Genomic DNA, 230,686 nt, shown 5'->3' on the forward strand with positions numbered 1-230,686 from the left:
CTGCCGCATATCAGAACCCAGAACATTGCCATCCATGCCGATCAAGCCGCTGTACATTGCGATATCACCGACACCAACCCAACCATCGACATCATTGTCAGTATCATCGTCATCGCCCTGGGTATAGCGAAATGCGACGTAAGGATTAAAGGCTTTATTAATGGTCATTTCCAGACCGGCGAACATGGCCCAGGAGGAGATATCTTTACCGTCATCAAATTCGCCATCGGCTGCAACTACTTCGAAATAGGGCTTGAACCAGCCAGCCTGGCCGGTGATTTCAAGACCGTAGTAGTGAATCTGGGCATGTTTAGAATCGTTATCACTATAAGCATAAATGGGGCTTACAGAGAATTTCAGGGTATCACGCTCGGCATCAGCGTTGCCGAAGAAAGCGTTCTGCGGCAGAGCAGTACTTTCACCGCCCAAATCCTGGACCAGCTTAAGGGTGTAGACACGCCAGTCATCTTCAGTGGAACTGCCCCATTCAGGAGATGGCGCGGTACTAATTGGTTGGCGATTCTGCACTGTGATATAAAGAGCCTCATAGCTAGTTTGCTGAGACAACTTGCCACGGAAACCAATAAAGGGGTGATCGTCGCCGAACAGCAAGCCACCGGTTTTGATATCCAGTGCCCGAACGTCCCACCCAGTCTCCAATTCCAGTTGCGGTAAAAAGGTATAAAGCAATTCAACCCGCTCGATACCAAACTCACCTCCGCTGTTTGGCTGATCCTCCTTCTCTGCGAATTTATAGAAAGAACGATCGGCAGTATCCTTCTCGTACAAAACGTCAGCCTCAGCGATCATCTTTACCGACCACTTATCGCCTTTAGCCTTCCAACCGAGTCGGAATTCACCACGGATGTGCTCGCCGTCAGTTAAGCCGCCTTCATTGCCGATCGGCGCATCATGTTCACTACTCTGAAAATCAAAGTCCGTGTAAACGGTCGGCTTCACTTTGGCCGTACCAAAAAACTCGATTTCCGCCCATGCCGGTGCAACCAATAACATTAATGCCACAGTTGCCAATAAAATCCTGATCCCCGGTTGCTTCATCCCCATCTCCTTCAATTAAATGTTTAGCCAAGACCGAGCCAGCCTTAAAAATGGCTGCAGGCCAAAGTGAAAGCTATTCTTTGTAACAGGATTAAAACCGTAGGTCAACTGAACAAAACAGCGTTCTACAGGCGCCGAGAACCATTTCCTTAGAATAGCTGTTAACTATGAAAATTTTGTCCCAATAAAAAAGGCTCCGGAAAACCGGAGCCTTTTGAGTCATTCTTCAGATTTAAATCAGCGGGCCAAGGGAAAGACCAACAACTGACTATCGCCACCCTCGCCGAATACGGAACCGGTTTCGGTTGCCACGAACAGCACCCGGTCACCGGCCACGGCCAGCCCTTGCAGGGGCACTTCCAGTTCTTCGCCAAGGGTGCCCTTAACGAACATGCCGTCGCGCTTTTTCAAAACCGCCAGCCAGCTTTTTTTGACCCCGGCGCCAATTCCAGGTGCCGCAAGCAGAGAACTGTCGGAAGCCACAGAGAGTAGTTCCAGCTTACCATCACCGTCGAGATCGGCTGCCACCGGTGCTACCTCAAAGGCAGCAAAGTTCGTCTCGGTTTCCCTGGCATTGGGGTCTTCGTCAAACAGGAAGCGGGACAGGGTGCCCCCCATCATCTTGGGCGAACGATAGAGCTTTTTTGTTCCCGAATAGACATACATCAGTCCATCACGAACAAAGATCGTTTCCGGCTTCCCGTCATTGGTCAAGTCAGCCATCAGGCTGCCGACCACAGTAAAACGATGGGGAAGCTTAAAGTCCAAAGCACCAAGCGAGACCTTATCGCCCTTGAGGACGGCTTTTTTAATCCGGGTGCCCCAAACCAGACTACGATCAAAGTCTTGGGCTAAAAGCAATTCCTTCCGGCCGTCACCGTCCCGATCGAAGCTGCCCAAAAACTTGCCCATGGACTCTTCCACTGCGTTCAAGCTTCCATTGTCATATGCATAGATGGCGGAACTGACCTTGGGGGCTTGCCAGCCGGTCACGGCCAGGTAAAGCTTGTCGGCTGCCGGTTGCCACCAACTTAAGGAGGCCACCTGGGCCATATCGGCCAGCTGCAGTTCAGCCTGCTGTTGCAGCTTTTCGCCAACAACAAACACCTTAATGGACTTGCCATCACTGGCGGCCACCAGCAACTGCTCCCCATGCTGCACAAAATCGGACGCAACCGCAGGGAATCCGATAGACCCGGTGGTTTTAAAACCGGGGAAGGTAGCCTCGTACCGTACGGTGCCAATGGGCGCCGCAGGGGCCGCCTCAAGACGATAGGGCACAGCAGCGACAGGTGCCTGCTGCAAAGGTGCTGAAACAGCCGCTTGTTTCACAGTCGGCGAGGAGTAAGAATGCAGCAGGCGATAAGCGCTGTCGCGCACACTCAGTCCGTGGCCATCAAGGATTACCAGTAGATCGGCACTGCCCGCAGCTGCCGCTGGCTTAGCGGGTCTGGCAGCTTGCGCAGCGGCATAGTCTTGCCATTCCAAACCCGGCAGAGCTCCGGTCAGATCGGCATAAAAGGCTTCGCCGCGGCCGGTATAATCAAGAAAAGAGGCACGCAGATTGACAAAACGGCGAATGACATCGCCGCGAGCCACTTGCGCGGCACCACTGACCGCACGGGCCTGGGAATAACCGGCCTTGATCTGGGTAACCTGAAGCACGGCCTTGCGCACATCAAGAGAACCAAGCACTTCGCCGGTGACTGGATGGGTGATCTTCTCGCCCGGCTGTACCACGGCAAAAAGGTCACCAACAGCGATACCCTTGCTCGCATCGAGATCGATAAGAAACTCACCCTGGACAGGCAGGACAACATAACCGGAAACCTCTTTAAAGTCCTGGGCAAGCTCCTCCAGCGTACCGGCGAATACCGGAGCGGCCATCAACAGCAGCGAACAGGCTGCCAGCAACATGAATCGTTTAATCATCAAAACTTACCTCCACGAATAAATTCTTCTATTGAGTCGATCTGTCTCCAGAATTCAGGTGATCTAGACATCTATTATCGAGCTTGGTGATCCATGGCAGATGACGTTTTTGAAGGCACATAGACACATACCAACAAAACACCCCCCACCATCGCTAACCAAGAAAAATAGGGCCGGGCAAAAGCCCGGCCCTATAAGTATCACAACCTACAAACTTCAGGCAATCTTAGAACTTGAAGCGCAGGCGAGCATCAGTACGGAAGATGTCATCAGCGTCGTCGCCAGTGACAAGCTCGTCCAGAAGGTCGCCAGCGATCAGGTAACCAGCGTTGATGTCAGCGGTGAGGCCCTTCATGATGGTATAGCTTACACCGGCTACGAATTCGTGACCGATTTCATCTTCGCCGGCAATGTCTTCTTCGGTGTTGTGCCAGAAGTACTTGCCCCATACCTTGGTCTTGGCGTTGAGTTTGTGAGCCACGCCACCGTAGATGATCTTGTAACCTTTGTCGAAAACGTAGGTAGCCTGGCTGAAGGAGTTGTCATCAGCATAGTTGTCGAAGATGATTACAGAACCGAGAACCGAGGTGGAGATGTCGATGTGGTCGAAGTTGTCAAGGTCGCCATCGGAGTCATTGTCGTCACCGGGGGTGAACAGACCACCGAGGGTGTAGGTGGTCTTGTCAACCTTGTAATCAGCCTGAGCGTGCAGCAGGTAGGACTGGCGATCTAGGTCGTCGGTAGCAGAGTCGGTTTTAACTTCACCGGTCTGGTAGATAGCGGTGCCCATAGCGGACAGGTCGCCCCAAGAGGCGTTGCCGGAGAGGCCGAGCCAGAGGGTGCTGTCGCGGGTAACGGTCACGCCCGGATCATCAACGGTACCATCAGCAAGATAGGTACGGCCGACAAACTGATCGTCGCCCTGGTTGCGGAAATGAGCGAAAGCGTTAACGGCACCGTTGTCGAACTTGTAGGTGGCGTCGGCGCTATAGATTTCACCGTTTTCGCTGCTGTCAGAGTTGCCGGCACCTGAGTTTATATCATCCCAGTCGGTACGCCACCAGCCGAGGGAGTATTTCCAGGCACCTTCAGCGCGGGTCCACTTCACGCCAGCGGCGTTGTCGCTCCAGAGCAGCATGTTGTAGCCAACGGGCTGCAGGCCAACGCTGACGCGGGAAGCGGGGTCGAAGGGCAGTTGAATATCGGTGTAGGCCCAACGCAGTTCGATCTCACCGGTCTTATCGCCGCCATTAACAGCCGCGCCGCTGCCGAACTTTTCGCTGCCAATCTCGAGGCCAAGCACTGCTTTGACCTTCTTTTCGTCGTCGGAAACGACCAGGTGGGTACGGTACTTGACTTCGGCGAACATATCCGCGTCATCTTTGTTTTTCTTGGGGCTGGGAACGCTGTCGGCATTGGTATAACCGTCAATACCAAAGTAAGACTTGTTGTCTTTGGAGGTACGCTTGGACCAATCGCCCTGGGTGCTGTAAGACGCGCGGTGGTTAAAATCGCCGTGCCACTCGGCATTGAAGGCCAGGGCGGGAGCCGCCATAGCCAGGGCGATAAAGATCGCCAAAACCAGTTTCATCTGTTTCACAGGTCTGTCTCCTTCCATCTTGGAAAAAATAAAAATGAACATGCTGCCGAAGCAGCCGGGGCCAGACCACATTGGCCTGCATATACCCCGTATCCTCCTGTACTGCCTAACGCAGTAAATTAGTTGCGCGCCATTATCGTGCTGATCGTTTTTAGACTTTCGCACAGAGATCAACTGTGCAAAACCACACAAACGCAGGGATTCTATTCAACAACAGTGCCAAAAGTCTAAAATTACTGAGAGCGTTGTTGACAGCGGAGTTTAGCGCTATTTATTTTTTTACACAACCGAAAACTGTACGTCCTGCGACACAGGGTTGTGTTTTTTTTGCCACAAACGCCTTCGCTTTTAAATTTGGTTCGGTGGCGGTTGTGCCATGAACACATCTCAATTCGATATTAGACGAGAGATCATCTTGACCGGATTCGGCTTTCGACAATAAAGGCCCAAGCCTTTGTGGTCAAGACAAAAATGAAATTGGCTTTCATTTTCCCTTGCGGCGCAACTAGACAATAGCACCCAACGGGATGCTGGTGACTTTTGAAACAGTGGCACGATAGAACATGAATGTTAGGGTGGGGTTAAAATTTTGTGATTTCCATCATTGGGCGGGTTTGCAATGGTGGGGGCTTCATAAACCTTGCAGCCAGCTGCCGGCAAGGGTTCAAAGAAGTTGATTGCCGAGAGGCTCAAGAAAAAGCAAGACCGCCGGGTCGCGTCCCGTCAGACGCCTTCCTTTTTGTTTTGGCGCCAACGAAAAGGAAGAAAAGGGTGCCTTGCCACTGCGTGGAGCATGCTGTCACGGGGATGAGGAGAAGACTATCAATTCTGGTGCCATCCTACGGTGGCATAACTTTCTTTGAGCGGCCCTTCTTTCGAAGGTTATTGCTAAAACGCTCAGTTCGTTTCTCTTGCCAACAGTGGTCGAAGGGGCTGCTGGGTTTAAAAACCGAACGTACTGTCGTCCACTGGCAGGAAGCCGAGCTAACGAAGCAGGGAAAGATTTAGTCTTGAATATTTTCCCGGGGAGTCGGACAGGGCATGGTACCCTCGTCAGAAGTCGGCGTTTCTGCAGCCGCTGGCGGCTGCAGAGCGGCTATCTTTTCTTGCAATTCTTCGGGTTTGAGACGCAGTCCGTCATGAACGATGCGGAATTGCTGATCGATGATCACAAGACGGGGAATCAGGTAGACCTGGTAGGCACGATGGGCCTGACCGTCATCGAGCAACGGTACCATCGGCATAACAAAATCTTTGCTTTTCAAAAACTTACGGACGCTGCGACGGTTTTCTTGGAGAAACACATCGACCAAGACCACGCCCTGTTCTTTCAGCCGGGGCCCCATTTTCAACAGGTCGGCACTTTGTCCAACACAATCGGGACACCAGGTGGTGCCAAGCTTCAAAATAATGATCTGGCCTTTAAAGTCGGACAGCTTGACTTCATTGCCTTCGAGATCGGAAAGTTTAAAATCCGGAGCCTCACTACCAACCTGCAGATAGGCCAGGGATTGCCCTGCAAAACTGAGCAGTAAAAAAGCAGAAAGAATCAGCAGTCTAATTTTTTTCATTGTCATCCCCTCGGGCGAAAACCCCGCCGCACTGGTTGGATAGTAGCTCTCCTGACGCAACACAAACCGTTTTCACATCTAAAACTTATGGGCAAGGTCTATCTAATACAGTATTGAAACACCGGCCCTGGCGTCAAGTCGAATCCCTCTAAGACGGCCATCTCAAGTCCCAAAATGTTGACTTTTAAGCGGCGACAGCATAATTATAACCTTCTCAACCGTTGTTGGCTCACAATATTCCCAATAACCACTCTGTTAGACAAGTCATATCGACCCTGGAAGGAATCTCTCTTTGCCCGACAAGAACTTCAATTTTCCCTTGGGGATCTCCCCCTGGGTCAGCGAAAGAGAAAAGAGCCGCCGCTTATGCGAAGGCTTTAACTTTTCCCTGTTGGAACAATCGACGGATTCTTATCGTTTCACCGCCATGGCGGATCCCGGCCGCATTGAGAACCTTTTTCGTTCCTTTGCCAGCGTTCTTAAAGAAGAAGCTTTTTTTATTCTGGAATTTTACCGGGAGGAACAGAGTTCCACCACGGATGAACAACCGACGCCGACCTTGTATTATTCTCCCTACCTGCCAACAGAAGAGATTCTGACCACCATCGCTCCCTACCTGCCGCGCCTGATTCACGATGGGTTTGTCGGTTTCGGGCTGGCCAATAATCACAACGGCATGGAACTCTTCTATTCGGAAGAGAAGCTGTTGACCTGCTTCACAGAGAACCATATCCGGATCGCGGACCTGTTCCACGGCCAGGGCCTGTCTTTCTCTCCCGAGCTGCTGCTGACTTCGGATCTGGGGCACGACCACCTGTCGCTTCTTTGCCATCCTCGCCACCTGCTGCCTGCGCCTCTGAATCAGTTACCGGATAGCGAACTGGACTATCTCTGTTTCTGCGAAGAGCTGGCCGACCTGCTCGATATGTATCCGGTGGATGAAGGGCTGTCCTTTTTTCTTTCCCGACGGGAACAGGAATCGATCAAAAAGTGCCTGAAACAGCACCCTGAATTTGCCTGCTTTGCCGAGGAAGATTTTGGCGAACTGCTGCTGAGCTGGCATGATTTTGTTCAAGAATGTGAAACCGGCTTTGACGGCGACCTGGATGAATATCACCAGTGCCTGAAGTTGCGGGACATCATCCAGTATGTGATTGAAGGTGTCGCCTCGGCGCTGCACGACAAGCTTGCGGATATCGTTGCCGAGCCGGACAATCGTTTTCGCAACAGCCTGTCCGATTGCCGCAAGCGTCTCGACCCCCCCAACAATATCTCCTTGCGGGCCGACCGTTTCTGGTATCGGGGCATGGTCCTTAAACAAGGCACTTATTTACGCCGCGACCTGATCCGCTCCGGCTGGTATAATCCCTGACAGTTACTTCATTTGCTCCTCTTTTCGGGGAAAGGGCGCAACAATCCAGCCTGCCGTTTAACTTTATTCTGGACGCAGATAAAATCCGATGCTTCGCATTCGCAGATCACTCACCCCAAAAAAACCTTTTCTAAAAATTATTGTCCTATCTGCGTTTATCTGCGTCCATCTGCGTCCCATTCGCCTTGATTTTTCCGCCATGTGTCACGAATGGAGTCGAATACAACACCCATGATTGCCATCATTGCCGCCGTAGCGGCGGAAACAGCCCTGCTACGCCAGTCCCTGTCACCCTGCGAAGTGCGCCGCTGTGGCGCCAGAGAACTCTTTCTCGGCTCCCTGTTCGACCAGAAAGTGGCCCTACTGCACAGCGGCATCGGCAAAATAAACGCGGCATCGGCCGTCACCGCCCTGCTGGAAACATTTAAACCCGAGGCCGTCATCGTCACCGGCTGCGCTGGTGCTTATCCGGACAGCGGTCTGGAAGTGGGGGATCTTGTCCTGGCCAGCGAAGAGATTCTTGCCGACGAGGGAGTCCTTACGCCACAAGGGTTTATCGATTTTGCCGCTCTGGGATTCCCGCTGCTGGAGCATGGCGGGCCGCTCATGGAACAGCGCTTCCTTGCCGACCCGCAACTATTAGCCGAGGCCCTGCCACTCATCGAAACCGCCGCCATTAAAGCTGGCGCCAGGCTGGCAACCGGACCGTTGGTTACTGTCTCGACCTGTTCGGGAACCGACCAGGCCGCCCGGGCCATGGTTCAGCGAACCGCTGGCATCGGCGAAAATATGGAGGGGGCAGCCGTGGCACAAATCTGCCGCCTGTACGAAGTGCCTTTCCTCGAGCTGCGCGGCATCTCCAATCGAGTGGAAAATCGCAACCTCGAACGCTGGGACCTGCCGGCAGGTGCCAAAATCGCCCAAAGAGCTCTGATGGCCTACCTGAAAGGCTGCCACCCTCCGCAGGAATCCGCATGATCGGATCCCTGTCCCTCGGCTATTCACCCTGCCCTAACGATACTTTTCTCTTTTATGCCCTGGCCCACGGCATCGTTTCCTTGCCTGGCCTGGAAAGACCTCCACTGCTGACCGACGTTGAAACCCTCAACGGGTTGGTACGAAACGTTCGTCTTTCCATCAGCAAAATCTCCTGCCACGCCCTTGGCCATGTGCGTCATGATTATGCCTTGCTTCGCAGCGGTGCCGCCCTGGGTCGTGGTTGCGGGCCGTTGCTGGTAGCCCCTCGCGATTTTGATCCGGTTACCCTTTCCACCAGCCGTATCGCCATTCCCGGCAACCTGACCACAGCCAGCCTGCTTTTACGTCTGTGGCAACCGAACTGTCGCAATCTGATCGTTTTGCCCTTCGACCGCATTATACCGGCGATTTGCACCGGGCAGGTCGATGCCGGCCTGATCATCCACGAAGAACGTTTCACCTTTGCACAGCACGGGCTCAAAGAGCTTGTCGACCTCGGTTGCTGGTGGCAGAAATTGACAGGGCTGCCCCTGCCCTTGGGAGCCATTGTCGCTCAGCGGCAATTGGGCAGCGAGAAGATCACCAGCATCGAAAAGGCTATCGCGGCCAGCCTTCTCTATGCCCAAAACAACCCTGGCGAACCTGTAGCCTACATTCAGCAACATGCCCAGGAACTAACTGCCGGGGCCATCGAGCAGCATATTGCCCTTTACGTTAATGATTTTACCCAAAACATGGGTGAGGAAGGGTTGGCAGCGATTGAAGAGTTGCTCGGACGCGCAGCAAAAGCTGAACTAATCCCGCCACAAGAGGGGCCTTTGTTAATCAAGGAGAGGGACGAATAACCTTTCCATCGACAGAACTTGCTTAACTATGCACAAAAAAAGCGGCCCTCACGGGACCGCTTTTTTTGTGCATAGCTGAAAACTAAACTATTTGATGACCTTGAGGTGGCTACCCCTGTCCGGTACGGGGGCAGCTTCCGCAACTTCGCAAAGCTCAGTCGAAGGAGACTCTTCCAAAAGGGGCTCTTCTTCCAGGGATGGCAAGGTGCCATCATCGATCATCTGCTGCAGAGAATTGGCGATTGTCAGGCATTGCTTCATGCAAACCCGCTGCACCGGGCAACTGGAACAATCGGCTTCGCCGCCGGCAACCCGCAAAGAATGAATGACCAGAGCAACGCTCTCCGGTTGATTGAGGGGGAGAAAAAACATTAACTGACTCCTGTAGCAATAGTATTTCGGTTTATATGACTGCTGATACCTTATAGGAAACAGCCGACAAAATGTAAGCCCCCCCCTGTTACGTCTTCTCAAACAACTGTATTTTGCTTCTATCCTAAAAGGTTGCCTCTAGAGCTTTCGGTCGGCGGCCGCAGCGAACTGACGCAGTTTTTCCATGACAATCGCAAAATCTGACGGCCGCAGGGATTGGGGGCCATCGCAAGAGGCCGTTTCGGGACTATTATGCACCTCGACCAGCAAACCGTCACAACCGGCCGCCACCGCTGCATAGCACATGGAAGGCACCAAACTGGCGTGCCCGGTGGAGTGGGACGGATCGATCACCACCGGCAGGTGAGTCTGCTCTTTGAGTACCGGTACGGCGGAAATATCGAGAGTGTTGCGAGTGGCCGTTTCAAAAGTACGAATCCCCCGCTCGCAGAGGATGACCCGGCGGTTTCCTTCGGACAGAATATATTCGGCACTCATCAGAAACTCCTTGATGGTGGTCGCCATGCCCCGCTTGAGCAATACCGGTTTGTCCTGCTGGCCTAACAGCTTGAGCAGAGGGAAGTTCTGCACGTTACGCGCTCCAACCTGCAGAATATCGGCATAACGGGCTACCAGCTCCACATCCCGCGGATTGACCACCTCGGTAACGATGGGCAGGCCTGTTTCCTGGCGGGCCAGGTCGAGGAGCCGAAGACCCTCTTCTTCCAGCCCCTGAAAGGCATAAGGGCTGGTACGGGGCTTAAAGGCTCCGCCCCGGAGTACGGTAGCGCCTGCGGCCTTGACCGCCCGGGCGGTCTCGATCAACTGCTCTTCCCCTTCGACGGAACAGGGGCCCGCCATCACCACCAGTTGCTCGCCACCGATGGTCAATCCGGGTGCCAACTCGATAATACTCGGCTCGGGACAGACTTCGCGGCTGGCCAATTTATAAGGCTGCAGAATCGGCATCACATTTTCGACACCGTCCATCGACTCCAGGGATTGCAGCACCGCTTTGCCGCGCTCATCCCCTACGGCACCGATAACATTGCAGGTTGCACCGTGAATGACGTGGGGCTTGTAGCCAAGATCGCGAATGCGCTGCTTGACTGCCAGCAACTGCTCCCGGCTGGCCCCGTGCTTCATGACGATAATCATCTTTGTATCCTCCTGGTGAGCGCCGTCAAGTCGGAACGACTTCGAGACGCGAGCTGTGGCTTTCCGTTCAACTCGACCACGCCCTTTTCGCCTGAAAAACAAAAAGAAAACCACGGGGCCGGAGTTCGGTCTGCCCGTGGTTTGTGTTAATCGGTTGATTGACGACTGTCAGTTACGTCAACGGACCTTCACCCTGGGCAGACGGCCTAAAAAAGAAGCCGCACCAAAAGTAAAACCCGTTAAAAAAGTCGTAACGAAACTGCATGCCGATACTCCGAAAATAAACTCTTTCTGATCTTCTATCAGAATCATCACCAAATAGCAAGAGCTACCCTACCCGCCTTTCGCAGGTCCACGACAAGCCAGGCAGGTTTCCGGGCGGAAACTAACTGGAATAGAGACTCTGGGTAAAGCTATCCAGCCAGTGGTGTACGTCATGGCGCCGAATCTCGTTGCGCAGCAACTTCATCCGCCGCAGACGCTCTCCGGATTCCATGACATAGGCCTGATATATGGCATCGGCCGTACTTTCGATATCATAGGGGTTCACCAGCAAAGCTCCCTTGCGTAGCTGATCCGCCGCTCCGGCGAATTCGCTGAGAATCAGAACGCCGTTGTTCTCCACCGAACTGGCGCAATATTCCTTGGCAACCAGATTCATACCGTCTCGCAGAGGGGTGATAAGGGCTATCTCCGAGGTCCGATAACGGGCCAGCAATTGAGTGCGGCCAAGGGTGCGATAAACATAGTATATAGGATTCCATTCGGGCTGTCCGAAGCGGGCGTTAATGCGACCGGCCAGCTGATCGAGGGTTTCCTTGAGATTCTGATAATCGGGCACCAGGGTTCGGCTCGGCACCACCAACTGCATCAGGCTGATATTGGTAATTAGCTCGGGGTACTTCTCCAGCGCCCGCTCAAAAGCCAGGAATCGCTCGGGAATCCCCTTGGTATAATCGAGGCGGTCGACCCCCAGCATCAATTGCCGACCACGCAGATTTTCATGCAGGTACCAGGCGGCATCTTCGACTTCTTTGGACCGGGCACCATTATCGAATTCATCGAAATCGATACTGATGGGAAAATGCCCGACCCGCACCGTGCGTCCTTCGAACTGCAACACATCGTAGTGCCTCTTGCGACTGACCACTTCGACCTCGCTCAGCAAAGAGGTTGCGGTATTAACAAAATTGCGGCGGTCACGCTGGGTCTGAAAACCGAGCAGGTCATAAGCCAGCAGCGAGCGGATCAATTGATCCTTCCAGGGCAAGCGACGAAAGAGATCCGGAGCCGGAAAAGGGATGTGCAGGAAATATCCCAGGGGCTGAGGCATCTTCAGGGCCCGCAACTGATCTCCCACCCCGATCAATTGATAATCGTGAACCCAGATCAGGTCATCTGCTTTAGCATGTTCGGTCACGACCTGCGCGAAGCGCCGGTTGACATCGAGATAAACCTGCCAGTTGTCGTAGGAAAATCGGCAGAATCCGAGCAGATCGTGAAACAGCGGCCACAAAGCCTCGTTGGAAAACCCCCGGTAATACCTCTCCACCTCATCGGCTGAAAGAGGCACCGCCGCCAGAGAATAACCGTTGTCTTGGGCGAAGCGGTCCAACAATTGCCCCAGCGGAGCCTCTTCATCACAACCAGGCCAACCGATCCATAAACCTTTCTGCTGCCGCATAACCGGGGCCAGAGCAGTCACCAAGCCACCACTGCCGGGAATAATTTGCCATTTATCTGCCTGCCTCTCAATGACCACCGGCAAGCGATTCGATACAACCAGCAAACGTCTTTGTTGCTCTTGGAGCATATGGTTATCTCCTGTTTAGTCCAGCCCAACGATACAAACTGTGAACTACAAACCAAGTTCCATGCGGCCCTGAGTACCGTTTTGTAAACCCAGCAGCATGGTCAAATATTCCCGCAAATGGCGAGTGATAAGAAAATTTTCGCCAACGAAGCGCTGTGCCCGCTGGCCCATTTCCTTGAGCAATTCACGGCGATGAAGCAAATACCGAATACGCAATGCAGCCCCCTCGGGAGTCCGCACCAGAAAACCGGTGTAGTGATTAAAAACCTGCAGTCGAATACCGCCGGTGTCTCCGCCGATCACCGGTTTCCCCTTCCACATGGCTTCAGCCACGGTAAGCCCGAAACCTTCGCGAATCGATTTCTGCAGCACAATATCGGCGGTCCTCTGCAAGGCGTTAATCGTATGATGAGCATCGGCGGGCAATAGCAAAACCTGAATTCTCGGATCATCCGCCGCTGCCTGGCGTACTTCCTCCAGCACCGCCTCGCCTTCGGGATCATCGCTGGCACCGCCTCCGGCCAGCACCAGCTGCAAAGGGGTCAGCTTCCCGGCCAGCTGGCAGGCCTGCACCACACCCAACGGATCTTTGAAGCGATCATATCGGGAAACTTGCAACATCAGCGGCAGAGCCGGATCAAGATTGAAACGCTCGCGAACGGTTTGCAGTTCCGCCAGAGGCAGATCACGATTCTTTTCGCTCAGAGGGTCGATACTTGGCGCAACGATGTACTGGGGATGGGGCAAGGGCTGAGCAAACTGGGGGATGGAAAAAATGCTGGCATCGTAGGGGATAACCCACTGCCGCAGATATTTCCATACCGGTCGATAGGGATGACTGGCGTCTATGTGACAACGCCACAACCAGCGCCCACGGCGTGCGGGGCAGTGACTCAGCAACGGGGCCGGCTGGGGGTCGTGAATAACGACAAAGTCGGCCTCCTCCAGGGTACCGCGCAGATTCTCTGCATTAGCGGCGTTGATCTTTTCATACTCTGCCAGCAACTTCTTCGGGATGGGACTGCCCATACCCTGCAGACCGTTATGAAAGCCCTTGGTACATTCATAAAAATCCGGGCTACCATTGATCACCTCCCAACTGGCATCGATGCCAAGGGCCCGCTTGAGAGGAATCAACTTCTGCAGGATTTCCGCCACCCCGCCCCCTTCGCGGGTCGAGTTGACATGCACGACTTTAGCGCCCTTAAGGGGCGCCGCCAATTGCTGGAGATGATGAATCACCTCACGGCCAGTCACTTCGGCGTAGCGATCAAGCAACCCGCTATCGTTTTTATTAGAAGCACTCATTGAACAGCCTCCTCAAAAAACGTCTGAAAAAGATCAGTGACAATCTGACGAAGGCTTTGCAGCGAGGCAAAATAGGGATCGACACCACATAACCGCTCACGCAGAGGCTGATATTCGGCACCGAAACTGGCCAGCCAGGCACTGAAATCATCGCACCGCTCGGCAGTGCGGTTGCGGGCATCGATGAAATGGTAATACACGCTACCCGTGGACAGGTGTGCCAGATAAGGGATCAAGTCGACCGGCTGAGCGAAGCGTAAACCGCTATCGAAGACCACGATCTGCGAGCGCAAGAAATGAAACTGCTGATCGTTTTTAGCCCAAGGCACCATCTCGCATTGATCGAGTCTCTCTTCAAGAACCTCGACCAGCTCTTGGCGAAGAGCTTCCTGATCGGCAAAATCGGTGGGCAGCACCATACTCAGCCGTTCGGCCAGAGTCTTGTCGTGCAAACCGTGATAAGCCCAAGACGCGAAATCGTTGTTATATTCCGGTTCATCGAAACGGGGCTGCAGAAGGCGTCCCCAGAGGTGGTGCTCAATACTCTCCAGCGGGATACGTTGAAGGATATCGCAAAACTCCCGCAGATTCTGTGCCTTAAGGCCCGTGGCCAGAGAGATAAGGGCGCAATCCCGCACAGCAAAGGGTGTTGCCTCGGCGGGATCGGTAGCGCGTTCGCTCATGGTTATCCTCCTGATGCGGCGGTCATCCGGAAAAACCAATGGAGATTTCAGTTACTTTAGAATAACACACGGCTTCGAATAGACAAAAGACGCGGCAAACCAACTTGGCAAAAACAACGATTTTTGCTTGACAGGTACGGGGAGTTTCATTTATAACCGTGGCTCAACTTGCCCAGGTAGCTCAGTCGGTAGAGCAGAGGACTGAAAATCCTCGTGTCGGCAGTTCGATTCTGTCCCTGGGCACCAGAAAGTTCAAGGGGTTACGGCTTTTGCTGTGACCCCTTTTTCTTTCTCTGTGTAATTCCTGTGTGATCCCGACAGACCAAACCCTTATTTATTATTGATATCTTCGTTCACAGCGGCAGGCATTAGTTCTGGCGAGCCAATAGTCGGGCCACAGGTGTGGCGAAACCCGCCCCACAAGTGGGGCACATGGGGTATCCATGGCAACAGAATGACGTGGCGCCTTCCTTGGAATGGGAATTGACGAGTTTAGCAAATCATTTTTTCAGCAAAAGGCCATCACAACCTTAAGACGGATGGCAATAAACAGGACAAGCCGTCAAAAAACAGCAAATCAATATGTAATTCTGGTCCTTTAGATGCTTTTCTTAAACCTGCTACAGTTCCTTTATCCCCACCAGAAGCTCCTTCAAATCTTCCTTTTTAACACTTTCACATTTTTGCTTCCTCAATCCGTTAAGATTGTCACGGTTTGTGCATTAATCGTTATTACAAACGGCAATACCGGGTAGATATTTGGGTAAAGCCCAAGTTTTTAGCGCGACAGACTGTCAAACATTGATTCTATGTCAGGATAATGACCAGCTTACCGGCGTTATTTTGAATAGCGCAGTTCTTATCTTTTATACGGAGCGAAAGCAATGATGGAAGACAGACCCAGCCAAGAGATTTTGCTGGAAAGCGGTACCAATGAAATGGAGATCCTTGAGTTTTATCTGGGAGAACAGTCCTTTGGCATCAACGTCCAGAAACTGCGGGAGATTATTCAATACGAACCCGAAAAGACGACCACTCTGCCGGAGAGCAAGCCGTCGGTCATGGGAACTTATCTGGTGCGAGGTCAGTCCATTTCTTTAATCGACTTGAACAAACACCTCAACCCTCAACAGCCTGATGGCGAGGACCCGAAGCGACCTGTCGTACTGGTCTGCCAGTTCAACCAAAAGATAACGGGCTTTATGGTGGATGACGTCAACCAGATCCACCGTATCAGCTGGGAAGATGTCCGGCCGATGGCCCCATTTATCGATAAGTTCCGGCCCCGTTTCACCGGCAGCATTAATGTCGGCAGCAAGGAAATCCTGATCGTCGACCTGGAGCACATCCTGACCGAACTCGATCCTGAACTGAGCAAGGTCTTTGCAGGCACGGCCACTGAAAAGCAGGACACTACAGCAGAAGGCTTAAGTAAAGCCGAGCAGCGCCAGCAGGTCAAACTCATGCTGGCCGAAGATTCATCTATTATTCGCACCGGCATTCAGCGGGTATTGACCAATTCGGGCTACACCCAGCTGACGACCTTCGTTGATGGTGAAGAATGCTACCAAGCGTTGAAAAAAATCCACGGGCAGGTCGACTCGGAAGAGGAATTCCTGCAGCAACTGAATATACTTATTACCGACATCGAAATGCCGAAAATGGACGGCATGGCTCTATGTCGCAGGGTTCGCGAGGAACTGGGCCTGAAAAATCTCAAGGTCATCATGTTCTCCTCGCTGATTACCGAACAGATGGCCGCCAAGTGCGCTTCGATTGGGGCAAACGGCTCTATCAGCAAGCCGCAGATTCCAGAACTGGTGGAGATGGTTGATCAATTCTGTCTCTAGGATTATTGCGGCCGTTCTGCGCTAACCATTTAACTCTAAAGCTTTTTCAACGTTCGACCGATCAGATTAATAACAGACATCAATACAGCCCCTACACCTTTTGGGCGTGCTGCTTTCCCTCCTAAGCGGCACGCCCTTTTTTTACCTGGTCTGAACGAAGTCCACTTCCCCTTGCCTGAACTTCTCACCCCCTCTATACTCACTTCGCCTGTTGTCACTGATTACAATATCCGGTGCATCTTTCACTTTGATGCTCTCGCAAGAAAGAGAAAAGGAGTCTCGCCATGAGCGACTCGAATCCTCTGATCCAGATGGACACATCCCTGGGTGAAATCATTCTTGAGCTAAACGCTGCCAAGGCTCCCATTTCCGTGGCTAACTTTATCGCCTACGCCAAGGCAGGCCACTACGATGGAACTATTTTCCACCGGGTGATCAAGGAATTCATGATCCAGGGTGGCGGCCTGACCCCGGATCTGGCGGAAAAACCCTTGGGTGAGCCTATTAAAAACGAAGCAACCAACAAACTCAGGAACAAAACGGGCACCATCGCCATGGCCCGCACCTCGGAGGTGGACAGCGCTCAGGCCCAGTTTTTCATCAATACAGCCGACAATAAATCGCTGGATCATGCCGGATCGAAACCGGAAGTCTACGGTTATGCGGTTTTTGGCGAAGTGGTCGACGGCATGGATGTGGTCTACACCATCGAACAGGTAGCCACCAACGCCGTCGAAGAGCATCAGGACCTGCCGGTAGAAACGGTGACCATCGAAAAGGTCACGGTAATCGACTGATGTTTCTGGGGTTGCCATAACATAGCCACCTCCACAGTTTCGGTTATACTTTCAACAAGAGCATTATGCGTTGAAGACTGCGTTATTTTGTGGAGGCGCTATGAAATATCGGTTAGCTATCGCCCTGCTTCTGCTGTCGCCGTCGCTGGCCGCGGCTATCTGCCAACCCGATGAAGGCATGACCAAAGATGAGGTTTTTGCCGAATGCGGCCCCCCCGATTATGCGGAGGTGGTTCGAGGCGCAGAGTTCAACTCTGCCATCCCCTTAAGCACCAACGATGCCGTACTTCTAAACGACAACCACCCGATGGTCCTTTGGCAGTACGATCTTTTTGACAGCAAGGACAGCCGTATTATCATGTTTCGCAATGGTCTGGTGGTTCGATGCTGCCTGCCTGAAACCGACTGACGTCTTCCTCCCTGCACTATTATCTCCAACGAAAACCCACATTATTACCACCCGTTCGCCAGCTCACTAGAGAACCCAGAGAAAACCTGTTGAGCTAATGGAATTTCTCTGTGTCCTCCGTGTTCTCTGTGGTGAAGGCATTTGATTTTGTGAGGGCATTGACCTGAAACAGGGGAATATCAAGTCAACGAAATTCAATTTTATAGTAGAGGTCGACGCCGCTTTCGGTGCCGGTCTTCGACTCGACTTCCCAGTGTTCTCCAAGGCTGTAGCGCATACGAAACTCACTGGATTCGGTGAACAGGGACTGACCGTAACCGACATAGAGATCAGGACTCAGATATTTACCGATGGTCAGCATCGAGGTGGACACATCGTCATCACCCGCTTCGAAACCGAGCACGTCGACCCCCAGTTGACGCTTGAGCTGATCCTGTAGAACCACCGATTCCCCCTGAGAAAGGAGGGCTCCGGCTGCTGTCATCAGCAGATCGGCATCGCCGCTTGTTTTAGCCACGGGTCGACCGAGAACGATATAAGCCAGTCGATCATTATTGCCCATGGGCGGCTCGGAGTAGAGTTCGAGTTTGGGGGCGCGGGGAGTCCCGGCAACCCGCACCCCGGCCTTGACCTTGCCCACGGTGCGCAGGGCAAGGATATCGAAGGTCGGGTCCTGGACCGGCCCACCGCTAAACAGAAGATGTCCTCGCTCAATATTGAGCTTGGCGCCGTAGGCACTATAAGCCCCCTCTGCAACGCTGATCCGCCCTGTTCCGGTAGGTTCCTTACCCGGAGCTACCTGCAACTTCATTTTTCCTTCCAGGCGCGCGTCAAGGCCGGCGGCTTTAACCAACACATGTTCACCCAGGACCAAGTCGATATTGGCATTCACGGCTAACGGAGCTTTTTTCCTGGTCGTTTCGCTCGTCGTATTTACCAGAACCACATCTTCGCTGACTTTCACTGCCGAGGAAGCCTCCAGCTTCCGCAGCAAAAACTCATTTAAGGCGACCTGGCCATCGATTCGCAACCCAGACGGAGTGCCTTCAAGTCGCAAGTCCGGGTCGATCTGCGCCTGCAGCTCCGGCAGATCGAGGGCTTGAAATTTTTCACCCACAAGCCTGGCCTGGTATTCGGCGATACGCCAATCCTTCAGACGCAGAAAGCCGCGGCCCCGCAACTGGCCCGGCCCGGAATGCACTACAAACTCTGACAATCCTAGTCGGTCATCGTTAAATTCCAGCGTGGCACCCAGGTCTTTAAGCTCGATGCCGGCTGCAGGCAGATACCCCCCCGCTTCGGCCAGTTTCAGCCGTCCGGAAAAGACCGGTTGGTGCCATTTGCCACCGGCGGTCAAATCGACAGCCAGACTACCGCGGCTTTCCTGGATCACCCCCGGCAGCAACAGAGCCACCAGCCCCTGTTCCCGCATCTGACCGGTGAACCGAGCGGAAAGACTGCCGCCCGGGTCAGGGGCCAGCGGCAAACGAGCCGGCACCGGCAGGAGAAACTTGCCATCGAGTCGACCGTATTCCTCCAGCACCAAAGACATCTCACCGCTTAGCTGCACGTCCTGCCAGTCCCACGAAGCGGTGGCCGATCGCAACTCGAAGGAGAGCAGGCCGGCTGGGGTCTTCCCGGCGATGCGGCCGCCGGCGATTTCCGTTTGGCCAGTGATCCCGATCTGCCCCCCGGGAGCCCAGCTCCCTTGACTGCTGCCGGAGGCCCGTCCCTCAACCTCCATCCCTGCCGGCAAGTTGGCCAGCCACGGTTGCAATTCCAGAGCTTGCCAGTCCAATTGCCATTCGCCCCGTTGCGGCAAGGCCAAAGCAGGAGGCTCAACCGATCGAACCTTGGCTCTAAAGCGGCCACCCACGGCCAGCTCGGTAACCACATCTCCCTGCAGGCCGTTACGATTCCAGGTCAACTGACTGCTCAATCGGCGTAAATCCACCGTTGCCGCATCCTGATCCAAGCGTCCGGTCAGATCAAGCTGGGCCGTCACCTCCCGCTGCCCGTCAACCAGCCATTTCAACCCGGTATGTCCGGAAGACCGTCCTGTGATGCGGATGGCCTTCTGCCAGAGATTGCCCCGGGCCAGATTTAATTCACGCCACTGGGCATCCAGTCGTCCGGAGAAGGGCTGCAGTCGCAGATCGGCCGCTGCTTTCAGTTCCTCGTTTCCGACTCCCTTGAGAGTCATATCCTTTAGCTGCACAACAGAATCCGACAGGATCAAGGGCAGCGGATTGGCCAGCTTCAAAGGACCGATGGCGTCCTGCAGAGACAGTCGTTGCAGGGCACCTTGCCAACTCCCTGCGCTATACCCTCCCGCCAGGGAAAATTCGAGCCGTGTGCTGGGTTTCAGTTCCACTGTCGCCGCCAGACGGTGCTTTTCAGGCAGGCCGGCCCCCTGAATCGTCACATCGGCAATCGGTAGACCGGTACTTTGCAAACCTTTCAGAGCGAGGGACAGGGTCGCCTCATCGCGCCCTGCTTGGCGGGCAAAATCAAATTCAACACCAGTCAGACTGTGCCCACCATAGCGCAACCGTCTACCGTGACCGCGCACGACTCCGGCCAGCTGCTGATCACGCCAACGCAACCACCCGCTTCCCTGCAACGCCCCCGCCGCATCGGGTAGCAGGCTGGCCAGATCGTTGGCACGAAACCTAACATCGAGCCGATCGCTCAGCACGCCTTTGGCACTCAGTGAGACGCCCTGCCCCTGCAATTCAAGAGCGGCCAGCTCCAGAACGGAACCCTGCATCCGGCCGTCCACAGAACCCTTCAGCTGATAGCCGCGCAGGGTACTTTCCAGCAACTGGCCACGCACACCTGCCTCGAAAGGACCTTCCGCCGGTTGCCGCCAGTAGCCTTCCACCTCTAAACCGACAGATCCCGGCCAGTCCGATTGAACAACCGCTGGATCGAGTCCTTTGGCGGTTAAATTGCCACGCAGGTCCAGGAAAGGCTGCCAACCAACGGTCAGACTACCACCTATCGTGCCTTTAAGGGCCTGCACTTGCAATTGCGGAAAAGCAATCTGCTTAAGGTTGCCGGAAAACGGTCCAACCAGTTGCAACTCCTGCCAGCCCGGTCCGTTGTTGCTGAGCTCAACTTCGCCCCGATAATCATCCAATCCACCGGCCAGCTGCAACGTGCCGCTGAGGTCGCTGGCCATTCCCGCAAGTTCCGCCAGATCCCAGTGAGCGAGGTCCGCCTGTAGCTCCAGTTGAAGCGTTTCAGCTGCATAGTGCAATTTGGAACTGCCCGTCACCCTGCCCGCCCGGTCCGGCTGAGCCAGTTCAAAAGCGGTCAAAGCCAGCGTTTCCGAATTCAGCTGGAGTCCGCTGGACAGCGTCAGCTTACCGGTCGGGGCACTAACAGCCGTCAGCTGCAGCTGACCTTGTAGGGATTCTGCAGCTGCACCAGGCTTTACTTGCAGGGATAACTGCAAACGGGCCTCGTCACCTGCCAGGTCAGCCATTTTGACGGCGGCATCCAGAGTCACGCGAGGTCTTAGCCAATCAGCCTCCAGGCCCGCCTTCAAGGTGCCCTGCGGCGCGATCAGTTCCAAGGCGGTCAGCTTCAAGCGGCGCCCCGTCCAGCGCAGACGCCCCGTGAACCGCTCCAAAACAAGAGGCGGTTGTTCCGGTCGCCGCCATTGAGCCGCCGCCAGATGCAGTTGACGCAGTTCAACCCGCAGCCACTTCAACCAGTCAGGCCGTTCCGGCCAGTTCAGAGATAATACCTTCCCCGGTTCTGCCGGCGGGGCCTCTCCGGCAACCGTATGAAGAACCACTCCCTGCACTGAAGCCGCCGTAATCAGCAGCTTGCCGCGCAACAACGCCGTTGGCCGCCAGACCACCTGCAAGGATTCGATGGCCAGTGACCCGTCCGGCCATTCAACCTGCACCTCTTGCAGGCGCAGATCGTCGCATAGACGCCCCTCAATCTGCCCCACGATCAATGGCAGGGAGCTGCGTCGGACCAGTTCGGCGCTCACCCAACGGGCCCCGCTGGTCGTAGCCAGCAGCCAATAGCCGGTCGCCACGGTCAAACAGACCACCAGCAGCAAACCGGCAAGAGCATATTTCCAATAGCGTTTCACCATCCAAACCCTATACTCAAATGAACCCGGTAACCGGGATCGGCAACACCTACCTGGCGAGCCAAGTCAAGGCGGACCGGCCCGACAGGGGTATAGCGGCGAATACCGAGCCCCACTCCTTGTTGCAAATCCATAGAAGCAAAAGCATTAAAAGCGTTGCCAACATCATAAAAGAGTGCCGCCCCCCACTTCTCGCCCAGGGCCCGCTCCAGCTCGACACTGCCCACCAGCAGATGCTTGCCGCCGATCACCTCTCCCTCTTCATCCTCCGGCCCCAGGGATTGATACGCATAGCCCCGAACACTCTGATCTCCACCGGCAAAGAATCGAAGCGAAGCGGGAACATCCACCAAAGGCTCGTTCTGGGCTGTATATCCCCCTCAACCCGGGAGAAAAGGGTCATACGAGCCGGCAGAGGCAGCAACAGATTACCGGCAGCAAGAACCTGCACCAGGCCGGTATCGGAACCGAGCCACTGATGGCCGCCGCGAACCTCAAACTCGTACTGATGGCCTTTTCGAGGTCGCACCAAGTCCCGATAACGCCGCCGGGAATAGCGCACCCCCGGCAGGATCATTCGAGACGTATCGGTAACATCGCCAACAGTAGACTTTTCCTGGAACAACTGTACATACAAAGAGCCTTTACGGCCGCGGCCAAGGTCCCGCATTCGCTCAATCTCAACGGTTATTTTTTCCGTATCGAAGGTATCGTTCTCTTCATTCTCGTAGCCGGCTCGCAAAGCCGTCGCATTATGCTGATTCTCGTCATCGGGAATTATATAGGAGGCTATAACCGCCTGCCTTATCTGCGAGAGATTGAGCTGCAGATTCAAGGCGTGCCCTTGTTCAAAAATATTGAAATGGTCGAAAGACAGGGAAAGGCGGGCACCGGTGTCAGTACCGTAACCGATGCCTGGGCGCAAACGCATGGTTGCCCCCGGAGTCAGGGCAATACCGACGGGAATCATTTCATCGACCATTTTCGATCGATCGGGCAATACGCGAATCTCTTCAAAACGGTCGGCATCGAGAAGATTAAGCTGAGTGTCGCCAAGGCGAGCGTAGGAAAAGACGTCTCCAGCATCAAAGGCCAGGTAACGCCGCAAAAAGGATTCGGGATATTGATCGGCACCGGTAAAGGTTACCGCACCGAACCGGTAACGGGGGCCGGTCTGCAACAGCAACTCGACGTCTGCTGTTGCCCGGTCAACATCAAGGCGAATTTCATGCACTGTGTAGTCGGCATCGAGATAACCAAGGTCCTGCGCCCGTCGCTTGAGAGCGGCCTTGCCTTCCTCGTAAACGCCCTGATGGAGCACATCTCCCTGTTTTAAGGGAAACTCCTCCAGAAGAGCCACCAGTTTGCCATTGTGTGTTCCACTGCCGGAGAGATCGATCTGCAGACGTGCCAACCGAATGGCCGGCCCCAGTTCGATGCGGATCTTGAGTACATAACTGGTCGGATCGACTTCCCGCAACTCTGTTTCGATGCTTGGCCGGTAATAGCCAAAGGGCTGCAAAGCCTTGTTCGCCGTCGCCGGTACCTGGTCGACAAAACGCTGTAGCCAGCGCTGGTCGACGGCCCCATCCCGCAACAAATTGGGCGGCGGCACCAAGGCAGCGGCCAAATTCTCCCGCAACACTCCATCGACGCCTTCAAATTCAAAGGTCAATGGCCCTGCGGCCCGTACCGTTCCGCAAGGGGCCACAACGATAAGTGTCAGGAACAACCAGAAAAGCAGTAGGTTAGGCTTGAAAACAGAAGCAAGCATACGGTCCCCATAAAAAACAAAGAGCATGCTTTGATTTTAGACGGGGCAGGTTCGCTTGAAAAGGAAATAGATCAATGGATGTTGTGATTTCTTTTGGGGCAAACCGGTAATCGGATTGGACGCAGTGCCCGTACACATAAAAATAATCACTTGTGCCCGGACAATTCCCTGGCCTTATCAGCAGCACTCCTGATAGCGATAGACGCCATGAAAAGCGCCGCCTCTGCCGACCTCGGTAGTCCGAACCGTCACTGACCGATAGTTTGCGAGATCCTCCAGAGCAAGACGCTGGTGCTGTTTGACCAACCCCGTCACGGTAACTACCGGTTCAGCCGACACCTGACCTGAAAAGACGAGACACAGGGACAACAGGCAGAATACGCTCCGAAAATACCACCCAGGCTTCATCACAAGCTCTCTTCCTTAAAAAAAAGGGGCAGGCTCACACGATTCAATCACCACGGAGAGCCTGCCCCTTTGTACCCATTTTATCAACACGCCGGCATGTCAACGCGTCGCATTAAATCAGAGTTACTGGCATTCGCTGGAACGCTGATTGAGGCGCGGGCCCACGTAGATCAAACCGAGAAACTTTTCCGGATCGGCCTTCAGCTCGTCCACGGCCTGTTTCAAAGTGGTGCGCACCAACCGTTCACTGCCGGCCATTCCGGCACTGAAGACCAGAGCCACCGGTGTATCGGCGGCATAGGTGCGATCGAACCGGGGTTTCAGTTCCTGAAATTCCTTCAACCCCATAAAAATAGCCAGGGTATCGCCGCTCTCGGCTACCGCTTCAAGCAACTGGGGATGTTCTTTCAGTCCGCTCGGCATGGTGATCACGATAGATCCCCCGGCGCCAATGTCGCGCTGAATCATGGCATTGGCCGCGTTGAAAGAGCTCAAAGCCGGTACCGTCTCCAATTCATCGTCGCTGAAGTAGTGACGAATCCACCGGGAGCTGCCATAGATGAGCGGGTCGCCCCAATCGATAAAGGCCACGTTCTTGCCTTCATCGAGGGCTTGACGAATCTTGACCACGCCGACTTTTCGTTCGTCATCAACCTGTTTCGCCAGTTCCTTGGCGCTGAGTTCGGGGTGGGCCTTGCGGTAGATATGCTTGATGAGTTGCAACGGATCGAACAGGTTCGGCTTATTGCCCAGGTAGTGGGAAAAACGCTTGGCGATATCGGCCGGAGCCACCAGCACGTCGGCACGGGCCAGGGCGCTGAGGGCCTCCAGGGTGAGCAGATCGGTATCGCCGGGGCCGACCCCGATGATGGATATCTTGGCCTGCGGTTTCAAGTCGATGATTTCGATGCGATCGACGGCCAATACGTCCCGATCGTCAACCAGCTCTTCGGGAACGATAATCCGGTATTTGCCGCCGCGCTGCCCTTCGAGGGGCTTGCCGTCGGCACTTTCGGCCAACATGATCCGCCGCCCCTTGAAAGACTGGAACAGCTCGCCGAAGGAGAAGAGGGCCCGGTAACCGTCCGGTGCCGAGATCATCACCGCCTTGGTCAACTCATCGCCGACACCGACAGATTCCAGCACCTTGGCCAGGGAAACCCCTTTGTAGAGATGCAGACCGTGGTAGCCCATATGCAGGCCGACGACCTTCTTCCACATCTTCATTTGAGGATAGTCTTTAAGGCTCGAGAGCTTAAGTTCCTTAGCCACCAGGCCGGTGACTTGAATTTGACCTGATTCAAGCTTTACCGAACGATCGGACTTGAGCTTCGGGTAAAGGTCGAGAACCTCGATACGGGTAACCCCTTCCAAACAACGATCGGTGTAGAAATCCCCCCGAATCAGCAGCTTGGGCAGCTGGGCCGGGCGGGCGTACTGTTCTAGAGCGCTCTTGTATATTTCCGGGCCATGGCATTTCTGGCAACGGGCCTCGGTCATCATCGGCTTAACCGGCGCAGCGGCAAAAGCAATGGCATATTCAGTCCCATTGCTGTAATAGACCTCGCCCCAGGACAGAACCACCTGCTTGCCGGAAGCACCGGTCACGCGGATAGCCAGCTCAATCCCCTTGCCAGTAGGTTGATCCTGAGTGATGACTTCAGCCATATCCAGCAAGGTACGGAGTGGCACCGCCTGATGCAAGTAGACCCCGTGGAACTGCCGGTTACGGTCCACCTCGTTGAGCTGAATCTCCACCGACTGAAAACGGGACAGCTCGGCAACGGTCAGCTTGAGAGGATTAGTCACATCACCGGTAATGGTCAGCACCGGATCGGCAGAGGCTCCATGGTTTGCCATGGCCAAGGCGCTGCCGCAGAGCAGCAACCAGATCAGCGGGATGCCAAACAGCTGAGCGAATCGTCTCATTGCTATTGTCCTCCGTTGCGAATCTTGCGAATTTTCGGAAAGTACCAGAGCATCAGCAAACACAGCACTGTGTTGCCGATCAAAATCAACCACAGGCCAGGGTCCTTTTTGACGGTAATCTGGAGCGGCGGCAGTTCATCAACACCGGGTTTGCCGGCCATGCCGAGATGCAGGGTGTAGCCTTGCCAGTAGAGGGGTTCAAGAATGGCAATCGGGTGCTGTTCGACCTTGGCGCCCGTTTTCAACTCCAGGGTTGCGGTACACTGGCGCATTTTGCCTTCCAGCTCCGGTTCCTGCCAATAATCGTAGCGCCGCTCAAGCAGAGTGACTTGCAGGTCGTCGAGGCTTACCTCCTCGCCTACCACCGCCAGAAGCCGCTCTTTACTGCCGGTAAATTCCGTCAGGGCATGTCCTCCGATAATAAACAGAAAACAAAAATGCATGATCGAGGGGGCCAGCAGCAAGAGAAAGAGACTTCGGCGATGATGTTGCCGCCGTTCCCATAAAAAGCGGACCCGATCCAGGGTACAGGCCAGAGTATTGGCAAAAAGCAGGGCAAGCAAACCGAAAAGGGTGAAGATCCACCAGCTGTGGACGTCACTACGTGTCCCCAGCCAGGCGGGAAAGAGCTTGGTATTCAGTTCGCCGAAGACGGGCATGACCTTGGCGTAAAGACTGCCGACAAACAGATTCAGGGTGAGCAGGACGAGCAGCCAGAGGGTCAGGCGAATGCCAGACAGAGCCTTCCACAATCGATTAATCATGGCTTTCCTCCGTCAGTTCGGGATTACGGCAGGCTCCGGGGACCGCGCCATGGGGCAATTCACCGTGCACCTGCTCCTGGGCGGTCACGTGCGCCTTGCCTCTGCCGGAACCTTTACCGGAAACCTTAGCGGGATTAAGCACAGTGAGGTGAGCCGCTACCTGCAGAGCGTAGGCGACTAACAGCACCACAAGCCCGCTGGAAAAAGCCCAGCGGGCCTTTTTACGAAGATCGAAAGAGCTGTCGAAATGAGTATGAAGATAGCCGCAATAGAGGCACCAGATGGCCGCCGATTGCAGATGCCGTTCGCCCCAGTGGAAAAGGCTGGCCCAGCCGAGATAACTCCAGACGGCGCCGACCACCTGGGCCAGGCTGTAAAGGATAAAGCCCCAGATAGCCAACTCATTGAACAGCAGATCATCATTGGGCTTGCGCAGCTGCCGCCAGGCGAACCAGCCGCTGGCCAGAAACAAAGCAACGGCCAGCACCTCCAGGCAAAAGAACATCGGCGACGACCAGGTAGCGGTAAAGGGACCGGGCGGTGGAATATTAACCGGCAAGGCCAGGGTCGTTGCTATGGTCAAAGTCGTCAGCCAACTCATAGAAGCAGCATCCTGCAATCGCCCGCGCATCAGGCAGATCAGCCCCACCAGGGCTAGAGCCCAGGGCAGAAAGAGGGCACCGTTGAACACCCCATCGAGAGAAAATATTCCCCAACTCCAGCAGCGACTGACTTGACTTGCCGTATGGCCGGCGAAACCGAGCCCCAGCAGCCAGCAGCTAAAGCGGTGGCGTTTCAGCAAATGAAAGAAAAGGCTGCCGGCATAGGTACCGGCAGCCACATTGAATAACACAGAGGAGGCAGTTGCAATGGTCATGCTTCAATCCCCTTGCGGAGGGAAAGTATAAGGCTGTCCTGGATTACTGCTTTCTGTCCAGGACAGCCCAAATCAAAGGATTAATAGGTGAGACTCAGACCGGCCAGAAAGGTACGTCCAGGCGTGAGGAATCCTTCTTCGTGATAAAACTTATCCGTGATATTACTAACTTCGACAAATACTTTCCCGTCCACGTCCCATTTGCGGCCAAGGTTCTGCTCGAGCCGGGCGTTGAGCAGAAAGAAATCCGGTCCCTGCTTCCAGTTGTCGTCATTGTCCTCAAAATACTGCCGTTGGGTGTAGGAGGCCTGGGTGCTTGCGGTCAAACCAAAACCAAAGCGGTAACGCAGGTCAAGATTCGCACGGTGACGGGGCCGTCCTTCCAGTTCACGACCGTTCCATTCGTCATCGGTTCTCTGTTCGGTTTCCAGATAAGTATAGTTGAATCCCATCCAGAAATTGTCGGTCACGTCCGCACCTAAAGTGGCCTCGATGCCTTGCGTGTGTGCCTGGCCAATGTTGGTATAATAACTTGCCCCTTTGGGCCCGACCTTATCGATCAAATCCTTGATATCGTTGTAGAAAAAAGCCACCGAACCGCTGACCCTGTCGTTGAAGATGTGAGTCACACCGATTTCATAGCTTTGAGTTTCCTGGGGGTCGAGATTGGGATTGCCACCGCTCACATCGCTAAACAACTGCTTGAGATGGGGGAAGCTGATCTTCTTGGCCATGGAGCCGTGCAGAGTGGTATTTTCCGACAGGGTCACCACCGCCCCGATCTGGGGATTGAAGGCATGGGCGCTGCCCGGCACCGGCTGATCATTGGCTTCGCGGGGATCAAAGTAGTCATAACTGGCACCTAGGGTCAAAGCCAGCCAGTCATTAGGTTTAATTTCGTCCTCGATGCCGAACGTATAGGTATCGGCACTGTATTCACCAACGTCTTCCCAAGGACCGCCACTCTTGGGGATTTCGCTCTGTTCGCAGTCATCGCGTACAAAGCTCAGGCCAACCTTGAGGAAGCTCAAAGGACCGAAATCCATAAATGTCTGCAGATCGCCACCGACTGTATAATTGTCGTAGGTGGAAGCAAGCCAGAAGTGCTTGTGGTCTGCAGTGAAGGTCAGATCTTCCTCAACCAAACTATCTTTATGGTCGACATAATAACCCCGGGCCTTGACCCGTAGCCAGTCGGTAAATTGTTTTTCCCCAACCAGGCTGACATGCCACTGCTCCCACTCATTGAAGCGCCAACTGCGATTGGGCACACCCTTGGGGTTGTTGTGATAGTCGAAGGTCAGATAGAGGCTGGTATCTTGATCCGGCTGCCAGCCGAGCTTGGCATTGATAGTGCGCTTCATATATTCGCTACCGTCGCGCTTACCGCCGTCCTCCACAAACGGGTTTCCATCAACAGTGTGTTCCCCGATAAACATCGGATCGCTGTCAAAGTCATTGGACAGGCGATAACCGTCGGACTGGCGAAAACTCGTGGTCAGCCAATAGCTAAACTTGCCGAGAGTCGCACCTGTATTGAAGATGTAATTTTGAGTGGCGTAGTTACCCCAGGAAGCAATAACCTCGGCTGTAGGCTTGGCCCCGGCCGTCTTGGTTACAATATTGATAACCCCGCCAAAAGTATTGGCGCCGTAAAGGACCGAAGAGGCCCCCTTGGTCACCGTGATCTTGGCGACTGCATCGACCGGAAGCTGGGACAAATCCAGTTCGCGGTAATACTGCTCATACAGAGGCACACCGTCGATCAACACCTTCAAATCGCTCTGCTCGAAGCCACGTACGCTGACGTAACTCTGGCCTTTGCCGCCGACTGCTACATTGACACCGGGCAACAGCTCCAGAGCCTCGGCTACAGTCTGGGCTCCTCGCTGTTTGATATCCTCAGCGGTCACCTCGGTAACGGTGGTAGCCAGATTGACCACCTGCTGTTCGCCGGTAACAATAACCTCACCGAGCGAAAACACCTCGCTGTCCGCTGCAAAACCGGGCATTGCCGGCAGCATTGCCAACAGGCACATCCAGACCAGCGGTCTAAACAACCTTGCACTCATAATAAATCCTCCTGAAAATGTCCCATCGTTTTCAATACACCCAAATTCCATAAAAAAATGCGCTGACGGGTCTCCCCGCCAGCGCACCATATACCTTGGAATACGCGTTCGCAGGTCGACTCCTTTCCAAATACGGGAGGCGCCACCGTTTCCGGGGGCACCCATCGTTCAAGGTGGCTTAGCTATGGCCTTAGCCGGCCTTGAATCGGAGTGGACTTTATGTTAACGGGCTAAAAAACCCTCTTTCATTAAACTTCAAGCTCTCGTTGTATAGCAAAGGGAATAGCGATTGGCAAGTAAAAATGTTGGGATTTGTCAATTTTGTGACAATCGAACGGTTTGGCGCGGTTGTTATATAATTGGAATACGCAGACTGAACTGATGGGGACAGACCATTGACCACAAACGGGGAGGAACGAATGAAGAGAACCATCGCTCACCTGATAATCCTGTTGCTGGGCATGCTATTGCTAACCGTGGGTTGTCAATCGACGCGACCAACCACCAGGCAGCTGCTGCAAGAGGATTATATGCACATGACGGATGCCGAACTGCTTATCTACTACCAACAATTGGTTGAAGGGGTTGAAGAACCACGCTCAGGCGGTGGCGGTTTCGGTTTTGGACTGGGAGTCGGGATCGGCGTAGGCAGCAGTAGCTCGGTGGGCCTTGGAGCCAGCAAGGGGCCGGAGCGGGAATATACAACGGAAGCCCTGCAGCAACGCCGCGACCAGGTTCGCCTGGAACTGGCCCGTCGCGGCCTGGAGCCAACTACTTTATACTGAATTTCTGCAATATTTCGTCCGGGGCCTGGTCGTACCGGGAGAACTCCATGCTGAAAGTACCGCGTCCCTGCGTGGCACTGCGCAGTTCGGTCATATAATCGAACATCTCTGTCAGGGGCACCTGGGCCTGGATGACCTCCATCTCCCCGCGGCTCTCCATACCATCGATGCGACCACGCTTCTGCTGCAGGGAACCGAGGACCTTGCCGGCGCTTTCCCTTGGTACCATCAGTTCCAAGGCCATGATCGGCTCAAGCAGGGTCGGTTGCCCCTGGCGGGCGGCCACTGCCAGCCCCCGCTGGGCGGCTGCCAACAGGCCGGCTTCGGTGGTGGTACTTGCCTCGTAAGGTGCTTCGGCCACCTCAATCCGCAGATCGGTCAGGGGATAGCCCGCCTGAACCCCGGCGGCGCAACCCTGCTCCAGGCTGGCCTCCAAAGCCTGCCGCCACTCCAGGGGCAAGCCGTGCTCTTCTTCTTGCGGCAGAACCACTATCAGGCCTTCTCCCCTGGCAAGCGGCTCCAGACGCAATAGAACTTCGCCGCTTTGTAATTTTCCCTCGGCTTCACGATGAAAAACTTCCCGATGCTCCACAACCTTGCACAGGGTCTCCCGGTAAACAACCTGGGGACGGCCGGTAATGACCTCGACCCCAAACTCCCGGGATAGACGCTGGGTCAGGATATCCAGGTGCAACTGGCCCATGCCGGCCAGAATGAGCTGACCGGTTCCTGCATCCTCCCGAACACGAAAGGTCGGGTCTTCCCATTGAAGTTTTTCCAAAGCGGGCAACAACTTCTCCCGGTCATCGATGCGCTTGGGTTCCACCGCCAGGGAGACAACAGGCTCAGGGACGCTCAAGCCTTCCAGCACCAGCGGTTCCTGTTCAGCACTCAACGTGTCCCCGGTCAAAACATCTTTGAGCCCTACGGCAGAGGCAATATCGCCGGCCCTCGCCGCCTCGATTCGCTCCCGCTTATGCGCATGCATGCGAAACAGGCGGGCTATCTTCTCCTTCTGCCCACGAGCGCCGTTGAACAGCTCTTGTCCGGCATGCACGGTGCCGGAATAAACCCGCAGATAAGTCAGCTTACGCCCGGCATCGGAAAACACTTTAAAGGCCAGAGCGCAGAGGGGCCCGTCAGGGTCACAACTTAAAAACCGCTCTTGCAGGCCGTCCCCTTCCACCAGAGCCCGCACCGGAGGCGCTTCCAGCGGCGAGGGCAAAAAAGCTACGACGGCATCGAGCAGCGGCTGAATCCCCTTGTTGCGCAAAGCCGAACCGAGCAGCACCGGGAACAGCTGACATTCCAATACGCCACGACGCAGGGCCGCCCGTAGACGGGACGAATCGACGGTACGCCCATCGAGAAAATCGTTAAGAATCTGGTCATCGAAATCGGCCGCCGCCTCGATGAGAACTTCGCGGGCTGACCGCACTTCTTCCAGACGTTCGGCGGGTATGGCTTCGGCCGTCACTGTCAGCCCCTGGTCGGCTTCACTGAAAAGCAGGCATTGTTCACCAATCAGGTCGATGACGCCGGCAAAGTCGCCCTCTTCCCCCAGAGGCAGCTGCAGCAAGACGGGGCGGGCGTCAAAACGCTTGACGATCTGCTCCAGCACCCGTCGGTAATCGGCACCGATACGATCCATTTTATTGATCAGGCAAAGACGGGGCACACGATAGCGATCGGCCTGATGCCAGACCGATTCACTTTGCGACTGCACCCCTTCCACCGCACTGAAGACGGTCACGGCACCGTCGAGTACTCGCAGGGAACGTTCGACTTCGATAGTAAAGTCGATATGACCGGGAGTGTCGATGAGGTTGATCCAGCAGTCCCGCCAGCGGCAGCTGGTGGTGGTGGCGGTGATGGTGATACCCCGCTCCTGCTCCTGCTCCATCCAGTCCATGACCGCGGCCCCATCATGCACCTCGCCCATCTTGTGGCTCTTGCCCGTATAGTAGAGGACCCGTTCGGAGACCGTGGTCTTACCGGCATCAATGTGGGAAATAATACCGATATTGCGGATTGCCTGAAGTGGCGGATGGTCCATGGTCGGTCACCTCCAGAGAATGTTTTACGGTACACAAAACCCGTCTATCTCATCATTCTGGTAATGCACTTTCGCTAGGTGCTACTCAACATGCGTTCAGTAATGGTTGTGGCCGGCTTAGCTTGTAGGACCGAACCAGCTAGGCGCAATATGGCTTTTTAGCATCTGTGTTTTCGGGTTTTAAAACCCAGCAAAACATGGGCACCAAGGTCGAAAGAGACTGGAACCGATGACCTCTGCAGCGAACCTTCAAAGAAAAGAGCGTTGCAATGAAACGTCATCGTGAAAGAACGATCTAAGGGTGGTTGCTTCCTCCCTACTTGACTCTCTACTGCCCCACGCAGTGGCAGGCATTTTTTGCTTCCTTTTTGTTGCCGTCTGGACAAAAAGGAAGGCGTCTGGCGGGACGCGACCCGCCAGTTTAGCATTTGACTTTCAAATAATCGGACACCTTAACTCTGCTGCCGTAGCGGCAGGGAAAAGCGTTGACCATCATAGGCAAATTCCACTCCGTCGGGAAGTTTAGCCGTATCCCGGCGATGTGCAACTTCGTGACAGATATGAGTTAAAACGGTGCGCCGGGCACCGAGCCGAGCCGCTACGGAAATTGCTTCATCGATAGTAAAGTGGGTGGGGTGGGCGCGAAAGCGCAGGCCGTCGATGATCAGCAGTTCAAGCTGCTGCAGGCGGGCCATGACCGCTTCGGAAATGCCGTTGCAATCCGTCACATAGGCAAAAGGACCGATACGGTAACCGCAAGAAGTGCCAGGACCGTGCTGCAACGGCAGTGGTTCAACGGGTAGGCCACAAAGCGAAAAATCGCCTTCCAGGTTCCAGGGCACCAGCCGTGGCCGGAACTTGGATGCCACTTCACCGCCAAAAATGTAACGAAAATTACGGCGAATCAGATCCATGGTCGACGGCAAGCCATAAATGGGGATAGCGGTGCCGCCAGAGGTCATATTAAAAGCCCGCAGATCGTCGATGCCGTGCACATGGTCGGCATGGGCGTGGGTGTAGAGCACCGCATCGACATGATCAACCCCCTCGCGCAGGGCCTGTTGGCGAAAGTCGGTGGTGGTGTCGATGACGATTTGCTGACCGCGATAGCTGATCAGGGCACTGCAGCGGGTGCGGCAGTCGTGCGGATCGGTTGAACGACAGACGTCGCAAGAACAGCCGAGCATCGGCACCCCGGTACTGGTACCCGATCCGAGTATGGTAACCTCCATACAGGCTGTTTCCATGCTTCGCTCCCTGGCATTGATAAATGGTATCAACCAGTGCCAAGATAGCATTATCACACGAATTCTGGCAAATAATTATCCGCGGCTAAAACATTGAAACAGGCCTCGTAAGGGGCTACAATGGTGCCTATAAATGCGTTTCCAAATCCACTCCCCTTTTTTAGAGAGGAATGCTTCATGAACATTAACGTCATCCACGGTGCCGCACTGAAACAGGCCACCCCCTGCCTGGTCCTGGGGGTAGCGACCGACCAATTAACTGCACCGTTGTTACAAAAAATAGACAAAGCCCTCGACGGAGCTCTTAGCCGGGCAACCTCCGCCCAGGAATTCTCCGGCGAAGCCCAGCAGACCCTGCTGCTGCATGGCAACCGGCAACTGGCTGCCGAACGAATTCTACTCATCGGTCTCGGCAAGGAAAAAGACATTACCCTGGAAACCCTGCGCAAAGCGGGCGCCACGACAATCAATCAGCTGCGACAAAGACGACTGACGGATTTCAGCTGGATTCCCGCGGACAGCCCCCTGCACGGCCTTGAGGTTGAGGCTATGACCAGCGCCTGGGTCGAGGGACTGATTCTGGCAGACTATCGCTTCGAACAATATCGCAGCCCCGACCCGAAGCGCTCACCTTCCTTACAGCAACTCACGGTACTGACGGAGCGAAAAAAAGAGCAGGCGGCCACAGAAACCGCCGTCCGTCGCGCCGAAAGCCTCTGCCGCGGAGTCATCCTGTCCCGTGACCTGGTCAATGAACCGGGAAACGTTAAATCCCCCATCTTTCTAGCTGAACAAGCGCAAGCCATCGCGGCAGAGGTCGGCCTGGAATGTACGGTGCTGGACCGGCAAGCCCTCGAAAAGGAGGGTTGCGGTGCATTACTCGGTGTGGCCCAGGGAAGCGTTCGCGAACCACGACTGATCGTGCTGCACTATCGGGGCGCCGGCGATGAGCGTCCCGTTGCCCTGGTCGGCAAGGGAGTGGTCTTCGACTCCGGCGGCATCTCCCTCAAGCCGGGCGAGAAAATGGACCAGATGAAAATGGACATGGCCGGAGGCGCGACCGTACTCGGCACGATGCTGGCGGCCGCCCTGCTGAAACTACCGGTTAACCTGGTCGGTATCGTGCCGGCGGTGGAGAATATGCCTTCCGGCAGCGCCATTCGCCCAGGAGATATCCTTACCTCCATGGCCGGCCGCACCATCGAAGTACTCAATACAGATGCCGAAGGCCGGCTTATTTTAGCCGATGCACTAACTTATGCCAAACGCTTCAATCCGCGGGAAGTTATTGATTTAGCGACCTTGACCGGTGCCTGCATCATCGCCCTTGGCCACCATGCGGCGGCTGTTCTAGGTAACCATAACGGCCTGCTGCGTCAGTTGCAGAAAGCCGGCGAAACCAGTGGCGAGCGCTGCTGGCAACTGCCCCTGTGGGATGAATATGCCGAACAGCTGAAAAGCGAAGTTGCCGACCTGAAAAATATCGGCGGCCGACCGGCAGGCACTATTACAGCGGCCGCTTTTCTGCAGCACTTCGCCAAAGACTACCGATGGGCTCACCTGGACATCGCCGGAACGGCCTGGCAGGAAAAAGGCTCGGACTATCGACCGGCCGGCGGCACCGGCTTCGGCGTGCGTTTGCTCATCGAGCACCTGACCCGGAGCCTGGACTAGACCAGCCAAGCTAAGCCAGGAGCTACCGATAGACAGGCGGCGCCTAATCCTTGACATCCTCAGGGCCTGTTGCTAGTTTACACTGTTAGTGAAATTTCTATAGCCCTTGGGCTTTTACTGCAAATTACGCAACAATCCAACTGGATACGGGCCGCTTTTCCATGAAGGTTCTGGTTTCTGACATATTTTCCGCCGAAGGACTGGCGGTGTTTGAAGAAGCCGCTGGCATCGAACTCGATTACCGGCCGGGCATCTCTTCCGAAGAACTGTTGCAGGCGGTGCAAAATGCCGAAGCCCTAGTAGTACGCGGCGGCACCCAGATCACTGCCGAAGTGCTCGATGCAGCACCCTGTTTGCGGGTTGTGGGGCGGGCTGGCATCGGCATCGAAAACCTGGACCTGGAGACGGCCAATCGCAAGGGGGTCATTGTGATGAACACCCCCTTTGGCAGCACCACGACCGCCGCAGAACATTCCATTGCCATGCTGATGGCTCTGAGTCGGCAGATCCCTGAAGCGAACCGTTCGACCAAGGAAGGCCACTGGGAAAACCAGCGCTTTCTCGGTGTGGAAATCAACGGCAAAACCCTCGGAGTCGTCGGCGCCGGCAAAATCGGCAGCCTGGTTATTGAACAGGCCCTGGGTTTAAAGATGCGGGTTATCGTATACGACCCCTACCTGGCCGAAGACGTGATTACCAAAAAGGGTGCGGAAGCCGTTGATTTTGACACCCTGCTCAGGCGCTCCGACTTTATCTCGCTGCATGTTCCACTGACCGCGGAAACAGTCAATCTGTTTGACGAAGAAGCCCTGGCGCGAGTTAAACCAGGCTGCCGCATCATTAATTGCGCTGTCGGCGGCCTGATCGATGAAACCGCCCTGGCCGCCGCCATCGAAAAAAAGCAAGTGGCCGGCGCGGCCTTGGATGCCTTTGCCAATGAGCCTCCCAAGGCCGACAACCCGTTGCTGGCCATGGAACAGGTCATCTGTACCCCACACCTGCGCACAGCCACCGTTGATGCCCAGATCAACGTGACGGTTCAGGTCGCCCGGCAGATTGTCGATTTTCTACAGAAGGGCATCGTCGCCAACGCGCTTAATATGCCCTCGATCAATGCTGAACGGCTCAGCGAAATTCGTCCCTATTTAGACTTGGCTGAGCGTCTTGGTAAATTTCAGGCTCAGCGAGGGATCAAAGGGCTGCAACAAATCACTATTGAATATTCCGGAGGCGTGACTGAACATCCGTCCCGGCCTTTAACCAATGCCCTGCTCAAGGGTTTGCTGGAACCGATTGTCGGCCCTTCAGTCAACCACGTTAACGCCCCCCACTTGGCGCGGGAACGAGGCATCCAGGTCGTGGAACGAAGTTGCGACATGTCCCTGGAATTCGCCAACCTGATTCGGCTGACCGTGGTCGGTAGCGATGGCGAAAGTTCAGTGAGCGGCTCCCTGTTTGGCGACCAGGACTACCGCATCGTCCGGGTCGACGACCACCACGTAGAGGCCGTTCCCGACGGCCATATTCTGGTTATGCACAATCAAGACTGCCCGGGGGTGATCGGCTTCATCGGGCAAGTCTTTGGGGAGTCAGGCATCAACATCGCCATGATGGGCTTATCACGCCGCAAGATTCAGGGCAGGGCCATCTCTTTGATTACCGTGGACAGCAAGATTCCCGAAGAGGTATTACAAAGACTTCGCTCCAACCCACATATCATTTCGGCAGTACAGGTCAATCTCTGATTCGCCGACTCCATCCACACAACCAAATGACTGAAAACACCGCCCCGGGCGGAATCAATTATAAAGGAAGATAAACATTGACCGTTACGCAGCAAACCATTTCGGAAGCCATGCTCCCAAAAGGGGTAAAAGACTTCCTGCCGATTAAGGCGGCTAAAATAGAGCAACTCAAGCAAACCCTGCATGAGGTTTTTCACCGCTGGGCCTTTCGCCCCGTCATTCCGCCTTCACTGGAATTTCTCCACGTCCTGGAAAAAGGCCTGGGAGAAGGGCTGCGGGAAAAGACCTTCCGTTTCGACGACCGTCAAGACGGTAAGCTGGTGGCCTTTTCGCCGGACATTACACCGCAAGTGGCTCGCATTGTTGCCACCCGCATGCAACATGCACCACTGCCTCAGCGCCTCTGCTACAGCGGTCAGGTACTGCGCCACGCCGAACAGCAAGCCGGCAAGGATCGGGAAATTTTTCAGGCCGGCGTCGAACTCATCGGCCTTGACGGCCCAGAGGCCGATGCGGAAATGATCGCCATGGCCGTCGAATGTCTGCAGGCCCTCGGCGCCGAAGAATTTACCATCGATATCGGCCAAGTGGAATTTTTTCGCGGCGTGATGGCCGACCTGCCCCTCTCCCCGGAGCAGGCCCGCCAACTGCAATGCGCCATCGGCCGCAAGGACAATTCCGGCCTGATGGAATTATTGCAGGAGCTGAGCCTAAACGACCGTGAAAAACAAGCCATTCTGGCCCTGCCCCGGCTGTTCGGCGGCAGAGAAGTTCTCGATCGGGCGGAAGAAGCCGTTATCAATGACCGCTCCCGGACGGCCCTGGACAATCTGAAACAAGTATTGGAAGTGCTCGAGGTCTACGGCGTTGAAAAACACATCACCTTTGATCTCGGCGAACTGCGCGGCGTTGATTACCACACCGGCATTACTTTTCAGGGTTTTCTCAGCGGCCTGGGCCAAGCGGTCTGCTCCGGCGGTCGCTACGACAACCTGACCGCCCGCTACGGCCTGCCGGCTCCGGCAACGGGCTTTGCTTTTAACCTGCTGCACCTGCTGAACGCCTTCGACAAACAACTGGAGAAAAGCGCGGCTAAATATGCCGACGTGCTGATCTTCCAGACCGGCAGCAACAAACAACCGGCCCAACTCGCCGCCCAATCCCTGCGCCAGAAAGGCTACTCGGTCGCCCGGGACATCATCGAAAGGCAACTGGAAGACAGCATTCAGTATGCCCACAAAATGAATTACCGCTTTGTCATGGTAGTCGGCGAACCGGATGAAACAGTCCGACTCATCCAACTTGCCGACGACAATGAGCAACAAATACCCTATCGGTCCCTGCTGGCCGAGGGCTTTTGTCTGTAATCAGGAGATTTTAAAGAATATGGCTAATGTAGTGATCGTAGGCTCCCAATGGGGCGATGAAGGTAAAGGCAAGGTCGTTGACATCTACACTGAGCATGCCGACCAGGTAGTCCGCTTTCAGGGCGGCAACAATGCCGGCCACACCTTGGTGGTGGGCGATGAAAAGACCGTTTTGCACCTGATCCCTTCAGGCATCCTGCACAAAGGCAAGCGCTGCCTGATCGGTAATGGCGTAGTCCTTGACCCTCAGGTCTTCCTGCAGGAAATCAAACAATTAAAGCAGAAGGGCTACCTGCAGGACGACTCTCAGCTGGTCATCGACGGCAACGCCCATATCATCATGCCTTACCACAAGGCCATCGATGTCGCCCGGGAAAAAAAGTCGGGCGCGCGCAAAATCGGCACTACCGGGCGCGGCATCGGTCCGACCTACGAGGACAAGATCGGCCGGCGCGGTATTCGGGTCGCCGACCTGGTGAATCCCGAGATCTTTGCCCGCAAGGTTAAAGAGTTTCTGCCGGAGAAAAACTTTCTGCTTGAGCAATACCTCGGCGTCGCCCCCCTCGATGAAACCGCTATCCTCGAAGAGTACAATGCCTACGGCCAAACCCTGGCCAAGTACATGGGCAATATCTCCTTATTGGTCAACAACAGCATTACAGAGGGCCGCAAGGTACTCTTCGAAGGAGCCCAGGGCTGCCTGCTCGACATTGACCACGGCACCTACCCCTACGTGACGTCCTCTTCCACTATTTCAGGTAGCGCCTGCATCGGCGCCGGAGTGGGCCCACGTTTCCTCGACCAGGTGATCGGCATCTCCAAAGCCTATGTCACCCGGGTCGGAGAAGGCCCCTTCCCTACCGAACTACATGATGAAATGGGCCAGAAACTGCGCGAAGCAGGCAACGAATTCGGATCCACCACCGGCCGGCCCCGGCGCTGCGGCTGGTTCGATGCCGTGGCTCTGCGCTATGCAGTGCGCGCCAGCGGCATGACCGGGTTGGCTATTACCAAGATGGACGTACTCAACGAGTTGGAAACCATCAAACTCTGTACCGCCTATGCCTATCGGGGTGAACTGCTGGAAGACTTTCCCAACGACCTCGAAATCCTCAAGGAATGCACCCCGGTCTACGAGGAAGTCGAAGGTTGGCAGAGTGACCTCTGCGACGCAACCAGCTACGAAGAACTGCCGGAAAAAGCCAAGGCGTATTTGAAAAAACTGGAAGAGGTCAGCGGCTGTCCGATCATTCTGGTTTCGGTCGGCCCCCGGCGCGATCAGACCATCCAATTGAGCAACCCTTTTCAGGCCTGAACCGCAGTCAAAGAATTGCGATTTAACAGCCATTCCAGCTAGCATTTGCGGCGTCTGCTGTTAGAATATTCCAAGCCCTGAAAAAATTTAAAAAAAGGGGTTGACTCTTTCGGGCTGATTCAGTATAAATGCATTCCGTTGTGAGCAAGAGCCGCTAGCTCAGTTGGTAGAGCATCTGACTTTTAATCAGATGGTCGTAGGTTCGATCCCTACGCGGCTCACCAGATAAGTCCCTATCGTCTAGCCTGGCCCAGGACACCGCCCTTTCACGGCGGCGACGGGGGTTCGAATCCCCCTGGGGACGCCATAACAGACAGCCCCATTACCCATGGTAATGGGGCTGTTGCTTTTTCTACCCGCCAAACCCAATCACCTTCTTCGAGAGTCCGGTTATGCCAACAGACAACAATCTGGTAGAAATCTTCAGCGATGGTGCCTGTTCGGGAAATCCCGGCCCAGGAGGCTACGGCACCCTGTTACGCGCAGGATCCAAGACCAGGGAACTGTCCGGCTTCGACCCCGACACTACCAACAACCGTATGGAGCTAATTGCTGCCATCGTTGGCCTCGAAGCCCTGAAGCGGCCCTGCCGAGTACGCCTGACCACCGACTCCCAGTATGTCTACAAAGGCATCACCGAATGGATTAACGGCTGGATCAAAAAAGGCTGGAAGAACTCCAAAAAGGATCCCGTCGCCAATCGTGACCTCTGGGAACGACTCCAGGCGGCCTGCGCACCCCATGAAATCGAGTGGTGCTGGGTCCGCGGCCACAACGGCCATCTCGAAAACGAACGCTGCGACGAGCTGGCCCGCAACGCCATCACTTCAGGCCAAAGCTAGTCCAAACCAATCCCCGCCCCTTGGCTATGCCAATATTTTATGCTATTGTTTTAGCCTTACTGGTGTCTTTTCAAAGGCTTGTCCTTGCGACAACCTTTATTGGACGACCCACTGTCGCCGGCAGCGATTCCGGCATTTCATTTCTCGCACTGCAATGAGTTGCCCATGCCTATGGAGGTCCTTCCCATATCGACGGTCACTACCCCGGGTAGTGAATTGATGCCGCCCGCCGAGAGCCTGTTATCTCTCGGTCTGTACGGTGCCATGGCCATCGGGCTGATCGCTTTTTTGCTGATTGCTTGTCGTCTGATCGGCCAGAAAACCCACTCAAAATTCAAGGACCAGCCCTACGAATCGGGAGTTGACCCTACCGGGCCGGCACAACCGGGCCGACCGGTGCCCTTCTATCTCGTTGCCATCTTTTTCATCGTCTTTGATGTGGAGGTGGTCTTTATCTCTTCCTGGGCGGTGGCCTACGACCTGCTCGGCTGGAGCGGTTTTCTACAAATCCTGTTCTTTATCGTCATCCTCTTCCTTGGCCTGGTATACCTGTGGGCTGAAGGAGCCCTTGACTGGAGCCCATCCCGGCAACGACGTAGCGTCACCAAGGAGGGCCGATGAGCGGCGAGCTGCCTGACAATATTCTTCTGACCACTCTCGACGACGCCATCAACTGGGGCCGCAAAAACAGTCTCTGGCCAATGTTTTTCGGCCTGTCCTGCTGTTTCGTTGAGATGATGACCAGCATGACGCCCCGCTTCGACCTGGCCCGCTTCGGTGCCGAAGTCATGCGCGGTTCGCCCCGCGAAGCGGACCTGATGGTTATCGCTGGTACCCCCTTTAAGAAGATGGCTCCGGCCATCCTGCGTGTTTACGAGCAGATGGCCAACCCCAAATGGGTCATCGCCATGGGCAGCTGCGCCAATTCCGGCGGCATGTACGACGTCTACAGCGTTATGCAGGGCATTAACCAGATTCTGCCGGTCGATGTTTATATTCCCGGCTGTCCACCCCGTCCGGAGGCTTTTCTTCAGGGGCTGCAGCTGCTGCAGGACAAGATTGCCCGAAACGAGCGACCGGCCCGGCCGGTTCTCGGCCTGCAAGGTGGCAGCGAGGGCACCACTGCGCCGATCTTTGTTGACGGCCTGAGCAAGAGCCGTGATCCAAGGGGACCGGGCTACGGCAACAGCCCGCTGCGGGGCAGCTCCATGCAGCAACCGGCTTTCTGGGGACAGCGCAGCGACAACATGTGGCGCCCGGAGCAGCCAAAAGTCAGCTTTCCCGAGGGCAGCGACAATCTTCAAGAGCAGCTGACGAAACGCTTCGGCGAACAGGTACTGATCGATGATCAGGCCAAGGACATGCCGACCCTGCAGGTGTCCGCCGAGCATGCTCCCGAACTGCTGCGCTATTTAAAGCATGAAGCGCCGCAACCCTATCAACGCCTGGAAGACCTGACCGCCGTCGACGAGAGCGCCAGAGCCAAGCGACCTGAACATGACTATACCCTGACCTACCATCTGTTGTCTTTTGACCAACCCGGTTATCTACGGGTCAAGGTGCCGCTGACGGGAGAGGAGCCTGAAGCCCCCTCCATCACCGAATTGTGGCCGGTGGCCGACTGGTACGAGCGGGAAGCCTACGATATGTTCGGCATCCGATTTAACGGCCATCCCAACCTGCGCCGCATCCTCATGCCGGACAACTGGTCGGGTCATCCCCTGCGCAAGGATCAGCCCTTTCGCGCCACAGAGATGGCCCCCTTCACGCGCGAAGATATCGCCGCTATTGAACCGCGCCCGGCTGAGGACTACTTCAAAGGCCGACTGCTCGCCGACGGCGAGCAGACCATGCTCCTCAACCTGGGACCGCAACATCCCGGCACTCATGGCGTTTTACGGCTGATTCTTAAGTTGGCCGGTGAAGAGGTGGTCGACCTCGATGCCGATCTTGGCTACCACCACCGCGGTGCCGAAAAGATTGCTGAACGCCAGCACTGGGCCCAGTTTATCCCCTATACCGACCGCATCGACTACCTGGCCGGCTCCCTCAACAATCTGGCCTATCTGCACAGCGTCGAAACCATGCTTGGCATCGAGGTACCGCCCCGTGCCCGCTACGTGCGCATTCTGTTGAGCGAACTGTTCCGCATTTCCAGTCATCTGGTGTGGCTCGGCTCTTTTGCCCACGATGTAGGCGCCATGACTCCAGTGTTCTACGCCTTCGAAATTCGTGAGCGGATTTTCGATATCGTCGAACTGATCACCGGCGGCCGCATGCACCCGGCCTGGTTCCGCATCGGTGGCCTGCCCGCCGACCTGCCCGATGGCTGGCAAGCCACGGTGGCTACCTTCAGCACCGACTTCCACAAACATATCGATGAATTCGACCGTCTCCTCAGCGACGGGCCGATCTTCCGCGCCCGAACCGAAGGAGTCGGTGTCATCAGTCGCGAAGACGCCAAGGACTGGGGCTTCACCGGCCCCAACCTACGGGCCACGGGACTTGCCTGGGATCTGCGCCAGACCATGCCCTACGGTGGTTATGAAGATTTCGACTTCGATATCGCCACCGCCGAGGGCGGCGACTGCTACGCCCGCTACCGGGTGCGCCTTGAAGAGTTACGCCAAAGCCTGAAAATCGTTCGTCAGGCTGTTGAACGGATGCCCGGAGGGCGTTGGATGAACGATTCCTACCGCCACTCCTATCCCCAACGGGAGGACGGTCTAAAGGATATCGACAGCTTGATTCACCACTTTGTTAATGTCTCGCGGGGTCCGACCCCGCCGGTCGGGGAATGCTACCGCGCTGTCGAATCGAGTAAAGGCGAATGCGGCTACTATGCGGTCAGCGACGGTACCAGCATCCCCTACCGGATGCGTATTCGCACCCCGTCCTTTGCCCACATTCAGGCCATGCCCCTGCTCAGCCGCGGAAGCCTGATTTCCGATTTGATCACCAACCTCGGCTCGGTCGATTTTGTACTGGCCGATTTGGACCGCTGATATGTCAGAGCTACTGTCTCCTGAAGAAATTACCGAGCTGAAACGGCAGATCGCTGCCGTACACGAACCCCGCGAACTGATTGTCGAGGTTCTGCAAGCCGTGCAAAAACAGAACGGTTGGGTGTCCGACGCGGGCATTGAACTTGCCGCCGAACTGCTCGGCTTGTCGCCTTTGCAGGTCGACGAGGTTGCAACCTTCTACGATAAAATCTACCGTTCCCCGGTGGGGAGCAAGGTTATCCACGTCTGCGACTCCATCTGCTGCTGGACCCGCGGAGCAGAAATGGTTTATGGCCACCTGCAACAGGCTCTCGATATCGCTCCCGGTGAAACCACCAGCGACGGCATCTTCACCCTGCTGCCGACCTGCTGCCTTGGCGCCTGCGGAAATGCGCCCTCTATGCGTATCGGTGACCGCCTGTACAGCTCGCTGACCATAGAACGAATCGATGCCATTCTGGACGAAGAACGTCAGGAGGCCCTGAAATGAGCCAACTGCTCTTCAAAAACCGCCGTCCCGACCACACGGTACTGCTCGATGAATATCGACAGAACGGTGGCTACCAAGGCCTGGAAAAAGCTTTACGTGAAATGCAGCCGGCCCAGATCCGCGACGAAGTCAAGGCGTCAGGACTGCGCGGCCGGGGCGGGGCCGGTTTCTCCACCGGCCTGAAATGGTCATTTTTCCCCTTCGATGCCGAAGGTGACAAATATCTGGTCTGCAACGGCGACGAAATGGAGCCGGGTACCTTCAAGGACCGCCAACTCCTTGAAGCCGACCCCCATCAACTCGTTGAGGGCATGGCTCTCTCCGCCTACGCCCTCAACATCAACACTGGCTATATTTTTCTGCGCTACGCCTACAATCAGTGCTACACCAACCTGCTACAAGCCATTGCCGATGCTAAACAGGCTGGATTGCTCGGCCGTAACATCCTCGGCAGCGAGTTTTCTTTTGAACTGCACGTCCACCGTAGCGCCGGTCGTTACATTTGCGGCGAAGAGACCGCCCTCCTCAACGGCCTGGAAGGCAAGCGGCCCAATCCCCGCTCTAAACCGCCTTTTCCGGCCATTAAGGGGCTATTCGCCAAACCAACGGTTCTCAACAACATCGAAACCCTGGCTAATATCCCGCATATTATAAACGGCGGGGCCCAGTGGTTTTCCGACTTGGCTCTCACCGAAGAAGGCGCCGGCACCAAGCTCTACGGCCTGGCGGGCCATCTCAATAACCCCGGCTGCGTTGAACTGCCCATGGGGATAACCCTCGGTGAATTGGTTGAAGAGCATGGTGGAGGCGTCTGGTTGGGGCGCAAGTTCAAAGCCTGTCTCCCCGGTGGAGCTTCGACCCCTTATCTGACTGCGGACCATTTCGATGTGGCCATGGACTACAATCCCTTGGAGGCCGTTAAGACCCGTCTCGGCACCGGCGGCCTGGTCGTTTTCGATGACCAGACCTGCATGGTGGCAGCAACCCTTAATTTAATGCGCTTCTTCGCCCGGGAGAGCTGCGGCTGGTGCACCCCCTGCCGGGACGGCCTGCCCATGGTCTGCTGGGTGTTGGAAAAAATCGAAAGCGGCCAAGGTACTGTCGACGATGTAACGATGCTGAAGGAGTTGCTAGGTCACATCAACGGCCGTTCCTTCTGCGCATTGGCCCTTGGCGCCATGGGTCCGGTGGACGGCTTGCTGCGACTTTTTGAGGAAGAAGTGCTCGACCACGTTAAAAAAGGTCGCTGTCCCTTGCAGAAGAGCTGAAAAGAGCGAATAAGCAAGAGCAAATGGATTTTTGATTGAACTTCTTGCCTGCCCCCACGGCATTGAAAGGAATGCGGCTGCCATGCCGACTCTGATTATCGACAACCAGAGCGTGACCGTGCCGGAAGGGACCAACGTCCTGGAGGCTGCCCAACAGCTCGGCATCGTTGTGCCCCACTTCTGTTACCACGAGGCCCTTGGCGCCGTCGGCGCCTGCCGGCTGTGTGCCATGCTGTTTATTGACGGCCCTGTCAAGGGTATTCAAATGGCCTGCATGGTCCCGGCAAAAGACGACATGGTGGTATCTACCGAGGCCCCCGAGGCGATCGCTTATCGAGGCCAAGTCATCGAATGGTTGATGCTCAACCATCCCCATGACTGTCCCGTCTGTGACGAGGGCGGTGAATGCCAGCTACAGGACATGACCATCGCCAGCGGACACAGTGTCCGGCGTTATACCGGCAAAAAACGCACCTACCAGAACCAGGATCTGGGATCTTTTATCTCCCACGAGATGAATCGCTGCATTCAATGCTACCGTTGCGTACGCACTTATCAGGATTACTGCGGCGGCACCGACTACGGCGTTCTCGGGTCCAACCAACGCCTCTATTTCGGCCGCTTTCAGGACGGCCCGCTGGAGAGCCCCTTTGCCGGTAACCTGGTGGACGTCTGCCCGACGGGAGTGTTGACCAATAAACCCTACCGCTTTACATCCCGCTTCTGGGATTTGCAGGAAGCCCCCTCGGTTTGCCCTCACTGTTCCCTCGGCTGCGCAACGATACCCGGTGCCAGGTTTCGGGAATTGCAGCGAATCCGCTCCGGCAACAACCCTGAAGTCAACGGCTGCTTCATTTGCGACCGGGGACGCTTCGGCTACGACTACGTCAACCACCCGGATCGCCCACGGACCCCCCTGTTGCACGGTGAAGAACTACCGTGGAACGAAGCCATTGAGACCCTGCTGCAGCGCCTGAGAGAACTGATCGATCGTCACGGTCGCGACTCTGTCGCTCTGCTCGGTTCCGGCCGTTCCAGCCTGGAAGCCAATTATCTATTAGGTTGCCTGAGCAAGCAACTCGGGTGCACCGCCCCGGTTTACGGCAGTCACGCCGGCCGCGACCGGGCCGCCCGCGCCGCCGCTGACCTGCCCGTTGAGTTGAGTGCCAGTCTCGCCGATGTACGCAACAGCGACCTGTTGGTGCTGACGGGGGCTGACCCGCTGGCCGAAGGCCCCATGCTCGCAGTGGCCATTCGTCAGGCGGTTCGCAATGGTGGCCGGGTAATGATCTGCGATCCACGGCCGGTTGAACTGCCCTGCAGCGCAGAATATCTGCCCTGCCAGCCGCAAGAGCTTCCCCAGTTGCTCAGCGTCCTGTCTCAGGGCGGAGCCCTGCCGGATAAATTTCAGCCCCTGGCAGAGGCCTTGCAGCAGGCCCAGCGTCCCGTATTAATTGGCGCAAGCGATCTGCTCGGCGCCACGGGCAACACCGCCCTGTTGGCTGCAGCGCAAACAATGAACAGCACGGAACGTCCCTGCCGGGCCATGGTTCTGCTGCCGGAAGCCAACAGCTTTGGCGCCGCCCTGCTGGCCGCCGACGGCCCGGATTTTGAGCAACTGCTCGAAGGCATGGCTTCGGGCCGGATCAAGGCCCTGCTCTGTCTGGAGGCCGACCCCCTGGCCGATTGCCCCGATCGACAGCTTTTGCTGCAAGGCCTGGAAAAACTCGATTTCTTAGCAGTCCTCGACCATTTGCCCAGCCTCACCGCGGAAAAGGCCGATCTGCTGCTGCCCACTACAGCTCTGTCCGAAGGGACCGGCACCCTGATCAACAACGAAGGTCGCATGCAGACCTTCACCAAGGTCTTTAACCCCGGCGAGCCTTTGCGCATCAGCAGCCAGGGAAGTCATCCGCCTCGTAGTTTTTCATCGGTCACTCCCGGCGCCTTGCCCTGCCAGGCCTGGGCGATACTGGCCGAACTCTGCGACCTGCCGGTTGATCTCACTAAGATTCGACGGAAACTGGCAGCATCGGAATCGCGACTGGCCGAACTACCGAATCTACTGGCTGAGGGACCTGGACAACGGATTCAAACCGGAGGCAAGACGCTGCCCCAGCTGCCCTCGGTGGCTACCGACCAGGTCGATTCCCTGCAGCTGTTGGTTTGCGAAACATTATACGGCTCCGAATCCTTGAGCGCTCTTTCGGCGCCCCTTGATCCGGTCCGTTCGCAACCTTATCTGCTGCTTCACCAGCTTGACGCAACCAGGCTTGGCATCGCCAACGATGACCTGGTTCTCCTTAGCGCCGGCGACGCGCAGCTGACCCTGCCGGCCCGGCTCAGCGACCGTATGGCCGCAGGCATAATCATCGTGCCGCACCTGCGCAACACCGAACTGGATATTTTTTATCCCGGCCGACAGCCACTGCCCTGCAGGGTAGAGAAAGTGAGCGCGCCATGACCGATCTCCTGCTCACCGGGCTGTTGATACTGATCAAGCTCGGCATGGTCCTCGCCGTTCTGCTGACTATGGCCGCCTACCTGGTGCTGGCCGAGCGTAAAATTCTGGCACGCATGCAACGTCGCTACGGCCCCAACCGGGTCGGCTTCGGCGGCATGATGCAGCCCTTGGCGGACCTGATCAAACTACTCACCAAAGAAGACTTTTTGCCGGCCCAAGCCGATAAATGGCTCTTTCTGCTGGCGCCGGGCCTGGCCGCGGTGACTGCCCTGCTGGCCTTTGCCGTGGTGCCCTTTGGGCCCCCGCTGGAACTGTTCGGCCGCCAAATTCCGATGGTGGTCTGCGACCTCAATGTCGGTATCCTCTACTTTTTTGGTCTCTCTTCTCTGGCGGTCTATGGCGTCGCCCTCGGCGGCTGGGCCTCGGGTTCTAAATATTCCCTGCTCGGCGCTCTGCGTGCCATGGGTCAGATGCTCTCCTACGAATTGGCCATGGGCCTATCCATCATACCCGTGATTCTCATGGCCCGGTCCTTCTCCCTGACGGAGATCGTGGAGGCGCAAGCATCGCTGCCCTTTGCCTTAACCAACCCGCTGGCGTTCGGCATCTTCTTCATCGCTGCTCTGGCCGAATCGAAGCGTACCCCCTTCGACCTGCCTGAGGCTGAGAACGAACTGGTGGCCGGCTTTCATACCGAGTATTCGGGCATGCGCTTCGGCCTATTCTTCGTAGGGGAATACATCAATATGGTGGTACTCGGCGCCATCGTTACCAGTCTTTTTCTCGGTGGCTGGCACGGTCCGCTGTTGCCGCCCATCGTCTGGTTTTTCGGCAAAGTGCTAGCCGTAGCCTTCACCTTCATCTGGATTCGCGGCACCATGCCGCGTTTGCGCTACGACCAACTGATGGCCTTCGGCTGGAAAGCCCTGGTGCCCCTGGCCCTGGTCAATTTGCTGGCCACCGGCGGCATACTTCTCTGGCTTGGAGGTGCATCATGAACCTTTGGCGAAACATCAAAGGCACCTTCCAACCCTTCTGGGTCACCTTACGCTATCTGTTTAAGCGGCCGGTGACGATCTCCTATCCGGAGCAGAAACGCACCCCGCCGCCCCGCTACCGTGCGCGAATGATCCTCACCCGCGATCCGGAAGGTGAAGAGCGCTGTGTGGCCTGCCATCTGTGCAGCGCCGCCTGTCCCGTCGACTGCATCTCCATGCAGGCAGCCGAACGGGAAAACGGACGACGCCATGCAGCCTGGTTTCGCATCAACTTCGCCCGCTGTATCTATTGCGGTCTTTGTGCCGAAGCTTGTCCGACATTAGCAATCCAGATGAGCCCCGAGTACGAACTGAGCAATCGCGATCCCCTGAAACTGGTCTGGGAAAAAGAGGATCTGCTCGTCGATCACGGCGGCAAGGATCCCGACTACAACTTTTACCACCACAGCGGAATCGGCGTTGTCGCCCCCCGCGGCGGTAATGACGACGAACTTCCACCGGTCAACATCAAAACCAACTTGCCCTGAGCGAGGAAGCAACTATGGCAAGCTTACTTTTTTATTTACTGGCTGCGACAGCCCTGCTGGCTACCTTGCTCTGCATCACCCGCAGAAGCCCGGTACATGCTGTCATCTTCCTCATCAATGCCTTCTTTGCCCTGGCGCTGATGTTTTACCTGCTCGGCGCGCCTCTCATTGCCGCCTGGGAGGTGATCGTCTATGCCGGCGCGATCATGGTGTTGTTTCTGTTTGTTATTATGACTCTGGAGCTCAGCCCCGGATCGCAGAGACCGGCACTTAATCGCCGTCAGGTGGCACCGGCACTGTTATTGTTTTTACTGCTGCTGGTCTCCGCTGGCCTGATTCTTACTATTGACCCGGCAGGCCAGGCCGGGGTGCCGCTTTACTATGCGTCACCGCGCAGTTTCGGCGCCGCCCTGTTCAGCCGCTACGGCCTGGCGGTTAAAATCGTTTCTTTCCAGTTGCTCTTTGCGACCACCGGCGCCTACTATCTCGGCCGGCGCCGTAAAGTCCGACAAGGGGAGGAGTCGTCATGATCGTACCCTTAAACCACATTTTACTGGTCGCTGCGGCACTCTTTTTCATGGGCCTGTCCTGCACCTTGATGCGGCGCAATCTGGTTATGATTCTTATCGGCGTGGAAATTATGTTAAATGCTGCCGGCCTGGTATTGGTCGCAGGTTCAGCCTTCTGGCAACAACTGGACGGTCAATTGATGGTCATGTTGATCATGGGCGTGACCGCCGCCGAAGTGGCTGTCGCCCTGGCTATGGTGGTCTATCTGCACAGCCGCACTGGCTCTATCGACGTCAACACCTTCAAGGATCTACAGGGATGAGCGACGCGCTGATTGGTCTTATCGTACTGCTGCCCCTCTGTGGGGCCGGCCTGATCATACTCGGCGGCCGTTGCTGGCCAAGACGAGTTACCGAACTGCTGGCGGTACTGGCAGTGGCCTCTGCGACTATGGCCAGCGCCCTGGCCTGGCCTCTGGCGAGTGGCGACGGCACCACTCTGGAACTTTTCAATTGGCTGCAAAGCGGGTCGTTACAAATTTCTGTCGCTTTCCATTTTGATCGGCTCGCGGCCTGCATGTGTCTCATGGTGACCGGCGTAGCCACCCTTATCCACATCTACGCTATCGCTTATCTGCACAACGAACCGGCGGTCAGCCGTTTCTTTGCGCTGCTCAACCTGTTCGTCTTTGCCATGCTGACCCTGTTGCTGGCTGACAATCTCTTGCTGTTGCTGCTTGGCTGGGAAGGGGTCGGGTTCTGTTCCTACGCCCTGATCGGCTACTGGTATCAGAAAGACGCCAATGCCAGCGCCGGCCGCAAGGCATTTCTGGTAACCCGCAGTGCCGACCTGTTTTTGCTGGTTGCCATCCTCTGGCTGTTTCAGTTGACCGGCACTCTGAATATGGCGGCAATTAACGCTCAGGCTTCGACCCTGCCGATGGCTACCGTTACCGCTCTTGGCCTGCTGCTGCTGGCCGGAGCCTGCGGCAAGTCGGCTCAGCTGCCCTTCATGACCTGGCTGCCCGATGCCATGGCCGGACCGACTCCGGTTTCCGCCCTGATCCATGCGGCAACCATGGTTACAGCGGGCGTTTATCTGCTCTGTCGGCTCTTTCCCCTGCTTAGCCTGTCAGCAACAGCCATGACTGCGGTAGCCACCGTCGGCGCTATTACCGCCCTGTACGGTGCCGCCTGCGCTCTTGCCCAGAGGGATCTGAAACGGTTATTAGCCTACTCAACCATGAGCCAGGTCGGCTATATGTTTCTTGCGGTGGGAGCCGGTACGGTCAGCGGCGCCCTGTTTCACCTGCTGGTTCACGCTTTCTTCAAGGCTCTATTGTTTATGGCGGCCGGCTGTGTCATTCACCTGGCGGGAGGCGAGCAGAAACTCGCCTACCTGCAAGGAGTGGCAAGGCGTTACCCCCTGCTGCTATGGCCCCTGCTCGCTGGCGGACTGTGCCTTGCCGGCGTGCCTTTAACCGGCGGTTTTTTTTCCAAGGATGCCATTTTGATGGCCACCTTCATGGCCGGCGGAAAATACTATCTGTTACTCGGTGGCTTGGGATTACTGGCAGCACTGCTCACCGCCCTGTACAGTTTTCGACTGCTTTATGTGTTGTGCGGAAGCCGCCAACCTGCTGCCGTCTCCCACACGCTACCGATCAGCATGCTCTGGCCACTCCTGCCCCTGGCCCTGCTTGGTCTTGGCGGCGGCCTGCTCAATCTTCCGCCCATGTGGGGAGGAAACTTGCGCCTGCAACACCTTTTAGAAACCATCGACACCAGCGTACATCCCCACCTGAGCGCAGAACTTATTTTGGCCGCTACGGCAGCATTGCTGGTGCTTACCGCCTGGCTGTGGAGCCGTTATCGGTACTGGCAAAGCCCCGCCTTGCGCCCGGCCGGCCGAGGGGAAGCATTTTTCTTGCGAGGCGGCGATGCGGACCGTTGGCAGGAAGAGCTGCTGCAGCGACCTTTCCGCACCCTGGCTACAGGCTGGCGCCAATTCGACGAAGAATTCCTCGGCGGCCTTTACCGCGGAGCGGCCCTTCTGTGCCTGCAGAGCGGCCAGCAACTGCGTCGACTGACCAGCGGCCAATTGCCCCATTACCTGGCCGCCATGGCCCTGGGCCTTTGCGCCCTGTTCGGCTGGCTGCTGTTGCAGCTGCTGCAACCTTAAAAACGACCATTGCCATTGGATACAATGATGACCGGTAACTGCCCCTTACCTTTACTCACCCTGATGCTGACCTTGCCCCTCGGCACGGCAGCCCTGTGCCTGCTCTTCAGACAACGTCCGGCTGTCGCCCGTAGTCTGGCCCTGGCCGGCACCCTTGCGGTACTACTGATCGCCATCGGTTGCTTCGTGCTGCTTCCGGCAGAACCGGGCTGGCTGTTACTGGAAGACTACCGCTGGATCTCCGCTTTGGGAATTAGCATTCACCTCGGCATCGATGGCCTAGCCCTGCTGATGATTTTATTGACGGCTTTTCTTTCAGTACTGGCGGTGTGGCTCTCTTGGAATGAAGCGGACCGACCGGCTAGCTACTTCGCCCTGCTGCTACTGGTGGAAACCGGGGTATTGGGCGTATTCATGGCCCTTGACCTGGTACTGTTCTACATTTGCTGGGAGCTGATGCTTATTCCGCTGTTCTTTTTGATCGGCATCTGGGGACAAAAAGGCGGCATCGCTGCAGCGATGAAGTTTTTCCTCTTCTCCCTCGCCGGAAGTTTGCTGATGCTGCTGGCCATCGTTGCGCTCTATGTCTTGCACGGCCAGCAAACCGGCGATTACAGTTTCGCCCTGGCCGCTCTACAGCACACCGATCTGCCAGCGGGACTCGAGCCTTGGTTGTTTGCCGCCTTTGCCCTGGCCTTCCTGATTAAGGTCCCAATGGTGCCACTACATAGCTGGCAGGCCGATGCATACAGTGCTGCTCCGGCGGCCTGCAGCCTGTTGCTGGCCGGCATCCTGGCCAAGACCGGCATCTACGGTCTGGTACGATTTGCCCTGCCGCTTTTTCCAAACACCGCCCAGAGTGCCCTGCCATTGCTGGCGACCCTGGCCCTGGTCGGTATTCTCTACGGCGGCTGGATCGCCAGCGCCCAACGGGATCTTAAACGGTTGGTAGCCTATTCTTCCCTGGCCCACCTCGGATTTATTGTCCTCGGCCTCAGCGCCTGGACCACTACTGCTGTAGAGGGGGCCCTGCTGCAGATGGTCAACCATGGTCTGACCACCGCCGCCCTGTTTATCCTTATCGCTCTGATCGAAAAGCGTGCCGGCAGCCGGCACCTTGACGAATTGGGCGGTTTATGGAGCCGGGTGCCGCGACTCTCGGCCTTGCTACTGTTTTTTGGGCTGGCCGCCCTTGGCCTGCCCGGACTCAACAACTTTGTCGGTGAAATTCTGATTCTGCTCGGAACCTTCAGCGTACGCCCCCTCTCGGCAATCCTTGCGGCGTCCGGCCTGCTGCTGGCCGCCATCTACATGTTGCGCCTGCTACAGGGCGTGATTTGGGGTCCCACCAAAGATGAGCACGCCTGGTCCGATCTGGCTCGAGGCGAATGGTTACTGCTGGTCCCTCTGGTTTTACTTGTACTGTGGTTGGGGCTCTATCCTGAAACCTTTCTTGAACCGCTACGGGGTCCAGCTCAGGTGTTGCTGAATAGCGCTGCCCCTCTGAGTCTGAACGGAGGGTTGCCGTGACTGCACCGGAACTGATTGCCCTGCTGCCGCTATTGATTCTTGCCCTCGGTGCCACTGCCTTGCTCATGCTGGCCCGTGGCTCCATCAGCCGCAGCTGGCCCCTGGTTGTCGGGGCGCTTCTGGCCCTATGCGCAGCTGTCAGCGCCCAGCTGATCCCCTCCTGCATAACCGACATTGGCGGCATGTATACTGCCGGACCTTACGCCCGCTTTTTCATCACCTTTTGGTCTTTGGCTACCGCAGCCACCTTGATTTCTTCCGGTTCCTATCTTTCCCGGCGCCAGTTGCCCAGCGGAGAGTACAGCGCCCTGCTGTTATTTGCCGCAACCGGTATGGGGTTGCTATCCTCTGCAATCTCCCTGAGCGGTATTTTTTTAGCGTTGGAAGCCTTCACCCTGGTTTTTTACGTACTCGTTGCCTTTAACAAGAACTGTCCCCTCGGTTCCGAAGCCGGTCTCAAGTATCTGGTCCCCGGAGGGGTGGCGGCCGGCCTGTTGGCCTTTGGCATGGCTCTGCTTTATGCTGCCAGCGGCAGTTTTCAATTACCCGCTGCCACCGCAGCCTTACTGCCTGGTGCCCCCATGCAATCGGTGGCCCTTGCCGGCATGACCCTGCTCTTGGGTGCCTTTGCTTTCAAACTGTCTCTGGCCCCCTTTCATTTCTGGACCCCGGATGTTTATCAAGGCGCTCCTGCTCCAATTACGGGCCTGCTTGCCAGCGGCAGCAAGGGAGCTGTTACCGCTGCTTTGCTGACCTTGACTGCAACCTTGCCCGCAGCTCCAACTGCATTTAAACCGATGCTGATGGTCCTGGCCCTGCTCTCCATGGTTGTTGGCACCCTTTGCGCCCTGGCCCAAAACAACGTCAAGCGGATGCTGGCCTATTCTTCTGTGGTCCATATGGGGTTTGTGCTCACCGGCCTGCTCTGTTTGAACCACACCGGGCGCAGCGCGGCGCTCTTCTACCTGGTGGGTTACAGCATTGTCACCTTGGGCATCTTTGCCGTCATCACCTCCTTCTCAGGCGATAAGGAACCGCAGCAACTATCCGACTATCGCGGCTTGGCCCAACACCATCCCCTGCGCGCTGTGGCTTTGACCGTCCTCCTGCTTGCTTTGGCCGGACTGCCGCCGACGGTAGGCTTTATGGGCAAATTGACGATATTTTCCGCCGCTCTGGATGCAGGCTACCCTTTGCTGGCGGTAATCGGCATTCTGGCATCGGTGGCCTCGATCTATTTTTACCTGCAACCCGTCATCCAGATGTACATGAACCCGCCCGGTTCAACAGAAAGAATTAAGGGGCATGCAGGGGAATATATTATCATCGCCCTGTGCCTGGGCTTGACCTTGGCCTTCGGTTTGCTTCCGAATCCCCTGCTGGAAATCATTGCCCGTTTCACTCCCTGATGGAGCGTTAACATGGTGAACAACCAGACAATGGAAGAAAAAATCATCCAGTTTTTATCGGCCGACACCTTTGCCGTGGCCGGTGCTTCGACCAACCGCGATAAATACGGCAACAAAATCTTGCGCTGCTATCAACAACATGGTCGCCGAGTTATCCCCGTCAACCCCAAGGCTGACATGATCGAAGGATTACCCTGTGCAGCGAGCGTGACCGAGTTGCCATCCGAGGTCCAAAGTCTGTCTATCATCACACCACCAAAGATCACCGAACAGATTGTCGAGCAAGCCATCCTGCGCGGCATAAAAAACATCTGGATGCAACCAGGCGCCCAGAGTCCTGCGGCGATCAGTCGCTGTGAAGAAGCCGACATCAACGTCATTGCCGACGGCAGTTGTCTGCTGGTGGTTCTCGGTTACCACGAAACCTGATCCGAGGTTATTCAACCTGCCTCCTCCTCACAGCTTTTTTCCTGTACGGCCGTTTCCACCCCGGTCTCAAATCCCTCGGTGATTCAGTGCCCTACATTAGCCCTTGCATACCGTTGTATTGCATGCTATACAACGGCAAATCAGCAGTATGTTCAAACGGTGTTTTGTAGACCTTTTTGTCACTGCGGCCTATGCCTCTTGCCGCCAACAAGGAAGTTGACCGAGCTACCATGGCAAACAAGGATAGAGAGGTCAGAAGACAAGTCGTCACCGACATCAAGGCCAAGAACTCCGTCTGGAAAAAGCAGCTGTGCGATACCTTTCAGGATCTGCGCATTATTCCTGAACGCTTCACCGGCAAGCTGGTCATCTCCTTCAAGGAGGGGGGCATCAGCTTCGTCGAAAAAACCGAAACATTTAAATAGACAAGTGTTTAACCGGTCTTACCGGATGAACACAGGACAGGTTTCCGAGCAGAAAACGAGAGATTTTTCGTCGTGGCAAGAAAATCAAGGGCTTGCGCGGAGGCGTACATCGGTACGCCGCCCCATTCCGCAGGACAGCGGAATGGAACAGCCTACGGCTGCCGATAGGCAAGGGCCATGGAAGGCCCGAGTCACAAGGAAGTTCGAAGATTGACGCCGCCATGGCGAAAAAGAGCCGTTTACCGACGGAAACCAGACTAGCGCCTATTTCGTCCTCTGCCCATGGCAGACTTAACGAAACCCGCTCTGCAAAGCCGACCTGAAGGTCAGTGCGCAGATGCGGGTTTTTTTCGTTCCAGTCCATTACACTCCTGAAATGTGAATTAGCAATGAATCCTTTTGTTATCTATGGAGCCGGCTGCCAGGGAGTGGCCTTGCTCCGTCTATTAGCCCAAAGCCCGAGTTCGCCTTCCGTTCACTGCTTTATCGACAGTCACCCGGCAAAGCAAGGTCAAACCCTGGATGGTTGCCCGGTTTATGCCCCTGACTATCTGCTCGAACTAAGGGAAAAAGACCCCCGTGTTGCGGTTGCTGCTGGCGGTCACTATTCGGTTATACGGCGTCTTCTGGAGAAACTCGGCTTTGAGGAAAACACCCATTTCTACGATGCCACACCGCGACCCTTAAAGTATGGCGAAACAATTCCAGAGTTTTCCGAGCTTCACGACCAAGTCCGTCGGCATACACTTCTTAGTGAAGATCGCCTTGGTATTCTTTATCAACTTGCCTGCCAGGCCAACCATGTTCCTGGTGATGCCGTTGAAGTAGGCGTTTACAAAGGCGGTACGGCTCTGCTCATGGCAACAGCTCTTAAAAACAGCACCCAACAAATTCACCTATTTGACACCTTTTGCGGAATGCCTGCGGCCAAACCCGACGTCGACCTGCACAGGGCGGGGGATTTCTCAGATACCACGGCAGAGTCCGTTTCCAGCTTATTGCAAAACTTCAACAATATCCATCTTCACCCCGGTCTGTTTCCCGACAGCTTGCCTCGTGACTGGCATAACCACCGGTTCAGTCTAGTTCATATCGATGTAGACATTTTTTCGTCGACCCTCGCTTGCTGCCGGTATTTTTATCCTCGGCTAAACCCCGGAGGAGTAATGGTCATAGACGATTACGGCTTCCCTTCTTGCCCTGGCGTGCGTAAGGCCGTGGACGAGTATTTTAACAACTGCGATCAGCGCCCCCTCTATCTTCCAACAGGACAAGCTTTGATATACCAATGCCAACCAAATGCCTGCAACTGCCATAAACCGTAAAAAAACCGAAAATAAATATTCTTTGGTTCGTTTGGCCCGGTTAGGATTTATCCTTCTTGCCGGAGACTTCTGTCACATTTAACAAGGAGAATATCCCATGAAGATCTGTTTCCCCGTAGCCGTTGATAACGGAATCAACAGTGAACTTTTCAGCCACTTTGCCTCTGCTCCCAAATTTCTGATCATTGATACCGAAAACAGCGACATTGAATCGGTCGATAACTGCGACATCAAAGACCCCATGAAAGGCTGCGACCCTTTTGCCGCCCTGCAAAAGAAAAACCTTGACGCCATCATCGTCGACGCTATTGGTGATGCCATTCACCAAACCATGAACATGTGCGGCTTCCGAGTCTTTACCGCCACCGGCAGCAGACTGCAACAACTGACTGAGGCCTTTAAAAACGAGGAACTGGAAGAAATAGAACCTTTCTACAGCCAGGAGGCAGGCCGTTGTGGCGACGAAGAAGACGGTTGCGGCCATGACCACCACGCGGAAGAGGAAGTCGGTGAAATTAAAGAAACACCTGGCAACTGTGTACTTCAGGGCGGCAGCGGTTGCGCAGACCATGACAGCGATTCCTGCTCCGGCCATTGAATCCAACTGGAGCAACCTGTCAATGGTTATTTTTAGGTATTTTTGGTTGTTTACGGTAAATTATGTCCGTTAGTGTTATTTTTGTCTTGTGAAATCGGCCAGGGGTTTGCTATAAGAGCATTTCAAATGATGTTTTATTTTATAAGAATCTATCAAATAAGGCAGTCGCCTCCAGGCGGCTGCCTTACAGATGGCGCCCATTTCGTCCTCTGCATCGGCAGACCCAACGAAACCCGCAACGAACCCTTTCAAGGCCCAGGTGCGGGTTTTTTCAATCCATGGCCGGTCAGTATCGGCGTACTTGTTCATCGGCTATGCCCAGGAGGCAAAAAGAGTCATGTCCATTCCGGAAATTCTACGCCTGGAGTCTCAGTTGCGAGATGAACCCAGCCAGAAAGGGAAGTCTTCCTCCGGGCGGCGACGTTCCCCCGAGACAGACCTTTCGGCTGCAACGATCTCAACCCGTAAACGTATCATTGCCTCCACCATGCAAAAAATGGAATTCATTAACGGTACCTTTACCGGCAAACTGATTATCTCCTTCAAAGAGGGCGGTGTCAGCTACATCGAAAAGATCGAACAGTTCAAGTAACCTAAGAGCATAAAGAAAACCCCACAACTGATTATACGAAGCGCTCATTTCGTCCTCTGCCCCGGCAGACCTAACGAAACCCGCATTGATTACCTGACACACAGGTATTGATGCGGGTTTTTTTATTAGCACCCAGGAGGATATCGGACTTAACGGATCGAAACGAAATATCGACTGTTCGAGGTCAGACTTTCAAAAGTTTTCTGAAATATGAACCAACAGGCGATTTTGCAGCGTTTCAGGGCCAACCCGACAACCTCCTAGCATAAAGCAAGAGGGATTAAATCAATGGTGGAAATCATAGACGTTGAGCAGGCCGTCGGCCGGGTTCTATTTCACGATATCACCCGCATCGTGCCGGGGGAGTTTAAGGGGCGGGCATTCAAGAAGGGCCATCATATCACCCCTGCGGATGTACCGAAGCTTAAAGAAGTCGGCAAGGACCGTATCTACGTGCTCAATCTGGAAGAGGGTTACGTCCACGAAGACGATGCTGCCAGGCGTATCGCCAATGCTATCTGCGGACCGCACCTTTACTTTGGTGAACCAAATCAAGGAAAAATTGAGCTCATCGCCGATTGCAACGGCCTGCTTAAGGTTGACGCTAAACTACTGCAGCAACTCAACTCCTTACCCGATATAACCATCGCCACCCTGCACGGCAGCCAGCAGGTAGAGGCTGGGAAAACTGTCGCCGGGACCCGAATCATTCCTCTATTCACAGAAGAAAAGCACCTTCTTCAGCTCGAAGAACATTGCCGAAACCGTCCGCCTGTTGTTTCCGTTAAACCCTTCAAGTCTCTAAAAGTGGGCCTCATCACCACCGGCAACGAAATCTATTACGGACGCATCCCGGATAGTTTCGGGCCGCGGGTGAAAAGCAAGTTTGAAGCCTGGGGCAGTGAAGTCTTTTGCCAACACATAGTACCCGACCGGGTACCGGACATGGTCGCCGCCATCAACCGGGTGCTGGACGATGGCGCCGAGATGGTCGTTCTTACCGGCGGCATGTCCGTTGACCCGGATGATCTGACTCCTGCCGGGATTCGGGCCAGTGGAGCCAAAGTAATCAGCTACGGCGCACCGACCTATCCCGGGGCCATGTTTATGCTCGCCGAACTGGATGGAGTGCCGATGGTCGGCTTGCCGGGCTGCGCCATGTACCACAAGGCGACCATCGTCGAGCTGATCATCCCCCGCCTGCTGGCAGGGGAGACCGTTACGCGAGAAGAAATAGTTGCCCTCGGTCATGGAGGGATCTGCGCCAGCTGCAAGGAATGTCGCTACCCCGATTGCGGTTTCGGAAAATAATTATTTTCTGTAGAGGCGGCCCGAGGTACCAGCTCGAATCGCCCCTGCATATTTGCAAATGGGGGGCAGCCGAATGGTCGGCTGCATGAAACCCTACAACCCAAAGAGGAGGAACAGAGAGATGGGATTGGTCAAGAAAATACTCAAGGTTAACGGCGTCGAACGACATGTAGTCGTTAATCAGGACGCCCTGCTGTCCGACGTGATCCGCAAGCAACTTCAACTGACCGGCACCAAGGTCGGTTGCGGCACCGGCACCTGTGGTGCCTGCAACGTGATCCTGAACGGCAAGCTGGTGCGTACCTGCGTCACCCGCATGAAGCGAGTCGAAAACTGGTCCGAAATCACCACCGTCGAAGGTATCGGCACCCCGCAGAATCTGCACCCCATTCAGAAAGCCATCATCAAGCACGGTGCCCTGCAATGCGGTTTCTGTACCCCGGGTTTCGTCGTCTCCATCAAGGCGCTGCTTGATGTGAATCCCAACCCGGACCGCCAGGACGTACGCGACTGGTTCACCAAGTACAAGAACGCCTGCCGCTGCGTCGGTTACATGTCCCTCGTCGACGCGGCGATGGATGCCGCCAAGGTCCTGCGCGGTGACATGGATGAATCTGTGCTTGAGTACAAAGACATCAGCAACGGCAGCCTTTACGGCACCCGCTACCCCCGTCCAACCTCCGTGGCAAAGGTCTGCGGTCTGTGGGATTTCGGTGCGGACAAGCGCGAACAGCTGCCTGAAGGCACCCTGTTCTGCTCGCTGGTCTACGCCGACGTAGCGCATGCCAATATCAACGGCGTCGACACCAGCGAAGCCGAAAAGATGCCTGGCGTGGTCAAGATTGTTACCGCCAAAGACATCCAAGGCAAGAACCGCATCACCGGTCTGATCACCTTCCCGACCAATAAAGGCGACGGCTGGGAGCGCCCCATCCTCTGTGACAAGAAAGTTTTCCAGTACGGTGACGCCATCGCCATCGTCTGCGCCCAGACTCAGGCCCAGGCCGATGAGGCTGCAAAAGCGGTCAAACTCGACCTCGAAGTACTGCCCCACTACATGAACGCCATGGCCGCCATTGCCGAGGATGCTATTGAAATCCACCCCGGCACTCCCAATCTCTACTTCACCCAGGGTCTGAAAAAGGGTGAAGAGACCGCACCGATCATGGAAAAAGCCGCTCATGTGGTCGAGGGCGAGTACTATCTCGGTCGCCAGCCGCAGATGCCTCTCGAATCCGACATCGGCTTCGCTTATACCAACGAAGACGGCAAAGTTGTTGTCTGCTCCAAATCCATCGCAATTCAACTGCATGTAGCGATGATCGCGCCGGGCCTCGGCCTGGACCCTGAAAACCTGGTCGTTGTGCAGAATCCCTGCGGTTCCTCCTTCGGCTACAAGTTCTGCCCCAGTAACGAAGCCCTGGTCGCTGCTGCCACCATGGCCACCGGCGTACCTTGCTACCTTGAGTACAGCTGGGCTCAGCTGCAATTCTACACCGGCAAACGCTCCCCCTTCTGGTTCAAGGCCAAGCTGGCGGCCGATGAAAACGGCAAGTTCCTGGCCACCGAAACCGAATGGTATGTCGACCACGGTCCCTACTCCGAATTCGGCGATCTGCTGACCATCCGTGGCATGCAGTACGCTTTCGCCGGCTACGACATCGCCAATATGCGCGGTGAAGGCCATACGGTTGCCACCAACCACTGCTGGGGCGCGCCCTTCCGCGCTTACGGTTCACCGCAGTCCTTCTTCGCCTCCGAATCGCTGATCGACGAGCTGGCTAAAAAGATGGGGAAGGATCCCTTCGAACTGCGCGAACTGAACTGTTACCGCGAAGGCGCCACCACCCCGACCCAACAGACTCCGGAAGTCTTCGTCTTCCCGAAACAGTTCGAAGCCCTGCGTCCCAAGTATGAGCGGGCTAAGCAACTGGCCGAGATGAATTCCACCGAAACCAAAAAACGCGGCGTCGGCGTCTCCCTCGGCATCTATGGTTGCGGCCTCGACGGTCCCGACACCTCCGAAGCCTGGGCCGAACTGCTGCCCAACAACGAAGTCATGATCGGCAACAGCTGGCAGGATCATGGTCAGGGCGCAGACATCGGCACTCTCACCTTCGCCCATGAAACCCTTAAACCGCTGGGCCTGAAACCAGAACAGATCAACCTGTGCATGAACGATTCCAGCATGACCCCTAACTCCGGACCATCCGGTGGCAGCCGCCACAATCTGGTGACCGGTAACGCCATCCGCGTAGCCTGCGAAATGCTCCTTGAAGGCATGAAGAAAGCCGACGGCAGCTACCGCAGCTACGACGAAATGCAGACCGATGGTATCGACACCAAATATCTGGGTAAGTGGACCACGCCTTGTACCGATTGCGACGTCGAAACAGGCGCGGGCGACCCGTTCTGCGTTTACATGTACGGTCTGTTCCTGTCCGAGGTAGAAGTCGACATCACCACCGGTAAGACCAAGGTTATCAAGATGACCCACGTCGCCGATGTCGGCACCATCACCAACCAGTTGGCTGTTGACGGTCAGATTTACGGTGGCTTGGCCCAGGGCATCGGTCTGGCTCTGACCGAGGACTTCGAACACATCCAGAAACACTCCAACATGATCGGTGCTGGATTCCCGTTCTGCAACGACATCACCGACGATCTGGAAATCATCTATGTCTGCGAGCCTCGTGAGCACGGCGCCTTCGGTGCCGGCGGCGTTGGCGAGTTGCCGCTGACCGCTCCCCACTGCGCCATCATCAACGCTATCGATGACGCCTGCGGCGCCCGTATCCGTCACCTTCCGGCCTATCCGGAGAAGGTACTGGCGGCTCTCAACTCGAAGAAAAAGGCCTTCGATGTGGCCGATGCCATTGCCCTTGGTTACACCTCTGACGCGGTCGATTCCGTTCCGCCGAAGCCTGAGGATGTCATCAACGCTTTGGCTGAAATGGAAACTGAAAAAGTGTAAGACTGCAAATTCTCCGGCGGTGTCGGCGATCCATTCCGGGAGTCGCCGGCACCACCTCTGACCGGAGATCATGATGCTGGAGAGTCGCTATTCAGGCGGCTCTCCAGTATCTATCAATCTGATTCACTGCCGTTTTCGCCCAACATATAATCCCCTAAATCCGTAGCTAAGAAAGAGGGAATCGATGGAAAAGGAACAACGCATCGCATGGGAGGCTAAGTGTACCCAGGATGAGCAACCCGCCTGCAGCAGCGCCTGTCCGCTGCATGTCGACGTTCGCCAATTCATGCGGCATCTCGCCGACGGCGACACCAAGGGCGCTTACCAAACCCTGAAAAAGACCTTGCCCTTTCCCGGCATTCTAGGACGCATCTGCGACCACCCCTGCGAAATGGCCTGCAAGCGTGGAGAGGCTGGCGAAGCTCTGGCCATCGGCGCCCTGGAGCGTTACTGCGTGGAGCAATACGGCGGTCCAGATCCAGCCAAGCCCCTGCCGCGAAAAACCAAAAAGGTCGCGGTACTCGGTGCCGGAATGGCCGGACTCACAGCGGCTCTCGACCTGCTCAACAAAGGCTTACAGGTCACCATTTACGAACAGGAGCAACAATTAGGCAGCGCCCTGCGCAGCTATCCTGAAAATATTTTGCCGGCGACGGTGATCGATGCCGAATTGACCGTACTGACCGCTCTTCGTGCCAAATTCCAATTGGGCACGCCTTGCGACGTGGCCGCCTATAGCAGTCTCTGCGAAACCTTCGACGCTGTTTTTGTCGATGGCCAGGCCACTGCAACCTGGACGTTGCCCCTGCAAAAAGAGGCCGATGGCCGAATCGTAATCAACGCTCTTACCGGCGCCACCCGACAGGACGGAGTCTTTGCCGGGGGCAACCCAGACCCGAGCCAGGGCTATTCTCCGCTTAAGGAAGCCTATGCCGGCCGCAAGGGAGCCCTGTCCATCGAACGCTTTCTACAAAAGGCCGTCGTCGATTACAACCGGGAAAAGGAAGGCCCCTATACAACCCTTCTGCACACCAACCTGAACGGCATCGAGCCCAGCTCTCGATCCCTGACGAATCAACCCACGGACGAAACAATACATACCGAGGCCAGCCGCTGCATCCAGTGCGAATGCCTCGAATGCGTCAAACATTGCCAATATCTGCAAAAGTACAAAAAGTATCCCAAACCCTACATTCGCCAGGTTTTTAATAATGAACTGGTTATGCATGGCGCTGCACACAGTAAAAATAAATTCGTCAATTCCTGTTCCCTCTGCGGCCTTTGCCAAGAGGTCTGCCCCAACGATCTGTTCATGGGCGAAGTTTGCCATAGTTCTCGCCAGACCATGGTTCGAGAAAATTTCATGCCGCCTTCGGCTCATGAATTTGCCCTGCAGGACCTGGAATTCAGCCGCAGCGAGGTGTTCAGCCTGGTTCGGCACGCCCCCGGCTATACTGAAAGCGCCTATCTATATTTCCCTAGCTGCCAGCTCTGCTCCAGCAGCCCTGCGGAAGTGATCGAATCCTATAGCTTCCTGCGCGAAAACCTCGACGGTGGCGTCGGGTTGATGTTGGCCTGCTGCGGAGCTCCTGCCTATTGGGGTGGACGCAAGGAGCTCTTTACCGAAATCATCGACGAACTGCGCCAGCAATGGCGGGACATGGGCTTCCCCCAGATAATCAGTGCCTGCAGTTCCTGTCAGCAGATGTTCCAGGAGCATCTGCCCGAAATTCCGCTCAAGTCTCTATGGCAAATTCTGGAGATGCCGAAGGTCAAAAATGCCTTACCGACCACAAAGCTGCCAGCCAAAACGGTGGCAATCGTCGATCCCTGTGCCGCCCGCCAGGACCCAAAGACTCGGGAGAACGTACGCCGAACCGTCACGGAACGGGGGCTGACCATCGAAGAGTTGGATCACAGTGGCGCCATGACTCAATGTTGCGGTTACGGAGGCCTGGTGTTCAACGCCAACCTTGACCTGACCGATGAACAATTGCGCTGTCGGGTGGAAGAGAGCGATCACGACTATCTGGCCTACTGTGCCCTGTGTCGCGACCAGATGGCCTCCGCCGGGAAACCGACTGCCCATCTTATCGAACTGCTGTTCGGCGAAAACGACAACGGGGATCCCTGGCAACGGAGCTGGCTGTCCTGGTCCGAACGCCGGGAAAATCGAACCCGGGTGAAGGAAATTCTCGGCCGTCATTTATGGGGCGAAGAGCCTCCCGTACCGGAAGGTTATCAGGAAATGATTCTGCATCTCGACGACGAAGTGCAACGGACCGTGGATCGTCGACGCATCCTGCTTGACGACATCCGCCAGGTTATCGACCAATCGGAAACCGAAGGGCGCCGTCTCATCAACAAGGACAATGGCCGTCGCCTGGCCAACCGCTCTCTCGGCAAGGTCACCTTCTGGGTCGAATATACCCCGCGGGGAAGCGGTTTCCAGGTCTTTAATGCCTACAGCCATCGCATGAACGTTACCGGAGTTAAATAATGATATCCCTAGAAGAAGCCCAGCAATGGGCCTGTGATGCCTGCGGCAAGCCGCTGGTGATGCGAGAGGTGGTCTTTCTCTATCTGAACGGCACCTTCCATGTCGACTTACCAGCCTGTTCGGAATGTGACTTTGTGTTCATCAACGAAGAGTTGGCCACAGGAAAAATGGCCGAAGTCGAAGGTATCCTTGAAGACAAGTAGTTTATCCGGTGGTGCCGCCTGCCCATTGGCGGCACCGCGCCTTTATGAAACCGACATCCTGCGCCGAGCTGCCGGCAATACCCTGCGGCCCGGAGGGCTGACCCTGCTGCAGGAAGGCTTGCAACGGGTTAATTGGCCCGCGGGAACGCGAGTGCTGGATATCGGCTGCGGCACCGGCACCACAGCTGCCTATCTACGCCAGACCCAGAGCCTGCAGGCCATTGGCCTCGACCTGTCCGAGCAACTTCTTGCTGAAGGGGCCGCAGCAAATCCCGGTCTGCCCCTGATTCGCAGCCGGGCCGAAAAATTGCCTATCGCTGACGGCTCGCTGGACGGTATGACTTGCGAATGCGTGCTGTCGCTGGTCAATGATCCGCTCGGAACTTTGCGGGAGTTTTCCCGGGTGCTGAAGGACGGCGGACAGCTGCTCTTTAGCGATATTTACCGGCGCAGAAACATTACGAACCAGGAACTGCCGGACAATTGTTGCTTTGCGGGAGCGACCAGCCGTGAGCGTTTACTGGACTGGCTGCACAAAGCCGGGTTCACGGTGCAGCTGTGGCAGGACCGGTCCCACCTGCTGGCCGAACTAGCGGCCCGCCTGGCATGGCAGAACGGATCCTTGATCGAGTTCTGGAGCCAGTTTGCCGCCAACGGTGACGGCCGGCCCATGCAACAAGCGGTGAAGGCCATGAGGCCCGGCTACTGTCTGGTGGTTGCCGCCAAACAAGGTTGAAACTATCTTGGCCGGCAATCCAGATAACCAATTGCCATCATCACAGAGGAATGCCATGAGCAATGAACTGTTTCGCATGATGGAACTGGTGCAGAAGGGCTACTACTGCAGCCAGATCCTGCTGAATCTCGGACTCGACAACTGCGGTCGCAACAACCCTGACCTGATCCGCACTATGGCAGGCCTGGCCCACGGCGCCGGATTCGGTGAAGGGACCTGCGGCGCATTAACCGGCGGCACTTGCTTGCTGGCCTTCTACGCCGCCAAAGGCCTCGACCAGGAAGAGGAACACCTAGACTTCATGACCATGCGCCAACGCCTAGCCGAATGGTTCTACGATACCGTTGGCGAACAGTACGGAGGTATCGACTGTACCACGATTCTGGACGACGATCCCGACCCCCGACTGCGTTGTGGCCAGATCGTAGCCGGTGTGTACGGCGAAGTGAAGCGGCTGCTGGAGGAACACGGTTTCGATCTGACGGAGGGTCGCGATGCCTGAACAGCATACCTTTGCAACGGAAACTGCCAGCCTCTGCCCGATTTGCCTGCAACGTGTCCCGGCTCATCGTCAGATAGTCGATGAACAGGTCGATCTCCTCAAGTTCTGTCCGGAGCACGGTGAATTCCGTACCCTGATCTGGCACGGTCCACCCCTGCTCAGCGACTGGAACCGGCCGAAAATTCCTTCGCAGCCGCCAGTCTGCCTCACCGAAAGCGAAGGGGGCTGTCCCTACGACTGCGGTCTTTGCCCCAACCATGGCCAGCACTCCTGTTCGGTTTTGCTGGAGATCACCGCCCGTTGCAATCTGAGTTGCCCGGTATGCTTCGCTGCCAGCAGCACCCAGGCACCTCCTGACCCGACCCTGGCGGCTATCGACCGCTGGTACAAAACCGCTAAAAGGGCCAGTGGCACCGGCATTGTTATTCAACTATCCGGCGGCGAACCGACGGTACGGGAAGACCTGCCGGCGATCATCGAGATGGGTCGCCGCCACGGCTTTGCTTTCATTCAGCTAAACAGCAACGGCCTGCGCCTTGCCCAGGAACCCGGTTACGCTAAACGTTTGAAAGAGGCCGGGTTAAACAATGTGTTTCTGCAGTTCGACGGCACCGAAGACACCATCCTGCGTACCCTGCGTGGCCGGGATCTGCTCAAAGAAAAAATCCTGGCTATCGATCATTGCGTAGACAGCGGCCTCGGTGTGGTGCTGGTACCGACGGTAGTACCCGGAGTCAACGACGACAACCTCGGTGCGATCCTTGACTTCGCCCTGGACTGGGCTCCCGGGGTGCGTGGGGTACACTTTCAGCCGATCAGCTATTTTGGCCGTTTCCCCAAAGCTCCTGCCGATGACGACCGCATCACCCTGCCGCAGATAATGCGCGGCATCGAGGAGCAGACCAAGGGCCGCATGAGGCGAGAACATTTTGCCCCACCGGGCTGCGAACATTCCCACTGCTCCTTCCACGGCAACTTCCTGGTCGAGGAGAACGGCAACCTGCGGGCGCTGACCAAAGCGGGCGACTGCGGCTGCAATAAACCGAAACCCGCCTCCGAGGGCGCGGAAAAATCAAAGGAGTTTCTAGCCCAACAGTGGGCTGCTCCGGCTCAGCCTAAACCTTCCTCTGCTGCCGACAACGAATTTGATGCCTTTATCGAGCGGGTCCGCAGCCATACTTTTGCCGTTTCCGCCATGGCCTTTCAGGATGCTTGGAACATCGACTTGGAAAGGGCACGCAGTTGCTGTATCCATGTCATGAGCGTAGAGGAGACCCTGGTGCCCTTCTGCCTCTACAACCTGACCGCAGCCAGCGGAAAACCTCTCTACCGTGGAGGCCACCATGCAGGTTAGCCCGCTTCACATCTGGATAGCCGCCGAACTGGACCAGGCAGCGAATGCCGAACTTGATCTGGCATCTCTTCGCACCCTACAGCTCGAACGCCTTAACCAGACCCTGGCTCACGCCAGCACCAACAGCCCCTTTTACAAAAAGCAACTACAGAACCGGCAAGCTTGCACTCTGACTTCACTGCAGGATTTGGCTGACCTACCCTTCACCAGTGCCGACGACCTGCGGCAGGAGGGCCTGCAAATGCTCGGCGTATCGCAGGGCGCTATCGAACGGGTGGTCACTCTGGAAAGTTCCGGAACCACCGGAGCCGCCAAACGCCTTTATTTCACCGGAGAAGAGCTAGGCCGCACACAGGCATTTTTCCGCCTCGGCATGTGTCCTTATCTCGACCCCGGGGACCGGGTGCTGATCCTGTTGCCCGGAGAGCTGCCAGCCAGTGCCGGCAATCTGCTGGCCACCGCCCTGCAACCCTTGGGCGTGGAATGCCAGATCGAAGGGATCGTCACGGATCCCGGACGTTGCGCCGCCCTGCTGGCAGAAGAAAATTTCGCCTGCGTGGTAGGTATTCCTGTCCAGGTGTTATCCGTACTGCGCCACCCTAACGCATCGCGCATCGCCCGCGGGCGCATCAAGTCGGTGTTTTTGACCTCCGATTACGTCCCTTCGGCGTTGGTCGCCGATATTCAACAACAGTGGGGCTGCCCGGCCCTCAATCACTACGGTATGACCGAACTGGCTTTAACCGGCGGTGTCGAATGCCAGGCTCTGGACGGCTATCACCTGCGGGAACCTGACCTTTTCTTCGAGGTGGTCGATCCCGTCCACGGCCACCCTCTGACCGCCGGTGAAACCGGTGAGGTAGTGGTTACCACCCTGACCCGCAAAGGTCTGCCACTGATCCGCTATCGAACCGGCGACTTGGCCCGCTTTGTGGACGAACCCTGCCCCTGCGGCAGCAACCTGCCGCGACTGAGCAAACTACAGGGCCGAATCGCCCAACACCTGAGCATCGGTGCCGGCCAGCAGCTCGGCATTCCGCTCCTCGACGAGACACTGTTCATGATCCCCGGGCTGATCAACTACCAGGCGGTGCTGTCTCTTGAGCAGGGCGTCAATTGTCTGAGCGTTAGCGTCGAAACTGCAGCAGGCAGCGGACCGCCCACCCTGCGGGAGGCTGACCAGCGCCTACAGGAACTGGCGCCGATCCACACCGCCGCAGAGGCCGGCACCCTGCGGTTGCTACCGACCAGGCTCTGCTCTAAACCACTGCCCGTTTCAGCCACCGTCAAACGTTCCATCATCGATCAAAGAAAGGATCATTAGCCTTGCGAAACCTGATTGAGACCCTGTGCCAGCAGCTGGAAACCGGCGAAGATCTGGTGGTGGCCACCATTCTCAGCAGCAGCGGTTCAGCACCCCGCACTGCCGGCACCAAGATGATCATTTGCGCTAACGGCGACATCTTCGGCACCATCGGCGGCGGGCTGGTCGAGGCCCGTGCTCAAAAGATCGCACCAGAGGTCTATGCCAATCGCCAATCACAGCGCTACGTTTTTGATATGACCGGTGACCTGGCCGCTACCATGGACATGATCTGCGGTGGCGAGGTTGAAGTCCTGCTGGAACACATCCCCGCCAACCCGGAAAACCTGGGTCTGTTTCAAGCCTGGCGCAAAGCCCTGCACAGTGGACGGGAGTGTCTGCTGGTGACGCCGTTAAAACGCACCGATGGCCAGAAGTCTCTGCAGCGCTGCCTGTTGCAAACCGATACCATCAGCGATGCTCCGGGTGCTTTATCGCCAGAGGAAGCCGAAGCCCTTTGGCTGCAAAGTAAAAATTTGCGCTACCCACGGATCATTTCCCTGCCCGGGGGAAACTTCTACATTGAGCCCTGCTACGTTCCGGCCACCCTCTACCTGTTCGGCGCCGGTCATGTCTGCCGTCCTACTGCGGAACTGGCGAATATGGTTGGCTTTAACACGGTGGTCCTCGATGATCGGGCTGAATTTGCCAGCAGGGAACGTTTTCCCAAGGCCAACGAAATTCACGTGGTCCCATCCTACGACGACTGCATGCTCGACCTGCCTATCAACCGCTACAGCTATCTGGTCATTGTCAGCCGCGGACATCGCCACGATCAGGACTTGCTACGCCAGGCCCTGCGCACCGACGCCGGATACATCGGCATGATCGGAAGCCGTAGCAAACGGGACAAGATCTACCGCAACCTTATGGCAGAGGGTGTCAGTCAACAGGCCCTAGACCAGGTCTATTCCCCCATCGGTCTGGCCATCAAGGCGGAAACCCCGGAGGAAATCGCAGTCAGCATCGTCGGCGAATTGATCCAGGCTCGAGCCAACAATCAGGAGAAGCATGACTGAAGCGACTGCCGCCATCATACTGTCCGCCGGTTTTTCGCGGCGCATGGGTGGTTTCAAGCCGTTGCTGCCCCTGGGGGACAAGACCGCTCTGGAGAGGACGGTCGGGCTGTTTCAACGGGCTGGTGTCGCCCATCTGCAAGTTGTCACCGGGCACCGGGCCGAGGAACTGCAACCGCTGTTGCAACAATTACAGGTTCAGGAAACCTTCAACCAGAAGTATCAGGAAGGGATGTTCAGCTCGGTACAATGTGCCCTTCAGGCCATGCCGGACCATATCGATGCCTTTTTTCTGCAACCCGTCGATATGCCCCTGGTACGGGACCATACCTTGCCGCAGCTACTGCGAGCCCGTCAAAGGAGTGGCCGGGGCATCATCCACCCGCTGTTTTTCGGCAAGCGAGGTCACCCGCCGCTGATCAGCACCCGCTACCGGGAAACTATCCTGAACGGAGACGGAAACGGCGGGCTCAAGACCCTGTTGCTCCCCTATGCGGAAGATATATTGGAGCTCGAGGTGGCCGATGAGCATACTGTCCTCGATATGGACACCCCAGCCGATTACAACTACTTATGTCACCGCTGGCGCAACTACCAACTCCCTTCTCCACGGGAGTGTGAACATCTGATGATTCATAAATTCTCCTGTACAAAACGGATCATCGACCACTGCCAGCAAGTGGCGCAGGTAGCTGACCGGCTGGCAGAGACGGTCAACGAATCCGGCGGCAATGTGGATTGCGAGCTGCTGCACGCCGCAGCATTGCTCCACGACTGTCGACGCAGCCAGCCCCATCACGCCGCCGTTGGAGCTGTGGAACTGTGCCGGCTGGGCTTCCCCCGGATTGCCGAACTGGTCCAACAGCATATGGACCTGGAGCCACAACAAACAGTGCATCCGACCGCTGCGGAAATCCTCTACCTGGCCGACAAACTGGTCGCCGAGAACCGTTGTGTTTCTCTGGAAGAGCGATTCGCGCCGAAGCTCAAATGCTTTGCCGATCAACCCGGTCCTCTTGCGGCAACCAGGCAACGACTGGCCGCTGCCCAAAAAATACAGCATAAAATTTACCAACTCACCGGCAACCCCATTGAACAACTGATCAACCCTCTGCCATCGACCGCAGCGAAAGGATAACACGCCATGACACCCCCAACGCTTGAAGAGGACCAATGCACCCTCTACCTGATCCGTCACGGCGACTGCCGGCGAGATGAAGTCAAGCGCTATATCGGCCAGGTTGACCTGCCTCTCAACGCCAAGGGCCGTGCGCAGGCCCGAGCCCTGCGCAAACATATGGCAGAAGTCCCCTTCCGGCGAATCTACGCCAGCGACCTCAAACGTTGCCTGGAAACAGCCCGCATCATCGCCGGACCACAGGGGAAAAGCATTCGCAGACAGCCGCAGCTACGGGAAATCAAACTCGGCTACTGGGATGGGCGGCCACAGGCCAAGATCCGCCAGTACCACCCTGAGGAGTACAGGCAGCGGGGCGAGAACCTTATAGACTTCCGCCCGCCCGGCGGCGAAAGCTTCGCCGACCTGCAGGCTCGGGTCATACCGGCCTTTCGCGAACTCATCAACCACGAACAAGGCACGGTGCTGCTTATCGCTCATGCCGGGGTCAACCGCGCCATCCTCTGCGACCTTTTAAGCCGCCCCCTTGACGAACTGTTCGCTCTGCCGCAACCCTTCGGCTGCCTCAACATCATTGAACGTCGCGGTGCTGCGTTGGAAGTGAAGGCTGTCAATCTGGCTGTCGCTTCCCCACCAGAACCTATTGTAAGTTCGGAGGTTTTCTCATGAAATATTTAACCACTCGATGTTTTTGCAGCCTGTTACTCCTGCCCCTGATGTTAGCGCTCCTACCCTGCACCGCCACAGCCGGAAACCGCACCCCCCTGCCGATCTGCGCTGCCATGAGCCTGAAAGACGCCGTAACTGCCCTACAGCAAATCTATGAAGAACGACACCCGGAGATTGGGTTGGAGATTAATTTCGCCTCCTCGGGGGCCTTGCAGAAACAGATCGAACAAGGAGCCCCGTCTGAGGTCTTTCTGTCTGCCGGTCAGAAGCAGATGAACGCCTTGGAGGTCCAGGGGCTGATAGTCAAGGAGAGCCGTTGCGACCTGCTCGGCAACACCCTGGTGTTGGTGGTAGCTAAAGAGAAACAACAGCAAATCAAGGATTTTGGCGACCTGCAAGAACACGCTGACAGCTTTGCAATCGGCCATCCCGAATCGGTGCCCGCCGGGCGTTATGGCAAGCAAACCCTGGTCAGCCTCGAACTCTGGCGGCCCTTGGAGAAACGCCTGGTACTGGCTAAAAATGTTCGCGCCGTACTGGCCTACGTCGATTCGGGTAATGCCGACGCCGGCCTGGTCTACCGTACCGATACCCTGAAACTGCGTAGCGCGATGATTGCGGCAGAGGCGCCGGTGAAGAGCCATGCTCCCATCATCTACCCGGCAGCCTTGATCGCAGAAGGTAAGCATCCGGCCGAGGCCCGGCAGTTCCTCGAATTCTTGAAGAGTGTCGAGGCCGGCGAAATCTTCGCCCGCTACCGGTTCCTGCCGCTGCAGAGCCAGGTCATCTCAGGACAACCCGACTGAAGAATAGAATGTGTTATGCCTTTGGCTCCAGTAGAAAGAGCGTTACCGGAAAAAACCCAAATACTCTTTTTACCGCCCGTTCGCTTCGCTCACTAGAGAACACAGAGAGAGCCTATTGTCTTTGATTAAGTTCCTCTGTGTCCTCTGTGGTGATAGCTTTTGCTCTTGATCTGCCAACAACCTGAGCCAAAGGAATAACCAGGAAATAAAAATGAGTCCGCAACAAGGGAATACGAGATGAGTGAACCGATCCTGCTGTCGCTGAAAGTGGCGCTGATTGCCGTGGCCATCGATATGATATTGGCCACACTGCTGGCTCGCGTGCTGGCACGACGCACCTTCCCCGGCAAGAACTTGCTCGAATCCTGCATCATCCTTCCCATGGTACTGCCACCCACGGTACTCGGTTATGGCCTGCTGATTCTGCTCGGCAAACGCGGACTGCTCGGTCGTCTGTTGCTCGACAGCTTCGACTGGCAGATCGTCTTCACCTGGTGGGCAGCCATCATTGCCGCAGCGGTAGTTTCCTTTCCCCTTATGTACCAGAGCGCCAAGGCGGCTTTTGCCAGTGTCGACGCCTCCTTGGAACAAGCAGCCCGAACCCTCGGCAGCAACGAAGGGCGGGTCTTTCTAAAAGTTACCCTGCCCCTGGCATATCCCGGCCTTCTCGCCGGTCTGGTGCTGTCCTTCGCCCGCGCTCTGGGTGAATTCGGCGCCACCCTGATGGTGGCCGGCAACATCCCCGGCAAAACCCAGACCATTCCCCTGGCCATCTACTTCGCTGTGGAAACCGGCGACAACATCATGGCCCGCAACCTGGTGCTGATCATCACCGCGCTTTCCATTACAGCCCTGTTCTGGCTCAACCTCTGGTCACGCAAAAAGATCGAGGTTTGGCAACAAGGAGGCAATTCCAGTGCTCAACGCATCCATACGTAAGGAACTGCCCGCTTTCGCCATCGATATCGACCTGCGGTTCGGCAATGGCATCCTGGTGCTGTTCGGCCCTTCTGGGTCGGGCAAAAGCACTATCCTTAATTGTCTGGCCGGCCTGCGCAAACCGTCTGGCGGACGCATCGCCCTTGGCGAGCGGATCTTTTTCTGCCAGCAACAGGGAATCAACGTACCGGCCCGATTTCGGCGCATCGGCTACGTTTTTCAGGATTATGCCTTGTTCCCTCATATGACGGTCAAGGATAACGTGCTGTTCGGATTGCCCCCCGGTCGACACCGCTGCAAAAAGAAACACGGCTACCGGATGAGTGTCCGCGAGACCCTTGACACCCTGAAGATCACGCATCTGCAGAACCGCTTCCCGGCTCAGCTCTCGGGTGGAGAGCGACAACGGGTAGCACTGGCCCGGGCGCTCATGGTGGAGCCTGACTTGCTCCTCCTCGACGAACCGCTATCGGCCCTCGACAACCAGATTCGCCAGACCTTACAAAAAGAACTTAAACAATTGCAGCGTACCTGGCAGATTCCCTTTGTGCTGGTCACTCATTGCCATCACGAACTAGAGGCCTTGGCTGACCAGGTTATCTATCTCGAGGCCGGACGACCGGCTTTGCAGCCCACCTGGAAACAACCGCTGATCAAAGGAGAGACACAAGTAATCTCGGCCTGAACTGAAACAGGAGAATGACATGGACGTTTTGAAACAAGCCCTGGACAAGTTAACTTCCGTTTGTGCCGTGCACGATGTCGACCTGAGCTTGCCGGTGACAGTACGCTGCTTGACTCCCGACGAGGCCATCGGCGCCGAGGCCTCCTCTGAATTTGTCATCAAAAAGGGCAAAGAAAGGGTCATCGAAGCCCACTTCGACGGCGCGGGAGGTCAAGCCTTTACTGACCATCCTAGCGACTGGCAGGGCAGCCTCGACGAGTTGATGCAACTCGATCTAACCGATACGGGACAGCGGGCAATCGTTACTGCCGGCCTCAATGCCGTTTTACGTCGACTTGACCGGGTAACGGGCACCATTCACTGTCGCAACGATGAACCGAGTCGTTGCGGAGAGGAATTTACCAACCAGCTGTATGAGCGGTTCGGCATTGTTGATTACGGCCTCATAGGCCTGCAGCCGGCCATTCTAGAGGCCATGGGCGACGGGTTCGGTACCGCCCGCCTACGAGTTCTCGACCTCAACGAGGACAATATCGGCGAGAAACGCTTCGGCGTCACTGTCTGGGACGGGGAAAAGGATCTGAAACGATTGGTCGACTGGTGCGAAATTGGCGTCGCCACCGGCTCTTCGGTGGTCAACGGTTCGATAAACGACTTGCTAAAACAGTTTCAAGCCGCGGGCAAACCGCTGATTTTTTTCGGAAATACTATTTCCGGTGTTGCCGCCCTTCTCGATCTGCCGCGGCTCTGCCCCTATGGTCGCTGATCAATGATTGCCGACGGTGACTGCATTGCCTTGTTCAATTCTCCAACAAGGGTGATGAAGGCGGAAAAGCACCTGCGTCGCGCAGGACTGCTCTGCCGGCTGATTCCCGCACCACGGCAAGTGGCGGATGGTTGCGCTCTGGCGTTGCGCTTTAGCGCTTCTGATCAGCCGGCCATCCTTAAAGAACTGGCTGTGGCGAACCTTTCACCAAGGCGCCTGTACGTTAAACAACAGGGGCTACTATGTGCCCAGGAACTGTTAAGCGAAGACTGATAGCGGAGGTCTCTCAGATGACCATCTATCTCGACAACGCCGCCACCACCTTTCCCAAACCCGAAAGTGTTTACACCACCCTCGATCAGACCTGTCGCAGACTCGCCATCAGCCCTGGTCGTGGCAGCTACAGTCTGGCCTTGGAAGCGGGGCGGTTGGTTTACGAGGTGCGGGAAACGGTAGCCGAATTTTTCAATATACCTGATCCGGCCCGAGTGATATTCACCGCCAATGCCACCGAGGCCATCAACCTCGGCCTGTTCGGTCTGCTGCAAGCTGGCGACCGAGTGGTCAGCACGACGATGGAACACAACGCCGTCAGTCGACCACTGCATGCCCTGGCAAGCCGCGGTGTCGAGGTCGTGCGGGTGCCCGCCGATGCAACCGGGCAGGTGTCAGCATCTGCCATTCACGAAGCCGCTACCGATGGCGGAAAAACCGCCCGACTGGTGGTCCTCAGCCACTGTTCCAATGTCACCGGAAGCATTCAGCCCGTCGAGGAAATCGGCCCCTGGTGCCGACAACACGGCATACTGTTCATGGTCGACGCCGCCCAAAGCGCCGGACTGCTCCCCATCGATGTTCGACGCATGGGTATCGACCTGCTCGCCGCTGCTGGTCACAAGGGGCTGTTCGGACCGACCGGTACCGGATTTCTCTACTTGGCTGAAGGACTACATCCGATGCCTCTGGTTTACGGTGGCACCGGCGGCAATTCATCCTCTCCCTTGATGCCGGATGAACTGCCCGAACGCCTGGAATGCGGAACCCTCAACACTCCGGCCTTGGCCGGTTTGCAGGCCGGCATCGAATTTGTACGCAGCCAGGGTCTAGAGCAAATTTTCAGGCACAAGAACGCTTTGCTGACACAGCTTAAAGACGGGCTCCAATCTATGCCCGCTCTTCACCTGCATGGCCCCGACTGTTCCGACCTTCAGGGTGGCGTGTTGTCCTTCACTGTGGCAGGTCACGATCCTTCTGAAATCGGCTTTCTGCTCGATGTGGAACACGGTATCTGCATCCGCACCGGCTTGCACTGTGCTCCCGATGCCCACCGCAGCATAGGCACCCTACCCGCCGGAACCCTGCGAGTGAGTCCAGGGGCATTCAATACGGCCGCAGACATCGACGCATTGCTCAACGCCCTGGACAGGATTTTTTGCGCCAATCCAACCGTATCGGCCTGATGTCCAAAAAACCAAACAGGAGAAAACAAATGCATATGCGAGGGGAAATATGGATCCTTTCATTGCTGCTCTTCTGCATCAGCCCGATACTGGCGCCGAGCAAAGCAGGGGCTAGTGAAAAAACAACCCTGAGCATTTCCGCCGGTGTCGGTCTCAAAGACGCGCTCTATGCCATTCAACGGGCCTACGGACAACAACGACCTGAGGTTGCTATTGAGTTCAATTTTGCCGCCTCGGGCCTTTTGCGCAAACAGATCGAGCAGGGGGCGCCAGTCGATCTGTTTCTTGCTCCCGGCCGTCAGCATCTACAAGCTCTTCTCGATGGTGGTTTTACCGATGGGACCCATAGCTGCGCCCTGCTCGGCAATAAACTGGTCCTCGTCGTGTCCCAGGAAAAAAAGCGTCAAATCGGAGGGTTCGCCGATTTGATTGAGCAAGCTGAAACGATCGCTATCGGCATGCCGCAGATGGTCCCGGTCGGTCGTTACGCTCAGCAGACCCTGAGCCACCTTGGCCTGTGGGAATCCCTGTTGCCGCGCATGGTCTACGGCAAAAGCGTCCGCCAGGTCCTGGCCTATGTCGATTCGGGAAACGCCGATGCCGGCCTGATATTCTCCTCCGATACCCGATTGCTTACAAGTGCCGCAGTCGCGACCGTCGCCCCCGACAACAGTCACGCTCCCATCATCTTCTCCATGGCGGCCATGCTCAACAGCCGTCACCCAAAAGCCCTGGCGGATTTCACGGCTTATCTGCAAAGCCGACAGGCCGCCGCCATTTTTGCCAGCCAGGGATTCAACTCCCTGATTTCGCCTGAATAATCCGAGTCCTTCACTAATATTTTAAACCTGGTTCTTTATCCTCCTTATACTTTTCAGATCAAAACTGAAAGATCTTCCACGTTGACATCCTGAGCCCGGTTGATTACTGTCGGCTGGCCCGAAACTGTATCTGCTGAAAATTGAATTATCGAAGAAGGTCTTTTAAGGGAGGATTGTTGCCGGACTCGGCCAAGCCACCGAGCCGGTAATAAAAACTGCCTTCACAAGCAGGATAAACTTATGGAAAAGATGTTTGAGTTCGTCGTCCCTGGCGAAATTGTGTCTTTGTATAATCACGGCACCCATGTGGTGGAGATATCGCTGTTTCTTGACGATAGGCACACCCTTGAGCCCCATTCTGCTATCTTGAGCCACGAAGAAGCCCAAAAGAGGATAATCGAATTGCGGCGCCGGCAGGATTTGACTTCCAACTGAAGCCATCTAGACCAGACAGAAATTACAAAAGCCCAACCTGGGAATACAGGCGGGCCTTTTGGTTCTATTCATTCCAAAGATCGGCCGGCGTAATCCTCTAACTTGAGGCGAGCTCAGGAAATGTGCTCTCTTGCAATAAAACGGGGCTACCCCGGCAACATCCGCCCCGGGAAATTCTTTTAGTCGCTTGCGACAACCCGATTTCTACCACTGTTTTTGGCCTGATACAAGCGCTGGTCGGCCACCTTGATTATCTGATCGATATCGAAACCTGCGCCTTCGCTGGTGGATACACCGGAGCTCACCGTAATATCCACTTTTTGGCCATCGGGAAGGGATATATCGCTTACCTCTATCATCTGACGGAGTTTCTCGATCAGAGTCGCCGCACTTTTTAAGCTGGTCTCCGGCAACAGGATGGCGAATTCTTCGCCACCGATGCGGCCGAAAATATCATTGCTTCTTATGCTGGCTGAAATTCTCGCCGAAAAGGTCTGCAAGACCACATCGCCCGCAGGGTGCCCGTATCGGTCATTGACCGCCTTGAACCGGTCTAAATCCAGCATGGCCAGGCTCAAGTGATGCCCATAACGCTTACAACGGTCGATCTCTTCTTCCAGCCTCTGGAAAAAGGCCTTCCGGTTTCGGATACCGGTGAGGCTGTCTGTGGTGGCCAGTTTTGCCATTTCAGCCAAGAGCCGCTGCTGCTCCTGTTCTGCCTGCTTGCGGGAAGAAATGTCTCGAACGGCCGCCACCCGAACCTGCTGCCCTTGATATTCAAAGGTTCTGGCATGGATTTCTGCCGGAAACACTGTACCGTCTTTTTTTTCACAATCGATCTCATAAGGCCCGTCTGAGCCATTCCTGATATTAGCGACGACCTTTTCCCGGTTTTCGGGGGCGACAAAATCGGCTGACCTTTTCCCGACCATTTCATCGGGCAGATAGCCGAACATGCGGGACAAGGACTCGTTAACTTCAAGAATGAAACCGTCTTTTGCGATGAGGATACCTTCGAAAGCCGCCTGCGAGAGTCTTTTAAATTTTTCTTCGCTTTCCCGCAACCGGTTCTCGACCTCTTTGCGAACGCTGATTTCCCCGACCAGTTTTTTGTTCCAAAGCAACACGACCAGCAGAATCATCCCTACTGAAGTGCCGGCCATCAAGCCCCACTTCAGAAGGTCGGTTTTCTTCAAGCCGTGCTCATAACGGACGGAAAGCCAGCGGTTCCAAATGGCAGCCTTTTCTTCGGTGGTAAAGGTCGCCAGGGTTTTATTGATGATCCCCACCAGTTCCGGCCAGTCGTTACGAATCCCCATGGCATTATCATGACTGCCAAAAGGACTGGGGGAAGCCACCTTGATGTTGGCGTACCCTTTATTTTGAATCAGATAACTGCCAACCGCCAGGTTGCCGATGTAGGCATCGACCTCCCCCACGGCCAAAGCCTGAAGGCATCTGGATACCGCATTGTCTCCATCGATAACCTTCAACTTGATAGCAGGGTATTGCTCCATCAGCAGGCCCTGCATGACGTACCCCTCAGGTACCGAAACGGTTTTCCCCTTGAGGTCGTTGATTCCGCCAATAAAGGGAGAATCCGTCCGGGTAAATATCACCCAGGGCAGAAAAAGATATTCGTCGCTGAAGAGCATATACTCCTGGCGCTCCGCGGTAATCATAGCCGTGGGCACCATATCGACCAATTGTTGCTTTTTTAAAGCCTCAAGCGCTTCCTTCCAGCTGACTTCGGAACCCAAAACATAGCGATAGCGGATACCGTGCCGCTTGAAGATGCTCTCCAGGTAGTCGATGGCGATGCCCTTGACTTCCCCATCAATCATCATAAAGGGTGGCCAGCTGCCAACCCGAACCTGAACTTCATGGTCCTGTGCCAACCAGGAGATTTCTGCTTCAGATAACTGAATCGAAAGTGATTGAGTATTTTTTTGATCAGCCCAAACCTGAGCCGGCAAGTAATCGTTGGAAATTGCTAAGCCCAGCACCATCAAGACGCACAATACAATTACCGATATGGATATCTTTTTGACTGACTTTTTAATGACAACGTTAAAATTCATAAAATGACAAACCCACAATATTAAATTAAAAAGATTAATACCTATAAAACAACTATCTAAAACTAAAATTTGTATCGTGCAACATTTCCTAGTGATTTAGTATTATACCCCATAATTTATTATATTTTCGATAGTTAGGAATTTTTATTTTTGTAGTCTGCCCAATACCTGGGCAAGCTACAACACTATACTTGTTGTTCATTCAATCATGAGACAAGGCTGAGATAGTGTCTTCAGCGAGCACTCAGCAAAAAGAACAGATTTGTAAAATGAACATCTAACAACAGAACTGTACCTTTGAACTTATTGATTTTTCCCCGACCAAAAGGTAGAGTCGCAGCAGTGCCCATCCCTCTTCCAAGAAAGGCGAAACAATGTCTTTGCCCTTTTCCTTTCTATGGCCCTGCACAGGTCTGCTTGAACCGCAATATTTGACGGCAGGCGTGTCTCCAACCAATTTTCTATTAAACTGCGCTATGCACACTGGCAGCAACGACTCTCCAAGCACCGTGCAGCCTCTGCGTATCCTGGCCTTTGGAGACAGCCTGGTGGCCGGCTTTGCCCTATCGCGCAAGGCAGGCTTTACAGTACAGCTGGAAAAGGCCTTGATCGCCGCAGGCTTTACAGCCGAGGTAATCAACGCAGGGATTCCAGGCGATACCAGTGCCGGCGGCCGGTCCCGCCTGGGGCAGGCTCTTGACCTGCAACCGGACCTGGTATTGCTCGAATTCGGGGCCAACGACAACCTTCTCGGTGTACCGCCAACAGAACTGGAAACCAACCTCGAAGAAATAATTCTACGCCTCCGAGAAAGCGGCATCCCGGTGCTACTGACAGGCATCAAGCCTCTACGCAACCTGGGTACAGACTACCAGGCCGAATTCTCTGAAGTCTTTTCCCGCCTGGCCGATAAACACCAGGTGCCCTTCTACGCCGACTTTCTCGACGGCGTAGCCGGTCGCCCGGAACTCAATAAAGCGGACGGAATCCACCCCAACCCCAAGGGGGTCAAAGAGATTGTACGCCGGCTGTCACCACTGGTAATCGAGACCTTGAAGGGTCTGGCAAAAGCCCGCCCTTGACAGCAAAAAACAACGCGATATCGTTATCTTATCCGCAACAAACACGACTATTTCAGACACCTGCAAAGAGCTCTGAATGGTCTAACACGGGAGGTACGATCATGCGAAAAGCCATTGCTATCCTGACCCTGTCTTGCCTGATTCTGGCGGGCTGCGCCCCCAGCATGGGACCGAAAGAAACTGGCGGCGCTATCGTTGGAGCCGGAGCCGGAGCCTTACTCGGATCGCAGATCGGTAGCGGTTCCGGCCAGATCGTGGCTGTGGCCATCGGCACCCTGGCCGGGGCGCTGGCCGGGCAAGAAGTGGGCAAATCCCTCGACCGGGCCGACCGGCTGGCCATGGAACGCAACGCTCAGTATGCCCTGGAATATACCCGCACCAACCAAGCCACCGGTTGGCGCAACCCCGACAGCGGCAATTACGGCAATGTCATGCCCGTCGAAACCTATCAGACCAGCAGCGGTCAATACTGCCGCGAATATGTGCAAACGGTGGTCATCGGAGGTCAACAGCAACAGGCTTACGGCACCGCCTGCCGACAGCCGGATGGCAGCTGGAAAATCACCCGCTGACAGCTTCTGAATCCCCCAGTCCCGGGGGAACGCGACCAAGGGTTGGCCGAAATGGCAGGACCCCGGTTTTCAGCGATTGACGAGACGATCTCCCATGACCTGCAGTGCAAACCATGCTACAGCGACACCGGCAACGCTTACTGTCGACGACAGTCGAGCAGAGCCGCTATCATTGACCATCTCCGGCCGGCTCGATCTGGTTGGCACCACAGAGCTGTGGCAAACCGCTTGCGAACTGATCGAACACCGCCGCCCCCGGCAACTGCGACTCCGGGCGGCGAATATCGACTATTGCGACGGCACCGGTATCGGTCTGCTGGTCGAAATGGAGCGCCTTACGGTACGATACGGCGGCAGTTTCGAACTGGAAGGCCTGCGCGACGAATTTGCTAAACTGCGAGAACAATTCGTCCTGAGCGACCTTGCCGAACTGCCGAGCTCCCGTCCCAGGCCTTGCTGCCTGCCGGAAGCCACCGGCATGGCGGTCGTTAAAACCTGGCAGGCACTACGGGCCCTGATCGCCTTTACAGGTGAATTGAGCATCGCACTGCTGGCAGCGTTGCGGTGCCCCCGGTCCGTCCGCTGGCGAGATGTCTGGCTGATTGCCGAAAAAGCCGGGGCGGACGCCCTGCCCATCGTCGCCCTGCTGAGCTTTCTGGTCGGTCTTATCATGGCCTTTCAGGCCGCCATTCCCATGCGCCAATTCGGCACCGAGATTTACGTCGCCAACCTGATCGGCCTGGCGACCCTGCGCGAACTCGGGCCGTTGATGACCGCCATCATTCTGGCTGGACGCTCCGCCTCGGCCTTTGCCGCTGAAATCGGCACCATGAAGGTTAACGAGGAGATCGACGCCCTGACCACCATGGGCCTGGCACCGGTTCCCTTTCTGGTGGTCACCCGGGTACTGGCGGCGCTGTTTGTCACACCGCTGCTGACCCTGTTTGCCGATCTGCTTGGCCTGGCTGGGGGCTCGGTCGTCCTGTTGTCACTCAACTATCCACTGGTAACCTACATACATCAGGTTCAGTCCGCTGTCGGTATGGGCGACTGCCTCGGCGGACTGGCTAAATCCCTGGTATTTGGAATCATTATCGCCGCTATCGGCTGCCTGCACGGGTTGCGAACAGGCCGCGGCGCCAGCGCCGTCGGTGATGCCGCAACTCGGGCGGTGGTCAGCGGCATCGTATTAATCGTCATAGGCGACGGTATCTTTTCTGTGCTTTACTACTATCTGGGCATTTAACTGTATGGAACCGGCTGTCACGCCAATAATTGAAGTCCAGGGATTGACCGCCGCTTACGGCGAGGAATCGATTCTCGATAATCTTTCTTTCACCGTCGGCCGCGGTGAAGTATTCGTCATCCTTGGCGGTTCAGGTTGCGGCAAAAGCACCCTGCTTAAACACTTGATCGGTCTCTACCGACCGGCGAAGGGGAACATTTTCATCGACGGCGAAGATCTGGTATCCAGCTTTGGAGAGTCCCGCCAGGCCCTGCTCCGCAAAATCGGCGTAATGTACCAGAACGGCGCCCTGTTCGGCTCCATGACTCTGTTGGAAAATCTCTGCCTACCCCTGGAAGAATTTACAGAACTGCCGGAGACAGCCCGCAACCTGATCGCCACTATGAATCTGTCGCTGGTCGGGCTCGCCGACTATCATCACTACTATCCCGCTGAAATCAGCGGCGGCATGCGCAAACGCGCGGCCATCGCTCGAGCCATGGTATTGGGACCGCAGATTCTTTTTCTCGATGAACCGTCGGCGGGACTCGACCCCATCACCTCGGCGGAAATGGATGAGTTAATTTTGAGGCTGGCCGGCAGCTTGGGCATGACCATTGTCGTCGTCAGCCATGAACTGCCAAGCATTCGCGCCATCGCCGACCGGGTGATCATGCTCGACAAAGAGACCAAGGGAATTTCCGCCAGGGGAACACCGCAACAACTGGCCCACAGTACCATCCCCCAGGTGCGGCAATTTTTTGCCCGGCAGGCGGGGAACTGAAAAATGAAGCAGCATTCGCATCGGATGAATAAACGCAGGGGAAGGCTTTTGCCATGAGTGAACGTGCCAATTACTTCAAAATCGGCCTGTTCGTGTTGTGCGGCGCGGTGATTGCCGTGGTGGGTTTGCTGGCCCTCGGCGCCGGGTCGCTTCTGCAAAAAAAATTCTTCGCCGAATCATACTTCGAGGAGTCGGTACAAGGGCTCGATATCGGCTCGCCCATCAAGTTCCGTGGGGTGCAGATCGGTCGGGTCGAAACCATTACCCTTGTCGGATCCGAATACTCCACGAATAAACGCTATGTGCTGGTTCGCTTCTCCCTCTATCGGGACGCCGTCGGCGCCCTGAGCCAGGCGGCGGTAAAGCGTTTCGTCGACAGTGAAGTGGAGAAGGGCCTGCGGGTACGCCTGGCTTTTCAGGGGGTCACCGGGGCGGCTTACCTCGAAGCGGACTACCTCGAAGCCGAGCGAGCTCCCTGGTTGAGCATCGACTGGCAACCGGACTATCCCTTTTTGCCCTCAGCTCCGAGCACTATCACCCGCTATAGCGAAGCCATCGATGGAATCCTGAAAAATATCGAACAGATTGATATCCAGTCCATCGCCTCCGGTCTGGAAAAGGCCCTGACGGCAATGAACGGGTTCATGGAGAAAGCCCAAGTAGGCGAAATCGGCCAGCAGACCGTCCAGTTGATGAGCGAGCTGCGCGCCACCAACCGGCGCCTGGAACGGATGGTGAGCAAAGCCGAAACCCCCGTCGATACCCTTCTGCAGGAGTTGCCGAAGACAGTGCAGAACCTCAACCGGTTGACGATGCAGCTCAATGCCCTGGCCGGTGATCTGCCGGAAAGCATCACCCCCCTCGGCAGTACCCTGCGCCGCCTTAATGGCATGCTGGCCGCCGAGCAACAGACCATTGAAGAGACCTTGGACAATATTCAACAAGTGTCCGAAAATCTGCGCGACATCACCGACGACGCACGCCGCTACCCGGCTCAGATGTTGCTCGGTGCCCCGCCACCCCCTGTGGAGCCTTAAACAATGTTCAGCATCCGCTACCGACATCTGCCCTGGCTGATTTTACCGGCGTTATTCCTGCTGATTGGCTGCCTGCGCCTGGAAAAGCCCTATCCGCAGAAGAACTCCTATCGCCTTGAAGCCCCCCCTGAAACCATAACCCAACAGCTCCTGTCGAACCGGATCCTGCAGATGAGTAAATTTGACAGTGCCCCGGCCTATCGCAGCAAGGGATTCATCTATCGTACCGGTGAACAGACCTGGCAGTCTGACTATTACCACCAATTCTTTACCTCGCCGGCAGGCATGATCACTGAACAGTGTCGACGTTGGTTGCAGGAAACCGGTCTCTTCAATCAGATCAATCAGAGCGGCTACCCGCCGCCTACCGATCTGTTGCAGGGGCGTATCGTCGCCCTCTACGGCGATTACCGCCCCGGGCATCAACCCATGGCAGTACTGGAACTGCGGCTGACTCTTATCAACGAAACCTCAAGTCCCGCCCAAACCGTCCTCGACAGACCCTATCGCCGCAGCCTCCCCCTGGCGGACAATAATCCGACCACACTGGTAAACGCCTGGAGTGAGGCACTCACAGAGATCCTCCGTGAATTCGCCATGCAGGTACAACAGAAACCAACACCCTGAGACCCTTCGCTATTCAATAAGGAATTCGGTAAAGACACACAGCTTTCTTGACAGCCACTGTGGCTATTTTAGGATTAAGAGAGAAACCAAGAAAAGTCCGCCTTTTGCCCCTTGTGGAGGAAGCCATGAAACGGATTTTGAAAGATGCCGTCCGCATTGCCCAATCCGACCCGCACTTGGCCACCTTTGAGATCAGTGTCCAGGGAAACGAGCTACATCTATCCAAGGGAGGCGAAAGTTTTGCCCGCCTGCTGCCGGCCCAGAAGGAGCATCATTGGCGAATGGAATATTTTCACCAGGCGGACCGCTGGGAGCATATTGATTTCAGCGGGACCTTGGAAGAATGTCTGGCCTTTCTGGCTGAGAACACCCATTACCTGTTCTGGGAGGGGTAAAATTCGCAAAAAAAAGGGGGGGGCTCCATTCATGGCCAATAGCAAAAGAGCAAAGGAGCGGTCTGTACTCCCGGCCGATATCCGCCGCAGACCTTAGCCGGTCTCCGTCCCAAGTAAGACGGCCAGCCAGCGGGTCTCATCACGACTCTCTAGAGCGATTTTAGCGGTCATCGTCAAAGGCACCGACAACAGCATGCCCACCGGACCGAGCAACCAACCCCAAAACAGCAACGAGAGAAAAACCACCAGGGTCGAAAGGCCGAGTCCCCGGCCGAGAAATCGCGGTTCGAGCATGCTGCCGATCAGCAGATTGATGACCACATAGCCGACCGCCACCAACAAGGCCCGCAAAGGACCGAGCTGCACCAGGGTCAGCAGCACAGCAGGAAGACCGGCAATCACCGAACCGATATTGGGTACAAAATTAAGGGCAAAAGCCAACAGCCCCCAGAGCAGGGGCAGGTCGACGCCGAGGATAGTGACCATGACCGTGACCAGCACGCCAGTAGCGAGACTGACGAGAGTCTTGATAAACATGTAATGTTTAACGTTGCTGATGAAAAATTCAAAGCGCCCCAAAGAGGAATCGCTTCCCAAAATCGCGCGCAATTTGACTGGAAAGCTGGACGCCTCCAGAAGCATGAAGACCACCGTCATCAATACCAGAAAGCCGTTGGTTAACATATTGCCCAGCGCATTGAGAAGAGTGGCAACCAGGCCCATTGCGGCTGCGGGATCGAGCAATTCGGTCACAACCGAGGTCGAAATATTGAGACCCAGTTTCTGAAGCCAGCCGACGGCCATAGTAGTCAACTCGCGGAGCTTCGCCTCATATTCCGGCAGACTGCCGCTAAGATCCCGCACTGAAGTACCGATCAGTACCGCCATCAGCAAACCGAACAGTAAAACCACCAGGATGACCATCAACAGTGCCAACCAGGTCGGCAGCCCTTTGCGCTGCAACCAGGTCATCGGAGACGTACTGATAATGGCGATAAAGGCCGCCAGCAGAAAGGGCACCAGAATGGCCTTGGCGGCCTGCAGTCCGGCCAGCACCAGCACCAGGGCGGCCAGGGTAACAAGAATCTGCGCAGCTCCTACTTGACGATTAGTCATAAAGAATTCGCTCCCGGAAATGAACGTGGAGAGAGAAAACACCTCATCGGACGAATCCGAAGACGCCCCCCTCTCCCTGCCAACACCAACCAGCCTACAAAGACAATAAGAGATATTAATCTTTTTGCCGGTACTCTGCAACCGGCCCCCTCAACGAATCTGATTTCTGCGAGCCTGCTATAATGTTCCCATGAAAAGCCGTGATCGTCTTCGCCAGCTCATCGCTCAGGAAGCCGCCCGCCTCATGTACGAGGAACAGATTCGGGAGTATCGCACCGCCAAGCGCAAGGCAGCGCGCCGCTTCGGCCCGGAGCAAAGTCTAAGCCTCGGCAACCACCTGCCTTCCAATGCGGAGATCCGCCAGGAATTGATGAGACTGCTCGACCTGCATGAAGAGCAATTACGCCCCGAGCGACTGCTGCAGCTGCGCCTTCTGGCCCTGAAATATCTCGAACTGATGGCGGCCTTTCGCCCCTACCTGGTCGGCTCGGTCCTTTCCGGCTGCGTCACCGAACGCAGCGACATCGACATTCATCTTTTTGCCGAGAGCCCGGAAGAAGTCGCCAACTTCCTGAAGGCGGAAGGCATATCCTTCGAGGAGAAACTGGTCACCGTCCGCCAAGGAGGGGAATCCCGCGACTATATCCATTTCTACCTGGAGGACCAAGGAATAGAGATCGAATGTTCCGTCTATGCAACCCGGGATCGCCACCGCGTGCCGCGCAGCAGCATCACCGGCAAACCGATGGAACGGGCTGACACCAAAAAGCTGCGCCGCTTGATCGCCGCCGCCCTGCCTCCTCCGGTCAGCAGTTCGCCGAAAAACTAACTCCCGCCGGCTAGCATCGTCGATAGAGCACATGACGAAACGAGCCGTAATCCCGATCACTGATCACCTGCCACTGGCTGAGATCAAAAGCTGGGAAGTAAGTATCGCCCGTATAGGCCCCCTTGACCCAGGAAATACTCATAAGATCGGCCAAAGGCAAAGCATCTCGATAGATACCGACACCACCGGCGAAAAAGATCTTTTCTCCATAATTTTCCGCCAACTGCACAGCGCTTGGCAGATTCGGACAAATCTCAATCCCCGGAGTCTTCGACAGGTGACGACTAACAACGATAGTTCGGCGATCGGGCAAAGGGCGACCAATAGACGCAAAGGTGTGACGCCCCATGATCAGGGTATGAGCACTGGTCAAATCACGAAACAGACGCAGCTCTTCGGGAATCTGCCAGGGGATCTCCCCGGCGGCCCCGATCAGGAACTGCTCGGTCATGGCGACAATAATTATTTTACTGGATTTGATCATCGGAAGTAGATAATCCGCAATGCAAGCGTTTTCGACTCTAAATTGCTGAAATAACAACCGTCAGCATAGCATGTCGGTTGACCTACAGCCAGTTTTACGGCTAAATCAACAGGACACCTTTTGATTTTTATAGGCGTCCCGCCCAAAAGATTCTACCGAAAGACCGGCATGACAATTTCTTTACAAACCTTTTACTTCCTGATGACCATTGAATCGCCTTGACATGATCTACTTATCACAGAGAGTCGAACCTTTTAGGTCCCCATCCCAAAAAAGGAGCATGTCATGCGAAGAAATTTCCGGTCCCTGTTGCTTGTGCTTTTACTATTGAGCCTGGCCAGTATCAGCCAGGCCGCCTCACTGGTCAACTGCCAGGTCGAACTCGATCGCCGGGTCCTGCTGGCCGGTCCGACCCAGAAAACCGTCATTAAAATCGCTCTCGATGCCCCGCTGATGCCTCGGATCGAAGACCGATCGCCGGTAAACCTGGCCCTGGTCCTCGATCGATCCGGCTCCATGAGTGGCAATAAGATCGCCAAAGCCCGCGAAGCGGCTATCGAAGCCCTCCACCGCCTGGGAGCCAAGGACCTGTTCGCATTGGTCGCCTACGATCACGGGGTCAAGACCCTGGTTCCGGCCCAACGGATCCGACATAGCGAAGGAATTGAAGCGCAGATTCGCCGAATTCGGCCGGGGGGCAACACCGCCCTGTTCGGCGCCGTCAGTCAGGGTGCCGCGGAGGTGCGCAAACACAGCGACTCGAATTACGTTCATCGGGTAGTGCTGCTATCGGACGGTCTGGCCAATGTCGGCCCCAGCAGTCCCGCCGATTTGGCTCGACTTGGGGCGGCACTCCTTAAGGAAGGCATCTCCGTCACCACAGTGGGAGTCGGCACTGACTTCAACGAAGACCTTATGACCCAACTGGCTGAACGCAGCGACGGCAACCACTATTTTGTCGAATCGAGCCGTGATCTGCCACGCATCTTTGCCGCCGAACTGGGTGACGTGCTCAGCGTGGTGGCCCGAAAGGTGATTATTGAGATCGATTGCCCACCCGGGGTCAAGCCTTTACGTATCATCGGCCGCGAAGGACGCATCAAAGGACAAAAAGTTGAGGTTCGGATGAACCAGATTTACGGTGGCCAGCAAAAGTATGCACTGGTCGAAGTCGAAGTACCTGTTTCTCAACCCGGCCAGCATCTTGACCTGGCCCGCGTCGACTGTCGTTACCAGAATGCCCTGACCGATACTCATGAATCATCGACCACCATGGCCCGCACCCGCTTCAGCCAACGCCCCGAAGAGGTTCGCCAAGCAGCCAGTAAAGAAGTACAAAAAGCGGTAGTGGAAAACGAAATGGCCGTCACCCGCGACGAGGCCCTAAACCTCTATAATGCCGGACGCAAGGATGAGGCAGCCCGCGCTCTGCGACAAAAAAGCGATGCTCTGCGGGAGCAGAACACCGAGCTCGGTTTTTCGGACCTGGCCGAAGAAGCCGGACAACTGCAAGACGAAGCCGCCGAGTTTGAAGCGGACCGACTCGATAAAACCCGGAAAAAGGAACTCCGTTCGGAAAGCTTCAAAGTACGTAAACAACAAAAAGCCTACTGACCCCAATCGGGGAGCTGATCAGGTCGTTACCGGCCCGGTCAGCTCCCTGGCAATACCCGACACCTGATGGTACATTGAAGTAAACCACCCGACCTCCGGGTGGCCCGGGAAGTCCTGATGAAGGAAGCATTGCCCATGAAACGAAGTCATTGGATCATCGGCGCCTGGCTGTTACTGCTGATTCCAACCCTGCTGATCGGCGCTCTGGCGTTGCGACTCTTACGCAACGAACAGAACCTTCTGGCCGAGAACACCCTCAATGCCACCCGGCAGCGGACCGCCACCATCGCTGAAAACATCGACTTGACGGTGGCCGAACTCAAGGACAGCCTGCTCGACAGCTTAAGCGAACTTCCTTCCGACGATCTTGAACAACATTTGGAAAACTGGCGACTTGGCAACCCCCTGGTGCGCAACGTTTTCATCTGGAACAAAGACGGCCTGATATTACCCGACCCCAAAGCGCCTCCCAGTGCTGAAGCAGGGGATTTTACACTCCGCTATCAGGCCCTGTTTGCCGGCCGCGTTCCCTGGCAAAGACCTCAACCCGATGGACCGCAGGTCGCATCGCCTTCTTCTACTGGCGGCAAAAGCACGACCTATTCTCCCCGCCGGGAGCTGCGACAATTGGCCCAGCAGTTGAATCCAAAGCCAGAAATAGCAAAGGGAGTATCCGGTTGGCTGCCCTGGTTCTGGGAGGATGGTCTTTACCTCCTCGGCTGGCAGGAAGAGGTTGAAACTGGTCGACGTTTTGGCTTGGAAATCGAGATGATCGCCTTGCTTTCCCGCTTGATTACAAGTCTGCCCGAACCTTCATCTGGAGAAATCTACGCCTTGATCGATGGGCAGGGACGCATCGTTCATCGCACCGGTGCGGGCGAACTTTCCGCCGACACGCCCCCCTTTGTCACTTTGCCCGTCGGCTCCCATCTGCCCCATTGGCAACTGCGCATCTATGCTTTGAATGGTCTTGACCCTGCCGGCGACCGTGGACTGTTGGTCCTTTCTACCCTGCTGGTCGGTTGTTTTATGGCCGCTATGTTATTCGGCGGCTCTCTGCTGTTGTGGCAAGCCTACCGCCACATGCGTGACGCCCGGCGCAAAACCTCCTTCGTCTCCAATGTTTCTCACGAATTGAAAACCCCCCTGACGACCATTCGTATGTATGCCGAACTGCTTGATGAAGGCCGCATTGAAGAGACGGAAAAGCGAAGCCGTTATCTACAGGTCATTGTTTCCGAAAGTCAGCGCCTGACCCGTCTGGTCAACAATGTTCTCGACTTCAGTCGTCTGGAACAAAAACGCAAACATTATCATCTGACCCCCCTGCTTCTCGTCGAAGTGCTCGGGCAGGTTCTTGATGGTCAAGCCGAGCGCTTACGTCAGGCAGGTCTGGAACTTACCTACCACAAGCCGGTCCGGCCGCTGACTGTTAAGGCCGATCGCGATGCCCTGGAACAAATCTTCCTCAATTTGATCGACAACGCGATCAAATATGCCGCAAAAGGGGGCGAACTGGTTGTCGAACTTCAACAGAATGAAAAGACCGCCGAAGCTCTGTTCATGGATTCCGGTCCCGGCATCCCAACATCCCAGCAGAAACGCATTTTTCAACAATTCGAGCGCGTCAACAACAACTTGACCTGCAACCAACCGGGCTGCGGCCTCGGTCTTAGTATTGCCCGAAGATTGCTACAAGATATGCAAGGATCGCTTCACTACCGTCAGAGAGATGGTGGCGGTGCCTGCTTCATCGTACAACTGCCATTGATCAAGGAAGGCTAAAGAAATTGAAAGGAAGGGATCATGGAACGAACCCGCATTCTGGTAGCGGAAGACGATCTGCATATTCGCGAGGGACTCATTGATATACTCGAGGGGGAAGGCTATCAGGTGCTGGCCGCGGCAGACGGTGACGCCGCCCTGTCGCTCAGTGAAACCCATAACTTTGATCTGGCGCTGCTCGACATCATGATGCCGGGACGCAACGGGTACGATGTCTGCCGGGAGCTGCGCCTTCAGCATCCCCACCTGGCCATCATCATGCTTACTGCCAAAGGAGAAGAGATTGACAAGGTGCTCGGCCTGGAGCTGGGCGCCGACGACTATATCACCAAGCCCTTTGGCGTCCATGAACTACGAGCCCGCATCGCGGCCGTGCTCCGACGCAGTCAGCGCACAATTCAAGAAAACGAAGCGGTTTTGCCCTCAACTCTGGTTATGGGGTCGGCCACCATCGACCGCAAGACCTATCGTGGAAACCTTAAGGAACGTACCTTTAAACTCACTGCCCGGGAAATGAAACTCCTCGAAGCCTTCTACCGCCACCCCGACGAAGCCCTGCAACGCCACACCCTGCTCAATCTGGCCTGGGGCATCGACTATCAGGGCACCACCCGCACCCTCGACCAGCATATCGCCCAACTGCGAAAAAAAATTGAAACTGACCCGTCCACCCCGCAGGTCATCACCACCGTGCATGGTATCGGTTATCGCTATGTGCCGTAAGGTAAAGCTAGTGATGGGTGGTCAGTAAAACCTTTTCCCCCTGTGTCGCAGCAGGAGCGAAGTGGATGGTACCCGAAGGGCAAGCAGCGAACTTGAATTAGTTTGAGGGTTTTAAACCCAGCAGCCCTTTGGACCACTATTGTCAAAAGAAACAAACCGACCGTTTCAGCAATCACCTTTCGGAAGAGGGGCCGCTCAAAGAAATTGCTACACCTTTAAGATAGCCAGCCGTTTTTAGCCTTCTCCTTGCCTGCGGGAACGCATGCTCCACGCAGTGGGAAGGCACTTTTTGCTTCCTTTTTGTTGCCGCCTGGACAAAAAGGAAGGCGTCTGGCGGGACGCGACCCGCCGGTGTTAATCAAGCCATTTTTTGCAAAACCTTTAAGAAAACAAAACTTAGCCGGTCCCGCCCGGCCGGGCGTATTACTTTTCTTTCGTCGGTACAAAGAAAAGTAATCAAAAGAAAACGGCCCCATCGTTTGCCCGCCTATGGCGGGTTCCCTCAGGGGTTAAAAACCGTAAATCGTGAGGCGTAAAGCTTAATTCTTAAAACCCGATGCCGCTACCACCCCTGTGACACAGCCGGAGCGAAAGATATTGTCATCCCTTCATCTTCTTCCCCACCGCCGCCAGATAGATGACAAACGCCTCTTCCGGATCAAGACACAACAAGGTGTTTATTTCATCGTCATCGAACGCCGCCACCGCGCAGACTCCGGCATCAATGGCCTCAGCAGCCAGGTACAGGTTCTGGCAAACATGACCGGCATCGAGATGCAAATAACGATAGCCCCGTTCCTGGTAGCGCCAGGTCATCCGATAGGGCACCGCGATCCAGACAAAGGTCACCGCGCTTCTCATAATAAACCGCTGACCAAAACAGGCCGCGGCCAAACGACCGGCAATATTGCTGAGGGTTGAAATCAATTCCAACTGGTGATCCAGTGCCAGATACCGATAAAGCCCTGACTCCAAACCCTCAACCCGGTTAACCAGAAGGATAGTCTCTAAAGCGTGACGAGCACCAGCCGAAGGTACCGTACGCAAGGTCATCTGCTGGTCGTAAGCCACTTTGACCCCTTGAGTGCACCACAACAGGTGTGATAACTCTTCCAGAGCCAGTGGTTTTTCGGCGTATTCCCTCAGGCTGCTGCGCTGGGTGATAAGCAGGCGTATATCAACCGGTTCGATGGCCAGGCTCCCGGGATGGGGCAGCTCAATCTTTGGGTTAACAGGCTCGGCGGGCCAACTGAGGGGCGGCTGGGGCAAATGCATCTGCTGGTCACTGACGCCCATATTTTTGTGCTTGGTCTTTTCCATGAAGTCACGGCCGCTGTTTTTTTCCACAATTGCCTCCTGTTTTCCAGCTAGAACAATCTAACGTTTTATCCATTATAGAAACTCCTGTGGATCTCGGCAAAGGACACTTGTCGAATAGCTGACGCCTGCTAGAATTAGCAGGTAACAATCACAGGGAGTTTTGTGACTTGGGGAACAACTCATGGCATTTTAAGACAAACAGTCCAAGCTGCCTGATTCGATCAGTTCCAATAACCCACCAGCCTAAAGGAGCATATCATGGCCCAAGATTCTCACATCATTATGGGGATTCATGTCGATGACCGGATCAAAAAAGCATCGGATATCCAGGAACAGCTCACCGCCTACGGCTGTAATATCAAAACCCGCATCGGATTGCATGAGGTGACCGGCAGTTTCTGCGCCGGCTATGGGCTGATTCTGTTGGAGCTGGTAGGAGGGAAAAAAGCTGCCGACGAACTGGCTGGCAAACTCAATGCCCTTGAAGGCGTGGAGGTTAAACTGATGACTTTCGACCACGCTTAGGGTTTTTAAGCCAACGGTCGGCATTGAGCCTATGCCCAACAACCAGAAAGGCCCCCGAAATATCGGGGGCCTTTCTGGTTGTTCTGATCGACAAACTTGTTATTGTTTTTTCGGCACCTTGCCGTACACCAGAGACCAGTGCCGCAAGGAGCGCGGCATATGACTGCCAATCGCACCGACCACTAAGGCAATCCACAAAAGTTCTACGCAAAAGGCTGGCCACAAGTGCAACAGGACAATCGGCAGCATATGACTGAAAGCCATCAAGCCCCGTCCCTCATGCGGCCAACGCAAGCTGTGGTGGAGCTCTGTGCCAACAAGACCAAGCCCTGTAATTACCACTAACCAGGCATAGCAATGAACCGCGGGCAAAGGCGCCTGAAATGTTGCGCCACCAAGAAGAACCCCGATCACGCCGATATGGCCGGTACGCAACAGAATATCGAGCGCCCGCGACCAACCAGGACGTTTAGCCTGGGGTGAACCGACTTTCTCTTCAACGGTCATGTTCTTCATCTTTCTCACCCAAAAACTTGGCGGTAATATTACTCATAATCTGGCAGCTTTATTGGTAAAACAAGCCCCTGCTTCGCCTAAGAACGGAGCAGGGGCTTGTTTTACCAAAGGACCAAGAAACGAGTGGGACTTTTCACAAGGAAAAGTCCCACTTTTCAACCGTTCTTAAATCTAGAATCAACGCCCCCTCTCGGGGAGATTGATCCGATCAGCATGTTTCGATATTACTCGTCGCGCTCGTAGTCAACGATACGTGCTGCAACGGTCTTGATGCTGAGCAGGTCGGAGTAGTTGATGTTGTTGCCCAGGTAGTTGTTGCCATCGGTACCGCAACCGAGGGTCAGTGAAGGCGGCAGCTTGTTGTAGATGAGACCAACGGAGCCGTGTACCGCAGGCTGGTTGAGGAGCAGACGGTTAGCCGGGATTTCCATGGCGAACTTGTCGAGAATTTCCTCGTCCTGAGCGTGGACAACGGCGGTGTGACCGGCGCCGCCCCACAGAAGCTGCTTTTTAGCTTCGTCGATAGCGGTGTCGGTGTCCTTGAAGCAGATGTAGCCGAGAACCGGGGAGAGCTTCTCATGGCTGAACCAGTCTTCCTCACCGATGCAGGTCAGGGGCACCAGCAGCAGCTTGGCGTCTTCGGGAATCTCGATACCGGCCAGCTTGGCAATGGCCTGGGGAGACTTACCGACGATCTGCATAGCAGGAACGCCGCGTTCCTTGTCGAACATGACGGCTTCGAGCTGGGCTTTTTCTTCCGGCTTAACCAGGTAGGCGCCGCGCTCGATCAGAAGCTTAACGGCTTCGTCGCAGGTGGCCTGGTCGTCGAAGATCATCGACTGGTCGGAGGAGCAGATGGTGCCGTTGTCGAAGGTCTTGGAAGCGATAACGTTGTTAACCGCAACGCTGAGGTTAGCGGATTTGGAGACGAAAACCGGGGTGTTACCGGCGCCGACGCCGATGGCGGGGTGGCCGGAGCTGTAAGCAGACTTAACCATAGCGTTACCGCCGGTGGCAAGAATCAGGTTTACGTCGGGATGGTTGAACAGCATGCCGGTAGCTTCGATGGAAGGAGTATCGATCCACTGAATGCAGTTTGCAGGAGCGCCGGCGGCAACAGCTGCGTCGCGCATGAGCTCAGCAGCTTTAACGCTGCACTTTTGAGCGCGGGGATGACAAGCGAAAATGATGGTGTTACGAGTCTTCATGGCGATCAAAGACTTGAACATGACGGTAGAGGTCGGGTTGGTGGTCGGAGTAGCGGCCGCCAGTACACCGAAAGGCTCGGCAACATACTTGACGCCTTCTTTTTCCTCGATAACGCCAACGGACTTCTTGTCTTTGAAGTACTCGTAAACGATGTGAGCGCCGAGGTGGTTCTTGATGGCTTTGTGATCAGCCCGGCCGATGCCGGTTTCTTCAACGGCCATTTCGCCGAGCATGACTTCGTTAGCTACGCTGACCTCATCCATAGCCGCGGTAATCTTGTCGACCTGCTCCTGGGTGAAGGTCTTGAACTCGTCAGCAGCCGCCCGAGCATTGGCCACCAATTGATCGATCATTGCCTGTGCCATACCTAATTCCTCCTAGTTCTTGTGTTGTTGAAGCTTTGCGCTTAACCCGATTGCCAAAAAGTGCCTACGAGATAGAGCAACAATTAAAAAAAAGAGACAGGGGAGCATGCACGTCTTGCGTCCTTACGGCCGCAGATGCAATATCCTCCGACTCCTTTCCAAATACGGGAGGCGCCACCGTTTCCAGTGAAACCCACAGCCCACCTCCCCATAGCGTCAAGCCTTAGGGAAGACAGGTCAGAGCCGAACCCGCCTGCTTGCCTTAAATGTGCTACAAACAATCACTACATTTAATGCTCGTTAGGCGATATTCCATAATTTGTACCACACACATTTATACCAAACCGACTTCTCTCGCGCAAGAAAAATAATTGTTATTCTCAGCCTTAAGCAGGCCTCTCCCTACACCTGCCGAGGCCTGCTTTTAGGCATTAAAACAGGGTTTTCTAATGCGTTTTTACTGCACGGATCAAACTCAGCACTAGCATCAAAATCACCGACTATAAAAAAAGCGCGCCGGTCAGGAGGGAAAAACCGCGCGCGCAAAAAAATTCTTAGACTGATTTGTTAGTGATCTAGCTTTGATTTTAGTCTACCACCGCCGACATCCTTTGCAAGAGACTTTCAAGGGCGTTTTGTCCAGTTGGGCAGCATAGGTTTATGCTCGACCTGAGCAACAGTCAGACGAATGATGAAACGGGCACCCAATTCCCCGTTCTGCACTTCGATATCACCATGGTGATGCTCGATGATTCGATGGACAATAGATAATCCCAGGCCTGTGCCATCCTGACGTGTGGTAAAAAAGGGATTGAAAATGTTCCTCATCACTGAGGGCTCAATTCCGCCGCCCGTATCCTCCACCTCCAAGGCTACCGCCGGTTCGCCACGAAGGTGCGCAGAATAGGCCCTGACGGTCAATGTGCCACCTGATGCCATGGCCTGACGCGCATTGCCAACCAGGTTCAGCATCACCTGACGTAACTTCTGTTCGTCTCCTTGAATCGGTGGTAAATTATCAAGAATTTCCTTCTGCAAAGAGATTTCCGCCCTCTGCAAGGCCTCCGCCTCCAAAACCAAAACCTCTTCAAGGATCTCGACCAAATGGCAATCGACTAAACAGAGCATCTGCTTTTTGGAAAAGGCCAGAATATTGCCCAGCATCTCTTCCATGCGCCGCACTTCCCGAACAATGATCTGACTGTATTCTCCCGACTTGCTGTTCGCAGGCAACAACCCCGCCAGACGATTGGCGTAACCACCGACGGACACGAGAGGATTGCGCAGCTCATGAGTCACCGAAGCGGCTGTCTCACCCAAAGCCGCCATTTTTTCCCCCTGAATCATCTGCTCCTGGGTTTCACCCAGATGGCGATGAGACTCTTCCAGGCGCTGCATTAACAAGCTGTTTTCCATCGCTTGAGCTGCCTGATTGGCAAACAGTTCAAGAAAACGCCGCCGCTCCGGCGCAATCTCTATGCTGCTGCCCGGAGAATCGACAAGCAACACACCAAGCACTTTGCCGTGACCAATCAGGGGAGCGCAAGCACAATGCCCGACACTGAATAGTTTTTTCAAATCAGCAAAGGAAGGGGTCGTTTGTTCATAGTCTGAAACCAGCACGACCCTTTCCTGCAACACAGCCTGGACCAGAGGATGCTCACTTTGCTCCAGCGACAGACGTTGTTTGCACACCTGACGGCAAAAGGGGTCCTGTCGTTGTACCGAACGTACCGCCTTGGTGACCCGTGGTTTATCCCAGGCGCCGAGCCCCTTGGACGACGGCAAAACAGCACTGGCTTCCGCGCGGCTGACCCCCAGCATCCCTTGCAGAAAACCGCTCCGTTCATTGACCAGAAAGAGCATGGCCCGCTCAAAACCGGCTCCATTTTCAACGGTGGCGGCCGATAGCACCAAATGCATCAGCTCATCAAGGTGCAGGGTACTGTGCATGGCCCGAGAAACACGGTAAAGTAGAGAAATATCCTGCAACTCCGTGGCTTTTTCCTGAGAAAGTTCCGCCAATTTTTCGACCGCCGCCAGGCGTTCCATGGCCTGGGCAATCTGTTCTGCAATAAGCACCAGCATACCTTGCGCAGCCTGATCGGTAGCCAAAGCCAGGGGGCTGGCATGAGCCTGTTCGACAATGGTGAACACCCCCCAGGTGTGCTGCTGAAACACCAGCGGAACCGATGCAGCAGCAGCCGGCAATAGCTCGCTATGCTCAACCGCCACACAGGACTGCTGCTTGAAAACAACCTTACCGTCGGCAACAACGCGCGCTGCAAGCTCTTCTTCGATGGCCAGCAAGGGGGTTCGCAACCCCTGCCAGGCCTTAGGAATTCGAACCGTCCGCTCACCAAGCAGGGTATTGCCGTAGATCGGCCGCAAAACAACACAAAACGCTTCCGCATGGCGCTCCACGATCCGACTGGCCGCCTGCAGAATCTCCTCCACCGTGCCAGCCTTATTCAGCGAGCGACCAAGGGCGGAAATCAGAGCCAACTGCGCCATGCGTCGCCGCTCACCTGCGGCAACCTGACGTCGCTGCAACAAACCGCTCACCTGCAGTGCGATTGTTTGACATAATTTTTCAAAAGAATGGGAGGATTGGAAATCGGAAGGGAGGGAAAGGTTCAGAACACCATGCAGCCGCAGGTGATCGAATAGAGGAACGGACAACTTTTGGTCTTGACGCACCAAACAACGACTGGCCAGAGCCTCGGCCGGACCATCTTCGACTTTGCAGCAGCAGGGCCGAAAGAGATACGGACCGGAGGCCGTAAGCCGTTCAACAAACTGCCGCGGCCGGTCGTCACAGAGTAACAGCTCGGACCCCTTAAGTCCGAACGTACTCACAAGCAGATGCAGTATATCCTTGCAGGCTCTCGAGAAGTCGGGTTCAGCCCTGTTGGCAATGCGCACCACATCACAGATAACGGCACAGCAATCAAGGCTCATAGCACCCTTCTTTAGTTGCCGAATACAAAGATCGACCTGGCAATAGCAGCCAGATCAACCTATCTTTTCTTTACGTTCCTGCTCGGTTTTACAGTCGATACAGAGTTCCGTTACCGGACGGGCCTTCAGGCGAGCGGCACCGATCGGTTCCTCGCAGCACTCGCAAGTGCCGAAGGTACCGTTTTCGATGCGAGCCAGAGCATCTCGAATCTTCATGATCAACCGACGTTCACGGTCTCTGATCCGCAACTCGAAATTGCGATCCGACTCTAAGGACGCCCGATCGGTAGGATCGGGGAAATTACCACCTTCGTCGGTCATCTCGGAAACCGTTTTGCCGGCCTCCTGAAGCAATTGTTCCAATTGAGATTCCAGAATCTTTTTAAATTCTTCAACCTGTGCTTGTTCCATACCAGTACTCCCTTACCAACATTAAGAAGGGGTAAATGTAAAAGAAAACCTATTTCAAGTCAACTAAAATGGCCGCGTTCAGGCATGCCCCTCAGCTACCGGCCAAAAACTGCTGACAGAGGATAAGCAAGGAAAAAACAACAGCAAACCAGCAGACAATGATGTTGCCATTATGGCACGGCGGGGCTTCAACCAACCCCTTCACCTCGTCACTGACCAAACCACTTGGGATCCGTTGCAACAGACTCTCAAACAGTGCCGCTACACCGCCATAGGCATTTGTCACCAGCAGAAAGGACTCACCGACCCACAGAGTGACGAACAGCCGTTTGCGCAAACAAACAGCTTCAACTTCGGTCAAATCAGCAAAAAGCATCCGCCGTCGCCGACCGATACGGCAGACGGTAATCCCTTCCTCGTCGAGCTCAATACGCCGCAATAGGTTGTCCGCCAACAAACCCGCCAGCAGCACCACCACACCGCCTACAAAGAGGATCTTACCGGTTGGCTGTCCCTGCAACAGGGATACGACCAACAAGGCAAGCTGGACCAGCAACAGAAATCCGAGGGGCAACAGCAAGGCCCGGCGTATCGTAAAGCTCATTCGCTCTGTCATCGATGTCATCCATTTTTCATCAAGGCCAATAAACCGGACGCCATATCTGCAAAAGATCAGGCGTTGCGCAGATAGGTACCACTCTTGCCGCCATGTTTTTCCATCAAGCGGATGGCGTGAATCTCCATTCCCTTATCGACAGCCTTGCACATATCGTAAATGGTTAAAGCTGCGCCTGAAACGGCTGTCAATGCTTCCATTTCAACGCCGGTATTTCCGGTAACACGAACACGCGCTTCAATTTCGACTCGCCCCTCTCCCGGATGGGGAAAAAAATCGATGGCAATGGAAGTCAACAACAGGGGATGGCAAAGGGGGATCAACTCGGGGGTCTTCTTGGCCGCCATGATGCCGGCTAAACGCGCCACCGCCAGCACATCGCCCTTGGAAAAATCTCCATCGAGGATCCGGCCCAGGGTCGACTCCTGCATGCGTACTTCACCGCGGGCAATGGCCAGCCTCTGAGTCGGGGTTTTGTCTCCGACCTCCACCATAATCGCCTTGCCTTCTTCGTCAAAGTGGGTCAATTGATCGCTCATCTCTTCTCCTTATCTGAAAGAAACCTTCCCCTTCCACTCACTGCAAAGAGGGAACTCCTTTTGTTTGAAAAACATTTACCTCGCCGGCGAACCTGATAAATCATTCGCCGATCAGTCAAAAATCCCATCCAGAACCTGTTGCACATTCGCCACCCCGCTTAGCTTCAACCCTGGTGGCGCTTCAAGGTTCTTCAGGTTGCCAGCAGGCAGGCAACAGCGTTCAAACCCGAGCCGAGCGGCCTCCATAACCCGTAATTCCGGCCGGGAAACGGCTCGTACTTCGCCGGCTAAGCCAACCTCTCCAAAGAGAATCAGGCGGGACGGAACCGGACGGTTAAGGTGACTCGAGGCCAGGGCCGCTACAATGCCGAGGTCGACAGCCGGTTCATCGAGGCGAACGCCCCCGGCAACGTTGAGAAAAATATCTTGAGCCGTTAAAGGAAGACCGATTTTCTTTTCCAGAACGGCTACCAGCAACGAAACGCGATTATGGTCTATACCGATGGCGGTGCGCCGTGGAGTACCGAAGGAGGTACTGGAAACCAGAGCCTGTAATTCCACCAGAATCGGTCGGCTCCCCTCAAGGGACGGCACCACCACGCTACCCGCCGAGTCCTCGGGTCGCTCGGCGAGAAACAGTTCCGAAGGATTGGAGACCTCGACAAGTCCCCGTTCCTGCATCTCAAACACACCGATTTCATTGGTCGAGCCGAAACGGTTCTTGACAGCCCGCAAAATCCTATAGGGGTGGCCGGCGTCGCCTTCAAAGTACAAAACCGTATCGACCATGTGCTCAAGCATGCGCGGCCCGGCGATGGCCCCACCTTTGGTGACGTGGCCGGCGATAAAGGTCGAGACCCCCTGCCCCTTGGCCAACAGCATCAGTCGACCGGCGCATTCACGCACTTGGGCGACGCTGCCGGGAGCCGATTCGAGGGCGGCGGTAAAAATGGTCTGAATGGAATCGACGACCAGAAAACGAGGCTTCAGCTCCTCGACCCGTTCGAGAATAGCTTCCAGGGAGGTTTCGGCGCAGATGAACAAGTCGCTTGCTTCGACTCCGAGCCGAGCCCCGCGCAATTTTACCTGTCGAGCTGATTCCTCGGCGGTAACATATAAAACGGAATCACTGGCGGCAAGGCGATTGGCCGCCTGCAGCAGCAGAGTCGACTTGCCAATTCCCGGGTCACCGCCAATCAGCACCAGTGAACCAGGCACCACGCCGCCACCGAGCACCCGGTCGAATTCACCGATGCCACAGCAACTGCGATCCTCTTCGGCAGCAGCAACATCAGCAATACGTTGGGCTGGAGCTGCTGCCGAAACAGACCGGCCCTTGCCAGACGGAGCACCACGCAGCTCTTCGGTCAAGGTATTCCACTGACCGCAATCCGGACAACGACCAAGCCATTTGGGGCTCTGGTAGCCGCACTGCTGACAGCTATAGATGGTTTTCTGCTTCACATCCATCTCCCCGGGAGGGTATCGAGCTTAACGGGCCGAAATAAAACTGGCTGTTCGAGGGCAGGTATTCGAGAATTTGAGCGCGAATAGCAGGGCTATTTGTCGAAAATTATCGGAAACATGGACCGGTCAGGCAATTTTGCAATCGGGTCATGGTAAGTCTTGCCCCTCATGATAACGGACCATTCTAGGTCCTTTAACCGGACGCTGTCAACGACTGCAGAGGCCTGGCGCTGGACGCATCCGGTATCGGTCTGCTAAAATAGGCATTTGCAGCCCAGACCGGCACTTCGAATAAACTGTTAAAGGATCACCAACCATCATGTTAGAAAACCGCATAATTCGCATTATTGAGGGCATTGTCGGAGAGCAGCACGTCTCCACCGCCGACACCGACCGACTGTGTTACTCCTACGATGCCACCCAACGCCAGCATCGCCCCGATGCGGTGGTCTGGCCGAGCAACGCCAAAGAAATCAGCCTGCTGTTGAAAATGGCTAATGCCGAAGGGATTCCCGTCTACCCACGGGGCGCCGGCAGCGGTTTCACCGGTGGCAGCCTGCCGATCCATGGCGGTTTGGCTCTCGTACTGACCCGCCTCGATGCGATTCTGCGTATCGATGAGGAAAACCTGATAGCGGAAGTCGAGCCCGGGGTGGTAACCCGTCAGCTGCAAAAAGCGGTCGAAGCCCTTGGTTTGTTTTATCCTCCCGATCCCGCTTCGTTGAAATTCAGCACCTTGGGCGGCAACGTCGCCGAATGTGCCGGCGGCCCTCGCTGTGTCAAGTACGGTGTTACCAAAGATTACGTTCTCGGACTGGAAGTGGTCACCCCCCAGGGAGACATTATCCGTACCGGTGGCGAAACCATGAAAGGCGTGGTCGGCTACGATCTGACCAAACTGCTGGTTGGCAGCGAGGGGACCCTCGGCGTAATCACCAAAATCATCCTCAAGCTGTTGCCCTTGCCTGCAGCCAAAAAAACGATGCTTGTACTGTTCGATTCCATCGACGGTGCCGCCCAAGCCGTAGCCGCCATCATTGGCGGCAAAATTATCCCCACCACCCTGGAATTTATGGATGGCACCACCATCGACTGCGTACGGCGGAACACCGACCTGGAATTGCCGCAGGCGGCCCGGGCGGTGCTGATCATCGAGGTCGATGGCGATTCGGCCCTCATCGAAAAACAGGCTGAAACGATTCTAAAGCTGGTAAATCCTCTCGGCGTGGTCAACACCTGGGTAGCGGCCAACAGCGAAGAGAGCGAAGCGATCTGGCAAGTGCGCCGCAGCGTATCACCGAGCATGCGAAAGGTTAACCCGGACAAGTTCAACGAGGATATCTGCGTGCCTCGCAGCCGCCTGCCGGAAATGATCCGCACCATTGAAGCGATCAGCGACAAACTACAGATTCCCATTGTCAACTTCGGCCATGCCGGCGACGGCAATATCCACGTCAACATCATGGTCGACACAGCCGAACCGGGCCAGGAACAGAAAGCCAAACAGGCCATCGAAGAGATCTTCGCCGCCACTCTCAAACTGGGCGGCACCATGAGCGGCGAACACGGTGTCGGCGTGACCAAGGCACCTTATATTCCCATGGAACTGGACCCGGCCGCTGTTGCCTATATGAAGGCTATCAAGAAGGCCCTCGACCCCAACAACATCCTCAACCCCGGCAAGATCTTTCTGCAGGACTGAAAAGATCCAGGCCGTTGCGAAATACTATGAAACGATTAGACCGACATAAAACCCTCGCCGATTATCGCCAGCAGATGGATCAATGCGTCAAATGCGGGGTCTGCCGAGCCCACTGCCCGGTTTTTGGCGAAGAAGGCCGCGAGGCGGTTGTGGCCCGCGGCAAGGTCACTCTGGCCCATGCTCTGCTCAACAAAGAGATAGAGCCTGATCCGCTGCTAAGCGAAAACTTTTCCAAATGCCTGCAATGCGGCAAATGCGTCCGTCGCTGTCCCACGCAGGTACCGGTGGATGACATCGTGCTGGCCGCCCGTCGGGAAATCGTCGCTCGTCGCGGCCAATCCCTGTTTGGGCGCAGCCTGACATCCCTGTTGCGCCGGCCACGCCTGATGCATCTATTGGCAGGCAGCGCTCGCCGCGCCGCTCGCCTGCTGTTTCGACGGGTACCGCAGAAAAGCGGCTTGCGACTGCGCTTTCCGGCCCCCTTTATCGACCGCCAACGCAGCCTGCCAGCATTGGCAAAAAGGCCCTTTCGCCGCCGCCATCCCGAGTTCATTGCCGGTCAGCCGGACCAGCCAATAATCGCTTTGTTCACCGGCTGCATGGTCAACTACCTGTATCCGGAAATCGGCGAAGGAGCTTTAAAAGCCCTGGCCGCCCTCGGCTTTAACGTGATTATCCCCAAAGACCAGGGCTGCTGCGGCCTACCTGCCCTCTCCGCAGGGGACGGCACCAGCGCCAGCGAACTGGCGGCCCGAAACCTGCGGGCCTTTGGCGAACACCAGCCGGACCAGATCGTCACTCTTTGCGCCTCCTGCCATAGCGGTCTGACCCACCACTTCAAGGACCTCGGCCCCGACTACGAGGCCTTGGCGGAGCGGGTCGTCGATATCAACGACCTGCTCGTCAGCCAGGGGCTGGAAGAAGTTCTGCAGCAATTACCGCAAGCAACCCAAAAGCCGAAGGTCACAGTGCATACACCCTGCCATCTGCGCAACAGCGGTCTCGACGAACCACCCAAAAAATTATTGGCCGCTCTACCGACTATCGAACTGGTGAAGATGAACAAGGCCAACGCCTGCTGCGGCCTGGGCGGCACCTTCTCCGTCCATCACTACCAAACCAGTCGTCAACTCGGTGCGGCAAAGGCCAACGCGGTCAAAGAAAGCGGCGCCGATCTGGTAGCCACAGCCTGTCCCGGCTGCATCATGCAGTTGCAGGACAGCCTCGATCAGGCGGATTTGCCGCAGCGAGCCTGTCATGTGCTGGAGTTGGTTGGAGAGGCGCTGGAGGAGAAATCGTAATACCGGCGGCGCCCAAAGACGTGGGAGGGGCTTTAGGTTTTACGTTTTACGCCTCACGATTTACGGTTTTCAACCCCTGAGAGTGCCGCCGAACGCAGGGATTTTAATCCGGAGAAGAAAGACGTCTGAGCGTAGCGAATCTCGTCTTTCCCGGATTAAAATTTCCGAAGTGAGGGGACCCGCCAGAGGCGGGCCAACGGTGGGGCCGCTTTCTTTTGCTTACTTTTCTTTCGTCGGTACAAAGAAAAGTAAGCCGCCCGGCCGGGCGGAACCGGCCGACTTTAAAGGCTGGTGTGGATCACTTCTCCAATCACAGGAGGCAATACAATGAAACTTTTTTTGATTGGGCTATTACTGCTTGCTGCAACAGGCACCGCCCTGGCAGTTTACCGCAGCCAGAGCATTACCTATTCCGGAGGCGGCGCGGGAGCCGTCGTTTTCAGCGGCGAACACCATTCGCAACCCTGCTCGAATTGCCACAACCCGGAGGTCTTTCCCCAGATGCAGCAGGGCGCAACACCCATCACCATGAAAGCCATCGGCGATGGCAAACTTTGCGGAAGTTGCCACAATGGCAGCCAGGCTTTTACCAGTCAGGGCAATTGCCAGCGCTGCCATGACCAGCCATAAGCCAAAGAATCGGCAACCCGTACAAACGAGAACGGGGCGCCAGTTGGCGCCCCGTTTGTTTTTTAAACGATGATTAGAGATAGCATTAACCGCCGATGCCATGCATGCGGCGTTTGCCCTGCCGAAATTTGTCTTCGCCGATGTGATGCCGCTTGGGCTTGGCACAGGCGGCAGTTCGCAACAACGCCTCCAGCTCCTCATCGGAGGCCTGATGACGCAGTGCATCGCGCATATCGAGTTCTTCGGTGGAAAAGAGACAGGGACGTACGCGACCATCAGCCGTAAGACGCATGCGGTTGCACTCGCCGCAGAAGTGATCGGAGATGGCCGGAATCACACCGATCCGTCCCGGGCTGTCGGGATAATGAAACATGCGAGCCGGACCACTCGGTCCCTGGCGCAGCAAGGGGATCAGCTTAGCAACCTTGCCTAATTCTTCGAGGATCGCTGTCGCCGGAAACATATGCTCGGGGGTAAAATCGAGTCCGCCACTGACCGGCATGAACTCGATAAAACGTATTTCCCAGGGATTTTCCAGCGCCAGGCGGGCAAAATCACCGATTTCATCGTCATTGACCCCTTTAAGAGGCACCATGTTCACCTTAAGGGGAGTCAGGCCGGCCGCATCGGCCTCGTACAATCCAGCCAACACCTTGTTCAGTCCCGGACGGCGGGTAATATAGGTAAAGCGGTCCTCACGCAACGAGTCCAGGCTGACATTAACCCGGGAGAGTCCGGCTCGGCGCAGATCGGCAGCCATTTCCGCCAGCAACAGCCCGTTGGTGGTCAGGGTGATTTCCGGCCTTGTCGGCAAAGCCCCCAGCTCCCGGATAAAATCGACGATACCCCGACGCACCAGAGGTTCGCCGCCGGTCACTCGAATCTTTTTTACTCCGCAGCGGGTAGCGGCATGGGCAACCCGCAGCAACTCCTCATAGGAGAGAACATCCACGTGACCGATGGCATCGACTCCGTCGGCCGGCATACAATAGCGGCAACGCAAATTACATCGATCAGTAACAGAGAGTCGTAGATACTCTATCTTGCGCCCGAAAGTGTCTTTCACGGCGGCTCCTCGCGATTACAGGATAACGTTGTTTTACAAATCAAAACTCAGAATATCACCTTTTCTGGTCGGGGAGCAACCTTCTTGTGCAACGACAGTTTTGCTTCGGGCCTTGTAACAACAGGTACCGGCGTGATAATTTCTCTTTTCCGCACAACAAAAGATTCAAAGCAATCAGTGAAATCCGGGTGCGGAATCTCGCAACAGGCGAGCAATATCAACCATCAGTCAGCTTGGAGAACCATCGAATGAGTAAAGCCCTAGGACTTCTTTCCGGCGGCCTCGACAGCATGTTGGCCGCTATGGCCCTCAAACGGCAAGGAGTCGATGTCACCGGAATCGTCTATGTCACACCCTTTTTCGGCGCTGAACGAGCCCGGATAGCCGCGCGTCAAATCGGTATTCCACTGATCGTCAAGGACATCAGTGATATTCATCTGGAAATGTTGAAAGCCCCCCGCTATGGCTACGGTCGCAATCTTAATCCCTGCATCGACTGCCATGCCATGATGTTCCGCATCGCCGGCGAAATGATAAAACAAGGAGACTTCGACTTTCTCTTTTCCGGCGAGGTCCTTGGCCAACGTCCCATGAGTCAGAACGCCAACGCCCTCAAGGCCGTAGCCAAGCACGCCGGTTGCGGCGACCTGATTCTGCGCCCTTTGAGCGCTAAGCTTCTTCCCATCACCCCCGTCGAGGAGCAAGGCCTGGTCGATCGCGAGCAACTGCTCGATATCCAGGGGCGCAGCCGACGTCCGCAGGAAGCCCTGGCCCGTGAGTGGGGGCTCAAGGACTACCCGAGTTCCGGCGGCGGCTGTCTGCTCACGGAGAAATCCTTCACCAACCGCCTGCGGGACCTTCTCACCCATCAGCCCGACTGTACCCCGCGGGATGTCGAACTGCTCAAGGCCGGCCGCCAGTACCGTTTGTCGCCCAAGGCCAAACTGACCCTGGGCCGAAACCTCCAGACCAACGAAAAAATTCAGGAACTGGCTACCAGCGGACACACCCTGATGCGCGCCGCCAACTTCAGCGGCCCCACCGGCCTGGTTAGCGGCCAGGCTGCTGAGCAAGATATTCCAGTAGCTGCGGCTATTGTGGCGGCCTATGGCAAGGGACAAAAAGAGACGCAGGTCAAAGTGCTCTGCACCCGGGGTGATGAGCGCTGGCAGGTGGAGGTAGCGCCCATGGGGCGGGAGGAAATCGAAGAGTATCTTGTGCCCTGACCCCAGCCGTATTGTTCTTTAGAGACTATTAAACACTCAACACCGCGGGGTTGCGGCCCCGCCCGACGCCCTACTCTTTTTTCGCGCCAAAAAAGAGTAGGCAGAAAAAGGCGCCCCGGCTCCTTGCCCTGCGGGTACCCTGCGCTGCGTCACAGGGGGTGGGAGGGGCACCAGATTTTACGTATTACGCTTTACGCCTTACGCTTTACGCCTTACGGTTTTAAACCCCTGTGAGTGCCGCCGAACAGAGGGATTTTAATCCGGACCAGAAAGACGTCTGAGCGCAGCGAATCTCGTCTTTCCCGGATTAAAATCCCGAAGTAAGGGAATCCGCCGCAGGCGGACAAACGGTGGGGTCGCTTTCTTTTGATTACTTTTCTTTCGTCGATACAAAGAAAAGTAATCCGCCCGACCGGGCGGAACCGGTCGAATTGTTAATGACTCATCAGCAGAAACTTGACACGAACCGCACCAAACTATTACATAATCCGACAAAACGTAAACACTAATCTGTGGGCTTGAAAGAACCGCCCAAACCCAAAATACAGGAGACGCTTAGCATGAGCGACGAAGGCCGCAAAATCATCTACTCGATGATCCGCGTCAGCAAACACCACAACAAAAAACCTATTCTCAAGGACATTTCCCTGTCCTATTTCTATGGCGCCAAGATCGGCGTGCTCGGCCTTAACGGCTCGGGTAAGAGTTCCCTTTTGCGCATCCTGGCCGGAGTCGATCAGGATTTTCAGGGCGAAACCATCCTCTCCCCCGGCCATACCGTCGGTTTTCTCGAGCAGGAACCGCAGCTCGAAGCTGGAAAAACCGTGCGCCAGATCGTCGAGGAAGGGGTCCAGTCGGTGGTCGACCTGGTCAACGAATTCAACGACATCAACATGAAATTCGCCGAACCGATGTCCGACGACGAGATGAACGATCTCATCGCCCGCCAGGCAGAGGTCCAGGAACAACTCGACCATCTTGACGCCTGGGACCTGGACAGCCGTCTCGAGCAGGCCATGGACGCCCTGCGCTGCCCTCCCGGCGATACGGTGGTCGATGTTCTGTCCGGCGGTGAAAAGCGCCGCGTGGCCCTGTGCCGCCTGTTGCTGCAAAAGCCCGACATCCTGCTCCTTGACGAACCGACCAACCACCTCGACGCCGAAACCGTCGCCTGGCTCGAACAGCACCTGCAGCGCTACGCCGGCACCGTCATCGCCGTCACCCATGATCGTTACTTCCTCGACAATGTAGCCGGCTGGATTCTGGAGCTCGATCGCGGCCAGGGCATCCCCTGGAAAGGCAACTACTCCTCCTGGCTGGAACAAAAACAAAATCGCCTGCAACAAGAGGAAAAACAGGAGAGCGCCCGCCAAAAAACCCTGCAGCGGGAGCTGGAGTGGATTCGCATGTCCCCCAAAGGCCGTCATGCCAAGGGGCAGGCGCGCATCAACTCCTACGAGGAACTACTTAAACAACAGGGTGCGGAGAAAGAACGGGAGTTGGAGCTGTTTATCCCACCGGGCCCCCGCCTCGGCGACATCGTTATTGAAGCCGACGGCGTTGCCAAAGGCTACGGTGACCGGCTGTTGGTCGAAAACATGACCTTCCGCCTGCCCCCCGGGGGCATCGTCGGCATCATTGGCCCCAACGGCGCTGGCAAGACCACCCTGTTCCGCATGATCACCGATCAGGAGCAACCTGACGGCGGCACTATTCGCGTAGGCGATACGGTCAAGCTGGCCTACGTCGACCAGAGTCGCGAAGCCCTTGACCCGGAGAAAACGATCTTTGAAGAGATCAGCGACGGCCAGGAGATGATCGAACTCGGCAACCGCACCATGAACAGCCGCGCCTACGTGTCCCGCTTCAACTTCGGCGGCGATCAGCAGCAGAAAAAGGTTGGCGTCCTCTCCGGTGGCGAGCGTAATCGGGTGCATCTGGCCAAAATGCTGCGCAGTGAATCGAATGTGCTCCTTCTTGACGAACCGACCAACGATCTCGATGTCAACACCATGCGCGCCCTCGAAGAGGCCCTGGAAAACTACGCTGGCTGCGCAGTAATCATCAGCCATGATCGCTGGTTTCTCGACCGCATCGCCACCCATATTCTGGCCTTTGAAGGAGACAGCCAGACTGTCTGGTTCGAGGGCAATTGGTCCGAGTACGAAGAAGACCGTAAAAAGCGCCTCGGTGCCGCCGCCGACCAACCCCACCGCATCAAGTACCGGCACCTGACTCGCGACTAGGACCCGACCTCCGACTTGCTTCCTCTTGCAGAGGTCATTGCCTCTGCAAGAGGAAGCATTCACCACTGCCTCACCTACCAAAACACTATTTTTCTTTTCTCTTAATCTTCTCCCTCCCCCACTACGCCCTTCTTTGCATAAACCACCTGCCTGAAAAAGCCATCCCACAGCTCTAAGCATTTGTTTTTCCACGAACATTACTACACAAGCACATCAGAATTATATTAAATGAAGTTTTTTTGATTATTTTTCTTTTTTGCTTGACATGTTTTTTTTAATTGGAATATAACTAGGTTCTACATTTAATTAGATTGCTTTTTAGTTTTTAACTAATTAAATACTTTTCCGAAAAGAGCAAACCCGTAGTAATGCGGGGACGCAAAACCATGGATCCTTCATCAAAGGACTGCCAGGTTGCCGAAGAAATGTCAGGCTCACTAAATGGCCCATCTTCGGATTGAAGATGGGCTTTTAACTTTTAGCGTCTTTAACGTCATTAAGTGGCCGCAAGCCATCTTTACTGGCATTGATAAATGTTGTGTCTGCCAGCCGTTCGGCACCTGGCGGAACGTTTGACCATAACACTAATTGTTCCCGCCGGGCGGCGGGAACGGAATCTTTACAAGGGAGGTTTGGCATGGCAGGAAAAATTCGGCAGATGATCGATCAGATTCTGAACCAGAGGGCCAAAGATAACCCCATGCTCGAGAGAGTCATAAAAACCAAACTGATGCTCAAAGGCGTCAATCCGAAAAAATATACCCTGGAATCCCCTGACGATCCCGTGATCATCCAAAAACTCGAACGCATGATGCATTTGTTTCAATAACTTGTTCAAACAATTATCAAGGAGACCACCATGCACATCAAAACCGCTCTTTCGAACAAGGATTCCGCAGAAGCCAGTGTGAAAGAACTCGCTGACGAGTTGGCCGCCCTTGACCCGAAACTGGTTCTGTTTTTCGCCTCGACCAAATATTCCCCTGATACTATTTGCGGACTCATGCAGAACGCCTTTCCGACAAGTGAAGTTTTCGGCTGTTCCACGGCCGGAGAAATTGTCAGTGGCCAGATGTTGAACAACTCCATCGTGGCCATGGCTTTCTCAGCGGAAGCCATTAAGGATCTGGATATCCAGATCGTAGAAAACCTTCAGGACGAGCAAGCTCTGACCAGCGCCTTCGGTGCCTTTGAGAATCACTTCAAAACCCCGATGACCGAGATTGATCCTTCTGAACATGTAGGCATTATCCTCATCGATGGCCTTTCCGGAGCCGAAGAAGGTTTTATCGAAAGCGTCGGCGATCTGACCAATGTCACCTTCATCGGGGGCTCGGCAGGGGACGACCTGCAATTTGCAGCGACCCATGTCTATGCCAACGGCAAAAACTACCAGAATGCCGCGATCCTCGCATTACTCAAGCCAGGAGTCGATTTCACGTTCATCAAAACCCAAAGTTTTCGCGATCTTGGCAAACCTCTCGAGGTTACCAAAGCCGATGAACTCAACAGGGAGGTCCTTGAGTTCAACGGTCAACCCGCAGCCGCCAGTTATGCCGCCGCCATCGGCACCTCGATTGAAAAAGCTCCCGAGCACTTCATCCAAAATCCCATTGGCCTGGTCATTGATGACGAACCCTATGTTCGCAGCCCGCAACAGATCAAGGGTTCCAGCATTCTATTCTATTGCAGCGTCATGGAGGGGATGGAACTCTCCCTGCTGGAGTCCACCGACATGATTAAAGACACCCGGCTGGCTATCCAACAGGCCGCGGAAGAATTGGGCGGGGTTTCCGGCATCGTCAACTTCAACTGCATTCTGAGAACTCTGGAGCTGACCGACAAGAATTTAACCAAAGAATACGGCAATCTGTTCGGAGCGGTCCCGACCATCGGCTTCAGCACCTATGGCGAACAGTATCTTGGTCATATCAACCAGACTGCCACCATGTTGGTGTTCAAATAGGACATCACCAACCAAGGAAAGGAACCGGAAAACCGGTTCAACAGAAGCACGCCAGCGCGATGACCCCAATGCATGGGCCTTGGTTTTCAGTCATCTCCGGCTAAAAACGGCAAAAAGCGATTGTTTGTTGATTGCCGCTTGCCTTATGTGAAGGTTTTGTCATGTCCCAACAATCCATACAAAGCTTTATTCCCGAGGAAATCGACAGTGGTCTGAAGGGCAACCTGTCGTTAACCAACATTACCAACCTTTTGCAATTTCTTTCCTTGAGTTCCAAAAAAGGATTGATCGAGCTAGACCGCCATCCCGACAACAAAGAGGGCAGAATCTATTTTGTTGGTGAAGAACTGGTTTCGGCTCAGTCGGGCACGCTGACAGGTATTGAAGGGTTTGCCGATCTGCTGAGTTGGGAACAGGGCACCTTCCATTTTTTGCCCGACATCGGGTGTATCGACAAAACCATCGGCCTTAACGTGCAGCATGCAATTCTAGAGGCGGCCACACTGCTTGACCATCAGGCAAATGAAAAGGCCATGAGCCAAAATAGCGAAGTTGAAGAAAGGGGTTTTTCAATGGAACCGACAGAACGGGATTCAAGTGAAGTCATGAACAGCTTATTGGAAGTTCCCGGCGTAGATGCCGTGGTCGTTGTCGGCCGAGACGGTTTTGTTATTGAATCAGCAGGCAGCAGCTCCAGGGTAAACATCGAAGAACTTGGAGCCTCTCTCGCCCATTCTATAAACGGCATCGAAGAAATGGGGGGCGAATTGAACGTCAACAATTTCCAGGACATGTTCATCGAGTATGGACGGGCAGTCATTATGTGTCGCCCGGTTGGCGACGCCGTGGCAGCCATTATCACGCCAGATGCGTCTAAACTGGGAGTAATCCGCCATAAAACGAAAAAGCTCTTCGTCGAACTCGGCCAATCATTCTAGGAGGTCTTTGCAATGGCGTTGAAAACTGAATTTACCATGAACAATGAAACCAATCGCCGCGCCTTGAACGGCCACGAAGTGGTAATGCACTCGCACCACTACCTGGCGCTGATCACCAAGCTTGTTGAGGACCTCGAAGACCTGGGCGGGCCGCAAATTCTCTGCGAGGTGGTTGAAGAGAACATGCGAAATATTCTCAACGATTATTTCCAGGAGAATTCCCTATCCTCCGCCGAGGAGCGTTACCGCGCTGGCGAGGACTATTTTTCCACCTTCGGTCTGGGCAAAATGCACATCACCGGGGACGAAAAGGGGGGAGAAGTCCGGCTCACCAGCAGCCATATCGATGAAGGCTGGACTATGAAATGGGGTCCGCACAGCAAGCCGGTTAACCATCTCACCCGCGGCTTTATTTCCGCCATTTTTTCTGCAGCCTTCAACAAGCCGCCCAAAAGTTACGCCATCGACGAAACGGCAAGCATTGTAACCGGCGAACAAGAAAGCAAATTCATTGTAACGGCTTTGTAATAAGGGAGGACATTTTTCATGACCGTAATGCGTGATACCGTCGTAAAGGCCTTGGCTAAAGTCCACGTCCAGAGCGACGAAAACGGGTTGATCCCCGAATATGAGGTTTTGGTGAACCTGCTGCCGGTTTCGCTTCTGAATACCTTTTCAGAACGAATGATGGAAGCGGCACCTCCCGAACGAAAAGACGAAGTGGAAGCCGGGTTGGTCCGGGCCGCCTATGAGTGCGGCTACCATACCGGTTGCGGCATCATCACTTCGGAAATTTTCAGTGATGTTGTCATGCCGATGGTAACTGAGGATGAAAAAGATATCCTGCGTGGCGCTTATGCCGCCTTCACCGCCTGGGGCTGGGCAAAATCAGGAATAGTTCAACTCAAAGAAGCAGAAAAGATGACCATTCGCGCCTTTGATTACTATGAGGCGGACAGTGGCGGCAAGGGTTTGCGAGGCTTCATGCTCCGGGGCCTGAGCCAGGCCTTCTTCGATCTGGCCTATGCTGAGCCGTACCCTGACGGCATGGATACGTATCTATGCCGCCAAACCAAAGGCATTGAAGTCGGTGATTCTTATGGCGAATTCGTGGTGGTTAAAAAATAACGTCACAACCGGAAAACGATCCGTAACTCTACACCCGACCTGACTTCGGAGAGAGAACCAAAACGGTACCGATAACTAAACCCGCAGTCGATAAGCCACGAAATGGACTCACTGGATAAACAACCTGTTGCAGATGCCCTGACTTCGGCGGTTGAAATACAATGGAGCGGCATCCTGCGCGCCATGGTTGCCGAAGAACAGTGCGGCATGGTCGTCCTGTGTAACGGACGCATCGCCTGGGCGGTCAGCGATAATCAAACGGAAGACTTACCTTTTTTTCTGGAGCAAATCGCCCGGGTCCCTAAAGACAGGCTCAGAGAAATCGTGAACCAACAGAACGCGCCGGGCAAATCGAAAAAACTCGGTCCGGTTCTGGAGGCAGCGGGGCTAATCACCCCTGACATCTTCCGCGAATGCCTGTTGGCACATATACGCAGCGCTCTTGCTTCGATTCTGGAAAACCCCTTGCTGGTTGCCCAAACCAGCAAGGCAGCGATTGCCGCAGATGGCGGCTTGACCTTTTCTCTGGGGGACGCTCTCGGCAGCGACGAGAAGGAATCGGCCGCTGCCATCGCCCCAACCACCTCATCGGTTACGGAAGGGGTTTCCAGGGATTGCAACGGCGAGATCCTGGAAAACCTCGCCCTGTTGTCGGGCTACATGTATTCCTTTATCGCCAACATCTCCGGGAAACTGCTGGCTTTTCATGAGGCCGAACACGCAGAGGAGCAAGAGGATTCGGTCTTTACCACCGTCGCCGACTGGATTTCGATCTCGCTGAAAACGGCCAGTACTCTCGGCATGGGGCCGACCCAGGTGGCCTTCATGGAAGGTGCCGGTCAATCGCTGCTGGTTCAGGCAACCGACTCCGAACGAAAGCATTTCCTGGCAGTGGCTTTTAACGAAGAGGGTAGGCTGGGGGTGGTAAAAGCCAAGATCGCCGGGATGATCCCAACGGTCCAAACATTCACGGAAAAGCGGTAAACTGGGGAGAACACCATGGCAAACATCATTTCTATCGTAAGTTCCAAGGGGGGAGCCGGTAAGACAACCGTCGCTTTGAATCTGGCCGTCGCCCTGGCGGAAGGACAGGAACCGACACTCCTGATCGACTTGGACCCTCTGGGTGGCGTCGGTTTTTCCCTCGCCCGCAGCGATACAGAATGGCAAGGCCTTACAGAATACCTCATGGACCTTACCTCAATTGACGAGGTGGTCATTCCAACCAAACTGCAGCACCTGTCGATTCTGCCACGAGGATCGCTGGACCCTCTGGACGTTGGACTTTATGAACAGCTTCTCCACTCTTCCGGCACGTTGCAGAAAATTCTAGCCGCCGTGGAAGACCGATTCCGTTACATCATCATCGACACACCCTCAGGCCTGGGCCAGATCACCAGGATGGCCCTTTCTGTCACTACCTATGCCGTCCTACCGTTACAGGCTGAACCGTTGGCTTTACGAACCATCTCCCAGACCCTGCGGGTGTTACAACACGTCAAGGAAAACGAGAATCCCGATCTGGAATTGCTGGGCATCCTGGCCAACATGGTTCAACTGAAAAACGACGTCTCTTTTACCATTATGAATACCGTCTGGGCTTCTTTGGAGGGGGTACTGGAAACCTACATGCCGCGATCCGAAACCTTCACTCTGGCCAGTGAAAAAGGGTTGCCCATCGCCTTTCTAGCGGGTAAATACCCCGCTGAAGCGATCCGGTTCGAGAGTCTGGCCACCGAAATCAAGAGCATCATTCACAACCTGGGTGGTGTTTCAGGAGAAACCGATGAGAGACCAGAGCGTGCCCTTGTATGACCTTGAACAAGCGCAACAGATCCTGACCAGGTTAACCCCTGTTACGCCTGGACAAACCCAGGCACCGATTCTGCCGGAAGCCGGATCGTCTTTCGTGCGTCTATCCCTCTCCTCCCTCGCCATTGAAACGCAGCCTAAAAGTAACCCGACCCCGCAGGCTGCCGGGGCGGAACCGGAAGGCAAATTAGAGTTGCCGCCCCATTTCAACACCTGGGAGGATTGCATCTCCTGGTGCATGGAGGTAACCCGATCGGAAGCCGCTTTTGTTGTCGACTCCCAAGGTTTTATCATCGCCAGTCGAGGACGCATCCCCGGCCGTGGAATCGAATGTACCGGAGCCGAACTGGTCTGCGCTGTCGAACTACTGGAACGAATGGATCCCGATTCGGGCAACCTGACCTGGGTAGACTTTGATTTTGACCGTCGGCGACTTGTCGGGTTCATCGCTCCCAAGGAGGAGGGTGAGTTTTATATCGTCGGCCTCCTTGCTCCGGAACCGGCCTACTATAGCCATAAACAGGCGATCACAAGCCAGATTATCGAAAGCTTGCCCGGCATCGACTGAGCAATATTGGCTTTCTTCTCCCGCGGCGGGCCGCTTGCCGCGGGAGTCTTTTTCCTCAGAATTGCGACTTAAAGGAGTCACCCGTGAGACTGTGACTCTAGCATGCCCGCGCTGGGCGACTGCGTTCAGCGTCCTGCAAACAGCCGTTTTCCCCTTGCATTTTCCTCCTCATTAGATTAATGTGCCGCCCCAGTTGGTCATCCTGCCCGGCTGCGGCCGGAACGCATTAACCCTAGCGAGCTGTTCCCTCCCCCGGTAGTCAGCCGTACACATCCCCAGTCAGCTTGATGAAGAAACAAATCCGGCACCATTGCCACGTCGACAGCCCTGCGACCTGGATCAAGTACCGTAAAGGGCTATGCAACGACTGCCGCGCGGTCTGCTGCAGCCTGCCTGTGGAAGTACGCGTTGAAGATCTGGTGCGCATGGAACTCATCGATGCTTTTGAAGCCGAAGAACCGGCAAAGCAGCTTGCCAAGCGCCTGAAAAAAGAAGGCCTGATCGATCATTTCAACTTCAAGCACGAAATCTTCACCCTCGCCCGAAGGGCTAATGACGACTGCATCTTTCTGGACCAGATCAGTCGCCGCTGCACTATCTACGCACGGCGTCCAGCTACCTGCCGCAACCACCCACAGGTCGGTCCTCGACCCGGCTACTGCGCCTACCAGCAACAGGCCGTTCGATAGCAACAAGCTCTCTTCTGCAGGTAAACCTTGTTCTTCCCGCACCGTCTAAAATAATAAGATGGCGACGAGCGCCGTCCGGAACAAGGAGGCGATCATGAGACACATTGTTTTGGCATGCCTGCTGCCAGTTGCCTGCCTGCTATGGGTCGGAACCGCCAAGGCGCAGTTGGCCGAGATGGAACAGCGGGCAATGAGCGACACCTTTCAGTACGCCCTGGAAAACAATCCCACCGATCAAGCCGCCGACTGGCTGAACCCCGACACCGAACATGCCGGCGCCGTGGTACCGGTGCGAACCTTCACCAACGCCCAGGGCCAACCCTGCCGGGAATTCATCACCACTATCACCGTCGGCGGCGAACAACAGCAGGGCTACGGCACCGCCTGCCGCCAGCCGGACGGCACCTGGCAGATCGTCAACGACGAGCCAGCTCCCCAAGTAACCAAGGTGGTCAACCGCCCCGTTTACGTGGTCCAGCCCGCTGAGCGCTACTACGTCTACCCCCACGCCTATTACAACCCCTATCGCATCTACTTCAGCTTCAGCTGGTTGTTTCACGGCGGGCGGTTGCATGTCGGAAACTATTACTCCGATGTCTCTCGGTGGCATCACCCCTATTATCGGCATCCACACAAATATCGTCACTACAAACCATTGCCTCACCACCGTTGGTACCGCCGAGAGCACATTAGACGCTCCTGGAACCGACCCAAGACCATATACCGCGACCGGCACATCTATCGTGATAGAGGACGGCTTGAGCGAAACATTGATCGTCGTGACGGCCGTAGCGAAAGGCGTTTTGATCGGAATCGCAACCGCAGCGAGCAACGGATATACCGTCGATGAAGTACTTGATCCCCCCAGGGTTGCACAACATTCATTATGAGAGTACATTGAATTAAGAGGCCGTCGGCCGGCGGCCTGCAGCCCTGCCGGAGCGTTCCGGCAGATGAAATGACCTACTGCAACCAGCGAAAGGGAGGAGCATGAACCTCAAAGACTATTTCGACAATACCGAAGGCACCGGTATTCTCGCCACTGCCGACGGTCAGGGCAAGGTCGACGCGGCTATTTATGCCCGACCCCAGGTTCAGGACGACGGTTCGATCAGCTTTATCATGCTCGACCGACTCAGCCATCACAACCTACAGACCAATCCGCACGCTGCATTTTTGTTTCTCGAGGCCGGCGGACGCTACCAGGGGGTGAGATTGTTTCTGGAAAAACTCAAGGAAGACACCGACCCGGAGCTGATTGCCCAATATTCGCGCCGTTGCCCAGTTCCTGAAGGCGATCCCGTAAAAGAACAGAAGTTTCTGGTTACCTTCAGAGTCAATCGTATGCTTAAGGTTCTCGGCGGAGACTCCCCCGAGGTTTCCATGGGCTGAATCAGCAACAGAACCAGTAAAAAGCCGGTTGTCGGAAGGGACAACCGGCTTTTTATAAGAGAGGGGCAGGATTCTGTGTAAATGCACAGTCACCAGAGGAGGTCTCGCCCTGCATTTTATACGCTGTGGCACGTGGTGCTATAAAGCGCAAAAGAGTAGATTAGCACCAGATACACGGAATATAAAAAAACAGTTCGTGTTTCACAGTTCCAAACCTCCATCTTTTGGCGCGCCTATTCCCTCCTGAATGGCGCGCCCTTTTTTTATCCTGATCGCGCAGCCAGCTACCCTGCACATCACTCCTTTTCCCCGACAAATGAGCGTACCGAGTGGCGAAACAGGTCCTCGGCGATACGCCGCAACTTCGGTGAGCATTCGGCCTGGCGAAAGTCGCGTCCGGCAGCGAATCGCTGCCAGAAGGGAGGCATCTGGTCCAGACGCTGAGCCATGCCGCCGTCCGCATCGGAGTTAATCCAGTACATGCGCTGAATCCCGGAGTTGATGATCCGAGTCAGGCACATGGGACAAGGTTCGGTGGACGTGAACAGAATCAGGTCGCCGCATCGGCGCGGATCGTTATTGGATTTTCCGCCACCCTTCTTTTGCAACCGATCCTCGTAGCGGTTGAGCAGATCCATTTCGGCATGCATGTCACTGCGAAAGTAGGGGCTGTACTGCCGATTGCGCCCCCGCTCCACGACTTCGCCGGTCTTGCCGTCCACCAGGCAGGCACCAATCCCGCCCGAACCGGCCTTGAGACTGACAATGGCATCCTTGACCACCACCAAGCCAAAGACGTCGTCCCGAAAACGCTTATCGGGCACATAGGCGACGATGCGCGCCTCAAGCTCGGCGATGCTCTGCTGCAGCGGCGGCTCGTCGGCCAAACCTCCGCCGGCTAGCAGCAGAGCGCTGAAGAGAAAACTGACTAAAAGAACTTTCTGCATGGTTCGTCTCCTGACAGGTGGATGGAATTATCAAGGCGCGCAATGCAGAAAGGTATATATCGGCTTCCATTTGCCGGTCAACAATGTTGTAAATTCGGGATGGTTTCAGGCGCTATTCCGAATCAGGGCTCATCCTCTTCCCCATGGATCAGTTCAGACTCATGGCGCAGGTATTCATCGGTCTCCTTGCGGGCTTGTTCCAGGTGCCCCGGGTGGCTCTTTCTGTACATGTCTTCCGGCATGTGACCGGTGAGCCAGCTCGGATTCATGGGATAAACCTCGGGGCTGAAGATCACCGAATAGAGGTGCCAAATCAGAATGGCCAAAGTCGCCAGCCAGGCCTCCCAGAAATGAATGACCAAAGCCACGTCCAACACGCCCTTGGGGATAAAGGTCGAGAGCCAATTGTCAAACCAGAGCATCCAACCGCTCAGGACCATGACCGCCGAACCCCACACCAGAGCCCAGTATTCGGCCTTCTCCACGTAGTTGAAGCGTCCGCTGCAGAGCGGTTTCTCACCCCGGCCCAGGTAGTAGAGGATCTGCCGGCCGAATGAGAGAAAGTCTGTCCACCGCGGCCACATGTCCCGGAGGAATCGGCGGCCCCGATGAGTGAACAGATAGCCCGCATGCCATACCACGCTGACGCAGAACAGCACCGCGGCAATCCTGTGAGCCAGACGACGGACCGCAAAGCCCCCTTCCCAACCGAAAAACCAGCGAGCGATAATGCCTTGATCGTAACGTAAGGCAAAACCTGACAGGACCAGAACGATAAAGGCTATGGTCAGCAGCATATGCTGCCAGACTTCATTGGGAGTCATGCGCTGAATCTGCGGTCGCCGGTCGATGACTTCTTTGAACTGCCGGCCAAGATCGAGCAGCCAATGCACGACCATGAGACCGATGATCACGACAATGGCGATCTGGTAGATGAGGGTTACGATCTCCGCCGCCGGGGTGTGCAGCCCGGTTCCGCCGACCCCGTGAATAGGCGTTCCGGCCATGGCCTCGCTGATGCCTGGATGGCACTCGCCGCAGGTCTGGCGCAGATTTCCGGGACTGACGGTAGAGGCCGGGTCGCTGCTTGGCAGGACCCGGTGGGCCCCATGACAGGATGCGCAATTGGCGACCCGGGTATCTCCGGCCTTGCTCTTGAGGCCATGGTAGGAGTCGACGAAGGAAACAAGTCGCCCATTCGGCAGGCCGTACTTCTCGTTGAGCACCTCCGAGTCGTGGCAACGGGCGCAAGTTACCTCCGCCACCCGCCGCGGCGACACCGGGGAGCGGGGATCGTCGGGGGAGAGGATGCCGTGTTCGCCGTGACAGTCGGTACAGACCGGGGAATCGGTCTGACCGTTGGCTACCAGTCGACCGTGAATCCCTTCGCGATAATCCTGCTCGATACCCTTGTGGCACTGACCGCAGGTGTTTGGAATATTGAAGTGGTTAACCGTTGAATCGGCGAAACTCGGCGCCAGTATGCGATGGGCCGAGCCTTCGGAAGAATGACAGTCGCCGCAGGAGGCGGCGACAAAGGTTCCTCCCCGGGTCGCCTGGCCGTGAATGCTGGACTCGTACACCTGGACCGGACGGTCGAGAAGGATCTCGTATTTGCGGGTGATGTCCAGGTTTTCATGGCAACCGCTGCAGGTTCGCGGCAGATTGGCCGGATGGACCGCCGACTCCTTGTTTTCGGGTGCCAGGATTCCATGAGTGCCATGACAGGCGGCACAATCGGGAATATCCTTATTGACACCGTCTGCCCGAGCGCGGCCGTGAAACTGGTATTTTTTGGCTGCCCCACTGTGACAACTGCGGCAGCCCTGGTCGCCGGCCCGGAAACCCGGCTCTGGCCGATGAGGCAGAGTGCCCCGGTCCTGATGACAGGCCAGGCAATCGAAACCGGCATGCACCGAGGCCACTTTGCCCTCGGCCGCCTTGGGATGGCAACCCCTGCAGGTCTCACTGGAGATCGGCTCGGCCCGGACCCGGTCAAGGGCACCGGTCGACAACACCGCAAACAGCACCATCGCGACCAGTAACCCGATTGTAAAGTGGCGCCTAAGCCATCTCATGATTTTCTCCAGCTTGATCGTCAACCGGTGGCTGGAAAAAAGGGGCAGAATCTTCTGCCCCCTCTTCTCTCTGCCGACCCGGTCGGTTATTTACGATGGAACTTTTTTGCCTTCTCGGCCGCCCAAGCTTTATCGCGGCTGGCGTGACAGGAAAGACAGGCATATTCGACGGTCACGAAGCCCTTGGCAACGCTCGATTTCTTGCCTTTTTCTTCGATCTCCTTGAACATTTCGGCATCGGCGGCCGGATCGATCTTAAAGAGATGGGTCCGCACATCGCCGGTATAACTGGTCACAGAGATAGCCGACTTGCTCGCCTTGGGCATATGGCAATCGATGCAGCGCGTTCCCTGCCGGCCGTGACGCTCTTTGGCGTGGCTCTTGGCGATGCCGGGATGACACTTGGCGCAATTGTCTTTGGCCAGGATCGCCCTTTCATGGGGATTGTGGCAATCGATGCAGGCCAGGTTCTTATGAACTCCCGCCTTCAGCTCGTTGATCTGTTCGTGATGGCGCACAAAACCGCCCTTGGCCGGAGGCTCAGGTCCCATGCCGCCGCGCTGGTGGCACTTGCCGCAGGATTCGGCGCTGAGATCGACCTTGATGGTCGCCTTGGAGGGGCGCTTAAGATGATCGCCGCCGGGGCCGTGACACTCTTCGCAGCCGATACCGTCTTCCGCCCAAGTGCCGATCATCCCCTTCATACCGTACTGGTGACCTTCCGGACTGTAGTTCGTCATGTGGCAGGGCCCGCACTTGTACGGCTTCTTTTCCCCTTTGTGATAGAAGGACCAGCTGCCGTCTTCCAGGTTGTACTGGGTTTTGGCTTCGGAGCCGTCCTTGGCGCTGGTGATGATGTAGCCCTGCTTGTCGATGTACCGAACCTTCTTGGTCGCACCACCGATCACGTAACTGATGTCGTCCCAACTGTAGCCTGGAGGCAGCGGCAATTTGGAAAAACGCGCCTTTTCAGAGCTACGAATCTTCCACGGATGACCGCTGGCCTGCCATTGATTGTACTGTTCCGCATGGCAGGTGAAGCACTTGTCCGAACCGACGTAATCGGTGGCCATGGCAGGAACGGCCAATCCCAGCACCAGCAGAATCAAAAGGATCTGTTTCATGGTATCCTCCCCGGCTGAAGGCGAATTTTCCCGACATTTCAACACTAACAGCAGGGTGCGCTAATTCAAGTGCCCACCTTTGAAATCACGCTCCAGTTAACACCTTTTTCAGGGGCCGGCATAAAACCCTTTAAATTCCTATGGTAAAATTCCCTTCTGCTGTCCTGTGGTCTGATTTTTTGCCCGGCTTAAGGGAGTACAGCCGGCTATTTTTCGTTATGGACCGTTGGTCGGCGCCCCTTAAAAAATATGCAATTCTTTAAGACGCTTTTACATCAATCGGTTTCCATTGACCTTCAGCTCGCCTCGTTCAAATACCGCCTTGCCGTGAAACTTGCCCTCACTGCGTTCGATAAATTGCTGACCGATCAGGCCTTCGAGCTGTTGTTCGACCCGTTGACCGGCCCGGGCCGCGATTTCTTCATCGGTCGGCAGAGAAAATCCCTGCTGCCGATAGGCATTTTTTATCTGCTGAGAAATCATGCTGGTCAGAAGGGTTCTAACCAGCTTTTCGTCCGCCGTCACTTGCGCCTGGCCTTCCAATTGTTGCACTAGGGCGGGCATGTTTCCCGGCTCCAGATCTTCATTGCCGTGAAACTTTAAGCGCAGCTTCCCGGAGAAATCTCCCTCGGGAGTGGCAATATGTACTTTGCGCAGCTCGATCTCCGGCGAGCCTTTGATCATGCCGCTCAACAGGCGCATATAAACCTGCATCATATAAAGACCCATGGACTCCGGATCGAAGGATTCCTGCTCATAGACCCCCAGCGCATCCCGCTGATACTGGCTGAGAACCTCACCGTCGAGACCGCGCATGGCCAGTTCCAGCTCGCCGGGACCATAGCCGGCATCGTCAACCTCGACCTTGGCAACCTTAAGAGTCTGCAAGTATTCGACGGTCGAACCGTTTTGCGATGCCTGAGAGTCGATGGCAACACCTTCAACCCGCACCTTTTTCCGTCCCTTGCCCGCCGCGTCAAAATCGACCTCCAGCGGCCCGAAGCTCGATTTATAATTGCCCAGGTAGACCATGGGAAAGGCCTCGTACAGGTCGAAGTCGACCTGCGCTCCGTCCCACTGCAGGCTGCCTTCATCATCCTTCATCTTCAGGGAGGCGATCTCCAAGTTTCCGGCCAGTTCCGTTAGATCCATGGAGAACTCCGTGTCGCTCTGCAAACCGCCCCAGTGGATGGTGAGCTGTTCTTCCTCGAGGGTCTTTTCAAGCCCCGGAACCAGCAACCGGTCGCGGCCCCGGCCACTCAGGCTGATAGTGGCCACATCCGTTATTGCACCAAGCCAGGGCAGTTTGGACAGCAGATCCTCTTCCCCGGCAGTCGCCGCCACCAGCCGTGTTTCGATGTGGGCCAACTTCGGCGCCAGGCTGAAGCTTCCGCCACCAACCGGCAGCGGACCGTTGCAGATACGGTGCTCTAAAGTCAGTTGCAGTGTTTTTGTCTCGATCTCTCCCTCGTCCCCGGCGGATCCCGGCACGCTGAACTCTATGAGGGTCCGCCCTTTGGACGACAAAAAACCTCGTTGGTAGCTTTCACTGGTCATTTGAACCGGCCCCCACTTTTCGAATCGGGCGAGGTGCTCCCGATAGTGTTTCTCGACCTGACCACCGACCAGATAGGTGGCGCCGGCCCAACCGGCGATGCCGAGCAGGACAATCACAAGAATAATGACAAATTTTTTCATGGTTCCTCCTGGGATAATCTAGAAGCCGATAGCCTGACCGCAGAAAATGACAGGTTTCCAATGTTACCATTTTATAGACGACATGGGCAGATCAATTCTTTCAGCTTCCGGCGCCCCCTTGCCCGGCATCGCCCCCTTGCTTTAGACTTGAATAAGTAACTACTGTTTGCACTCTCTATGCCGGAGGCTTATGAAAAGAGACACTTACGAACAATCGACCACAGCTGCGGGCTGGAATTTCGACAACAGCTACGCCCGCTTACCGAAAGACCTCTACGTCCGCCTCAATCCGACCCCGGTAGAGGCGCCCAAGCTGGCGCTTTTCAACCGGCCCCTGGCCGAAAGCCTGGGTCTGGACGCCGAGACCCTGGCCGGACAGGAGGGCAGCGCCCTCTTTTCCGGCAACCGTCTGCCGACAGGTGCCGAACCGCTGGCCCAGGCCTACGCCGGCCACCAATTCGGCCATTTCGCCATGCTTGGCGACGGCCGAGCGCACCTGCTGGGAGAGCAGCTCACCCCTGACGGCTCGCGCTTCGACATTCAGCTCAAAGGCTCGGGGCGGACGCCCTTTTCCCGCAACGGCGACGGCCGCGCCGCCCTTGGCCCCATGCTGCGCGAATACCTCATCAGTGAAGCGATGTACGGCCTCGGCATCCCCACCACTCGCAGCCTCGCTGTAGTAACCACCGGCCAGCCGGTCTATCGCCAAACCCCGCTGCAAGGCGCCATTCTCACCCGGGTGGCGGCCAGCCACATCCGGGTCGGCACCTTTGAATATCTCGCTTCCCGACATAACTGGGAAGCCGTCCGCACCCTGGCCGAGTACACCATGGGCCGCCACTTCCCCGAGCTGCTGAAAACCGAGCAGCCGTTCCTGGCCTTCCTGTTCGCCGTCCTCGACCGGCAGGCCGCGCTGGTCGCCCGCTGGCTGCAGGTCGGTTTTATCCACGGAGTCATGAACACCGATAACGTAGCCCTGTGCGGCGAGAGCATCGATTACGGACCCTGCGCCTTCATGGACAGCTACGATCCCGCCACCGTGTTCAGCTCCATCGACCATGGCGGCCGCTACGCCTACGGCCGGCAGCCGGCCATCGCCCAGTGGAACCTGGGCCGCTTCGCCGAAACCCTGCTGCCGTTGCTGCACGACGAAGAAGATAAAGCCCTCGAGCTGGCCAACGAAGCCATCAGCGCCTACCCGCAAATCTTCCGGCGCCACTGGCTGACGGGTATGCGGGCCAAGCTGGGATTGTTCAATAAAGAAGAGGATGATTCGGAACTGCTGACCGATCTGTTGTCCTGTATGGAAAGATGTAATGCGGACTACACCAACACCCTGCGCGACCTGGCCCTGGAGACTTTTCCCGGTGAGACAATCTTTCAGGATGAGGAGTTCCAACGATGGCACCAACGCTGGCAAGCGCGGCTGGGACGGCAAGGGGAGAATATCCAAGAATCCCGCAGTCTGATGCTGGCCCACAACCCGGCGGTCATCCCCCGCAACCATCGGGTCGAAGAGGCCCTGACCGCCGCCGAAGAAGGGGACTACTCGGTGCTGAGGCGGTTATTGGAGGTGCTGGCCAGCCCCTACGAGGACCGGCCCGAACACGATGCCTATCGCCAGCCGCCGCCCGCCTCGGCCTGTGTCTACAAGACTTTTTGCGGCACCTGACGCCAAATTTGCTACTGAGCAATGAAGACGTTGTCCTGCAATTCTTCTCCCAATTTTGTGTTGCGGCGAACAATGTCCGCCAGCCGGGTTTGTTCCAATTCGTCAAGTAAATCGGGATCGGAGGTAAAAAAGGGATCGTTTCGATACCAGAAGCGGTCCCCGTCGCGCAGGCGGATAAATTGCTCCAGAATGATCGTTCTAAAGGTTTCCCCCACCATGGCTCCCGGCATGTGGTCCTCTGCCAGGCCGACAATCCAGGGGTCCATATCCCTGGTATCGCCGTAGGTGCTCTGTAACAACTCCTGCACCTGGGGGGCGATGGTGATATCGGAGAACTCTCGTGCCTGCTTCAGACGGTACGCCTTGCGCAGGTTGTTGTAGTCAGCTATTCCATGATCCCTGCCGCGCTGCATGTTGAGAGAAGCCAGGTCGAAGCCCCCCTCTCCCGGTTCGCCGAACAGAAAATTGCGGATGCCGTCGACCACCTTGGTGTCTACTTCCTGTGCCACCTGGGTGGCCAAACCGTGCAGGATAGCTGAGATCCCGCCGCCCTGATGAACAAGGGTGGGGTTGAAGAACGCGTCCTTGAGGGAGGTATCGATCAGTTCCTGATCCGCGCGGTTAACCCGCAGCAGGGTCGGTGACAGCATGCTGTGGCCGAAACGATACGCCACCGTCGAAAACTCGTTGGCGATACCTGGATTCACGTCCGGATCGTAGCCCCGGTAGGGCGGCAGCGCCCCCGGGCCGAGCAGCAGAGGCAAGAACTCCCGGTAGGTAATGATCTGCAATTGGGCGCCGACGATTTTGCGGGCCCGCTGGTAAATCTGCTCATCGGTCTGGGTGGGCCAAGCGACGGCGATTTCATCACAAAGCCGGTTATGCTCACGGACAAACAGGGTATGCACAGCGGTCAGAGCGATCTGCTCATTGGCCCTTACATCGCCGGCCAGAAAGAGTTTCGGGTCCGGACCACCGGCATTGTCGAGGCCGTCGGTATTGAAGGGAAGGAACTGCCCGCCGCCAGAGGTCGCCAGCTTCCCCCCCTCGAAGGTGCGCAAGGCGTCCGCCCGTTCCTGATCCGAGCCATAGACGTTGGAAGCGTCGATATAAGCGGTTATCAGGTTGAGTTGCTGTCGTGGAGAACGTTTCGTGGCGCCTCCGTCATGCATAGCGCGATTCATGACGATGTACTTCTCCCCTTCCGAATAGGGGTCGAAATACGGGTCTCCGACAGGCACCGGGATATAAAAGGACTCCAGGGGATAGGCCTCCGGCGTGAGATCGAGATCATGATCGATAAATTGTCCCCACAGCCAGAAAAAATCGCTGACCCCGGCACGGTTAAGAATGCTCTCTTCTCCCTGTGCCGCCAGTATATTACTGATCAGTCGGGGACTGCTGCGATCTTCCCCTGCGGGAATTTCCCCCCAATCCCCATAGTCTTCATCGGCCATTCGCAGCAGGGGTACGCCGGCACTGCCATACTCCCGATTTTGCAGATTATTATCGCTGCCGTCGATGGTCCTGACCTCATAATCGACGGTTCCGGTTGCTGCCCGATTGGAAAACATCAGGGCAGCCAGTATCAGTGGGATTCCCAGTACCAGCAGGATTCCGATTTCTCTTCTCATGATGCCTCCTCACCCTGGGCATTCGTTTTAGGAATTAAGGGTTTCGCAACCTCCTGATTCATCCATACTACTCCTATACTACTTCATCTTTATCACCCCAGGCCCTCACAGCAACCAGCTTTAATATTAAATTCAGACCAGATTCTAACGAGTTCTGTAATTCGGGGTGAAAAGGACCACGCCGCCCATCGCTGCGCGGAGCAGTCCCTCTCGGGTTAGCGCTATTCAAATGCCAGTACTTAGCCAACATCCCAGCAACCTGCCCAGGTCCCCGCAGGCACTATATTCAAACATTCATATTGTAATATGTATTCCGATGTGGTAATTTCTCTCCATCATTAACTTTCAGCTCGTTTTCGGAGGGAGCCATGAATATTCAATACCAGACCAAGAACACCTGTGCCCGCCTGATCGATATAAACATCGAAGGTGACATCGTGACCAGGGTATACTTTTCCGGCGGTTGTTCCGGCAATGCCCAGGGAGTCAGTGCCCTGGTTAAAAATCGCCCGATAGCCGAAGTCATCGAGTTACTAGGCGGCATCGATTGCGGCGGCAAGGGGACCAGTTGTCCCGACCAACTGGCCCAGGCCCTACAGCAAAAAGTTGCCTGATCGACCTGTCGTACGGCAACCCAACCGCTGTAGCAAAAAAACCGTCCCTGCAAGGACGGTTTTTTTGTGTTTTAAGATACAGAGAACTTTAAAAAGGCGCCCTGCTGGTCAAGGCCCTTCTTGGCGCCTTTGCGTGAGGTAAGGTTCTCTTGTTTTGACCTGGGGGGTGTAATTTAACGCCAGGTGACCTGTTCGGAAACCACAACTCCACTTTCGGCCATCTCCCGCATGGCGGCCTCCACCGGCGAGATGCCGCCGAACTGCTCGGCGTTCAGGTAGTTAGTGGTCCTTGCTCCACAAAGGGAAAGGTCCACCACCACTTGCAGTTTTTCGGAGGGGATTTTGTTGCGGGTGGCCACGGCAGAGACGCGCAGGCAGCTGTTGAGGGTGCAGCCGCCCATGACCAGGGTGCGGATGCCGTTCTCGGGCAGGGCTTCGAGCCATTCGCCGTAGCCGTTGCTTTCGGGCATGAAGAGATTGTTGCTCGGTTTGAGGAAATAGGGTTGGTCGTTATCGAGGATGGGCACCAGCGCCTCGTCCCAGGGGTAACTTTCCGGGCCGAAGGGACAGCGGCTGAACATGGTCTCGACCCGGCCGTAAACGGCGTCCAGGAGGCGGGCGCAATTGTCGAAAGCCAGCCGGATCGGCATCGCTTCCATATCGCCGATGGGACCGAGCCGCCACAGCCAGTCCCCAGCGGTGAAGGAACGTTGGGGATCGATGAGCAGCAGGGCCGTTTCAGAGGAGCAGACACAATACCCCCCCACGGCCGAACGTTGCAGGGCCTCGTCATAATCGCCGGCCCGCTCGCTGCTGACGATTTCCTGCAGCAAACCGGCCGTCCCTGCCAGGCCGGTACCGGCCCAAAGCACCTCTTCATCTGGCGGCAACTCAACCTCATTGCGGGACTGGCCGCCACCGTATAACTGCTTCGCCCCCAGTGGTCCCCGTCGCAGGACCTGGCCGTACACGCCTTGCGGGTCGCTATTCACCTCTTCCAGACAGGCGACGAACGATTCCTGATCCAGGGCGGAGCGGATGGTCAGGTAGTCCAGCAGGGCATAAAGGTGGGCCTGAGGCCCCTGCCAACCGAGTTCTATCGCTGCGTGGAACAGGTTCTCCCGGGTGAGTTTGCCGTTCCGATCTTTATCCAACGCCTCGAATAGTTCGATAAATTCACTCATGACCTCTCCGGCTGGATGAGACTGGTGGTCTGAAAAGCGCGGCATTCAGGATAAACTGCTTCCGAAATCCACTTCACGCCTGTCAGACATTGTCGCTATGGCGCTTGCCTGAACGGAGACAGTCTACACTCCACTCACCGCCCCCTGCCACAAAAAGATAAAAAAACAGGAAACAATACAGTATGGCCAGTTCGCCCCCGTTGAGAATGGGCCAGAATCCCTTCTGCCCGTGAGCGATAAAGTAGGCAAATGCCATCAAGCCGGAGAGCAAAAAAGCAATCGGGCGGGTTGCCAAGCCGATTAGAAGCAGGAAACCACCGAACAATTCCAATACTCCAGCCACCCCGGACAGAGAGAAGAGTTCAAATGCATACCGCTGCGGGGCAGGAAAACCAAACAGTTTCTGGCCACCGTGCTGCATAAAGAGCAAGGCAACCACGATGCGGACAACGCTCAGAATCCGCGGCCTCATGGTATCCAAAAAACGCACCATTTACATCCTCCCATTAATAAGGCTGGTATGCGAAGCTAAGTGCCCTCTGATAACAGGCGACAGGGCGGCCTTTAAATCGCCAATTGATGCGTCGTGCTCGTCCCCGAAATAGATCTGAGCCTTTTGCCGCAACACCTTCAATCTATCTTTATCCAACTTTATTTCCATGGTTACCTTTCCTGATAACGCGAAGAGGCTGCCACCGCTGGCTTGCCGCTTACCCCGCGAAGTTCACTCGGAAACATGTTCCATTGACGGTCTCCACCTCCAGAGCGCCCCCCAGCTGGTTGACCAGTGCCGAGACCAGCTGCAGTCCGAGAGTTTTCGCCTGGCGATGGTCGAATTCCGCCGGCAATCCTATGCCGTCATCGACTACCTTCAGTTCGATCTGACCGTTCTCGCTCTGCAACGAGACCGTTACCTGCCCGCTGCAGCCGTCGGCAAAGGCATGCTTGTAGGCATTGGAGAGAAGTTCCGTGACCAAAAGACCGCAGGGGACCACTTTTTCGATATCGAGTGGCACATTTTCCACCACCAGCCGGCAATCGACCTCTTGCTTCGGTGACTGAAAGCTCTTTTCCAGCTGTCCGACCAGATTCTCCATATACTTTTTGATACTGATCTCGGACAGGTTTTTCGACTGGTAGAGCTGCTCGTGGGCCAAGGCCATGGAGCAGATACGGCTCTGGCTTTCAAGGAAGCAGGCTTGCAACTCCGGATCGCTGAACCTCTGCGCCTGCAAAAACAGCAGGCTCGACACCACCTGCAGATTATTCTTCACTCGATGGTGAATTTCTTGCAGCAGAACCTCTTTTTCCGCCAGCGAAGCCCTAAGCAGTTCCTCGCTACGCTTGCGCTCGGTAATATCGAGCAGGGAAGCCACCCCGGTGGGCAGCCCCTGGTATTCCATGACCCCGGCCGAAATCAGCACGCAGCGCTGTTCGCCGCCTTTGGTCAGGTAGCTGATCTCGTACTGGCCGGAGACGGTTTTTCCGGACAGCCGTTCCAGGCCGTTGTTTCGGATCTGCTCCCGGACTTCGCCCTGGGCCCATTCCCAGAATTTCATCCGGTACAATTCCTCGGCGCTATAGCCCAACAACTGCTCCATGGCTGGATTGACATAGACGAACCGATCTTCCTGGTAGATGGTGATAGGCACCGATGAAGTCTCCGCCAGCACGCGGAACTTTTCTTCGCTCTCCCTCAAGGCGCGCATCGCTTCGAGCTGATCGGTTATATTTTCAATGAAGCTCTCGAATTCATCGGCCCGGCCGTCTCCGTTCATTATCCGCCTGGAGTGGACCCGGCAGGTGACGAGGCTACCGTCCTTACAGTAGAAGAGATTATTGAAAACATACCACGAGTCGCTGGAGAGTATGTTCTCCACCAGAGGCGCCCGCGTAGACGGCTCGGGGAACAGAGCGTCCTGAATGTTGGAAAGGTTGACGCTCTCCAGCAGCTCTTGCACGGAATCGTACCCCAGGATGGAAGCGAACGCCGGATTGGCGTTGAGCAGTTCCCCTTCTCGCGTGGAGCGAGTGATGCCGAAGGGGGCGTGCTCGACGATGGTGCGATATTTGTGCTCCGATTCCCTGAGCGCCTCTTCGGTCTGCCTGCGCTCGGTGATATCGACGAGCAGGTTGACGGCCCCTTCCGTTTCGCCTGCGGTATCCGCCAGCAGTTCGGGGTAAACGATCACGTTGGACCTGGTGCCGTCGGGGTGCTCGACAATGATTTCCTTTCCCTGGCAGGCTTGACCGGTTTTCAGAGTAAGAGCCATGGGGCATTGGTCGTGGTCCATCGGCGGGCCATCGAGATAACGCAACATATGGGAGCCGCACCAGAGATCACTGCCGAGCCTGGGCTCGCGCTGCCAGAATTCCTGCGCCCTGCGATTGAAAAAGGTGATGCGACCCTCGGCATCGGTAGTGTAAGCCGCGATAGGCAACATCTCCATCAACTGGCGATATTGTTCCTCTCTGCGCCAAAGCGCTTCCTCAGCCGCTTTACGCTCACTGATATCAATAACAAAAGCGAACCTGAATTCCCGACCGTCATAATTGACATAGTTGCTGCGAACCTCCACCGGATAAAGACGTCCGTCCTTGGCTTTGTGGCAGCGTTCAAAGCGCCGGACTTTATCCTTTTTCAAGCTGATCCAGGACTCGACCACATCTTCACCAGAAAAATCGGGATCTATGTCGGGCAACGACATGCCGACCAGTTCTTCACGGCAATAGCCCAGAGAGGCACAAGCGGCATTGTTGGCGTAAGTGATTTGTCCTTCCGGCGTTATCCAGAATGCCTGCTCCGCCGTGTTATCCACTGCAAATTGGTTCAGGCGCAAGGCCTGCTCTTCCTGTTTACGCTTACTGATATCCGTAACAAAAACACAACTGTATTCCTGGCCGTCATAATTGACGTAATTGCCGCGAACCTCCACCGGGTAGATACGTCCATCCTTGGCCCGGTGAAGACTTTCAAAACGCATCGACCCCTCTTCTTTTAATTGTCGCCAATAATCGACGGCTTTGTCAGCGGTAACATTCGGGTCGATTTCCCATATCGGCATGCCCTCGAGTTCTTCACGACTGTAATCCAGGGCGGTGCATGCTGCCTCGTTGACATAAAGAAATCGGCCTTCGGGGGACATCCAGAAAGCCTGGTCGTCGGTATTTTCCACGGTGAATTGGGTGAGATGCAGCACGCGCTCGGTTTGCTTGCCTTCACTGATATCCCGAACCACGCAGAAAAGAACCTCTTTCCCCTTCCAGGTGACCGGTTTATGGGTGACGGCCACATCCAGCATCTGACCGCCCTTGCGCCGAAAGCGCGTTTCGAATCGCTCCCCCAGCCATTTCCTTGTCGCGTACATGTGTTCAATTTCTTCCCGCGACCAGACAACGTCCCAGTCCCAGACCTTCTGCCGGCGGACTTCTTCCAGACTGTAGCCGAGCATTTCGGCAAAAGCATTATTGGCGTATAGGACCCCCGCGGTTTCGACATTCATAATGACGATACCATCGATGAAATGTGCCAAAAAGGCCAACGGCAGGTCCTCTTCGGTTGTTTCGACCAATTCTGTTGCGACCGGGACCTCACCGCGTGACAAAGAGACCGTGAAGCCATGTTCCTGCAACAATGTCCGCGCCGCCTGCTGGTCCTGATCGCTTCCTTCAATGTACAAAACCATTTGTGCCACCACCTTGTCTTTCGGCCCCTAAATACAAAAAACCACCCGCGCCTTATAAACGCCGGGTGGTTTCGTCTGTCGTTTCAACCTTCTGCCGAATCATCGCCCTACCTGAAGAGAATCATGCAAACAGAAAAATCCTTTATAAAATAGATTTTAATCTACAATCTAATGCTCTCTCCGTCAAGGATTAAAGAAAGGTAAAGGACTGAATAATCACCTTTTCTTAACCGCCCTGCCCCAGGTACGCTGCCACCTGACGGAAATAACTGTCGAGGTCGCTGTCGACGAAATAGCGGTTGGGAGTCGGCGGCAGTGCCACAGATCCTTGATTGACGATCAAGGTCGGAGCTTGGGTGCTGTAGGGCAGATGGGAGGCAGGGACAACCTGCAGGCTTGAGCCGAGCACCAGCAGCATGTCGCAATCCGCCACCAACTGTTCCGCCTCGGGGTAGCGGTCGACCGACTCGCCGAAAAAAACGATGTCGGGTTTGATCAGGCCGCCGCAGGCGGCGCAGCGGGCTACGGGAGAGGCAGGATCGACGGTCATGGCCTCTTCCCAACGGGCGTAGCTGAAATTATCGAAGACCTTGTCGCAACTCAAACAGACGGCAGAGCGGTAGGAACCGTGCAACTCGACCACCTTGCGACTGCCGGCCTGCTGGTGGAGAAAATCGATGTTTTGGGTGATGACCCCGCCCAAGCGACCGACCCGCTCCAGTTCGGCAAGGAAACGATGGGTGAGGGTTGGCTTAATGTCTTTCACCGTAGAGACAAAGTCCCGGGAAAACTCATAAAAATAGCGGGGCTCGCGCTGAAACCAACCGACATCGAAAACCTTTTCCGGATCGTAACGGCGGGTTACGTACAACCCGCGAGGTCCACGAAAATCTGGAATTCCGGCAGCAGTGGAAGCCCCGGCTCCAGTCAAAGCGACGATATTGGCGGAGCTCTGCAGAAGCGCAGCACATTCGGTGGGGGACAGGGTTTGGGGGGTCGGCATTAACAAGCTCCCTAGGGAATTGCAGTGAAATCAGCGGCCCAACCCTGGTTTCACGCTAAAACTGAATTTTTGCGAACTTCGCGGCTTCGCGTGAGACCGGTTTAGAGGATTGTCGCAGCACCCTCACCTGGGACCGAAACAAAACTCCAACATACGCTCACAGAATCGGTCCGTCAACAATCGCTGGCCAGCGCCCCCCGGTTGCTGTTAGAATCAGGCATTAAAATTATTTTCTTGCTGTGATTCCAGCTACCTGCCACAGACACAGGCCTGGGGGGCGTCATGGACCACCACAACCTGCCGAACCTTCTGGAGCGCATGGATCCGGGGATCGTGCTGTTCGACAACGATTTTCGGGTGCATCACGTCAATCAAGCGCTGATGCAGATCTTTACCGAGACCTCCCGGAAGGAAATCTTCGACCAGAGCCTGCTGCAGATGCACCAGGGACCGCCCGCCGAGCGGATGCAGGAGCTGGTGGGTCTGATGCGCGATTCGTCCCGCCAGGTGTCCTTTTCCATCAAGCGCATGAGCGGGGGCCCCCGAGACCTGTTTCTGTTGCTCAAGTTGATGCCGCTGCTCGACCGTACGCTGGACAATTCCCTGCACTGCTGCCTGGTCTACGACATCACTACGCTGATCGCCAACCCCCAGCGCCGCTTTATCAAAGTGCCGGTCACCGCCGGCGGCGAAATCCAACTTTTGGACCCGGAGGAGATCCTCTTTATCAAAGCGGAGAACGTCTATTCCCAGGTGGCCATCGAGGAAGGCGAGTTTTTCTGCGACCTGTCCTTGGGAGTGCTGGAGGCGGGACTTAACCAGGAACGTTTCTTTCGCATTCACCGCAGCTACCTGGTGAACCTCGACCGGGTAGAAAAGGTGATCCGGGAAGGCAACACCGTAACCTTGCTGATGGCCGGCAACGCCTGTCGCCTGCCGGTAAGCCGCAATCGGGCGAAGGACTTTCTTGTGCGGGTCGGCCTAAAGTAGGCTTCACCTTTTGTACCTGCCGTAAATTTGATACATCCACAACAACTTATCGAGAGGCTGGCTAAGTAGAAATTTCGTCCACCAAGGCCCGGTGTTTTTTCGGGGGTGAAGGCATACACCTAAGTATGTCGAGATCCTGAAAAAACACCGTAACGCCATAGGGCGGATTTTTACGAAGCCATCAAAATTACCGTTCACCAGCTTATCGCACCGTTTACCAACGGACCATTGCTTTCCGGCATCTTAATCCTTTAGCATGGCCGGCAAGCCTGAATGTCCGTTTCCAATTTGCTTCGTTCGCAAAAACTCATAGGATGGCTAAGGATAAATTTTGTCCACCAAGGCTGGGTACTTTTTCGGGGGCGAAGACATACATCTCGTATGTCGAGCTTCTGAAAAAATGCCATAACGCCAAAGACAGCCTTTTTTCGACGCCATCAATTTTGGAGGAGCCGCCATGCCCGTAAAACAAGATCATCGCAGCGTCGATCCCGCTGCGATTGCCATGTTGCAGATCGCTGACCAGAACGAAATTGATAACGTCTGGGAGCGCTTGGAAAAACAACAACCCCAGTGCGGCTACGGCCAGCTCGGCACCTGCTGCCGTATCTGTACCCAGGGCCCCTGTCGCATCGATCCTTTGGGTGAAGGCCCGACCCAGGGCGTGTGCGGTGCTACCGCCGACACCATGGTCGCCCGTAATCTGGCGCGGATGGCGGCGGTCGGTTCTTCAGCTCACTCGGACCACGGCCGCAAGGTGGCCCTGCTGCTTAAAGCGGTGGCAACCGGTGAAAACACCGACTATGAGATCGTCAACGAAGAAAAGTTGCAGGGCGTGGCCGCCAAGCTCGGCATTGCCGCTGACGGCCTGACGACTCTGGAACTGGCCGACAAGGTGGCCGACGCCGCTCTGGACTGTTTCGGTTCCCAGACCGAGGCGCCGATCCAGTTTGCCGCCTCTTACATGCCGGAACGACTTCAGAAACAGCTGGGGAATGCAGAAGCGACTTTGAAGAGCGCCACCGGCGCCCGCATCGGCCTGATGCCCCGGGGCATCGACCGCGAGTCGGTAGATATCCTGCACCGCACCCACTTCGGCTGCGACGCCGATCCCCTCTCCCTGGTGGCGCAGACCGTACGCTGCTCCCTGGGCGACGGCTGGGGCGGTTCCCTGATCGCTACCGAGCTGCAGGACGTACTGTTCGGTGCGCCGCAGATCCGTACCATCAAAGCCAACCTCGGCGTTCTCGACAAAGAAATGGTCAACATTATCGTCCACGGCCACGAGCCGGTTCTGTCGGAAAAAGTAGTCGAACTGGCCCGTTCGGCGAAAATGAACGAGGCAGCAAAAAAAGTTGGTGCCGCTGGCATCAACGTGGCCGGTCTGTGCTGTACCGGCAACGAGATTCTCATGCGCCAGGGGGTCGGCGTAGCCGGCAACCTTCTGCACAGCGAACTGGCCATCATGACCGGCGCCGTCGAAGCGCTGGTGGTCGACGTGCAATGTATCTTCCCCTCGCTGGCCGATCTTTCTTCCTGCTACCACACCCAGTTCATTACCACCAGCGAGCAGGTCAACATCCCCGGCGCGACCCATATCCAGTTTGAAGAACACGACGCCAACCAGATCGCCGAGCAGATCGTGCAGAAGGCCATCGACGCCTACCCCAACCGCAACGCGGCCAAGGTGTATATACCTGAGCAGACCGCCGAAGCAGTGGTCGGTTTCACCGTAGAACAGATCCTCGGCGCCCTCGGAGGCAGCCCGGCGCCCCTGGTGGAGGTCATCGCCAACGGCACCATCAAAGGCGTGGTCGGCATCGTCGGCTGCAACAACGTCAAGGTCAAGCAAGACCTGTTTCATCAGGAACTGACCCGCGAGCTGATCAAGCGAGACATTCTGGTCATCGGCACTGGCTGCTGGGCCATCGCCGCCGCCAAAGACGGACTGATGAACCTGGACGCCCAAGAGCTGGCCGGTTCGGGCCTGAAGGCCGTATGCCAGTCCCTCGGCATTCCGCCGGTGCTGCACATGGGCTCCTGCGTCGACTGTTCACGGATGCTGGTCCTGGCCGGCGCCATCGCCGATCACCTCGGCGTGGACATCTCGGCCTTGCCCCTGGCCGGTTCGGCTCCCGAATGGACCACCGAGAAAGCGGTGGCTATCGGCTCCTATTTCGTCGGTTCCGGCCTGCCGGTTCACCTGTGGCCAGCCCCGCCGATCCTCGGTAGCCCGGCAGTGACCGGTATCCTCACCGAAGGCTCCAAGGACCTTCTCGGCGGCTACTTCTTCGTCGAAGAGGACCCGGCCGCCACCGCTGAGCAAATGCTGGCGATCATCAATGAAAAGCGCGCCGGTCTCGGTATTTAATCAGGAGCTATGTCCATGAAACAACCCAACGGTTTCCGCGTCGTGGTCACAGGCAAGGGCGGGGTCGGCAAAACGACCCTTACGGCCTGCCTGTCTCGACTGCTCAGCGAAAGGGGCATCAACGTCCTGGCCGCCGACGAAGATCCGCAGATGAACCTGCCCTACGCCCTTGGTCTGCCGCTGGAAAAAGCGGCCGCCATCGTACCCCTCAATCGTAATCACGATTACATCGAGGAGAAAACCGGCGTACGTCCGGGTAAATCTTTCGGCAGCATGTTCCGCCTCAACCCCCGGGTCGACGATGTGGTGAAACGCTTCGGCGTGCAGGTCGACGAGAATCTCAACCTGCTGGTGATGGGCACCGTGGTGCAAGCCGCCGCCGGCTGCCTCTGTTCGGAGAACGTGCTTCTCGACTCGGTGATGAGCCATCTTTCCTTGCGGGAAGGCGAGGCTATCCTGCTCGACACCCAGGCCGGCGTGGAACACTTCGGCCGCGCCCTCGCCGAGGGCTTCTCCCAATGCCTGGTCGTTACCGACACCTCCTTCAACGCCCTGGCGGTAGCCCGCCACGCCGCCGAACTGGCCCGTCAGTCGGGTATCGGCCGCATTCACCTGGTGGTCAACCGGCGCAAGGAAGATGGCAGTCGCAAGCTGACCGAACTCCTTGAACTGACCGGCACCGATCTCTCCAACCTCTTCGACGGCGTACATAGCTTGCCTCTAGAGCCGCGTTTCGAGGAGTTGGAGCCGAATGTGACGCGCATTTTGCAGGAAGAGAGCGGCTACGTATCCGGTCTTATTGCCATAGCCGAGGAAATGCTGGCCTTTGAGAACGACCGCGGAAACGCTTCGTAAATAAGGAGAACCCGATGAAGAAGATCTTTGTCGATTACAAGAAATGCGTAGCCTGCAAAGGCTGCGAGATCGCTTGTGCCATTCAGCAACACCCCAGCCACAGTCTGTACGCCTTGGTTGGCGATAAGAAGACCCAGGTCAACGTGAGGGTCCTGGGAGTGGAGCACGAGGCCTTTCCCGTCTCCTGCCGTCACTGTGATCCGGCCATGTGCCTGGACGCCTGCCCCTCCGGCGCCATCACACGCGACCCGCAGACCGCAGCAGTGGTTCTCAATCCTGATCTCTGTAAAGCCTGCGCCATGTGCGCCATGGTCTGCCCCTTTGACGCCGTCTCCTTCAAACAGACCCACCGCGCTCGCTACGACCGCACCGTGGCTTACAAATGCGATCTCTGCCACGAACGGCTGCAGGAAGGGCTCAACCCGGCCTGTGTCGACGCTTGCCATTCCAACGCCCTGGTCTTCAAGGAATCGGACGAACTGAGCAACCAGCGGGCGGTGCAGAACCTCAAGGTTTACCTCCTCGGCGAGGAAGGCGAGCCACCGCTGTTCTCTCTCTACCGCGAGCTACGGCGCAAGGAATTCGCCCGCCGCCGGAGCGACAAGCCATGAAGGTCGTCACCGTTGGCACCGGCATGGCCTCGGCCGATTTCGTCCAGCAATTGCGCACCGAAGGCTTTGACGGCGAAATCGTCATGATCAGCGACGAGCCCTATGCGCCCTATTCGCCCTGCGTGATTCCCTTTTACCTGGCCGGCGATCCGCTGGAGAGCGTGTTCTGGAAAGGGCAGGATTTTTACCAACGTCAGCAAATCACCCCCCTGCTGGAGCACCGGGTGGTGGAGGTCGACCGCGAACAGCGGCTGGTGCGCACCGAACAGGGCGCCAGCGAATCCTACGACCGGCTGTTCTACGCCGCCGGCAGCCGCAGCTGGTGTCCCCAGCCCGACTGGCTGCAGACCGAAGGGGTGTTCGGATTCAAGACCCTGACCGACATGGTGGCCATCGATCGCTATATCCGCCAGCAACGCATAGAGCGGGCGGTAGTCTTCGGCGGTGGCTTCATCGGCGTCGATGCCGCCCTGGCCCTGCATCATCGCGGCATCGAAGTGACTATAGTGCATCGCAACAACCGCCTGCTGTCACAGATGACCGATGTCGAAGGAGGCCAGTTCGCCACCGAACGCCTGGCAAACAAGGCCGGGCTCGATGTACGCCTGCACGCCACTGTCGACAGCCTCACCATTGACGCCGGCCAGTTGCGTGGCATCACCCTGAACGATGGCACCACTCTGGATACGGCCATGCTCATCGTCACTACCGGCGTGACTCCCAACTCGGCACCACTGACCGGCACCGACGATGGCGTATCGGTGAGCGCTGAATTGCTTACTGAAGCTGGCATTTATGCTGCTGGCGACGTGGCCCTGACCCGCCATTTGGTGAGCGATGCCCCCGGCCTCTACGCCACCTATCCCAACGCTCAACAGCAGGCCCGGGTAGCGGCCCGACATCTGGTTCACGGCACGGGTCATTACGATGGTTCTCTCAATACGAACGTGCTGCAAAAACACATCGATTTCCCGATCATCTCCGTCGGCGTTTTCGAGGGTGAAGCTGTGACCTGGCGTCAGGGCGACCTGTTTCGGCGGGCTTATCTGCAGGAGGGCCGCATCAACGGCTATATCCTCATCGGCGACACGCGCAACGCCGGCCACATTCACCATCTCTATGTGACCCGGGAACCCGTCGCTCACAACATCGCCGAGATTCTTGCCGACCGTCGCGGCGTCAGTCACTACCGTAACCTGATGCAGTTGCAGACCCCCGTCACGGTTTAAAAAGAAATATTTTCATTTATTGACGTTCAATATTTGAAGAGTTACCCTTTAGTGCAACTCAACGAAACCAACCGCAGGAGGAAACCATGCATATACCTGATTCGATGCTGCAGGGCGCTATCTGCCCCGCCACCCTGACCCTGGGCGCTGCCGGGCTGTCTACCGCCGTGGTTGCGGCCGTCCGCTCCACTGCCAAACCGAATGCGACCCGCTTCGCCGGTGTGGCGGCGTTGATCTTTGCTGGCCAAATGATGAATTTCGCCATCCCCGGCGGCACCTCCGGCCACCTGCTCGGCGGTGTACTGGCAGCAGCCTTGCTCGGTGTCCCCTTTGGCGTACTGGCCATGACCCTGGTACTGGCGGTACAAGCGCTGCTCTTCGGAGACGGCGGCATGCTCGCCCTGGGTGCCAACGTGGTCAACATGGCCCTGTTCGGAGTCGGTATCGGCGGCCTGTTTCACCGCCCCGCTCTCGGCAAAATCAGCCAGGCGGCCCTGCTGGCCACCGGTGCTTGGCTGTCGGTGCTGGTAGCTGCCCTGGCCGCCAGTTTCGAGATGGCCGTCTCGGCCAACCTGTTTTTCTCCAACGTAGTGACCGCCATGCTCGGCAGCCACCTCTGGATCGGTCTCGGCGAAGGCATCATTACCGCCGCTGCCTGGCTGGCTCTGGCTCCGGCCCTCAAAGAAGGAAAAGGCCGCCAGGCCCTGCTGGCCCCGCTACTGATCGCCTGTGTTACGGCCCTGCTTTTCAGCCCGCTGGCCAGCAGCTTGCCCGACGGACTGGAGAAAGCCGCCGCTCAACTGCAGCTGCTGACCAACGGCAGCAGCTGGTTGGCCCCCCTGGCTGAATACCGACTTCCCGGAGTAAGCGGCGAAGCTTTGAGCACCGGCCTGGCCGGCCTGCTCGGCACCTTGGCAACCTTTGCCGGCGCCTGGTTGCTACGTCGTGGGGTGACTAGCAACGAAGCCTGATTGACTCCGCCCAAACAAGTAAAAGAGGCCCGCACCTTTCGGTGGGGGCCTCTTTTTTTATATGAGATCCGGTCCTAAAAGCCGGACGCGGCGACGACCAACGACAGCTTTTTGTCGCAGCGGTGTTGATTTTAAACCTAACAGCCCCTTCGACCAATATTGCTAAAAGAAGCGCACTAAGAACTTTAACGACCAGCTTGCGGAAGAAGGGTCTGATTAAGAAATTACCGTCACAGTGGTCTGAAAAGAGGAGAAGCCTAGTCCGACCCCTCAAGGTTAAACTCCGACCACACATCCCGTGCAGCAATTGCAAAACCAAGCCCTTCGGTACCTTCGATGATCATGCTGTTGACCCCGAGGAGCCGACCCCGGCTATCGATGAGGGGCCCGCCGCTATTGCCCGGGTTGATGGGGGCATCGGTCTGAATCAGCAGGCCGTCGCCGTAGCGGCGGTATCCGGAAACGATACCGCCAGTCACCGTGTGCCGCAGGCCTGACGGGCAACCCACCGTATAGACCTTGCTTCCCTGATCAAGGGGCTGAAAGTTCGGTCGGATCGGGGTCGCGGACTCTGGAGTCCGGTCCTGCAGAGTCAGCAGGGCCAGGTCAAATTTATCGCTGAAGGTTACGGCGGAAATATCGTATTCAGTACCGTCGGCCAAAACTACCTGAAGATCGGATAAGGGGGAATAATAGTCGATATTGCGCAACTGCCCCTGCAACCTGTCCTTGAGAGCCTGATACTTGTCGTACCGGGTCTGACGGCTCTGCAGGATCTGCGTATAACGGGGCCGTAAATCGGGATCCTGCACCTGGGCCAACTCCCTCTCCATGCGATCCAGAATTTTCTTTTCCGCTTTCAGCTCCCCTTCCAACTTGCCGATTTTGCTGCGCAACTGGTCCAGCTGTTTCTCGTCGAACTCCACCACGTGGCGGTTGGTGACGATCCGTCCCCGGGCATCGACAAAAAAGCCCGAACCGCTGCCCCAGGGGGTGCGGATGAATACCGTGGCGTTGCGGGCTTGCTGAATAGAGCTGGAAACGGGTTTCGACGTTATTCGTTCAGTAGGCGCGGGAGCCGTTTCCGTCCCGAGCTCGTCCAAATTCGCAGAAGCAAAGGGTTCACCGGCTAAAGCATTCGGCCCCTGCTCCTTCGGCAGCTTAATTTCTGACACCGCAGGTTCGGACGCTTTCCGGCCCCGCAATATCCCCCCAGCCGTCAACCCGACAATCAGGGCGAGGCTGACCAAAAACCAAACCTTATTCCCACCGCTTCGAGCTGGCTCAGAAACGGGGGCCTCGGTCTCCTGCAGCCGCTGCTGCCTTTGGGCATACTTGGCAAAGACCAGCCCGCAGGCCTGACAAGACTCCGCTTCTTCCTGATCGAATCCGCAATGGGGGCAGCGCATCTACACGACTCCTGTTCAAGAATACTATTCCAAAAGACCCACGGTGGCAGACCTGGCACTAAAGGTTAGCCAACTATCATTGATCCGTCAACGATTAACCAAACCCTTGGTTACGGGGAAGCCAAGCTTTGGATTTAGCCCTTTCCCGGCAAAATCAGCTATGCTGAAACTAGGAGACAATGATGTTTATGTAAATTATCGTCCCGCCTGACCAGTTCCCGGGGGATGCCATGGCCGAACTCAAACAGTGCCGCCGCTGCCGCAAGACCCTGCATATCGACCACTTCGTCGATAGCAGCGGCCTACGTAATCCGCGGGGGCATTATTGCCAGCTTTGCCATTTGAAGCGGCTCGATGAACGGCACCGGGCGGCCCTGAAACGGGAACTGATCACCATCAAAAAGCTGCGGATCATCTACGGCAAGCACTGGCGGCACTATGCGGCGCCGGAATTCTTTCACGCCAGCCTGCACGATGAACGGGATTTTTGTCCCTATTGCGGCACCTGGTTTGACGAGATCACCCCCGGCACCTTCAACAACTCACTGTTGCACCTCGACCATATGGACCCTCTGGACAAGGGCGGCGAAAACTCGATCCGTAACGTGGTGGTCTGTTGCGGCCCCTGTAATATTCGAAAGGGCAAGCGCTTATTCCTTGACTGGCTGGCGATGCTGGAGCCCAAATACCGCAAGCTGGCCCGCGCCATCTATCGCCACAAACACGGCCATCCGCCTGAAGGTTTTATCGAAGGACACAGCACCAAACGTGGCTGGCCCTATCTGGAGTTGACACTCTATAAACCGGTTGCGGAGTTGCAAAAGCTCTTTCCAAAGCCTGTCGTCGCTGTCCCTTCCCGCAAACGACCGCCGGCAAGCACGGCAAAACGCAATAAGACCGGCGCCGGCCGAGCAAACAAGTCGTAACAAGCTGACCAGAACCGGCCACCGACTTAGCCGCTCGCCAAACCACCTATAAAACCGATATCTGACGGATTCCGGGGAAAATATGGATGCTGAAACGTCCTCAAAAGTCAAAGGCCAGCTCTTTATAAAGAGCCGGCCCTTGCCTGTCAGTTATGAGATGCAGCCCCAGGCCCTTGAACATGCCTGACATACAAATGCTACGGCTATTGCCCCTAAGTAGCCGACAACATGGACCGAAGGCAGCACCCGAAAGGACACCTCGTTCGAATGCACGAAAACGGACGCGCCCCCAACGGCTTCGACCGCTATCTTCACGCCAGTGAGGACGAGGATCGCCAACCAGATCCGGCGATTTTTCGGCAGCTTAAACAAACTGCAGGCGCAGAAGAAGACCACCGCCGCGGTGGCCACCCCGGAAAGCCCGCCGTACCTTGCAAGCTCCGGTGCAATCAACAGATAGATCGGACCGGGCAAACCGCAGGCCAGGGCGCAGACCAACCAGAAAAAGCGATATTCGGCCGCCTCCACGGCCCAACCTGCAACGCCGAAGACCAGCAGGTTCCACCCTAGGTGACTGCCGGAAAAATGCACCAGAGGCGCGGTGAAAAGCCGCCACCAATCTCCGCCCAGGACCGCCTGCCGGTCATAAACCAGCGCATCCGTCAAAAACGGGCAGAGGGTGGCCAGCAGCGAAGCCCCGACCAGCAAGCAGGTCAGCAGGGGCAGTCGAAACTTCAATCTTTACAGCCGCGCCGCAGCGCCCAGCCCCCCAGGCCGAGAACCAACAGGGCGTATCCCGCCCCCAGGCTGCCGCCGCCGGTGTACCCGGCCCGGTGTTTAACCACGTACTCTTCGGGCCGCTGCTTGACCTTTTCCTTGAAGCGCTCCAACTGATCCTTCAGATTCACCACCAGCTGGTCGGCAGCCAGGCTGAAACCTTCCGCCGAGTCGATCCGCAATTGCTCGGAGAGGTTCACCGGGGTCGCCGAGCCCTTGACATGGCTGGTGCCGGGGGCGCGGAACAGCATCTTGCGGCTGGCGATGTCGTACACCGCTGCGTCCATCATGGTGCTGGTGTCGTTCTTCTCCCCCTTCACCAGGTAGGCGCCGACGATGGTCCAGTACGACAGCGACAGCAGCCCTTCGTCGGTATGCTGCACCTGGTCAAAGGAAAGCAGGGCGATCACGTCAACACCGTACATGGTGCGGATCTGATCGAGATTGGTGAAGCTGCCCTCCCGCACCAGGTAGGCCGAAGGGATCAGCTCGATCTCCTTGACGAAAGACAGCGCCCGGAACTCGGCGGCGATCCGCTCCATCAGCGCCATCTTGTCGGTTTCGCTCAGGTCGGCGGCCCGGCTCCCCCTGGATGTACTCGGCACAAAGGCCACTCCCACCCGCAACGGCAGGTTCAGGTAGGGCACGCTCGGCTCCACGACCACCTCTTTTTTCGGATAGAGGTAATCGACCACGCTGCTCGTGTACCTGGTCTGCCTCTGCCCTAAGGTTCCGAGGCAGCCCGCCAGGAAAAGAACCAGCAACACCAGGGTGATCCAGCCGATCTTGTAAGCCAGTAACCGCATGTTTCCCTCCATTTCGCCATTTCGTTTATTCACCGTTGAAAACCCGAAACTCCGCCGGCCTTCACAGCCGAAGCCGAATGCAACCGTAGTTTTTCTATTTATAACCGATATCACAGGATATTTTAAAAGGATATGCAGGTCTTCACAAAACTAAAAACCGGTGGCCAAATGCACCCCACTGTGGCATCATAACAGGATACTAATGGAGTTTTATTAGAAATCCGCTTTTGGGAGGGAAGAATGGCCAACACCGGTCTCAGCAAGTCGCTGATCCTCAAAGGCCTGCAGTGCCAAAAGGCGCTGTGGCTGACCAAGAATCCCCCTGATTTCGAGCTGCCGCCCAAGCCTGATCTCGAAGCCCTTTTCAGGACCGGCACCGAGGTCGGCATCCTCGCCCAACAGCTCTTTCCCGGCGGGGTCGAAGTGCCCTACGAGGGTCTGTCCTTCGGCGAGCAGCTCACCCGCACCAAGCAACTCATCGACAGCGGCGCCGAGGTCATTTACGAGGCCTCCTTTTCCTTCTCCGCTATCTTCGTCAAGGTCGACATCCTGGTGCGTGACGGCGACGCCTGGCAGATCCATGAAGTGAAGATGGGCACCAGCGTCAAGGACGTCAATCTCGACGACGTTGCCGTGCAGCACTATGTCCTCAACGGTTGCGGCCTGAGTGTTTCCAAGTCCTTTCTGGTGCACATCAACAACCAATACGTGCGCCAGGGCGACATCGAGGTCGACAAGCTCTTCACCGGCGAGGAGATCACTCCGCAGGTGCTTGCCCGCCTGCAGAGCATGCCCGAGGTGGTGCAAGAGCTGCGCTCCACCCTGCGCGAGAGCGCCGAGCCGAGTATCGATATAGGCCCCCACTGCAAAGATCCCTACGAATGCGATTTTATCCCCTACTGCTGGCGACACATCCCCGAGGATTCCATCTTCGATCTGCGCGGCCGGGGGACCGACAAGTTTAAACTCTACAACCAGGGCATCGTGCGCCTAGCAGACGTGCCTCTCGATGAGCTCAACGGCGCCCAGCGCTTCCAGGCCGAGGCAACCCTTGAACAAAAAGATGTTACCGACCGCGAAGCGGTAAGGGAATTTCTCGGCAGCCTCTGGTATCCCCTCTGCCATCTCGACTTCGAGACCTTCGACACTCCGATCCCACCCTTCGACGGGGTGCGTCCCTACCAAAAAGTCCCCTTCCAGTATTCGCTGCATATTCAAAAGGAAGTGGGCGCCGAGCCGGAGCATTGCGAATACCTGGCCCAACCCAACGTCGATCCGCGCCGTGAACTGATCGAACAACTCCTGACTACCATCCCCGAAGACGCCTGCATCCTGACCTATAACCAGGCTTTCGAAAAGGGCGTACTGCGAGAACTCGCCAAGCTGTTCCCGGATCTGGCCGAGGCCATCGAGGTGCGGCTGGCCAACGTGCGCGACCTGATGGCGCCCTTCAAGCGGCGTGACGTCTATCGCTGGCCGATGCGCGGCTCCTATTCGATCAAAGAGGTGCTTCCGGCCTTGGTGCCGGAGCTGTCCTATACAGGGATGGAGATCGCCGACGGCATGGCGGCGATGCAGGCGTATCGGGAGATGTGTGCGTTGGAGGCGGGGGAGAAATTGGATCGGTTGCGGGCGGCAATGCTGGACTATTGCCGGTTGGATACTTTGGCGATGGTGAAGATCTTGAAGGTGTTAGTTGCAACAGAGGGGTTTTCCTCATGCTAATGAGTCAGGTGTCCCCCGAATCCCCCCCCATGCTAATGAGTCAGGTGTCCCCCGAATCCCCCCCAGAAGTCGATCTCAAAACCCTCGCCTTAGGCAACTATGAAGATCTCATTAACCGGGTTGACCTCACAGAAGACTACCAGGTGGTGGTGCGTTTCGTCCGGGATGCAGATTCCGAAAAGAAGTTCGTGGTGCGGCAGGATACCTTCGTCGCTTGTCTGCGATCCGAAAAGCAGCAAGTGGCCCTCAGCGACGAGGCGGAGACACCATTTGTAGACCGAGTATTTACGGGAAAACGTTTGCCCTCTCTTGAGGATGTCTATACGGATTTTCTGACCGGGGAGAAGTAGGCGACATCCGCCGCTTGGACATGGTGGGATAGAGCCTAACGCCATTAAGCAAGAACGTCCCCGATATATTAACTAATCCCTATCGACGAAGGTCGTTAACTAATATGGAATTAAGGAGAAAAGATGACTGCCGAAATTGCTATCTTAAATAAGACAGGAATTGCCTTGGCTGCAGATAGTGCCGTCACTATAGGTGATGGGTCAAAAACATATAACACTGCCAACAAAGTTTTTATGTTGTCAAAATTCCATCCGGTTGGCGTAATGATATTTGGTGGTGCAGAATTGAGTGGTTGCCCATGGGAAACAATTATTAAGATTTTCAGGAAAGACTTAGGGGAGAAGTCTTTTAATACCATAAGAGAATATGCAGACTCATTCATAAGCTTTATTGAGAACAGTAAAATAATTAGTATTGAGCAACAAAATAAATATTTTGGAAGATATGTTGTAGATTTTTTTCGTTCAATAAGAGATCAGATTATTGGATTGATTGACTCAGAAATTGAGAATCATGGAAAAATTGATGAGAAATCAATAAAAGAAATAGTTTCGCGTGTTATTGATTACTTTTACAATGACTGGAGAGATGTGCCCGACTTAGAAAGTATAGAGACAGGTTATTGTGAAAAGCTTATGGTTGAAAAATCCGAAACAATAGAGCAGATTTACTCTGGCATATTTCAGAACATACCAATGTCGGCCAATTCAAGAAAAAGATTAAAATACATTGCTGTATCAATTGTTTGCAAAGACAGGCACTCACCTTGGCATTCCGGTGTTGTATTTGCTGGATATGGAAACAATGAAATATACCCAAACCTTTGCTCGCTAACTGTTGATGGAATATTTGATGACAGGTTGAAATATAGCATTGACAAAACCTCATCCATAGATGATGAGAATGATGCCACTATAATCCCTTTTGCCCAAGACGAGATGGTAAAAACATTTATGGAAGGTATGGACCCAAATTACAAATCTACCGCATTAGGCTTTATATCAACAGTTCTTGAAAAGCTACCAAAAAAGTTTTTAGAAAATGTGAAGCTCCATGATGAGGAAGATGGGGCAGAGATTGAAAAATCTATGAACGAGTTGTCATTACGAATATTTGAGTCATTTCGAGATGAAATGCGAGAGTATGCTCAAGACAAACATATTCAGCCTGTCATGCAGGCAGTAAGTTCCCTGCCCAAAGATGAGTTGGCAAAGGTAGCAGAATCCCTTGTAAACATTACATCCTTTAAAAGAAAAGTAACGCTTGATGTTGAATCAGTTGGCGGACCTATTGATGTTGCGGTAATATCAAAAGGTGACGGATTTGTCTGGGTCAAAAGAAAACACTATTTTTCACCAGAACTTAATCATACCTTTTTTGCCAATTACTATAAATAAACGAAAGAGGGGACCCTTTAATGAAAAAGAAAAAAAGTGTTGAGATCACATCAATTGAGCAATTTGAGGAAATATATCTGCCCGAAGAAAGGGAGCGACGCCACTCGAACATTACACCCTACCAGCATGGTGTTGCCCTGGCTACACAGGCGATAGAGAAATTTCAATCTGTTCTCAAATAACCTCAAAACCACGGAAACATTCCATATTCCCTAGGAGGAGTTCTGGCGCGAGTTCCGGTGAGTTCCGTATACACCATACACATTAGAAAAACCCGGCGAGGGCTTCGGGGACGTTGTTTATTAGTTGATTACTTTTTCCCGAGGCTTGCAAGCTCACCCCGCTAGCGGGGCGCAGGGTCGCGCAGGGGAGGGGCTCGGGGACGTTCTTGCTTTATTGCATTAGGAGGCGAGGCGGGTCAGGCCTGTAAGAATGAAAGCTTGACTGAATAGGACAGGCACCTGCGGAGCCAGGCCCGCTCAATTCTACTATCTCGCCGCCCACCCCGGTTTGCTATCCAGCACTTTTTCCTTCCTTCTTCCTTTTTTCAACGATAAACTTTCAAACTGAAGACAAAGCAAACCCTCCAAAACAAAGGCCGTTTTTGCTATGTCAAACAACCAGCCTTCTTCACGAAAACCCAAGTGCTCCAGGCGGATGCTATTCGCCCTGTTGTCGCTGTTACTGCTCGCCGGACTCGGCTGGCTGGGGCTGCGGACTATCGGCGTCGTTACTCTGGAAACTCACGAAGGCTATTTCGGCCCGGCCCTGTCGCCGGACGGTCGCAGCATCTGGTTATTTCAGCGCAACGCCAGCGGCTTGGCGGTGGGCATGGGCTGGGAGTTCTTCTCTCCGCCGGCGCGGGTCTTTCTGCGCCGGGACGAATTGACCCTGCGCCGCTACGACCGGGATAGCGGACAGGTGGAAACCCTGCTGCGCTGGCCGTCTACGCCGCTGGTGGGTAAAAAACTGCATCACTATCGAGGGCGCATCCTGGGGATTCCGACAGCCAGAATCAGCCTGCCGCAAGGCGGCCCGCCGGAATACGCGGCTAAGATGACCCATATTCGGCAGCCACGCTCGCAGGGGTGGAGCATCAGCGGCACCTGGGACGGGCCGGACAGCGCCTTACCGGACTGGAAGGAAAACGGCCACGGCACGGCCGGCTTGAGCGAGCCGGTGGTCGTCGGAGAGCTGGAGGTGATGGTGATGCGCGGCGAGGAGGGATTTAACGCCGCCATTGTGCTGCTCGACCACGACCGCCGGCAGGCCGAGGTGCTGGTTCGCAACGACGATTACAAGGACCTTTACCCGGAAGGAGCTCAATTCGACGCCTTGCTGGAGTTTTCCCGCAAGCAGGACATAGATCGGCTCAACGAGATGCGCCGCACCCGTCAAGAGCTGGTGACGGCCTTTCGGGCCCAGGGGATGAACGAAGGAGCTGCCCTGCTGGCAGCGGGCAAAGAGATGGCCCGTCTGGGCTGGTGGCCGACCCCGGCGGCGGTTACGGCCCGCGAGGTTTCCGCGTTTCCGGACCATCTGCGGGTTTTCACCATCGACCCCATGGAACTGCGGGTGGGCCTCTTTGCCGACCTCAAGGAAGCCATGGACCACCCTGGCGAGCCCGTTGAGCGCCGCGGCCGCTATGTGCGACACCGTGATTACTCCACCAGCGAAGAACTTAACGCCTTTCTGGAGACCAAGCCCGAGGAGTTCGGCGTGCAGGTCGAGGACCGAAAATGGCACATGCTCCTCATTCCCCCCCGCCCTGCCAGCCGTTAAAGGGCGATTTGCTGAGATATGGTGATAGGGCCCGTAATCTTTTTCACGGGACCACTTGCTTAAAACACCAACCTCCTATATATTGATTTCTCTATATATGGAAAGGAGGTCGCAGTGGAATTTTTCTTGATTATCGGCTTTTTCGTCGTCTGGTTCGTGCTCAACCGCTGGGTTTTGCCCAAGCTCGGCGTGCACACCTGACTTTCTGATTCTTGCAGCCTCCCCGTGCGGGAGGAGAAAAAGAACGAGTCGGATGAAGATAAAAAAGGCGCCTGAGCAGGGCGCCTTTTTTCGTTGACCGGCTTGCTAGAGGGATGGTAGGTTCTTGCAATTCGTTTATCGCTATATTTCTATAGTTCGATACCTGCATGGAGGGCCGACTTATGCGAAATATCTTCACCAGTTTGACCTTGTTGTTTTTGTTCAGTGTGCTTTCGGTTACTGCGGCGCATGCCGCCGACCGTTATTTCCCCTATGTGCTGGCAGCACAGGAAGCCGCTCAAGTCGCTGACAAAGTGGACGGTGTGAAGCAGGCCCTGACCGGCTCCGGGTTCGAGATTGTCGGCGAATATTCCCCCTATGCGGGCGCGCACATTCTGGTTGTCACCAACGCCGCTTTGCAAAAGGCCGCCGGCGCTTCCGATTTCGGCGGATACGGCGCGGGGGTACGGGTGGCTCTGACCCAGATAAACGACCAGGTGCAAACCGCCTATGCCAATCCCCTCTACATGCAGCACATTTATCGTATGAAAGGTGAGCTGTCCGGAGTGGCAGCCGCCCTGGAAAAAACCCTCGGTAAGCAGCAAGACTTCGGCATGGAAAAAGGCATGACCGCCAAAAAGCTGGGCAAATATCACTACATGATGGCCATGCCCTATTTCGACGACCAGATCGAACTGGTCGCCGGCGTCGATCATCAAAGCACTCTCGGCATGGTGGAAAGAGGTCTCGCCGCCAGCAAAGGGGTAAACAAGGTTTATCGTATCGATATCCCGGGCAAAGAAGAATCGGTGTTCGGCGTGGCGATTGTCGAAGGCAAGGGCGCCGACCAAACGGTGATGGCCGCCACCGATACCGGCGAGTTGCGCCATACCCCGCATTTGCCTTACGAACTGCTGGTCTCCGGCGACAAGGTTTATATCCTGCACGGCAAATTCCGCATCGCGCAAAGCTTCCCGGACCTGGGCATGGGGACTTTTATGAAAATTTCCGGCGCGCCCAACGCCATCGAAGAGACCATCAAAGAAGCCATCCAATAAATTTGCCTGGCTCAGACGGTTGACAAAGTCCTCGCCCCGGGCGGGGACTTTGTGTTTTTGGTGGCGGAAATTTGTGAATGGGGATCCCCATTTGTTTCGTCTGCCCTCTCCTTGTCCTCTCTTTCCAAGCTTGAGTCCACCTTGTACTGGCGGGAAAAGGATGAGATTATGTCGAAGCTATTCACCAGATTCCATTATTTCAGGAGAAACCCTTATGTGTGTATCCGATCCGGCCAGCATGACCTTGCAGGCTATCGAGCAACGTCGCAGTATCCGTTCCTTTATGGATCACCCCGTTTCCGAAGAGGATCTGCTGACTATTCTGCGTGCCGCCAACCAGGCGCCGTCGGCCCATAATCAGCAGTCGTGGAGGTTTGTTGTCATTCGCGGGCAGCGCAAAAAAGAACTAGTCGATCTGGTGAAAGCCAAGGCCGGTGAATTTCCCAAGGCGGCGTCCGTTTTGCTGCGCATGGCGGCTCGCAGCATTCACTCCGCCCCGGTGGTGGTTGTGGTAGCCAATACCGGGGAGTTGATCAGCCACGGCACGGAATTGTTTCAGATTGAAAGGGATCAGGCCCTCGATTTTTTCAAGACCATGGAGATTCAGAGTTCGGCGGCAGCCATCCAGAACCTGCTGGTGGCGGCAACTTCTCTTGGCCTGGCCACGGTTTGGCTAGGCATCCTGTTTCTTATCAAGGACGATGTGCTGCGCCTGATGGGGGAGCAAGCCGGGGAGTTTATGGCCGTTATTCCCGTCGGATATGCGGCCAAGCCCGGTAAGGCGCCTAAGAAGATCGATTTTGAAATGATGGTCGAATGGATGGATTGAATGAGTGCGGGATTCAGGAACGTTGCTAGGCCCGCTTAGGAGGACACGGAACCAATCCCCGGTCAATTTAATGATGAGGTTCCGGTCTCTTCCAGATGCATTGCCCATCCCGATAAACCTCCCGAACCCGATGGAAGGGTACACTGCGAACACCGCCGTCGAGGTCGTAAAGCTCGAACATGAAATGGTCCCCTTTAAGCAAATGGAGCGCCGAAAAGGGCACCAGGATAATCCGGTCCTCGACCCGGTCGTAATAGCCGATCTTGAACTCGGCGGCGGAGAACTCCCGGTCCCATTGGATACGATGAAGCAGGTCCTGAATCGGTTGCATCTTCGTCGCCCTTCCTTTTAGAATTTTCTGGTTAAGAACTTGACGCAAGTTGCTAACCTGTCAAGATCAGAAACCTTGACCACGGAAGACACAGAATACACTGAAAAAACATCACCCATTCTGTGCTTTCCGTGTTTTCCGTGGACAGGGTCTTTGAGTCTGGTTTGTTACGGCTTTTTCCTGAAACAAAGCGCATAACCTGGTACCAATTTTACCACCCGGGAATCGAAAACCGCAGACAAAGGTGCTGCCTTGCCGCCGCGCTATAACATCGCGCCCTCGGAAACGGCCCCGATAAAGCCAGGACAAACCCTTGTCTGACGCAAAGCCGCAAAAACGCCAAGAACTGCAAAACCTTTTTTCAGGGTTTACTTTGCGTCTTTGCGGCTTGAGCGACTGCAAGGAGCGGGCGTGAGATAGAGGTCTTTGTTTTAACAGGCTTAAAACCTGCCTCACGCTCGTTCGCTAACGCTCACTTAAGCCGCAAAGTCGCAAAGAAATTCAGGGCAGAACCGTGGCAATTTTTCTATAGGGGTTGGGACCCGGGAAGGGACAGGGTATAATCCTGCTTATGACGATGGAAAAACGCTCCAACATAGCCCTGGTGGGCATGCCCGGATCGGGCAAGAGCACCGTCGGTTTGATTCTGGCGGAAGAGTTGTCACGGGATTTTGTGGACACAGACTCGCTCATTGAATCGTCGCAAGGTCGAAAACTGCAGCATATTGTCGATATGGACGGATACGCGGAACTCCGAAGGATCGAAGAGAACATTCTTCTTGATCTGCATGTACAGAATCACATCATCGCCACGGGCGGCAGTGTCGTTTATAGCCAACGGGGGATGACTCACCTTCAGTCCATCAGCATCATCGTCTTTCTCAATGTAGAATTGAGTGACCTCAGGTCGCGGATTCATAACTATGACTCCCGCGGCATCGCAAAACGTCCAGAGCAGAGTTTTGAGGACCTCTTTCGTGAACGATTCGAGCTCTACACCCGGTATGCCGACATCACCATCGACGGTGCGGGACTGTCCAAGGAAGAGGTCTGTAACAGAGTCCTCCAGGCAATAAAAAACTAGCACCTTCTGCCTTCGGGGGCGGCTCCCGGAGCATTTAATCGAAGGAAGCGTCAATGGAATATTTTCTTTGGTCTTTGGCTGTGCTGCTGGTGTTGTCGGGCATAGTCGGACTGATAGTGCCCGCCCTGCCAGGCTCTCCCTTGCTGTTTGCCGGTTTGTTCTGTGCGGCCTGGGCGGAAGATTTTGTCTATGTGAGTTGGGGGACCCTGACCCTGCTGGGCTTCCTGACGATTCTGGCCTGGTTGGCCGATTTTGTTGCCGGAGCCTTTGGCGCCAAGCGATTCGGGGCTTCCAACCGGGCGATGGTCGGTGCCGCCATCGGCGCGCTGGTCGGTATGTTTTTCAGCCTGCCGGGCCTCTTACTGGGCCCTTTCATCGGCGCTATGGCCTTTGAACTCACCGCCCGGGCCGACCTGCAGGCGGCTAGCCGGGCCGGTGTCGGTGCGTTTCTTGGTCTGGTTTTGGGCACTGCCGCCAAAATGGCCCTGGCCTTTGCCATGATCGGGATTTTTTTGGCGGTCCGGCTGTTTTGAAGCAGGACCCTATTTAACTCGGGGCGCCCTCGCCACCTTGTTGCCCGATCTATTTTTCATCTAAAATTTCCTGCCGCTTCTCTTCTGAAAACCCATCCACATATTGGATCATTCCTCGCAGTGTATTGCCAAGAAAGTACCGCTCGCGGGCGCGGATATCCGGTGGCAGTTGCGCGACATTCCAGTAAATCTCATCATTTTCCATGAGCCAGGCCGACAGCCTTTCTTCCCTCTGTAACGGCTCGGCCGAGGCGGTTTCGGTCACTCCACGAACCCAGAGCAGAAGCTGGCGACGAGCGATTTGTAAATGCTCCAGGGCCGCATCAGTGAGGCCGTAGTGGCCGAAGACCATTCGGCGCGGCGTCAGGGCAATCATCCGGTCAAGGGAGCCGAGGGCCACCTCCAGAAGAAATCGCGGCGGGGTGGCCGGGCGCATATAGATTCCTTGCGGCACTTCGCAGCGAACCCCTGCGGCCTCACCGGCAAAGAGCAGATCGTAAATCAAATAGCAGCAATGGTGCTGGGCATGTCCAGGGGTGAGAAAGGTCCGCACGCCGGTCTTGCCGATGTGCTCTTCAAAGGTGATCCGGTCCGCCGGGACAGGAAGAATTTCCCCATACCTTTCGGCGAGCTTTCCCAACACTTTTTTTGAACCCTGCCAGAGCTTTTCCGGCGACGCCAGATGCTGGACCCCCCGGGATGGCAGACCACCCTGGCTTCGGGAAATTCACGCAGCAGGGCTCCCGTTCCGCCGGCATGATCGATATGGATGTGGGTCAGCAGAACGTAGTCAAGCCGCTCGACTTTGTGCCGGCGAAGCTCGCTGACCAGATGGGGGATAGTGGAGAGCGGCCCGGGGTCGACCAGCAGGGTGAACTGCTCCTCCCGGTAGAGCCAGGCGCTGATGAATTGGCGAAAACCTTCGAGGCCCGGCTGGTCAAGGTCGATACAGACAAGGTTTTCCATGGCGCTTCCTTGAAGAATGGTTGGGAAGGCCATGATAAGTTAAATGGGGGAAGGGGAAAAGCGCTTTGTCCGTCAAGTGTCCCCGAAGCTTATATTCTGATGCGATGTGTTAGTTGCTTACCCAGAAGAAAAAATCTTGATCTCCCGGGTAAGCAACCGTTTGCCAAGAAAGTGCTGTCAGAATGAGGCGCCTATGGACAGGTAGGCGCTATATTGCTTGCTTTCTACTTCATGATCGATCGAGTGGTCCCACACTCCCCCGAAATATGCATCCGAACGCCCCTCAGACTCTATCTTCATCGCTTCAAAATCGGTTTCCAGATACCAGTGCCGGTTGAAGTTATAGCGTGCGCTCAGGCGAAAAAACAGGGCATCACCGTCCCAGTTATGATCGGCAATATTGACCTTGTTCCGCAGAAGGTGTTGGTCTTCGTCCTGAAAATCAACAAAGGGAGCATAGGCCAGGCCGATTTCCATTTGAAACTTCTCCGCTACATCCATCTCCATGCTCAGTTCAAGATAGGGGATATGATACTCCGCCTCGTAGTCCAGCACCAAACCTGAAACCCGATCATGGGGGGTCGTCGGGGAGGATGGATACCACTGGTCAAGGTCCGAAACTTCAAACTCGAATTTCTGGTATTTGTAACCTAGCCCCGCGAAATATAAAAACCGGATATCTGAGTTGGCTACACCATTTGCACTGTTCTGACCGTAATATCCTTGCCAAAACATATATGAGATTTTGCCCTCAAGCAGCAGTGCGTCCATGTCCGTATCGGATTCAGAGTAGATATCCAGACTGCCAGGGCTGAGCCAATCCGAGTCTTCCATCTTCCCGGTGTCATCGGTGAAGTTGGTGGCGGCACTGGCCATCAATTGCCAGCGTTCGGCAAAATCGGCAGAAACCGTCCCTTTGACCATAATTGCATCGAGGGGGAATTCTAATTCACTGATCGGGAAATGAAATTCAGTAGCGCCGCCTGCATCGATCGCCGTGCCGCCGATCTGGTATTGGGTATCTCCGGTTAGATAACCGGTTCCGATGGACACGCTGACTCGTGCTTCTGCATCGGAAAACGGAATAAAGACCAAACAGCAGATTACCGCGATCAACTTGGCTGGGTTTGTGAACATAGACTTCGGGCCTCCTTGAAAAAATAGTTTCATTTGAAAAGCGGGCAGAAAATTCCCGCCATAAGCATTTGGGGGGGTTGAAAAGTGTTATAGGGTGGAAGGAATGTTTCTATTCAGAAGGTCAGACATTTTCCTCACCAAGCACTCTCTTCTCTGTGCGGGCATTTCAAACGGGAATTCTTCAGCCGTCAGCATTACCCAGCCTAAAGTTCTTGATTAACAAGAGGAGGCTGACTTTCAGCTTGGCATATTTTCAAAAGAGGAATCTAATGTCAATAGGTTTATTGATTTGGTAGTTCTTGGAAATAAGGGCTGCCATTCTTAAAATATATGTCCGAATGTCACTTGCTAAGGCTCGGCACCTGCTCTTTGTAGCGGGCAAGATACATCCCGGCGACCTCCTCGGGCCGAGGAAAGCCTAAAACCTTTGCGAACCCCAGAACGAATCCCCGTACGTAAACCGCCACTGGTAGACGATCAAACATCTCTTTCTCGATCTGCTCTAGTCTCATCTGGCTGACCTTGGTCCGGTTGGCAATATCCCGCAGGGTGAGTCCTGAACTTTCCCGTATGTCTCGTAGGAATTTTCCAATCGATTCGTTGGGCGAGAGCTGCTTGAGGCATTCTTCCAGATTAGCGGCAAGAAAAGCCGACGGCTTTGCGCCAGGCCCGGAGATTCGATTAACGATCCTTCCGTAGGCGGTTTCCAACTTTTTAAGATTTTCCTTGCATTCAGAGTCGTCCAGCAGGCCATAGGTGGCCAAGGCGCCCTCGGCGTATATCGCTTTCTTGTTTCGCCAGGCGCGCTCCACTTCTCCCAGACTCGCGTCCGTTTCGATTCCCAACAGCTGGCAATCCTCCACAGTTAGATCATTCGTCGGCATCCTCAATCTCTCCTTTCTTCAACAGGGAGCGCGTAATCTCCCTTATCCTTTTGGAAAATTGGCTTTGCGGGAACGCCTCCAGCACCGGGCATTTCATCCTGACAGCATTGCGTACCAGGTTGTCACTGGGTATGGCGCCGAGAAATTCGGCCGAGATACCAAAATAATCCCGATAGGCGGAGGCTATCCCTTGCCCCAGCTCCAGATCTTTCTTCTGTTCCACCTGATTGACAATCAACTTCGGCCCATGGGTCGAAACCTGTTCAGCTATGACGGCGCCTGATTCGGGGTCCATCGTGATGATGTGCGACAGTAATTCCTTGGGGGAACTGATACCTCGCACCACCTTCTCCTCGATCGCCTGGCTGACTACTCGGGTGGCTCCTGCTCGCTTGATGGCCTGTTTCAGGCCCCGAAAATAGGCTGCTTTGAGAAAGTGATAGGTATTTTCCATAGAAGTTGGAGCAGGAACAGCCACCACGATCCGCTGGTGAGCGGCAAGGTAAAAATCGAGAACATTGTAGCTGGAGCCTGCTCCTAGGTCGATCAGGACATGATCCAGCTCCAGCGTAGCGAGCTGCCGGATGACTTTCTCTTTCAGAGCAAATTTCGGATTGGCCATGTCGAGCTGAGCACGGCCGCTGCTGATCAGCCATAGGTTGGGAATCGGGGAGGGAAGAAGCAAGTCGCAAATGGAAGGGACCGCACGGGAAAAAAGGTCGGTCAGGGAGATGGAGGGAGAAGGCATGCCCAGAATGGTATGCTGGTTGGCAGCTCCCAGGTCGGCATCAAAAATCGCACACTTCTTTCCCTGCTGAGCCAGGGCAATGGCCAGGTTGGCCGTGACGACCGACTTTCCTACTCCCCCTTTGCCGCTGCCTATAGCCCAGATTCGAGGGCGACTGTTTGGTGAACTTTGTTCGCGCAAAGCTTCTTCCTTTCCGAGGACGCCTACTGTTCGGATTAGACGTTTCTTGCATAAGCAATGCCGGTATCGGGCAATGAGCTGCAGGAGGAAGTGGTGCCCAGGCTCCGGTCGAACTCGGGAGGAGGTCTCCAGAGGCGGTAAAAAAGGCGGTTTTAATGAAGCCATAATAGGTTCGTGCTGAACCCGACGGCTATACGGATTCTGCAAAATCTTTTATAAGACCAGGATTATAATTGCTTATTCTATAAAAATTTCAAGGTGTTGAATACTCTGTCAGGCCGTAAATTGTCATCGAATCTGGGCAGAATGACAGAAATTGGTCAGCCAACAGCCTCCTAGAAATTTAAAATCTCTTTTAAAACGCTGCAGGCATCTTTCCTGACAACAAGGGCGCTGCCGCTATTTTTTCGGACAGCTCCCCAAGATGATAAGGTTGGGATTTCGGTGTAAAGCCTGATACTCTGCACTCTTACGAAAAGGTATGCTCCTTGCAAATCTTTAATACAATAACGACTGCTGAGCCAGTCTTTTTTTTGAACGAAGACCGCAAAGACCTATACCCCTAACTCGCGTAAGGAATACCCAGATGAAAACGGTTAGAGTCTTATTTACTATCGCCCTGTTGGCTTTAATGACTACCCATTCCTTTGCCAAGGACATCGATGAAACCACGGAGAACCATCAACGGATTACAAAAAGATTTGTCCAGATCCTGAATGAACAGTGGGGAATCGACAAAGAAAAGGTCTCGGGAGAAAGTTATTTCTTGAGGGATTTTGGCGCAGACTCCCTGGATGTCATAGAGCTGGTTATGGCCCTTGAAGAAGATTTTGATATTGAGATTTATGATGCGGAGTGGGAAAAAATAACCACCGTCAACTCGGTGATAGAGTTAATCATCGACAAAGAAGACCGCCGCTATTATCGGCTGTACTAGATTGTTTTCGCGAAGGATGCGCAAAGGGGTATATTTTGTCATCTGCTCGAAGAACAGCCGGGAAGTTGTCAACCTTAACTAATCGAAGGAGAATAACATGAGGATTCTTATTGGTATCCTGTTCACCATCTGCTTCAGTCAAATTGCCCTTGCTGATACTACCTATGTCTGTACCCAAGACGGTATGGAACGCAAAATCGAAGTAGCTTACCTGGGCACAGATAAGGTCCCCTGTGAAGTCCGCTATACCAAGAACGGTGACACCCAGATACTGTGGACGGCCCAGGCCGAGGAAGGCTACTGCGAAGCCAAAGCCGCTGAATTCGTCGAGAAACAGCGAGGCTGGGGCTGGGAATGTGTTGAAAGTGCAGCAGTCATGAGTGAACCACCGGAGATGGCCGAACCGACCCCCCCGCTGGTGCCTGAAGAGCAGGGCCTCGAATAATCGTCTGGATGTTGCTGAACAACTTGAGAATCAAAAGAGGCGACGGACTCCGGCTCCTGCCGGGCGATCCGTCGCCTCTTCTTTTTAACCATGCCACATAACCTGGTCAGCGAATCCGCAACCAGGTGCCGAGGCTTTTTATTTCACGAGCCGCAAGGCATAGGGAACCTTGAAGTCCTTGCCGCTGGAACAGGCGATCGCGCCCATGATACAGAAGATCAGATGACAAATCGCCAGGGCGAAGAGTACCAGGACACCGATCAAAATCATGGTCAAGAGCAAGCCGGCGGCATAACCGATGAGCGCTGTAATCGACCAGTTCAACGCCTCTTTCGCCTGGCTTACAACATAGGGATCGTCTTTTTTAACCAGGTAAAACACCAGACCGGGGATAAAACCGAAAAATATGGTACCGATCCAGATAAGCAGGGCCATATTTTTGGATTCCTGGTCAACCGTCACATCCATTTTTTCTTCCATGAACTATCTCCTTTTCAACCGGTTTACGCACGCCCCCTGGCTAGAGGGTTCCGTGCTAACACCCAAACGACCGACATCGACAGGCAAGGCCGGCCTAATAAAAATTTCCTGCAAAACAGACCTCCTTGCTAAATATATGCTAATCGACCAAGGAACTCAACTCGCAAAACTTCCCTTGACTGCCAAAATACCGTCAAATCTTAACGTATTATTTCCATTTATTTGCGACCCACTGGCCATCTTCAGCGGCGAGCTTTCGGCACTTAACTCAAAAAAACACCTGCGGCAGCGAAAATTTCTATCGTCAGCCTCGCCCTAATATCCTAATATAATACGATTTTATGTGAATATCTCTAACTCCCCTGGCCGTTAACAGGTGCCTAAGTGCCAAACCATCATTGACTTGTATTAATTGGCACAAAACCTGTAATACAACCTGACAGTGTTTTTTGGCAACAGGCTGGAAGAGAGTGTTCCGAAATATTATATATTTTCAGATGGTTACTAAGTTCATCAAGCGAAAGAAGAGGAGGCCCCATGCAAACCAAGGTTTTTGAACGTACCGAACTTGTCGATACCGAAATCAGTACCAGCGCCTACAATGCCATCATCGGCATGACCTTGTTGATCGGCTTTGCCATTAACTTTGCAATGGTGAAATATATCCCAGCGCAGACCATCGCCAGCATTAATCCGTTGATGCTGTTTATCGGCTATATCGTCTGCTGTTTTACCGGTGTGGCGCTCTTTACCAAATCGGACAGCCCTCCCGTAAGTTTTTTGGGCTATCTGTTGGTGGTAACCCCTTTTGGGCTGATTATCAATCTGGCGGTGAGCCGGGTTAGCCCTGCCGTGGTCATCAACGCAATCCAGGCGACGGCCTGCATCACCTTTATCATGATGCTGCTCGGCACCATGTATCCGGCTTTTTTCAAAAGCATTGCGCGGGGTTTGTTTATCGCCCTGATCTGCACCATTGTGGTCGAGATGGTGATGGTCTTTATCTTTAACGTTCACCATACGATTCTGGACTGGATCGTAGTGCTGATTTTCTCTGGATATATCGGCTACGATTGGGCCCGGGCGAACAGCATTCCCAGGACCGTGGATAATGCCATCGATTCTGCGGCAGCCCTGTACATGGATATCATCATTTTGTTTCTAAGGCTGCTGCGCATCCTGGCCCGCAGATAACGGATCAGCCACGCTTCTCCGCCCTTCGTCGTCCAGAACGGCCGATGTAAAAAAGCAAAAAGGCTCTCCCCATGGGGAAGAGCCTTTTTGCTTTTCGGATGGGCGCAAAGATTATTGCAAACACTGCAGCAAGCCCATGGCCCACTGACACGCCCCGCAGGGCTCTTCCTGGGTGTAACAATCCTGCTCGAAATCATCTTCCTGCAACAGGTCGCAGGGAGCCACGGCACAGTTGCAGCAATAGGGATAGTCGAACTCATGCACATTTTCGCGGAAACCGCGAAAGGCCTGATCGTTCCAGATATCAAGCAGCGGCCGGTCGCTGACATTGCCGAATACCTTGGGCTTGACCAGCCGGTCCCAGTCGCTGATGAAACAGCGGAACTGATGCCAGAGAAAATAACAGGGGTGGACCGAACCATCCCAAGAGATAAAGGCCCCGCCGTCTTCGACAAAATCGCATTTCCGTTCGTAGCGGGGGACCGCAGCGGGCAGTTTCAACTCGACGCCCAGACTCTTGGCCAGTTCTTCCGCCTCGGCGAACAGGGCCTGCATCTGTCCGGCGTGGTCGGCGCTGCGCTTCATCAGACGCGGCATATCGAGAAAGACGTCCTTGCTCCGTGCCTCGGCCCGCAACTCATCAACTACCTCCATCATCCGAGCGATTTTGGGGTCGATCGTCGGCACAAAGCGGCCCAGTTCCCAGCGGGGATCGTAATCCTTCACATCCAGCCCCAGGCTGTTAACCTTGTCTCTCCAGCGGGTAAAGATCTCTACGGCGGCATCGGTGGAATTGTCGTAAGCGACCTCATCAACATAGGCGCCGTCGTAAACCAGTGCCTGGGTGACGAGCATAAAATCGGCTCCCCTGGCAGCAACCCAGCGCAGGGTGTCCAGAAGCTGTTGCTTGTTTTCCTGCATCAGCACGAACTCGACCCCGACTTTCAGGCGGGTGTCGGGTTGACGCTTGCGGGCGGCAGCCAGATAGGCGAAGGCCTGCTCCATATCGCTGAGGTCTTCCCCTTCGCGCACTTTGCTGAAGGTATCGGGCTTGACCCCGTCTACCGACAAACAGAGGCGATCGAGGCCGGAGGCAACCAGATCCCGGGCCCAGCGCTCATCGAGCAGCAGGCCGTTGGACTGAAAACCGATCCAGGACTGTTCAGGCATAACGCGCCGGGCGCGGTGGATAAAGCCGAGCAGGTGGGGGTGCATCAGTGCTTCGCCGATTCCGTTGAGCAACAGGGCCTCCAGACGGGGAAAGACCGGCTCGAGGGCACTGAAGGTCGCATCGGTCATATCGGCATCGATAATGTTGCTGTCCGCGGCCTGCTTGACGCACATGGGGCAACGCAAATTGCAAAAGGTGGTGGTTTCAACAAACAACTTGCTCGGATAGTCTCTTAGCGGCGCCGGCAGAGCGGCGGGTTGCAAGGAGGGTTGCGAACTCATAAGTGCTCCGAATCTGTAGAGGGATTACTTTTTATAAGGAAAACTCGGAGGCCTTTCAGGGGCCTCGTTGCGACAAACCGGGGCACCCTATCACAAAAATCCCGAACTGGACACCCTCAACAGGGGCGCTTAGCGTATACATTGATAAAGGCAAACAACCGGCATGTGAGAGCCCTTCCATCCATTGCGCTCAAGCTTCTGCCTGGTATAATTTAAGAACCTCAAAAGCAAAAGAGGTTTCCATAAAAGGAGGAGGACATTATGCCAGTCTCTGATCCGCCGGGCCCGTTAGGGAAAATCCTATCTATCTAAAAGTTCACACTACTTGGATTGCAGAAATCGGGTAATCCAAAAAAGGTTCCCACGACGGGAACACTCAAAGAGATATGCGAACGCAAAACGCCCCGAAGAACCTTCGGGGCGTTTTGATCTTTAAACTCTTATGACAAAGCCTGGAAGCAACTTTTTCAGACTCCGATAGCCGGACGAACCGCGCACGTCACTGATCCAGCCTGAACCCGTCACCGGCATACTGAATGTTGGCGGCATCGTCGTTGCGGGGCGGCGATACGGCATAGACGCCATTGCAAACGGGGCAATTGCCTACGTGGGTTTCCAACACGAAAGGCGCACCGCACCCCTGGCAAAAGGTCTCAAGGCCCCCACCGGGAATCGGCCGCTGCCGCACGGCGCCGTCATGGGCCTGGGCTACAAATTCCACCAACTCCCGCCCTTCGGCAAAAGGTCCACTTGTTCCACCCTGTGCGCAACTTCCTCCACATCCTGCCATATTGAAGTCTCCTGTAAATAAGTGGTTTTTTGTTTCGACCACTCTAACAATCTTCACCGGAGGCTTACCTGACATGGATCAAGAAAAGTATGTTTATGAGCCCATTCGGGAGTCTGCGTAATTAAGAGGCCCCGGCAAAGACCAACTCGATCCAACGATCTCAGGAGAAAAGCCCGTCACTCCAAATTTCTTCCAGGTCAGAGAGGGTTTTGACATTCACCGCCTAAACAAGAATCATTCAGAATAAAAGCGGAACAACGTAGCTATTTGACGTACGCCCTGGCCTCACATATGCTTTTATGGCTGCACTTGTCGTTGAGAACCGTTTCTGAATAGACCCGAGTTAACTTGAGAATTCAAAGGAGGAACCTGCCATGAAGCCGGTACGCATCGCCATTGTTATTCTCATATTGCTGCTGGTTTCTCTGGCCGTTGTCTTTTTTTGGCCGGGGAAATCATCGGAACCTCCTTCCATTTCGGAGTTGGGAATCCCTCCGGCGGCCCCCCTGAAAACCGAACCGGAAATTCGTTATCCCCTTCCAGAAACACAACCCGCCTTAACGGAGGCAGAAGAACCGATCATGCCGCCTTTGCCCGCTCTGGGAGACAGCGATGCCTTCACCAAGGATCTGCTGGCACAACTCTTTGGCGAATCGGCGCGAAAACAACTGCTGGCACCCCAGCAATTTATCCGGCGCCTGGTGCTGATCATCGATGCCCTGCCCCGAAACGACTTGCCCAGACAGCACTTGCCGGTGCGTCCGCCGGGCGGCCGCTTTGAAACAGCGACAAAAGAGGGCGTGGAAGTTATCGCGCCGGCAAACTTTTCCCGCTATATTCCCTATGTTGAACTGGCGGAAGCGGTGTCTGCCGACCAACTGTCCAAGGCTTACCTGCGGATCTATCCATTGATGGAAGAGGCCTTCCGTGAAATGGGCTACCCCAACGGTTATTTTCACGACCGGATGATCGCGGTATTAGATCATTTGCTGGCGACCCCGGAAATCAAGGGGCCGATTCCTCTAGTGAAACATATCACCCAGTACCGGTATGCCGATCCAAAGCTGGAATCCCTCTCGGAGGGGCAAAAAATCCTGCTTCGAATGGGTTCGGAAAATGCTGGCAGGGTCAAGTCCGTATTGCAAAAACTCCGTGAGCAACTGGTCGGACCACAGTCAGAGGACTGAAACGAAGAAAAGTCAGGAAATGGGCTGAGGAAAAAAAAGGGGGACAGGCAATTACAGCGCCTGTCCCCCTTTTTTCTATTGTGATCGGCAGAAGGTCTACCTTCCGCAACATTTCTTGTATTTCTTTTCGCTGCCACAGCTGCAGGGATCGTTACGCCCGATCTTAACGTTGCTGACTACCGGCGCTTTGACCATGGTGCCGTCGAAAAAAAGCCATTGCTTCTTTTCGCGTTTAAATTGGGCGCGTTCGTGGTGGCTGTGGACTCCGTCCTTGTCGCGAAAACGGGCGACAAACTCGACCACGCCTTCTTTATCCTCCGGGCCGCCATCGGTCGTTGCAATAATCTCCAGGCCTTTCCATTCGGATTTCTCGGCCCATTCCCTGGTCGTCTTGTGATCGTAGCCTTCGCGATTATCGGGATGGGTACTTTCATAAAGAAAGTCGATCTCGACCTTTTCGTGGGCGGAGTAACGGGCCCGCATCAGTTGTTCGGCCGTTTCGGCCAATTGCTTTCCGGTAATGACCGGTTCGCAGCAGGTAGCGTAGTCATTGCCGCTACCGCAGGGACAGCTGTTCATGGTGATTCTCCTTCAGGGATCGGATTCGAAAGTAAGCCGAAGTCTATTCAGCGCTGAACAGAGTGTCAAGGGCGTTTTGGGAAGGCGGGCGTGCAGTGTTTCACAAGTCTTGTAGGAACAATCGGAAATAGATTGCATAAACAGCGTGCTCAGAAACCCTCCAACGGGACGAAGTCTGAACAACGGGTCTCGCCACTGACAGCGTAACGCTTAAGATAAAACCCGCTAGATATCAAAAGGACCCGTCTTGGTCCGACTTGACAAGGTTAAAAAGCCACAGGCTCAGGATCCTTTTTCACCAGGAAAATCGAACAGGGCATCTTACGGACCAACTCCCTATTGGTTCGACCAAAAAGAAAATGCTCCAAGTGCCACTCTTCATGAGACAAAAGGACGAGCAAATCAATGTTTTCCTCTTCGACAACCTTGACAATTTCCTTGGTAGGCTCACCTGTTACGATCATTTCCCGGATCGGGAGACCGGCCGTTTTTTCTTGAGCAATAATCCGGTCCAGGTCCTTTTTCGCTTCCTGCAGCAGTTTTTTGTAGTCCTCCTCCAGCGAAAAAATTGGCAGGCTCCACCCTTTGGTGCCAAAGGGGTTGTGCTCAACATGAAGGATGAAAAGTTCCGCGTTGTATTGGCGGGCCAGTGAAATCCCGTAATGAACGGTTTTCTGACAGGACTTGGTCGACCTGCTTACAACAAGGATTCGATCTATCTTGGCCATAGTTTGCCTCCCCGCACGATACTAGAAATATCCTGAATTTCAGGGAACCGGTTTTGCTTTCAGCTCCGCTTGACGGCCTTGGAGCAGATGCATAGCACCCAGAGCATCGGGAACTGTCGGCAGACTGGCAACGACTTCCCGCCGGTTTCCCTGGAGAAATTCCAGGGCCTGTTGCCACGCAACCTTTTCCACCGGGGTGCCGTGATGCCCCCCCGGGATCTCCCGATAGAAATAGGAACTCTGCAAGGCCCTTAGTTGTTTGACCAGTGCCCTGCACTGCCTGGTGATTTTGCGATCCTTTGCACCGCTAACGATCCACACCGGCATGGAGAGCGTGTTCGGATAGCTTTTTTTCCCGCGTTGGATAGCCGGGCAAAGCAACAAGAGACCGGCATAAGCTGAAGGGTTCCTGCCGGCTTCCCACAGCACGATATTGCCACCGCCTGAGGCTCCCGCCAGATAGATGCCCTCGGGAGCATACTTGTCTTTTAGATGTTTCAACAAACCTGCAAATTCGGCATCCCGGGGGCAGACATAAACCCATCCCCAGCGATTCATAAGGTTTCTCAACCGTGCAAAGCTACCCCGTTCCCATAGAAGGTCCATGCCCTGCTCTTCTTTGCCTGCTGACCCATGCATATAGATGAGAATATTCGGATGGTCCCTGCGTTCTTCCGGCTCCTGCACCCTGTAGATGCGCGTCCTGTTGCCGGGGTCGCTATAAGTCTCTGTGCGGTCTGCTGGAAAACCGTGCGGATTTAATTCAATTTTTCCGAACACACCCGTGGAGCACCACAGCATCGATACGGCCATAAGCCAAAAAATCAAAAAACAATGCCTGAACATGGATTACGCTCCCGCCTCTGATTTTCTTGCTAACTGCGCTTCAGCATCCTCATTTTTATTGTGGCCTTAATTCCCTTTTATCAGCGCAGACCTTCCTGTCAACCTGGCGTCAGGATATCGATTCTTCTATTCCAGGCTTGCGCCAAGTTAGCCGCAACGTTACTATCCAAGCGTCCATTTTTCCCAATTGATGAGGTATCAAGGTGGAAGTAGCCATCATTGGCGGTGGAGCGGCCGGTTTCTTTGCAGCAATTTCCGTAAAGGAAAACTATCCGGACGCCACCGTTGTCATTTTCGAAAAATCCAAAAACATTCTGGCCAAGGTCAAAATTTCCGGTGGGGGCCGGTGCAACCTGACCAACGGTTGTGAAAGCATCAAGGAACTGGCCGTAGCCTATCCCCGGGGTGGTAACGCTTTAAAGAGGGCCTTTCGAATCTTTAACAACCACGATGCGATGCGCTGGTTCGAGGAACGCAATGTACCCCTGGTCATTCAGGAGGATAATTGCGTCTTCCCCCTATCCCAGGATTCGCAAAGCATCATCGATTGCTTTTTGCAGCAAGCCAGCCGATTTAACATCCATATCGAGCTCGAAAGAGGCATAAAAGGCATCGAAAAAGCTGGTGACAAGCTGAAATTGAGCTTTATCGGCGGGAAAGTGCTACCTCGAACCTTTAACAAGGTGATCGTCGCAACGGGAGGCTCTCCGCAACGGGCCGGTCTGGAATGGCTGGAGAAATTGGGGCACAGAATCGCCGATCCAGTACCCTCCTTATTCACCTTCAAAATGCCGGATGAAACGATTACCGAGTTGATGGGCATCGTGGTGAAACCCACCCTGGTGAGCATCCAGGGAACCAAACTTAAATCCGAAGGCCCCTTACTGATTACCCACTGGGGCATGAGCGGTCCGGTCATCTTGAAGCTATCGGCACTTGGAGCGCGATTACTGAGTGAAAAGCACTACGACTTTAAGATTCAGGTAAACTGGACGAATGTGCGCAACCAGGATCTGGTCGTTTCTGAATTGAAAAGGGTTGTGACGGAGCATCCAAAAAAGATCTTGTCCAACCTCCGCCCCTACAATCTACCTGAAAGACTCTGGGGTTACCTGCTGGCAAAGAGCAATCTGCCGCCGAGTAAAAAGTGGGGAGAGCTAGGCAAGACCGGTTTAAACAGGCTGGTCGACTTGCTCACCAATGATACCTACTCGGTAAGGGGGCAGACCCAATTCCGGGAGGAGTTCGTCACCTGTGGCGGGGTCAGTCTGGAGAGCATCGACTTCAAAACAATGCAGAGCAAGGTGTGCAAAAATCTGTATTTTGCCGGAGAGGTGATGGACATCGACGGCATCACCGGAGGCTATAACTTTCAGGCCGCCTGGACCACTGCATTCATCGCGGCTAAATTAAACTAGCCAACACCAACAACCTGCTTGAAAATGCCATTTATGCACGCAGAAAACAAAGATTGCCTGAATTTACCCCTCTGCCGGGAATGTGGTGGGCGTTGCTGTCAGGCCAGTCCCGGGATTTGGGTCGACCCGGAGCGCTTTTTCGCCATCTTTTTCGCGGGGCAACGTTTGACGCTTGAGCAACTGCGCAGCCGATTGCCGGCATTGAATTTGGTTCTATGGGAAAAGTCCGGCGTGCCGATGCCCGCACCCCGGTTCTTGTCTTCAGGATGCGCCTTTCTCGGGACCGATGGCTGTCGTTTGTCGATTTCAGAACGCCCTTGTCAGTGTCTGGCATTGATTCCTGACCGGAAGACCCTGAATCAAGAAGAAGGCTGCCTTTGCCAGCTTCCAGAAGAGTTCAGCCGGCCTGAGGCCAGGAATCGCTGGCAAAAATATTGGCTGATGGGTTAACCATGTTCTGCAGACACGATATACTTCGAAAAGAAGCGGGGCCCGCCTACAGACCCTTTTCTCTGTTCCTTAATCCATGGAGGCCTTGATGTTTCGTGATTTTGTGAACAATTTCATTCTCACCCCCTGGCGCCTTGATGTGATGCCGCACCTGGAAAACCTCAGGCACTCCGGTGTTTTTTGGAGCCTCATGGCTGTTCTTGTAGTGGGATTATTGATCTATCGGACCGTGCGCAAAAAATAGCCGGTGATCGGATAGCAAGATTGGACAAGAGCCGACAGATCGGGTAATAGTAAGCCGTCTATTACTCAAGTCATCAAAGGAGAAACAACATGGCTAAAGCAAGCGCCCGGCACATTCTGGTGTCCACCGAGGAAGAATGTCTTACCCTGAAAACCCAGATCGAAGGGGGCGAAGACTTCGCTGCCGTCGCCAAGCAGCACTCCAAGTGCCCCTCCGGAAAACAGGGTGGCGCGCTGGGCGAATTTCGTCCGGGACAGATGGTCCGCGAATTCGACGAAGTGGTTTTTTCCGGTGAAGTCGGCAAGGTTCTCGGCCCGGTCAAGACCCAGTTCGGTTACCACCTGATCGAGATTACTGACCGCACGGGCTGAGGTATTACTAGGTTCGCGATACTTTTTGTAAACGAGGATCCGCTCAGACCGAGGTCCTCATGACACAGTAATTCTCTTTGCAACAGATTGACAATAAAAAGCGGGGCCGTGACCGGCCCCGCTTTTTATTTACGAAATATACAATAAACTCTAGCCTTTGCCACGCCGTCGGCGGTAGGCGCCTAATCCCACCAAGCCTGCACCCAACAGCAGCAGGGTAGAGGGTTCGGGGGCTGGGATAGCGCCGCTCTGGGCATCGTGGGAGAAAGGCGCAGCGACATCCACCACGCCTTTGCCGTTTTTTAAAAAATCTAGGTGATAAAGATCAAAGTGGATCTCATAACCCTCAGCCAAACCACTCACATCCACATCGAAGGCCCGATAATAAAAATCGGAACCTTCAACAAGTCCCCCGGGGTTATCCGCAACATTGTATGCTGCGCATTGAAGAGCAGGGTCAAAAGCAAACTCAAACTCGTAGTAGTAGGTATCAAAAATACCATGGGGACCCAAATCCTTAAAGGCTTCAGCCAACGGCGGAGTCCCATAGTCCATGTCGGCCGTCACGTCAATTTCGTAGATTGCACTTCCGTCAAAAAAAGAGAAGGACCCAAGGCCATCGCTGCCTTCAGCTAGCTTAGGGGTGACTGCCATCGAGATATAAAATTTATCCCCCAGGCTCACAGCAGACGGCTTATCATCACCAGCGAGGTTAAGCAGAGTATACAGGGTAAAGTTATCTCCGGTGGAAACAACGTTTTCAACGTCAGGAGCATCATCATAAACGCCGCCGGAAATATCCAACTGCAAGGTCGGAATAGCCAAGGCAGAGGCTGCCCAGAACAGGCAAGCAACTGTCATTAGGCTGATCAATATTCTTTTCATGTTTCCCTCACTAGCTCATCCGGGGATAAATTCATCTATCATCTACATTATAGAAATCGATATCCCTTCATTAATTTGCAGAGATTGTACCAAGATATAAATGACTGGAATCATTAACATTATAACCCTTAACATCTTATCAACCTGGCAATGTAAGCTTTTTCGACATAAAACACATCACAAACAAAGTCCGTCGGTTGCGACTAAGCGTAAAGGGTTTCTGAAGAGCACGGTCGGTAAGGTCCGGCGTCAACTGAAAACTCATGGTGCCAACTCAGTGGCGCTTTTTCCCCTGATTTTTTGACGGCTTGGCAACCTTTTGAAACTCGGGTTCATAGCCGATGGTGAAACTGTCGGTAGCCGTATTGCGCAGACTCAGGAAATGAGCATTGTTTTTATCAAAGGGGCAGACGGGCTGGATGCAGGGTTCAAAACCGAAGCGTTTATAGAAACCGGGTTTACCCAACACGTACAGGGGCTGTTTTTTGATAGGTTCTTGCCTTAAGGCAAAACGCAGCAGTTCCGAGCCGACTCCTTGCCTCTGAAAGTCGGGAGCCACGGCCATGGGTGCCAGATGCAGGCCGCAAACCCCGCTGCCATGATAGGCATTTGTAAAAGCGATATAGGCGATGACTTTATTGGTGTGAATACAGACCCATTCTTGAACCGGCTTGCCGTTGGAATGAAGGGCTTCGATCAGGTCGGATTCGTAGTTGCTGCCTGGGAAGGCGCTGCGCAAAAGGGCGTAGACCTTGGGGCGGAATTCTTCGGTGACTTTGCGTATTTTCATGATCGGAGTTCCTGGAGAACTGTTGTTGGCATGAACTTGCGGAGTTGTCGTTTCAGGTTTCAGCAGACCTCGACAAACCTTAAAATCGGCGGGTCACGGCCCGCCAGCCGTCCTGCTTTTTGTCCAAGCCAACAAAAAGTAGGCAAAAAATGGCTGCCACTGCGTGGGGCATGCGATCACGCAGGAAAGGAGAAGGCTAACCCCCCTTGAGCTATCCTGCAGCGACAGCACTTTCTTTGTGCGGCCCCTTTTCCGACAGTTGGTTGCTAAAACGATCGGTCTGTTTCTCTAACCAACATTGATCGAAGGGGCTGCTGGGTTTAAAACCAACCCCACATCTGAGACGTAGCACATGGCCGGTGGCTAGCCGAGACCGGTGAACTTGGACTTGTTGTGAACACACGCTAGTTTGTAGCAATAAACAACTAGTGGCCATCCGGGAACTTCGGGTGGCCACCGCGCCGTTTTCATATGGAAAACGAGCAATTTTTTCCAAGGTCAAGGAAATCAAACGCTTGCACGGAGGCGTAGATGTCTACGCCGCACACGCAAGCGTGCTGATTGACGCTGAGATTGGGGAAAAGGGCCGTTTTCGGATGAAAACCAACTAGCAAAGCTTCAACTGACCATCATTTTCGGATTCAAAATCAACGTCTTCCTCGACCAGGCTCGGTTCCAAACGGAGCGCTGCCAGCGAAACAGGAGCGACCGGCTCTGCGACTTCCTCTTCCGGCACTGCTCCCTGATCCCGATCTGCTCCCGCTGCCTGCACACCCTCTTCAGCAGCCCGCTTGGCCAGCTTGTCGCAACGTTCATTAAAGGGATGTCCGGCATGGCCTCGTACCCATTCCCAGTGAATCTTATGTTGCCGAGAAAGGGCCAAAAGCTGTTGCCAGAGGTCCTGGTTGGCCAGAGCGCCCGGTGTCTCGAGGCGACCATCGCGAACCCAGCCGTCAATCCAGTCGCTCATGCCCCGCACCAGGTACTGGGAATCGCTGTACAATCGAACCGTCTGCGGTTTATTCAGGGCTTCCAGACCTCGTATCGCGGCGATCAACTCCATACGCTGCGACGTCGCCACGGGTTCAAAGCCGCTGAGCTCCTTTTCATGCTCGCCATAGCGCAGGACCACACCGTAGCCCCCCGGTCCCGAGTCCCGACCCGAGCCGTCGCTGTAGATTTCCACCACCCCCGGTGGCGGCGGAGTGAAGACAATCTCCAGAGCTTCGAATTCCAACTGCCGCAGCAGAGGGATCAAGTCCGTCAGATTCGGCGACTGTCGCTCCAATTCGACCAGAGAGCTTTCAAGGGGCACGTCATCTCTGAGGGTTGCCAGGGTTTTGGACAACCGAGCCTGATCGGCGTGAGCTTGTAAATTTTCCCGACGTTTTCTGCCGTTCACGAGATTGGTCCACTTAAGGACATCTTCCAGGCTGCCGAAGCGCTGCACCAGCTCCGCGGCGGTTTTCTCGCCGATGCCGGGAACACCCGGGATATTGTCCGAGGTGTCTCCAGCCAGGCCCAAAACATCGGCGACCAGTTCGGGGGGGACCCCGAAACGTTCCAGAACCTCCTTCGGTCCGGATCGCGTATCCTTCATGGTGTCGAGCAGGAAAATTTTATCATCAACAATCTGCATCAAATCCTTGTCGCCGGTGACCACCGTGACCTCGATGCCTTCGGCGGCGTAGCGGCGGGCCAAAGTGGCAATAACATCGTCTGCCTCGAATCCGGGCGCTTCCAGGGATGGAATCTGCAAAGCCTGCAAAACCTGCCGGATCGCAGCAATCTGCGGCGGAAGGTCTTCGGGCATGGCCTCCCGATGTGCTTTATATTCGGGATAGATTTCCCGGCGGAAAGTTTCTTCTCTGGGCCTATCAAAGACCACAGCCAGGTAATCGGGGCGGTGTTCCTGCAACAGTCCCAGCAGCATGCGCGTAAAACCGTAAACGGCATTGGTTGGCGTACCATCGGCGGTGGCAACATCGCGGATACCGTAGTAGGCACGATAGATATAACTGGAACCATCCAATAAATAGAGTTGGGGCGATTCGTTCACAAGTTCTCCGAAGATGGATCTTTTTCGAGGGATTATACGACTGATTGACCTGGAACAGCATCGCACATCCCGCACGTGGCGCAAAATCTTTTTCCCAAACAGCTCCGAGAAAATAGAACGGCTCTTTCGAAAACCGTATAGTTTGCCAAGTCTGCCATTGCTACCGCAGCGAATTTGAGGCACTATCATCAACAGTAGATTCCGCACAGGCTGACTAGCTGAATCCCCTTTCGGGCGGTCGCACATAACACTCTAATAACCGCAGGGCATATTCCCTATGACAAACAACGACATCATGCGTCGCATTCGCTATATCTTTGACTTTAACGATTCTAAAATGATGGATCTTTTTGCCGCCGCCGGACAACAGGTCACACGGGAACAGGTCAGCGCCTGGCTAAAGCGGGAAGAAGACCCAGGTTATGAAAAGTGCCGTGACCGCCAGCTAGCCATTTTTCTCAACGGTTTGATCATCGACAAGCGGGGCAAAAGGGAAGGGCCGCAGCCCGAACCCGAGAGGCGCCTTAACAACAACATTATTTTTATGAAGTTGAAAATCGCCTTAAACTTGAAAGCTGAAGAGGTGTTGGAAGTTCTGAGATTGGCTGAGTTTTGTATCAGCAAGCACGAATTGAGCGCATTTTTCCGCAGGCCGGGCCATAAGCAATATCGTGACTGCCAGGATCAGATTCTGCGTAATTTTCTCAAGGGTATGCAGCTTAAATATCGCGACAACCTTGATGTAAAGACTCCGCAGAAATGATTTGTTCTGCCAGCTAAGGAAGCTAAATCATGGACTCAATAATGATTCATAAAGCCGTGTATTCACTGATCGCCATGGTGGCCATACATCTTCTGTTTCATCTGCTCAAGCGCTATGCAAAGCAAACCCAATATAAGTACAGCATTCGCAAATCCCGCTATTTCACCATCAAGCGCCTGCTCACCATAATCTCATGGCTGTTGAGCTTGGCAGTGTTGCTACTGATCTGGAATGTTGATCTGAAGCATGTATGGGTTTCCGCCACGGGCGTTCTGGCGCTGATTGCCGTCGCTTTCGTAGCTGTCTGGAGCCTGGTGGGCAATATTCTGGCCGGGGTTATTATCTATTTTACCTCCCCTTTTAAAATCGAAGATTGTATCGAAATCATGCCGGACGAAATACGGGGCACGGTGCTAGCTATCAACACCTTCTATACCGTGCTTATGACCGAAGACCATAACTACATCAATGTTCCCAATACCCTGTTGTTTCAGAAATATATTAAAGTGATAAAAACACCTTTGAACAAGACACAGGCGATACCAGAAGAAACAACAGACATACAGAAACACTAACAGAAGCAAGAGGTTAACATGGCTGATTCCACATCAAACAAGAGCGCCGAGCAACGGGACCGCCTGGTCGCTGAGATGCGCCGGGAACAACAGGCCCGACAGGCAGGATACCGGGAACAGGCGTTAAAACTTTTTCCTCCGGTGTGCGGCCGTTGCAGCCGTGAGTTCGAGGGCAAAAACCTCCGCGAACTCACTGTGCACCACATCGACCACAACCACGATAATAATCCTCCCGACGGCAGCAACTGGGAACTGCTCTGCATCTATTGCCACGATCACGAGCATACCCGTGGGGTGCAGGAGGATCGCAGCACCGAAGGTCCCACCGCTCAAATCGACCGCCCCTCTCTGGGACACTCCCCCTTCGCGGCACTGGCAGATAAGTTCAAATAACCAGGATCGTTTAGACGGTGGTGCCCGCCTCTAAAAACCAAAGCAGAACAGGACCATGTCGCTACCATCCTTCACGAATTTCATACCATCGAATCGACGGCTGATCCTGTGGCTGGCAGCCGGCCACTTGATGTGGAGCTGCGCGGTCTTTGGTCTCTGGTGGTGCGGGCAGCTGGTCGAACTGCCTGGTTCCTTGTGGTCCGGGGGATTTATCGCCCTGCAACTTTTTGCCGCAGCTCAGTTGCTCCTGCCTGTCCTGCTGCTGCAACCGGAAAAGCGGGACCGCTTTTTTTATCTTTTTTGGGCCGTCACCCTGCTTCTAAGTATCTGGCTGATCAACCAGCTGTCTCCGGTTGGCGGCTGGCAGTCACTACTAGCAGCTGTCAAATCGAGTCACCTGTTATTGGTAGCGACCCTCATCGGAGCGGCACTGGCCCGCTATGTCCAGCGTTTATGGGAGATTGTACCGGTGTGCATCGTGATGACACTGGCCGACCTTGGCAGCTGGCTCGGCGGACCGACCGCAGGCTTCAGCCGGGAGATCCAACACTATTACCTGGCCCCCGAAGGCCCCCCGCCACTCATCGACATGTTCCTGGTTAAACTGGTCATTCCCGGTCCTGCCGGGTTAGCTCCGGTTTTCGGCATCTCGGACTGGATTATGGTGGCTTTCTTTGCTATCGTCGCCCATCGGTACGCAATCAACGACAACCTGATCGGGTCACCCGGCGAGACGCTGGCGCGGCAGATAAGGATATGCCGCTATCTGCCCGTCTCGGTGGTCGCTTTGTTCGTTGCCATCGTGCTGGCGCATGCCACCGGTCTCTTTATCCCGGCATTACCGCTGATGGCCCTGGTCATGTTCCTCTGGTACGCCGTCCGCCTTTTGCTGCGACAGCGCCCTGATAAAGCAGACGATTTTTGAAGAGACACATCGCCACAACGCTACTGGAGAATGAGAAATGGAACTTGACCTGGATCTACTGGAAAAACTGATAAGTGATCGAACAGATGACATCGAAAAAATCGTATCCGGAACCGGATACCTTCCCAGAACCGTGATCGGTGTCGGCACCTTTCTGCTCGACCATGATGGCAACCTCGACCTGCTCACCGCTAAACAGCAGGTCACCTTCGAGAAGTTTCTCAAGCCGTTGCTGGAAAAACTCTCTGGTAAGTAGTTCAAGGAAGTCCCGATGGCAAAAAAGTCGCCACGCAATGGCACTGGACTGGTGTATTCCTCCGAGTTTGGTCAAATGTGTCCCCACTGCAACCAGCCAAAAGGGAAATGTCTTTGCCAGAAAAAAACATCTCCTTCTAAAGGCGACGGTATCGTCCGCTTGATGCGAGAGACCAAAGGACGCAAAGGCAAAGGAGTCACCTTGATCACAGGCTTACCATTAGATGCTGAGGAACTTAAAAAGCTTGCAAAAAACCTTAAACAAAAGTGTGGAAGCGGGGGCAGTGTTAAAAAGGGCATCATAGAAATTCAGGGGGACCACCGGGATGGGCTGGAAAAAGAATTAACCGGGCTTGGCTATAAAGTTAAGAGAGCCGGCGGCTAACAAGTTTCTGCTCACATTCGGCCCTGTCGGCAGCGCAAGAAGCAAGCAAAGGGACAGCCCCTTTTGAATAAATCATGACTCAACAACATCGCATAGTCCGCCCCGGCCGGACCCAGGGGACAATTCTGGCCGAATCGGGCGAACGACTTACGCCTCCCGAGAATTGGGCCTTCCTGCCTGCCGGAGATGCGGCCATCACCCGAAGCGTAAAAGCCAAGGGAACGACCTGGGTGGTACAGGTGCGCAAAGGCAAGAGAACGATTTCTCAGGGAATCTGGGCCGAAGAAGCGCATATTGTGGCATCCCGGGAGGAGGTCGCGGCCAAGAGGGCCACTCCTGAATATGCCAGGACCCGACAACGGGACCGGGCTCGGCGAGAGGCCAAACAACAGGTCTATGTAGCTGAGTTTTTTACGGAAATTATCCGGTTTCTCGATTTTCATCCAAGATATGAGTTTGAAGCCCAGCAGTTGAGCAAAAAAATTACCGCTCACGCAACCCCCGTCGGCAGCGGCACGGTGGCTCGAACTGAACGAATCCCCTTGGACAAACGGGCTGAGGCCGCTGTGATCGCCTGGATGCGCCACCAGACCACGGCCTACGATTCCATGAGCATCCCACGAATCAAGGGCAAAAGAAGAGAGGTTCGTCGACAGCTTGCCGCCAAATCGGTCGAGGTTCTACAAGCCTATCGACAGGGGCTGGATACCGCTGAAAACTGCCCCCTGCAAAGGGCCTTGCTCAAACAACCATAGACGGGTGTCGGACCTGGCGGGTCGAAACGAAAGGGAGCACTACCCGGTCCTGGATAGTCCAGAAAAAACGGGTCTGCAGATTGCTGCAGACCCGTTACTTTTTAGCAAAACCAGCTTGTTCATTCGCGCTATTAATCGCGCAGATGCTTGCCGGCAGAATGGATGCCGAGGGAGTAGCGGTGGGGTCCCGGTACGCCCGAGGAGATAATGGCGATCTTGTCGCCAGGCCGGATCAGAGCATCCAGAGACGTCGCCTTGTTATTGATGAACACCCCCTCGATCTTTTCCAAAGGCAGGTCCAGTTTCTCGGCCAGATCGAAACCGGTGCAGCCCTCGGGGGAATGTACATATCTTCATACGAGGCCAGCCCCCGATTACGGCGGATGGTATGCAGCGAACCGAACATGCGGACATGGGTATTGGGTGTATTACTCATCGGCAGTGATCTCCCTTGCTCTTTTCAGCCGGGCCAGGCGCACCCGACCCGTTACGCAACAATGGTTTACCTTAAGCAAACAGGCACGCGCCCACTTGTATACAATAAAAAGCCCACACGTTCATGTCAAATGAATTAAATTGATCTCGGCTATCACTTCCGGCGATACCCCCTGCCCACCGACCGCTTTGGCGAGGACTTCCATTCAGGGTTCTGCATATCCCGCCCCCCAATCGCACATGAGATCGAGGATCGGCTTGATGCTCCGCCCCCTAGCGGTCAGGGAATATTCCACCTTGGGCGGTACCTGGGGATAAACCTCGCGATGGACAAGACCGTCCCGTTCCAGTTCCCGCAGCTGCTGGGTAAGCATCTTACGACTGGTGTCGGCAAACTGGCGTTGCAGTTCAGAAAATCGCATGGTCTGCAGCGCCAAGTGGTAAAGGATGGCGGACTTCCATTTGCCGCCGATGACCGCCAGAGTCACGTCGATGCCGCATTTGTATTGTTTGTCGCGAAACACCAGCGTTTTTTTTACTTCGAGATTCGGCTTCATAATCTCTCTGCCCCCAATAGTTCCCTAAAGGTGCCTATGTATCCAAAAGGTTCATTATTGACTGCAGTAACCCTATGGTTGAAAGTAGCAAAAATGGATAACAAAAGCAACCTGAGACAGGTAGGAAGTTTTTCGCAAAGGAGAAAAATCATGCGAACCCTTTTCGACGCGACAACCATCAACTCCATGAACCTGAAAAACCGCCTGGTCCGCAGTGCCACCTGGGAAAACATGGCTGATGCGACCGGCCATATGACTGAGCCACTGTTCAAGGTTTACGAGGAGCTCGCCCGGGGCGGGACAGGAATGATCATCACCGGCTACGCCTTTCCCCTGCAGGCGGAACGCCCCAACCCCGGCATGATGGGCATCTATGACGACAGCTTCATCGAGGACTACCGGCCCCTTACCGACATGGTGCATCAACATGACAGCCGGATTGTATTACAGATTGCCTACGGTGGCTCGCAAACCAATTACCAACCGGAGGGAAGGGAGATCTGGGGCCCTTCGGCGGTGGCCGATTTGCTGTTCAAGGTGATGCCTCAGGAAATGTCCCGAGACAACATCCGAACCCTGACCAAGGCTATCGGTGAGGCCGCCGCGCGAGCCAAGGCAGCCGGATTTGACGGGGTACAGTTTCATGGCGCCCACGGCTACCTGTTCAGCCAATTTCTGTGCCCCTACTATAATCGCCGTACAGACGAGTACGGCGGGTCGATTGAAAACCGGGCGCGAATCATCCTGGAAGCGTATGACGAAGTACGCAGTCAGGTGGGCGCTGACTTCCCGGTACTGATCAAACTCAATGCCGAGGATAACATCGAAAACGGTGCGACTTTCGAAGACTGCCGCTATGTCTGCCATCAACTGGCCACACGGGGCATTGACGCCATCGAGCTTAGCTGCGGTACCATGGCTGCCGGCAGACTCGGCCCCTGTCGCACCCGGATCGATGCACCGGAAAAGGAGGCTTACAACGCCGAACATGCGGCAAAACTCGCCGAAGAACTCGATATCCCCATCCTGCTGGTAGGCGGTTTACGTTCGCCCGAGGTGATGGAACAGCTGTTGGAAACGACAGCCATCGAGTACTTCTCCCTGGCACGACCCCTCCTGGCGGAACCGAATCTGGTACAACGCTGGCAAGCAGGCGATCGCCGCCCGGCTCGCTGCATCTCCTGCAACGGTTGCTTTCGCCCTAATCCCGCCGGCAATCTCTGCGTGCTTGATTCAGAGTCGGAGTGAAGTCCTGCATAGCCGACTCTTTGGTTGAAAAAGCTCCTCAGTTGTGAGGGGCTTTTTTACATTGGAGACACAAGCGGGAGTTCAAGTGCCTGGATATTGCGTTCCCTACGGCTTCTTCCAGTATCCATGGCAAAAGCAACCAGAGACTATCCCGCCAATGCTGCCTTGAAAGAAAGCATAGTACTTTCATTCCCAAATGATTTAAGCTAAGGGAACCATCACTAAAAATGATACCGAATCAGGGACAATCACTATGGATCTGGGTTCTTTGCGTATCTTCCTCGCAGTAGTTGAAGAGGGCAGTGTCTCCCGCGCCGCCGAGCGCCTGCACTATGTGCAGTCCAACGTGACCACTCGCCTGCGCCGCCTGGAGGAAGATCTTGGCACCAACCTCTTTGTTCGCACCGGTCGCGGCATGGTACCGACCAGCGCCGGCAAGAGACTGCAGGGCTATGCCCGGCAGATCCTGCGCACTGTCGAGGAAGCGCGCTTGGCGGTGAGCGGCTCCGCCCAGCCACAGGGACCGCTGGCTATCGGTGCCATCGACACGGTGGCTGCTGTGCACCTGCCACAAGTACTGGCTCGCTACCACAGCCAATACCCCAAGGTAGCCATCGGTTTGCAGACCGGTGCCAGCCAGGAATTGGTGCGACAGGTGCTTAACTACGATATTGAAGGCGCTTTTGTCGGCGGCCCCGTGGCGAACAGTGAAATTGTGCAGACGGAGGTATGCGTTGAGGAGATGGTTCTGGTGACAGCACCGGACCAACCGACGCCCGCGATGGGAAGTTTTGACACCATCCTGGTGTTTCGCCCAGGCTGCTCCTGTCGCAACCGCCTGGAGCAATGGCTGCGGGAGGAAGGGCTGACCCCTATCAAACTCATGGAATTCGGCACCCTCGACGCCATTCTCGGCTGCGTTGGTGCCGGCATGGGCATCAGCATGCTGCCACGCTCTTTCGTCGAACGAGGTCCCTTTGCCTCAATGGTTCGAATCCATCAGGTAGCGGAGCCATTTTCTCGCGTACCGACCATGTTCATCCGCCGCAAGGACATGGCAGCCTCCCCAGCCCTCAGCGCTCTCATCGGGCTATTTCAAACCGAACGCAGCGTAGCAGGTGACTCGGCTTGAACCGTCCTCAGCCGGTTCGGTTGCCGCGGCGATCGAACAGAGTCAATTCCCAGAGATCGTCCTGCACATCGTAGCGAATAATGTACAAACCAGCGTCGTCTCCCCGCACCTTAAAATAACGGTGCTCCGGGTCCAGCCAGCGATCGGCAATCTCCACCACGGCAACCTGCCGACGACCGAGAAACAGTCGCCTGGGCTGCTCTTGGCCCCGATAACCTTCGTAGCACTCGACGCGGATCTTCATGGCTAAATACTCTCGGTGTTTTCAGCAGCGATCGAGACGTTGCAGACCCGCGGCTTCTGCCCACCTCACCGCACGCCTGTATTCGGCCCGGCTCGTTGATCGATCGAGAGGCGGATAGCGATCAGCCCGGTAACAGGGTCGGTACTGATCCATGAGATTGAGGTAGGTGTTGCGGGACAACTGTTCGGCGATAAAGGACAAGACGCGGTCGCTGCCGGCCAGGTTCTCCGGCAGCACCAGATGGCGGAGCAGCAGGCCGCGCTGGGCGATGCCTTGATCATCAAGAACCAGGTCTCCAACCTGGCGATGCATTTCCCGCACCGCCTTTCGATTGACCTCGGCATAATCGGCCACCCCCAATAGCGGTTGGGCAACCTTTGAATCGGCAAACTTCATGTCCGGCATGTAGATGTCGACCACCCCGTCAAGCAGAGCCAGGGCCTCGGGGCTGTCGTAGCCACCCGTGTTGTAGACCAGGGGCAGCCGCAAGCCCTTGCGGATTGCCAGGAAAAGAGCCGCCAGCAACGGTGCGAGCACATGACTCGGCGACACCAGGTTGATATTGTGACAACCCAAGCCCTGCAGCTCCAGCATCATCGCCGCGAGTTCGGTGGCGGTGACCTCACGGCCCCGGTCTTCCTGGCTGATATCCCAGTTCTGGCAAAACACGCAACGCAGATTACAGCGGCTGAAGAACAGGGTGCCGCTGCCCCGGCGGCCGACCAACACCTGTTCTTCGCCGTGGTGAGGACCGTAACTGGCCACAGCGGCCCGCCGACCACTGCGGCAGCGAGCGCCGCGAGGCGACTGCAAGCGATTAACTCGACAGTAGTTAGGACACAGCTCGCATCGAACCAGATGTTCATGAGCCCGGCGAACTCGCTCGGCCAGTTCGCCGCTATGATAAAGAGACAGGTAAGCGGGAGTAAAAGGCTCGCTCATAGCAGAATCGCTCAATCGACACGCACGAAATCGAAACGATCGTTCAAGGCGCGGGTAATAAGGCCGACACCGCAACGGTCTCCAATCGTTTCGATGGCAATTACCGCATCGGGGTCGTCAAAATCGATGGTTGCCGAATGGCCAAGATCGATCAGTTCATCAAGGATATAGGCATCCAGTGCCTGTTCGATGTCCGGGGAGATGATCTGTCCTTTCAGGCCGCGCCGTTCCAGGCGAACATGAAAGCGGCACTCGGCCAGACGGGCGATCCAGGGACGCAGAGCCATGCAGAGCTTAGCCAGAAAATCGTCGACCTCAAAGGTAAAAACCCGCTCCAGGGGCACCACCCGAGACACATCCTGGAAGGCGATACACTGCTCGCTGCGCTTTTGGCAAATAGCCTCACAGAATAGCTCCACATCGTCTACCTGCCCCAGAGCCACACCATGAAACCCGGTTTTGTGAAACTCACCGTAATGGGCGAGCTCCCCTAACAGGTGTCCATAACGCCCCTTATGAGCCATGGTGACCAGCACGTTGAATTTCCACATAATGACCTCCCCAAAATGAGTTTAACGAAGAGGAAAGAAATCTCAACCGATCCCGGATTGGAATCGCTCTTGCCAAGAGGCACCTGTCTGTTATCTGGTTATTAAAGAAGTAAATTGGAGGAGGAGAGATGGCCAGCGAGTATCGGCGTAAATGTCTGGCGAAGATTCACATCGCCAAAAAGGAACTGGGACTGAGTGAGGAGGATTACCGCAGCCTGATTGAGGCCACGGTACCCGGCAAGAACTCGGCAGCCGACCTCGACGACGGCCAGTTGCAACAGCTCCTCGACCGATTTTACACTCTGGGCTGGCGACCACGGCTGCCCCGGAACCGGGAGCGACCGCTGCCGGCCACAGTCTGGAAGGCCCGTAAACTGTGGTTACAACTCTACGAACTGGGAGCAGTGCAAAATCCGCAGTGGACTGCCCTGGCCCGCTTTGCCAAACGCATGACCGGGGTGGGCGACCTGCGCCGCCTGACCGGTAAACACGCTGCGATTGTGATCGAAGCGCTTAAACAGTGGTTGGAACGAGCCGGAGGAGAGACGGAATAATCGATTGTGCTTGTTTCGAGGTAAAGATAAGGTCAGCAAAAAGCTCTCACCACGAAGGACACGAAGGGAAAAAACCGGACCTTTAAAGGTTGAAGTTTCTTCGTGATCTTCGTGTCCTTCGTGGTAAAAAACGCAGGTTTTTAACTCTTCAGCCGATTTCCTTACCAATGGAAAACGCCTGTCCCAGATACTCTCCCGCGCCATGATAGGTACGAATCACCGGGGTAAAGATCATCGGCCGCACCTTTTCGATATCGGGCACACCGCTTTCGGACAACACTGCCGGATCGGCCTTGACGTCGACGATCTCGCCGATGAACTGGGTGTGGCCGCCGACCTCCACCGTCTGCTGCAAGCGGCATTCGACGATCAGCGGGAACTCCTCCACATAGGGGGCGTCGATCAGATCGCTCTTGACTGCTGTGAGACCGGCGGCGGCGAATTTGTCGCCATCCCGACCTGAGGCCATGCCGCAAAAGTCCGCCTGCCGAGCAAAAGGCTCGGTGGCGACGTTCACGGTAAAGGCGCCCCGTTGGATAATACTGTCGTGAGTGTAGGTGGCAGGACGCAGGGAGATCGCCACGCAGGGTGGCTTGGAACAGCAGATGCCGCCCCAGGCGATGGTGGCCAGATTCGGCTGGCCCGCCTGGTCGTAGGACCCGACCAGCCATACCGGCGACGGCTGGGCGAGGGTTTTGATGCCGAGAGATACTTTTTTCATCGCTTTGCTCCTTTATTATGGTTTGTCGCCAGCTGCCTGTAACGCCATGGCCTGATCGAGAGGCAGGCCGCCGACGCCGATATTTTCCCGGGGCGTCTCATCGATAAAGACCACGAACTTGGCCGCCGGAATGCCCGTGGCTTCGGCGGCGGCAGCCGTGAGGCGAGAAATAAGCTGTTCTTTAACGTCTTTCCCCTGGGGGGAGATGGCGAGGGTAATGACCGGCATAGCGAATCTCCTTAAACGATAAAGCCAACGAAAAATGACGCATTCCCAAAACTTGATGCATGGCTAAGTAAAATTTTCGTCCTAGAAGGCTTGGTGTCTTTTCAGGGGCGAAAGCATACAACCCGTAGGTCGAGATCCTGAAAATACCGTAACGCGGCAGGGCGAACTTTGTGCGACGCCATCAAATTAGCGCCGATCGGCCAGCAATACCGCCCGCAGCGGTGCCGGATGACCTTCGGCGGTTTTACGCGGATCGTCCGGGTCGAGGAAGTCGGCTAAAGACTCACTTTTAATCCACTCGGTGCGCCGCTGCTCCTCGGAACTGGTCCAGGTCTGGTCGATACAGCGGATATTGTCGAATCCGGCCCGCTCAAGCCAGCCCTTCAAGCAGGCAATGGTGGGCAGAAAAAAAACGTTGTGCATCTTGGCGTAGCGCTTGGGCGGGCAGAAAGCCCATTCTCCCTCACCTTCGACAATCAGGGTCTCCAGCACCAGTTCGCCACCGCGAACCAGTAAACCGGCGAGTTGCTTGAGAGCATCGATGGGAGCCCGCTGATGGGACAACACGCCCATGTGAAAAATGCTGTCGAAACAGTCGGTCATGGCCGGCAGTTCTTCGAGCTTGAGAGGCCAACAGTCCACGCTCGGTTCACCGATCAGGCGCTGCAACAGCAGGTATTGGCAGTAAAAAGGGGCATAGGGCTCCAGACCGAGGGCCAGGCGTGGGCGGCTGGCGGCCATACGAAACAGGTAATAGCCGCAGCTGCTGCCAACGTCGAGAATTCGCCGGCCCGCCAAGGGAGCGATCTGATCCTTGATCCGGTTCCACTTCAGATTCGAGCGCCACTCGCTGTCGATCTCCACGCCGAAGATGTTGAAGGGGCCCTTGCGCCAGTGCCGAAACTCCATAAGAATCTCGCGTAATTCTTCTCTTTGCTGGGAACTAAGATCATCGCCAGCACCGATGCGAATCGCATCGGCATCCAGGTCAATTTCGCTTTCGGCTATCTGTGGCAGCCTTTCAAGCAGGGGCAGCAATCGCCGGGCATTGCCGTCGACCTGAGAAATAAAACGTTCCTTTTCCGCCAGCAGAGCCTCAATCTCCTGTTTCCAGGCACCCCAGCCGAGGGCATCGAGTTCGTTCAGCAAAGCCATCAGACAAGCTCCTTGCAGGCCAGAAAAGAGGCGAAATTGAACCACTTGAACCACAGATCGAGTTGCCGAAAGCCGGCCTGGCGCAGGCGCGCCTCATGGGCCTCAATGGTCTCCGGGATAAGAACGTCTTCCAGGGCCTCTCGTTTCTGGCTGATCTCCAGCTCGGAATAACCCCGTTCCCGCTTGAATCGGTAGTAAAAGTCCTGCTGCAGGGCGTCCAGTGCCGGGTCGGGATGCACCACCTTTTCCGTCAATAACAGCACGCCGCCGGGACGCAAAGCCCGGTAGATTCTGTCAATCAATGCTTGCCGCTCCCCCTGCGGCAAAAACTGCAAGGTCAGGGTGATAACCACCACCGAAGCCTCCTGTAACGGCTGGCTACAGATATCGCCACAAATCAACTCGATGGCCCCCTTGGGCGACACCCCCGCCAGGCGCTGCGCATAGATATCCAGCATCGGCTGGGAATTATCCAGAGCCAGCATATGGAAATCACTACCGGCCATTTCTTCACACAACTGCATGCCGAAATTTCCGGTGGAACAACCGAGATCGTAGATAGTGCTGCCGGGACGGTAAAAGTGGCCTGCCAATTGTGCCAAGCGGCCGCTCAGTTCCCCATAACCGGGCACTGAGCGGGTGATCATATCGTCAAACACGGACGCTACCTGTTCGTTAAACTCAAAAGGGGCCGGCCCCCGTGAGCCGGTATAGATGTCATCTTTGGCCATTCTCTTCGCCTTATTGCTGATAAATACACAGAGCTGTGGTAAACCGCTGGCGATTATAGCAGAAGTTGCCTCCTCTCACAGTTCTTTTGCTGTAAAAAACCCTTTATCCTTTCCTCCGATATGATAGAATTTTTTAAGTCTATCGGGCTTGACGGGCCTAACCGAAAAGCTTGACCGGTCAGGCGGTTTTACAGCTGGCTCATGGTAAGCTCGAAAGCCTTCTGGCCATACAATCTGTCCTTTCGACCAATCAAGCACCCAAGGAGACCATTATGCAACGATCTGTTTTGTTCATTTTATTAAGCACCTTACTGACACTGCTGCTGGCCGGTCCTGTACTCGCCCGTGGCGGCAACGGCCAGGGCGGCGGGCAAGGCAAGGACAACCTCAACAGCAACCGCCAGTCAGACGAAGACGCCACCCGCGGTCTGGAGCGTGCGGCCGAACGTCGCTCGGAGCAAGCTGCAGAACATGCCCAAAGCGAGAAGCACCAAGACATGGACCGCGACCATGATCGCGATCGCGAGCACATGAAAAAGCATGACCACGAAGGACGCATGGACGATGACCATGGCAAGGCAAAGATGAAAGACAAAAGCAAAGAAAAGGGAGAGAAGGTCGCCAAAGAGAAAAAAATGAAGGCTAAGGATAAGGGCGACAAGGAGATGAAAAAACAGGGTGACGACCTGGAAAAAAAGACGAAAAAGAAAAAACGCTGGTATTGGCCTTTTGGTGAAGATGAATAAATCAATATTGCGAAAAATTTTTATAAAAGAGGGAGTGCCCATGGGCACTCCCTCTTTTTTTCAGCTGCGTTGTTGAATGTAAACCCAGCAGCACCTTCGACCAATGATAGCAAGAGACGCAGACCGAACGTTTCAGCAATAACCTGTTAGAAATCCGAGCGTTGTTTACTGCTTTTCGCCATAGAAATGTTCGAGCAACTTTTCATATGGCGTCATATTGTCAATGCCCTTATGTGGCTTGACCGTGTTGTAGAAATTGATGAAGCGCAGCAGGCTGATTTGTCTATTTTTCCGGTTCTGAAATGTCTCCTGCTGGTGCCACATTTCCATGATGGTACGGATCACGCGCTCGGCTTTACCGTTGGTCTGAGGTCGATTGATTCGCGTGAACTTTTGACCAATACCCAGTTCGGAGCAGGTTTTCACAAAAGCGTGTTCGTTGGTGCCTTTGAACTCTTTGCCGTTGTCTGAATACGTGCATTCGATGGTGTAAGGGCACTCATCAGCAATCTGACGCAGGAAAATCTCAGAACTGTATTGTGTCTTATCCGGGAAGATCCCAGCATAGAGTTCCCGGGAAAAGTCATCTATGGCGACAAACAGATACTCTCTGGGCAGTGTCTGATCTTCGCCTTTGATCAACGGGAGACGCTTGCTGTCGAAATGAACCAGCTCTCCCGGATACGACTTGTTGTAGCGCCTAGCTTCACGTTTGCGCTTTTTTTCCAGTTCACGCTCGACCTTGGCCAGACGCTTTAGGCCATATTTAAGACTTCGAAAGCGATCGTTAACGCTGCGTCGCGGAACAAATTCCTGCTTCCTGGCCCTGGCAAGTGTTTTGTAGATCGTCGGTCGGGAAACTCGAAAAACTTCTGCCAAGCGACTCACTTTGTATTCGCCTGTCTGCCATAACTGCCAGATCTTCTGACGGTCATGGGGCGTTAACCGTATGCGTTTGTGCATGACCATGTTTACCAAATCCTCCCTGCGCTATTATCGGATTTAGTAAACAACGCGTCAATTTCTTACAAATAACCTTTGGAAGAAGGGCCGCCCAAAGAAATTGCTGCCACGGTAAGATATTCAAAAAAATTTTAGCCTTCTCCTGACCATCCGTAACGCATGCCCCACGCAGTGGTAAGGCACTTTTTGCTTCCTTTTTGTTGCCGCCTGGACAAAAAGAAGGGGGTCTGGCGGGACGCGACCCGCCGGTCTTATCTTTCAAAAGTTACCGCAATGCTCCAACCAGCAGACCACCTTACAGATAAGGCGAAAACAGCTTGGCAAAATTATCCCGCAAGCGACTCACCACCGGAAGACCATCCACTTGCTCCTGAGTGACTTCCCGAGCAACCCCACAGGCCGAATCAACATGCTCCGTCAAATCTGCCACCAGCCTGGCATCAAAAACCTCCAAATTAAACTCAAAGTTAAGCCGCAGGCTGCGAGGATCCAGATTAGCCGAGCCGACCAAAGCATACTGGTCATCGACCAGCAACAGCTTGCTGTGCACAAAAGGAGGTGGCTGGTAATAAATTCGGCAGCCGTGCTCCAGCAATTCACTGAAATAGGCCCGTGAGGCCCAGGCGACATAGGGTAGATTATTTTTAGCCGGCAGCAGGATATCCACCTCAACACCGCGCAGGGCGGCAGCATTGAGGGCTGCGACCAGAGTACGGTCGGGAATAAAGTAGGGGGTCATGATACGCAGGCGATGCCTGGCGCAGCCGATGGCACCAAGAATTATCCACCGTAGTTTTTCAAAATCCTCGTTGGGGCCGGCGCTGACACCCCGACAGAAGGCCGTACCGCCGGGCAAAGGCGGTGGAGTGCTAATCGGAGGCGGAACCTCGCCGGTGGCAAAATACCAGTCTTCCATGAAGGCTTCGAGCATCTGCCCCACCACCGGACCCTCGATACCGAAGTGCACATCGATAGCCTGTTTGCGGGTGGGCCTAGCAGCCAGGTGGCGATCGCTGATATTCATTCCGCCGGTAAAGCCTCGCCAGTTATCGATGATCAGCAGCTTGCGGTGATTGCGCAGGTTGAAATGCAGCCCGCGGCCGGAAAGGGCCGGGGGCAAAAAGCGGCCAATGGCTACGGCGCTGCCCTTGAAGAGACGACGAGCCACCGGAAAGGAGTAACGCTCGCCAAGACCATCCACCAAAACCCGGACATCAAGTCCCCGATCTGCCGCCTGCTTGAGAGCTTCGACAAAAGCCTTCCCGGTATCGTCGGTATCAAAAATATAGCTGGCCAGATAGACCGAATCGCGGGCGCTGGCGATCGCCTCAAGCATAGCCGGGAACGTCTGCTCGCCGTTATGCAAAGCCACCACCCGGTTACCGGGCAGCAGTGGCCGGCGGGTTACGGCATCGGCCAGCGACACTAAAGCCGCATACCCCTCCCCGCCGAAGGCAATAGATCGCCCCTGGCGCAGGGACCAGGAACAGAAACCGGCTTCAGCAGCCCCGCTGAAAGGCAGCTTTGCCTGCCAATCGCGAGCCCGCGTACGAATGCGGTTTATGCCAACCAACCAGTAACCCAGAGGGCCTAATCCCGGGAGGACACAACAGAAGACCACCCAGCCGAAGGCCGCGCGGGGATCCCGCTTGTGCAGCAGCACATGACCGACAGCGAGTAAAGAGAGTGCCGCCAAAGCGGCGAGGAGCAGTGCTTCCAGCAACGGACCTCCTCACAAAAGATGAAACCGGAAAGATCAGCGACGCAGGTTGGTAGCACAACGGGGACAAGTCAACATACTGGTGGAGGGGACCTTATGACCGCAGGTAGGGCAGTTGAACCAATAGCGGCAATACTTACACTGCTGTTCGGAAAGCCCCTGTTTTTTCTTGCACTTGGGGCATTTACGATACATCTTGCGATTTTCCATATAGTCGGCGAACAGCAGGCCACAGCTCGGACAGGCCTCGGCATCGCGGCGACGAATTTCCGCCCCGCAATTGGGTTGCGGGCAGACAAAGACCGTCTTGCAGGCACTACACCAGTATTTACCTTTTTTTTCTTCTTTGCAGACGGGGCATTTATCCATAATTCGACTCATTTTTCATAGGCTGCTATAAAACACCGGTCGACTTCAACCTCGTAAAGTTGAGGTCGACCGGCAGGAAAACAATTAAATTATCTTCTTGAACATCTTCGGACCGGCTTTACACACCGTACAGGGCACCTGCGGTTCGGCTTCGAGAGTGTTGCCGCAGATCAGGCAAACGTAGTAATCGACCGACGGGCTGCCGTCGAGGTTGTCCATCATTTTCTGGTAGAGATTGGCATGGACTTCCTCGACCTCATTGGCATAGCGAAAACTGCGCTCGGCGGCAGCAAAACCAGCGGAGGCCGCCGCTTCGATCATCGGCGGATACATCTCCTTGAACTCATGGGTCTCGCCGCTGACCGCTTCTTTGAGATTATCGAGGGTCTTACCGATGCCATCAAGGGCTCGAAGGTGAGCAAGGGCATGCACCGTTTCCGCTTCGGCGGCAGCCCGAAACAGCTTGGCCGCCTGAGGATACCCCTCTTTGTCAGCCTGCTCGGCAAAAGCCAGATATTTACGATTGGCTTGAGATTCACCGGCAAAAGCATCCAGCAAGTCTTTTTCCGTTTGGCTGTTGGTCAAATCGGCCATGCTCACTACCTCCCTATTGTGTAATAAATTTGACTAGTTAGAGATTCTTTCAGCTTTTATTTTAACCATTATGCTCCTAATGTCAACGGTTGCATTAAAGTCTGCCAGCGATCATTGATCCTGGCAAGCCTTCTCGACACTTTCGGTCTTGCCGATCAAGACCAGCAGATCACTGTCCTTGATCACATGGCTTGGCGACGGCAGAGTGCTGAATTCGCTGGTCAACACATCCTTGATTCCAATAATGGTAACGCCGAACTTGCGACGCAGATCGAGATCTATGAGTGTCTTGCCGATAAAATAAGCCGGCGGTGCCACCTCGGTGATAGAATAGTCCTCCGCCACTGGAATGAACTCGAGGATATTGGAACTCGACAGACCGTGAGCGATCTTGATGGCCGTGTCCTTCTCGGGAAAGATGATGTCGGTAGCGCCAACCTTCTCCAGAATGCGGCCGTGATCCTCGTCCACCGCTTTAACCAGAATGCGGCGCACATTCATCTCCTTGAGGTGCAATACCACCAAGGTCGACAGATGCGACCGTTCGCCAGTGGAAATGATCACCCCATCCATTTCGCCAATCCCCTGGCTTTTGAGAAATTCTTTGCTGGTGGCGTCACCAATCACGGCGTAGGAGGCGTAATTCTTAATGCGCTGAACCTTGTCCCGGTCCAGATCGACGGCGACAACTTCGTGGCCATCCTCGTACAGCGTTTTTGCCACGTGAAAGCCAAAGTTTCCCAAGCCGACAACACAAAACCGTTTCATAAGGATTTCTCCTTCGCTAATAACAGGTCGATGGTACCAGCCAACGACCAATAGACAGATATCGATTTACTGATGTCCCTATTCAGGGGCACCAGAGATCGGAAGTCAAACCGTCAACCGATCATGATGTTTTCTTCCGCATACTGCACGGCATCTTCGCGGGAACGATAGAGCATGGCGAAGGCCACTGTCAGCAAGCCAACCCGGCCGACGAACATCAGCAGAATAATCAGCATTTTACCCAGAGGCACCAGTTTGGCCGTGGCTCCCAGAGACAGTCCGACGGTGGCAAAAGCCGATACCGCCTCAAAGGTGTATTCGAGAAACACTCCGCGACTGGCACTGGCCGATAACCCATGCAGTTGCACCGCCAGCAGAGCAAAGACCGCCACGGCCAGAAACAGCAGCGCGGTCATCACCAGGGTAAGGACCTTGGAGGCCGCCGCTTCGGGAAGAGTCCGGCGGTGAACATTGGTATGGGGGTTACCCTTAAGGCGACTGTAGAGCACGATAACAAACAGGGCCAGGCTGGTGGTCTTGATGCCGCCGCCGCAGGAACCGGGCGAAGCGCCGACGAACATCAGAAACATTATCATAAAGAGGGTCGGCACCTCTAACAGATTGAGGTCGATGCTGTTGAAGCCGGCAGTACGGGCGGTGACGGACTGGAACAGGGCGGTCCACAAACTTTCACCGGCTCCCATGCTGGATAAAGAGGTCGGCCATTCAAGTAAACCGATGAGGATCGCGCCTCCTACGATAAGCAGACCACTGGTCAAAAAAACCAGTCGCGAGTGAAGAGACAGGCGTCGCCGGCCTTTGCGCTGCTTGGCCAGGTCGATCATCTCTTTCATGACCAGAAAACCGAGGCCGCCGAGCACAATCAGGCCGATGATGGTCAGGTTGACCAGGGGATTATTGCGATAACCCACCAGACTGTCGGAAAAAAGCGAAAAGCCGGCGTTGCAGAAGGCCGAAACAGAGTGGAACAGGGCATAATAGAGGCCCTTGATCAGCCCCATCTCAGGAACAAAGGCAAAAGCCAACAACACTGTGCCGGCGCCCTCGATAAGCAAGGTCAAAAAAAACACGCCGCGAATCAGGTCGCGCATGGAGTCGACCGGACTGTGCAACAGGGTCTCCTGAATCAGCCAACGATCTCGAATACCGACCCCCACACCAAGGTAGAAAAACAGGTAGACAGAGAAGGTGGTAATACCCAGGCCACCGATCTGAATCAGCAACAACACCACCAACTGGCCGAACAGGGTCAGCTTGGTTGCGGTGTCGACCACGATCAGGCCGGTGACGCACTGAGCCGAAGTTGCCGTAAACAGCGCGTCGAGAAAGGATAAGGGCTCGCCGTTGGCGGCAATGGGCAAAGACAAGGCCATCGCTCCGAGCACAATTGCCAGCCCATAATAGAAGATCAGCGCCTGGCCCGGCGGCAGATTTTTTATTCCCTTTGGGAGTTTGCTCATGGATAGGTCCCCTTCGATCTGAGCCAAATGCTAGCGCCGGTGCCTGGACAAAGCAAGAGAAAACGCCTCTCGCTACCGCAAGCACGGGCCAGCCGTTCCTACAAATTTATGAGCTGGAATGGTTAAGCAAAAATTGCGTCCTGCAAAGCGCAGTGGTTTTTCAGGGGGAAGACATGCTTGGGCTTGTCGAAGTCCTGAAAAAGGGCTGTAACGCCGCAGGGCGGACTTTTTACGCCACCATCAGAGATTGAGATAAGGACGCAGATAACGTCCGGTAAAAGAGGCTGTATTACGCGCAACCTCCTCCGGTGTTCCGGAGGCGACGATCTGACCGCCGCGGCTGCCCCCTTCGGGACCCAGGTCGATAAGATGATCGGCGGTCTTGATCACATCAAGGTTGTGCTCGATGATCACCACCGTATTACCGGTTTCGACCAGGCGCTGCAACACATCCAGCAGCTTTTGAATATCGGCGAAATGAAGACCGGTCGTCGGTTCATCCAGGATGTAAATAGTGCGCCCGGTGGCCCGCTTGCCGAGCTCTTTAGCTAACTTGACCCGCTGGGCCTCACCGCCGGACAGGGTCGTGGCGCTCTGGCCGAGCTTGATATAACCAAGGCCGACGTCCCGTACCATCTCCAATTTATTGCGAATCCGCGGAATGTTCTCGAAAAACTTCAGCGCCTGATTGACGGTCATATCGAGAACCTCGGCGATATTCTGCCCCTTGTAACGCACCTCCAGGGTCTCCCGGTTGTAGCGCGCCCCCTTACAGACCTCGCACTGCACATAGACATCAGGCAGAAAGTGCATCTCGATCTTGAGAATGCCTTCACCCTGGCAGGCCTCACAGCGACCTCCTTTGACGTTGAAAGAAAAACGCCCCGCCTTATACCCCCGCAGCTTGGCTTCGGGTAATTGGGTGAACTGATCACGGATATCGGTAAACAGGCCGGTATAGGTCGCCGGATTGGAGCGAGGGGTGCGACCGATGGGGGACTGGTCGATATCGACCACCTTGTCGAGAAGTTCGACGCCAAGGATTTCATCGACCTTGCCGGCCTTCTCCCGGGAACGATACAGGCGCTGGGAAAGAGTTTTGAACAGGGTATCGATAACCAGGGTCGATTTGCCCGAGCCGGAGACCCCGGTGACGCAGGTCATCACCCCGAGAGGGATGTTCGCATCGACCCCTTGCAGGTTGTTTTCCCGAGCCCCGCGAATCTGCAACATGCGCTCGCTGGTGCGCCGTTCTGCCGGCAGGGGAATAGTCAGGGAACCGGACAGGTAGCGGCCGGTGAGGGATGCCGGATCGTCCAGAATCTCCCGGGGCGTACCCTGGGACACTACGTGACCACCGTGCACCCCGGCCCCCGGACCCATGTCGATGACCTGATCCGCTTCGAGAATGGTCTCTTCATCGTGCTCCACCACCAATACCGTGTTGCCGAGATCCCGCAACCGCTTGAGGGTTTCGAGCAGCCGCCGGTTATCCCGCTGATGGAGACCGATGGACGGCTCGTCGAGGATATACAGCACTCCCACCAGAGACGACCCGACCTGGGTCGCCAGCCGGATGCGCTGGCCCTCGCCGCCGGAGAGGGTGCCGGAAGAGCGATCAAGGCTCAGGTAATCGAGACCGACATAGCTCAGAAAGGAGAGTCGCTCACGAATTTCCTTGAGAATCCGGCGGCCTATCTCCAGCTCCTTATCGGCCAATTGCAACTCGGAAAAATACTGCTCCGCTTCGAGGATGGAGAAGGCGCAGATCTCCTGAATGTTTTTGCCACCGACCCGCACGAACAACGACTCCTTGCGCAACCGGGCACCGTTGCAGGTCGGACAAGGCATGACGTTCATGAAGTGACCGAGATTCTCCCGCACCCGGTCCGAATCGGTCTCGTGGTAGCGCCGTTCAAGGTTGGGGATCACCCCCTCGAACACCTTGTCGTAAAAGTGCCGGCGCCCCCCCTGGTCAAAAAAGAAGCGCACCTCTTCCTTGCCCGAACCGTGCATCAAAATTTTGCGCAAACGCTCTGGCAATTCGCGAAAAGGGGTGTTGATATCGAATTTATAGTGGTCGGCCAGGGCCTCGAGCAGCTGATGATAATAGAACCCTGTGCGGGTCTCCCAGGGAGCGATGGCCCCCTCGCGCAAGGACAGGTCGGGATTGGGAACCACCTCTTCGGCGTCGAAGTAAAGACGGGTGCCGAGACCGGCGCAATCGGGACAGGCGCCGTAGGGATTGTTGAAGGAAAACATCCGCGGCGTGATCTCCGGATAGGAGATGCCGCACTCGGCGCAGGAATGCTGTTCCGAATAGAGAGAACTTTCGCCGCCGGGTTCTTCGACCCGCACGACGCCATCGGCCAATCGCAGAGCGGTCTCCAGGGAATCGGCCAGGCGCCCCTCGATGCCTTCCTTGACCACCAGACGGTCGACGACCACCTCCAGAGTGTGCTTCTTGTTCTTGTCGAGGACGATCTTCTCGCCCAGTTCGTACATCTCACCGTCGATGCGAATCCGCACGAAGCCTTCGGCCTGCAACTGACGTAGTTCCTTGCGGTATTCACCTTTGCGGCCGCGAACAATCGGCGCCAACAGCAACAGGCGGGTCTTTTCCGGCAACTTCATGATGCGGTCGACCATCTGCTGCACGGTCCAGGAGGCGATCTCTTCGCCGCAACTATGGCAATGAATACGACCGACCCGGGCGAAGAGAAGCCGCAGATAGTCGTAGATTTCGGTGACCGTGCCGACCGTCGAACGGGGGTTTTTGGAGGTGGTCTTCTGCTCGATGGAAATCGCCGGCGACAGCCCCTCGATGCTTTCCACATCGGGTTTGTCCATCTGCTCGAGAAACTGTCGGGCGTATGCGGAAAGGCTCTCCACATAACGGCGCTGGCCCTCGGCATAGAGGGTATCGAAGGCCAGGGTGCTCTTGCCCGAACCCGACACTCCGGTGATAACCACCAACTTGTCGCGGGGGATCTCCAGGTCGATATGCTGCAGGTTGTGCTCGTTGGCACCCTTGATAACGATCTTGTCAGCCATGCTCGATTCGGTTCCGTATTTTTTGAAGGGATAGTAACTGGTAAGGTTCAGCTAGCGCCGTCATAAAGACGGCAACGGATTACTTTAGCATGGCGTTGGAGGGCATTGCAATTCAAGCGGAGAAGGGTGGGTTGCTCTGCCAAGTCGAGGAAGTTAAAACAGAAGCAGACCTATAAACCATACAAAGGTTCTACAATACCGACGGGTCGCGTCCCGTCAGACGCCTTACTTTTGTCCAAGCCAACAAAAGTAAGCAAAAATGGCTGCCACTGCGTGGAGCATGCTGTCACGGATGTAAGGAGGAGGCTAAAACTTTTGGCCGTTCTACAGAAACAGCGCTTTCTTTGGGCGGCCCCTCTTTCGGAAGTTGATTGCTCAAACTCTCGGTCCGTTTCTCTTCCCATCATTGGTCGAAGGTGCTGCTGGGTTTTAAAACCAAAACCGCATATGAACGTTGCTACGTCACACGCTGCCATCTGCTGTCGGCCCGGCGCAGTTATGAAGCCATTTGGCAAGCCAGGGTTACCGCCGCCAGCAAGCTGGCGCTACTGGCCCTGCCGCTGCCGGCCAGGTCGTAGGCGGTACCGTGATCGACGGAGGTGCGGATGATGGGCAGGCCGAGGGTCACGTTGACCCCGTCGTCGAAATGGAGCAGCTTGAGAGGTATCAACCCCTGGTCGTGATACATGCAGATCACCGCGTCGTAAGCACCCTGCACGGCAAAGTGAAATAATGCGTCGGCGCTGTGGGGGCCGCTGGCATCGATGCCCTGCTGACGGGCTGACTCGATGGCCGGAGCAATAAGGCGCTGTTCCTCGTCACCGAACTGTCCTCCCTCACCAGCGTGGGGATTAAGGGCCAGTACCGCCAGGCGGGGAGAATCGAGACTGAAAAAACGCCGCAGGGCGACAGCGCTGATCTGCACAGTCGACAGAATCTCTTCAGGGGTCAGGGCCATAGGGACGGCGCTATAGGGCAGATGGGTGGTCACCAGACACACCCGCAACCGGCTACCGGCCAGCATCATCACTACCTTTTCCACGCCACAGCGGGCAGCGAGCAGTTCGGTATGACCGGGAGCTTCACAGCCTGCAGCCCGCAGGGCCTGTTTATTGACCGGCGCCGTCACCATCCCTGCCGCCTCGCCCGACAGGCAGTGATCGCAGGCCCATTCGATATAGCGGATCATAGCCTGACCACAGGCCAGGTCCGGTGCACCGTAAACCAAATCAGCAGCAGGCAGCTCAGACAGTTTTTTGAGCAGCAGGCTCCGTTCACCGCAGAGCAACCGATGACTGGCCAACGCCTGTGGGCCATCATCGGCCAGAGCCTCAACCGTCACTTCGGCTCCAAAGATGGCCGCCGCCCGCTGCAACACCGCACCATCACCGGCCACCAGCAGCGGCCGCTGGACGTCGGAAAAATTGTCCTCCAGCCAGGCCTTCATAATGATTTCCGGTCCGACTCCCGTCGGATCGCCCATGGTGATGATGATCGGTTGTTTCATTTATTCTCCTCGACTTACAAAATATGAGGTTCTAGTATACTTTTCTGCTGCTTCCGGCTCAATAATCAAGTCGAGCCATTTCGCCCGTCCAAGCGGGTTATTTTTTATGCTTTTGCGATCTTTCTTCCCCTGTGACACAGCCGGAGCGAAGTGGACGTTTTGCGAACAAGGCGGAAAACCTGTCTGAGCGTCAGCGAGTTTTTTCCGCGCGTAAAAAGAGTAGGGCGTCGCGCGGGGATGCAATCCCGCGGTCTGATTCTTTGTACAGCTCCCTCGAAAAACCAAACCTCCAAAAACCTTAGAGTCGGCCGGTTCCGCCCGGCCAGGCGTCTTACTTTTCTTGACGACCAAGAAAAGTAAGCAAAAGAAGGTCGCCCCACCGTTGGCCCCTGCGGGGTTCCCTCTCTACGGGAGTTTTAATCCGGGAAAGACGAGATTCGCTGCGCTCAGACGTCTTTCTTTTCCGGATTAAAATCCCTGCGTTCGGCGGCACTCACAGGGGTTTAAAACCTGAAAGGCGTAACAAGTGAGGTGTAACGAGTGAGCAGGGCCTTTCCCACTAGTTTTTAACAATAAAAAACCCGCCGGCGAACCGGCGGGTTAGTAGAAAAAGCGTAAAACGATGCTTAGAGCTTAATCTCGATATGAGCATCCTTCTTCAGATTGTCCACCCAGCCTTCAATAGCCACCTTCCGTTTCTGCTCGATAAGCAACTGGCTGATCTGTTCCTTGACCGATTCGAAATCGGGAACCTTACCGGGGTTCATCTCATCCAAACGCAGGATATGCAGCCCCTGGGGAGTGTCGACCACCTCGCTATACTGCCCGGGCATCAGGCCGGCGACAGCGGAGGCAAAGGGATCTGTCAGTTCACCTTTGCCGAACTGACCCATGGGGCCGCCTTCAGCCCCCTTGTCTCCCTCATAAGCCGCCAGCACCTGGTCGAAGTCTTCGCCGGCACGGAGGCGCAATAGAGCTTCCTGACTCAGCGCACGCAAGGCGCTGCGTTGATCGGCAGCCATATTGGCCGGTATCGCGAAACTGATACGACTCAGGCGAAAGAAGGGATCCTCGCGATAATCCTCGATATGCTCCCGGTAATAGTTTCGCGTCTCCTGGTTGGTCACCTCGATTTTATCGCGGATTTCCCGACCGACCAGTTTGAACTCGAGCAGCTGGCGACGCAATTTGGTGCGATAACTCTCCATGGTCAGACCTTGGGTCTGCAAGGCCAATTCCAGCTGGCTTCGGTCGATATTATTCTGGCGCTCAACGTCCTGAATGGCCCGCTCGACTTCTTCGTCGCCAACGCTCATCCCGAGCTGCTTGACCCGCTGCTCGACCAAGGTTTCCTGAACCATCTTGTCCAGAACCATAAGACGCTCTGCGGTAGCTATGCTCGCGGCAGCCTCGGCTCCGAGCTCTTCGGCAATCCGTTCATCCAGTTGCAAAGTGGTAATGATCTCGTCGTTGACAACGGCAGCAATACGGCTAACCACTTCGGCCTGGGCCGGCAAGGCATGCAAAAGCAAGCAGACGGCCAGCGACAGAATAAAACCTTTCATAACGTCAGTTCCTCACTTACAGGTTGATGAATCGTTCTTACAACAGGGTCCAATCGACCTCGATAGTTGCTTGGCCTCGCAAACTCTGCAGCCAATTTCGATAGGCTTCCTCTTCCTTTTCGGCTCGTAAACGGGTCGCAATCTCATCCTGAACCTGTTCCAAAGTCAAATGTTGTGCAGAGCGTCGCTCTTCGACCAAAAACAGATGGTACCCGTATTCACTTTTGACCAGCTCGCTGATGCGACCGATAGGCAATTCAAAAACCACCGCATCAAAGGCGTCGGGCATCTGACCGCGACCGAAAAAACCGAGATCGCCACCTTGCTCGGCATCGGGTGAGATAGAAAAACGACGGGCCGCTTCAGCAAAATCGAGCCCTTGGCGTATCTGACCAAGAACCTGTTGACCTTCGGCTTCCTTGGCCAGGGTAATCTGTCGAGCCCGAACCTGCTGTGGCCGGTCGAATTCTTGCCGATGTTTTCGAAAGTAGTCCCCGACAGCCTTTGGGCTGATGACAATATCGCCATAGGCCAGGCGACTGATAGTCTCTTCGATACGCCGATTTTCCAGCAACTGCCGGCGCCAGATCGCCTCGGTCAGCTTCCGCTCTTGAAGCATTCCCTCGAAATCGTCCGGCGCATAATCCTTACGGTGTTCAGCGACTACCGCTTCCTGCTGGGCGGCGGTCAGATTAATACCGGCCCGATCGGCGGCTGACAGAATCAGCTCGCGATTGATTTTCTGGGCCAGAAAGGAACGCTTGAGTTCCATTCGGGTTTCCTCGGCCACGATGTCCCGGGCGGTCAGATGACGGGAGAAGTCTGCTTCGAACCGATCAAAGGAAATAATCCTCTCGTTCACCCGTACCAGTACGGAGGATGCAGGCTCGTCCTGCTTTCGACAGGCGCTCAATAGAGCAAATATTAACCAGACCAAAAGGAAAAGACGCAGGGTAACGCCGCAACGAGTCTTCAAGGGCTTCTCTTTTCGAATACACTCCGGGGGGGCTGTCAACACAAGCTATCATGTAGCACAGCTAAAGAAAGCCTTGCAATGCTTTTTTGGCGGTGGCCAACAGCGCTTCACCGGCCTGTCGACCGCAGCGCAAGGCCAGCCGATAATCGGGACTGAAGGTAAAGGGACTGCCTTCCGGGCGCACCAGGGCGAGAATCTGCTCCGGTGCCACCGGAGTATCGGCGCGAAAGGCGAAGACCAGCTGACGACCGTCGTATTCGGCCTGCTCGATGCGCAACCGTTTCATCAACACCCGCAACTTCATCACTTCCAGCAACAATGTAGCTGGCTCCGGTAACGTGCCGTAGCGATCCCGTAATTCGTCAGCGGCCAGATAAAGAGCCTCCTCGTCATCAGCGGCGGCAAGTTTTTTATAGAACACCAGCCGCTGGTTAGGATCAGGCAAGTACTTCTCCGGCAGAAAGGCCGACAGGCCGAGGCGAATTTCCGGGTCAACCCGCTCCTCCCGCTGCTGGCCTTTCAGTTCGTTAATGGTCTCCTCCAGCAGTTCGCTATACATTTCAAAACCGATGGCGACGATTTGTCCCGACTGGCGACCACCGAGCAGATCGCCGGCCCCGCGCAGCTCCAGGTCGTGGCTGGCAATACGGAAACCGGCACCGAGTTCGGTGAGATCCTGCAACACCCGCAGCCGCTCCCGCGCCTCGCGGGTCAAAGTCCCCTCGCCGGGAATCAGCAAATAGGCATAGGCGCGCCGGTCAGACCGCCCGACCCGGCCTCGCAGTTGGTAAAGCTGGGACAGGCCGAAACAATCGGCGCGATTAATGATGATAGTATTGGCCCGGGAGATATCGATACCGTTTTCGATAATGGTGCTGCAGACCAGAACGTTGCTCTCGCCCTCGATGAAATCGAGCATAACCTTTTCCAAGGCCTTTTCCCCCATCTGGCCGTGGCCGACGGAGACCTTGGCCTCCGGCACCAGGGTTCGCAGGAAACCGGCCATGGCATCGATGGACTGGACCCGGTTGTGAACGAAGAACACCTGGCCGCCGCGGCGCAGCTCACGAAGAATGGCCTGGCGAATAAGGTCGTCCTCAAAGCGGGTCACATAGGTGCGGATCGCCTGGCGATCGACGGGGGGGTGTCGATCACCGACAGGTTGCGCAGACCGAGCAAACTCATATGCAGGGTGCGGGGTATGGGGGTGGCGGTCAAAGTCAGCATGTCGACCTCGGCGCGGAGCTTCTTCAGGCGTTCCTTGTGGGAGACGCCGAAACGCTGCTCCTCGTCGACCACCACCAGCCCCAGGTCCTTGAAGCGCACGTCCCGCTGCAGTAGCCGGTGGGTGCCAATGAGAATATCGACCTGACCTGCGGCGGTACGCTTGAGCACCTCCTTCTGCTCGGCGGCACTGCGAAAGCGGGACACCATTTCCACCGTCACCGGACAGCCCTGCAGACGCTCCTGAAAATTGAGCCAGTGCTGACGAGCCAGGACCGTGGTCGGCACCAGAACCGCAACTTGCTTGTTGTCGAGCACCGCTTTGTAAGCGGCCCGAATGGCCACCTCGGTCTTTCCATAGCCCACATCGCCGCAAATCAACCGGTCTAGGGGCTGGTCCGACTGCATGTCGGCCAGAACTTCGTCAATGGCACCTTGTTGATCGGGGGTCGCCTCGTAGGGAAAAGCCGCCTCGAACTCCCGGAACAGATGATCCGGCGGCGAGTAGCGAAAGGCCTCGCTCATGGTGCGTTTCGCATAGAGTTGCAAAAGCTCGCGGGCCAGCTCTTCTACCGCCGCCCGCGCCCTCAGCTTGGCTTTTTCCCAGGCACCGCCGCCCATGCGGTCAAGGCGCGGCGTGTGACCTTCGCCGCCGACATATTTCTGCACTTTTTCGATGCGATCGACGGGCAGATAGAGCTTGTCCTGGCCAGCGTATTCGAGATGCAGAAAATCCCCCGCCACCGATCCGGTAGCGATATGGAGAAGACCCCGATAGATCCCGATACCGTGGTCGGCATGGACCACGTAGTCCCCTTCCCGCAGCTCGGCCAGGGAAGAGAGCATAGCTTGGGCACGGGCTTCGCTCAAACCGCGGCGATGGCTGCGGCGGCCGAAGATTTCTTCCTCACCGACCACCGCCAAATGTTCGTCGGGCAGGCGGAAGCCGCTGGAGAGGTCGCCAAGGGTCAGGGCCAACTGGCCCGGTTGCAACTGGTGCAGACTCATCCCAGGGCTCAGGGGCAGTTCCAGGCCATGAGGCCGCAGTAGGTCCTGCAGACGCTCGGCCTGTCCCTGCTGATGGCAAACCAGTAATACTCGCCAACCCTCTTCCCGCCAGTCTTGCAGGCGCGCGGTTAATCGGGCCGCCAAAGAACCGGTGTCCACCCCCTCGCGCAAATCGCCGTTGCCCTGGGCGACAAACCGATAGCGGGGCAGTTCCTCGGCCAGTTGAAACAGTTCCAGAGCACACAGATCGGTGCGCGACCGTCCGGCCAGAGCAATACTGACCTGCTCGGGAGCCAGAAACAGCGCTTCGGCCGGCACGAACAGTTCCCCACCGGCAGCAATGCGCCGCTCACCATCGGTTATCTCGGCGGCGTAACGATCGCCTTCTTCCTCCACCGCCGGCGGATCAAGTACCACCCAGTGGCCATCCACAGCATAATCGAAAAAGCTGTCCAGGGTGCCGTAGTTGAAGGGCATGAGAAAGGCATGCCCCGGTGCCAGCAGCCCTTCGCGAATCTCTTCCAACAGGGCTTCCCGCTGGGTGCGGGCGATATGGAGGGCATCGCAGCGTTCCTTAAGGGCACGGCAGAAGGTCTCGAGATGTTCGCCGGCCAGCACCATTTCCCGGGCCGGCAGCAACTGCAATGTTTTCAATTGCTCGCTGGTCGATCGCTGGCTCACCGTATCGAAGGGTCGCATGCGCTCGACTTGATCACCAAAGAATTCGATGCGCACCGCCGTCTTCAGGGTCGGCGGATAAACATCAAGAATATCCCCCCGCACCGAAAAGGTGCCGTGATCTTCCACCAGGGGCACAGAGTGATAACCGAGTTCCACCAGCCGCTGCAACAGAGCGTCCCGGGGCACCTCGCTGCCCACCGTCAATTCCTCACACAGACCGGCCAGAACCTGGCGCGGCATAACCCGCTGCATAAGGCTGCGTACCGTCAATACCACCGCCCTTAGCCGGCCGGCGTGCAGGGCCGCCAGGGTTGCGACACGGGTCGCTTCGATATCGGGATGGGGGGTCAGGGCTTCGTAAGGCCCGACCTCCCAGTGGGGAAAGAGGGCTATCTGATCGGAATGGGGATAATAAAAAGCCAGGTCGGCGGCAAAGCGCTCGGCCTGTTGCTGATCAGCGGCAAGAATAAACAACGATTCGCGGCGACTGGCCAGACGCCGACTGAGCAGATAGGCAGACGCCGAACCGACCAGGCCGCATACTTCACTGTGTCCGACAGGGGCAGCATCGGCAAATGAATGAACAGTGGCGTGAGCAATTTCGCTGGAAGGCGTCGGGTTCATATATAAACTAGCGCGGGGGCGTGCTCAAGCACGCCCCCGCTGAAAAAAGATACAACAACAAGTTGACTAACAGTCTGTCTTCAACAGCCTGTGGAGCCCAGGGCTGGACTTTTCAACCATTTATCAGTCCCGGGGTACCGCCAACATACGGTCTAGAGTCAGTTTGGCCTTGCGGCTGGTCTCGGCTTCAACAGTAATCTGCGGACTCATGGTCTGCAGACATTTGAGAACGTCTTCCAGAGTCGTATATTTCATGGTCTGGCAGAAGAGCAGGGAGTTGGGCATGATGAACTCTTTATCCGGGTTCTCCTTGCGCAACCGGAACAGTACACCGACTTCGGTGCCGATGATAAATTTCTTCACCGGGCTCTTTTTAACAAAGTCGATAATACCACTGGTCGAAGCAATATGATCGGCCATTTTCAAAATTTGCGGGCGGCACTCGGGATGGGCCAGGAACAAGGCCTCGGGGTGCTGCTCTTTGGCCGCCAGCACGTCCTCCTCGGGAAGCTGGTCATGGAAGGGGCAATAGCCTTCCCAGAAGTGGCACTTCTTTTCGGTGTTGGCGGCGATGTAACGACCGAGATTGCGGTCCGGCACCAGGATCACTTCGTCGGCATCAAGCGAATTGACGACCGCCACAGCATTGGCGCTGGTACAGCAGATATCGCTCTCGGCCTTGACCGCGGCGCTGGAATTGACGTAGGTGACCACAGGCCGGCCCGGCAGACGCTCCTTCATCTCCCGCAACTTATCGGCGGTGACCATGTCGGCCATCGGGCAGCCGGCTTCGGTGCGGGGCAGCAGCACGGTCTTCTCGGGGGCCAAAATGGCGGCACTCTCAGCCATGAAATGGACTCCGCACAGAACGATCACCTTACGCTCGGTATTAGCGGCTTCGATGGCCATAGCGAGGGAGTCCCCGGCAATATCGGCAATCTCCTGAATCTCGTCACGTTGGTAAAAATGCGCCATGATCAGGGCATCGCGCTCGTCCGCCAAGCGACGGATTTCATCCTTGAGTTGTTGCTGATTCATTACCTTAATTTCCTTGAAGCTTTCGCAAAAAGTCATGGGATAGCCAAACAAAAAATCGGCCTACAGGACACCACAGGCTGAACTTTTTGCAACGCTATCGTCCTTGGCAAAGGGCTACAGGGCGGAACAACGGCTCGAATAATAGTGCAAAAGCCCTTATATGTCAAACCTTTATCAGGCTTTCCCAACGCTTGACAGAATGGGCCGTTGCCGTTATTGTCCAAATGAATCCGAACGATCCTTCGCATCTATCGGTTAAGGAAACTAGAATGTTCAATCTCGGCATGACCGAAATCCTTATCATTCTTGGCGTAGCGCTGCTGGTGCTCGGCCCTAAAAGGCTGCCTGAACTGGCTCAAGCCCTGGGCAAAGGCCTGGCCGAATTCAAGCGCGCCACCAGCGATCTGCACGTGACCCTCGATGAGCCGGGCGAACCGGGAGAGATCGACGAATCCGTCGAAGATTCGCAGACCGAAAAGACCTCGAAAGACCCCGATGACCATGGATGAGCTCCCCGTCACTGCCCACCTGGAAGAACTACGCCAGCGACTGATTATCTGTGTCGGCAGCTGGATGGCGGCCTTCGCTCTCTGTTACGCGGTCTCTGAACGCCTTTTCCAACTCATCGCCGAACCGGTACAGGCAGCCTTGCCCGAAGGCAGTTCCCTGGTCTTTATCAACGCCACGGAACCCTTCTTCACTTACCTCAAGGTGGCCGCCCTCAGCGGTCTGCTACTGGCCCTGCCGGTCCTCCTCTGGCAACTGTGGTTGTTCGTCGCCCCCGGTATGTACGGCCACGAGAAGCGCTTCGCGCTGCCCTTCGTGTTGGCCAGTTGCATCTGTTTCGCCACCGGCACCTGGTTCGGCTTTCGCTACGTCTTTCCCCTGGTGTTTCGCTTTCTGGTCACCTTCGGCACTGACAGCGGCATGGAAGCGATGCTTTCCATGGGTGCCTATCTGGCCCTATCGAGCAAGCTGCTCCTGGCCTTCGGCCTGGTTTTCGAACTGCCCATTATCATCTTCTTTTTGGCCCGCATGGGAATCGTCGACCACCACTGGTTGGGCCGTCATCGGAAATACGCTATTCTGCTCGCTTTCGTGGTCGGCGCCATACTGACGCCTCCCGATATTATTTCTCAACTCTCCCTGGCCGGTCCCTTTATGATTCTGTACGAGGTCGGCATTCTGGCGGCACGGCTCTTTGGAACCCCGGCACGGCCCAAGGATGACTGAGTCGTTGTTATCGCCCGCAAGGGGGGGGGCTCGCATGCCGATAAAACCAGCGCAAAAAGTGGCCATGCTGTGCGTTATTCTGGCCAGCCTGACCTTAAGCGCCCTGCTTGCCGGTAGCTTCTATCGGCAAGAGCGGCGGGAGACCCTGGCCGGATTCGAGGCTGAAGTCGATGCCATCGGAAACCAGTTTTATCAGGAACTGACCTTCCAATTCGAAGCCCTCTATCTGCTCAAAGCCTTGTTTGACGGTTCGACCATCGTGTCCGATAAAGAATTCCAGCGGGTCGCCACGGAAACCCTGGCTCGCCATTCGAACATCCTGGCCCTGGGCTGGGTACCGCAAATCGAGCACCCGACAGGCGAGCCGAGCTATCCCCTCGACTACCTTTCCCCTGAACAGCGCCGCAGCGGCCTGCTCGGCTTTGATCTGGCTGCGGTTCCAGCCATACGCCCGGCTCTCGAGGCTGGCCTGAGTCAGGGCAGGTTACAGGCAATCCTTCAATTTCCCCTGTTTGCCAATGAACCTGAGCTTCGGGGAGTATTTGCCCTGCTTCCGGTCCTTGACGCCGCTGATTCAAAGGATTCCGCCCGCCCTTTGCGCGGCTTTATCGCCGGCTTTTTTAACGTTGACGACCTACTGGCAAGGTTGCTGGAAAAGCATGTCACCCCAGGCATCGACCTGACCCTTTTGGACCATACTGCGGATTTGGAACATCGAATTCTTTATCACCATCGAGCGCCTGTTGGAACACCGGTCGCGGCAGCGGCTTACCTGGATGAACTACCGGTGATAGCCGGTCACCAATGGCGCATTCGCGCCCTACCGACGGATAGCTACTTGAATTATCACAGCAGCCGGGTTCCATACCTGATCATGCTATCCGGATTTATTTTCACTTTTCTGATCGCTGCCTATCTGCGGATGGCCGCCATCCGTTCAGCGGAAATCGAAGAGTTGGTCAAGGCCCGGACTCGCAAACTGCACGAAACCAACGATAAACTGGCCAGCCTGTCCATGACCGACGGCCTGACCGGCATCGCCAATCGTCGAAACTTCGACTGTCACCTGGACGTCGAATGGAAACGGGGCATTCGCGAACAACAACCGCTCACTCTGATGCTGATCGACATCGACTGTTTCAAAGCCTATAACGATCATTACGGCCACCTGCAGGGAGACCATTGCCTGCGCCGGGTAGCACGGACACTTCATGATCAGACCTCCCGGCCGCGGGATCTGGTAGCCCGCTACGGGGGCGAGGAATTTGCCCTGATTCTGCCCCATACGGACTGCGCCGCCAGATCTCTGGGCGAACAGTGTCGAGCCGCCGTAGAGTCCCTGGCTCTACCCCACATAGCGTCAGGCATCTCCAACAAAATCACCGTCAGTGTCGGCATCGCCAGCATGGTCCCACAACGGGGCAGTCAACCTGACGATCTTATTGCCAAGGCCGATCAGGCCCTCTACCATGCCAAAGAAACCGGGCGCAACCGGGTAGTGCTGGCGGATTAGATTACTGAAAAGCTGTCCCCTGTTCTTTTCCGCATCGCCTAGAATGTTGGCTCTATCTGCGTTCATCAGCGTCCCGAAAAGATTTTGAACCTCGATTTGGACGCAGATGAAACCTGATGCTGCGCATTCGCAGATCAAACAAGCCTAGGACCTTTACCACTCGTTCGCTGCGCTCACTAGAGAACACAGAGAAAATCCTCTGTTTTAATTGTGTTTCTCCGTGTCCTCCGTGAACTCTGTGGTGAAAGCCTTGGACCTTAATGGGACGTCAACTTGCCCCAAGTAAACAACTAGGTTCTTGTTTTAAAGCCAATCTCCGCAAGCTCCCTGTTTGATCTTTACCCTAATTATTGCTAGAGTTCCGACAATGAAGCCTGCCCTCGAAATAAACCATCTGCAAAAAAGCTTCGCCGGCACCAAAGCCGTCGACGACCTCTCCCTGAGCATCGAACCGGGAGAGATTTTCGGCCTGCTCGGACCCAACGGCGCCGGCAAGAGCACCACCATCAACATGATCAGCGGCGTCTGCCGCATCGACAGCGGCACCGTACGTATCTTTGGCCATGATGCGGTGAAGGACTATCGTCTAACCCGGCGATTGGTTGGGGTCATGCACCAGGAAATCGTCACCGACCACTTTTTCACCATTGACCGGGCTTTGAAAATTCATGCCGGCTATTACGGTGTACGCAGCGATAACTCCTGGCGTGAGTTGCTTATCGAACGCCTCGGCCTCGGCCCTCACCTGCATAAATCCATGATGAAACTGTCAGGTGGCCTCAAACGTCGTTTCATGGTCGCCAAGGCGCTGATTCACAAGCCGCAACTGCTGATTCTCGACGAACCGACCGCCGGAGTCGATGTGGAACTGCGCCGCGCCCTGTGGGATTTCGTGCGGGAGATGAACCAGGCCGGTACCACGGTGCTGCTCACCACCCACTACCTGGAAGAAGCGGAGCAGATGTGTGGCCGCATAGCTATCATGAGCGGCGGCAAACTGGTGGCCCTGGAACGGACCGCCGACCTGTTGGCTCGCCTCGACAGCCGCTCGATGCTGCTGCATCTTAATGCTCCCCTCGACCAGGTCCCCACCGCACTGGAGCCCTTGCAAGGCCAACTAGAAGAGAACGGTCAACTGCTGAGAATCAGTTTGGCCGGTGAAGTGGCCATGGCCGAAGTCCTGCAGACACTGGCGCAACTCGATCTGCCGATCCGCGATATTGAACTGCCGCGGCCAGGCCTGGAAGAAGTATTCCTCGATCTCACCGGTTTACAACTCACCGACCGCAAGGGGAGCTCGTCATGATCGACCGCCTCCGCCAAAAGCAACGTTTTATACCCTGGCTGCCCTTCGCAACCCTGCTGCAAAAAGAGGTACGACGTTTTCTGCGGGTCTCCTTTCAGACCCTGCTCACCCCCATCGTCACCGCCTCCCTCTATTTGTTCGTGTTCGGCGCCACCCTCGGCCAGCGTATCTCGGTGCTGGAGGATTTCTCCTACGCCCAGTTCGTTATCCCCGGACTGGTCCTGATGGGGGTCATCAATAACAGCTTCGCAAACACCTCATCGTCTCTATTCATTTCTCGCTACCTGGGTAATATCGTCGACCTGCTGGTCACGCCCCTGACGCCACCACAATTCATCCTGGCCTACACCCTGGCGGCCATGCTTCGAGGCCTGCTGGTCGGTACCGTAGTGCTGATCATTTCTTGCTTCTTTGCCGAACTACCCTTCGTCTCCCCTTGGGCGGCGGCCGCCATGGCGGCCCTGGCCAGCTTTCTGTTCGCCCAGTTCGGCCTCATCGCCGCTATCTACGCCAAAAATTTCGATGGGCTGTCGATGTACAATAACTTTCTGATCCTGCCGCTGATCTATCTCGGCGGAGTCTTCTACCCGGTCTCTATCCTGCCGCCCTTCTGGGCGCGGCTATCTCACTTCAATCCCATGCTCTACCTCATCGACGGCTTTCGCCATGCGATTCTCGGAGTCGGCGACCTGTCTCTAAGTACAGCCTTTCTCGTTTCCGGACTGATGGCTGCAGCGCTCTTCACCTGGGCAGCCGTGTTGCTCGGCAGCGGCTACAAGCTGCGTCTGTAGAAATCCTTTTTATTTCCAAAAACAATGTTGACAGGCAAGTTTTTCAGGTACAATTAAAGACCGTCTCTAATGAAGGCTTAAGAATCAACGATTGCATTGGACCCTCACGCAAAGAAAGTGCTCTCGTAAAAACTTCGTTCTGCAAGACATGGCTTTTTAAGGGATGAAACCATGCTCGAGCATGTCGCGACCCTGAAAAACGTTGTAGAACGGACTTTTGGGGACGCCAACAAGGAAAGTATCCATGGGATCTTTAGTAGTCTACAGCGAAGACAGCGCCGAGCATCGTTATACCATCTGCCAGGACGAGGAAAGCGACAGCTACTTCCTGGTCATTGACGAACAGCCCTATAAGGAAGACGGACATCTGTTCGAGGGCTCCTTCGATGACGTGCACGACAAACTTAAGGATCTGCGCGCTGCCGAAGACTTGAAAACTATTTGAAATGCTGTGGCGAGCGGCTTAGTCCCTGTACCAGGATGTCAAGTCGGCTGCGAGTACCCGCCGCAACCTCTCCCCTGCCTGTTCACCCAGGAGTTAAACATGTTCACCCCGCGACACTTCTTTGCCTGTTTGTTTCTGGCTGTATTTAGCGGTGTCCTGCCTATCGCCGCCGGGGCGGCGCAAAGATCGCCGACCAAAAACGTCATCATTATGATCAGCGACGGCATGGGCTATAACCACAGCGAGGCGGCCAGCATCTACGCCAATGGGCGCGCAAACTGTCAGGTTTATGCCGATTTTCCGGTGCGCCTGGCCATGAGCACCTATGCCCTTGATGGCAGTTACGCTGGTGAAAAGGCATGGGCCTCCTTCGAATCGATAAACCAGGGCGCCACCGACTCGGCCGCGGCCGCCACCGCCATGGCCAGCGGCCACAAAACTCATCGCGGCACCATCGGTATGGTTCCCGGCAAAGACGGCAGCCTGCGTCCGGTGGAAAACCTGGTCGAACGCGCTGAAAAGCTTGGCAAGGCCAGCGGCCTGGTGACCAGCGTTCCCTTCTCCCATGCCACGCCGGCGGCCTTCGCGGTACATGACCTGAACCGCAAAAACGGTTCCACCATAGCCAACATCATGTTACGCGACAGCGCTGTAGACGTGATCATTGGCTGCGGCCATCCCTTCTTTGACGGAGACGGTCGCCGACTCCCTGCGGCCCGCACCTTTAAGTCCGTCGGTGATAAAGACACCTGGGCTGAGCTGCAGGCAGGCTCCCTGGGCGGCGATGCCGACGGTGACGGCCGGGCCGACCCCTGGACCCTTGTTGAGGAACGCAGCGCTTTTCAGCAACTGGCCATGGGCGCCGCCCCCAAGCGACTGCTCGGTATTCCCCAGGCAGGCAAGACCCTGCAACAGGGGCGCAGTGGAGAGTTGCACGCGCGGCCCTACGCGGTGCCTTTGCTTAAAACCGTGCCGACGCTGACCGAATTGAGCCGCGCGGCCCTCAACGTTCTCGACAACGATCCTGACGGGTTTTTCCTGATGATTGAAGGAGGGGCGGTAGACTGGGCCAGCCACGACAACCAGTCGGGGCGCATGATCGAGGAACAGCTCGACTTCGACCGCACGGTGGCGGCAGTGGTTCGCTGGGTGGAAACTCAGAGCAGCTGGGAAGAGACCCTGCTGATCGTCACCGGAGATCACGAAACCGGCTGCCTCACCGGTTCCGGTTCCGATCCGGATTGGCAGCCCCTTGTCAACCGAGGCCGAAATCAGCTACCGGGAATGGAATGGCACCACGACTACCACACCAACAGCCTGATTCCGCTGTTTGCCAAGGGCCAGGGAGCCGAAAGGTTGCTTCGCATGGTTCAGGGCCACGACCCGGTGCGCTGTGCCTACATTGACAATACCGCCGTGGCCAAAGCTGCCTTTGCGGCATTTACAGCATTAGAATGATTTCTCATCCCAGCCAGAAAAGGGTCACTTAACAACCTTATATATACATTGACTGGTTTTAAACCAGCAGCCCCTTCGACCACTGTTGGCAAAAGAAACGGACCGATAATTTCAGCAATCAACTTCCGAAAGAGGGGCCGCCCAAAGAAATTGCTGTTGTTGTAAGACCTGGGTTCAATTCGTAAGTGCAACTTTGCACGGTTGGTTTAAGTGAGCAAGCTGCGGTAGCATCTATGCCACCTAGACTAGCCGGTCAAAGGAGCACAGATGAAAAACTACACGCAGCTTGCCCAAGAGCAAAGATACCAGATTTACGCTCTCAAGAAAGCAGGGCATTCGCAATCTAAAATCGCCGAGGTGCTCGGAGTAAACAAGGCAACGATCAGCCGTGAACTCAAGCGCAACTGCGGGCAACGGGGCTACCGCCCCAAGCAAGCCCATCAGCTGGCTCAAAAAAGACATCGGGAAAAGCCTCGCATTCGAATCACCGCTGAGACTTGGTCCCTGATCAAAAGTCGTCTTCGGCTCGACTGGAGCCCCGAGCAGATTTCTGGCTGGCTGCGCAGAACCGGTCGCCCCTCGGCGAGCCATGAACGAATCTACCAATACGTTCTGGCGGATAAGAGTACTGGAGGCGACCTGTACAAACATCTACGCTGTCAAAAACAACGCAAGAAGCGTTATGGCGCTAGAGACCGTCGCGGCCAGCTACCTGATCGACAATGTATCAAGACCAGACCCGCCATTGTAGAGCATCGTTCTCGCCTGGGCGATTGGGAGCTTGATACGGTTATCGGCAAAGGGCATAAGCAGGCCATTGTTTCGTTAACGGACCGCAAAGCTCGCCTAGCCCTAATTGCAAAAGTTGAGAGAAAGACCGCTGACCAAGTGGCAACAACGATCATCCGATTACTCAGTCCCCATGACGATCGAGTTCATACGCTGACCTCGGACAACGGCAAAGAGTTTGCCCGACACAAGGATATTGCCAAGGCCCTAACAGCCGATTTTTACTTTGCTCGACCCTACGCATCATGGGAGCGAGGGACCAACGAAAACATGAACGGCCTGATTCGCCAGTATTTTCCCAAAGACCGTGACTTGAGAACGGTTACTGACGAAGAAATTCAGTTTGCGATGGAGCGGCTGAATAATCGACCAAGAAAGTGCCTTGGTTATCGAACCCCGAACGAGGTATTCTTCAGCAAGGAATCCGTTGCACTTGTTAGTTGAATCCGCCAGATAATTCAAGAAGGGTTAGTCTTCTTCTTAGCTACGCGACAGCATGCTCCACGCAGTGGCAGCCCTTTTTTGCCTACTTTTTGTTGGCTTGGACAAAAAGCAGGGCGTCTGGCGGGCCGCGACCCGCCGATCTTGCGACTTTTCAAGGTCAAACACTTAAACACGTTATCAAGAGAAGGAGAGATCACATGACACCTGTAGCCATCTACACTGAAAGTTTCGGCGCTTACGCCTACAGCGTCTTCAAAGAAGACGAAGGCAAATACTACCTGGTTATCAACGAAGAACCCTATTGTGAAGACGGTGAAGTGTTTCACGGCAGCTTCAGTGAAGTCAGCGCCAAACTGGAAGAAGTAAAGCTCGCCCAGAGCGATAACCCAGAGGAGTAACCAACCTCTGGCGTCATAACCTGCGAGAGCAGCGAAACGGTTTACTTCTTCGCCTTACAGCCGTTACAATATCCCCATGCAACGACCCTGCGCCACAGCCGAATTTATCTCTTACGAAGAGACCATTCCCTCCTTGCTGAAAAACATCGGCGCGCCCGAACTGCTCCGCCGCCAGCAGCGCATCCTGATCAAACCCAACCTGGTCAATGCCTCCCCGCCGCCGGTAACTTTGCCGGTGGCCGCTTGCGCCGCCCTGGTGCGAGCCTGCCGCCAATGGAGCGACGCGGAGATCATCATCGCCGAGGGAACCGGCGAAAAACATCTGACCACCGATGAGGTATTCGCCATCCACGGCTACGACCGATTGGCAAAAGAAGAGGGAATCGAGCTGGTCGACCTCAATGAAGCGGGGTTGATTGAACTGCGCGATCCGCGCAACAAAGTCTTTCCTACCTTTATGATGCCACGCCTGGTGATGGAGAGCTTTGTCCTCTCTGCCGCAGTCCTCAAGGCCCATTCCCTATCCACCGTCACCCTGAGCATGAAAAACATGATCGGCGTGGCGCCACCGGCCTACTACCAGCGCGGCGGTCATTGGAAAAAGTCGGCCTTTCATAAACAGATGCAGAGTTCGATCTTCGAGCTGAACCGCTATCGGAAACCAGACCTGGCCTTCATCGACGCCAGCATTGGCCTTTCCGATTATCACCTCGGCGGGCCGACCTGCGATCCGCCGGTCAATAAACTGGTGGGCGGTTTCGACCCCGTAGCCGTTGATGCTGTCGGCTCCGAGCTGCTCGGCTTTCCCTGGCAACAGGTAGGGCATATCAAAATGGCGGATGGGGAGTTGGGCAGGGCTGACTCTTTTCCCCCAATCCACGAATAGGACCGTTCAGAGATTCTTTTTGCATACCTCTTGCCCGTCCTGCATAGGCAGGCCCTGCTTCTCCAACACATGCCTCCAGGTTTCAAATTCAAGTCGCCAAATAACGACGTGACGAAAATTCAATTTTTCGAAATCCTGAATCCCAAGCCCTGATTCAATCGCGATATTCAAACCATCAAGTCATAAAAACAAATGCCAAAACAGCTGGTTTCATTCGGTAGACAAATCTAAAAGAAATTGAAAACAATATATTATGCGGTCTATTTCTCCCTCTTTGGTTAATTGGGACCAAATCTTGCTCTATCAGACTGGAAATCAACATCGGCCCGAACTTCTCTTAGTGACTCGATAATGGTCGGGCCCCTTACGTTTGCAGGTCGTCGCAATGCTATTTCAATATCTTAACGTGGAGAAAGTAAACATGAAAAAATGGCTACTTACGCTTTTGTTCTGTCTCATTTCTACCGGTGCATTTGCCGCATCTAACAGCTTTCAGGCGAGCATTACCCCCGATCTCGCCATCCATCCCAGAGGCACCCGCATCGGCGGCGTATCCCTGGGTATCTGGAGTGAAAATCCCCAAGACGCTCTAACACTCGGGATTGTCAACGGCTCCACGGGGACCAGTTCCGGTCTGTCCCTCGGCTTTTTGGCGAATTATGCGCAAAACTATAAAGGGTTGCAGTTGGCCTTCCTCGCCAACTACGCCTCGGGAACAGCCACCGGCGTGCAGGGAGCGGCGTTTAACTATGCGACCAAATTGCACGGTTTGCAGCTCGGTTTTATCAACTTTGCCGACACCTGCGACAAAGGGGTCCAAATTGGTATTCTCAACATCATGAATCAAACCAAAGGCTGGTTCACCGATCTCCCCAATGAAGTTGCACCGGGTATGGTCTTTATCAACTGGCGCTACTGATTCCAAAAAACGCGAAAGCCCGCCGGATGATCCCGGCGGGCTTCACTAGATGTCAAAACTCAATCCGCCAAACAGGGGATCGCTTTCTGACCCTTTCGGCGGATCAGCTGTTCTAGCCTCCCCCCTCCCTCTCCCGCACCACCTTCGATCAGCCCACTCGATAGATATAACTCAATAATTTCTTGAATGAATTCATAGAGATGTTTAATATGCGGAGGGTAAATTCATTCAAACCGCTGCTCCACTCTGCTGCATTCCATCGCTTGAAAGGAACCCCCCCATGGAAAACCAGCTGGATCTCGTCAAAAAAACCTCTCAATACATCAAACGCTCCATCACCCTGAAAATCATCTCCGTCGGCATCCTGATCCTGTTGCTGCTCATACCGGCCTCGATGGTCAAGGGCCTGATCCGGGAACGCCAGCAGCGGCGCGATACGGTGGTCCGGGAGATCAGCCAGAAATGGGGCGACAGCCAGACCATCACCGGGCCCTTTCTGACCGTGCCCTTCAAGACTTATTACAAGGACGACCGGGGCAAAACCCGCTTCAATCTCAAGTACCTGCATTTTCTTCCCGAAACACTCGACATCAGTGGCGACATGACTCCGGAGGTGCGTTATCGCAGCCTCTTTGAAGCAGTGCTGTACAACACCAGACTGACCTTTAACGGCAACTTCAAGCTGCCCCCTGCCAGTCAGCTGAACGTCGAACCAAAAAATATCCTCTGGAATAAGGCCTGTCTTTCCCTCGGTATCACCGACATGCGCGGCATCCGGGAGAAGATCGTCCTGGCCTTCAACGGGGTCGAATACAATGCCAACCCGGGACTCAAAACCACCGACCTGGCCGGAGCCGGGGTCAGCACCCTGGTCCAGCCCCTCTCGGCGCAAGCATCCAACGCTTTTTCCTTCGACCTGAACCTGAACGGCAGCGAGCAGATCGACCTGATCCCCGTCGGCGAAACCACCACCGTCCGCATGACCTCGCCCTGGCCTTCGCCCAGTTTTAACGGCGCCTTTCTGCCGGTAACCCGTGAAGTGAGTAAAGAGGGTTTTACCGCCGACTGGAAGGTGCTGCACCTGAACCGGAACTTCCCTCAGTTTTGGCAAGGCTCCAAGTACAAGGTCACCCCGTCGGCCTTCGGCCTTGAGCTGATCATGACCGCCGATATCTATCAGAAGTCGACGCGGCTGGCCAAATACGCCGTCATGTTCCTGGTCTTCACCTTTTTTGCCTTCTTCTTCTCCGAAATCATCAACAAGCGACGCATCCACCCGATCCAGTACCTGCTGGTCGGCATGGCCATCCTGATTTTCTACACCCTGGTCCTGTCATTGTCCGAGTACATCCCCTTCAACCTGGCCTACATCCTGTCGGCGGGCTCGGTGACCCTGCTTGTCTCAGGCTATGCCTGGGCCATCATCTCCAACAGCAAGTTCGCCCTGACCATCGCGGGGATTCTGAGCATCCTCTACTGCTACCTGTTTATCGTGCTGCAGCTCGAGGATTATGCGCTGATTCTAGGGAGTGTCGGGCTGTTGGTGATTCTGGCGCTGGTGATGTATGTGACGCGGAAGATTGATTGGTATGAGGTTGAAGCTGTGGCGCGGGAAGATGGAAAATAGCACTTGAATTCTAAGACCTTACCAGACTCGAAGCTTAGCGAATGAGCATGGTGTCCCCTGAACCCCTGTGAATTCAAATGGCTACAGACGAAAGCCGCCAGCTCTGCCATGCTCATGCTGCCAACTTCTTTCACAACGGCTTCCCTTTTTGCCTTGGACGCCGCCGTGACATGGTAAGGCGATTCCTTTCGGCCTCGGGATAAAAGCTCAGCGCTTTTTCCAGAAGGCTTTTCAGCTCTGCCAAAAATGGATAGCGCGGATCGAACGCATAGAGCCGCGTATTGCCGATCATGCGGCTGTACACCACCCTGCCGGCCTCCAGCTTCTCGAACTGATTCTGGATCGCCCGCAGATCGGTGGCATAGAACTTGGCCACTTACCGCGGATAACCCTCTTCACGCGCCAGCAGATACAGCAACACCCGTTCCCTGTTGATTGTTCCGAACAATGCCTCTAACACAACCTTCACCCGACGGAATTTTTACGTTATTTGACGTAGTTTTTTAGTCACTATAGACAATAGGCAGTATCTTTGCAGGCATCCGTTTCCTCGCATTGTCGAATTCAGGGAAGGCAGAGGGGGGGGCAGTGAGCACGACTGGACCAGACTGCTTGCTCCGGATTTATCTTGCCTGAGCCAGACGGTCAAACAACTGGAATTGCCTGCCAAAAAGGATTATAGTCTGGAGCATTTGCTTGAGGTGGTACAGGGGAAAATTCTTACCTGTTAAACCTGTCCCCAGCACCCTTTTTTGAATTATGCTTTCAGGAGAATTTTATATGAAACATATGGCGCTTTTGATCTTGGGTTTTCTTATTACAGTCTTGCTTTCAGGGTGCGGTATCCCGGACCTTCCTGGCCCTATCGGAATCCCTGGGCTTTAAAAAGAATTGCGCAAGATTGCCAGCTTTCTATATTAAGAAATGAACCCAACAAACAAAAAGACCTCCCATTTACCGGGAGGTCTTTTTGTTTGTTTTTGCAGAACAATGCAAAGGCAGTGACAGCATGGTCCCTGATGTCTTAGCTGTGCCCTTTTGATGATTCGGAAAAATTCTGCGCCTGCGACTGAAAACATCCATTGGAGAATATGAAAAACCTATCGCCATTCAGTTTTCTGATTTTTCTCTTTTATATCGTAATAGATATATGTTTATATTAATGACTTTCCAATCACTTTTTCTGCCAACTTATCAAAACGAGGGGCTCCGGCTCATTTTTTCATATGAAAATCAAATCAACATTCACAAACAAATTATTAGTCATCATGGTGGGATTTGGGGTTTTTATCGGCATCATCTTCCCCTTCTTCGTAAAACTCGTCCTCAATCTCGCCTCGGAACAGGTGCTTACCTTCAAGTTTTTCAGCATGTGCATCATTGCCGGCCTGCTTGTTGGAGGATTCAACTTTTTTGTTTTCAAAAGTATTTTCTATGACTTTCTCGAATCGGTCAGTACCAAACTCACCGCTTTTAGAGAGAAACTCGACAGTGCCCGCAGAGAGGAGGCCATCGAGTGCAACGACGACGAATGCCTCATCACGGTTAAGTCTGACGACCCGATCGTCGGCAATATCACAAACTCGTTCAATGACTTTATCAAGACGATTCAGAATTCTATGAAAGCCGAGATGATCACCACCCGCTTTCTTGAGGAGCTTAAACAGCGACTCTCGGTAAAGGATATAGCGGATGTAGTGCTGGACAGCTTTATCGCGTATTTTGGGGGTGATGGGGGCTGTATTATAAGCTACGACAAAGGAACATTTTCCCTGCTTAAAACGAAACATGCACAGGTCGACTTTGAGATGGTTGACCAGGATGAGCTTTATCGGGTCATGGAGAAAAAGGAATGCATGCGTTACGAGAACCTGCAAAACAATCCCGTGAAACTCAATATCGTCCTGGGAGAGTTAGTTCCCGATTCAATCGCTTTCATTCCACTGCGATACCAGGACCAGAAAATAGGCGTTGCTATACTGCTTGCCAAAAATGAATTCGCCAGGTCCTTCAGCGGCCTGGAAAGCAAGAACTTCATCCAACAGGCAACCCCTTTCCTGTATAACAGCAACCTGATCCGTCGCCTTGAAGAGCTTGCGGCAATGGATGAGTTGACAGGCTCGCTCAATCGCCGGTTCGGCATGAAGAGATTGCAGGAAGAGTTCAGCAGGGCCCAGCGATTCAGTACCTCGTTCTCGCTCTGCCTCATTGACATCGATCATTTCAAGACCATCAACGATACTTTTGGCCATCAGGCGGGAGATGAGGTCCTTCGGAGCGTTACAACGCAGATGCAGGGTGACCTGCGTTCTTCGGATTTCATTGTACGTTATGGAGGCGAGGAATTTCTTCTGGTACTTCCGGGCGCGTCTCTTGCCGACTCTTACGAGATCATGGAACGAATGCGCAGAAGGATCGAGGCCTTTCAACTGCAGTTCGGCTCCTACTCGATTAACTTCACCATCAGCAGCGGCATCTGCAGTTTTCCATCGAAGAACATTACTGAACCAAGCGACATGATTCGTGCCGCAGATATTACCATGTACAAAGCCAAGAACAGTGGTAGAAATCGCATCATGACTACCGAGGAATAAGTCAGCAATGCACACGCTACTCTTTAAAAGGAACCTTTTACCACTCTAACCTGGAGGGGGCTTCCGAGAACGTTGTTTATTGGTTCATCACTGGGGACCATACTGTCACATTTGCAAGATGGCAAGCTTGCCCTACCAGCCTGCAACTGGTGTACTTACGACTAGAATCTACCTGGCCTGATAATTCTATCCAAAACCAAGGGTCGGCAGCATTGCTACCCCATTTTTTCACCCATCCCGTACCAGTAATTCCTGCTTTTCCAGCACCAGCATTTTGTCCCGCAGTTCGGCGGCCTTTTCAAACTCCAGATCCCCGGCGGCCTGCAGCATCTCGGCCTTGAGGCGGGCGATCTCTTCGCGCAACTCGTTGGGTGTGTGCCACTCGGCGCCTTCCTCGGCCACCTGCGGTAGCTCGGCGTAATCCTTTTCGGCAATGTCTTCGAGGATGGTACGCAGTGACTTCTTGACCGTCTGCGGGGTGATGCCGTGCTCTTCGTTATACGCTAACTGGACAACGCGCCGCCGCTCGGTCTCGTTGATGCAGGCCTGCATGGATCGGGTGATCTTGTCGCCGTACATGATGACTCGGCCATCGACATTTCGGGCGGCGCGACCGCAGGTCTGAATCAGCGAACGCTCGGAGCGCAGGAAGCCTTCCTTGTCGGCGTCGAGGATCGTCACCAGAGAGACCTCGGGGATATCGAGCCCCTCGCGCAGCAGGTTGATGCCGACCAGCACGTCGAACACCCCCTTGCGCAGATCGCGAATGATCTCCATCCGCTCCATAGTGTGAATATCGGAATGGAGGTAGCGCACCTTGATGCCGAGTTCCTTGAGATAGCCGGTGAGCTCCTCGGCCATGCGCTTGGTGAGGGTGGTGACCAGGATGCGCTCTCCGCGCTCGACGGTGGTGCGCACCTCGTCGATCAGATCGTCGACCTGGCCGCTGGCCGGGCGCACTTCGATGGGCGGATCGATAAGGCCGGTGGGACGGACGATCTGCTCGACCACCACACCCTCGGCCTTGGTCAGCTCGTAGTCGGCCGGGGTGGCCGAGACGTAGACGGTCTGGATGCCCTTGGCCTCGAACTCCTCGAACTTGAGAGGCCGGTTGTCGAGGGCGCTGGGCAGGCGGAAGCCGTAGTTGACCAGGTTTTCCTTGCGCGAACGGTCGCCTCGGTACATGGCGCCAACCTGGGAAACAGAAACGTGGCTCTCATCGATGAACAGCAACGAGTTGTCGGGAAAGTAGTCGAAGAGGGTGGCCGGCGGCTGACCGACTTTGCGGCCGTCGAGAAAACGCGAGTAGTTCTCGATACCCTGGCAATAGCCCATCTCTTCCATCATTTCGATGTCGAACAGGGTGCGCTGCTCGATGCGTTGGGCCTCGACCAACATGTTGCGCTCGCGGAAGTAGACGATACGCTCCCGCAGCTCTTCCTGAATCTCCTTGATCGCCCGATCCAGAGTCGGCCGGGTGGCGACATAGTGACTGGCAGGGAAGATGGCGGTGCGCTCCAGGCGGTCGGTGACCTTGCCGCGAATCGGGTCGATCTCGCTGATGGCCTCGATCTCGTCGCCGAAGAACTCGATGCGCAGGGCCCGGTCTTCCTCGTAGGCGGGAAAGATCTCCACCGTATCGCCCCGCACCCGAAAGGTACCGCGATGAAAATCGACGTCGTTGCGGCTGTACTGGATATCTACCAAGCGGCGCAGCAGGTCGTTGCGCTCCAGCTCCTGTCCCTCTTCGAGACGGATCAGCATGCCAAAGTAGGCCTCCGGCGAACCGAGGCCGTAGATGCAGGAGACGGAAGCGACGATCAGGACATCGTTGCGGGACAGCAGGCTGCGGGTGGCGCTGTGGCGCAGCTTGTCGATCTCCTCATTGATGGAGGAATCCTTTTCGATAAAGGTATCGGTGCTGGCAACGTAGGCTTCGGGCTGATAGTAGTCGTAGTAGGAGACAAAATACTCGACGGCGTTGTTGGGAAACAGCTCTTTAAATTCGCCGTAGAGCTGGGCGGCCAGGGTTTTGTTATGGGCCAAAACCAGAGCCGGCCGCTGCACCTGGTTAATGACATTGGCCACGGTGAAGGTCTTGCCCGAACCGGTGACACCGAGCAAAACCTGATGGCCGTCGCCCCGCTCGATACCGGCGGACAGCTCTTCGATGGCCCGCGGCTGGTCGCCACGGGGTTGATATTCGGATTGGAGATCGAATTTGGCCATGTCTGAGTGTAATCCAGAGGGGAGGGAAAAGGGAAGAGGGACGGGCCAAGTTGATTTAAAATTGCTTATTTCAGATAGTTCAAAACAAAGAGCAACACCGGCGGGTCGCGGCCCGCCAGCCGCCATACTTTTTGTCCAAGCCAACAAAAAGTAGGCAAAAAATGGCTGCCACTGGCCACTGCGTGGAGCATGCTATTACGGATGGTCTGAGAAGGCTAACACCCCTTGAGCCATCCCGCAGCGACAGCACTTTCTTCGCGCGGCCCTTCTTTCGGAAGTTGATTGCTAAAACGATCGTTCCGTTTCTCTTCCCATCATTGATCGAAGGGTTGCTGAGTTTTAAAACCAACAAACCAAATGCAAAGTCACTGCAATACCCCGCCGGTCGAAACCGGCGAGGCTCAAAGAAGTTCAGCAGACAACCTAATCAAAACAGGGACAACCTATCAAACCCCCGGGTTATCCTTCAACCATTCCATATAACGTTCCACGCCCTGCTCAACGGTGAGGAACTCACCGTCATAGCCGGCAGCCCGCAACCGGGTCAGATCGGCCTCGGTGAAGCTTTGATAGCGTCCTTTCAACTTGTCCGGGAAGGGGACATAGATCAATTCGCCGCGGTCGTGGGCTTTGAGCACCCCTTTGGCCACATCGTTGAAGCTCTGGCTTCGACCGGTACCGACATTGAAGATGCCGGAGACCTTCGAGTTGTCGAGGAACCAGAGGTTAACGTCGACCACGTTGCCGACGTAGACGAAGTCGCGGCGCTGCTCGCCGTTACCGTAACCGTCGCAACCTTCAAAGAGCTTAACCTTGCCTTCGGCGAGCAGCTGGTTGTTGAGATGGAAGGCAACGCTGGCCATGCTGCCCTTGTGCTGCTCCCGGGGACCGTAAACGTTGAAGTAGCGGAAACCGGCAATCTGGCTTTTGGCCGTGGGCAGAATCCGCCGCACGTACTGATCGAAGAGCACCTTGGAATAGCCGTAGACGTTGAGGGGCTGCTCGTACCGGGGGTCTTCGTTGAACACCGTGCCGCCGCCGTAGGTGGCGGCGCTGGAAGCGTAAATAAAGGGGACGGAGCGTTCCAAACACCAGTGCAGCAGAACCTTGGAGTAACGGTAGTTGTTTTCCATCATGTAGCGGCCGTCCCACTCGGTGGTGGTGGAACAGGCACCCTGATGCAGCACCGCCTCGATGGCGCCGCCGAAGTCGTCGCCGGCTTCGAGTTTTTCCAGGAATTCGGCCTTGTCCATATAGTCAGCCAATTGAGCGTCTGCAATGTTGGCGAACTTGGTACCGTCGGTCAGGTCGTCCACCACCAAAATGTCGGTCCGTCCCCGGGCGTTGAGAGCCTGTACGATGTTGCTGCCAATAAATCCGGCCCCGCCGGTAACAATAATCATGGATAATGTCCTTTCTATATCTTCTTGTCGTTAAGTTATAAAATCAGTCGGCCGTGGATAGTTCAGCCTGAAAACTGGCCATTTCCCCCAGTACCTGTTCCGCTGGCCCGGTCAGCACACGGGCGTCAGGCAGGGAGCGGAGGAAGATGCGTCCGTAGCCCTTCTTGACCACCCTGCTGTCGAGAATCAGCACCACCCCACGGTCGTTGCGGTGGCGAATCAGACGGCCGAAGCCCTGCTTGAACTTGATCGCCGCCTGGGGCACCGTGTAGCTCATGAAGGGGTCGCCCCCGGCCTTTTCGATAGCCTCTGCCCGCGCTTCGAGCACCGGTTCGGTAGGCACCTTGAAGGGCAGGCGGGTAATAATGACCTGCTCCAAAGCCCGCCCCGGGACATCGACCCCCTCCCAAAAGGAATCGGTGCCGAACAGCACACTGGTGGCATCGCCGGCAAAGGTCTTGAGCAGCCGATGGCGGTTTTCCTCCCCCTGGCGCAGACAGCGATAACCGCGGGCTCCGAGCACCGGGGACAGCTCGCCATGGACCCGGCGCAACAGGGAATAGGCGGTAAACAACACGAAGGAACGGCCGTCGGCACTGACGATGGCCTTCTCGCTCAGGTCCCGGACCATTTCGCCGTAGCCGCCCCGGCCCGGCTCGGGCACATCGGTAGGCACCACCACCAAAGCCTGACTGGCAAAATCAAAGGGCGACTGCAGCAGCAGTTCGGTGATCCGGGTCGGCTCTGCCCGGTCGATACCGACCCGTTCCTTAAAGTAGCTGAAGGAGTCGGCGACGGCCAGGGTGGCACTGGTCATAACCACGGTGCGGAACCGGTCGTAAAGAGCCTGCTTGAGGCGCTCCGCTACCGCCAGAGGCGCGGTGCAGAGGCGGGTGATGACGCCCTGGCCGCGGCCGATGCGTCCCTGTTTGACCTCGAACCAGCCGCAGGTTGACTCGTCGGTAGCGATAAAACAGCTCAGATCGGTGGCGATACCGCCGAGGCGTCCGACCACGCCCCTCAGATCGGTAAGGGGGGAGTTCAGCTTCTCGGCGACCAGCTCGGGTAGTGCTTCACAATCCTTGAGCAACGCCGCCAGGGCTTTGGCCAGATCTTCCGTCTGGCGGCTCAACTGACGAACCCGCTCGCTGACCGAAGTCCAAAAATCGCTGCCGGTCAGTTTCGGCACCAGGCGCTGTTTGATCTCCTCCCGTTCGCTGATATCCTGCTTCAGGTGATCCGCGAGATCACGGCCGATATCCTCAAGATCGGCAACGGCTCGGTCGAAAAGCTGCTGACGATCGACAATCAAAGACTCGATACGCTCATGCAAACGCCGATAGAGGGCATCCTCGCTGTCCGGCAGTTCTGCAGACAACTTGGCCAGAAACCGGGGCAGCAGGCCTCGCTCGGCCTTGCGCGGATGGCGCAGGCGATTGAGCACCCGGGCGAAGGCGAAGCGGGTTACCTGGGTAGAGAAATAGCGGGTGGCGACGTCCTCCAGGTGATGGGCTTCGTCGAGGATCACCCGATCGAAAGGCGGCAGCACCGCGGTGGTCGTATAGTTATCGGTCTGCAGGCGCAGGGCCAAGTCGGACAGCAGCAGGGCGTGATTGACCACCAGCAGATCGGCCTGAGACGCCAACCGGCGAGCCTTGTGAAAGAAGCAGTCGCCATAGTGAGCACACCGAACCCGGGCGCATTGATCGGGCTCGCAACAGACTTCCTCCCACACTTGGCTGCGGGGGATAAAGGACAGCTCTTCTTTGGAGCCGTCACTGGTCTGTTCGGCCCAGGCGAGGATGCTGTTGAACTCCCCGGTCAACTCGTCATCGAACAGCCCCGGCTCCAGGTGAGCCGTCTCGGTGCGGCGGCGGCAGAGGTAGTTACCGCGCCCTTTGACCAACACGGCACGAAAACGCAGGCCGGTGGCCCGCTGCAGAAAGGGCAGGTCCTTACGAACCAGCTGTTCCTGCAGGTTGATGGTGTTGGTCGAGACCACCACCCGTTCCTCGTTGGCCAGAGCCCAGAGGATGGCCGGCAGCAGGTAGGCTAAACTCTTGCCGGTTCCGGTGCCGGCTTCGATGGTGGTCAGCTGACCTCGGTTGAAAGCTTCGCCGACGGCAAATGCCATGCGCAACTGCTCGGGCCGTTCTTCGTAGCCGGGCAGACTGTCGGCCACCACCCCTTCGGGGCCGAGCAGTTCCGCAATACGCTGTGGATCCACATGCTCTTCCAGGCGCGGCGCAAAGGGCTCAACCACCTTATACACACTTTCCACAGAGTTATCCACAATATAGAATGCCACCCCAAGAGAGCCCAACCGGGAAGCAATCTCCACATCGGCGGAAGAAGGCTGCAGCTGTCCTCCGGGATGATTGTGAATAACGACGTCCCCGAAACGGCAGGCTTGCAGAACCGCCGGTACCGCCTCGGCATTGCCCCGGGCCAGCACCTCGACCTCGCTTAAGCGTAATTCGCTGTCGGTATGACCGAGAAAGAAGACCTCGTTGCCGTTTGCGGCCCGAATGGCCCGGCGCATGTCCTCGGCGGCCTGGGGATGAATTACCTGGTCCATGAAATATCCGTTTCTTCGCACGAAAGGCGCCATTATAGAGAATGTGCCCAAAAAAGAAAAGCGCCCGCCGGCAAAGGACTTATTCGACCTGCAATTGACAGCCCCGGGAGAAATGATAACTTAATTAACAGTAAAAGATATTTCCATTCAGGTCTCTCCCAAGGAGGATTCCATGATAAAAAAACTGCTGTCTACCCCGGATGATCTCTCGCTGGCGGTTCTGCGTCTGATTCTCGGTGGCGTGTTTTTCATCCACGGCGCCCAAAAGGCCCTTGGCTGGTTCGGTGGCCACGGCCTGAACAACACTCTTGATGCTTTCACCCAGGGCATGGGTCTGCCGCTGCTGGTGGCAGTGCTGGTGGTGGCCGCTGAATTTCTCGGCGCCATCGGCCTGATCGTCGGTTTTCTAACCCGCCTCGCCGCAGCCGGTATCTTTGCGGTGATGGTCGGGGCCATTGGCATCGTGCACTTGAAGCACGGCTTTTTTATGAACTGGTTCGGAAATCAGGCGGGCGAAGGCATCGAATATCATCTGCTGGCCATCGCCATCTCCCTGGCCTTGGTACTAAGTGGCGGCGGAATGGCCTCCGTGGACAGGTTTTTATCCCGCAAATAACAAATATTATCGACTCTATGATGCGGCAACCCCGTGGCCCTTTGCCGGTTCACGGGGTTCTTGCGTTTGTAGAGAACTCACCCTGCTTGACGAATCAGCGCTCAGGACCTACTATCGTGACTGTCCCTGAAAGTCACCTATTGCGAACACCGAGGTACCCATGTACAGCCCCGCCGTTATTGAACATTTCACCAATCCACACAACATCGGCTACATCGAAGATGCGACCGTAGCCGTGCAATACGGTGAACCTTCCTGTGGCGACTTCCTGCTGGTCTTTCTAAAAATAGACGACCATATTATCAGCGAGATGAAATACAAGGTGTTGGGCTGCGCCGCTGCCATCGCCACCGCCTCCATGACCAGCGTTATGGCCACCGGTCGCTCGGTGAACGAAGCTTTGGAGTTGACCGAGACTGAAATTGCCAAAGCCCTGGGAGGCCTCCCTCCCGACAAGATGCACTGCTCCAATTTGGCTGTTGGTGCTCTGAAGGCGGCGTTGAGGGTTTATCTCAGTCGGCTGGAGCAGGAAGCGGAAGAAAACTACTGATTTCGTTTTCTCCACTGAGGCAGTAAAATTCAGAGACTGGCCTTCCTTAGAAACCAGATTTAAAACCGGCGGGTTGCGTCCCGCCAGCCGCCTTCCTTTTTGTCCAAGCGGCAACAAAAAGTAAGCAAAAAACGCCTTGCCACTGCGTGGAGCATGCCGTCACGCAGACAAGGTAAAGGCTAACTCCTCTTGAGTCATCTTACCTTGGCAGCAATTCCTTTGGGCGGCCCCCCTTCTGAAAGTTGATTGCTAGAACGGTCGGTCCTTTTCTCTTGCCAAAATTGATCGTAGGAGTTGCTGGGTTTTAAAACCAACAAGGCATCTTCAAGGTTTCCGCGTTCCTTTCTGCGTTTGGACCTACGAAGTTTCTGTTCTCTTTTTAGATCAGGAGGAAAACCCGAATCACCGGATCAGCTCGGTGTTCCCTGAAATTGTCGGGTAATCGCCTCGGCAAAAGACCTCGGCTCAATTCCGAAATCCTCCATCCAGGGATGCGGATCACAAACATTTCCAGCCACCAACATGGTGAGCTGCTCGCTGGTCAGAGGGAAAGAGGGGAGGAACTGAAGACTGGCTACCAGCGGTTTGACCAGAAAGAGGGGATGGTGGGCCTTGCTTACGCGGGAGCGGCCCAGAGCGCGGCCGATCTGGTCGAGCAATTCGTTAAAAGTGAAACTGTCCCGGCCGCAGACAGGATAGACGCGGCCAATGCTGGCCGGCTCCTGCAGGGCGGCGACGAAACCGGCCGCGACATCCTCCACCGCTACCGGAGCGATGCGGTAACGGCCGTTGCCCAGAACCGGCACCACCGGCAAACGCCGGATCATCTCCGCCAGGCGGTTGCAGAAATCGTCCTCTGCACCGAAGATCACCGAGGGGCGAAAGATAGTCCAGCTCAGACCGCTGCCACGCAGAACCTGTTCGGCCTGCCATTTGCTGCGATAGTATTCGGTTGCGGCATTCTCCTTGACCCCGTTGCTGCTCATATGGACGAAGCGCCCAACCTGCTGAGATTCGGCGGCCGCCACTATATTGGCCGTGCCCTGCCGGTGAAGCCGGTCGAAGGTAATGCCGCGGTCGGCAAATTCGCGGATAATACCGACCAGGTGAATTACCGCCTGACAGTCCAGAAGAGCACCGTCGAGGGAGGCCGGCTTGGTCACATCGCCGAAACGGATGGTCAGCCCCTGCACTTCGGGCAACTTGTGTTCCGAGCCGGGCCGTACCAGGCAAGCCGGCTCATGCCCTGCGGCCAATAGCTGCCGAATCACTTCGCGACCGACGAAGCCGGTGCCACCTGTGACAAAGACCTTCATCGCTACCTTCCTTTGGCCGAAACCAAATCGTCAAATAAGCTCGCGACACTCGCCCCAAAACTTCGATAGCTAAGCAAAAACTGCATCCTTCAAGGCTTGGTGCTTTTTCAGGGGCGAAGGCACACATCAGTATGTCGAGGTCCAGAAAAGGCGCCGTAACGCAGAAGGGTGGATTTTTTGCAACGCTATCAGCCTTTGATGACTGCCATGGGTTTAAGCCGGGCCACGATACGGCCGATGCCGGCCTGCTGCACCACGCCCACCACCTCGGTCACGTCCTTGTAGGCTTCGCTGATTTCTTCCGCCACCGTGCCTCGTCCCGCGGCCCGCAGCAAGATTCCCCGATCGGCGAGTTCCGCGAAAATATTGCGGCCGCGTGCGGCTTTTTTGGCCTTATGTCGGGACAGAACCCGGCCGGCTCCGTGACAGATGGAGCCGAAGGTTTCATTCATGGCGCCGGCGGTACCGACCAGGACATAGGAATATCTTCCCATATCACCAGGAATCAGCACCGGCTGACCGATAGAGCGATAGCAGGCGGGAATCTCGGCGTGACCGGGAGGGAAGGCCCGGGTCGCCCCCTTGCGATGCACACAAAGCCGGCGCTTTTTGCCTTCGAAAACGTGCTGCTCCCACTTGGCTATATTGTGACATACGTCGTAAATAAGGGACAGCTGCAGGGCCTCGGCACCAGCACCCAACACCTCTTCAAAGGTTTGGCGTACCGAAGCCGTTATCAGTTGCCGGTTGGCAAAGGCATAATTGGCTGCACAGGCCATGGCCGCCAGATATTGGCGTCCCTCCGGACTGCTCAACGGGGCACAGCAAAGCTGGCGATCGGGCAGGGTGATTCCGTATTTAGCTGCCGCCCGCAGCATCACCCGCAAATAATCGTCGCAGACCTGATAGCCGAGACCACGGCTGCCGGTATGAATGGTCACCGTGATCTGGCCGGGAAACAAGCCCAACACATCGGCGGCGACCGGATCGTGTATTTCTTCGACCTGCTGAACCTCGATGAAATGATTTCCGGAGCCGAGGGTCCCAAGCTGATCACGACCCCTCTCCAGGGCCCTATCGGAAAGGAATTCCGGGTCGGCCCCATCGATACAACCGCCGGCCTCGATATGGTTGAGGTCCTCGGCCGTCCCCAGACCCTGCTCCACCACCCAGCGTGCTCCCCGTAGCAACACCTGGCGTTCTTCCTCCTGATTCAGGCGGAAGTCCCGCCGGCTGGAACCGACCCCGGAAGGAACACGCTGAAAGAGGCTGTCGGCCAGGGTCTTCAGATGGGGCCGCACATCGGTCACTGCCAGGCTGGAACGCATCAGCCGCACACCGCAGTTAATGTCGTAACCGACCCCGCCGGGGGAGACTATCCCTTCCTCGGCGTCGAAAGCCGCCACCCCGCCGATGGGAAAGCCGTAGCCCCAGTGAATATCCGGCATGGCCAGGGAAGGGCCGACGATGCCGGGCAGGGTAGCGACATTGCGAACCTGCTCAAGAGCCTGTTCCCGCTGCAATACCGCCATCATCTGGCGACTGGCATAGATCAGCCCTTCCGTGCGCATCGCCCCTTCCCGGGGAATCCGCCAGCGGCACTCGTCTATTTTTTCGACCTTGACAGCCATCTTTTCTCGCTTTCAATCGGTTAAAGGTCAAGATAAACTCGCGCCTGCCAACGGTTATCTCGATGAAGCACGCGCAGAAGGTGGTAAGTAACCGCTTTGACCTCACGTAGCGGGCTGGTCCCTTCCTGTTGATATCGGCCGACCACCGAGCCTTTTAGTGTCTGCCGTCCTATCTCTTCAATAACAAAAAATACGGGGCAAAAACCCCGTTGTTCAACCAGAAAGAGAATCTCCCCCAGCCAGGCGACCAATAACTCTTCTTCATCTCCGGCTTGAAGCTCCACTTTCAGCTGCTGGTGGCCCACCGGCAAACCGTTTGGCCCGAAAAGGATCTCCTGCAAGCCCCGAGCAGCGGCGATAAAGAGGGCATCGAGAGAATCAGCCCATGCCTCGATGCCCATATCAGCCGTATGTTCCAACAATCGGTAACCGCCTGCGGTAGAATCTTGTGGCACTATCAACTTAGGCATCTCGACGCCAATCCACCCGACAGACCGCATGATCATCGGCCCAAGTGACCTTCAAATCACCTTGATGAGCCTTGTGCAACGCCCGCCCCAGATGCTCAGCGAGTTTCTCTTCCGTCGTCTCGATGAGCATATCATCCGCCGAGCGTTCCATACTGATGATCCGACTCAGGGGGTTTTTAGCCATGGCCTTATGCTCTTCGTTACGCAGCATGCTGCGAATTTCCGCTTCGTGCTGCCACAGGTAGGCCCCGCGCAAAGAAACAAACCCTTCGGCGTAACGGTCTTTGATCTTGCGGCAGCCGGGACAAACCACATTCCGGGTGGCAGCATCCCGCTTCAGCAGGGCCGCCTCTTCGTTATCAAAAAACCAGCGTTTTTTACGATAGACGGCACCACATTCCGAACAGAGGGCAGGTTCCGGCAAACCAGCCTGATCCAGATAAGGATCGTTGCTTGTATTGACGCGCCCGCGCTTGTCACTGTTGCCAAACTTTCTCACGTCTTTTTGCATACTTGCCTCCCTATATCGCTGTTCGCAGGCTCTCTTTTGAGTATATCACCATCTCCAGGGGAATGGTGGATGTCTCAGAGACTGCGAAGCACGGCCCGGCAGGGAGCCCCGTCGCAACTGGCGAGTTTCAGGGGCAGGCAGATCAACTCGTAGCTACCGGCGCTTACTCCTCTCAAGTCTAGCCCTTCGAGGATTATCAGACCTGCTTCCAGTAGCAGTCGATGAACGGTTCCATCCCCACTGGGCGCCTCGATGGACAGGTAATCGATACCGATCAGCCTGACGCCCCGGGAAATCAACCAGGCGGCGCCATCAGCCGTCAAAGCCTGATAGTCAGCACAGAAGGTTTTTTCCTGCCAGAGACGGGAGTTGCC

At 55.4% G+C, this 230,686-nt stretch carries 218 protein-coding genes, 3 tRNA genes, 1 pseudogene and 3 riboswitches (2 of these 225 only partly in view); of the genes and pseudogenes, 130 read left to right on the top strand and 92 right to left on the bottom strand.

All coding sequences use genetic code 11. The features are described 5' to 3' along the window. The 4 genes from A7E78_RS09245 to A7E78_RS09260 form a co-directional block, all read right to left on the bottom strand. Positions 1–1,059, bottom strand: partial view of a hypothetical protein gene (locus A7E78_RS09245; RefSeq protein WP_072283948.1) — the 5' portion only. It extends 387 nt beyond the left edge of the window; only the first 1,059 of its 1,446 coding nucleotides appear in the window; the start codon lies at positions 1,057–1,059; its stop codon lies off the left edge, out of view. A gap of 237 nt (positions 1,060–1,296) precedes the next feature. Further along, positions 1,297–2,991 (bottom strand): FG-GAP repeat domain-containing protein, encoded by a 1,695-nt coding sequence (locus A7E78_RS09250; RefSeq protein ID WP_072283949.1) that lies wholly within the window; start codon positions 2,989–2,991, stop codon positions 1,297–1,299. A 226-nt stretch (positions 2,992–3,217) separates the two neighbouring features. Then, on the bottom strand, positions 3,218–4,582 hold the full coding sequence (locus tag A7E78_RS09255) for a histidine kinase (RefSeq protein WP_235606831.1): 1,365 nt from the start codon (positions 4,580–4,582) through the stop codon (positions 3,218–3,220). A gap of 1,013 nt (positions 4,583–5,595) precedes the next feature. After that, positions 5,596–6,162 (bottom strand): TlpA family protein disulfide reductase, encoded by a 567-nt coding sequence (locus A7E78_RS09260; protein WP_072283950.1) that lies wholly within the window; start codon positions 6,160–6,162, stop codon positions 5,596–5,598. Positions 6,163–6,454: 292 nt separating this feature from the next. Here A7E78_RS09260 and A7E78_RS09265 point away from each other — a divergent pair, with 292 nt between their 5' ends. From A7E78_RS09265 to A7E78_RS09275, 3 genes are all read left to right on the top strand, one after another. Further along, positions 6,455–7,534, top strand: a complete 1,080-nt coding sequence (locus A7E78_RS09265; RefSeq protein ID WP_072283951.1) for a hypothetical protein — start codon at positions 6,455–6,457, stop codon at positions 7,532–7,534. Between the two features lie 231 nt (positions 7,535–7,765). Continuing rightward, positions 7,766–8,512: a futalosine hydrolase gene (gene mqnB, locus A7E78_RS09270; protein WP_072283952.1), complete on the top strand. Its 747-nt coding sequence runs from the start codon at positions 7,766–7,768 to the stop codon at positions 8,510–8,512. Next, positions 8,509–9,357: a 1,4-dihydroxy-6-naphthoate synthase gene (locus tag A7E78_RS09275; RefSeq protein WP_072283953.1), complete on the top strand. Its 849-nt coding sequence runs from the start codon at positions 8,509–8,511 to the stop codon at positions 9,355–9,357. The genes mqnB and A7E78_RS09275 overlap by 4 nt, the downstream gene beginning before the upstream one ends. Positions 9,358–9,444: 87 nt before the next feature. Here the strand turns inward: A7E78_RS09275 and A7E78_RS09280 are convergent, their stop codons facing one another. The 5 genes from A7E78_RS09280 to A7E78_RS09300 form a co-directional block, all read right to left on the bottom strand. After that, positions 9,445–9,729 (bottom strand): hypothetical protein, encoded by a 285-nt coding sequence (locus tag A7E78_RS09280; RefSeq protein WP_072283954.1) that lies wholly within the window; start codon positions 9,727–9,729, stop codon positions 9,445–9,447. Between the two features lie 138 nt (positions 9,730–9,867). Further along, a complete protein-coding gene (aroF, locus tag A7E78_RS09285) occupies positions 9,868–10,887 on the bottom strand; it encodes a 3-deoxy-7-phosphoheptulonate synthase (protein WP_072283955.1) in 1,020 nt (339 codons plus the stop codon). Between the two features lie 385 nt (positions 10,888–11,272). Beyond that, the gene (locus A7E78_RS09290; RefSeq protein ID WP_072283956.1) at positions 11,273–12,700 is read right to left on the bottom strand and encodes an alpha,alpha-trehalose-phosphate synthase (UDP-forming); all 1,428 of its coding nucleotides are present in this window, start codon (positions 12,698–12,700) and stop codon (positions 11,273–11,275) included. Between the two features lie 45 nt (positions 12,701–12,745). Continuing rightward, positions 12,746–14,008, bottom strand: a complete 1,263-nt coding sequence (locus tag A7E78_RS09295) for a glycosyltransferase (RefSeq protein WP_072283957.1) — start codon at positions 14,006–14,008, stop codon at positions 12,746–12,748. Beyond that, positions 14,005–14,691 carry a DUF5752 family protein gene (locus tag A7E78_RS09300; RefSeq protein WP_072283958.1) on the bottom strand — a complete coding sequence of 229 codons (687 nt, stop codon included), beginning with the start codon at positions 14,689–14,691 and terminating at the stop codon, positions 14,005–14,007. Before A7E78_RS09300 ends, A7E78_RS09295 begins: the two co-directional genes overlap by 4 nt. Before the next feature lie 170 nt (positions 14,692–14,861). Between A7E78_RS09300 and A7E78_RS09305 the strand changes: the two genes are divergently transcribed. The 4 genes from A7E78_RS09305 (at position 14,862) to A7E78_RS09320 (ending at position 17,747) form a co-directional block, all read left to right on the top strand. Further along, positions 14,862–14,937 (top strand) — tRNA-Phe (locus A7E78_RS09305). Between the two features lie 638 nt (positions 14,938–15,575). Then, positions 15,576–16,541, top strand: a complete 966-nt coding sequence (locus tag A7E78_RS09310; RefSeq protein WP_072283959.1) for a chemotaxis protein — start codon at positions 15,576–15,578, stop codon at positions 16,539–16,541. Between the two features lie 284 nt (positions 16,542–16,825). Further along, positions 16,826–17,338 carry a peptidylprolyl isomerase gene (locus A7E78_RS09315; RefSeq protein ID WP_072283960.1) on the top strand — a complete coding sequence of 171 codons (513 nt, stop codon included), beginning with the start codon at positions 16,826–16,828 and terminating at the stop codon, positions 17,336–17,338. 100 nt (positions 17,339–17,438) lie between these two features. Further along, positions 17,439–17,747 carry a DUF2845 domain-containing protein gene (locus tag A7E78_RS09320; protein ID WP_072283961.1) on the top strand — a complete coding sequence of 103 codons (309 nt, stop codon included), beginning with the start codon at positions 17,439–17,441 and terminating at the stop codon, positions 17,745–17,747. 184 nt (positions 17,748–17,931) lie between these two features. Here A7E78_RS09320 and A7E78_RS09325 read toward each other — a convergent pair whose 3' ends face one another. The 8 genes from A7E78_RS09325 to A7E78_RS09355 all read right to left on the bottom strand — a co-directional run bounded on the left by A7E78_RS09325 (position 17,932) and on the right by A7E78_RS09355 (position 29,685). Next, positions 17,932–21,864, bottom strand: a complete 3,933-nt coding sequence (locus tag A7E78_RS09325) for a translocation/assembly module TamB domain-containing protein (protein ID WP_072283962.1) — start codon at positions 21,862–21,864, stop codon at positions 17,932–17,934. Beyond that, positions 21,858–22,211 carry an autotransporter assembly complex protein TamA gene (locus tag A7E78_RS14845; protein ID WP_158516095.1) on the bottom strand — a complete coding sequence of 118 codons (354 nt, stop codon included), beginning with the start codon at positions 22,209–22,211 and terminating at the stop codon, positions 21,858–21,860. The genes A7E78_RS09325 and A7E78_RS14845 overlap by 7 nt, the downstream gene beginning before the upstream one ends. After that, entirely contained in the window at positions 22,109–23,635 is a 1,527-nt protein-coding gene (locus A7E78_RS09330; RefSeq protein WP_158516096.1) for an autotransporter assembly complex protein TamA, read from the bottom strand. The genes A7E78_RS14845 and A7E78_RS09330 overlap by 103 nt, the downstream gene beginning before the upstream one ends. 177 nt (positions 23,636–23,812) lie before the next feature. Beyond that, on the bottom strand, positions 23,813–24,043 hold the full coding sequence (locus A7E78_RS09335) for a hypothetical protein (protein WP_072283963.1): 231 nt from the start codon (positions 24,041–24,043) through the stop codon (positions 23,813–23,815). Positions 24,044–24,166: 123 nt separating this feature from the next. Beyond that, positions 24,167–25,972, bottom strand: a complete 1,806-nt coding sequence (locus A7E78_RS09340) for an SAM-dependent methyltransferase (RefSeq protein ID WP_072283964.1) — start codon at positions 25,970–25,972, stop codon at positions 24,167–24,169. Positions 25,973–25,974: 2 nt separating this feature from the next. After that, positions 25,975–26,736: a hypothetical protein gene (locus A7E78_RS09345; RefSeq protein ID WP_072283965.1), complete on the bottom strand. Its 762-nt coding sequence runs from the start codon at positions 26,734–26,736 to the stop codon at positions 25,975–25,977. Beyond that, complete coding sequence (locus tag A7E78_RS09350) at positions 26,729–27,613, bottom strand: cytochrome C assembly family protein (RefSeq protein WP_072283966.1); 885 nt, start codon at positions 27,611–27,613, stop codon at positions 26,729–26,731. The genes A7E78_RS09345 and A7E78_RS09350 overlap by 8 nt, the downstream gene beginning before the upstream one ends. Positions 27,614–27,693: 80 nt before the next feature. Further along, entirely contained in the window at positions 27,694–29,685 is a 1,992-nt protein-coding gene (locus A7E78_RS09355) for a TonB-dependent receptor (RefSeq protein WP_072283967.1), read from the bottom strand. A gap of 103 nt (positions 29,686–29,788) precedes the next feature. Next, a riboswitch (molybdenum cofactor riboswitch) is annotated at positions 29,789–29,908 on the bottom strand. A 196-nt stretch (positions 29,909–30,104) separates the two neighbouring features. Between A7E78_RS09355 and A7E78_RS09360 the strand changes: the two genes are divergently transcribed. Next, positions 30,105–30,470, top strand: coding sequence for a hypothetical protein (locus A7E78_RS09360; RefSeq protein WP_072283968.1), 366 nt, complete (start codon positions 30,105–30,107; stop codon positions 30,468–30,470). Here the strand turns inward: A7E78_RS09360 and fusA are convergent. Together fusA and A7E78_RS09370 are read right to left on the bottom strand one after the other, a co-directional pair. Then, the gene (fusA, locus tag A7E78_RS09365) at positions 30,457–32,526 is read right to left on the bottom strand and encodes an elongation factor G (protein WP_072283969.1); all 2,070 of its coding nucleotides are present in this window, start codon (positions 32,524–32,526) and stop codon (positions 30,457–30,459) included. The two genes, A7E78_RS09360 and fusA, sit on opposite strands and share 14 nt — an antisense overlap. 452 nt (positions 32,527–32,978) lie before the next feature. Further along, a complete protein-coding gene (locus A7E78_RS09370) occupies positions 32,979–33,773 on the bottom strand; it encodes a GPMC system MBL fold metallohydrolase (RefSeq protein ID WP_335743798.1) in 795 nt (264 codons plus the stop codon). A 177-nt stretch (positions 33,774–33,950) separates the two neighbouring features. On the opposite strand from A7E78_RS09370, the gene A7E78_RS09375 reads away from it, so the two are divergent. The 43 genes from A7E78_RS09375 (at position 33,951) to A7E78_RS09595 (ending at position 78,145) form a co-directional block, all read left to right on the top strand. Continuing rightward, positions 33,951–35,447 (top strand): leucyl aminopeptidase, encoded by a 1,497-nt coding sequence (locus tag A7E78_RS09375; protein WP_072283970.1) that lies wholly within the window; start codon positions 33,951–33,953, stop codon positions 35,445–35,447. Positions 35,448–35,608: 161 nt separating this feature from the next. Then, complete coding sequence (gene serA, locus A7E78_RS09380; RefSeq protein ID WP_072283971.1) at positions 35,609–37,192, top strand: phosphoglycerate dehydrogenase; 1,584 nt, start codon at positions 35,609–35,611, stop codon at positions 37,190–37,192. A 77-nt stretch (positions 37,193–37,269) separates the two neighbouring features. Further along, positions 37,270–38,559, top strand: a complete 1,290-nt coding sequence (locus tag A7E78_RS09385) for an ATP phosphoribosyltransferase regulatory subunit (protein WP_235606722.1) — start codon at positions 37,270–37,272, stop codon at positions 38,557–38,559. 19 nt (positions 38,560–38,578) lie between these two features. Next, positions 38,579–39,874 carry an adenylosuccinate synthase gene (locus tag A7E78_RS09390; RefSeq protein WP_072283972.1) on the top strand — a complete coding sequence of 432 codons (1,296 nt, stop codon included), beginning with the start codon at positions 38,579–38,581 and terminating at the stop codon, positions 39,872–39,874. A gap of 148 nt (positions 39,875–40,022) precedes the next feature. Beyond that, positions 40,023–40,098 (top strand) — tRNA-Lys (locus A7E78_RS09395). Between the two features lie 5 nt (positions 40,099–40,103). Further along, positions 40,104–40,181 (top strand) — tRNA-Glu (locus A7E78_RS09400). A gap of 85 nt (positions 40,182–40,266) precedes the next feature. Continuing rightward, positions 40,267–40,716, top strand: a complete 450-nt coding sequence (gene rnhA, locus A7E78_RS09405) for a ribonuclease HI (protein WP_072283973.1) — start codon at positions 40,267–40,269, stop codon at positions 40,714–40,716. 186 nt (positions 40,717–40,902) lie between these two features. Beyond that, positions 40,903–41,337 (top strand): NADH-quinone oxidoreductase subunit A, encoded by a 435-nt coding sequence (locus tag A7E78_RS09410; protein WP_418361396.1) that lies wholly within the window; start codon positions 40,903–40,905, stop codon positions 41,335–41,337. Next, positions 41,334–43,721, top strand: a complete 2,388-nt coding sequence (locus A7E78_RS09415; RefSeq protein WP_072283974.1) for an NADH-quinone oxidoreductase subunit B/C/D — start codon at positions 41,334–41,336, stop codon at positions 43,719–43,721. The genes A7E78_RS09410 and A7E78_RS09415 overlap by 4 nt, the downstream gene beginning before the upstream one ends. Before the next feature lies 1 nt (position 43,722). Beyond that, complete coding sequence (nuoE, locus tag A7E78_RS09420; protein WP_072283975.1) at positions 43,723–44,211, top strand: NADH-quinone oxidoreductase subunit NuoE; 489 nt, start codon at positions 43,723–43,725, stop codon at positions 44,209–44,211. Beyond that, the gene (gene nuoF, locus A7E78_RS09425) at positions 44,208–45,479 is read left to right on the top strand and encodes an NADH-quinone oxidoreductase subunit NuoF (RefSeq protein WP_072283976.1); all 1,272 of its coding nucleotides are present in this window, start codon (positions 44,208–44,210) and stop codon (positions 45,477–45,479) included. The genes nuoE and nuoF overlap by 4 nt, the downstream gene beginning before the upstream one ends. Positions 45,480–45,510: 31 nt before the next feature. Next, positions 45,511–47,943, top strand: coding sequence for an NADH-quinone oxidoreductase subunit NuoG (nuoG, locus tag A7E78_RS09430; protein ID WP_145924877.1), 2,433 nt, complete (start codon positions 45,511–45,513; stop codon positions 47,941–47,943). Continuing rightward, on the top strand, positions 47,940–48,941 hold the full coding sequence (gene nuoH, locus A7E78_RS09435; protein WP_072283978.1) for an NADH-quinone oxidoreductase subunit NuoH: 1,002 nt from the start codon (positions 47,940–47,942) through the stop codon (positions 48,939–48,941). The genes nuoG and nuoH overlap by 4 nt, the downstream gene beginning before the upstream one ends. Continuing rightward, a complete protein-coding gene (gene nuoI / locus A7E78_RS09440) occupies positions 48,938–49,468 on the top strand; it encodes an NADH-quinone oxidoreductase subunit NuoI (RefSeq protein ID WP_072283979.1) in 531 nt (176 codons plus the stop codon). Before nuoH ends, nuoI begins: the two co-directional genes overlap by 4 nt. A 14-nt stretch (positions 49,469–49,482) precedes the next feature. Continuing rightward, a complete protein-coding gene (locus A7E78_RS09445; protein ID WP_072283980.1) occupies positions 49,483–49,998 on the top strand; it encodes an NADH-quinone oxidoreductase subunit J family protein in 516 nt (171 codons plus the stop codon). Beyond that, positions 49,995–50,300 carry an NADH-quinone oxidoreductase subunit NuoK gene (nuoK, locus tag A7E78_RS09450; RefSeq protein WP_072283981.1) on the top strand — a complete coding sequence of 102 codons (306 nt, stop codon included), beginning with the start codon at positions 49,995–49,997 and terminating at the stop codon, positions 50,298–50,300. The genes A7E78_RS09445 and nuoK overlap by 4 nt, the downstream gene beginning before the upstream one ends. Continuing rightward, positions 50,297–52,159 carry an NADH-quinone oxidoreductase subunit L gene (gene nuoL / locus A7E78_RS09455; protein WP_072283982.1) on the top strand — a complete coding sequence of 621 codons (1,863 nt, stop codon included), beginning with the start codon at positions 50,297–50,299 and terminating at the stop codon, positions 52,157–52,159. Before nuoK ends, nuoL begins: the two co-directional genes overlap by 4 nt. 27 nt (positions 52,160–52,186) lie before the next feature. Further along, positions 52,187–53,689, top strand: coding sequence for a complex I subunit 4 family protein (locus A7E78_RS09460; protein WP_072283983.1), 1,503 nt, complete (start codon positions 52,187–52,189; stop codon positions 53,687–53,689). Continuing rightward, on the top strand, positions 53,686–55,098 hold the full coding sequence (locus tag A7E78_RS09465) for an NADH-quinone oxidoreductase subunit N (protein WP_072283984.1): 1,413 nt from the start codon (positions 53,686–53,688) through the stop codon (positions 55,096–55,098). Before A7E78_RS09460 ends, A7E78_RS09465 begins: the two co-directional genes overlap by 4 nt. Positions 55,099–55,110: 12 nt before the next feature. Continuing rightward, on the top strand, positions 55,111–55,527 hold the full coding sequence (locus tag A7E78_RS09470; protein ID WP_235606723.1) for a CoA-binding protein: 417 nt from the start codon (positions 55,111–55,113) through the stop codon (positions 55,525–55,527). A 230-nt stretch (positions 55,528–55,757) separates the two neighbouring features. After that, positions 55,758–55,952, top strand: a complete 195-nt coding sequence (locus A7E78_RS09475; protein WP_145924878.1) for a hypothetical protein — start codon at positions 55,758–55,760, stop codon at positions 55,950–55,952. A gap of 389 nt (positions 55,953–56,341) precedes the next feature. Next, positions 56,342–57,277 carry a TylF/MycF/NovP-related O-methyltransferase gene (locus A7E78_RS09485; RefSeq protein WP_072283987.1) on the top strand — a complete coding sequence of 312 codons (936 nt, stop codon included), beginning with the start codon at positions 56,342–56,344 and terminating at the stop codon, positions 57,275–57,277. A gap of 97 nt (positions 57,278–57,374) precedes the next feature. Next, a complete protein-coding gene (locus A7E78_RS09490) occupies positions 57,375–57,875 on the top strand; it encodes a NifB/NifX family molybdenum-iron cluster-binding protein (protein WP_072283988.1) in 501 nt (166 codons plus the stop codon). A gap of 337 nt (positions 57,876–58,212) precedes the next feature. Then, on the top strand, positions 58,213–58,467 hold the full coding sequence (locus A7E78_RS09500; protein WP_072283990.1) for a hypothetical protein: 255 nt from the start codon (positions 58,213–58,215) through the stop codon (positions 58,465–58,467). A 288-nt stretch (positions 58,468–58,755) separates the two neighbouring features. Continuing rightward, the gene (locus tag A7E78_RS09505) at positions 58,756–59,778 is read left to right on the top strand and encodes a molybdopterin-binding protein (protein WP_072283991.1); all 1,023 of its coding nucleotides are present in this window, start codon (positions 58,756–58,758) and stop codon (positions 59,776–59,778) included. 127 nt (positions 59,779–59,905) lie between these two features. Next, positions 59,906–62,752, top strand: a complete 2,847-nt coding sequence (locus tag A7E78_RS09510; RefSeq protein ID WP_072285116.1) for a molybdopterin-dependent aldehyde oxidoreductase — start codon at positions 59,906–59,908, stop codon at positions 62,750–62,752. A 184-nt stretch (positions 62,753–62,936) separates the two neighbouring features. After that, a complete protein-coding gene (locus tag A7E78_RS09515) occupies positions 62,937–65,252 on the top strand; it encodes a pyridine nucleotide-disulfide oxidoreductase/dicluster-binding protein (RefSeq protein WP_072283992.1) in 2,316 nt (771 codons plus the stop codon). Further along, positions 65,252–65,455: a DVU_1557 family redox protein gene (locus A7E78_RS09520; RefSeq protein ID WP_201257997.1), complete on the top strand. Its 204-nt coding sequence runs from the start codon at positions 65,252–65,254 to the stop codon at positions 65,453–65,455. The genes A7E78_RS09515 and A7E78_RS09520 overlap by 1 nt, the downstream gene beginning before the upstream one ends. After that, positions 65,442–66,191 carry a DVU_1556 family methyltransferase gene (trsM, locus tag A7E78_RS09525; protein WP_158516097.1) on the top strand — a complete coding sequence of 250 codons (750 nt, stop codon included), beginning with the start codon at positions 65,442–65,444 and terminating at the stop codon, positions 66,189–66,191. The genes A7E78_RS09520 and trsM overlap by 14 nt, the downstream gene beginning before the upstream one ends. 55 nt (positions 66,192–66,246) lie before the next feature. Next, positions 66,247–66,693 carry a DVU_1555 family C-GCAxxG-C-C protein gene (locus tag A7E78_RS09530; protein ID WP_072283994.1) on the top strand — a complete coding sequence of 149 codons (447 nt, stop codon included), beginning with the start codon at positions 66,247–66,249 and terminating at the stop codon, positions 66,691–66,693. After that, the gene (gene trsS / locus A7E78_RS09535; RefSeq protein WP_072283995.1) at positions 66,686–68,047 is read left to right on the top strand and encodes a radical SAM (seleno)protein TrsS; all 1,362 of its coding nucleotides are present in this window, start codon (positions 66,686–66,688) and stop codon (positions 68,045–68,047) included. The genes A7E78_RS09530 and trsS overlap by 8 nt, the downstream gene beginning before the upstream one ends. Then, positions 68,037–69,371 carry a DVU_1553 family AMP-dependent CoA ligase gene (locus tag A7E78_RS09540; RefSeq protein WP_072283996.1) on the top strand — a complete coding sequence of 445 codons (1,335 nt, stop codon included), beginning with the start codon at positions 68,037–68,039 and terminating at the stop codon, positions 69,369–69,371. The genes trsS and A7E78_RS09540 overlap by 11 nt, the downstream gene beginning before the upstream one ends. Before the next feature lie 2 nt (positions 69,372–69,373). Then, a complete protein-coding gene (locus A7E78_RS09545) occupies positions 69,374–70,429 on the top strand; it encodes an XdhC family aldehyde oxidoreductase maturation factor (RefSeq protein ID WP_072283997.1) in 1,056 nt (351 codons plus the stop codon). Then, complete coding sequence (locus A7E78_RS09550) at positions 70,422–71,564, top strand: DVU_1551 family NTP transferase (RefSeq protein WP_072283998.1); 1,143 nt, start codon at positions 70,422–70,424, stop codon at positions 71,562–71,564. Before A7E78_RS09545 ends, A7E78_RS09550 begins: the two co-directional genes overlap by 8 nt. Before the next feature lie 6 nt (positions 71,565–71,570). After that, positions 71,571–72,233 (top strand): alpha-ribazole phosphatase, encoded by a 663-nt coding sequence (gene cobC / locus A7E78_RS09555; RefSeq protein ID WP_072283999.1) that lies wholly within the window; start codon positions 71,571–71,573, stop codon positions 72,231–72,233. Further along, a complete protein-coding gene (modA, locus tag A7E78_RS09560) occupies positions 72,230–73,039 on the top strand; it encodes a molybdate ABC transporter substrate-binding protein (RefSeq protein ID WP_072284000.1) in 810 nt (269 codons plus the stop codon). Before cobC ends, modA (A7E78_RS09560) begins: the two co-directional genes overlap by 4 nt. Before the next feature lie 237 nt (positions 73,040–73,276). Then, on the top strand, positions 73,277–73,978 hold the full coding sequence (gene modB / locus A7E78_RS09565) for a molybdate ABC transporter permease subunit (RefSeq protein WP_072284001.1): 702 nt from the start codon (positions 73,277–73,279) through the stop codon (positions 73,976–73,978). Next, entirely contained in the window at positions 73,956–74,663 is a 708-nt protein-coding gene (locus A7E78_RS09570; RefSeq protein ID WP_072284002.1) for an ATP-binding cassette domain-containing protein, read from the top strand. Before modB ends, A7E78_RS09570 begins: the two co-directional genes overlap by 23 nt. Before the next feature lie 19 nt (positions 74,664–74,682). Continuing rightward, positions 74,683–75,429: a Rossmann-like domain-containing protein gene (locus A7E78_RS09575; RefSeq protein ID WP_072284003.1), complete on the top strand. Its 747-nt coding sequence runs from the start codon at positions 74,683–74,685 to the stop codon at positions 75,427–75,429. A 3-nt stretch (positions 75,430–75,432) separates the two neighbouring features. Next, positions 75,433–75,702, top strand: a complete 270-nt coding sequence (locus A7E78_RS09580; protein WP_072284004.1) for a putative Se/S carrier protein — start codon at positions 75,433–75,435, stop codon at positions 75,700–75,702. A gap of 17 nt (positions 75,703–75,719) precedes the next feature. After that, on the top strand, positions 75,720–76,889 hold the full coding sequence (locus A7E78_RS09585; protein ID WP_072284005.1) for an aminotransferase class V-fold PLP-dependent enzyme: 1,170 nt from the start codon (positions 75,720–75,722) through the stop codon (positions 76,887–76,889). Positions 76,890–76,918: 29 nt separating this feature from the next. Further along, complete coding sequence (gene modA / locus A7E78_RS09590; RefSeq protein WP_072284006.1) at positions 76,919–77,710, top strand: molybdate ABC transporter substrate-binding protein; 792 nt, start codon at positions 76,919–76,921, stop codon at positions 77,708–77,710. A 240-nt stretch (positions 77,711–77,950) separates the two neighbouring features. Continuing rightward, positions 77,951–78,145, top strand: a complete 195-nt coding sequence (locus tag A7E78_RS09595; RefSeq protein ID WP_072284007.1) for a hypothetical protein — start codon at positions 77,951–77,953, stop codon at positions 78,143–78,145. Between the two features lie 179 nt (positions 78,146–78,324). On the opposite strand, the gene A7E78_RS09600 is transcribed toward A7E78_RS09595, so the two are convergent. Continuing rightward, the gene (locus A7E78_RS09600; protein WP_158516098.1) at positions 78,325–80,043 is read right to left on the bottom strand and encodes a diguanylate cyclase; all 1,719 of its coding nucleotides are present in this window, start codon (positions 80,041–80,043) and stop codon (positions 78,325–78,327) included. A gap of 557 nt (positions 80,044–80,600) precedes the next feature. Here A7E78_RS09600 and A7E78_RS09605 point away from each other — a divergent pair. From A7E78_RS09605 to A7E78_RS09635, 7 genes are all read left to right on the top strand, one after another. Continuing rightward, complete coding sequence (locus A7E78_RS09605) at positions 80,601–81,308, top strand: arylesterase (protein WP_201257998.1); 708 nt, start codon at positions 80,601–80,603, stop codon at positions 81,306–81,308. Between the two features lie 101 nt (positions 81,309–81,409). Then, a complete protein-coding gene (locus tag A7E78_RS09610; protein WP_072284009.1) occupies positions 81,410–81,880 on the top strand; it encodes an RT0821/Lpp0805 family surface protein in 471 nt (156 codons plus the stop codon). Positions 81,881–81,974: 94 nt separating this feature from the next. Next, positions 81,975–83,126, top strand: a complete 1,152-nt coding sequence (locus tag A7E78_RS09615; RefSeq protein ID WP_083552984.1) for an ABC transporter permease — start codon at positions 81,975–81,977, stop codon at positions 83,124–83,126. A gap of 4 nt (positions 83,127–83,130) precedes the next feature. Next, complete coding sequence (locus A7E78_RS09620; protein WP_072284011.1) at positions 83,131–83,889, top strand: ABC transporter ATP-binding protein; 759 nt, start codon at positions 83,131–83,133, stop codon at positions 83,887–83,889. A 53-nt stretch (positions 83,890–83,942) separates the two neighbouring features. After that, the gene (locus A7E78_RS09625) at positions 83,943–84,926 is read left to right on the top strand and encodes an MlaD family protein (RefSeq protein WP_072284012.1); all 984 of its coding nucleotides are present in this window, start codon (positions 83,943–83,945) and stop codon (positions 84,924–84,926) included. Positions 84,927–84,929: 3 nt separating this feature from the next. Beyond that, positions 84,930–85,553, top strand: a complete 624-nt coding sequence (locus A7E78_RS09630) for an ABC-type transport auxiliary lipoprotein family protein (protein ID WP_072284013.1) — start codon at positions 84,930–84,932, stop codon at positions 85,551–85,553. Between the two features lie 125 nt (positions 85,554–85,678). After that, positions 85,679–85,948: a DUF3024 domain-containing protein gene (locus A7E78_RS09635; RefSeq protein ID WP_072284014.1), complete on the top strand. Its 270-nt coding sequence runs from the start codon at positions 85,679–85,681 to the stop codon at positions 85,946–85,948. Positions 85,949–86,041: 93 nt separating this feature from the next. On the opposite strand, the gene A7E78_RS09640 is transcribed toward A7E78_RS09635, so the two are convergent. After that, on the bottom strand, positions 86,042–87,064 hold the full coding sequence (locus tag A7E78_RS09640; RefSeq protein ID WP_072284015.1) for an AI-2E family transporter: 1,023 nt from the start codon (positions 87,062–87,064) through the stop codon (positions 86,042–86,044). A 190-nt stretch (positions 87,065–87,254) separates the two neighbouring features. Between A7E78_RS09640 and A7E78_RS09645 the strand changes: the two genes are divergently transcribed. After that, positions 87,255–87,893 (top strand): hypothetical protein, encoded by a 639-nt coding sequence (locus tag A7E78_RS09645; protein WP_072284016.1) that lies wholly within the window; start codon positions 87,255–87,257, stop codon positions 87,891–87,893. A gap of 10 nt (positions 87,894–87,903) precedes the next feature. On the opposite strand, the gene A7E78_RS09650 is transcribed toward A7E78_RS09645, so the two are convergent. Next, the gene (locus A7E78_RS09650; protein WP_072284017.1) at positions 87,904–88,377 is read right to left on the bottom strand and encodes a dihydrofolate reductase; all 474 of its coding nucleotides are present in this window, start codon (positions 88,375–88,377) and stop codon (positions 87,904–87,906) included. Between the two features lie 285 nt (positions 88,378–88,662). Between A7E78_RS09650 and A7E78_RS09655 the strand changes: the two genes are divergently transcribed. The 3 genes from A7E78_RS09655 (at position 88,663) to A7E78_RS09665 (ending at position 92,499) form a co-directional block, all read left to right on the top strand. Continuing rightward, on the top strand, positions 88,663–89,991 hold the full coding sequence (locus A7E78_RS09655) for a vWA domain-containing protein (RefSeq protein WP_072284018.1): 1,329 nt from the start codon (positions 88,663–88,665) through the stop codon (positions 89,989–89,991). A gap of 135 nt (positions 89,992–90,126) precedes the next feature. Further along, positions 90,127–91,776, top strand: coding sequence for a sensor histidine kinase (locus A7E78_RS09660; protein WP_072284019.1), 1,650 nt, complete (start codon positions 90,127–90,129; stop codon positions 91,774–91,776). 21 nt (positions 91,777–91,797) lie between these two features. Beyond that, entirely contained in the window at positions 91,798–92,499 is a 702-nt protein-coding gene (locus tag A7E78_RS09665; RefSeq protein ID WP_072284020.1) for a response regulator transcription factor, read from the top strand. Positions 92,500–92,714: 215 nt separating this feature from the next. Here A7E78_RS09665 and A7E78_RS14950 read toward each other — a convergent pair whose 3' ends face one another. Together A7E78_RS14950 and A7E78_RS09670 are read right to left on the bottom strand one after the other, a co-directional pair. After that, positions 92,715–92,975, bottom strand: a complete 261-nt coding sequence (locus tag A7E78_RS14950; protein ID WP_145924880.1) for a hypothetical protein — start codon at positions 92,973–92,975, stop codon at positions 92,715–92,717. Between the two features lie 124 nt (positions 92,976–93,099). Next, complete coding sequence (locus A7E78_RS09670) at positions 93,100–93,846, bottom strand: SagB/ThcOx family dehydrogenase (protein WP_072284021.1); 747 nt, start codon at positions 93,844–93,846, stop codon at positions 93,100–93,102. 231 nt (positions 93,847–94,077) lie between these two features. Here A7E78_RS09670 and A7E78_RS09675 point away from each other — a divergent pair, with 231 nt between their 5' ends. Further along, positions 94,078–94,344, top strand: a complete 267-nt coding sequence (locus A7E78_RS09675; RefSeq protein WP_072284022.1) for a CPF_0552 family protein — start codon at positions 94,078–94,080, stop codon at positions 94,342–94,344. 99 nt (positions 94,345–94,443) lie between these two features. Here A7E78_RS09675 and A7E78_RS09680 read toward each other — a convergent pair whose 3' ends face one another. From A7E78_RS09680 to radA, 7 genes are all read right to left on the bottom strand, one after another. Then, the gene (locus tag A7E78_RS09680) at positions 94,444–94,860 is read right to left on the bottom strand and encodes a hypothetical protein (protein ID WP_145924881.1); all 417 of its coding nucleotides are present in this window, start codon (positions 94,858–94,860) and stop codon (positions 94,444–94,446) included. A 224-nt stretch (positions 94,861–95,084) separates the two neighbouring features. After that, positions 95,085–96,434, bottom strand: a complete 1,350-nt coding sequence (locus A7E78_RS09685; RefSeq protein WP_072284024.1) for an aldehyde dehydrogenase family protein — start codon at positions 96,432–96,434, stop codon at positions 95,085–95,087. Between the two features lie 135 nt (positions 96,435–96,569). Next, positions 96,570–96,689, bottom strand: a riboswitch (molybdenum cofactor riboswitch). A gap of 369 nt (positions 96,690–97,058) precedes the next feature. Next, entirely contained in the window at positions 97,059–99,395 is a 2,337-nt protein-coding gene (locus tag A7E78_RS09690) for an ATP-binding protein (RefSeq protein WP_072284025.1), read from the bottom strand. 54 nt (positions 99,396–99,449) lie between these two features. Further along, complete coding sequence (gene dksA / locus A7E78_RS09695; protein WP_072284026.1) at positions 99,450–99,806, bottom strand: RNA polymerase-binding protein DksA; 357 nt, start codon at positions 99,804–99,806, stop codon at positions 99,450–99,452. Positions 99,807–99,897: 91 nt separating this feature from the next. Continuing rightward, positions 99,898–100,422: a hypothetical protein gene (locus A7E78_RS09700; RefSeq protein WP_072284027.1), complete on the bottom strand. Its 525-nt coding sequence runs from the start codon at positions 100,420–100,422 to the stop codon at positions 99,898–99,900. 56 nt (positions 100,423–100,478) lie between these two features. Then, on the bottom strand, positions 100,479–100,961 hold the full coding sequence (moaC, locus tag A7E78_RS09705; RefSeq protein ID WP_072284028.1) for a cyclic pyranopterin monophosphate synthase MoaC: 483 nt from the start codon (positions 100,959–100,961) through the stop codon (positions 100,479–100,481). Between the two features lie 111 nt (positions 100,962–101,072). Further along, positions 101,073–102,425: a DNA repair protein RadA gene (gene radA, locus A7E78_RS09710; RefSeq protein WP_072284029.1), complete on the bottom strand. Its 1,353-nt coding sequence runs from the start codon at positions 102,423–102,425 to the stop codon at positions 101,073–101,075. Positions 102,426–102,747: 322 nt separating this feature from the next. Here radA and A7E78_RS09715 point away from each other — a divergent pair, with 322 nt between their 5' ends. The 3 genes from A7E78_RS09715 (at position 102,748) to A7E78_RS09725 (ending at position 106,061) form a co-directional block, all read left to right on the top strand. Further along, complete coding sequence (locus tag A7E78_RS09715) at positions 102,748–104,130, top strand: FAD-binding oxidoreductase (RefSeq protein ID WP_072284030.1); 1,383 nt, start codon at positions 102,748–102,750, stop codon at positions 104,128–104,130. A 26-nt stretch (positions 104,131–104,156) separates the two neighbouring features. Continuing rightward, a complete protein-coding gene (locus A7E78_RS09720; RefSeq protein ID WP_072284031.1) occupies positions 104,157–105,431 on the top strand; it encodes a (Fe-S)-binding protein in 1,275 nt (424 codons plus the stop codon). A gap of 327 nt (positions 105,432–105,758) precedes the next feature. Continuing rightward, complete coding sequence (locus A7E78_RS09725) at positions 105,759–106,061, top strand: c(7)-type cytochrome triheme domain-containing protein (protein ID WP_072284032.1); 303 nt, start codon at positions 105,759–105,761, stop codon at positions 106,059–106,061. Between the two features lie 85 nt (positions 106,062–106,146). Here A7E78_RS09725 and moaA read toward each other — a convergent pair whose 3' ends face one another. Next, positions 106,147–107,127: a GTP 3',8-cyclase MoaA gene (gene moaA / locus A7E78_RS09730; RefSeq protein WP_072284033.1), complete on the bottom strand. Its 981-nt coding sequence runs from the start codon at positions 107,125–107,127 to the stop codon at positions 106,147–106,149. 248 nt (positions 107,128–107,375) lie between these two features. Here moaA and A7E78_RS09735 point away from each other — a divergent pair, with 248 nt between their 5' ends. From A7E78_RS09735 to A7E78_RS09795, 13 genes are all read left to right on the top strand, one after another. Beyond that, positions 107,376–108,353 (top strand): DUF814 domain-containing protein, encoded by a 978-nt coding sequence (locus tag A7E78_RS09735; protein ID WP_072284034.1) that lies wholly within the window; start codon positions 107,376–107,378, stop codon positions 108,351–108,353. Positions 108,354–108,913: 560 nt separating this feature from the next. Beyond that, positions 108,914–110,599, top strand: coding sequence for an energy-dependent translational throttle protein EttA (gene ettA, locus A7E78_RS09740; RefSeq protein ID WP_072284035.1), 1,686 nt, complete (start codon positions 108,914–108,916; stop codon positions 110,597–110,599). Between the two features lie 343 nt (positions 110,600–110,942). Further along, positions 110,943–111,021, top strand: a riboswitch (cyclic di-GMP riboswitch). A 215-nt stretch (positions 111,022–111,236) separates the two neighbouring features. Next, complete coding sequence (locus tag A7E78_RS15400; RefSeq protein WP_072284036.1) at positions 111,237–111,428, top strand: hypothetical protein; 192 nt, start codon at positions 111,237–111,239, stop codon at positions 111,426–111,428. A 30-nt stretch (positions 111,429–111,458) separates the two neighbouring features. Then, complete coding sequence (locus A7E78_RS09750) at positions 111,459–112,565, top strand: FIST signal transduction protein (protein WP_072284037.1); 1,107 nt, start codon at positions 111,459–111,461, stop codon at positions 112,563–112,565. Between the two features lie 161 nt (positions 112,566–112,726). Continuing rightward, positions 112,727–113,503, top strand: coding sequence for a DUF4388 domain-containing protein (locus A7E78_RS09755; protein WP_072284038.1), 777 nt, complete (start codon positions 112,727–112,729; stop codon positions 113,501–113,503). Positions 113,504–113,515: 12 nt separating this feature from the next. Further along, on the top strand, positions 113,516–114,031 hold the full coding sequence (locus tag A7E78_RS09760; protein WP_072284039.1) for a 4-vinyl reductase: 516 nt from the start codon (positions 113,516–113,518) through the stop codon (positions 114,029–114,031). 18 nt (positions 114,032–114,049) lie between these two features. Beyond that, positions 114,050–114,631 (top strand): hypothetical protein, encoded by a 582-nt coding sequence (locus tag A7E78_RS09765; RefSeq protein ID WP_072284040.1) that lies wholly within the window; start codon positions 114,050–114,052, stop codon positions 114,629–114,631. 102 nt (positions 114,632–114,733) lie between these two features. Then, positions 114,734–115,615, top strand: coding sequence for a hypothetical protein (locus A7E78_RS09770; protein ID WP_072284041.1), 882 nt, complete (start codon positions 114,734–114,736; stop codon positions 115,613–115,615). Between the two features lie 15 nt (positions 115,616–115,630). Then, positions 115,631–116,446 (top strand): ParA family protein, encoded by an 816-nt coding sequence (locus tag A7E78_RS09775; RefSeq protein ID WP_072284042.1) that lies wholly within the window; start codon positions 115,631–115,633, stop codon positions 116,444–116,446. Further along, the gene (locus A7E78_RS09780) at positions 116,418–117,011 is read left to right on the top strand and encodes a hypothetical protein (RefSeq protein WP_072284043.1); all 594 of its coding nucleotides are present in this window, start codon (positions 116,418–116,420) and stop codon (positions 117,009–117,011) included. The genes A7E78_RS09775 and A7E78_RS09780 overlap by 29 nt, the downstream gene beginning before the upstream one ends. A gap of 287 nt (positions 117,012–117,298) precedes the next feature. Then, complete coding sequence (locus A7E78_RS09785; protein WP_072284044.1) at positions 117,299–117,700, top strand: YkgJ family cysteine cluster protein; 402 nt, start codon at positions 117,299–117,301, stop codon at positions 117,698–117,700. Between the two features lie 94 nt (positions 117,701–117,794). Then, a complete protein-coding gene (locus tag A7E78_RS09790) occupies positions 117,795–118,550 on the top strand; it encodes an RT0821/Lpp0805 family surface protein (RefSeq protein WP_072284045.1) in 756 nt (251 codons plus the stop codon). A gap of 140 nt (positions 118,551–118,690) precedes the next feature. Further along, positions 118,691–119,092: a pyridoxamine 5'-phosphate oxidase family protein gene (locus A7E78_RS09795; RefSeq protein WP_072284046.1), complete on the top strand. Its 402-nt coding sequence runs from the start codon at positions 118,691–118,693 to the stop codon at positions 119,090–119,092. 296 nt (positions 119,093–119,388) lie between these two features. Here A7E78_RS09795 and A7E78_RS09800 read toward each other — a convergent pair whose 3' ends face one another. The 4 genes from A7E78_RS09800 to A7E78_RS09815 all read right to left on the bottom strand — a co-directional run bounded on the left by A7E78_RS09800 (position 119,389) and on the right by A7E78_RS09815 (position 124,939). Then, positions 119,389–120,039 carry a nucleoside deaminase gene (locus tag A7E78_RS09800; protein ID WP_072284047.1) on the bottom strand — a complete coding sequence of 217 codons (651 nt, stop codon included), beginning with the start codon at positions 120,037–120,039 and terminating at the stop codon, positions 119,389–119,391. A 122-nt stretch (positions 120,040–120,161) separates the two neighbouring features. Continuing rightward, positions 120,162–122,117, bottom strand: a complete 1,956-nt coding sequence (locus A7E78_RS09805; RefSeq protein WP_072284048.1) for a cytochrome b/b6 domain-containing protein — start codon at positions 122,115–122,117, stop codon at positions 120,162–120,164. A gap of 86 nt (positions 122,118–122,203) precedes the next feature. Next, positions 122,204–123,241 carry a multiheme c-type cytochrome gene (locus tag A7E78_RS09810; protein WP_072284049.1) on the bottom strand — a complete coding sequence of 346 codons (1,038 nt, stop codon included), beginning with the start codon at positions 123,239–123,241 and terminating at the stop codon, positions 122,204–122,206. Positions 123,242–123,511: 270 nt separating this feature from the next. Then, positions 123,512–124,939 (bottom strand): YdgA family protein, encoded by a 1,428-nt coding sequence (locus tag A7E78_RS09815; RefSeq protein ID WP_072284050.1) that lies wholly within the window; start codon positions 124,937–124,939, stop codon positions 123,512–123,514. A 190-nt stretch (positions 124,940–125,129) separates the two neighbouring features. On the opposite strand from A7E78_RS09815, the gene A7E78_RS09820 reads away from it, so the two are divergent. Continuing rightward, on the top strand, positions 125,130–126,611 hold the full coding sequence (locus tag A7E78_RS09820; protein ID WP_072284051.1) for a protein adenylyltransferase SelO: 1,482 nt from the start codon (positions 125,130–125,132) through the stop codon (positions 126,609–126,611). Between the two features lie 11 nt (positions 126,612–126,622). Here A7E78_RS09820 and A7E78_RS09825 read toward each other — a convergent pair whose 3' ends face one another. Then, entirely contained in the window at positions 126,623–128,245 is a 1,623-nt protein-coding gene (locus A7E78_RS09825; protein ID WP_072284052.1) for a peroxidase family protein, read from the bottom strand. Positions 128,246–128,613: 368 nt separating this feature from the next. On the opposite strand from A7E78_RS09825, the gene A7E78_RS09830 reads away from it, so the two are divergent. Further along, positions 128,614–128,859 (top strand): TIGR03905 family TSCPD domain-containing protein, encoded by a 246-nt coding sequence (locus A7E78_RS09830; protein WP_072284053.1) that lies wholly within the window; start codon positions 128,614–128,616, stop codon positions 128,857–128,859. Positions 128,860–129,032: 173 nt separating this feature from the next. Here the strand turns inward: A7E78_RS09830 and A7E78_RS09835 are convergent, their stop codons facing one another. The 4 genes from A7E78_RS09835 to A7E78_RS09850 form a co-directional block, all read right to left on the bottom strand. Beyond that, complete coding sequence (locus tag A7E78_RS09835; RefSeq protein ID WP_072284054.1) at positions 129,033–130,043, bottom strand: isochorismatase family protein; 1,011 nt, start codon at positions 130,041–130,043, stop codon at positions 129,033–129,035. A gap of 82 nt (positions 130,044–130,125) precedes the next feature. After that, entirely contained in the window at positions 130,126–130,536 is a 411-nt protein-coding gene (locus A7E78_RS09840; RefSeq protein ID WP_072284055.1) for a DoxX family protein, read from the bottom strand. 217 nt (positions 130,537–130,753) lie between these two features. After that, positions 130,754–133,729 carry a PAS domain S-box protein gene (locus A7E78_RS09845; protein WP_072284056.1) on the bottom strand — a complete coding sequence of 992 codons (2,976 nt, stop codon included), beginning with the start codon at positions 133,727–133,729 and terminating at the stop codon, positions 130,754–130,756. Positions 133,730–133,955: 226 nt separating this feature from the next. Next, positions 133,956–134,732 (bottom strand): SIR2 family NAD-dependent protein deacylase, encoded by a 777-nt coding sequence (locus A7E78_RS09850; RefSeq protein ID WP_072284057.1) that lies wholly within the window; start codon positions 134,730–134,732, stop codon positions 133,956–133,958. Positions 134,733–135,014: 282 nt separating this feature from the next. On the opposite strand from A7E78_RS09850, the gene A7E78_RS09855 reads away from it, so the two are divergent. The 6 genes from A7E78_RS09855 (at position 135,015) to A7E78_RS09880 (ending at position 141,759) form a co-directional block, all read left to right on the top strand. Continuing rightward, a complete protein-coding gene (locus A7E78_RS09855) occupies positions 135,015–135,722 on the top strand; it encodes a PAS domain-containing transcriptional regulator (protein ID WP_072284058.1) in 708 nt (235 codons plus the stop codon). A gap of 457 nt (positions 135,723–136,179) precedes the next feature. Next, a complete protein-coding gene (cooS, locus tag A7E78_RS09860; RefSeq protein WP_072284059.1) occupies positions 136,180–138,093 on the top strand; it encodes an anaerobic carbon-monoxide dehydrogenase catalytic subunit in 1,914 nt (637 codons plus the stop codon). A gap of 15 nt (positions 138,094–138,108) precedes the next feature. After that, positions 138,109–138,948 (top strand): ATP-binding protein, encoded by an 840-nt coding sequence (locus A7E78_RS09865; RefSeq protein WP_145924883.1) that lies wholly within the window; start codon positions 138,109–138,111, stop codon positions 138,946–138,948. A gap of 14 nt (positions 138,949–138,962) precedes the next feature. Continuing rightward, a complete protein-coding gene (locus tag A7E78_RS09870; protein ID WP_072284061.1) occupies positions 138,963–139,559 on the top strand; it encodes a 4Fe-4S dicluster domain-containing protein in 597 nt (198 codons plus the stop codon). Beyond that, on the top strand, positions 139,556–140,788 hold the full coding sequence (locus tag A7E78_RS09875; RefSeq protein WP_072284062.1) for an NAD(P)/FAD-dependent oxidoreductase: 1,233 nt from the start codon (positions 139,556–139,558) through the stop codon (positions 140,786–140,788). Before A7E78_RS09870 ends, A7E78_RS09875 begins: the two co-directional genes overlap by 4 nt. 86 nt (positions 140,789–140,874) lie before the next feature. Further along, positions 140,875–141,759 carry an energy-coupling factor ABC transporter permease gene (locus A7E78_RS09880; RefSeq protein ID WP_072284063.1) on the top strand — a complete coding sequence of 295 codons (885 nt, stop codon included), beginning with the start codon at positions 140,875–140,877 and terminating at the stop codon, positions 141,757–141,759. Between the two features lie 257 nt (positions 141,760–142,016). Here A7E78_RS09880 and A7E78_RS09885 read toward each other — a convergent pair whose 3' ends face one another. Further along, positions 142,017–143,168, bottom strand: a complete 1,152-nt coding sequence (locus A7E78_RS09885; RefSeq protein ID WP_072284064.1) for a S1C family serine protease — start codon at positions 143,166–143,168, stop codon at positions 142,017–142,019. Positions 143,169–143,398: 230 nt separating this feature from the next. Between A7E78_RS09885 and A7E78_RS09890 the strand changes: the two genes are divergently transcribed. Beyond that, the gene (locus tag A7E78_RS09890; protein WP_072284065.1) at positions 143,399–144,094 is read left to right on the top strand and encodes an HNH endonuclease; all 696 of its coding nucleotides are present in this window, start codon (positions 143,399–143,401) and stop codon (positions 144,092–144,094) included. 150 nt (positions 144,095–144,244) lie between these two features. Here the strand turns inward: A7E78_RS09890 and rrtA are convergent, their stop codons facing one another. From rrtA to A7E78_RS15405, 3 genes are all read right to left on the bottom strand, one after another. Further along, entirely contained in the window at positions 144,245–144,832 is a 588-nt protein-coding gene (gene rrtA, locus A7E78_RS09895; RefSeq protein ID WP_072284066.1) for a rhombosortase, read from the bottom strand. Next, positions 144,829–145,677 carry a rhombotarget lipoprotein gene (rhlP, locus tag A7E78_RS09900; protein ID WP_072284067.1) on the bottom strand — a complete coding sequence of 283 codons (849 nt, stop codon included), beginning with the start codon at positions 145,675–145,677 and terminating at the stop codon, positions 144,829–144,831. Before rhlP ends, rrtA begins: the two co-directional genes overlap by 4 nt. A 213-nt stretch (positions 145,678–145,890) precedes the next feature. Further along, positions 145,891–146,076: a hypothetical protein gene (locus A7E78_RS15405; protein WP_235606725.1), complete on the bottom strand. Its 186-nt coding sequence runs from the start codon at positions 146,074–146,076 to the stop codon at positions 145,891–145,893. Positions 146,077–146,100: 24 nt separating this feature from the next. Between A7E78_RS15405 and A7E78_RS09905 the strand changes: the two genes are divergently transcribed. The 7 genes from A7E78_RS09905 (at position 146,101) to A7E78_RS09930 (ending at position 153,020) form a co-directional block, all read left to right on the top strand. Beyond that, positions 146,101–147,402, top strand: coding sequence for a DUF2779 domain-containing protein (locus tag A7E78_RS09905; RefSeq protein ID WP_235606726.1), 1,302 nt, complete (start codon positions 146,101–146,103; stop codon positions 147,400–147,402). Then, positions 147,396–147,752, top strand: coding sequence for a hypothetical protein (locus A7E78_RS09910; protein ID WP_145924884.1), 357 nt, complete (start codon positions 147,396–147,398; stop codon positions 147,750–147,752). Before A7E78_RS09905 ends, A7E78_RS09910 begins: the two co-directional genes overlap by 7 nt. 123 nt (positions 147,753–147,875) lie before the next feature. Beyond that, positions 147,876–149,150, top strand: coding sequence for a hypothetical protein (locus A7E78_RS09915; protein ID WP_072284070.1), 1,275 nt, complete (start codon positions 147,876–147,878; stop codon positions 149,148–149,150). 20 nt (positions 149,151–149,170) lie between these two features. Further along, positions 149,171–149,332 (top strand): hypothetical protein, encoded by a 162-nt coding sequence (locus tag A7E78_RS15065; protein ID WP_158516099.1) that lies wholly within the window; start codon positions 149,171–149,173, stop codon positions 149,330–149,332. A 475-nt stretch (positions 149,333–149,807) separates the two neighbouring features. Then, positions 149,808–150,932: a hypothetical protein gene (locus tag A7E78_RS09920; RefSeq protein ID WP_072284071.1), complete on the top strand. Its 1,125-nt coding sequence runs from the start codon at positions 149,808–149,810 to the stop codon at positions 150,930–150,932. 383 nt (positions 150,933–151,315) lie between these two features. Continuing rightward, the gene (locus A7E78_RS09925) at positions 151,316–152,191 is read left to right on the top strand and encodes a hypothetical protein (RefSeq protein ID WP_072284072.1); all 876 of its coding nucleotides are present in this window, start codon (positions 151,316–151,318) and stop codon (positions 152,189–152,191) included. Positions 152,192–152,405: 214 nt separating this feature from the next. Then, a complete protein-coding gene (locus A7E78_RS09930) occupies positions 152,406–153,020 on the top strand; it encodes a nitroreductase family protein (RefSeq protein ID WP_072284073.1) in 615 nt (204 codons plus the stop codon). A 67-nt stretch (positions 153,021–153,087) separates the two neighbouring features. Here A7E78_RS09930 and A7E78_RS09935 read toward each other — a convergent pair whose 3' ends face one another. Then, positions 153,088–153,351 carry a DUF504 domain-containing protein gene (locus tag A7E78_RS09935; protein WP_072284074.1) on the bottom strand — a complete coding sequence of 88 codons (264 nt, stop codon included), beginning with the start codon at positions 153,349–153,351 and terminating at the stop codon, positions 153,088–153,090. Between the two features lie 571 nt (positions 153,352–153,922). Between A7E78_RS09935 and A7E78_RS09940 the strand changes: the two genes are divergently transcribed. Both A7E78_RS09940 and A7E78_RS09945 read left to right on the top strand, forming a co-directional pair. Then, positions 153,923–154,435 (top strand): shikimate kinase, encoded by a 513-nt coding sequence (locus A7E78_RS09940; RefSeq protein ID WP_072284075.1) that lies wholly within the window; start codon positions 153,923–153,925, stop codon positions 154,433–154,435. A 53-nt stretch (positions 154,436–154,488) separates the two neighbouring features. Next, positions 154,489–154,968: a DUF456 domain-containing protein gene (locus A7E78_RS09945; RefSeq protein WP_072284076.1), complete on the top strand. Its 480-nt coding sequence runs from the start codon at positions 154,489–154,491 to the stop codon at positions 154,966–154,968. A 49-nt stretch (positions 154,969–155,017) separates the two neighbouring features. On the opposite strand, the gene A7E78_RS15410 is transcribed toward A7E78_RS09945, so the two are convergent. The 5 genes from A7E78_RS15410 to A7E78_RS09965 form a co-directional block, all read right to left on the bottom strand. Beyond that, the gene (locus tag A7E78_RS15410; protein WP_335743850.1) at positions 155,018–155,578 is read right to left on the bottom strand and encodes an MBL fold metallo-hydrolase; all 561 of its coding nucleotides are present in this window, start codon (positions 155,576–155,578) and stop codon (positions 155,018–155,020) included. After that, entirely contained in the window at positions 155,470–155,934 is a 465-nt protein-coding gene (locus tag A7E78_RS15415) for an MBL fold metallo-hydrolase (protein WP_235606728.1), read from the bottom strand. Before A7E78_RS15415 ends, A7E78_RS15410 begins: the two co-directional genes overlap by 109 nt. Positions 155,935–156,111: 177 nt before the next feature. Next, positions 156,112–157,071: an omptin family outer membrane protease gene (locus A7E78_RS09955; protein WP_072284077.1), complete on the bottom strand. Its 960-nt coding sequence runs from the start codon at positions 157,069–157,071 to the stop codon at positions 156,112–156,114. A gap of 341 nt (positions 157,072–157,412) precedes the next feature. Then, entirely contained in the window at positions 157,413–157,955 is a 543-nt protein-coding gene (locus tag A7E78_RS09960; protein WP_072284078.1) for a helix-turn-helix domain-containing protein, read from the bottom strand. Beyond that, on the bottom strand, positions 157,942–158,883 hold the full coding sequence (locus A7E78_RS09965) for a P-loop NTPase (protein WP_072284079.1): 942 nt from the start codon (positions 158,881–158,883) through the stop codon (positions 157,942–157,944). The genes A7E78_RS09960 and A7E78_RS09965 overlap by 14 nt, the downstream gene beginning before the upstream one ends. Before the next feature lie 631 nt (positions 158,884–159,514). On the opposite strand from A7E78_RS09965, the gene acpP reads away from it, so the two are divergent. Both acpP and A7E78_RS09975 read left to right on the top strand, forming a co-directional pair. Beyond that, a complete protein-coding gene (gene acpP / locus A7E78_RS09970; protein ID WP_072285119.1) occupies positions 159,515–159,820 on the top strand; it encodes an acyl carrier protein in 306 nt (101 codons plus the stop codon). Positions 159,821–159,917: 97 nt separating this feature from the next. Then, entirely contained in the window at positions 159,918–160,265 is a 348-nt protein-coding gene (locus A7E78_RS09975; protein WP_072284080.1) for a hypothetical protein, read from the top strand. Positions 160,266–160,403: 138 nt separating this feature from the next. Here A7E78_RS09975 and A7E78_RS09980 read toward each other — a convergent pair whose 3' ends face one another. Further along, complete coding sequence (locus A7E78_RS09980) at positions 160,404–160,745, bottom strand: DUF4870 domain-containing protein (RefSeq protein WP_072284081.1); 342 nt, start codon at positions 160,743–160,745, stop codon at positions 160,404–160,406. Between the two features lie 537 nt (positions 160,746–161,282). Here A7E78_RS09980 and A7E78_RS09985 point away from each other — a divergent pair. Next, positions 161,283–161,939, top strand: a complete 657-nt coding sequence (locus tag A7E78_RS09985) for a Bax inhibitor-1 family protein (protein WP_072284082.1) — start codon at positions 161,283–161,285, stop codon at positions 161,937–161,939. Positions 161,940–162,050: 111 nt separating this feature from the next. On the opposite strand, the gene A7E78_RS09990 is transcribed toward A7E78_RS09985, so the two are convergent. Beyond that, a complete protein-coding gene (locus A7E78_RS09990; RefSeq protein ID WP_072284083.1) occupies positions 162,051–163,391 on the bottom strand; it encodes a radical SAM/SPASM domain-containing protein in 1,341 nt (446 codons plus the stop codon). A gap of 499 nt (positions 163,392–163,890) precedes the next feature. Then, complete coding sequence (locus A7E78_RS09995; RefSeq protein ID WP_072284084.1) at positions 163,891–164,181, bottom strand: hypothetical protein; 291 nt, start codon at positions 164,179–164,181, stop codon at positions 163,891–163,893. Positions 164,182–164,555: 374 nt separating this feature from the next. Here A7E78_RS09995 and A7E78_RS10000 point away from each other — a divergent pair, with 374 nt between their 5' ends. Continuing rightward, the gene (locus A7E78_RS10000) at positions 164,556–165,368 is read left to right on the top strand and encodes a DUF3014 domain-containing protein (RefSeq protein ID WP_072284085.1); all 813 of its coding nucleotides are present in this window, start codon (positions 164,556–164,558) and stop codon (positions 165,366–165,368) included. Between the two features lie 96 nt (positions 165,369–165,464). On the opposite strand, the gene A7E78_RS10005 is transcribed toward A7E78_RS10000, so the two are convergent. The 3 genes from A7E78_RS10005 to A7E78_RS10015 form a co-directional block, all read right to left on the bottom strand. Further along, positions 165,465–165,947, bottom strand: a complete 483-nt coding sequence (locus tag A7E78_RS10005; protein WP_072284086.1) for a YchJ family protein — start codon at positions 165,945–165,947, stop codon at positions 165,465–165,467. A gap of 266 nt (positions 165,948–166,213) precedes the next feature. Continuing rightward, positions 166,214–166,675, bottom strand: a complete 462-nt coding sequence (locus A7E78_RS10010; RefSeq protein WP_072284087.1) for a universal stress protein — start codon at positions 166,673–166,675, stop codon at positions 166,214–166,216. Between the two features lie 39 nt (positions 166,676–166,714). Then, positions 166,715–167,521 carry an alpha/beta hydrolase gene (locus tag A7E78_RS10015; RefSeq protein WP_072284088.1) on the bottom strand — a complete coding sequence of 269 codons (807 nt, stop codon included), beginning with the start codon at positions 167,519–167,521 and terminating at the stop codon, positions 166,715–166,717. Between the two features lie 203 nt (positions 167,522–167,724). Between A7E78_RS10015 and A7E78_RS10020 the strand changes: the two genes are divergently transcribed. The 3 genes and pseudogenes from A7E78_RS10020 to A7E78_RS10030 all read left to right on the top strand — a co-directional run. Further along, on the top strand, positions 167,725–168,939 hold the full coding sequence (locus A7E78_RS10020; protein ID WP_072284089.1) for a BaiN/RdsA family NAD(P)/FAD-dependent oxidoreductase: 1,215 nt from the start codon (positions 167,725–167,727) through the stop codon (positions 168,937–168,939). A gap of 33 nt (positions 168,940–168,972) precedes the next feature. Then, on the top strand, positions 168,973–169,389 hold the full coding sequence (locus A7E78_RS10025; protein WP_072284090.1) for a hypothetical protein: 417 nt from the start codon (positions 168,973–168,975) through the stop codon (positions 169,387–169,389). Positions 169,390–169,704: 315 nt separating this feature from the next. Continuing rightward, positions 169,705–170,004: pseudogene (locus A7E78_RS10030) on the top strand (peptidylprolyl isomerase); the annotation flags it as partial. A 150-nt stretch (positions 170,005–170,154) separates the two neighbouring features. Here the strand turns inward: A7E78_RS10030 and A7E78_RS10035 are convergent. The 3 genes from A7E78_RS10035 to rnhA (A7E78_RS10045) all read right to left on the bottom strand — a co-directional run bounded on the left by A7E78_RS10035 (position 170,155) and on the right by rnhA (A7E78_RS10045) (position 173,738). Continuing rightward, complete coding sequence (locus A7E78_RS10035) at positions 170,155–170,889, bottom strand: choice-of-anchor N protein (RefSeq protein ID WP_083552999.1); 735 nt, start codon at positions 170,887–170,889, stop codon at positions 170,155–170,157. A 274-nt stretch (positions 170,890–171,163) separates the two neighbouring features. Then, the gene (locus A7E78_RS10040) at positions 171,164–171,679 is read right to left on the bottom strand and encodes a GNAT family N-acetyltransferase (RefSeq protein WP_072284093.1); all 516 of its coding nucleotides are present in this window, start codon (positions 171,677–171,679) and stop codon (positions 171,164–171,166) included. A gap of 607 nt (positions 171,680–172,286) precedes the next feature. Continuing rightward, the gene (gene rnhA, locus A7E78_RS10045) at positions 172,287–173,738 is read right to left on the bottom strand and encodes a ribonuclease HI (RefSeq protein WP_072284094.1); all 1,452 of its coding nucleotides are present in this window, start codon (positions 173,736–173,738) and stop codon (positions 172,287–172,289) included. 277 nt (positions 173,739–174,015) lie between these two features. Between rnhA (A7E78_RS10045) and A7E78_RS10050 the strand changes: the two genes are divergently transcribed. From A7E78_RS10050 to A7E78_RS10080, 7 genes are all read left to right on the top strand, one after another. Next, complete coding sequence (locus A7E78_RS10050) at positions 174,016–174,501, top strand: YehS family protein (RefSeq protein ID WP_072284095.1); 486 nt, start codon at positions 174,016–174,018, stop codon at positions 174,499–174,501. 29 nt (positions 174,502–174,530) lie between these two features. After that, a complete protein-coding gene (locus A7E78_RS10055; protein WP_072284096.1) occupies positions 174,531–175,076 on the top strand; it encodes a mechanosensitive ion channel family protein in 546 nt (181 codons plus the stop codon). An 18-nt stretch (positions 175,077–175,094) separates the two neighbouring features. Beyond that, on the top strand, positions 175,095–175,469 hold the full coding sequence (locus A7E78_RS10060; protein ID WP_072284097.1) for a YajD family HNH nuclease: 375 nt from the start codon (positions 175,095–175,097) through the stop codon (positions 175,467–175,469). A 55-nt stretch (positions 175,470–175,524) separates the two neighbouring features. Then, positions 175,525–176,394, top strand: coding sequence for a hypothetical protein (locus A7E78_RS10065; RefSeq protein ID WP_145924885.1), 870 nt, complete (start codon positions 175,525–175,527; stop codon positions 176,392–176,394). A gap of 37 nt (positions 176,395–176,431) precedes the next feature. Next, a complete protein-coding gene (locus A7E78_RS10070; RefSeq protein WP_072284099.1) occupies positions 176,432–176,650 on the top strand; it encodes a hypothetical protein in 219 nt (72 codons plus the stop codon). Between the two features lie 15 nt (positions 176,651–176,665). Further along, a complete protein-coding gene (locus A7E78_RS10075) occupies positions 176,666–177,034 on the top strand; it encodes a translation initiation factor Sui1 (protein ID WP_072284100.1) in 369 nt (122 codons plus the stop codon). A gap of 74 nt (positions 177,035–177,108) precedes the next feature. After that, entirely contained in the window at positions 177,109–177,789 is a 681-nt protein-coding gene (locus tag A7E78_RS10080) for a DUF2293 domain-containing protein (protein WP_072284101.1), read from the top strand. Positions 177,790–177,920: 131 nt separating this feature from the next. Here A7E78_RS10080 and A7E78_RS15420 read toward each other — a convergent pair whose 3' ends face one another. Together A7E78_RS15420 and A7E78_RS10090 are read right to left on the bottom strand one after the other, a co-directional pair. Beyond that, positions 177,921–178,061, bottom strand: a complete 141-nt coding sequence (locus A7E78_RS15420) for a hypothetical protein (protein ID WP_235606729.1) — start codon at positions 178,059–178,061, stop codon at positions 177,921–177,923. Positions 178,062–178,430: 369 nt separating this feature from the next. Then, entirely contained in the window at positions 178,431–178,781 is a 351-nt protein-coding gene (locus A7E78_RS10090) for a winged helix-turn-helix transcriptional regulator (protein ID WP_072284102.1), read from the bottom strand. Between the two features lie 150 nt (positions 178,782–178,931). Between A7E78_RS10090 and A7E78_RS10095 the strand changes: the two genes are divergently transcribed. Continuing rightward, positions 178,932–180,029, top strand: a complete 1,098-nt coding sequence (locus A7E78_RS10095) for an NADH:flavin oxidoreductase (RefSeq protein WP_072284103.1) — start codon at positions 178,932–178,934, stop codon at positions 180,027–180,029. 253 nt (positions 180,030–180,282) lie between these two features. Beyond that, a complete protein-coding gene (locus tag A7E78_RS10100; RefSeq protein WP_072284104.1) occupies positions 180,283–181,161 on the top strand; it encodes a LysR family transcriptional regulator in 879 nt (292 codons plus the stop codon). 7 nt (positions 181,162–181,168) lie between these two features. On the opposite strand, the gene A7E78_RS10105 is transcribed toward A7E78_RS10100, so the two are convergent. Genes A7E78_RS10105 through A7E78_RS10115 form a run of 3 tightly spaced genes read right to left on the bottom strand, consistent with a single transcriptional unit; the run spans position 181,169 to position 182,898 of the window. After that, complete coding sequence (locus A7E78_RS10105) at positions 181,169–181,405, bottom strand: hypothetical protein (RefSeq protein WP_072284105.1); 237 nt, start codon at positions 181,403–181,405, stop codon at positions 181,169–181,171. A gap of 21 nt (positions 181,406–181,426) precedes the next feature. Further along, the gene (locus tag A7E78_RS10110; protein ID WP_072284106.1) at positions 181,427–182,347 is read right to left on the bottom strand and encodes a radical SAM protein; all 921 of its coding nucleotides are present in this window, start codon (positions 182,345–182,347) and stop codon (positions 181,427–181,429) included. Positions 182,348–182,358: 11 nt separating this feature from the next. Continuing rightward, a complete protein-coding gene (locus A7E78_RS10115; protein ID WP_072284107.1) occupies positions 182,359–182,898 on the bottom strand; it encodes a THUMP domain-containing protein in 540 nt (179 codons plus the stop codon). Positions 182,899–183,026: 128 nt separating this feature from the next. Between A7E78_RS10115 and A7E78_RS10120 the strand changes: the two genes are divergently transcribed. Beyond that, positions 183,027–183,452 (top strand): regulatory protein GemA, encoded by a 426-nt coding sequence (locus tag A7E78_RS10120; RefSeq protein ID WP_072284108.1) that lies wholly within the window; start codon positions 183,027–183,029, stop codon positions 183,450–183,452. 148 nt (positions 183,453–183,600) lie between these two features. Here the strand turns inward: A7E78_RS10120 and A7E78_RS10125 are convergent, their stop codons facing one another. The 4 genes from A7E78_RS10125 to cmoA all read right to left on the bottom strand — a co-directional run bounded on the left by A7E78_RS10125 (position 183,601) and on the right by cmoA (position 186,287). Then, positions 183,601–184,173 (bottom strand): flavin reductase family protein, encoded by a 573-nt coding sequence (locus tag A7E78_RS10125; RefSeq protein WP_072284109.1) that lies wholly within the window; start codon positions 184,171–184,173, stop codon positions 183,601–183,603. A 15-nt stretch (positions 184,174–184,188) separates the two neighbouring features. Then, the gene (dmpI, locus tag A7E78_RS10130) at positions 184,189–184,401 is read right to left on the bottom strand and encodes a 4-oxalocrotonate tautomerase DmpI (protein ID WP_072284110.1); all 213 of its coding nucleotides are present in this window, start codon (positions 184,399–184,401) and stop codon (positions 184,189–184,191) included. Positions 184,402–184,587: 186 nt separating this feature from the next. Further along, positions 184,588–185,556, bottom strand: coding sequence for a tRNA 5-methoxyuridine(34)/uridine 5-oxyacetic acid(34) synthase CmoB (gene cmoB / locus A7E78_RS10135; RefSeq protein ID WP_072284111.1), 969 nt, complete (start codon positions 185,554–185,556; stop codon positions 184,588–184,590). Next, positions 185,556–186,287 (bottom strand): carboxy-S-adenosyl-L-methionine synthase CmoA, encoded by a 732-nt coding sequence (gene cmoA, locus A7E78_RS10140; RefSeq protein ID WP_072284112.1) that lies wholly within the window; start codon positions 186,285–186,287, stop codon positions 185,556–185,558. The genes cmoB and cmoA overlap by 1 nt, the downstream gene beginning before the upstream one ends. 170 nt (positions 186,288–186,457) lie before the next feature. Between cmoA and A7E78_RS10145 the strand changes: the two genes are divergently transcribed. Continuing rightward, positions 186,458–187,033: a hypothetical protein gene (locus tag A7E78_RS10145; protein ID WP_072284113.1), complete on the top strand. Its 576-nt coding sequence runs from the start codon at positions 186,458–186,460 to the stop codon at positions 187,031–187,033. Positions 187,034–187,198: 165 nt separating this feature from the next. On the opposite strand, the gene A7E78_RS10150 is transcribed toward A7E78_RS10145, so the two are convergent. The 13 genes from A7E78_RS10150 to nadA form a co-directional block, all read right to left on the bottom strand. After that, entirely contained in the window at positions 187,199–188,002 is an 804-nt protein-coding gene (locus A7E78_RS10150; protein WP_072284114.1) for an integrase core domain-containing protein, read from the bottom strand. 289 nt (positions 188,003–188,291) lie between these two features. Continuing rightward, positions 188,292–189,719 (bottom strand): phospholipase D-like domain-containing protein, encoded by a 1,428-nt coding sequence (locus A7E78_RS10155; protein WP_072284115.1) that lies wholly within the window; start codon positions 189,717–189,719, stop codon positions 188,292–188,294. Between the two features lie 33 nt (positions 189,720–189,752). Continuing rightward, entirely contained in the window at positions 189,753–190,097 is a 345-nt protein-coding gene (locus A7E78_RS10160) for a hypothetical protein (protein ID WP_072284116.1), read from the bottom strand. A gap of 72 nt (positions 190,098–190,169) precedes the next feature. After that, complete coding sequence (locus A7E78_RS10165) at positions 190,170–190,679, bottom strand: rubrerythrin family protein (protein WP_072284117.1); 510 nt, start codon at positions 190,677–190,679, stop codon at positions 190,170–190,172. 111 nt (positions 190,680–190,790) lie between these two features. Next, positions 190,791–191,447: a potassium channel family protein gene (locus tag A7E78_RS10170; protein WP_072284118.1), complete on the bottom strand. Its 657-nt coding sequence runs from the start codon at positions 191,445–191,447 to the stop codon at positions 190,791–190,793. A gap of 113 nt (positions 191,448–191,560) precedes the next feature. Continuing rightward, positions 191,561–192,928 carry a TrkH family potassium uptake protein gene (locus A7E78_RS10175; protein WP_072284119.1) on the bottom strand — a complete coding sequence of 456 codons (1,368 nt, stop codon included), beginning with the start codon at positions 192,926–192,928 and terminating at the stop codon, positions 191,561–191,563. Positions 192,929–193,168: 240 nt separating this feature from the next. Continuing rightward, a complete protein-coding gene (gene uvrA, locus A7E78_RS10180) occupies positions 193,169–195,982 on the bottom strand; it encodes an excinuclease ABC subunit UvrA (RefSeq protein WP_072284120.1) in 2,814 nt (937 codons plus the stop codon). Between the two features lie 496 nt (positions 195,983–196,478). Next, a complete protein-coding gene (gene pdxA, locus A7E78_RS10185; RefSeq protein WP_072284121.1) occupies positions 196,479–197,489 on the bottom strand; it encodes a 4-hydroxythreonine-4-phosphate dehydrogenase PdxA in 1,011 nt (336 codons plus the stop codon). A gap of 626 nt (positions 197,490–198,115) precedes the next feature. Further along, on the bottom strand, positions 198,116–199,054 hold the full coding sequence (locus A7E78_RS10190) for a peptidyl-prolyl cis-trans isomerase (protein ID WP_072284122.1): 939 nt from the start codon (positions 199,052–199,054) through the stop codon (positions 198,116–198,118). Between the two features lie 37 nt (positions 199,055–199,091). Continuing rightward, the gene (locus A7E78_RS10195; protein WP_072284123.1) at positions 199,092–200,030 is read right to left on the bottom strand and encodes a peptidylprolyl isomerase; all 939 of its coding nucleotides are present in this window, start codon (positions 200,028–200,030) and stop codon (positions 199,092–199,094) included. 61 nt (positions 200,031–200,091) lie between these two features. Then, the gene (locus A7E78_RS15425; RefSeq protein WP_235606730.1) at positions 200,092–201,141 is read right to left on the bottom strand and encodes a TRCF domain-containing protein; all 1,050 of its coding nucleotides are present in this window, start codon (positions 201,139–201,141) and stop codon (positions 200,092–200,094) included. Then, positions 201,138–203,567: a DEAD/DEAH box helicase gene (locus tag A7E78_RS10200; RefSeq protein WP_235606731.1), complete on the bottom strand. Its 2,430-nt coding sequence runs from the start codon at positions 203,565–203,567 to the stop codon at positions 201,138–201,140. Before A7E78_RS10200 ends, A7E78_RS15425 begins: the two co-directional genes overlap by 4 nt. Before the next feature lie 123 nt (positions 203,568–203,690). Then, a complete protein-coding gene (nadA, locus tag A7E78_RS10205; RefSeq protein ID WP_072284124.1) occupies positions 203,691–204,605 on the bottom strand; it encodes a quinolinate synthase NadA in 915 nt (304 codons plus the stop codon). A gap of 269 nt (positions 204,606–204,874) precedes the next feature. On the opposite strand from nadA, the gene A7E78_RS10210 reads away from it, so the two are divergent. The 12 genes from A7E78_RS10210 (at position 204,875) to creD (ending at position 216,414) form a co-directional block, all read left to right on the top strand. Further along, positions 204,875–205,114 (top strand): Sec-independent protein translocase subunit TatA/TatB, encoded by a 240-nt coding sequence (locus A7E78_RS10210; RefSeq protein WP_072284125.1) that lies wholly within the window; start codon positions 204,875–204,877, stop codon positions 205,112–205,114. Beyond that, positions 205,101–205,838: a twin-arginine translocase subunit TatC gene (gene tatC / locus A7E78_RS10215; protein WP_072284126.1), complete on the top strand. Its 738-nt coding sequence runs from the start codon at positions 205,101–205,103 to the stop codon at positions 205,836–205,838. Before A7E78_RS10210 ends, tatC begins: the two co-directional genes overlap by 14 nt. A gap of 34 nt (positions 205,839–205,872) precedes the next feature. After that, positions 205,873–207,351, top strand: a complete 1,479-nt coding sequence (locus tag A7E78_RS10220) for a GGDEF domain-containing protein (protein WP_072284127.1) — start codon at positions 205,873–205,875, stop codon at positions 207,349–207,351. 367 nt (positions 207,352–207,718) lie between these two features. Continuing rightward, complete coding sequence (locus tag A7E78_RS10225; protein WP_072284128.1) at positions 207,719–208,657, top strand: ABC transporter ATP-binding protein; 939 nt, start codon at positions 207,719–207,721, stop codon at positions 208,655–208,657. After that, complete coding sequence (locus tag A7E78_RS10230) at positions 208,654–209,448, top strand: ABC transporter permease (protein WP_072284129.1); 795 nt, start codon at positions 208,654–208,656, stop codon at positions 209,446–209,448. Before A7E78_RS10225 ends, A7E78_RS10230 begins: the two co-directional genes overlap by 4 nt. A gap of 244 nt (positions 209,449–209,692) precedes the next feature. Further along, the gene (locus A7E78_RS10235; protein WP_072284130.1) at positions 209,693–209,893 is read left to right on the top strand and encodes a hypothetical protein; all 201 of its coding nucleotides are present in this window, start codon (positions 209,693–209,695) and stop codon (positions 209,891–209,893) included. Positions 209,894–209,992: 99 nt separating this feature from the next. Next, positions 209,993–211,351: an alkaline phosphatase gene (locus tag A7E78_RS10240; protein ID WP_072284131.1), complete on the top strand. Its 1,359-nt coding sequence runs from the start codon at positions 209,993–209,995 to the stop codon at positions 211,349–211,351. A 267-nt stretch (positions 211,352–211,618) separates the two neighbouring features. Further along, positions 211,619–212,584, top strand: a complete 966-nt coding sequence (locus tag A7E78_RS10245) for an IS30 family transposase (RefSeq protein WP_072284132.1) — start codon at positions 211,619–211,621, stop codon at positions 212,582–212,584. A gap of 197 nt (positions 212,585–212,781) precedes the next feature. Next, positions 212,782–212,982, top strand: coding sequence for a hypothetical protein (locus tag A7E78_RS10250; RefSeq protein WP_072284133.1), 201 nt, complete (start codon positions 212,782–212,784; stop codon positions 212,980–212,982). Between the two features lie 76 nt (positions 212,983–213,058). Continuing rightward, a complete protein-coding gene (locus A7E78_RS10255; RefSeq protein ID WP_072284134.1) occupies positions 213,059–213,868 on the top strand; it encodes a DUF362 domain-containing protein in 810 nt (269 codons plus the stop codon). A 421-nt stretch (positions 213,869–214,289) separates the two neighbouring features. Next, on the top strand, positions 214,290–214,787 hold the full coding sequence (locus tag A7E78_RS10260; RefSeq protein WP_072284135.1) for a hypothetical protein: 498 nt from the start codon (positions 214,290–214,292) through the stop codon (positions 214,785–214,787). A gap of 280 nt (positions 214,788–215,067) precedes the next feature. After that, positions 215,068–216,414: a cell envelope integrity protein CreD gene (gene creD, locus A7E78_RS10265; protein WP_072284136.1), complete on the top strand. Its 1,347-nt coding sequence runs from the start codon at positions 215,068–215,070 to the stop codon at positions 216,412–216,414. A 130-nt stretch (positions 216,415–216,544) separates the two neighbouring features. On the opposite strand, the gene A7E78_RS10270 is transcribed toward creD, so the two are convergent. Both A7E78_RS10270 and A7E78_RS15070 read right to left on the bottom strand, forming a co-directional pair. Beyond that, positions 216,545–216,790 (bottom strand): ArsR family transcriptional regulator, encoded by a 246-nt coding sequence (locus tag A7E78_RS10270; protein ID WP_235606732.1) that lies wholly within the window; start codon positions 216,788–216,790, stop codon positions 216,545–216,547. A gap of 883 nt (positions 216,791–217,673) precedes the next feature. Beyond that, positions 217,674–218,204 (bottom strand): hypothetical protein, encoded by a 531-nt coding sequence (locus tag A7E78_RS15070; protein WP_158516100.1) that lies wholly within the window; start codon positions 218,202–218,204, stop codon positions 217,674–217,676. Positions 218,205–218,222: 18 nt separating this feature from the next. Here A7E78_RS15070 and A7E78_RS15075 point away from each other — a divergent pair, with 18 nt between their 5' ends. Further along, positions 218,223–219,008 carry a sensor domain-containing diguanylate cyclase gene (locus A7E78_RS15075; protein WP_158516101.1) on the top strand — a complete coding sequence of 262 codons (786 nt, stop codon included), beginning with the start codon at positions 218,223–218,225 and terminating at the stop codon, positions 219,006–219,008. A 228-nt stretch (positions 219,009–219,236) separates the two neighbouring features. Here the strand turns inward: A7E78_RS15075 and uvrB are convergent, their stop codons facing one another. From uvrB to A7E78_RS10290, 3 genes are all read right to left on the bottom strand, one after another. Next, positions 219,237–221,237, bottom strand: coding sequence for an excinuclease ABC subunit UvrB (gene uvrB / locus A7E78_RS10280; RefSeq protein ID WP_072284138.1), 2,001 nt, complete (start codon positions 221,235–221,237; stop codon positions 219,237–219,239). 446 nt (positions 221,238–221,683) lie between these two features. Beyond that, the gene (gene rfaD / locus A7E78_RS10285; RefSeq protein ID WP_072284139.1) at positions 221,684–222,640 is read right to left on the bottom strand and encodes an ADP-glyceromanno-heptose 6-epimerase; all 957 of its coding nucleotides are present in this window, start codon (positions 222,638–222,640) and stop codon (positions 221,684–221,686) included. Positions 222,641–222,683: 43 nt separating this feature from the next. Next, positions 222,684–225,218, bottom strand: coding sequence for a helicase C-terminal domain-containing protein (locus A7E78_RS10290; RefSeq protein ID WP_072284140.1), 2,535 nt, complete (start codon positions 225,216–225,218; stop codon positions 222,684–222,686). Positions 225,219–225,390: 172 nt separating this feature from the next. On the opposite strand from A7E78_RS10290, the gene A7E78_RS10295 reads away from it, so the two are divergent. Both A7E78_RS10295 and A7E78_RS10300 read left to right on the top strand, forming a co-directional pair. Further along, positions 225,391–225,834, top strand: coding sequence for a DoxX family protein (locus tag A7E78_RS10295; protein ID WP_072284141.1), 444 nt, complete (start codon positions 225,391–225,393; stop codon positions 225,832–225,834). 160 nt (positions 225,835–225,994) lie between these two features. Further along, entirely contained in the window at positions 225,995–226,384 is a 390-nt protein-coding gene (locus tag A7E78_RS10300; RefSeq protein WP_072284142.1) for an iron-sulfur cluster assembly scaffold protein, read from the top strand. A 410-nt stretch (positions 226,385–226,794) separates the two neighbouring features. Here the strand turns inward: A7E78_RS10300 and A7E78_RS10305 are convergent, their stop codons facing one another. The 5 genes from A7E78_RS10305 to A7E78_RS10325 all read right to left on the bottom strand — a co-directional run. Beyond that, positions 226,795–227,700 (bottom strand): complex I NDUFA9 subunit family protein, encoded by a 906-nt coding sequence (locus tag A7E78_RS10305; RefSeq protein WP_072284143.1) that lies wholly within the window; start codon positions 227,698–227,700, stop codon positions 226,795–226,797. A gap of 188 nt (positions 227,701–227,888) precedes the next feature. After that, the gene (locus tag A7E78_RS10310) at positions 227,889–229,331 is read right to left on the bottom strand and encodes an RtcB family protein (RefSeq protein WP_072284144.1); all 1,443 of its coding nucleotides are present in this window, start codon (positions 229,329–229,331) and stop codon (positions 227,889–227,891) included. Positions 229,332–229,351: 20 nt separating this feature from the next. Beyond that, complete coding sequence (locus A7E78_RS10315; RefSeq protein ID WP_072284146.1) at positions 229,352–229,801, bottom strand: archease; 450 nt, start codon at positions 229,799–229,801, stop codon at positions 229,352–229,354. Continuing rightward, on the bottom strand, positions 229,794–230,312 hold the full coding sequence (locus A7E78_RS10320; RefSeq protein WP_072284147.1) for a BCAM0308 family protein: 519 nt from the start codon (positions 230,310–230,312) through the stop codon (positions 229,794–229,796). The genes A7E78_RS10315 and A7E78_RS10320 overlap by 8 nt, the downstream gene beginning before the upstream one ends. A 74-nt stretch (positions 230,313–230,386) precedes the next feature. Then, positions 230,387–230,686: the end of a cyclase family protein gene (locus A7E78_RS10325; protein ID WP_072284148.1), read on the bottom strand. 312 nt of this gene lie beyond the right edge of the window; the window shows 300 of its 612 coding nt (coding positions 313–612); the start codon falls outside the window, past its right edge; it ends in the stop codon at positions 230,387–230,389.

Origin of the sequence: Syntrophotalea acetylenivorans (assembly GCF_001887775.1) — a bacterium.
In the GTDB taxonomy this organism is placed as follows: domain Bacteria; phylum Desulfobacterota; class Desulfuromonadia; order Desulfuromonadales; family Syntrophotaleaceae; genus Syntrophotalea_A; species Syntrophotalea_A acetylenivorans.

Excerpts from the sequence above, each read along its gene's own strand:
- A7E78_RS09250 (WP_072283949.1), bottom strand. The coding sequence starts at position 2,991 with ATGATTAAACGATTCATGTTGCTGGCAGCCTGTTCGCTGCTGTTGATG.
- A7E78_RS09255 (WP_235606831.1), bottom strand. The coding sequence starts at position 4,582 with ATGAAACTGGTTTTGGCGATCTTTATCGCCCTGGCTATGGCGGCTCCC.
- A7E78_RS09260 (WP_072283950.1), bottom strand. The coding sequence starts at position 6,162 with ATGAAAAAAATTAGACTGCTGATTCTTTCTGCTTTTTTACTGCTCAGT.
- mqnB (WP_072283952.1), top strand. The coding sequence starts at position 7,766 with ATGATTGCCATCATTGCCGCCGTAGCGGCGGAAACAGCCCTGCTACGC.
- A7E78_RS09275 (WP_072283953.1), top strand. The coding sequence starts at position 8,509 with ATGATCGGATCCCTGTCCCTCGGCTATTCACCCTGCCCTAACGATACT.
- A7E78_RS09280 (WP_072283954.1), bottom strand. The coding sequence starts at position 9,729 with ATGTTTTTTCTCCCCCTCAATCAACCGGAGAGCGTTGCTCTGGTCATT.
- aroF (WP_072283955.1), bottom strand. The coding sequence starts at position 10,887 with ATGATTATCGTCATGAAGCACGGGGCCAGCCGGGAGCAGTTGCTGGCA.
- A7E78_RS09290 (WP_072283956.1), bottom strand. The coding sequence starts at position 12,700 with ATGCTCCAAGAGCAACAAAGACGTTTGCTGGTTGTATCGAATCGCTTG.
- A7E78_RS09295 (WP_072283957.1), bottom strand. The coding sequence starts at position 14,008 with ATGAGTGCTTCTAATAAAAACGATAGCGGGTTGCTTGATCGCTACGCC.
- A7E78_RS09300 (WP_072283958.1), bottom strand. The coding sequence starts at position 14,691 with ATGAGCGAACGCGCTACCGATCCCGCCGAGGCAACACCCTTTGCTGTG.
- A7E78_RS09310 (WP_072283959.1), top strand. The coding sequence starts at position 15,576 with ATGATGGAAGACAGACCCAGCCAAGAGATTTTGCTGGAAAGCGGTACC.
- A7E78_RS09315 (WP_072283960.1), top strand. The coding sequence starts at position 16,826 with ATGAGCGACTCGAATCCTCTGATCCAGATGGACACATCCCTGGGTGAA.
- A7E78_RS09320 (WP_072283961.1), top strand. The coding sequence starts at position 17,439 with ATGAAATATCGGTTAGCTATCGCCCTGCTTCTGCTGTCGCCGTCGCTG.
- A7E78_RS09325 (WP_072283962.1), bottom strand. The coding sequence starts at position 21,864 with ATGGTGAAACGCTATTGGAAATATGCTCTTGCCGGTTTGCTGCTGGTG.
- A7E78_RS09330 (WP_158516096.1), bottom strand. The coding sequence starts at position 23,635 with ATGCTTGCTTCTGTTTTCAAGCCTAACCTACTGCTTTTCTGGTTGTTC.
- A7E78_RS09335 (WP_072283963.1), bottom strand. The coding sequence starts at position 24,043 with ATGAAGCCTGGGTGGTATTTTCGGAGCGTATTCTGCCTGTTGTCCCTG.
- A7E78_RS09340 (WP_072283964.1), bottom strand. The coding sequence starts at position 25,972 with ATGAGACGATTCGCTCAGCTGTTTGGCATCCCGCTGATCTGGTTGCTG.
- A7E78_RS09345 (WP_072283965.1), bottom strand. The coding sequence starts at position 26,736 with ATGATTAATCGATTGTGGAAGGCTCTGTCTGGCATTCGCCTGACCCTC.
- A7E78_RS09350 (WP_072283966.1), bottom strand. The coding sequence starts at position 27,613 with ATGACCATTGCAACTGCCTCCTCTGTGTTATTCAATGTGGCTGCCGGT.
- A7E78_RS09355 (WP_072283967.1), bottom strand. The coding sequence starts at position 29,685 with ATGAGTGCAAGGTTGTTTAGACCGCTGGTCTGGATGTGCCTGTTGGCA.
- A7E78_RS09360 (WP_072283968.1), top strand. The coding sequence starts at position 30,105 with ATGAAGAGAACCATCGCTCACCTGATAATCCTGTTGCTGGGCATGCTA.
- fusA (WP_072283969.1), bottom strand. The coding sequence starts at position 32,526 with ATGGACCATCCGCCACTTCAGGCAATCCGCAATATCGGTATTATTTCC.
- A7E78_RS09370 (WP_335743798.1), bottom strand. The coding sequence starts at position 33,773 with ATGGAAACAGCCTGTATGGAGGTTACCATACTCGGATCGGGTACCAGT.
- A7E78_RS09375 (WP_072283970.1), top strand. The coding sequence starts at position 33,951 with ATGAACATTAACGTCATCCACGGTGCCGCACTGAAACAGGCCACCCCC.
- serA (WP_072283971.1), top strand. The coding sequence starts at position 35,609 with ATGAAGGTTCTGGTTTCTGACATATTTTCCGCCGAAGGACTGGCGGTG.
- A7E78_RS09390 (WP_072283972.1), top strand. The coding sequence starts at position 38,579 with ATGGCTAATGTAGTGATCGTAGGCTCCCAATGGGGCGATGAAGGTAAA.
- rnhA (WP_072283973.1), top strand. The coding sequence starts at position 40,267 with ATGCCAACAGACAACAATCTGGTAGAAATCTTCAGCGATGGTGCCTGT.
- A7E78_RS09415 (WP_072283974.1), top strand. The coding sequence starts at position 41,334 with ATGAGCGGCGAGCTGCCTGACAATATTCTTCTGACCACTCTCGACGAC.
- nuoE (WP_072283975.1), top strand. The coding sequence starts at position 43,723 with ATGTCAGAGCTACTGTCTCCTGAAGAAATTACCGAGCTGAAACGGCAG.
- nuoF (WP_072283976.1), top strand. The coding sequence starts at position 44,208 with ATGAGCCAACTGCTCTTCAAAAACCGCCGTCCCGACCACACGGTACTG.
- nuoH (WP_072283978.1), top strand. The coding sequence starts at position 47,940 with ATGACCGATCTCCTGCTCACCGGGCTGTTGATACTGATCAAGCTCGGC.
- nuoI (WP_072283979.1), top strand. The coding sequence starts at position 48,938 with ATGAACCTTTGGCGAAACATCAAAGGCACCTTCCAACCCTTCTGGGTC.
- A7E78_RS09445 (WP_072283980.1), top strand. The coding sequence starts at position 49,483 with ATGGCAAGCTTACTTTTTTATTTACTGGCTGCGACAGCCCTGCTGGCT.
- nuoK (WP_072283981.1), top strand. The coding sequence starts at position 49,995 with ATGATCGTACCCTTAAACCACATTTTACTGGTCGCTGCGGCACTCTTT.
- nuoL (WP_072283982.1), top strand. The coding sequence starts at position 50,297 with ATGAGCGACGCGCTGATTGGTCTTATCGTACTGCTGCCCCTCTGTGGG.
- A7E78_RS09460 (WP_072283983.1), top strand. The coding sequence starts at position 52,187 with ATGACCGGTAACTGCCCCTTACCTTTACTCACCCTGATGCTGACCTTG.
- A7E78_RS09470 (WP_235606723.1), top strand. The coding sequence starts at position 55,111 with ATGGTGAACAACCAGACAATGGAAGAAAAAATCATCCAGTTTTTATCG.
- A7E78_RS09475 (WP_145924878.1), top strand. The coding sequence starts at position 55,758 with ATGGCAAACAAGGATAGAGAGGTCAGAAGACAAGTCGTCACCGACATC.
- A7E78_RS09485 (WP_072283987.1), top strand. The coding sequence starts at position 56,342 with ATGAATCCTTTTGTTATCTATGGAGCCGGCTGCCAGGGAGTGGCCTTG.
- A7E78_RS09490 (WP_072283988.1), top strand. The coding sequence starts at position 57,375 with ATGAAGATCTGTTTCCCCGTAGCCGTTGATAACGGAATCAACAGTGAA.
- A7E78_RS09500 (WP_072283990.1), top strand. The coding sequence starts at position 58,213 with ATGTCCATTCCGGAAATTCTACGCCTGGAGTCTCAGTTGCGAGATGAA.
- A7E78_RS09505 (WP_072283991.1), top strand. The coding sequence starts at position 58,756 with ATGGTGGAAATCATAGACGTTGAGCAGGCCGTCGGCCGGGTTCTATTT.
- A7E78_RS09515 (WP_072283992.1), top strand. The coding sequence starts at position 62,937 with ATGGAAAAGGAACAACGCATCGCATGGGAGGCTAAGTGTACCCAGGAT.
- A7E78_RS09520 (WP_201257997.1), top strand. The coding sequence starts at position 65,252 with ATGATATCCCTAGAAGAAGCCCAGCAATGGGCCTGTGATGCCTGCGGC.
- A7E78_RS09530 (WP_072283994.1), top strand. The coding sequence starts at position 66,247 with ATGAGCAATGAACTGTTTCGCATGATGGAACTGGTGCAGAAGGGCTAC.
- trsS (WP_072283995.1), top strand. The coding sequence starts at position 66,686 with ATGCCTGAACAGCATACCTTTGCAACGGAAACTGCCAGCCTCTGCCCG.
- A7E78_RS09540 (WP_072283996.1), top strand. The coding sequence starts at position 68,037 with ATGCAGGTTAGCCCGCTTCACATCTGGATAGCCGCCGAACTGGACCAG.
- A7E78_RS09550 (WP_072283998.1), top strand. The coding sequence starts at position 70,422 with ATGACTGAAGCGACTGCCGCCATCATACTGTCCGCCGGTTTTTCGCGG.
- cobC (WP_072283999.1), top strand. The coding sequence starts at position 71,571 with ATGACACCCCCAACGCTTGAAGAGGACCAATGCACCCTCTACCTGATC.
- modA (WP_072284000.1), top strand. The coding sequence starts at position 72,230 with ATGAAATATTTAACCACTCGATGTTTTTGCAGCCTGTTACTCCTGCCC.
- modB (WP_072284001.1), top strand. The coding sequence starts at position 73,277 with ATGAGTGAACCGATCCTGCTGTCGCTGAAAGTGGCGCTGATTGCCGTG.
- A7E78_RS09575 (WP_072284003.1), top strand. The coding sequence starts at position 74,683 with ATGGACGTTTTGAAACAAGCCCTGGACAAGTTAACTTCCGTTTGTGCC.
- A7E78_RS09580 (WP_072284004.1), top strand. The coding sequence starts at position 75,433 with ATGATTGCCGACGGTGACTGCATTGCCTTGTTCAATTCTCCAACAAGG.
- A7E78_RS09585 (WP_072284005.1), top strand. The coding sequence starts at position 75,720 with ATGACCATCTATCTCGACAACGCCGCCACCACCTTTCCCAAACCCGAA.
- modA (WP_072284006.1), top strand. The coding sequence starts at position 76,919 with ATGCATATGCGAGGGGAAATATGGATCCTTTCATTGCTGCTCTTCTGC.
- A7E78_RS09595 (WP_072284007.1), top strand. The coding sequence starts at position 77,951 with ATGGAAAAGATGTTTGAGTTCGTCGTCCCTGGCGAAATTGTGTCTTTG.
- A7E78_RS09605 (WP_201257998.1), top strand. The coding sequence starts at position 80,601 with ATGTCTTTGCCCTTTTCCTTTCTATGGCCCTGCACAGGTCTGCTTGAA.
- A7E78_RS09610 (WP_072284009.1), top strand. The coding sequence starts at position 81,410 with ATGCGAAAAGCCATTGCTATCCTGACCCTGTCTTGCCTGATTCTGGCG.
- A7E78_RS09615 (WP_083552984.1), top strand. The coding sequence starts at position 81,975 with ATGACCTGCAGTGCAAACCATGCTACAGCGACACCGGCAACGCTTACT.
- A7E78_RS09620 (WP_072284011.1), top strand. The coding sequence starts at position 83,131 with ATGGAACCGGCTGTCACGCCAATAATTGAAGTCCAGGGATTGACCGCC.
- A7E78_RS09625 (WP_072284012.1), top strand. The coding sequence starts at position 83,943 with ATGAGTGAACGTGCCAATTACTTCAAAATCGGCCTGTTCGTGTTGTGC.
- A7E78_RS09630 (WP_072284013.1), top strand. The coding sequence starts at position 84,930 with ATGTTCAGCATCCGCTACCGACATCTGCCCTGGCTGATTTTACCGGCG.
- A7E78_RS09635 (WP_072284014.1), top strand. The coding sequence starts at position 85,679 with ATGAAACGGATTTTGAAAGATGCCGTCCGCATTGCCCAATCCGACCCG.
- A7E78_RS09640 (WP_072284015.1), bottom strand. The coding sequence starts at position 87,064 with ATGACTAATCGTCAAGTAGGAGCTGCGCAGATTCTTGTTACCCTGGCC.
- A7E78_RS09645 (WP_072284016.1), top strand. The coding sequence starts at position 87,255 with ATGAAAAGCCGTGATCGTCTTCGCCAGCTCATCGCTCAGGAAGCCGCC.
- A7E78_RS09650 (WP_072284017.1), bottom strand. The coding sequence starts at position 88,377 with ATGATCAAATCCAGTAAAATAATTATTGTCGCCATGACCGAGCAGTTC.
- A7E78_RS09655 (WP_072284018.1), top strand. The coding sequence starts at position 88,663 with ATGCGAAGAAATTTCCGGTCCCTGTTGCTTGTGCTTTTACTATTGAGC.
- A7E78_RS09660 (WP_072284019.1), top strand. The coding sequence starts at position 90,127 with ATGAAACGAAGTCATTGGATCATCGGCGCCTGGCTGTTACTGCTGATT.
- A7E78_RS09665 (WP_072284020.1), top strand. The coding sequence starts at position 91,798 with ATGGAACGAACCCGCATTCTGGTAGCGGAAGACGATCTGCATATTCGC.
- A7E78_RS14950 (WP_145924880.1), bottom strand. The coding sequence starts at position 92,975 with ATGGGGCCGTTTTCTTTTGATTACTTTTCTTTGTACCGACGAAAGAAA.
- A7E78_RS09675 (WP_072284022.1), top strand. The coding sequence starts at position 94,078 with ATGGCCCAAGATTCTCACATCATTATGGGGATTCATGTCGATGACCGG.
- A7E78_RS09680 (WP_145924881.1), bottom strand. The coding sequence starts at position 94,860 with ATGAAGAACATGACCGTTGAAGAGAAAGTCGGTTCACCCCAGGCTAAA.
- A7E78_RS09685 (WP_072284024.1), bottom strand. The coding sequence starts at position 96,434 with ATGGCACAGGCAATGATCGATCAATTGGTGGCCAATGCTCGGGCGGCT.
- A7E78_RS09690 (WP_072284025.1), bottom strand. The coding sequence starts at position 99,395 with ATGAGCCTTGATTGCTGTGCCGTTATCTGTGATGTGGTGCGCATTGCC.
- dksA (WP_072284026.1), bottom strand. The coding sequence starts at position 99,806 with ATGGAACAAGCACAGGTTGAAGAATTTAAAAAGATTCTGGAATCTCAA.
- A7E78_RS09700 (WP_072284027.1), bottom strand. The coding sequence starts at position 100,422 with ATGACAGAGCGAATGAGCTTTACGATACGCCGGGCCTTGCTGTTGCCC.
- moaC (WP_072284028.1), bottom strand. The coding sequence starts at position 100,961 with ATGAGCGATCAATTGACCCACTTTGACGAAGAAGGCAAGGCGATTATG.
- A7E78_RS09715 (WP_072284030.1), top strand. The coding sequence starts at position 102,748 with ATGTTAGAAAACCGCATAATTCGCATTATTGAGGGCATTGTCGGAGAG.
- A7E78_RS09720 (WP_072284031.1), top strand. The coding sequence starts at position 104,157 with ATGAAACGATTAGACCGACATAAAACCCTCGCCGATTATCGCCAGCAG.
- A7E78_RS09725 (WP_072284032.1), top strand. The coding sequence starts at position 105,759 with ATGAAACTTTTTTTGATTGGGCTATTACTGCTTGCTGCAACAGGCACC.
- A7E78_RS09735 (WP_072284034.1), top strand. The coding sequence starts at position 107,376 with ATGAGTAAAGCCCTAGGACTTCTTTCCGGCGGCCTCGACAGCATGTTG.
- ettA (WP_072284035.1), top strand. The coding sequence starts at position 108,914 with ATGAGCGACGAAGGCCGCAAAATCATCTACTCGATGATCCGCGTCAGC.
- A7E78_RS15400 (WP_072284036.1), top strand. The coding sequence starts at position 111,237 with ATGGCAGGAAAAATTCGGCAGATGATCGATCAGATTCTGAACCAGAGG.
- A7E78_RS09750 (WP_072284037.1), top strand. The coding sequence starts at position 111,459 with ATGCACATCAAAACCGCTCTTTCGAACAAGGATTCCGCAGAAGCCAGT.
- A7E78_RS09755 (WP_072284038.1), top strand. The coding sequence starts at position 112,727 with ATGTCCCAACAATCCATACAAAGCTTTATTCCCGAGGAAATCGACAGT.
- A7E78_RS09760 (WP_072284039.1), top strand. The coding sequence starts at position 113,516 with ATGGCGTTGAAAACTGAATTTACCATGAACAATGAAACCAATCGCCGC.
- A7E78_RS09765 (WP_072284040.1), top strand. The coding sequence starts at position 114,050 with ATGACCGTAATGCGTGATACCGTCGTAAAGGCCTTGGCTAAAGTCCAC.
- A7E78_RS09770 (WP_072284041.1), top strand. The coding sequence starts at position 114,734 with ATGGACTCACTGGATAAACAACCTGTTGCAGATGCCCTGACTTCGGCG.
- A7E78_RS09775 (WP_072284042.1), top strand. The coding sequence starts at position 115,631 with ATGGCAAACATCATTTCTATCGTAAGTTCCAAGGGGGGAGCCGGTAAG.
- A7E78_RS09780 (WP_072284043.1), top strand. The coding sequence starts at position 116,418 with ATGAGAGACCAGAGCGTGCCCTTGTATGACCTTGAACAAGCGCAACAG.
- A7E78_RS09785 (WP_072284044.1), top strand. The coding sequence starts at position 117,299 with ATGAAGAAACAAATCCGGCACCATTGCCACGTCGACAGCCCTGCGACC.
- A7E78_RS09790 (WP_072284045.1), top strand. The coding sequence starts at position 117,795 with ATGAGACACATTGTTTTGGCATGCCTGCTGCCAGTTGCCTGCCTGCTA.
- A7E78_RS09795 (WP_072284046.1), top strand. The coding sequence starts at position 118,691 with ATGAACCTCAAAGACTATTTCGACAATACCGAAGGCACCGGTATTCTC.
- A7E78_RS09800 (WP_072284047.1), bottom strand. The coding sequence starts at position 120,039 with ATGCAGAAAGTTCTTTTAGTCAGTTTTCTCTTCAGCGCTCTGCTGCTA.
- A7E78_RS09805 (WP_072284048.1), bottom strand. The coding sequence starts at position 122,117 with ATGAGATGGCTTAGGCGCCACTTTACAATCGGGTTACTGGTCGCGATG.
- A7E78_RS09810 (WP_072284049.1), bottom strand. The coding sequence starts at position 123,241 with ATGAAACAGATCCTTTTGATTCTGCTGGTGCTGGGATTGGCCGTTCCT.
- A7E78_RS09815 (WP_072284050.1), bottom strand. The coding sequence starts at position 124,939 with ATGAAAAAATTTGTCATTATTCTTGTGATTGTCCTGCTCGGCATCGCC.
- A7E78_RS09820 (WP_072284051.1), top strand. The coding sequence starts at position 125,130 with ATGAAAAGAGACACTTACGAACAATCGACCACAGCTGCGGGCTGGAAT.
- A7E78_RS09825 (WP_072284052.1), bottom strand. The coding sequence starts at position 128,245 with ATGAGAAGAGAAATCGGAATCCTGCTGGTACTGGGAATCCCACTGATA.
- A7E78_RS09830 (WP_072284053.1), top strand. The coding sequence starts at position 128,614 with ATGAATATTCAATACCAGACCAAGAACACCTGTGCCCGCCTGATCGAT.
- A7E78_RS09835 (WP_072284054.1), bottom strand. The coding sequence starts at position 130,043 with ATGAGTGAATTTATCGAACTATTCGAGGCGTTGGATAAAGATCGGAAC.
- A7E78_RS09840 (WP_072284055.1), bottom strand. The coding sequence starts at position 130,536 with ATGGTGCGTTTTTTGGATACCATGAGGCCGCGGATTCTGAGCGTTGTC.
- A7E78_RS09845 (WP_072284056.1), bottom strand. The coding sequence starts at position 133,729 with ATGGTTTTGTACATTGAAGGAAGCGATCAGGACCAGCAGGCGGCGCGG.
- A7E78_RS09850 (WP_072284057.1), bottom strand. The coding sequence starts at position 134,732 with ATGCCGACCCCCCAAACCCTGTCCCCCACCGAATGTGCTGCGCTTCTG.
- A7E78_RS09855 (WP_072284058.1), top strand. The coding sequence starts at position 135,015 with ATGGACCACCACAACCTGCCGAACCTTCTGGAGCGCATGGATCCGGGG.
- cooS (WP_072284059.1), top strand. The coding sequence starts at position 136,180 with ATGCCCGTAAAACAAGATCATCGCAGCGTCGATCCCGCTGCGATTGCC.
- A7E78_RS09865 (WP_145924883.1), top strand. The coding sequence starts at position 138,109 with ATGAAACAACCCAACGGTTTCCGCGTCGTGGTCACAGGCAAGGGCGGG.
- A7E78_RS09870 (WP_072284061.1), top strand. The coding sequence starts at position 138,963 with ATGAAGAAGATCTTTGTCGATTACAAGAAATGCGTAGCCTGCAAAGGC.
- A7E78_RS09875 (WP_072284062.1), top strand. The coding sequence starts at position 139,556 with ATGAAGGTCGTCACCGTTGGCACCGGCATGGCCTCGGCCGATTTCGTC.
- A7E78_RS09880 (WP_072284063.1), top strand. The coding sequence starts at position 140,875 with ATGCATATACCTGATTCGATGCTGCAGGGCGCTATCTGCCCCGCCACC.
- A7E78_RS09885 (WP_072284064.1), bottom strand. The coding sequence starts at position 143,168 with ATGCGCTGCCCCCATTGCGGATTCGATCAGGAAGAAGCGGAGTCTTGT.
- A7E78_RS09890 (WP_072284065.1), top strand. The coding sequence starts at position 143,399 with ATGGCCGAACTCAAACAGTGCCGCCGCTGCCGCAAGACCCTGCATATC.
- rhlP (WP_072284067.1), bottom strand. The coding sequence starts at position 145,677 with ATGCGGTTACTGGCTTACAAGATCGGCTGGATCACCCTGGTGTTGCTG.
- A7E78_RS09910 (WP_145924884.1), top strand. The coding sequence starts at position 147,396 with ATGCTAATGAGTCAGGTGTCCCCCGAATCCCCCCCCATGCTAATGAGT.
- A7E78_RS09915 (WP_072284070.1), top strand. The coding sequence starts at position 147,876 with ATGACTGCCGAAATTGCTATCTTAAATAAGACAGGAATTGCCTTGGCT.
- A7E78_RS15065 (WP_158516099.1), top strand. The coding sequence starts at position 149,171 with ATGAAAAAGAAAAAAAGTGTTGAGATCACATCAATTGAGCAATTTGAG.
- A7E78_RS09920 (WP_072284071.1), top strand. The coding sequence starts at position 149,808 with ATGCTATTCGCCCTGTTGTCGCTGTTACTGCTCGCCGGACTCGGCTGG.
- A7E78_RS09925 (WP_072284072.1), top strand. The coding sequence starts at position 151,316 with ATGCGAAATATCTTCACCAGTTTGACCTTGTTGTTTTTGTTCAGTGTG.
- A7E78_RS09930 (WP_072284073.1), top strand. The coding sequence starts at position 152,406 with ATGTGTGTATCCGATCCGGCCAGCATGACCTTGCAGGCTATCGAGCAA.
- A7E78_RS09935 (WP_072284074.1), bottom strand. The coding sequence starts at position 153,351 with ATGCAACCGATTCAGGACCTGCTTCATCGTATCCAATGGGACCGGGAG.
- A7E78_RS09940 (WP_072284075.1), top strand. The coding sequence starts at position 153,923 with ATGACGATGGAAAAACGCTCCAACATAGCCCTGGTGGGCATGCCCGGA.
- A7E78_RS09945 (WP_072284076.1), top strand. The coding sequence starts at position 154,489 with ATGGAATATTTTCTTTGGTCTTTGGCTGTGCTGCTGGTGTTGTCGGGC.
- A7E78_RS15415 (WP_235606728.1), bottom strand. The coding sequence starts at position 155,934 with ATGGAAAACCTTGTCTGTATCGACCTTGACCAGCCGGGCCTCGAAGGT.
- A7E78_RS09955 (WP_072284077.1), bottom strand. The coding sequence starts at position 157,071 with ATGTTCACAAACCCAGCCAAGTTGATCGCGGTAATCTGCTGTTTGGTC.
- A7E78_RS09960 (WP_072284078.1), bottom strand. The coding sequence starts at position 157,955 with ATGCCGACGAATGATCTAACTGTGGAGGATTGCCAGCTGTTGGGAATC.
- acpP (WP_072285119.1), top strand. The coding sequence starts at position 159,515 with ATGACTACCCATTCCTTTGCCAAGGACATCGATGAAACCACGGAGAAC.
- A7E78_RS09975 (WP_072284080.1), top strand. The coding sequence starts at position 159,918 with ATGAGGATTCTTATTGGTATCCTGTTCACCATCTGCTTCAGTCAAATT.
- A7E78_RS09980 (WP_072284081.1), bottom strand. The coding sequence starts at position 160,745 with ATGGAAGAAAAAATGGATGTGACGGTTGACCAGGAATCCAAAAATATG.
- A7E78_RS09985 (WP_072284082.1), top strand. The coding sequence starts at position 161,283 with ATGCAAACCAAGGTTTTTGAACGTACCGAACTTGTCGATACCGAAATC.
- A7E78_RS09990 (WP_072284083.1), bottom strand. The coding sequence starts at position 163,391 with ATGAGTTCGCAACCCTCCTTGCAACCCGCCGCTCTGCCGGCGCCGCTA.
- A7E78_RS09995 (WP_072284084.1), bottom strand. The coding sequence starts at position 164,181 with ATGGCAGGATGTGGAGGAAGTTGCGCACAGGGTGGAACAAGTGGACCT.
- A7E78_RS10000 (WP_072284085.1), top strand. The coding sequence starts at position 164,556 with ATGAAGCCGGTACGCATCGCCATTGTTATTCTCATATTGCTGCTGGTT.
- A7E78_RS10005 (WP_072284086.1), bottom strand. The coding sequence starts at position 165,947 with ATGAACAGCTGTCCCTGCGGTAGCGGCAATGACTACGCTACCTGCTGC.
- A7E78_RS10010 (WP_072284087.1), bottom strand. The coding sequence starts at position 166,675 with ATGGCCAAGATAGATCGAATCCTTGTTGTAAGCAGGTCGACCAAGTCC.
- A7E78_RS10015 (WP_072284088.1), bottom strand. The coding sequence starts at position 167,521 with ATGTTCAGGCATTGTTTTTTGATTTTTTGGCTTATGGCCGTATCGATG.
- A7E78_RS10025 (WP_072284090.1), top strand. The coding sequence starts at position 168,973 with ATGCACGCAGAAAACAAAGATTGCCTGAATTTACCCCTCTGCCGGGAA.
- A7E78_RS10035 (WP_083552999.1), bottom strand. The coding sequence starts at position 170,889 with ATGAAAAGAATATTGATCAGCCTAATGACAGTTGCTTGCCTGTTCTGG.
- A7E78_RS10040 (WP_072284093.1), bottom strand. The coding sequence starts at position 171,679 with ATGAAAATACGCAAAGTCACCGAAGAATTCCGCCCCAAGGTCTACGCC.
- A7E78_RS10050 (WP_072284095.1), top strand. The coding sequence starts at position 174,016 with ATGACAAACAACGACATCATGCGTCGCATTCGCTATATCTTTGACTTT.
- A7E78_RS10055 (WP_072284096.1), top strand. The coding sequence starts at position 174,531 with ATGGACTCAATAATGATTCATAAAGCCGTGTATTCACTGATCGCCATG.
- A7E78_RS10060 (WP_072284097.1), top strand. The coding sequence starts at position 175,095 with ATGGCTGATTCCACATCAAACAAGAGCGCCGAGCAACGGGACCGCCTG.
- A7E78_RS10065 (WP_145924885.1), top strand. The coding sequence starts at position 175,525 with ATGTCGCTACCATCCTTCACGAATTTCATACCATCGAATCGACGGCTG.
- A7E78_RS10070 (WP_072284099.1), top strand. The coding sequence starts at position 176,432 with ATGGAACTTGACCTGGATCTACTGGAAAAACTGATAAGTGATCGAACA.
- A7E78_RS10075 (WP_072284100.1), top strand. The coding sequence starts at position 176,666 with ATGGCAAAAAAGTCGCCACGCAATGGCACTGGACTGGTGTATTCCTCC.
- A7E78_RS10080 (WP_072284101.1), top strand. The coding sequence starts at position 177,109 with ATGACTCAACAACATCGCATAGTCCGCCCCGGCCGGACCCAGGGGACA.
- A7E78_RS10090 (WP_072284102.1), bottom strand. The coding sequence starts at position 178,781 with ATGAAGCCGAATCTCGAAGTAAAAAAAACGCTGGTGTTTCGCGACAAA.
- A7E78_RS10095 (WP_072284103.1), top strand. The coding sequence starts at position 178,932 with ATGCGAACCCTTTTCGACGCGACAACCATCAACTCCATGAACCTGAAA.
- A7E78_RS10100 (WP_072284104.1), top strand. The coding sequence starts at position 180,283 with ATGGATCTGGGTTCTTTGCGTATCTTCCTCGCAGTAGTTGAAGAGGGC.
- A7E78_RS10105 (WP_072284105.1), bottom strand. The coding sequence starts at position 181,405 with ATGAAGATCCGCGTCGAGTGCTACGAAGGTTATCGGGGCCAAGAGCAG.
- A7E78_RS10110 (WP_072284106.1), bottom strand. The coding sequence starts at position 182,347 with ATGAGCGAGCCTTTTACTCCCGCTTACCTGTCTCTTTATCATAGCGGC.
- A7E78_RS10115 (WP_072284107.1), bottom strand. The coding sequence starts at position 182,898 with ATGTGGAAATTCAACGTGCTGGTCACCATGGCTCATAAGGGGCGTTAT.
- A7E78_RS10120 (WP_072284108.1), top strand. The coding sequence starts at position 183,027 with ATGGCCAGCGAGTATCGGCGTAAATGTCTGGCGAAGATTCACATCGCC.
- A7E78_RS10125 (WP_072284109.1), bottom strand. The coding sequence starts at position 184,173 with ATGAAAAAAGTATCTCTCGGCATCAAAACCCTCGCCCAGCCGTCGCCG.
- dmpI (WP_072284110.1), bottom strand. The coding sequence starts at position 184,401 with ATGCCGGTCATTACCCTCGCCATCTCCCCCCAGGGGAAAGACGTTAAA.
- cmoB (WP_072284111.1), bottom strand. The coding sequence starts at position 185,556 with ATGGCTTTGCTGAACGAACTCGATGCCCTCGGCTGGGGTGCCTGGAAA.
- cmoA (WP_072284112.1), bottom strand. The coding sequence starts at position 186,287 with ATGGCCAAAGATGACATCTATACCGGCTCACGGGGGCCGGCCCCTTTT.
- A7E78_RS10150 (WP_072284114.1), bottom strand. The coding sequence starts at position 188,002 with ATGGTCATGCACAAACGCATACGGTTAACGCCCCATGACCGTCAGAAG.
- A7E78_RS10160 (WP_072284116.1), bottom strand. The coding sequence starts at position 190,097 with ATGAGTCGAATTATGGATAAATGCCCCGTCTGCAAAGAAGAAAAAAAA.
- A7E78_RS10165 (WP_072284117.1), bottom strand. The coding sequence starts at position 190,679 with ATGGCCGATTTGACCAACAGCCAAACGGAAAAAGACTTGCTGGATGCT.
- A7E78_RS10170 (WP_072284118.1), bottom strand. The coding sequence starts at position 191,447 with ATGAAACGGTTTTGTGTTGTCGGCTTGGGAAACTTTGGCTTTCACGTG.
- A7E78_RS10175 (WP_072284119.1), bottom strand. The coding sequence starts at position 192,928 with ATGAGCAAACTCCCAAAGGGAATAAAAAATCTGCCGCCGGGCCAGGCG.
- uvrA (WP_072284120.1), bottom strand. The coding sequence starts at position 195,982 with ATGGCTGACAAGATCGTTATCAAGGGTGCCAACGAGCACAACCTGCAG.
- pdxA (WP_072284121.1), bottom strand. The coding sequence starts at position 197,489 with ATGAAACAACCGATCATCATCACCATGGGCGATCCGACGGGAGTCGGA.
- A7E78_RS10190 (WP_072284122.1), bottom strand. The coding sequence starts at position 199,054 with ATGAAAGGTTTTATTCTGTCGCTGGCCGTCTGCTTGCTTTTGCATGCC.
- A7E78_RS10200 (WP_235606731.1), bottom strand. The coding sequence starts at position 203,567 with ATGAACCCGACGCCTTCCAGCGAAATTGCTCACGCCACTGTTCATTCA.
- nadA (WP_072284124.1), bottom strand. The coding sequence starts at position 204,605 with ATGAATCAGCAACAACTCAAGGATGAAATCCGTCGCTTGGCGGACGAG.
- A7E78_RS10210 (WP_072284125.1), top strand. The coding sequence starts at position 204,875 with ATGTTCAATCTCGGCATGACCGAAATCCTTATCATTCTTGGCGTAGCG.
- tatC (WP_072284126.1), top strand. The coding sequence starts at position 205,101 with ATGACCATGGATGAGCTCCCCGTCACTGCCCACCTGGAAGAACTACGC.
- A7E78_RS10220 (WP_072284127.1), top strand. The coding sequence starts at position 205,873 with ATGCCGATAAAACCAGCGCAAAAAGTGGCCATGCTGTGCGTTATTCTG.
- A7E78_RS10225 (WP_072284128.1), top strand. The coding sequence starts at position 207,719 with ATGAAGCCTGCCCTCGAAATAAACCATCTGCAAAAAAGCTTCGCCGGC.
- A7E78_RS10230 (WP_072284129.1), top strand. The coding sequence starts at position 208,654 with ATGATCGACCGCCTCCGCCAAAAGCAACGTTTTATACCCTGGCTGCCC.
- A7E78_RS10235 (WP_072284130.1), top strand. The coding sequence starts at position 209,693 with ATGGGATCTTTAGTAGTCTACAGCGAAGACAGCGCCGAGCATCGTTAT.
- A7E78_RS10240 (WP_072284131.1), top strand. The coding sequence starts at position 209,993 with ATGTTCACCCCGCGACACTTCTTTGCCTGTTTGTTTCTGGCTGTATTT.
- A7E78_RS10245 (WP_072284132.1), top strand. The coding sequence starts at position 211,619 with ATGAAAAACTACACGCAGCTTGCCCAAGAGCAAAGATACCAGATTTAC.
- A7E78_RS10250 (WP_072284133.1), top strand. The coding sequence starts at position 212,782 with ATGACACCTGTAGCCATCTACACTGAAAGTTTCGGCGCTTACGCCTAC.
- A7E78_RS10255 (WP_072284134.1), top strand. The coding sequence starts at position 213,059 with ATGCAACGACCCTGCGCCACAGCCGAATTTATCTCTTACGAAGAGACC.
- A7E78_RS10260 (WP_072284135.1), top strand. The coding sequence starts at position 214,290 with ATGAAAAAATGGCTACTTACGCTTTTGTTCTGTCTCATTTCTACCGGT.
- creD (WP_072284136.1), top strand. The coding sequence starts at position 215,068 with ATGGAAAACCAGCTGGATCTCGTCAAAAAAACCTCTCAATACATCAAA.
- A7E78_RS15070 (WP_158516100.1), bottom strand. The coding sequence starts at position 218,204 with ATGTTTCGTTTTAAGCAGGGAAAATGTTCCTTTGTCGTAGCTTATAAT.
- A7E78_RS15075 (WP_158516101.1), top strand. The coding sequence starts at position 218,223 with ATGGTTGACCAGGATGAGCTTTATCGGGTCATGGAGAAAAAGGAATGC.
- uvrB (WP_072284138.1), bottom strand. The coding sequence starts at position 221,237 with ATGGCCAAATTCGATCTCCAATCCGAATATCAACCCCGTGGCGACCAG.
- rfaD (WP_072284139.1), bottom strand. The coding sequence starts at position 222,640 with ATGATTATTGTTACCGGCGGGGCCGGATTTATTGGCAGCAACATCGTA.
- A7E78_RS10290 (WP_072284140.1), bottom strand. The coding sequence starts at position 225,218 with ATGGACCAGGTAATTCATCCCCAGGCCGCCGAGGACATGCGCCGGGCC.
- A7E78_RS10295 (WP_072284141.1), top strand. The coding sequence starts at position 225,391 with ATGATAAAAAAACTGCTGTCTACCCCGGATGATCTCTCGCTGGCGGTT.
- A7E78_RS10300 (WP_072284142.1), top strand. The coding sequence starts at position 225,995 with ATGTACAGCCCCGCCGTTATTGAACATTTCACCAATCCACACAACATC.
- A7E78_RS10305 (WP_072284143.1), bottom strand. The coding sequence starts at position 227,700 with ATGAAGGTCTTTGTCACAGGTGGCACCGGCTTCGTCGGTCGCGAAGTG.
- A7E78_RS10310 (WP_072284144.1), bottom strand. The coding sequence starts at position 229,331 with ATGGCTGTCAAGGTCGAAAAAATAGACGAGTGCCGCTGGCGGATTCCC.
- A7E78_RS10315 (WP_072284146.1), bottom strand. The coding sequence starts at position 229,801 with ATGCCTAAGTTGATAGTGCCACAAGATTCTACCGCAGGCGGTTACCGA.
- A7E78_RS10320 (WP_072284147.1), bottom strand. The coding sequence starts at position 230,312 with ATGCAAAAAGACGTGAGAAAGTTTGGCAACAGTGACAAGCGCGGGCGC.